We start from the raw sequence: 209,809 nt of genomic DNA on the forward strand, positions 1-209,809 counted from the left end.
AGCGAGCTGATCAGCAGGCTCGTCACGATGAGGAGCGCGGTGCCGACGAGCGGCAGCCGCCAGCGGCCCATCACCGCGGTCACGAAGAAGAGGATGGCGACGACGACCGCGATGCCGGCGAGGATGCCCCGCCCGGGGATCGTGGCGTTGACGTCGGTGTAGGCGGCTCCGGTGATGAGCGTGCCCGTCTCGGTGACGGTCGCGTACTGGTCGAGCCAGATGCTGACGCCCTGGAGCAGCAGGTAGAGGCCGGCGGTCACGGCGATCTGGATGCGCGCCGACTTGGAGATGACGACCTCGCGGCCGCTGACCCGGATCGCACCGTAGAGGTAGTTCGTCGCGATGACGAGGAGCACCGAGAGCAGCACGACCGCCGAGGCGAAGCCGACGACGCTGCGGTAGAAGGGCAGCTCGAACACGAAGAAGCCGACGTCGAAGCCGAACTGCGGGTCGGTCTGGCCGAACGGAGTGCGGTTCAGCCACGCGAGCGTGACCTCCCAGCGGCTCGACGCCGAGACTCCCGCGAAGACGCCGAGCACGACCGGGATGCCGTACATCGCGAGGCGGCGCAGCGGCTCGAAGACCTCCTGGTAGCGGTCGAGCTGCGAGTTGAGCTTCGCGTAGACCGGGCGGGTGCGGTAGGCGATCTGGATCGAGGCCCAGATCGGCACCGCCATCGCGAGGAACCCGATGACGAACAGCGAGACGCGCGCGATCCACTCGGTCGTCAGCACCGAGAGGAACCCGAGCTGCTGGAACCAGAGCACGTCGGTGTAGAGCCCCGCGAACACGAAGAACGCGATCACGAGGGCGGCCACCACCCCGATCGTGATCGCGATCGGCGCACGACGGCGCGGGATCCTCGGTTCTTGCGGCTGTGCTGACACTCTCGGCCTCTGCTTCGGTCGGGACGGGATCGAGACTCCATCCTAGAGTCGCGATGCTTGGAATCTGCTGGTCAGGAAGCGGTGCACGACGGGTAGGAGCCCGTCAGCTCGCCGTCTCCGAGGTCTTCGACGATCGTGCGGGCCTGGTCGAGCGTCGACACCGCGAACACGCTCATGCCGTCGGGCACGTTGCCGACGACCTCGTCGCAGTTCGACTCGGGCGCGAGGAACCAGTCGGCCCCGGCGCCGTCGGCGCCCCAGAGCTTCTGCCGGATGCCGCCGATCGCCCCCACGGCGCCCGCCGAGTCGATCGTGCCGGTGCCCGCGACGATCTCGCCTCCGGTCATCGCGCCGGGAGTGAGCTCGTCGACGATGCCGAGCGCGAACATCATGCCCGCGCTGGGACCGCCGACGTTGTCGAGCTGCAGCTCGACATCGATCGGGAACTCGTAGTGCATGCGCACGCCCACGCCGAGCACGGCCGTGCCGTCGCGGTCGACGGGGGTGACCTCGACGGTCAGCGGCTCGCCGTCGCGGACGATGTCGATCGAGGCCGGGGTCTCCGTGCCGTGCTCGCGGACCGCCGACTGCAGCTCGCCGATGGAGTTCACCGGGGTGCCGTCGAGCGAGATCACGACGTCGCCCTCTTCGAGCACGCCGTCGGCGGGCGAGCCCTCGAGGAGCCCGACGATCGTCACCTCGCGCGGGAACTCGTAGCCGAGCTCGACGAGTGCGGCCGCGATCGCGTCCTGTTGCGAGTCGACCATGGCCGCCTCGTTCTGGGCGTCGCGGTCCTCGTTGCTGACGCCGGGCGGGAAGACCGCCTCGATCGGCATGACGGTGCGCGTCGTGTCGCCCCACGCCCAGAGCACCTCGAGCCAGTTCGGGGTGTTGCCGGGCCTGCCGACGACCGAGACGGTGAGCAGGTTGAGTTCGCCCTCGGTCGGGTACGTCGTCTCGTCGGGGATCGCGATCAGCGGCACCTCTTCGCCGTCGGCGTTCTCGGCGACGCCGAGGGTGTCGTAGACGGGGCCGGGCTGCTCGATCACGTACGGCGAGGGCAGCAGCCCGAACACGATCGCGATGACCGTGGCGACGGTGACGGCGGCCCACCCGATGCGCTCGCGCCGCGAGCGCCGACCGTGCTCGACGGGCGCCGACGAGTCATCGGTGAACAGGGCCATCGGGCAGTCCTTTCGCGCCGTTCGCGGCGACGGGCCGGTCGTTCGCGGCGACGGGCCGTGGTGGAGGGGCGGGCCGAGCCGGCGCTGTTCGCGAAGGGCGGACACCCGGATTGCAAGCCTAGGCCATTTCCCAGACGAGAGGCCGGATGCCCGCGTTACGGTGGAGGAGACGAGAGCTGGAGGTGGCGCACGTGGCCGATCAAGAGGGCGGAGCCGGCGACCGGAACCCCGAGGACGAGTTCCGCGACATGCTGCGCGAACTGCTGTCCGGAGCCGGTGGCATCGACCCGACGAGCCTCGCGGGCGCCGCGGGCCTGCCGAACGACCCGGCGAGCGTCGCCGCACTCTTCGGCCAACTGCAGCAGGCGATGAGCCGCAGCGGCGACGGCATCGACTGGAGCGTCGCGACCCGCCAGGGCGAGGAGCGCGCGGCGACCGGCCAGACCCAGATCTCCGACGCCGACCGCGCCCGGTTCGACCAGGCCTTCCAGGTCGCGTCGCTCTGGCTCGACGAGGCCGTCGACTTCTCCGCTCCTCCGCAGACGCCCGAGGTCATCACGCGGCGCGCGTGGGTCGCGGCGACCATGCCCATCTGGACCCAGCTCGCCGAGCCGGTCGCGCTCTCGATCTCCGATGCCCTCACCCGGGTGATGCTCGAGCAGGCGCCCGAGGAGATGCGCGGCATGATCGAGAACGCGAGCAAGATGCTCCGCGGCATCGGCGGCGCGCTGTTCGCGATGCAACTCGGGCAGGTCGTCGGCCAGCTGTCGACCGAGGTCGTCTCGGGCGGCGACATCGGCATCCCCCTCCTCGACGACTCGCGCGCGGCAATCCTCCCGCAGAACGCGGCCGTGTTCGGCGAGGGCCTCGACATCCCGGCCGACCAGGTCGAGCTCTACCTCGCCGTGCGCGAGCTCGCGCACGCCCGGCTCTTCCGCCACGCGCGCTGGCTGCGCCTGCACCTCATCACCGCGATCACCGCGTTCGCGCGCGGCATCGACATCGACACCGAGCGCCTCGAGGAGCTCGCCGAGGGCTTCGACCCCTCCAACACCGACGAGCTGCGCCAGGCGGTCGTCGGCGGCACGCTGATCCGCCCCAAGAGCGAGGCGCAGCAGGCGGCGCTCGGCCGGCTCGAGACGATGCTCGCGCTCGTCGAGGGCTGGGTCGACCAGGTCACGGCGGATGCCACGGGCCGGCTCCCGCGCACCGATGCCATCGCCGAGTCGATCCGGCGCCGTCGGGCCTCGGGCGGGCCGGCCGAGTCGGCGTTCGCCACGCTCGTCGGGCTCGAGCTGCGCCCGCGCCGCCTCCGCGAGGCGACCGCGATGTGGCGCGCCGTGACCGAGGCGGTCGGCGTCGAGGCGCGCGACGCCCTCTGGGCGCACCCCGACCTGCTGCCCACCTCGGCCGACCTCGACGACCCGAGCGCGCTCGTCGCCCGCCTGACGGGCAACGACGAGGCCGAGAACGAGGCCGACGACGAGTTCGACCAGGCGCTCGAGCAGCTGCTGCGCGGTGAGACCCCGGCCGGCCCCGGCGAGGACGGCGAGACTCCCGCGAGCTGACGGCCTGCGCCGACGGGGCCTGTGGAGGGATTCCGACGCTGGGCGCGCCTCTGCGGGAGGCTCTCCGCATGTCACCGCGCATCGATCCGGCCCTCCCGCTCGTCTGGCGCTCCCCCGGCGAGCTGCAGCTCGGCGGCGAGGTGCCGCGCGTCGTCCTCCGCGACCCCGGTCAGCTCGAGACCGGGCTCCTCAGCGCGCTCCGGCACGGCGTCGGCCGCGCGACGCTCGAGACGATCGGCACCGGTCTGGGCGGCACCCCCGCCGAGGTCGAGCGGCTGCTCGCGGTGCTCGCGCCCACGTTCGAGGTCGAACCGGTCGACGACACCCATGAGGCTCCTGGGCCGGTGCTGCTCGACGCCGACGGCACGTTCGGCGTGCTGCTCGAGCGACGGCTCGTCGAGCTGGGGCACCGCGTGCTCGGCCGCGACGCCATCGAGGCGACCACGACGGCTGCGCCGGCGCTCGTCGTGATCGCGGCGCACTGGGTCGTGCAGCCCGCACGCCATCTGCCGTGGCTGCGCGCCGACGTCCCGCACCTGGCGGTCGTCGACGACGAGGCGGGCTGGCGCGTCGGTCCGCTCGTCGAGCCCGGTGCCGGCCCGTGCCTCCGCTGCCTCGAGCTCGCCCGGCGCGATCGCGACCCGGCGTGGCCGGTCATCGCCGCGCAGCTCGCCGGGCGACCGGCACCGCCCGCGGCACGCGGCATCCGTGCGCTCGTCGATGCCGCCTCGGCCGCGGCGGCCGCCGTCGACGACCGGCTGCGCCTCGGCGAGACGCACCTCGCCGAGCGGAGCCTCAGGCTCGGGGCCGTCGGCCGCCCGCAGGGTGCGAGCCATCGGCCGCACCCCGAGTGCGGTTGTCGAGCTCTTGGAGGAAGCGCGACGGCTCCCGCTCTCCGCGCTGCCCGTCGCCCAGGCGCGCCCAGCTCAGCTCGAGCCGGCGCCGTGCCCGCGTGAGCCCGACGTAGAGCAGGCGGCGCTCCTCGTCGATCGCGTCGAAGCCCTTCGCGTAGCTGATCGGCAGCATGCCCTCGCTGAGGCCGACGAGGTGCACCTCGTCCCATTCGAGGCCCTTCGCCGAGTGGAGCGTCGCGAGCGTCACGACGGCGAGCGCGGGCTCGTGCTGCGCCTCGGCGCGCGCCCGCAGCTCGTCGGCGAACTGGCGGAAGGTCGTGCCCTCGGGGGCGTCGTCGACGAGGCGGGCGATCGCGTTGAGCGACTCCCAGCGGGTGCGCACCGCTCCGGGGCCCTCGGGCGCCTGCACGCTCCAGCCGAGCGAGCGGAGCACGTCGCTGACCGACTTGAAGAGCGGCTCGCCGGTGATCGTGAGCGCCGCGGCGCGCAGGGCGTGCACGGCCTCGCGCACCTCGGGCTGGTCGAAGAAGCGCGCGGCCCCGCGCACCCGCGACCCGACGCCGACCTCGTCGAGCGCGCGCTCGAGGATCGCCGACTGCGAGTTCACGCGCATCAGCACCGCGATGGCCTCGGGGGCGACGCCCGCGTCGATGCGCTCCCTGATGCGGGTCGCGACGCCTCTCGCCTCGGCGAGGTCGGAGGCGTACTCGGTCACCGCCGGCTCGGGCGCACGCTCGCCGCGTGCGACGGCGGTGAGCCGCAGCGCGCCCTCGCGGCCCCGCATGAGCCGGTTCGCGGTGTCGACGATCTGGCCGGTCGACCGGTAGTTGCGCTCGAGGCGCACGACCGTCGCGTCGGAGTAGCGCCGCTCGAAGCCGAGCAGGTAGCCCGAGCTCGCCCCGGCGAACGAGTAGATGGTCTGGCTCGCGTCGCCGACGACGCAGAGCTCGCTGCGGTCGCCGAGCCAGAGCTCGAGCAGCTGCTGCTGGGCCGGCGAGACGTCCTGGTACTCGTCGACGATGAAGTGGCGGTAGCTCTCGCGCACCTGCATCGCGACGGAGGGCTCCGACTCGATCATTCCCGCGGTGGCGAGCAGCACGTCCTCGAAATCGAGCATGCGCCGCTCGTCCTTCACCTGCTCGTACGACTCGACGAGCTCGAGGAACTGCTCGGCGGTGAGCCGCCCCGGCGCCCCGCGCATCGCGAGCCGTGCCGCATACGACTCGGGACCCTGCACGCTCACCTTGCGCCACTCGATCTCGGCGGCGACGTCGCGCAGCGTCGCCACGTCGACCTTGAGCTTCACCCGCTCGGCCGCCTGGCCGAGCAGCCGCCCCTTGTAGTCGAGCACGCGCGGCGCCGGTCCGCCGACGACGATCGGCCAGAAGTGGTTGAGCTGCGCGAGCGCCGCGGCGTGGAAGGTGCGCGCCCTGACGGCGCCCGCCCCGAGCGCGCCGAGCCGCGCCCGCAGCTCGGCGGCGGCCCTCGAGGTGAAGGTGAGCGCCATCACCCGCGCGGGGTCGTAGGCGCCTGAGGCCACCCCGTACGCGATGCGGTGCGTGATCGCCCTGGTCTTGCCCGTGCCGGCGCCGGCGAGCACGCAGACCGGCCCGTGCAGCGCCTCCGCGACGACGCGCTGCTCGGCGTCGAGCCCGTCGAGGAGGGGATCCCCGGTGACGACGCCGGGATCGAGGTCGTCGAGCGGGCCCGCGTCGGGGCCCGCGTGCGTGCCCGCGCCCGTCATGAGGCCGACCACGCGGGAGCGGGATCGGGCCTCGTCACCGGCCCGCCGTACCAGTGCTCGATGAGCCAGCGCGCGATCGACGTCTCGCCCGGCAGGGTCACGCCACCCCACGACTCGGCGAGCTCCTCGCGGCTGAACCAGCGCAGCTCGAGGATCTCCTCGCCGTCGGGCTTCGCGGTCGCCGGGTCGACGCCGGGAGCGACCCGTGCCGCGAACCCGAGCATGAGGCTCGCCGGGAACGGCCACGGCTGCGAGCCGCGGTACTCGACCCGGTCGACGGCGAGTCCGGCCTCCTCGTGGATCTCGCGCACGACGGCCTCCTCCAGCGACTCGCCGGGTTCGACGAAGCCGGCGAGGAGCGAGAACCGGCGCTGCTCCCACAGCGCGTTCGACCCGAGCAGCAGACGATCGTCGTCGTCGGTGACGAGCACGATCACGGCCGGATCGGTGCGCGGGAAGAGCATCGCGGCATCCGCGTCGCAGCGCCGCGCCCATCCGGCCTGCACCGGCGTCGTCGTCGCCCCGCATCGCGGGCAGAAGCCGTGCGACGCGTGCCAGTTCGCGAGCGCGAGCGCCTCGACGAAGAGCCCGGCACCGAGCTGGTCGAGCTGCGTCGCCGCGACGCGGAGGCCGACCCACCGCGCCTCCTCGGGCTCCACCGCGGCGGCCGTCTCGTCGTCGACGACGCGCAGCTCGTAGGCGACCGTCGGGGCGTCGCCGCGACCGAGGTAGGCGCGGAGCGAGCCCGTGGGGGCATCGGCCGGGAGCAGGAGCTCGATCGCCGGCGCCGACCCGTCGACCTGCGCTGCGAGCAGCACCCGGTCGCCGTGGACGAGCAGCACCCGCGACGCCGGGTCGGCGTCGAAGTCGTCGAAGATCGCCGGATCGGCGCGCCGCTCGGCGTCGCGATCGATCACGGCCCGTGCGAACGGTGGAGTCGGGCCCGGATCGTTCACTTCGCCCCTCTCGCGGCTGGATGCGGAGTCGGCGGGAAGGTGTGGCGGTCGCCCGTCGCCGGGTGATGCCTGCTTAAGCTGAATGCCATGGCCAGACCCCCTCTCACTCTAGCCGCGTTGGCCACGGCGGCGGTGCCCGGACTCGAGGTCAGCGCCGCACGGGCGCACACGCGGCGCAGCCACGGGGCCTTCGACGCCGTCGAGTTCCGCACCGGCGACGACCGCCATCTCATCATCCGCGTCCCGCGTTCGCAGGCTGCCGAGTCCGAGCAGTCCGCCGACCTCGTGGCGCTCCGCGCCCTCACGCCCGGGATCCGGGGCCGCCTCGACTTCGCGGTGCCGTCGTTCATCGGCCAGGCGCCCATCGACGGCACGCGCGCCGTCGTCACCGACTTCATCCCCGGGGTCGTCTCGACCGCCGACCAGCTGACCGCGCACGACCGGCTCGCCGAGTCGGTCGGCCTCGCGATCGCCGCCATCCACTCCCTGCCGACGGGGTTCGTCGGCGACGCCGGCCTCACCAGGCAGGATGCCGCGGAGACCCGCGAGTCGGTCGTCGCCCTCATCGGCCGCGCCGCCGACACCGGGCGGCTCCCTGCGGCGCTCCTCCGCCGCTGGGAGGAGGCCACCGACGACGACACGCTCTGGCGGTTCCGTCCGACGGTCGTGCACGGCACGCTCACCGCCGACTCGATCCTGAACGACGGCGAGACCGTGACCGGCGTGATCGGCTGGTCGGGGCTCGCCGAGGGCGACCCGGCCCGCGACCTGCACTGGCTCCTGACCTCCCGCGGTGCGGCGGCGGAGCGGGCGCTCGGCGCGTACATCGCCGCGCGTGAGGGCGGCGCCGACGCGCACCTGCCGCAGCGCGCCCTGCTCTACGGCGAGCTCGAGCTCGCACGATGGCTGCTGCACGGCATCGACGAGCGCGACGACGCGATCGTCGAGGACGCGGTCGGCCTCCTCGACGGGCTCGTCGAGAGCGTCCACGACCATTCGAGCGAGCCGCTCTCGCCCGAGACGGGCCCGATCCTCGCCGTCGGCGACGTCGAGCGGATGCTCGACGAGACCCCGCTCGACCGGCTTCCCGCCGAGCGCGGCGGGGCGATGCTCACCGACAGCTACGACTTCTCTGAGCTCGACCGGCACGAGGCCCGCTCGGCCGGCGCACCGCCCATGGATGCCACGGCGCCCATCCCGCTCGACCTCAGCGACTGGGGCGACGCGGCACCCGACGCCGGCTCGAGCGGATCGGGGCGCGATCACGCCCGCGGCGACGAGGGCTCGACCGGCGCACCGTCGGACGAGGTCACCGACGACCAGGCACGCCGCAACTCCGCCTCGTCGTAGATCCGCTCGGGCCTGATGACCCGATCGTCCTCGACGAAGTAGAAGACGGCGTCGACGACGTCGGGGTCGACCCCCGCCCAGCTCGCGTACGCGAGACGGTAGAGCGCGAGCTGGGTCTGCTTGAGCTCGAGGTCGCGCGCGTCGCGGGGTGCCTTGCCCGTCTTCCAGTCGACGACCTGCACGCGGATGCCCCGGGCACCGAGCTCGGACTCGGGCGCGATGTCGTAGACGGCGTCGAGCTTGCACACGAAGACGTTGCCGCCGATCGGGAGGTGCAGTTCGAGCTCGACGGCGGCCGGCCTGCGGTCGCCCCACTCGGAGGCGGCGAAGGTGGCCTGGAGCGCGCGAAGCCGCTCTGGTGCGATGTCGCCGCGCTCGGGGTCGACGGCGACGGTCTCGTCGTCGGGCCCGACGCCCTCGCCGTGCTCGCCGAGGGCGTCGAGGTCGTCGAGTCCGCCGAGGTCGTCGACGCCGCCGACGGATCGGTCGGATCGGCCGACGTCACCGGGTCGGTCGGATCCGTCGTCCCACGAGCCGGGGCCGAGGCCGTCGAGCCCGTCGAACTCGTCGACCACGGCGAGCGCGCGCTGCTCGACCCACTCGTGGAAGAGCGTGCCGATGCGCGTCGCCCGGAACGGTCGCTGCGGCATGGGGCGCCGGAGCCCCGCGGCGACCGCGAGCGGGTCGTCGACGTAGTCCTTGAACCGCGACGCGGGCACCCGCACGGGGATCTCGGGCGCCTCCGCCGGCTCGTGGCGGCGTCGGCGCTCTTCGAGCAGCAGCCGGAGCTCGTCGGCGAGGCGCGGACCGATGCCGGCACCGCTCGGCCGGAGGGCGGCGGCACGCACGGCCTCGGCCGCCGCCTCGACGACGGTGCGCCGGTGGCCGAGCGGATCGAGCGGCCAGCTCACGCGCTCGGCGGTTCCGGTGCGGGGGTTCTCGTCGTGCTCGGGCGCCCCGGGGAGGACGTCGGGCGGCACGACGCCCGCCTGCACGAGCTCGCGCAGGAACGGGCTCGGCTGGCGCGGCGCCTTCTGCGTCGACCACCACGAACCGGTGAGCAGCAGCTCGGTGCGGGCGCGCGTCAGCGCCACGTAGGCGAGCCGGCGCTCCTCCTCGGCGTGGCGCTCGCGGTTCTCGTCGGCGAACGCCGAGACGGCGGCGTCGAACTCGGCCTGGCTCTGCACGCCGCGCCACTGCAGCTCGGGCAGCTCGTCGGCGTCGCCCTTGAACTCGTTCGGCAGCTCGCCGAACGCGAGCCACCCCTTCGTCGACCGCGGCTTCGACGGCACCTCGGCATCGACCATGCGCGGGATCGCCACGAGATCCCATTCGAGGCCCTTCGATCCGTGGATCGAGAGCACCTGCACCGCGCCGGGCTCGGGTTCGTCCTGGCGGGGCGAGAGCCGGTCGCGCTGCTCGGCCTCGGTGAGCCAGGTGAGGAAGGCCCCGAGCGTCGGCTGCTCGCTCATCTCGACGAAGCCGATGAGCAGTTCGTCGAACGCCTCGAGGCTCGGCGCGCCGAGCGGCTGCTCGGCGTTGGCCGCCACCTCGAGGTCGAGCAGCAGCTCCTGCTGCACGAGGCTCACGAAGTCGATGAGCCCGAGGCCCGCGCGCCGGCGGAGCGCCTGGAGCTGGGCCCCCGCGCGCCGCATGCGTGCGAGCCCCGTCTCGCTGAACCCGCGGAGCGCGGAGTGCTCGTCAGGCGCCGTGAGGAGGAAGTCGAGGGCGTCGACGATCGACGGCGACTCGTCGACGGCGATCGAGGTGCGCAGGCCGCGCCGGACCTCGTCGGCGAGGCGCCGGTTGGCGAGGTCGCGATCGGCGAGCCACTTGGCGAGCGAGCGCAGGGCGTCGAGGTCGGCGGGGCCGATGCGCCAGCGGGCGCCGCCGAGCACCCGGACGAGCTCGGAGCCGGCGGACGGGTCGTGCACGACGCGGAGCACGCACACGAGGTCGGCGATGACCGGCTGGTCGAGCAGCCCCGCCATGCCGAGCACGTGCACGGGCACCCCGCGGGCGCGCAGCGCCTCGGTGAACACGTCGACGTTGGCGAAGGTGCGGCAGAGCAGCGCCCCGCTCGCGCCCTCGCCTGCGCGACCGAGCCGCTTCGCGAACCAGTCGGCGACCGTTGCCGCCTCGTCGTCGATGGTCTCGCTCCAGCCCACGTCGAGACGGCCCGGCCCGGCGAACGGCGACGCGCTCAGCGGCGCCTTCGGGATGCCCGCGTCGAGCGGGGCGATGAGCGCGTTCGCGGCGTCGAGCACGATGCGGGGATTGCGCCAGCTCGTCGAGAGGTCGTAGACGGCCGCCTCGCCGCCGGCGGCGAAGTCGCGCCCGAAGCGGGCGAGGTTCGCGGCACTCGCACCGCGCCAGCCGTAGATCGACTGGTCGGGGTCGCCGACGGCCATGACGGCGTGACCGCCGAAGAGCACCGAGAGCAGGCGCGTCTGCACGACGCTCGTGTCCTGGTACTCGTCGAGCAGGACCGTGCGGTAGCGCTCGCGGTGCGCCGCGACGACCTCGGGGTGCCGTTCGCAGATCGCGAGCGCGAGCGAGACCTGGTCGGAGAACTCGACGAATCCGCGCTGCTGCTTGACCGTGGCGTAGGCGTCGGCGAGCTCGAGGAGCGGCGGCAGCGCGCCGACGACGCCCAGCGCGTCGACGAACGTCGCGAAGTCGGTGCGCTTGCGGGGCGCCTCGATCGGCAGCCCCTCCATCTGGAGGAAGTCGCGCACCATCACGCGCACGTCGCGGCTCTCGGCCACGTTCTCGGCCAGCGCCCTGCTGAGGCCGAGCACCGCCCCGGTGACCTTCTCGAGGGAGGCGTCGAGCTCGACCAGCCGGGGGTCGGCCGAGGCGGCCACGACCCCGCGCGCGAGCTGCCAGGCCGCGGCCTCGCCGAGCACCGAGGCATCGGGCTCGCGCCCGATGAGCATCGCGTGCTCGCGGTAGATCGAACTCGCGAAGGCGTTGTAGGTGCCGACCGCAGCCGACTCGATCGGGTCGAGCGCGACGGCGGCGATGCCCTCGCCGACGAGCTGCGCCACGCGATCTCTCACCCGCTCGGCCAGCTCGCCCGCGGCCTTGCGGGTGAAGGTGAGGCCGAGCACCTCGGGCACCTCCACATGCCCGTTGGCGAGCAGCCACACCACGCGATTCGCCATCGTCTCGGTCTTGCCGCTGCCGGCACCGGCGACGACGATGCTCTGGCCGTGCGGATCGGCCTCGATGACCGCGCGCTGCTCGGGCGTCGGCGCGTGCAGGCCCAGGCGGGTGGCGATCTCGAGCGCGCTCAGCGCCTGCCCGCTCACGCCGACACCGCCGGCACGAGGTGGACGCGATACTGCCAGGCCCCGAAGCGCGAACCGAAGCCGAGCTCGGCCGGCCCGTCGAACGCGCCGCCGGCCATCGTGCGGGCGACCGCGTCGAGCCGCTCGCGGAACTCCGCCTCCGCCTCGTCGTCGAACGGCTGCTGCGCCCGCTCGGTGTAGCCGTTGCCCGAGGACGGCTTCGCGAGGTAGACGAGCTTCGCCCCGCCGAGGATGCCGCGGTTCGGCACCGCGCCGGCGCGCGCGGCGAGCTGGTAGGCGGCCAGCTGCGGGTGCGCGGCCGTCTGCGCCGCCGTCGGCGGTGTGCGACCCGTCTTCAGGTCGACGATGACCGTCGTGCCGTCGGCCGAGGCCTCGACCCGGTCGATCGTGCCCGTGATCCGCACGCGCCCGAGCTCGAGCGAGAACCGCCCCTCCGCCTCGAGCAGCACCTTGCCGTCGTCGGCGAAGCCGGCGAGGTAGTCGGCCGCGCCCTCGGCCATGCGCCGCGCGCCCCGCCGCTCGCGCTCGGCGACCCAGCCCGCCTCGAATCGGATGTCGCGCAGACGCTGCTCGACGCCCGCCCACAGCGTCTCGATGCTCGTGTCGCCGTCGTCTCGCGCCCCGGCCTCCTCGACCACGGCGTGCACGATCGTGCCGATCGACGCGGCGATGCCGGACGGCGGCGACGCCACGTGGTCGATGAACCAGCCGAGCGGCGACTCCTCGACGCGATCGATCTGCGACGGCGAGACGGCCACGACCGCGTCGGGGTCGCCCTCGAGGTCGACGAGGGGTGCCGTCGTCGAGGGCGCAGCGAGCCCGTACCAGTCGTCGGGGTGGGCGCCGGGAACGCCGGCCTCGGCGAGCAGCGCGAGCGCGGCCGGCGCCTCGCCCCCGGGCGACGCCGCCGTCTCGCGCCGGAGCGCCCCGACGAGGCCTCGGAGGTGCAGCGGCCGACCGCGCGGCGCGCGCAGCCGATCGGGCGCGTAGCCCATGAGCATCGAGGGCTGCTCGTCGTCGTTCGCGGTGCAGCTGAGCACGAGCTGGCGTTCGGCGCGCGACGCGGCGAGCGCGAACAGGCGCAGCTCGTCGCTGCGCACGGCGATGCGCGCCTCGGGCACGGACTCGACGGTCGGCAGCGGCGCGCCCGCACGCACGGCCGCGGCGGTGCGCGCGAGGAGCCCGGCGTGCAGCAGGGTGCCGCGCGGGCGGAGGTTCGGCCAGACCCCGTCTTGCAGGCCGGCGACGACGACCACCTCGAACGAGCGGCCGATGAGCGCCGGCGGCGTCGTCACGAGCACCGTCTCGGCGCTGCGCTGCGGCGCGAGCGAGTCTTCGGGCAGCTCGCTCGCGAGCACCTCGTCGACGAACCGCACCGCAGGGGCGTCGGGCTCGCGCTCGACGAAGCGCTGCGCGGCGGCGAAGAGCGCCACCGCGGCGTCGAGCGAGCGGTTCGCCTCGTCGGCGAGCACACCGGTGCCCGCCGCCTGCGCCCCCCACTCGGCGGCGAGGCCGCTGCCCTCCCAGAGGACCCAGAGGAGTTCTTCGACGGTGCGGCCGCGCACGGCCTCGGCACGCGCCGTGGCGACGAGCCGGGCGAGCCGGGCGGCGCGCCGGGCCGGGGCCGCGTCGATCGAGTCGAATCCGCCGGGTGCGCCGAGCGCCTCGACGAGCAGCTCGTCGCCCGTTCGGTCGCCGCCGTTCGCGAGCTCCTCGTGGCGGAGGGCGAGCCGCAGTCGGCGGAGCCCCACGCCGTCGAGGCGCCCGATGGGCCCGGTGAGCAGCGCGACCGCGAGCTCGGCGGTGAGCGGCTCGCGCTCGAGCACGAGCGAGGCGGCCGTGAGCAGGGCCGCGGCGGCCGGGGCGTCGCGGAGCGCGGTGCGCGCTGCGCTGCCGGCCGTCGGCACCTCGGCGAGCGCGAGGCCGCGCTCGAAGGCCGGGACGTCGCCGCCGGAGCGCAGGACGACCGCCATCTCGGACCAGGGGACGCCGTCGAGGAGGTGGCGCTCGCGGAGCACGGCGGCCACGGCGCGGCACTCGGCGGCGTGCGAGGGCGCCTCGATGCCGAGGACGGGTGCGAGCGACGCCCGCGTCGGCCGGTTCGGCCGGGCCGGGGTGCGGGCGGCCCGGCCCTGCGGCAACGACCCCGTCGAGGCATCATCGGCCCCCGCCACCGTGGCGACTCGGTGGGCGCCGCCGAGGGCCGCGCCGATGTGCGCGGTCGTGGACTGCACGACCGCGCGGAGCTCGGCCGTGCCGCGGTGCACGACGGGCAGCACGTGCCGCTCGACCTGCGCCCCGTCGAGCACGTTCGAGAGGGCGCCGAGCAACTCGGGCCGGCCGCCGCGGAAGCCGTTGCTCGCGACGTCGGGGTCGCCGATCGCGATCACCTGGACCCCGCGCGCGGCGAACGCGCCGAGGAGTGCGGCGGTGGCCTCGGTGGCCTCCTGGGCGTCGTCGACGACGATGAGCCTGAGCCGGGCGAGCAGGCCGAGCGCGGCCGCGGCGCCGGCGTCGTCGACGCTTCGGCGCACGACGGCCGCGGCGAACGCCGCGAGCTCGGCGGAGTCGAACTGGTCGGGGCGCAGCTGGGCCTTCACCTCGTCGTACTCGGCGAGGAAGTCGGCGGCCGCCACCCACTCGGGGCGCTCGCAGCGCCGCCCGAGCCGGGCGAGCGCCTCGGCGTCGACGCCGTGCTCGACGGCGCGCATGAGCAGGTCGCGCAGCTCGGTGCGGAACCCGCGCAGCACCCGCACCTCGGGTGTCAGCGGGTCGGGCCAGTCGGGGCCGAACCCGTCGCGGATGCCGCCGTCGAGGAGCTCGCCGACGATGTGGTCGTGCTCGGCGCCCGTGAGCAGGGTCACCGAGGCCCCCGTGTACGCGCGCACGAGCTGGAACGCGATGGAGTTCGCGGTGCGGGCGAGCGGGCCGCGCGTCGTGAGGCCGAGGCGCACGGCGAGCGCGTCCCTCAGCGCGGTCGCCGCGGTGCGGGTCGCCGAGACGACGAGCACCTCGTCGCTCGAGTGGCCGAGCCGTTCGATGCGGTCGGCGACGAGCTCGATCGCGAGGCTCGTCTTGCCGCTGCCGGGGGCGCCGAAGACCGCCGCGTGAGCGCCGCCCGAGAGGTCGCGCACGAGATCTGGAACGGTTCGGGTGCCCTGCATGTCGGCAACGTTAACCCGTTCCGCCGACAGTGAACGCGAACGGCTCGGCACGGCACGATGTGTAGGGTTTGAGCAAGAGCAGAAAGGCGCACCGTGGACGTTCGCATCGGCATCCAGAACTCCCCCCGTGAACTCGGGTTCGAGACCTCGCAGTCGGCCGCAGAGGTCGAGCAGGCGGTCGCGGCGGCCCTCGCCGGGCAGTCACCGCTGCTCAAGCTCGCCGACGACAAGGGCACGGTCTTCGTGGTGCCCGCCGCAGCGCTCGCGTACGTCGAGATCGGCTCCGAGGAGTCGCGTCGCGTCGGCTTCGTCGCCTGACGATGGAGCTCCTCTTCATCACCCTCGGCGGCGCCATCCTCGGCATCGCCGCGCACTTCGCGCTCCCCTACCGCCAGATGCGCGGCGTCGCGCTCGTGCCCTCGATCGGCGCGGCCGTCGCCGCCGTCGTGTGGGTCGGGCTGACGTGGCTCGGCTGGGCGTGGGACGGCGGGTGGATCTGGGTGGTCTCGCTCGTCGCGGCCGGCCTCGCCTCGGCGGCGGCGGCCTACCTCATCGGCCCCGGCCGGCAGAAGGCGGATGCCGCGCTCTTCGAGCGCCTCTCCCGCCCGGGCGCCAGCCGAGCCTGACTCGCTCGGTGCGGGCCGCGAGCGGCTCGCACCGACCGGCACCGCCCTCCCTCGTGGCATCCGGCGATCGCATCGACCCGGGTGCCCGCGCTCGGGCCGAATCGCGTCAGGCCGTGAGCCCGAGCGCGTCCATGCGACGCGTGTGCTCGGCGATGAGCTCGGTGAAGACCGGCTCGACCCGCTCGCCGGCGGTGCGATCCGCCGACTCCGAGGCGCGCAGCGCCGAGCGGGCGACGAGCAGGGTGTCGCCCACGATGCTCCGGCCCCACAGGGCGAGCCGATCGGCGAGGCCCGGTTCGGCCTCGATCGCGGCGCGCAGCTCGGCCTCGAGCACCTCGGCGATGCCGCCCTCGGCGAGGATGCCGCGGACGCGTGCGCCGAGCACGGTGGGAAGCCCCTCGGCCAGGCGCGAGAAGTAGTCGTCGAGCATGCCAGACGTGACGTGCACGCCGAGCAGCAGCTCGTGCCAGTCGGCACCGGCCGTCGATTCGCCGAGCCGATCGGTCGCGGGTGCGAACGGCACCATGACCCCCTCGGGCTCGACGCCGAGGTGACGCAGCTCGGCGATGAGCTCGTGGTGGCGACGGAGGGCGACGCCCGCTGCGGCGCTCAGCCCCTCCTTCGAGCGCATCGACGGGGCGCCGAGCACAGCGGTCGACAGGCTCTCGAAGAACTCGAGCTGGATGTACGCGGCCTGCCCGAGGAACGGCACGGGCTCGGGCACGAGCTCGGTGAAGTCGACCTTGGTGACCTCCGTCGGGGCGACCCGGGGTCGCAGCCGCGGAAGCTCGGGGCGCGCACCGCGCCTGCTGGACCAGAACACCACGAACACAGCCTATCCGAGGCGCACAGGGACTCTCCGATAGGGTGTAAGGGCATGCGGACATCGGATCCGCGGCCGTGCGCCCGGGGTTGAAGTCGAGGCGCACCTCACGACCTTCATTCTCGAAGCACGACCGACAGGCAGATTTGTGACCACCTTCACCGACCTCGGCATCGCGTCCGACATCGTCGACGCACTCGCCGGGAAGGGCATCGTCGATGCCTTCCCCATCCAGGAGCAGACCATCCCCCTCGCCCTCTCGGGCCAGGACATCATCGGCCAGGCGAAGACCGGCACCGGCAAGACCTTCGGGTTCGGCCTCCCGCTGATCCAGCGGCTCGGCGACGACCCGGCCCCCGGCGTCAAGGCGCTCGTGGTCGTGCCGACCCGCGAGCTCGCGGTGCAGGTCTCCGAAGACCTCGAGCTCGCCACCTCGAACCGCCCCACCAAGATCGTCTCGATCTACGGCGGAAAGGCGTACGAGGGCCAGATCGAGCAGATCAAGGCCGGCGCCCAGATCGTCGTCGGCACCCCGGGGCGCCTCCTCGACCTCGCGAGCCAGCGCCTCCTGAACCTCGGCGAGGTGCAGGAGATCGTGCTCGACGAGGCCGACAAGATGCTCGACCTCGGCTTCCTCTCCGACATCGAGAAGATCTTCTCCAAGGTGCCCGCCGTGCGTCACACCATGCTCTTCTCGGCGACCATGCCCGGCCCGATCGTCGCCCTCGCGCGCCGCTTCATGTCGAAGCCGATCCACATCCGCGCGAACGACCCCGACGAGGGCCTCACCCAGGCGAACATCAAGCACCTCGTGTACCGCGCGCACTCGCTCGACAAGGACGAGGTGATCGCGCGCATCCTCCAGGCCGAGGGCCGCGGCAAGACCGTCATCTTCACGCGCACCAAGCGTGCGGCCGCCAAGCTCGTCGAGGAGCTCAACGATCGCGGCTTCAACGCCGCGGCGGTGCACGGCGACCTCAACCAGGACCAGCGCGAGCGCGCGATGGCGGCCTTCAAGGCCGGCAAGAAGGACGTGCTCATCGCGACGGACGTCGCGGCGCGCGGCATCGACGTCGACGACGTCACGCACGTGATCAACCACACCATCCCCGACGACGACAAGACCTACCTGCACCGCGCGGGACGCACGGGCCGCGCCGGCAAGACGGGCATCGCCGTCACGTTCGTCGACTGGGACGACCTGCACAAGTGGGCGCTCATCAACCGAGCACTCGAGTTCGGCCAGCCCGAGCCGACCGAGACGTACTCGTCGAGCCCGCACCTCTTCACCGACCTCGACATCCCCGCCGGCACCAAGGGGCGCCTGAAGCCGGCGGCCCCCGCGGCCAGCGCGACGCGTTCGAGCACCGCCGGCCGCAGCGACCGCGGCGGCCGCCGCGAGGGCAACGGCGAGCGCCGCGAGGGCGACGGCGAGCGCGCCCCCCGCACCCGCAACCGCCGCCGCACTCGGGCGGGCGAGCCCACCACGGGCGAGTCGGCGCCGGCGAAGGCCGACGCCGCGGGCGACGCCGCCGTCAAGGAGCCGGGCACCGGCACCCACGACGGCAAGGGCCACGAGCACCACGACGGCAAGCCCGCTCCGCGTCGTCGTCGCCGTCGCGGCGGCGCCGGTCGCGCGGGCGCCGCAGGTTCGGCTCCGGCAGCACCGCAGGTGTAGGCGGCGGGGCCTCACGGCCCCCGCGCCTCATCTCCGACACGACGAGCGCGCCGGCACCTCCGCTCCGGGGCGTGCCGGCGCGCTCGTCCTGTTGAAGCGAAGACGCCGAGCCGCGCGGCTACGCCTCCCGCACGGCGGGCGGCAGCACCACCGCGGCCCCGCGCCCCTCGGCGACGAGCCGCGCGACGACGTCGGGCGCCGTGCGGCACTCGCCCAGTCGGTTCGTCTTGCCGGTGCCGTGGTAGTCGCTCGAGCCGGTGATCGCCAGCCCGAACCTCGCCGCGAGCTCGCGCAGCCGGGGCTTCGCGTCCGCCTGGTTCTCGGGGTGGTCGACCTCGAGCCCGAAGAGCCCGGCGTCGACGAGCTGGCCGAGCCGCTTGGGCGGCACGATCCGCTCGGCGCCGCGCGTGCCCGGGTGCGCGAGCACCGGCACGCCGCCGGCCTCGCGGATGAGGCGTACCCCGGTGAGCGGATCGGGCGCGTAGTGCGGCTGCGCGTAGCCGGCGCTCGGGTGCAGGATGCCGGAGAACGCCGCCGACCGCGTCTCGACGAGGCCGCGGGCGACGAGGGCGTCGGCGATGTGCGGGCGCCCGATGGTCGCGCCCTCCGCGGTCTGCGCGAGCACGTCGTCCCAGCTGAGGTCGTAGTCGCGGCCGATGCGGCGCACGATCTGCTCGGCCCGCGTGAGACGCGACTCGCGGATGCGCGCGGTCTCGGCGAGGAGCGACTCGTCGAGCGGGTCGATCAGGTAGCCGAGCAGGTGCACGCTCGCGAAGCCCTCGCGCGTCGACAGCTCCATGCCGGGGATGAGGGCGACACCGGTCTCCTCGACCGCGGCCGCGGCCTCGGCCCAGCCGCTCGTCGAGTCGTGGTCGGTGAGCGCGACGCCCCAGAGCCCGGCCGCGGCCGCCTGCCGCATGAGCTCGGCGGGCGCCTCCGTGCCGTCCGACACCGTCGAGTGGGTGTGCAGGTCGGCTTCGCCGGGCACGGCGCGGGCATCGGACATCCCCCAATGCTATCGACGCCCCGCGGCGAGGCGACGGGCGCGCGGCGTTCACCGGGCGTTCCCAGCGTCGATGCACCTAGTGTGGATGGAATGCTCCCCCGCATCCTCGGCTGGGTCGTCGTACTCGGCACCGCCGCCGCAGCGCTCGTGCTCGTCTGGCCGCAGGCGTTCGGCCTGCAGAACCAGTGGATCGCCGCCCATGTGGTCGCCCTCCGCGGGGTGGCCGCGGTCTGCGGCGGCATCGCCGCTGTGGTCTTCGCGCTCCTCGCGATCCCGCGCCGCTCGCGCCGCTTCGCGATCGCGATGGCCGTCGTCTTCGCCCTCTTCGCGGGCGGCAACGTCGTGGTGCTCGCGGTGCGCGGCGCCGGCAGCGTGGATGCCGTGGGCGCGACCCCGCCCGACTCCGTGACGGTGCTGGCGTGGAACACCCTCGGCGAGGTGCCCGACGCGTCGACCATCGCGGGCCTCGCCCTCGACGAGGGCGCCGACGTCGTCGTGCTGCCCGAGACCACCGACCCGCTCGGCGAGGAGGTCGCGATCGCGATGCGCGAGGGCGGATCGCCGATGTGGGTGCACACGCTCGCCTACGACGACGTGGCGAAGGCGCGGTCGACGACGCTGCTCATCAGCCCCGAGCTCGGCGACTACGAGGTCGTCTCGGCCGAGGCGCCCGGCCCGCCCGGCAACACGAACACGCTGCCGAGCGTCGTCGCCGACCCCGTCTCGGGCGACGGGCCCCGCATCGTCGCCGTGCACGCCGTCGCGCCCATCCGATGGGAGCTGCGCAACTGGCGCAGCGATCTCGACTGGCTCGCCGAGCAGTGCACGGGCGAGAACGTGATCATGGCGGGCGACTTCAATGCGACGGTCGACCACTTCGCCGGTCGCGGCGTCGACGGCGGCGACCTGGGCCGATGCCGGGATGCCGCGGCCGCGGCCCGCTCGGCGGCGCTCGGCACCTGGCCGGCGAGCGTGCCCGAGCTGCTCGGCAGCCCGATCGACCATGTGATGGCGACGCCCGGCTGGACGGTCGAGCGCTTCGAGGTGATCGGCACCCTCGACGACGCGGGCAGCGACCACCGCCCGATCGCGGCGACGCTCGTCCGCGCCGGCTGAGCCGTTCGCGCGGGTGCCTCCGCCGACGGGTCGGCGCGCTCCGCGGCGGCTCGGCCCCCGGCGGGCGGTGCGAGAATGGAGCCATGGCGAACTCGAGCGACACCTCCACCACTGAGACCGCGGCTCCGGCCACCACGAACGGCGACGAGGCCGGGCGCAACGCGAACCGCTCGACGACGCCCGGATCCGAGGGCTTCAAGGACTTCATCGGCAGCGGCTGGGCCGACCGCGACGAGACGCTGCCGCAGGCCAGGCCGCAGGCCGCCCACGCCGCCGAGCGCCGTGCGAAGGTCTCCGCAGCGTTCCCCGGCCAGCGCCTCATCATTCCCGCGGGCGACATGAAGCAGCGCGCGAACGACACCGACTACCCGTACCGCGCGCACACGGCGTTCGCGCATCTCACGGGCTGGGGCTCCGACTCCGAGCCGGGCGCGCTGCTCGTGCTCGAGCCGACCGGCGACTCGGGCCACGAGGCGACCGTGTACTTCCGCGAGCGCGCGGGCCGCGATTCCGAGGAGTTCTACGCGAACGCCGCGATCGGCGAGTTCTGGATCGGGCCCCGTCCCTCCCTCGCCCACGTCGCGGCCGACCTCGCCGTCGCGACCCGCGACATCCACGACTTCGACGCGGTCGTCGACGCCGTCGACACCGCGACGCTCGTCCTCCGCGAGGCCGACTCGGCCGTGACCGAGCGAATCGACCACGCCCGCATCCGCTTCGCCGCCGAGCGCGTGCTCAGCGAGAACGCGCAGGACGCGGCGTTCTCGCTCGAGGTCGGCGGCGAGCACGAGCCCGACGGTGAGCTCGCCCGCGTCGTGAGCGAGCTGCGTCTCGTGAAGGACGACTACGAGATCGCCGAGATGCGGGCCGCGATCGACGCGACCGAGCGCGGCTTCGGCGAGGTGCTCGCCGAGCTCCCCCGCATCACCGCGGAGGTGCGCGGCGAGCGCGTCATCGAGGGCGTCTTCGCGACCCGCGCACGCCTCGACGGCAACGACGTGGGCTACGGCTCGATCGCAGCGGCCGGCCCGCACGCGACGATCCTGCACTGGACCCGCAACGACGGCCCCGTCGTGCCCGGCGACCTCGTGCTGCTCGACGCGGGCGTCGAGATGGACTCGTACTACACGGCCGACATCACGCGCACCTTCCCGGTGAACGGCACCTTCTCGGACGTGCAGCGACAGGTCTACGAGGCCGTGCTCGAGGCCGCCGACGCCGCGTTCGCGATCGTGAAGCCGGGCGTCGTGTTCCGCGAGGTGCACGCCGCGGCGATGCAGGTCATCGCCCGCAAGACGGCCGAATGGGGCTTCCTGCCCGTCTCGGCCGAGGAGTCGCTGGAGCCCGAGAACCAGTTCCACCGCCGGTACATGGTGCACGGCACGAGCCACCACCTCGGCCTCGACGTGCACGACTGCGCGCAGGCCCGCCGCGAGCTCTACATGGACGGCGTCATCGAGGCCGGCATGATCTTCACGATCGAGCCGGGCCTCTACTTCCAGCCCGACGACCTGACGGTCCCGGCGGAGTTCCGCGGCATCGGCGTCCGGATCGAGGACGACATCCTCGTGACCGCCGACGGCGCCGAGAACCTCTCCGTACGCATCCCCCGCACCGTGGATGCCGTCGAGGCGTGGGTGCAGGGCGCGCGCGGCTGACGCCGGGTCGACTCAGGAGGCCGGGTTCGCCGCGCGCGCCGCGCGGCGGGCCCGCCACCATGCCCAGAACCGGGCGAGGAGCCGCTTGATGAACGCGGCGAGGCGCTTCGCCCACGCGAACTCGGTGCCCAGGACGGCGAGGCCGACGAAGACGACGAGCCAGCCCGGGCCGGGCAGCGGCACGAGCAGCAGCCCGCCGATCGCGATGACTCCGCCGAGCACGCCGACGATCACCCGGTAGGCGCGACGCAGCACCGGCCGGTCGTCCAGACGGGCGCGGATGCCCCGGAGCAGGCGCCGAAGCGGCCGGTCGGCCCGCTCGCCCTCGGCGATCTCGCGGTCGATCTCGAGTTCGAGTCCCGGCTCACGGTCGTCCGGCTCAGTGCGCGTCATGACGACACGATATATCGCGAGTCTGGGAGCGGGCCGGGCCGCCCGACCGCGCCGGAGAAAGGCGCGTCGGGCCCCCGGCCTGACGAGACGGCTCGGGCGGGCTACGCCTCGCGGTCGCCGGCCTCGGCGGCGCGACGGGCGCGCTGCTCGGTCTCGCGGGCCTCGCGCGCGGCGCGGCGCGCGGCATCCTGCGCCTCGCCGTAGGTGAGCCCGCGGGGCGCCTCCTCGGCAGGGGCGGCCGGTGCGGATGCCTCTCCGTCGGCGTTCGCACCGGCGGGAGCCGCGGGCTGTGCGGGAGCCGCCGGCTCGGCGGGTGCGGCCGGAGCGGCGGGTGCGGCCGGAGCGGCCGGCGGCCCGACGACGGCGGTCGTCTGCCCCGGTGCGGGCGGGAAGACCTGGCCGGAGGTGCCGAGCACGTTGCGGGCCCGCGCCACGTGGGCGGGCTCGGCGATGATCGCGTAGCGGGTGGCGAGCACCTGCATGACCGAGGTGAAGTCGCGCCTGCGCCGGTTGACCGAGTAGGAGACGACGCTGAAGATCATGCCGAAGCCGGCGCCGATGAGCACCGCGGCGCCGAGGATTCCGAGCGAGGCGCCCGACGGGGCGAAGATGAAGAACAGGAGCCCGAGGAAGAGGCCGAACCACGCGCCCGACAGCGCGCCGGCCCCGGCGGCGCGGCTCCAGGTGAGTCGGCCGGTGATGCGTTCGACGCTCGTGAGGTCGGTGCCGACGATCGCCAGCTCCTTCACGGGGAACTCGGCCTTCGAGAGCTGGTCGACCGCGGCCTGCGCCTCGGCGTAGGTCTCGAAGCTCGCCACGGTCTCGCCCTTCGGCAGCGTCGGGAGCTCGCGGCCGGCACGGCCACCGTACGGCGTCTGGTTGGTCACCCGCCCATTCTCCCATGCCGGGGTGCGGCAGGGCCGGAATGAGGCCCGCGACGAGGCATCCGGGGGCTAAGTTGGATTCGTGAGCGCAACGAGAGTCTTCGTCGCCCGACTCGCCGGGTGCGCCGTCTTCGACCCCGCCGGCGATCGGGTCGGCAAGGTGCGCGACGTCCTCGTCGTGTACCGCAAGAGCGACCCTCCGCGCGTCGTCGGCCTCATCGTCGAGATCCCCGGCAAGCGCCGCGTCTTCGTCTCGATCGGCCGCGTCACCTCGATCGGCGGCGGCCAGATCATCACGACCGGGCTCATCAACCTGCGCCGCTTCGAGCAGCGCGGCGGCGAGGTGCGCGTCATCGCCGAGATGCTCGGCCGCAAGGTGCTGTTCAACGACGGCTCGGGCACGGCGACCATCGAGGACGTCGCGATCGAGGAGCAGGAGCCCGGCGAGTGGGAGGTCGACCAGCTCTTCGTGCGCCGACCCAAGGGCGCCTCGCCGTTCTCGAAAGGGCAGTCGGCCTACGTCACCTGGCGCGAGGTGCGCGAGCAGACGTCGAAGGGCGAGGCCCAGTCGGCCGAGCAGCTCATCGCGACCTACTCCGAGCTGAAGCCGGCCGACCTCGCGTCGACCCTGCTCGACCTCCCGGCGCAGCGCCGGCAGGAGGTCGCGGAGGAACTGCCCGACGACCGCCTGGCCGACGTGCTCGAGGAGATGCCCGAGTCCGACCAGGTCGTCATCCTCGCGGGACTCGGCGACGACCGCGCCGCCGACGTGCTCGATCACATGCAGCCCGACGACGCCGCCGACCTCATCGCCCAGCTCCCGGAGGAGCGCGGCGAGCACCTGCTCGAGCTCATGGAGCCCGAGGAGGCCGAGGACGTCCGCTTCCTGCTCTCCTACGGCCCCGACACCGCCGGCGGCCTCATGACCACCGAGCCGATCATCGTGTCGGCCGATGCGACGGTCGCCGAGGGGCTCGCCCTGATCCGCCGCCACGACCTGCCGCCGGCGCTCGGCGCCGCCGTCTGCGTGACGCTGCCGCCCTACGAGCCGCCGACGGGCCGGTTCCTCGGCATCGTGCACTTCCAGCGGATGCTGCGCTACCCGCCGCACGAGCGACTCGGCACCCTGATCGACCAGGGTCTCGAGCCGGTGACGGCCGACACCTCGGCCGCCGAGGTGAGCCGCATCCTCGCGAGCTACGACCTGGTGTCCGTGCCGGTCGTCGACGAGAAGCACCGACTCGTCGGGGTGGTGACGATTGACGACGTGCTCGACTACCTGCTGCCCGATGACTGGCGAAGTCACCCAGAAGAAGACGAGCTGGCCAAGCGCAGCACCGCGCGGGCGCAGCTGACGACGGGAAGCATCCCGATCCCATACGGAAGGAGGGGAGCAGATGGCACGCGCTGAGTCGGAGGACCGTCGATTCGATACGCCGAAGGGCATCCGCCGGAACGCCCCCTTCCGCGGGGGCTCGGGCGACAGCGACCGCTTCGGTCGCTTCACCGAGTGGGTGGCGCGCGGCATGGGCACCCCGGCCTTCCTGCTCGGGCTGTCGGTGTTCGCCATCGGCTGGATGGCGTGGAACACCTTCGCGCCCGAGCCGTGGCGGTTCGACTCGATCGCGATCGGCTTCACGGCGCTCACCCTCGTGCTCTCGCTCCAGGCGAGCTATGCGGCCCCGCTCATCCTGCTCGCGCAGAACCGACAGGACGACCGCGACCGCGTGCAGATCGAGCAGGACCGGCAGCGCGCGGAGCGCAACCTCGCCGACACCGAGTACCTCGCCCGCGAGGTCGTCGCCCTGCGCCTCGCCGTGAAGGACCTGGCGTCGAAGGAGTTCATCCGGGCCGAGCTGCGCTCGATCCTCGACGAGCTCGACCGTCGCGACGAGGAGGAGGCCGAGCATGCCGGCTGAGCCGGCCGAGACCGCGACCCCGCTCGAGCAGGCCGTGCTGCGCGCGCTCGAGTCGGTCATCGACCCCGAGATCCGCAAGCCCATCACCGAGCTCGACATGGTCGACCGCGTCGTCGAGGCCGGCGGCGGCCGGGTCGACGTCGGCATCCGCCTGACGATCGTCGGATGCCCCGCGTCCGACCGGATCGAGCGCGACGTGCGACAGGCCGCCGAGTCGGTGACGGGGGCCGGCAACGCCGCCGTCGAGCTCTCGGTCATGACGCCCGAGCAGCGCGCGGCGCTCACCGAACGGCTCCGCGGCGGCCGGGCCCGCACGAACCCGTTCGGACCGGGGTCGCTCACGAAGGTGATCGCGGTCACGAGCGGCAAGGGCGGCGTCGGCAAGTCGACGATCACCGCGAACCTCGCGGTGGCGCTCGCGGCGCGCGGCCTCTCCGTCGGGCTCGTCGACGCCGACGTGCACGGCTTCTCGATCCCGGGGCTGCTCGGCCTCGTCGACGACGACGGTCTCGCGACCCGCCCCACGCGGGTCGACGACATGATCCTGCCCCCGGTCTCGCACGGGGTGAAGGTCATCTCCATCGGCATGTTCGTCGAGCCGACCGCCCCCGGCGGGCGAGCCTCGTCGACGGCGGTGGCATGGCGCGGCCCGATGCTGCACCGCACGCTCTCGCAGTTCCTCACGGACGTCTACTTCGGCGACCTCGACGTGCTGCTCGTCGACCTGCCGCCCGGCACCGGCGACATCGCGATCTCGCTCGGGCAGTTGCTGCCGAACGCCGAGGTCGTCGTCGTGACGACCCCGCAGGCCGCAGCGGCCGACGTCGCCGAGCGCTCGGGCGTCGTCGCCCGGCAGACGGGCCAGCGCATCGTCGGCGTCGTCGAGAACATGGCCGCGCTCGTACAGCCCGACGGCACCCTCCTCGAGCTCTTCGGATCGGGCGGCGGCGAGCTCGTCGCCGAACGGCTCTCGCAGGGCGTCGACGGCGCCGCGGGCGAGCCGGTGCCGCTCCTCGCGAGCGTACCGCTCAGCATGGCGCTGCGACAGGGCGGCGACACGGGCGTCCCGGTCGTCGTCGCCGCGCCCGACGACCCCGCGGCCCGCGCGATCGAGCAGGTCGCCGCGGCGCTCTCGTCGATGCCGCGTTCGCTCGCGGGGCGCCGGCTCGACGTCTCGGTCCGGTGATCCGGATGCCACGCGCTGCAGCCGCTCGGCGGGGCGCGTGGGTCCGGGCAGGCCTCCCCACGGTGATCGCGCCCGGGCGGCGACGCGTTGCCGGCGCGATCGCAGCGCTCGCGCTGATCGGGTCGCTCGCGGCCTGCAACCCGCCGGTGCCGATCGACGACCCCGATCCGCCCCCGCTTCCCGAGGGCCTCAGTGCGGGTGTGCAGCAGGGCCGCCTCGACGTCGAGGCCCGTCGGATCGTGGTGCACCTCGAGAACGCCGGCCCCACGCCGGTGTCGATCGGGCGGGTCGACCTCGACGTGCCCGCGCTCGGCGCAGTGCTCGAGTACACCGATGTCGTCGAGCTGTCGGCCGACGACGCGATCGACCTGCGTCTCGAGCTGCCGCCGCCCGGATGCGCGAGCGACGAGGACGCTGGCGATGCCGACGCGGCCGGCGAGTCGGCGGGCGAGTCGGCCGGCGATGGCGCGCCGTTCGTCCGGCTGAAAGGCCGCGTGGAGGGCGCCGCACGCGACTTCGTCGGAGAGCTCGCCCCCGACGACCCCTTCGACACGCTCCCCCGCATCGTCGCGGGCGACTGCCTCGAGTCGTCGGTCGGCGAGGTCGCGACGATCTCGATGCCCGAGCACCTGCGCGTCGAGGGGGCGGGCGCCGCGCAGCGCGCGTGGATCGACGTCGCGGTCGACCCGGTCGACTCGGGCAACGGCTCGCTCGAGGTCTCGCTCGTGCGCGGCTCGACGCTGCTCGGCAACGAGGCCGGGACCGACTGGCCGCTCGAGCTCGACGTCGGGCCCGGCGACGCACCCTCGGTCGTTCCGCTCGCGGTGCGCCCCGCACGATGCGACCCGCATGTGCTCGCCGACGACAAGCGCGGCACGATCCTCGCCTTCGTCGTCGCGACCGGCGACGGCCGTTCGGGCATGATCGATCGGGCGTCCTCCGACGCCCTGAAGGCCGAGCTCTACGACTACGTCACCGAGCGCTGCGAGCTCCAGTAGCCCGGCGCTGGCTCACCGGCACGCTCGCTCGCGATCTTGCCGCCGGAGCGCGCTCCAGGCGGGATTCCCCGGAGAGGCTCTGCCAGTTCCGCCTCATCGAGACAGGTCGGACCGAACCGCCAGGGATGCGGCGGAGACGGCACAGCACCGCACGCGACCCGCGCCTCCCCACCGCTCAGCCCCCGGCCGCGAATGCGCGACCGATGAGGCCGAACTGGCACAGCTTCATGCCGAACCTGCGCGCCCCCCAGCGCCCCAGCACGCCCGCCACGCACGCGAGGTTGAACGGGCACGGATCGGGACGGAGGCCCGTGCTCAGCGCCCGTCGGCGGGCGGCTCGACGACGCGTGCGAGCAGCTCGACGAGCAGGCGCTCGGTGAGCGGCCCCGGCAGGGCCTCGACGAGCGCGAGCACCGGCGCGAGCCGATCGGGCAGGGCGCCCTCGCCCCCGAGGAGACCGGCAGCACCGAGGATCGCGGCGGCCGTGTCGGAGTCGAGGCCGGCCGCGAGCCCGGCGAGCGCCTCGCCGCCCGAGAGCGCCGAGAGTCCGCCGTCGTCGCCGAAGCCCGGCAGGGCCTCGACGAGGCCGGCGAGCGCGGCACCGCCGTCGATCTGCGGGATGCCGCGCACCTCGTCGGCCGCGGCCACGAGCGCCGCGATGAGTTCGGGCAGCACCCGCTCGGTGACGGGGGTCACGGTGAGGTGGGTGGTGTGCGGCAGCCGGGTGCCGTCGGACTGGGCGAGCCCGGGCTGCAGCTGCAGCTGCCAGCCGGCCGAGCGCGCGGCATCCGCCCAGTGGTGGGGGTCGACGCGCGAGGTGACCGGGGCATCCTCGTCGGCGGCGACGGCGAGCAGCGGGCCCGTCGGCGAACCGACCACCCTGAGGCCCTCGATGCCGTCGACCGCCGCGCGCAGCGCCGCGGTCGCGCGGGCCGCCTGCGCCGTGAGCTCGGCGAATCCGAGCGCTCCGAGCGCCTCTGTGATCGCCCACGCCGCGGCGAGCGGACCGGCCGGCTTCGAGCCCGTCATGGTCGGGTTCACGACGGGGTAGCCGGGCCATCCGGTCGTGGCGAAGTACTGGTGGCGCTGGCGGTCCCGCCCGCGGGTCAGCAGCACCGAGGCGCCCTTCGGCGCGTAGCCGTACTTGTGCAGGTCGGCCGAGAGGCTCGTGACGCCCGGGACGGAGAGGTCCCAGGCGGGCAGCGGCTCGGGCCAGAACGCGAGCGCGAAGCCGCCGATGCAGGCGTCCACGTGCAGCGCGATGCCGCGCTCGGCCGTGATCGCCGCGACGTCGGCGATCGGGTCGAGGCTCGCGAACGGGTACGACGGCGCGCTGAGCACGACGAGTGCGACGTCGTCGCCGAGCCGTTCCTCGATCGCCGCCGGCGTGACGGTGCCCGTCGAGGGGTCGACCGGCACGAGGTCGAGCTCGACGCCGAAGTAGTGCGCCGCCTTGTGGAACGCCGCGTGCACCGTCACGGGCGCCACGAGCCGCGGAACCCGGGGCGATCCCAGCCGTGCCGCGCGCCACGCGTCGCGAGCCGACTTCACCGCGAGCAGGCAGCTCTCCGTGCCGCCAGAGGTGACCGAGCCCACGACGACGTCGCCGCTGCCGCGACCGCCGCCCGCGTCCCCGCCGAGCACGCTGCGGGCGAACCCGATCACCCCGCGCTCCATCGCGGCGACCGAGACGAACGTCGTCGGGTCGAGCCCGTTGACGGGCTGCACCCGGCGGGCTGCCTCGGCGGCGAGCTCGTCGAGCGCCGACAGCCCCGAGTCGTACACGTACGACAGCACCCGCCCGCCGTGCGTCGGCGCATCGGCCGAGCGCAGCGCGTCGAGCTCGTCGAGAATGTCGGATGCCTCGCGGCGGAACCCGCTCATCGGGTGCTCCCATCGGTGGTGCTCGGGGCGTCGTGCGCCCCGGGGATGTTCGGTCGCGCCGGCTCGGCAGGGCCGGCGTCGGGGTTCGCGTCGACGTTCACGTCGCCCCGACGCAGCGGGTAGCTGCGCAGCACGACGACGCTCGCGGCGACGAGGAGGGCGGGCACGAGGCTGAACGAGAGCGCGATGCCGGCGATCGCGACGGGCGACTGCTCGACGGTCTCGGCGCCGGTCGACTCGAGGTACCCGGTCGCGGCCAGCATGAGGGTCAGCAGGGTCGCCCCGAGCGCCATGCCCGCGGTCTCCCCCGCCGTCCAGACGCCGCCGAAGCTGCCGGCCCGCTCGCGCCCCGTCATGCGGGCGTCGTGCGAGATGACGTCGGGCAGCATCGCCATGGGCAGCGACTGCATGCCGGCGTACGCGGCGCCCGCGACGGCCACGGGCAGGTAGACCCACGGCCCCGGCAGCCAGACGATCAGCACCATGGCGAGCGTCGCCGCCGCGAACACGAGGCTCGCGATGCGGAACGCCCGCTCCTTGCCGATCCGGCGGGCGAGCACGCCCCACGCGGGGGCGACGAGCAGCGCGGGGGCGATCAGCGCGACGAACAGCAGCGTCACCGCCGCCTCCGACTCGAGCACCCAGGTGGCGACGAACTGCGCTCCGGCGAGCATGAGCCCGGTCGCGAGCCCCTGCAGCACGAACACCGCGAGCAGCACCCGGAACGGGAGGCTGCGGCGCAGCGCGCGGAAGCCCTCGCGGTAGCCGTCGATCGAGCGCTCGGCGGCGTGGGGGTCGCCCGCCGGAAGCCCCTCGGCGCGGCGGAGGCCCGCGGCATCCGAGCGCCTCGCCGTGCCGGTGGCGATCAGCATGCCGACGCCGATGACGACGCCGGCGACGATCGCCATCACGAGGTAGCCCGTGGCCTCGTCGTCGAACGCCCGCCGGATCTCGGGGCCGCCCGCGCCGAACAGCAGGATCGCGAGCGTGAGGACCACGACCCGCCAGGTCAGCAGCCGCGTGCGCTCGTCGTAGTCGGGCGTGAGCTCGGCGGGCAGGGCGATGTACGGCACCTGGAACAGGCTGAAGGCGGTCGCCGTGGCGAGGAAGGCGATGAAGACCCAGGCGCCGGATGCCGCGGGGCCGACGCCCGGCGGAACGGCGAAGGTGAGCGCGAACCCGACGGGCAGCGCGAGCGCGCCGACGAGCATGCCCGTGCGACGCGAGCCGCTGCGGAGGAGCGCTCGGTCGCTGCGGGACCCGATCCACGGGTCGATGACGACGTCCCACACCTTGGCGGCCGTGACGACGAGGCCCGCGATGAGCGCGCTCACGCCGAGCGTGTCGGTCAGGTAGTACACGAGGACGAGTCCGGGCAGCGTCGCGAATCCACCGGTGCCGAGCGATCCGATCGCGTAGCGGGCCACGACGCCGCGGGACAGGGGACGCTCCGCTGCGGTCATGGAGGCAGTGTACTCACTCCCGACGGACGACTGGGTCAACTGTCCTAGACTGTGCGCATGCGCGCCCAGACCGCCCCCGCCGACCTCTTCCGCAGCCTGACCGACGACGTCGTCGCGTCGGGCTCCGACACCGTCGCCGTGCCGACCCCCTCGACCGGCGAGACCCTGCACGAACTGCCCCGCTCGAGCGCCGCCGACGTGCATGACGCGGTCGCGCGGGCGCGCCTGGCGCAGCTCTCGTGGGCCCGGGCCGGCTTCGCCGCCCGGCGCCGCATCCTGCTCGCCGCGCACGACCTCATCCTGGAGCGCCGTGAAGAGCTGCTCGACCTCATCCAGCTCGAGAGCGGCAAGACGCGCGGCCAGGGCTTCGAGGAGATCTACCAGGCCGTCTCGGTGACCCGGTACAACGCCATCGCCGCCCGCAGGGTGCTGCGCGGCCGCGCGGTGCGCTCGGGCCTCCCCACCGTCGCGACGACCCGGGTGCGCTTCGCCCCGAAGGGCGTCGCGGGCGTCATCACGCCGTGGAACTACGCGCTGAGCCTCGCCGCGATGGACGTCGTGCCCGCGCTCGCGGCCGGCTGCGCCGTCGTGCAGAAGGCCGACGACCAGGGCGCCCTGTCGATCCTCGCGCTGCGCCGCGCGTTCATCGACGCGGGCGTGCCCGAGGCCCTCTGGGCGGTCGTCACCGGCGATGCCGCAGAGGTCGGCGAGGCGCTCACCGACGAGGCCGACTACATCTGCTTCACCGGCTCGACCGCGACCGGCCGCCGGATCGCCGAGAAGGCCGGGCGACGCCTCGTCGGCGCCTCGCTCGAGCTCGGCGGGAAGAACCCGCTCCTCGTGCTCGACGACGCCGACCCCGCCGTGGCCGCCGCGAACGCCGCGCACGCCTGCTTCTCGGCGATGGGCCAGCTGTGCGTGTCGATCGAGCGCATCTACGTCGACCAGAAGATCGCGGGCGAGTTCCAGCGGGTGCTCGTCGAGCGCCTGCGCAGCGCGAAGCTCGGCACGTCGCTCGGCTTCGGCGCCGACTTCGGCTCGCTCGCGAGCGCGGCCCAGCTCGAACGCGTCGAGGCGCACCTCGCCGACGCGGTCGCGAAGGGCGCGACGGTGCTCGTCGGCGGCAAGGCCCGCCCCGACCTCGGGCCGTGGGTGTTCGAGCCGACGATCGTCACGGGCGTCACCCCCGAGATGGACCTCTACGCCGAGGAGACGTTCGGCGCCATCGCCTCGCTCTACCTCGTGTCGAGCGACGACGAGGCCGTGCTCGCCGCGAATGCGAGCCACTACGGGCTGAACGCCGCCGTGTTCACCGGCTCGCCCCGGCGCGGTCAGCGCGTCGCCGACGCCCTCGCGGCCGGCAGCGTGAACATCAACGAGGGCTACCGTGGCGCGTTCGCCTCGGTCGCGGCGCCGATGGGCGGCGTCAAGCAGTCGGGCGTCGGCCGCCGCAACGGCGAGGCCGGGCTGCTGCGCTTCGTCGAGCCGGTCACGATCTCGCAGACGACGGGCCTGCTCCAGCTCCCGCGCACCTCGGAGGAGTACGAGGCCCAGGCGCCCCTCCTCCTGCTGCTCGCGCGTGCGCTGAAGACCGTCGGCCGCGCCTGACGCCCGCGCAGCCCGCACCGGTCGGACCGATTCACCCTCGGGCGGCGTGCGGCGTGCGCTGCGCCAGTTCCGCGCGCTCCGCGCCAGTTCCGCGCGCTCCGCGCCCGTTCAACTGGTGCAGCGCGCGCGAAAGTGGCGCGGAGCGCGCGCATCCGCCGTGCGGCGGCGGGCAGGCCGAGGTGTCGGCCGCGTCAGGTGGCTTCGGAGTCGAAGGGCGCCGGCTCGTCGGCCCCGAGCGACTCGCGCTTGCGCTTGCGCTGCAGGTAGGCCGAGTTCTCGTTGACGCCGGCGCGCGCGACGACGGGGGCCGCGGGCGTCTCATCGGCGAAGGGGTCGACGTCGGTGAGCGCCTCGCGGATGATGCGGCGCGGATCGTACTGGCGCGGGTCGAGCTTCTTCCAGTCGACGTCGTCGAAGTCGGGGCCCATCTCCTCGCGCATGCGGTCTTTCGCGCCGCTCGCCATGTCGCGGAGCGAGCGGACGAGTCGCCCGAGCTGCGCGGCGTAGTGCGGCAGCCGCTCGGGGCCGAGCAGGAAGACGGCGATCACCCCGATGATGAGGAGCTTCTCGAACGTCAGACCGAACATGCCTACAGGATAGTCGGCGGCGAGGCATGCGTACGCCATGCGCCGCGGCCCGTAGGCTGGGGTGCTGAGAGAGCCACCAGGGAGCCGCCACGTGTCCGATCACGACCTGAACTGGAAGTACGCCGACGAGTCGGTCGTCGAGTCCGAACCGATCGTCAAGGCACGTCAGCAGTCCCTCGAGCTCGGCGTCGAGCCCGTCTCCCCCGCCGTGGGCGCGCAGCTCGCCGTCATCGCGGCCGCGTCGCGCGCGAGCTCGATCATCGAGGTCGGCACCGGCGTCGGCGTCTCGGGCCTCTGGATGCTGCAGGCCGCCCGGCACGCGCTGCTGACGTCGATCGACACCGAGAACGAGTACCAGCAGCACGCCCGCCAGCACTTCGCCGACGCGGGCGTCGCGGCGGCGCGCGTGCGGCTCATCGCCGGCCGGGCGAGCGAGGTGCTCCCGCGCATGAACGAGAGCTCGTACGACATCGTCTTCATCGACGCCGACGCCCCGTCGGTCATCGAGTACGCCGAGCACGGCCTGCGACTCGCGAAGCCCGGCGGCAGCGTGCTCGTGGCCCGCGCGCTGTGGAAGGGCCGCGTCGCCGATCCGGCCAAGCGCGACGAGGCCGCGAGTGCCTTCCGCACGCTCATCGCCGAGCTCGCCCCGTCGACGGCGGTGGCGACGGCGATCTCGCCCGCGGGCGAGGGCCTGCTGCAGATCGTCAAGCTCGGCGCCTGAGCCGTCGGGCGGTCGACGCCCTCCGGTGGTCGCGAAACGGAAGGAGCGCGCCCCGACGCTCGAACAGAGGACGGTGACGGAGCCCGCGCATCGAGACCACCGTTAACGACTCGAGCCCCGAGAACGTCCTCGGGGCTCGCAGTCGTAGTGCGTGTGACTCAGGCAGGGTTCACGACGCCGCCGAGGACGTCGTAGAGCTCCTTGGCCTCAGCGTCGTTCACCGAGACGACAAGACGACCGCCACCTTCGAGCGGCACCCGCACGATGATGAGTCGACCCTCCTTCACAGCCTCCATAGGCCCGTCTCCGGTGCGTGGCTTCATGGCCGCCATTGAGCTCCCCTTTCGTGGCTGAGATTCCATTATCGGCCATCTGCGGCGGTGCTGGGAAATCACCCCGAAAATGTGGATAACCCGTCGGGGGTATTCGCACGCCGTCCGCCGGCCCGTCGCCGGCTGTTCACCGCCGCGTCCGCGCCGGTGGGAGTCAGGATTCCTGCCCCGATCAGGGGGGCGACCAATCGTACGCGTCGATGCGCCACACGAGGGCGATCCACGCGTACTGGAGCGCAATGAAGAGCAACACGATCGACCACCGGTACCAGCGGGCGCGCGGCACGGCGAGCGCGCCCACGATCGGGAACATGGGAGACACGATGCGGAAGGTCGAGGACTGCGGGAAGAACACCGCGAGCAGGTAGAGCGAATAGCTCGCGAGCCAGAACCGGATGTCGACGCCGAGACGCCGGACGGCGGGGAGGAACAGCACGACCGCGAAGGTCGCGACGAGCACGACGACGGCCCCGACGCCGAACCACCCGGGGAGCCCCACCCAGTTCGCCCACCACGTGCCGCCCTGGAACCAGGCGGTGAACGGCACGAGCTCCTGGTAGCCGATGTACCCGGCCCGCCAGGCGAGCTCGGTCGCGGTGTAGCCGTCGGGAACCCCGGTGACCGCCCAGACGACGAGCGGCCAGGCGAAGCCGACCGCCGCGGTGAAGAGGCCCACGGCGATGACCCGCAGCTGCTCGCGCACCGGGAACGGGTCGCGGGCGCGATGCCACCAGCGCCAGACGAAGTGCAGGGCGAGGGTGAGGGCGAAGGCCAGCGCCCCGGGCCGCGTGAACGACCACGCCGCCACGACGGGCACGAGCCATCCGTATCGTCGATCGACGAGCAGGAGCAGGGCGAGCGCGAGCCACAGGAAGCCGAGCGACTCGGCGTAGCCGAACTGCATGATCGGCGAGACGGGCGCGATCGCGAACAGCACCACGGCGAACAGCGCGCGATCGGGCTCGAGGAAGCGCGACATGAGGCGGTGGAACACGAGGGCGGCGCCGAGGCCCGCCAGCACCGCGACGGTCACCGAGGCGACGTTCCAGGGCACCCCGAGCCAGGAGACGACGCCCGTGAGCTGCGGGAAGACCGGCATGAACGCCCACGCGTTCTCTCCGACGTGACCGTCGCCGCCGACGGGCAGCTCGCGGGGGTATCCGACGACCCAGATGATCTGGTACCAGCGCGCGTCCCAGATGTTGGCGAAGTCGAAGAAGTCGGGCTGGGCACCGGTCCACGCGTTCGGGCCCTGGCGTCGGGCGACGTCCAGCACCATCACGGTCGTCAGCACGCGCGCGCCGAGGTACACGGCGACGACCTTCGCCCACCACGGGGTGAGGCGCCAGCGCACGCGCAGCGAGCCCCGGGTCGCGCGCGGGCCCGGCGACGGGTCGGTCGGCGGGTCGGGCTCGCGCGGCGCGGACGTGGAGCTCATGCCGCGGGTCAGGCGCCGCTCGCCGCGCCGGAGGCGGAGCCCGCCTCGTCGGCTCCGGTGAGCCACGCGCGCAGCGCCCGCTCGGAGTCGACGATCTGGGCGACGGCGACCCGCTCGTCGTCGGCGTGCGCCTTCAGCGGGTCGCCCGGGCCGAAGTTCACGGCGGGGATGCCGAGCGCACTGAAGCGCGCGACGTCCGTCCAGCCGTACTTCGGCCGGGCCTCGGCGCCGACCGCGGCGACGAACTGCTGCGCGAGCGGAGCGTCGAGCCCGGGCCGGGCTCCCTCGGCGCTGTCGACGATGTCGACGTCGAAGCCGGTGAAGAAGTCGCGCACGAACGCGGATGCCTCGGCGACGCTGCGGCTCGGGGCGAAGCGGTAGTTCACGGTGAGCACGGCCTCGTCGGGGATCACGTTGCCCGCGATGCCGCCGTGCACGAGCACCGCGTTGAGGCCCTCGCGGTAGGCGAGCCCGTCGACCTCGACGGTCTCGGCCTCGTACTCCGCGAGTCGGGTGAGCGCGGGGGCGAGCTTGTGGATGGCGTTGTCGCCGACCCAGCTGCGCGCCGAGTGGGCCCGCAGGCCCGTGGTGCGGACGTCGGCGCGGAGCGTGCCGTTGCAGCCGCCCTCGACCTGCCTGTTCGAGGGCTCGCCGAGGATGGCGAAGTCGCCCGCGAAGAGATCGGGGCGATTACGCGAGAGCCGCCCGAGGCCGTTGAGCGCGGCGGCGACCTCCTCGTGGTCGTACCACATCCACGTCAGGTCGACGATCGGATCGATGAGCTCGAGCGCGAGCTTCAGCTGCACGGCGACGCCCGCCTTCATGTCGACGGTGCCGCGCCCCCACAGGTATTCGACGCCGTCGATGGTCTCGAAGCGGGTGGGCACGTTGCCGTTGATCGGCACCGTGTCGATGTGCCCGGCGATCACGACGCGGCGATCGCGCCCGAGGTCGGTGCGGGCGACGACCGTGTCGCCGTCGCGGATCACCTCGAGATGCGAGGCCCCGGCGAGAGCCTGCTCGATGAGGTCGGCCAGCAGCCGTTCCTCGCCGGACTCGCTCGGGATGTCGCAGATCGCCTGCGTGATGGCGACGGCGTCGGCGGTCAGGTCGAGCGGAAGCGGTGCGTCGGCGGGCATCCCCCGAGTCTATTCACGTGGGATGCCCGCCGGGCCCGCCCGGCGTCGCAGGGCGTCTCGCCGCGTGCGCGTTCAGCTGACCGCCGCGAGGCGACGCGCGTCGGCGAGGAGGGCGATCGCGGTGAGCGCCTGCCCGAGCGCGAGATGGAGGACGAAGGCGAGCCACGCGGCACCGTCGAACTCCGCGCCGCCGACGAGCACGACGCCGACGACGGTCATCGGCCAGCTCGCGGTGAGGAACGGGAGGACGCGCGCCGGGCCGTGCCAGCGGCCGACGGTGAGGATGCCCACCGCCGCGAGCCAGAAGGCGCCGAGCACGAGCGGCGAGGTGACCTGCTCGGCCTGCTCGAGCACCGCCTCGGGCAGCAGGGGGCCGATCGCGAGGAACGCGCTCGAGCCGGCGAGCGCCGCGAACGCGGACACGCCGACCGCCCGCCACGCGCGCCCGGCTCCGAAGGCCCCGCCGCGCAGAGCGATGCCGATGACGACGGCGAGGCTCGCCGAGTACGCGACGGCTGCGACGTCGTCGCCGAGGTAGGCGTCGCCGTCGGCGGGCCACGGCAGCGCGGTGAACAGCACGAAGACGCCGAGCAGCACGAGCGCCGCGGCGCCCGCGAGGCGGATGCCGAGGGGGCTCAGCCTCCGCTCGGAACGCGTCGCGGCGGGGCGGGCGGGCATCGGGGGCGCATCGGTGCGCGCCGGGGGCGGGGTCTGTACGGTCGACATGTTCGAGGTCCTTCCGGATGCGTCGTGGCGCGCCGGGTTCGACGCCCTCCGAGCCTCGCGTCGTGCCGTCCCGGGCCTCCAGAGTCCGGCCGCCCCCGTTCGGCCCGAGGATGTCCCGGGCGATTCGGGACATCCGCCCGGAGACAGACGCCGCACCGCCTGCCACGATGGAGCCATGCGCCCGGCCGGAGCACTGCCCGCAGCGCGTGCGACGGCCGTCGCCGCGTTCTCCGTCGTGCTCGTGTGCGCCGCCGCGGCGCTCGTGCTCGACTACCTGACGTTCCGCACCGGAGAGGAGATCCCTGCGGCGCCGGGCTGGGTCGCCGCCTGGCGCGGGCTCGTCCTCGGTGCGACCGGTTGCCTGTTGCTCGCACGGCTGTCGTGGCATCCGGTGCCGGTGCTGCTCACCGCGGGCGGGCTGCTCGCCGCGATCGACGGCCTCGCGCTCGCGTGGCTCAACCACGGCGTCCTGCTCCTCCCCGACGCGCCGCTCCTCGCCGAGGCCTTCGTCTTCACGCAGCGACTCTCGGTCGCTGCCTACCTCGCGCTCCCGCTCGCGCTGCTCGTGTTCCCCGACGGCCGCTTCCCGCGCGGCCCGCTCAGGGCCGTCGCGATCGGCACGGCCGTGCTCAACGTGCTCATCGTCGTGGTCGACCTCGCGATGCCGTGGCGCGTCGCACGCGCCGCGTTCGGCGACCCCGACCCGCGCCTGCTGCAGTGGGCGACGGGCGAGTGGGGCGTGGCGCTGCCGCCCGCCGTCTGGCAGGGCATCGGGGCGATCTGGATGCCGACGCTCCTCACGAGCGTCGTGCTCACCGCGATCGTGCTGCTCGGCCGCATGGTCGGCGCCGACGCCGAGCTGCGCCGCCAGATCAAGTGGATCGTGTGGGCGGGCCTCGTGTACGCCGCCCTGTTCGTCCTCTCCGCGCTCGTGCTGCCGTACCACCTCGGGCAGGCGACGGTGATCGTCGGCACGGCCGTCATCTGCGCGGCGATCATCGTCGCCGTCACCCGGCGCGGGCTCTACCGCATCGACCGGCTGCTCAGCTGGACGGTCGTGTACGGACTCGTCGCGATCTCGGTCGTCGTCGTCGACGTGCTGCTCGTCGCCATGATCGGCGGGCTCGTCGAGCACCAGGTGCTCGCCGGTGCCGCCATGCTCATCGTGTTGTTCGCCTACCTGCCGCTCCGCGACCGGGTGCTGACCCTCGCGAACCGGCTCGTCAACGGCCGCCGCGGCGACCCCTACGGCGTGGTTTCGACCCTCGCCGCGCGTCTCGAGGAGGCGGACGAACCGGGCGATCAGCTGCACTCGCTCGCCGCCTCCATCGCGACCGCCTTCGCCTCGCCCTACGTCGGCGTCGAGGTCCAGGCGCCCGACGGCGGCAGCCTGATCGCCCGCCACGGCACCGTCGGCGACGAGGTCGAGTCGATCCCGCTCGTGTACCGGGGCGAGCGCATCGGCCGGCTCGAGATGTCGCCCGGACGCCGGGCCCGCCTCTCCCCCGGCGACGAACGCCTGCTCGCCGACCTCGTGCGGCACGCGGCGTCGGCGGTGCGGGCGAGCACGCTGAGCGCCGAGCTGCAGCAGATCCGCGTCGAGCTCGTCAACGCACGTGAGGACGAGCGGCGGCGCATGCGCCGCGAACTCCATGACGGGCTCGGCCCCGAGCTCGCCGGCGTGCAGCTGCGCATCGAGGCCGCACGCAACGTCGGCGCGGCCGACCCCGTCGAGGCCGACCGGCTGCTCGCCTCGGCCGCCGACGACCTGCGGCTCGCCGTGGGCGAGATCCGCAGGCTCGCGCACGACCTGCGGCCGCCGAGCCTCGACGACGTGGGCCTCGCCGGCGCGATCGAGCAGCTCTGCCGGCGCTTCCGCGGCGAGTTCGAGGTCAATGCCACCACGAGCGGGCTTCCCGATGGACTGCCCGCAGGGCTGCCCGCCGCCGTCGAGGTGGCCGCGTACCGCATCGTCGCCGAGGCGCTCGTGAACGTGCAGCGCCACGCGCGGGCCCGGCACGCGTGGGTGCGTCTCTCACAGGAGCACGGACGCCTCGTCGTCGAGATCGACGACGACGGCCGCGGCGTCGCCCCCGATGCACCGGCCGGCGTCGGCCTCCACTCGATGCGCGAGCGCGCCGTCGAGCTCGGCGGCACGCTCGAGGTGACCGGCCGCGCGGGCGGCGGCACCGTCGTGCGGGCCGCCCTCCCTCTGCCCAGCCCCGTCGTCGAGCCCGAGGTGACCGCCGATGCCTGAATCCCCTGCACCCGCGACGCCGACCGGAGGCGTGTCCGCGATCCGGGTCCTGCTCGTCGACGACCACCCCGTCTACCGCGACGGCCTCGCCGTGCTGCTGCGCTCCATCGACGGGCTCGACGTCGTCGGCACCGCCGCCGACGGGCTCGAGGCGATCGCCGCCGCTGACGCGCTCCGCCCCGACGTGATCGTGATGGACGTGCAGATGCCGCGGCTGGATGGCATCGAGGCCACGCGCCGCATCGTGGCGAGGCATCCCGACATCGGCATCGTCGTGCTCACCATGTCGGAGGCCGACGAGACCGTGTTCGACGCGATGCGCGCCGGTGCCCGCGGCTACCTGCTCAAGGGCGCCGGACAGGACGACATCTCGCGGGCCGTCCGCGCCGTCGCCGGCGGCGACGCCATCTTCGGCCCTCGCATCGCCGCCCGCGTCGCCGAGTTCTTCGCCCGCCCGCCGGTCGCCGCCGACCCCGTCGCCTTCCCGCAGCTCACCGCCCGCGAACGCGAGATCCTCGAGCTCGTCGCGGCCGGTCGCTCGAACGGCGACATCGCCGAGCACCTCTTCCTCTCGCCCAAGACGGTGCGCAACAACGTCTCGAACATCTTCGCGAAGCTGCAGGTCTCGGGGCGGGCCGAGGCGGTCATCGCGGCGCGGGATGCGGGGCTGGGCCGAGGGGGCGCGAGCGCGGAGTAGTCGTGGCCCGGGCGGGGCACCACCCGGCCGGAGGCCGCAGCCGATATCGTGTCGTTGCTCCGACGCACGTCGAGGAGGATCATGCAGGACGCACACGAGCTCGCACCGAGGGTGACCCTCGCCCAGGTCGCCGACCGCGCCGGGGTGAGCCTGAAGACCGCGTCCCGCGCGCTCGGCGGCGAGCAGTACGTGAGCGAGGAGACCCTCGCGAAGGTCCTCGCCGCGGCCACCGCGCTCGGCTATCGCCGCAACGCGGCGGCGAGCCTCCTGGCGAGCGGGCATCTCGCCGAGTCGATCGGGCTCATCGGGGGCGACTTCACGAACCCCTTCTACTCCGCGCTGGCGCAGTCGGTGGAGGACGACATCCGCAGCGAGGGGATGCACCTGTCCGTCGCGACGTCATGGGAGTCCGCGGAGCAGGAGCGGCGCATCGTCGACGACCTGGCGAGCCGCCAGGCCAAGGCGCTCGTCGTCGTCTCGGCCATGGCGGACCACGCCGAGTACGCGCGGGTGCAGGCCCGCGGCGTGCCGGTCGTCTTCGTCGACCGCCCCGCGGTGGGCCTCGAGGCCGACTCGGTCGTGTTCGACAACCGGATGGGCGGTCGGCTCGCCGCACAGCACCTCCTCGACACCGGCCACACGCGCATCGCCTTCGTCGGCGACTACGCCTGGCTTCCGACGTATCGCGAGCGGCTCGAGGGCATGGCGGCCGTGCTCGACGGCGCGTCGCCCACGTGGCGCAGTCTCCTCCGCGACGATGCGCACGACGTCGCCTCGTCGCGCGCGCTGACCCGCGAGTTGCTGGCGCTCGACGAGCCGCCGACGGCGATCGTCGCCGGCAACAACCGGATCCTCCTCGGCGTCCTCGAGGAGCTGTCCGAGCAGGGTTCGGACGACGCCCCCGCCGTCATCGGCATCGACGAACCCGAGTGGGCGCGCGTGATGGGCGTCACCACCGTCGCGGGCGACGTCGAGGCGGTCGGTCACCATGCCGCCCGCCTGGCGCTCGCCCGACTCGCCGATCGCACCCGGCCGGTCGAGCACGTCGTGCTCCCGATGCGTCTCACCGCTCGCCGGTCGACGGCGAGGGGCGACTCAGGTTCAGCGGCCTCGAACGCCGAGTAGCGCCGCGTCGGAGGCATACGCGGCGTGGGCGGCGCCGATCATCGGGGCCTCGTGCCAGAGTTCCGCCCGGAGGACCGGGAACCCCGGACGCCCGAGTCCCTCGGAGAGCGCCGGCTCGAGGAGGTCCCACGAGCGGGCGATCGTGCCCCCGACGACGAGCGCGTCGGCGTCGAAGCGGCCGAGCGGGCCGGCGAGGGCCCGGCCCAGGTACGAGAACGCGTCGACGAGCACCTCGCTCGCGATCCGGTCGCCGCCGCGGGCCAGGTCCGCGATCTCCTTCACGTCGGGAACGTCCTCCGCGTGGCCGGTCCGCTGCGCGTAGGCGGCGCGGATCGCGCGACGGGACATCCTCGCCTCGATGCGCCCGCCCTCGAACTCGAGCAGGTGCACCTCGCCGTCGGGCGCGGCGCCGTCGGTCCGCTCGCCCGCGACGACCCAGCCAGAGCCGACGCCGGTGCCGAGCGTGACGCAGCAGAACCGCTCCAGTCCGCGCGCCGCGCCGGCCGCGTACTCCCCGAGCGCGAAGGCGTCCGCGTCGTTGACGAACGTGAACGAGCCCGCCTCGGCGTCGAGGGCGTCGGCGAGCCGGGCGCGCAGGTCGACGCCGTAGAGCGCGTCGAACTTGCCGACGCCGGTGTAGCGCGCGATGCCGGTGGTGAAGTCGAACGGCCCCGGGACGGCGACCGCCCATCGCCCTCCATGCTCGGATCCGAGGGTGCGGGCTGCTGCGGCGATGGCCTCGACGATGTCGTCGGCCGTGCCGCCGGAGTTCAGCGGCCGGGTCAGATAGGTGCCCTCGACGATCGCGCGCGCGGCGGTGTCGATGACGGCGACGGCGACGTGGGTCCCGCCGAGTTCGATGGTCGCTACCCGGTTGCCGGTCACGGTGCTCCTTCTGTCTGGGCCGCCGGCGGTCGACGGGGCGCGCGGACGCCGCATGCAGGACGACCGAGCGGAGTAAGACAACGCTGTCATATCGAAATTATCAGAATCGTCCCCCGCGAGTCCAACCGGCGATCCGTCCCCATCGCGCGCCGGCACGAGGGACGCGTCGCGTCACACGCCGTCGCCGCCTCGGTACCCTTGAACCATGCCCGCGAACGACACCGTCTCACGCCCTGCCCGCATCGCCTCCGCCGCCGGGCTCACGACGATCGCCGGCGACGGCACGGTGCTCGACGCCTGGTTCCCGTCGCCCCGGCTCGGCGACGAGGCCTCCCCCCTCGCGCCCGAGCACGCCGCCCTCGCGGGCGACGACTCGCGCCGGAACGTGCGCGTCGAGCAGATCGAGCTCTCGATCGACCTCGACGCGGCGCCCGCGGGCACGGCCGACGCGTACCTCCGCCTCCACGTGCTCTCGCACCTGCTCGCGGCGCCGAACACGGTGAACCTCGACGGCGTCTTCGGGCACCTGCCCGCCGTCGTCTGGACGAACGCCGGGCCGGTGCATCCCGCCGACTTCGACCGGCTGCGCCCGGCCCTCCAGCGCGCCGGCATCCACGCGACGGGGCTCGACAAGTTCCCGCGGCTGCTCGACTACGTGACGCCCGACCGGGTGCGCATCGCGGATGCCTCGCGCGTGCGCCTCGGCGCGCACCTCGCCCCCGGCACGACGGTCATGCACGAGGGGTTCGTGAACTTCAACGCCGGTACGCTCGGCGCCTCGATGGTCGAGGGCCGCATCTCGCAGGGCGTCGTCGTCGGCGACGGCAGCGACATCGGCGGCGGCGCCTCGATCATGGGCACGCTCTCGGGCGGCGGCACCCAGCGCGTCGAGATCGGCGAGCGCGCCCTCCTCGGCGCGAACTCGGGCATCGGCATCTCGATCGGCGACGACTCGGTGGTCGAGGCCGGCCTCTACGTCACCGCCGGCACGAAGGTCGTGCTGCTCGGCGGGCCCGACGGGCGGCCGCGCGCGGTCAAGGCCGTCGAGCTCTCCGGCGTGCCCAACCTGCTGTTCCGCCGCAACTCGCTGAACGGGCAGGTCGAGGCGCTGAGCCGCACGGGCGAGGGCGTCACGCTCAACGCGGCGCTGCACGCGTAACGGTTCGGATGCAGCTCGGCACTTCGTGCCGGCATCGCGCGTTCGACGCCGCGGTGCTCGGCTAGTGTGGTGCAACCGAGGCCGCCGAGTGGCGGCCTCTCATGCACCTCACGAAGGAGTGACGTGGGTACCGACGCCCCGAGGACCCGCCGCCACCGCGGCCTGAGCTTTCTCATCGGCCTGCTGGTCACCGTGCTGGTGCTCGGCGTCGCCGGCGCGGGCTTCGGCTGGTGGACGGTGCAGCGGTCGTTCCCGACGACGAGCGGCCGCATCGACGTGCCGGGGCTCACGGCGAGCGTCACGGTCTACCGCGATGACGCCGGGATCCCCCAGCTCGTCGCCGAGACGAGCGGCGACCTCTTCTTCGCGCAGGGCTACGTGCACGCGCAGGACCGCTTCTGGGAGATGGACTTCCGCCGTCATGTCACCGCCGGCCGCCTCGCGGAGATGTTCGGCGAGTCGCAGGTCGGCACCGACAGCTTCATCAGGACGCTGGACTGGCGCGGCATCGCCGAGCAGGAGTACGCCCAGCTCGACGACGAGTCGCGCGCGTACTACGAGGCGTACGCCGACGGCGTCAACGCCTACCTCGGCGAACGCAGCGGCGCCGACCTCTCGCTCGAGTACGCCGTCCTGGGCCTCCAGAACGGCGCCTACTCCCCCGAACCGTGGACGCCGGTCGACTCGATCGCCTGGCTCAAGGCCATGGCCTGGGACCTCCGCTCCAACCTCGGCGACGAGATCGACCGGGCGCTGCTCGCCTCGGCGCTGCCCGCCGAGGAGGTCGCGCGGCTCCACCCCGACTTCCCGTGGGGTGCGATGCCGACGATCGTCGGCGGACCGCTCGCCGCCGCTCCCGCCGCGTCGCAGGTCACCCCGCTCGGCGAGGCGGGCCGGCCGATCGCCGCGAGCGCGCCCCCGGGGGCAGACTCGGCGACGTCGGCGGGCGAATCGGATGCCACGGCGCCCGAGCACCTCGCGGCGCTCTCCTCGCTCGCGCGCACCATCGACGGCGTCCCCGAGCTGCTCGGCCCCGAGGGCGGCGACCTCGGCTCGAACTCGTGGGTCGTCTCGGGCGCCCTCACCGAGAGCGGCAAGCCGCTCCTCGCCAACGACCCCCACCTCGGCCCCGCGATGCCCTCGATCTGGACCCAGATGGGCCTGCACTGCGCCGTGGTGAACGACGCCTGCCCGTTCGACGTCGCCGGCTTCTCGTTCTCGGGCCTGCCGGGCATCGTGATCGGGCACAACGATCGCATCGCCTGGGGCTTCACCAATCTCGGCCCCGACGTCGCCGACCTCTACCTCGAGCGCGTCGAGGGCGACGCCTACGAGCTCGACGGCACGATGGTGCCGCTCACGATCCGCGAGGAGGTGATCGAGGTCGCGGGCGGCGACCCGGTCACGATCACGGTGCGGTCGACGGGCCGCGGGCCGATCGTCACGGGCATCGGCTCCGACTTCGCCGCCGTCGCCGAGTCCGCTCCCGCGAGCTCCGACGCGCCGGAGGGCGAGTACCAGGTCTCCCTGCAGTGGACCGCGCTCACCCCCGGCACCACCGCCCAGGCGATCTTCGCGCTCGACCGCGCGCGCGACTGGGACGGGTTCCGCCGCGCGGCCTCGCTCTTCGACGTGCCGTCGCAGAACCTCGTCTACGCCGACGACTCGGGCACCATCGGCTACCAGGCGCCCGGCAAGATCCCCGTGCGCAAGTCGGGCGACGGCACCGTGCCCATGCCCGGCTGGACGAGCGCGAACGGCTGGTCGGGCATGCTGCCCTTCGAGGAGCTGCCGAGCGTGCTCAACCCGCCGGCGGGCTACATCGTGACCGCGAACAACGCGGCGGCCGGACCCGACGGCCCCCTGCTCACGAAAGACTGGGACTACGGCTACCGCGCCGCCGGCATCGACCGGCTGATCCGCGAGCGCCTCGAGGGCGGCGAGAAGCTCACCGCCGACGACCTCCTCGAGATCCAGCTCGACACGAGCGACATGAACGCGCAGCAGTTCCTCCCGCTGATCGCCGAGCTGTCGGCCGGTCTCGACGGCGACGCCGCCCGCGGTGCGGCGCTGCTCGACGGCTGGGACGCGAAGGCCGGCGCCGACAGCGCCGAGGCCGCGTACTTCGCGGTGTTCTGGCGCACGCTGCTCGATGACATGTTCGGCGGGCTGCCCGAGGAGAGCCTCCCGCAGGGCGGCGACCGCTGGTTCAACGTCGTCGGTACGCTCCTCGGCGAGCCCGAGAACGCCTGGTGGGGCGACGGCGGCCGGGACGCGGCCATCGCCGGCGCGCTCGACTCGGCGTGGGGCGAGGCATCCGAGCGCATGGGCGGCGACGCCGCCTCGTGGACGTGGGGCGAGCTGCACACGCTCACCCTCACCAACCAGAGCTTCGGGGAGTCTGGGATCGGTCCCGTCGAATGGCTCTTCAACCGCGGACCGTACGAGCTCGGCGGCGGCTCGGCGATCGTCAACGCGATCGGCTGGGACGCGCGCCTCGGCTACGGCGTCGACTGGGTGCCGTCGATGCGGATGGTGGTCGACCTCGGCGACCTCGACGAGTCGCGCTGGGTCAACCTCACCGGCGCCTCGGGGCACGCCTTCAACCCGCACTACGACGACCAGGCGCCGCTCTGGCAGCGGGGCGAGACCCGAGCGTGGCCGTTCACCCTCGACGCCGTCACCGAGACGGCGCACGACACGCTCGTGCTGCGCCCGGCGGGCTGACGCACCGGCCGCCGCACCGGCCGGCGCGCCCGCAGGCGCGCCCGCAGACGCGCCCGCAGACGCGGAACGGCCCCGATTCCGAGGGAATCGGGGCCGTTCCGCGTTCGGTCGCCCGGCTCGGGCCGAACTCAGACGCCGGGGTAGTGCCGCTCGGGCTCGCCCGTGTAGAGCTGCTGCGGGCGGCCGATCTTCGTCTGCGGGTCGAGGTTCATCTCGCGCCAGTGCGCGATCCAGCCGGGCAGTCGGCCGATCGCGAAGAGCACGGTGAACATGCGCGTCGGGAAGCCCATCGCCTTGTAGATGACGCCGGTGTAGAAGTCGACGTTCGGGTAGAGGCGACGCTCCTTGAAGTAGTCGTCCTGGAGGGCGAACTGCTCGAGCTCCTTCGCGATGTCGAGCAGCGGGTCGTTGACGCCGAGGCTCTCGAGCACCGCGTCGGCCGACTGCTTCACGATCTTCGCGCGCGGGTCGTAGTTCTTGTAGACGCGGTGCCCGAAGCCCATGAGCTTCACCCCGTCCTCCTTGTTCTTCACGCGCTCGACGAAGCGGCCGACGCCCTCGCCCGACTCCTGGATGCGGGCGAGCATCTGCAGCACGGCCTCGTTCGCGCCGCCGTGCAGCGGGCCCGAGAGCGCCTGGATGCCGGCGGAGATCGACGAGTAGAGGTTGGCGCCGGTCGAGCCGACGAGCCGCACGGTCGAGGTCGACGCGTTCTGCTCGTGATCCTCGTGGAGGATCAGCAGCCGGTCGAGCGCCTTCGCCAGCGTCGGGTCGATGTGGTACGGCTCGGCCATGTTGCCGAAGTTCAGGCGCAGGAAGTTCGGCACGAAGTCGAGCGAGTTGTCGGGGTAGAGGAACGCCTGCCCGAGGCTCTTCTTGTGCGCGTACGCGGCGATGACCGGCAGCTTCGCGAGCAGGCGCAGTGTCGTCAGCTCGACGTGGTCGGGGTCGTGCGGGTCGGAGGAGTCCTCGTAGTACGTCGACAGGGCTGCGACCGCGCTCGAGAGCACCGACATCGGGTGCGCCGTGTGCGGCAGCGCCGAGAAGAACCGCTTGAGGTCTTCGTGCAGCAGCGTGTGGCGGCGCACCTTCTCGTCGAACTCGGCGAGCTGGTCGGCGCTCGGCAGTTCGCCATAGATGAGCAGCCAGGCGACCTCGAGGAAGGTCGAGTGCTCGGCGAGCTCCTCGATGGGGTAGCCGCGGTAGCGGAGGATGCCCTGCTCACCGTCGATGTAGGTGATCGCCGACCGCGTCGATGCGGTGTTGACGAACCCGTAGTCGAGGCCGGTGAGGCCCGTCTGCCGGGTCAGCGTCGAGAGGTCGAGGCTGGAATTGCCCTCGACGGCGCGTCGGACCGGGAACTCAGCCGTCCCGCCGGGGAAGCTGAGGGTTGCGGTCTCGGGGTTCTGCCCCGCCGCGGGGTTCACGACGTCGCTCACGGCGCCTCCTGTGATCGTCACTTGCGCGGTCACCTGCTTTCAGGGCCGTCGGCGTAGGGTCGGCTGCGGCCCGACCTACAGCCTAGACGTGCTCGGGGCACACTGTCGCATCCACCAAGAGAACCTTGTATACATTGGCTGGTCGTCACAGTGGCATCACCGCAGCAGGCCGGATGCTACGCGGCGGCCGCCGCGCGCAGGCGCTTGGCCGCCGCCGCGATGCGTTCGTCGCTCGCGGTGAGCGAGAGCCGCACGTGCTCGGGGTAGTGGACGCCGTAGAAGTGACCGGGGCCGCCGATGATGCCGAGCTCGGCCAGGCGGCCGATCGACTCCCAGGCGTCGCGCCCCTCGCTCGCCCAGAGGTAGAGACCGGCCTCGCTGCGGTCGATGCAGAACCCCGCGGCCTCGAGCGCCGGCAGCAGCAGCTCGCGGCGGGCTCGATAGCGGGCCTTCTGCTCGGCGACGTGGGCGTCGTCGCGCAGGGCGGCGATCATCGCCTGCTGGAGCGGCTGGGCGAGCATGAGCCCGGCGTGCTTGCGCACGTTCGTGAGCCGGCCGACCACGGTGCGGCAGCCCGCGAGGAACGCGGTGCGGTACCCCGCCATGTTCGACTGCTTCGAAAGCGAGTAGGCGACGAGCGTGTTGCGCCGGCTGTCGCCCACGACCCGGGGATCGAGCAGGCTCGGCACCGGGGTGTCGGCCCACTCGCCGCTCCAGCCGAGCTCGGCGTAGCACTCGTCGCCGACGATGACCGCATCGAGTTCGAGGGCGCGCTCGCGCGCCGCCCGGAGCTCGTCGATCGACAGCACGCGGCCGTCGGGGTTGCCGGGGCTGTTCAGCCACACGAGCCTCGTCTCCGCGGGCCACTCGGCGGGATCGTCGCTCGCCATCGCGGTGGCGCCGGCGAGCACCGCACCCATCTCGTAGCTCGGGTAGGCCGCCTTCGGGTGCACGACGACGTCACCCTCGCCGAGCCCCAGCAGGAACGGGAGCAGTGCGACCAGCTCCTTCGAGCCGACCGTCGGCAGCACGTTCTCGCGGCCGAGCCCGGTCACGCCGCGCCGCCGCGCGAACCAGGCGACGATCTCGTCGCGCAGCTCGTCGGTTCCCACCGTCTGCGGATAGGCGTGGGCGTCGCTCGCGGCGGCGAGCGCCTCGCGCACGACGGCGGGCGTCTCGTCGACGGGCGAGCCGATCGACAGGTCGACGGCGCCATCGGGATGCGCCGCGGCGCGCTCCCGGTACGGGACCATGAGGTCCCACGGGTAGTCGGGCAGCTCGCGCCCCGCCACGGTCAGTGGCCCTGCGGCGGGAGGGCGGCGATGATCGGGTGGTCCATCGCGATGACCCCGACCTTGGCCGCGCCGCCGGGCGAGCCGACGGGCTCGACCGCGGGCGTCGAGATCTCGAAGAACTCGACGTTCGCCTTGTAGTAGTCGGCCCACTCGTCGGGCAGGTCGTCTTCGTAGTAGATCGCCTCGACAGGGCAGACCGGCTCGCACGCCCCGCAGTCGACGCACTCGTCGGGGTGGATGTACAGCGAGCGCTCGCCCTCGTAGATGCAGTCGACCGGGCACTCGTCGATGCAGGCGCGGTCCTTCACATCGACGCACGGGAGGGCGATGACATAGGTCACGGTGGTTCGTGCTCCTTCGGAGAGGCGGGGACTTCAGTCTATGCGTGCGCGTCGGTGCCCGCGCGCGTGCGCGAGCGCGACGGCAGCCGGGGCCAGGCGACGACGAGCACGGCGATGAGCGCCGGGGCGACCGCCCAGACCGTGCCGGCGAGATCGCCGGCGACGAGCACCGAGCCGCCCGGGCCCGGAAGCGTGAGGACGGCGACGGTGACGACGAGGCCGGCCGCCGCGGCCGCCGCGATCGCGCGGCCGTGCGTCAGTAGGCGGATGCCGAGGAGGAGGGCGGCGACGCCGACCAGGGCGGCGAGGAGGCCCCATGGGATCGCGACCTCGCCGATGCGGAGGACGTGCCGGTGCCCGATGGTCGCCACCGCGCCGTAGACGACGCCGACCACGGCGGCGATCACGAAGCCCCCGATGCGGCTCGCGAGCGAGAAGTCGCCCGTCTCGGCGTCGTGCGCGCTCACGGGGCCGTCGTGACCGTGTAGGAGACCGTCTCGCCGTCGGCGGCGAGGAGCACGAGGTAGGTGCCGTTCGAGTACACGAGCGCGTCGGCGCCGCTGCCAGAGAGCTCGGTGTTCTTCGTGAAGCCGGCGCCCTCGAGCTTCGCGACCGCGTCGGCGATCGGGTCGGCGGCGGTCGACGTGATCATGACGATCCAGCCGTCGGCACCGCCCGTGCCCGCACCGAGTGCGACCTCGCCCTCGACGAGGGGGATCTCGGCGGGGAAGTCGCTCGGCACCTCGCCGTCGAGGCTGACCTCGCCGCCGGTGGCGTCTTCGATGGCGCCCTCGACGCCCTGGTTCACGAGGTCTTCGAGCGGGTTGGCGCAGCCGGTGAAGAGGGCTGCGGACAGCGCGGCGATCGCGACGGCCGCGGCGGCCCGGCGTGCGGTGACGAGGCTCCTGGACATGGCTTCGAGTCTACCGGGGCGTGCCGCCGGCTGGACGGGTGCCGTAGCGTGGAGCCCGACACCGCCCGACGGAGAGGATCGACGACGATGACCGATGGCACGAGCCCCGCGACGGCCGAGCAGCCCGAGGTGCGCGTCGAGCGCGACGGGCCGTTCGCGATCGTCACCATCGACCGGCCCGCGGCCCTCAACGCGCTCTCCCCCGCCGTGCTCGACGCCCTCGCCGACGCCTTCGCCGGGCTCGCCGACGAGGGCAGCGCCATGCGGGGCGTCCTGCTCACGGGAGCCGGCGGGCGGGCGTTCGTCGCCGGCGCCGACCTGCGGGCGCTCGCGGGTCACACCCCGGCGGAGGGCGAGGACGCCGCCGACGCCGGTCACCGCGTCGCCGCGATGATCGAGTCGCTGCCCTCCCCCGTGATCGCGTGCGTCGACGGGTTCGCGCTCGGCGGCGGCCTCGAGCTCGCGCTCGCCTGCGACTTCATCTACGCGACGGACGCCTCGTCCTTCGGCCAGCCCGAGGTGAAGCTCGGCCTCATCCCCGGGTTCGGCGGCACGGTGCGGCTGCCGCGCGCCGTGGGGCTCGCCCTCGCGAAGGAGCTGATCTACACCGGGCGGCGCATCGGCATCGAGGAGGCCGTCGCGGCGGGACTCGTCGCCCGCCGCTTCGCCGATCGCGAGGCGCTCTTCGCGGGCGCCCGCGAGACGCTCGAGTTGATCGCGCAGAACGCCGCGCCTGCCGTCGGGCTCGCCAAGCGAGTGCTCGTGGATGCCACGGGCCAGCCCACTGCGACGGCCACGCTGCTCGAGATCGCCGGATTCGGCGACGCGTTCCGCACCGACGACATGCGGGAGGGAGTCGCGGCATTCCTCGAGAAGCGCGAGCCGCGCTTCACGGGCGCGTAGGCCCGAGACGGAACGAGCCCGCCGAGACCCTCGGGGTCTCGACGGGCTCGACGAGGCGTCGGCCGAGGCTCAGCGGATCCGCGCCGCGAGCCAGGCGAAGCCGTCGAAGCGCACTCCGTCGGTGCCGAACATCTCGAGGTGGAGGTGCGGGCCGGTCGACTGGCCGGTGGTGCCGACGCGTCCGAGCTGCTGCCCCGCGGTGACGCGCTGACCCTCGGAGACCGCGATCGAACCGTACTGCATGTGCGCGTACGAGCTCGTGACGAGCTCGCCGCCGATGTTGTGCTGGACCTCGACGTTCACGCCGAGTCCGCCGCCGTTCTCGGTCGCGAGCACGACGACGCCGTCGGCGATCGACATCACCGGGGTGCCGTCGCCCGGGTTGAAGTCGACGCCGTCGTGGACCGTGGAGCATCCCGCGCAGGGGGCGTCGCGCGGACCGAAGCCCGAGCTGCGCCGGTCGGGGCTCTGCACCGGCCAGACGATGGCGCCGGTCTCGACGAGCGAGACGGCGCCGACGTTGGCGACCTGCGAGACGATGGGCGGCGGCGCCTCGTGCACGTCGTAGGCCTCGGACGCGAGGGTCGACTCGACCGCCTCGCTGCCGACCTCGACGGTCTGCGGGGTGAAGGTCACCGTGTCCTCGACGGGGGCGTACACCGAGGCGCGGTGCTCGACGTCGGTCGCCGCCACCGCGAGCGCGGGCACGCTCGTCGCGACGATCATGCCGCCGGTGAAGGCCATGGCGATCACCGAGAAGGCATGGCGGGGGCTGAAGCGCGGAAGGGTGCGCGCGCGGCGCGGGGACGTCGCGGACAGGGGGGTGCGAATGGCCGCGCGGCGGCCGCGTTGGGGGAAGGAAGTCATCACAGGTTACGTATGAGGGGGTCGGTTTCGTGGCGGGGGAGGTTCTCTCGATGTCGAGACGAACTCATGTACCGTACGCAGCGATTCTGGGAGAAACCTCCGATACGCATGCATAGAAGCCGGGCACTCCGTCGAATGCGAAAACGCGGATGCCACGGGGTCTCCCCCGTGGCATCCGCGTTCTGGGACGTCGGTGCTGCCGGTCAGCCCTGCTTCTTCAGGCGCGAGGTGATGCGCGCGCGCGCCGTGGCGTCGAGCTCGACCTTGCGGATGCGCACCGCCGTCGGGGTGACCTCGACGCACTCGTCCTCACGGGCGAACTCGAGGCACTCCTCCAGCGAGAGCTGGCGCGAGGGCGTCATCGACTCGAAGGTGTCGGCGGTCGACGAACGCATGTTCGTGAGCTTCTTCTCCTTCGTGATGTTGACGTCCATGTCGTCGGCGCGCGAGTTCTCGCCGATGACCATGCCCTCGTAGACCTCCTCGGTCGGGTTCACGAAGAAGGTCATGCGCTCCTGCAGGGCGATGATCGCGAACGGCGTCACGACGCCCGCGCGGTCGGCGACGATCGAGCCGTTGTTGCGGGTGACGATCTGGCCGGCCCACGCGTCGTAGCCGTGCGAGATCGCGTTCGCGATGCCGGTGCCGCGGGTCGTGGTCATGAACTCGGTGCGGAAGCCGATGAGGCCGCGGCTCGGCACGATGAACTCCATGCGGACCCAGCCGGTGCCGTGGTTCGACATGTTGTCCATGCGGCCCTTGCGGGCGGCGAGCAGCTGCGTGATCGCGCCGAGGTACTCCTCGGGGGCGTCGATCGTGAGGTGCTCGTACGGCTCGTGGGTCTTGCCGTCGACCTGCTTCGTGACCACCTGGGGCTTGCCCACGGTGAGCTCGTAGCCCTCGCGACGCATCTGCTCGACGAGGATGGCGAGCGCGAGCTCGCCGCGGCCCTGCACCTCCCACGCGTCGGGACGGCCGATGTCGACGATCTTGAGCGAGACGTTGCCGACGAGCTCGCGGTCGAGGCGGTCCTTGACCATGCGGGCGGTGAGCTTGTGGCCCTTGACCTTGCCGACGAGCGGCGAGGTGTTCGTGCCGATCGTCATCGAGATGGCGGGCTCGTCGACCGCGATGACCGGAAGCGGGCGGACGTCCTCGGGGTCGGCGAGGGTGTCGCCGATCATGATGTCCTCGAAGCCCGCGACCACGGCGATGTCGCCGGGGCCGGCGCTCTCGGCCGGGTAGCGGTCGAGCGCCTTGGTCAGGAACAGCTCGGTCACGCGCACGTTCTGCACCGAGCCGTCGTGACGCACCCACGCCACGGTCTGGCCCTTCTTGATGGTGCCCTGGTGCACGCGCAGCAGCGCGAGGCGGCCGAGGAACGGCGAGGCGTCGAGGTTGGTGACGTGCGCCTGCAGGGGGTGCTCGTCGTCGTAGGTCGGCGCGGGGATGTGCTTGAGGATCGCCTCGAACAGCGGCTCGAGGTCGTCGTTGTCGGGCAGCTCGCCGTTCTCGGGCTTCTCGTGGCTCGCGGCGCCGTTGCGCCCCGAGGCGTAGACCACCGGCACGTCGAGGATCGCGTCGAGGTCGAGGTCGGGCACGTCGTCGGCCAGGTCGGACGCGAGGCCGAGCAGCAGGTCCTGGCTCTCGGCGACGACCTCGTCGATGCGCGCGTCGGGGCGGTCGGTCTTGTTCACGAGGAGGATGACCGGCATGCGGGCCTCGAGCGCCTTGCGGAGCACGAAGCGGGTCTGCGGCAGCGGGCCCTCGCTCGCGTCGACGAGGAGGACGACGCCGTCGACCATCGACAGGCCCCGCTCGACCTCGCCGCCGAAGTCGGCGTGCCCGGGGGTGTCGATGACGTTGATCGTGATGGGCTCTCCGCCCGCATGCACGCCGTTGTAGGTGATCGCCGTGTTCTTGGCGAGGATCGTGATGCCCTTCTCGCGCTCGAGCTCGTTCGAGTCCATCGCGCGCTCCTCGATGTGCGCGTGCGCGTCGAAGGAGTTCGTCTGGTTGAGCATCGCGTCGACGAGCGTCGTCTTGCCGTGGTCGACGTGCGCGACGATTGCGACGTTGCGCAGGGAATTACGGGTGGCGTTCGCCATGGATGGGTTCCTCGCGGTGAGGCATCCGGTCTGATCGACCACCCGGAAACGGGCTCGGCCGGGCGCCGCGGATGCGCTGGATGGGAGTCTGTGGGAGCGCGGACGACCGTGAATCGACGGTTCGCGCCAAGCAATCCTACCGTGCGCACCCGGGTGAATGCCGAACGCCCGGCATCCGAGGATCGGATGCCGGGCGTTCAGGACCGGGAGAGCTACGCTCCGAGCTTGATGTTCGCGCCCGGGATCGCCGCGAGCAGGTCGCGGGTGTACTGCTCCTTGGGGTTGTCGAACACCTCGTCGGTGGACGCCGCCTCGACGATGCGACCCTTCTGCATCACGCAGACGTTGTCGGCGATGACGCGCACGACCGCGAGGTCGTGGGTGATGAAGAGGTACGTCAGGTTGAGCTCGGCCTGCAGCTCGGCGAGCAGGCGCAGGATCTGCGCCTGCACGAGCACGTCGAGCGCGGAGACCGCCTCGTCGAGGATGACGATCTCGGGCTTCAGCGCGAGCGCACGCGCGATGGCGATGCGCTGGCGCTGGCCGCCCGAGAGCTCGTTCGGGTAGCGGCTGACCAGGGTGCGCGGGAGCGACACCTGGTCGAGCAGCTCGAACACGCGCTCGCGACGCGACGCCGCCGTGCCGACCTTGTGCGTCGTCAGGGGCTCCGCGATCGTGTTGCCGATGTTGCGCAGCGGGTTCAGCGAACCGTACGGGTCCTGGAAGACCGGCTGCATGCGGCTGCGAAGACCGAAGAGCTCCTTGCCCTTGACGCTCGCGAGGTCGTGACCGCCGACGACGATCTTGCCGCTCGTCGCGTCCTCCAGCTTCAGCAGCATCTTCGCGACGGTCGACTTGCCCGAGCCCGACTCGCCGACGAGCGCCGTGGTGGTGCCCTTCGCGATCTGGAACGAGACGTCGTCGACCGCGGTGAAGTCGCCCGAACCGCGGATCTTGAAGACCTTGGTGAGGTTCTCGACCACGATCGCCGGGGGCTGCGAGGCCGCGGCCTCGAGTGCCTCGGCACGGGCCTCGGCCGTCGCGAGCAGGTCGATCGCCTCGCCGGCGGCCGACGAGGCGTCGGCCGCGATCGAGGACTCCGCCGCCGCGATGCTGCCGGTCGCCTGGATGCGGCGCGAGGCGAGGCTCGGGGCCGCGGCGACGAGGCGCTGCGTGTACGGGTGCTGCGGGTTCTGCAGGATCTGGGCCGACGGGCCCGACTCGACGACCTGGCCCTTGTACATGACGAGGAGCTGCTCGGCGCGCTCGGCCGCGAGGCCGAGGTCGTGCGTGATGAACAGCAGCGTCGTGCCGAGTTCGCGGGTGAGCGACTCGAGGTGGTCGAGGATGACCCGCTGCACCGTCACGTCGAGCGCCGAGGTCGGCTCGTCGGCGATCAGGAGCTGCGGGTTGGCCGCGAGGCCCATGCCGATGAGCACGCGCTGACGCATGCCGCCCGAGAACTGGTGCGGGAACTGCTTGAGGCGCCGGTCGGCGTCCTGCAGGCCGGCCTCCTTCAAGACCTGGATCGCGCGCTGCTTGACCTCCTTGCGGCCGCTGGCGATGCCGTTCGCACGGATCGCCTCCTCGACCTGGAAGCCGATCGACCACACGGGGTTGAGGTTCGACATCGGGTCCTGGGGGACGAAGCCGATCTTGCGACCGCGGATGTCCTCCATCTCCTTCTGCGAAGCCTTCGCCAGGTCCTGCCCGTCGAGCAGGATCTGCCCGCCCGAGATGTGACCGGTGCCGGGCAGCAGATTGATGATCGCGTGCGCGGTCGTCGACTTGCCCGAGCCCGACTCGCCGACGATCGCGAGGCTGGAGCCGCGGTCGAGCGTGAAGCTCACCCCGCGGACCGCCTGCACGAGGCCGGTCTGGGTACGGAATGCGACCTCGAGGTCTTTGACTTGCAGCAGGGGGGTGCTCATCGCTGTGCCCTCGCCTTCGGGTCGAGTGCGTCTCGCACGACTTCACCGAGCATGATGAACGAGAACACGGTCAGGGAAAGCGCGATCGACGGGTAGATCAGCACCTGCGGAGCGGTGCGGAGGGTCGTCTGCGCCTGGGCGATGTCATTGCCCCACGACATGATGTTCGTGGGCAGACCGACGCCGAGGAACGACAGGGTCGCCTCCGCGACGATCGCACCGGCGAGCGAGATCGTCGCGATCACGATGACCGGAGCGATCGAGTTCGGCACGACGTGCGCCCAGAGGATCTTGAACCGCGAGACGCCGATCGCCGTGGCGGCGGTGACGAAGTCGGAGTTCTTGACCCGCAGGATCTCGGATCTCAACACTCGCGCTGTCGCCGGCCAGGCGAAGATGCCGATCGCCAGGGAGATGACCCAGACGTTCCGGTAGTTCGCGAGGACCGACATGATGACGACGGCGGCGAGGATGTAGGGGATCGAGAAGAAGATGTCGCCGAGGCGCGAGAGGATGCCGTCGGTCCAGCCGCCGTAGTAGCCCGCGAACGCGCCGAAGAGCACGCCCAGGGCGAAGACGAGGATGGTCACGATGATGCCGACCGACAGCGAGGTGCCGGCGCCGTGCACGATGCGCGAGAACACGTCGCAGCCCTGACGGGTGAAGCCGAGGGGATGACCCGGCACCGGTGCGCCGTTGCTGTTCGCGAGCTGGCAGTTCGCGTTCGGCGGCTCGTTCGTGAACAGGCCCGGGAACAGTGCGACGAACACGATGATCAGGATCAGCGCGGACGAGATCCAGAACATCGGGCGACGACGGAGGTCGGCCCATGCGTCGATCCAGAGGTTCGACGGCTTGCCCTCGGTCTTGACCGTGTCGATGGCTTCGAGCTTCGTCTCCTCGAGCGGAGCGACGTAGTGCTCGATGCGGGGCTTCGATGGAGTCTGGTCAGGCATAGCGGATCCTCGGGTCGAGCACGGCGTACAGAAGGTCGATCAGGAGGTTCACGATCAGGTACAGCAGCACCATGATCGTCACGAAGGACACGACCGTGGGGCCTTCGCCTCGAATGACCGCCTGATAGAGGGTGCGTCCGACGCCGGGCACGTTGAAGATGCCCTCGGTGACGGTCGCGCCCACGAGCAGCGTGCCGAAGTCGGTGCCGAGGTAGGTGACCACCGGGATCAGCGAGTTGCGGAGGATGTGCACGGGGACGACGCGTCGTCGCGTGAGCCCCTTGCTGTACGCCGTCCGGACGAAGTCGAGGCCGGAGGTCTCGATGACCGAGGAACGCGTCAATCGCACGATCTGCGCGAAGCTGATCGTCGCGAGCACGATGGCCGGCAGGATCAGGTCTTCGAGCGGTGCTCCGGTTCCGACGGTCGGGCTGAACCAGCCCCACTGGATGCCCATGAAGTACTGGGCGACGAAGCCGAGCACGAAGATCGGCAGCGAGATCAGCACGAGGCTGACCGCGAGGCCGGTCGCGTCGAAGATGCCGCCCTTGCGCAGGCCGCTGATGAGGCCGACGGTGATGCCGGCGACCATCTCGAAGAAGATCGCGAGGAGGGCGAGGCGGATCGTCACCGGGAAGGTGCGGGCGAGCACCTCATTGACCGGCTGACCCGAGTAGGTCACGCCGAAGTCGCCCTGGAAGATCCCGATCAGGTAGTAGAAGTACTGCACGATGAACGGATCGTTCAGGTGGTACTGCTCGCGGATCTGGTCGATCACGCCGGGGGCCGGCGGGCGGTCGCCGTAGAGCGCCGCGATCGGGTCGCCCGGCATGGCGAAGACCATGAAGTAGATGAGGAAGGTGGCTCCGAGGAGCACGGGGATGATTTGGAGGAGGCGCTTTCCGGTGTACCAGAGCATCAGCGCTCCTCAGGGTGTAGTGCTGAGAGCATTTTGGGCCGCAATCACAGAATCGATCGGATATCAGCATGATGTCCGGGGCGTTGTCGCCCCGGACATCATGCTAAACGGGATTATAGACGAGAGTGACGTCTCAGCCCTTGGTGATCTGGTGGTACAGCGGCACCGAGTCCCAGCCGAACACCACGTTGTCGACCGTGTCGGCGGAGACGCCGGTCACGTTCGAGTACCACAGCGGGATCGCGGGGAGATCCTTCAGCAGGACTTCCTGAGCCTGCTGGTAGATCGCGGTCGCGTCCTCGACCGAAGCGGCGACAGCGCCCTCCTTGAGGAGGTTGTCGAACTCTTCGCTGGAGTAGTCCTCGTAGTTCGATCCGGCACCGGTCTGGTAGAGCGGGGCGAGGAAGTTGTACATCGAGGGGTAGTCGCCCTGCCAGCCGGCGCGCGTGCCACCGGTCAGCTTGTCGTTGGTGCGGTCGTCGAGGGCCGCAGCGAACGTCGGGTAGGGCTTGCCCACGGCCTGGATGCCGAGGGTGTTGGCGATCGAGTTCACGACCGCGTCGACCCAGGCCTGGTGGCCGCCGTCGGCGTTGTACGCGAGGTCGAAGACGGTGTCGCCGTACGGGGCGATCGCGTCGGCCTCGGCCCAGAGCTTCTTGGCCTCTTCGGGGTTGAACTCGAGGACCTCAGCGCCCTCGAGCTGGTCGGTCCAGCCCGCGATGACCGGCGAGGTGTAGTCGGTCGCCGGGGTACGGGTGCCCTGGAAGATCACGTCGGTGATCTCGTCGCGGTTGATCGCCATCGAGATGGCGGCACGACGGAGCTTGCCCTCTTCGCCGCTCCAGTGCTCGAGGTAGTACGGCATGTTGAAGCCCTGGAAGATGGCAGCCGGCTGGTTGACCGCACGGTCGCCGAACTCGTCCTCGTAGGTCTCGAACGCCGAGTCGGGCACGGCGTCGAGCACGTCGAGGTTGCCGGCCTGGACGTCGGCGTACGCCGAGTCCTGCGAGGCGTAGAAGACGATCGAGAGGCCGCCGTTGGCGGGCTTGCGAACGCCGTCGTAGTCGGGGTTGGTCACGAGGTCGATGCGCTCCTCGTGGACCCAGGCGCCCTCCTCGGCCAGCATGTACGGGCCGTTGCCGATCGGGTTCTCGCCGAAGGCCTCCATGTCCTCGAACGCGACCTCGGGCAGCGGCGAGTAGGCCGAGTAGCCCAGGCGGAGCGGCCAGTCGGCCTCGGGGGCGGTGAGGGTGACCTCGAAGGTCAGGTCGTCGACGACCTTGAGACCCGTGAGCTCCGAGTCGGCCTCGTAGGAGAAGCCCTCGATGTTGTCGAAGAAGTACGACGAGCCCTGCGCGTTGCTGAAGAGCGCGCCGTAGTTCCACGCGTCGACGAACGAGTTCGCGGTGACGTCGGAGCCGTCGGTGAAGGTCTGGCCTTCCTTCAGCTTGACCGTCCAGTGCTGCGAGTCGTCGGACTCGATCGACTCGGCGACGTCGTTCTCGATCTCACCGTCGGCGGTGTACGAAACGAGGCCCGCGAAGAGCGACGTGATGATCTTGCCGCCACCGGTCTCGGTGGTGTTGGTCGGGATCAGCGGGTTCTGCGGCTCGGAGCCGTTCGTCGTGATGATCGCGTCCGGGTCACCGGCGGGCGAGGTGGCCTCGGTTCCGCCGCCGCTCGTGCAACCGGTGAGCACCAGTGCGCCGGCTGCAGCAAGAGCAATGGCTGCAACGCCGATTCTCTTGATCTTCAATGTTCCTCCTGTGAGATGTGCGCGGGGGCAGAGCGGCTCGTGACCGCACTGTGCGCTTCGTGGTGCAAGACTACGAATCGTTCCCTGAGAAGCAAAGTCGAGACGGAAACCGTTACCGATGCGCAACCTAGCGTCACCGGGAGCGACACAGAACGCCGCGGCGACGCACGATCGTTGCGTCTGACCCCCGCATGCGAGGATTGCAGCATGCCTGATGCACGACGACTGCGAATCGAGCTCGCCATCGTGCTCGGCCTCTCGCTCGGGGCATCGGCCGTCTACTCGATCGTCTCGATCATCGCGCGGGTCACCGACACCCGCCCGCTGGCCGAGCAGTCGGCCGCGATCAACCAGTCGCGCTCGAGCCGCGAGTGGCTCGACCTCACCTACCAGTTCCTCGACGTGTTCTTCGGCCTGTTCGTCGTGGCGCTCGTGCTCTACCTGCTCTGGCGCCCCGGCGGAAGTCCTTTCCGACGCATCGGCCTCGACTTCACGAGACCCGGTCGCGACGTGGCATCCGGCCTCGCGCTCGTCGCCGTCATCGGCGTGCCCGGGCTCGCGCTGTACGCGATCGGCCGCGCCGCGGGCGTGACCGTCGCGGTGGTGCCGTCACCGCTCGACACGCACTGGTGGACGATCCCGATCCTCGTGCTCGCGGCGCTGAAGGCGGCGCTCGTCGAAGAGGTCATCGTCGTCGGATACCTCTTCACGCGCCTGCGCGAGCTCGGCGTCGGCCCGTGGGCGACGATCGTCTCGAGCGCGCTCCTTCGGGGCACCTACCACCTGTACCAGGGCTTCGGGCCGTTCGTCGGCAACGCCCTGATGGGCGTCGTGTTCGGCTGGTGCTACCAGCGCTGGGGGCGCACGATGCCGCTCGTCGTCGCGCACTGGGTGCTCGACATGGTGTCGTTCATCGGCTACCCCCTGGCGGCCGTGTGGTGGCCGGCGCTCTTCGCGCCCCCGGCGGACTGAGCTCCGGCGCGTTCGGCGCGGTCGCGTGCCCGGCCGGGGCGAAGAGCGTGCGGATGCCCCGCGCGAGGCGCCGGCGCACGCGGCGGCGGCGCGGCGCGAGGTGCCGGGCGCTCGGTCCGGAGCGGGACGGCACGTCGGCCACGGCCACGGCTTCGGCTTCGGCCAGCGCCGCGGGCGGCGGGGCGATCGACGAGCGAGCGTCGGTGTCGAGGTCGCCGCCGAGGTGGAGCGAGCGGCGGCTCGGCGTGCAGACCACGCCGAGGTAGCCGCCGCGGGCGAAGTCCATGACGTCCTGCGCGTGGCGCATGGCCGCGGCCGACTCGGCGACGCTGCCGCGGCGGCGCAGGCGCTGCTCGAGTCCCGCGGTGTCGGCGGTGGCGACGCTCACGACGATGAACGTCGCGATGAACGCGATCCCTGCGATGATGTCGATGCTCGGCATGCGGCACCTCCCCGTGCGAATGCCCTCGGGGCCCTGGGCGGTGATCCCGAGAGAATCTCAGTGTACTCCCGGGGGTGCCCCACGTGGCCACCCTGATCCGTCCCTCCGTGCCGATCGCGAGCATGGGGGAACCCTCGCGTCTGAGGGGCCCCGGCACCGCCGGAGATCGAGAGACGGAACGGAACCATGCACCTCGCCGCTGCCTTCGCCGCCGGCCACCTCGCCGCCCGCGCCACCGACCGCCGCTTCCGGGCGCCCGATGTCGAGACCGAGATCCGTGAGGCGCACGAGCGCGTCATCGCACGGCGCGACGCCCTCGTCGTCGCACCCTCGCGGCGCGACTACCCGGAGCGCGGGCGGCACGCCGCCGCCCCGCGCCCCGCGTGACCGTGATCGGTCAGCCGCCGATCTTCTCCCCGGCGGGGCTCAGCACCCACCACACGCCGTTCACGCCCTGACCGTTGGTGTCGCCCGCGGCACTGTCGCCAGCGAAGGTGTAGAGCGGCCACCCGTCGAGCGTCAGCTGCGTCGAGCCGTCGACGCCCGTGATCGTGCCGACCTCGCCGGTCACGCCCTCGACCTCGGGGTCGTCGGAGTCGGTCGTCACCGCGGGCCAGTTCGTCGCGCACTGCCCCTCGCAGCTGCTCGCGTCGCCGCCCTGCGTGTCGGTGTCGAACATGTAGACCGTCATCCCCTCCCCGTCGACGACGATCTCGCCGAGCGAGGAGTCCGCGGTCGCGAGCGCCGCGCCCGCCGACGCGGCACCGCTGTCGGGCGCCTCCGTCGTCGTCGAGGTCTCTCCCCCGTAGCCCGAGTCGTCGGTGGTCGTGTCCGAGCCGCCCGACCCCCCGGTGCAGCCCGCGAGCGCGACGACGAGGCCGAGCGCGGCCATTCCTGATGCGATGCGCGTGTTCATGCGAGATCCCTCTCTCCTGGCACCGGCCGCGATCGCGGCCCTGCAGTGAGCACGAGAGCGGGCTCCCGATGGTTCACCCGTTCAGTCGACCGCGCTGCGCATCAGCACCTCGCCCGAGCCCATCGCGCGGATCTCGAGCGACGCGATCTCGTCGAGGTCGAGTGCGGCGCCCGCCGAGAGCCGGGCGGCGGTGCCGGGGCTCGCGCGCCAGCTCGACACGTCCGTCCGCTCGCCGTCGAGCCCGACGACGACGAGGGCGTACGGCCAGCCGCCGTCGGGCGCCTCGACCCCGTCGGCGTCCCCGTAGCGGCAGTCGAGCTCGATCCGCGTGCCCCACGCGACCTGCGTGAGCGTGGCGGTCGCGGTGAGCGGCACCTCGGCGACGGAGTCGAACGCCACCGACTCGGCGACGAGCGACGGGCGTGCGAGCGCGAGCGGCAGCGCGATCGCCGCGACGAGGAGCAGGGCGGCGGCCGCCGAGGCGACCCACCAGATCCGGTTCCGGCGGCCGCGCCGCCTGCGGTCCTCCAGTCGCACCGCGTCGACGAGGTCGCCCCGGGGGCCGGAGGCGATGTCGGACGACTCGTCGAGGAGCGCCGCGGCCCGCTCGGGCTCGAGCCGGGCGAGCAGGCCCGGCATCGGGGCGAGCTCCGCCACCGCGCGACGGCACCGCTCGCAGCCCTCGAGATGCTGCTCGTACTCGCGACGCTCGGCCGGCGAGAGCGCGCCGAGCACGTAGGCGGAGTCCCAGTCCGCGAAGCGCGCGTGATCCGGGTTCATCGCGTCACCCCCTTCTCCTGCAGTGCGAGCCGCAGCGCCCTGAGGCCGTAGTGCAGCCGGGACTTCACCGTACCCTCGGGGATGCCGAGCCGTCGGGCGACCTCCGCCACGCTGCATCCGCCGTAGTACGCGTGCACGATCACGGCCCGGTGCTCGAGGCTCAACGTCACGAGGGCCTCCTCGATCAGCAGGCTCTCGAACAGGGCGTCGGTCGCGTCGCGCATCGGCCCCGCCGCCGGCTCGGGCGCTTCGGCGACGCCGATCTCGTGGCGCCGGCGGGCGCTGCGGGCCTCGTCGATGACGAGGTTCCGGGCGACGGTGATCATCCACGACCTCGTCGTCGCCGGCTCCTGCGCCATGATGCGCGGGCTCCGCCAGGCGCGGAGCAGCGTCTCCTGCACGATGTCGTCGGCGCCCGCGGCGTCGCCCGTGAGGTGCACGACGTACCGCCAGACCGACGGGCCGTGCGCCTCGTACAGCGCGACCAGCCGATGGTCGTCATCGAGCGGCTCATCGTCGCGGGGCATCCACCACCTCCTGTGCTCTGCACGGAGAACGGGAGGGAGCGGCGAAAGGTTCACCTCGACGGCGGGGTGAACCGGGCGGCCGTGCGCGACGTGTTCCCGGCATGGAACCCATCACACCGGCGGTGCTCGCCTCCGACGACCTCATCCAGGTCGCCGGCCTGCCCCTGCACCCGCTCATCGTGCACGCGGTGGTCGTGCTCACCCCGCTCACGGTACTCGCCCTGCTGCTCGGCACGTTCTGGCCGCAGGCGAGGCGCCGACTCGGCATCGTGACCGCGCTGGGCGCGGCGCTCGTGCTCGTGCTCGTGCCCGTCACGGTCGCCGCCGGCCGATCGCTCGCCGCGGCGCTCGGCCCGCTGCCCGCCGTCGCCCGGCATCAGGGCTTCGGCGAGATGCTGCTGCCGTGGGCCGTGGCGCTCTTCGTCGTCGCGGCGGGCCAATGGGCATGGTTCCGCTACGGCGACGAGCGGGTGCGCCGGGACTCGCCCGGCGCGGCCCGTACCGTGCGGATCGGCCTGGCCGTGGCCGCCGTCGTCGTCGGGGCGGGCACGATGGTGCTGCTCGTGCTCATCGGCGACTCGGGAGCCCGCGCCGTGTGGGGCGGGCTCCCGAGCTGACGGGTCGCGAGCGAGCGGGCAGGCCTCCGCGGCCTACGCGAAGGCCTCGACCGGCGGGCAGGCGCACACGAGGTTGCGGTCGCCGTACGCCTGGTCGATGCGGCGCACCGGGGCCCAGTACTTGTTGCGCACGAGCGAGCGCACCGGGTAGACGGCCTGCTCGCGGGTGTACGGGTGCTCCCACTCCCCCGCGATGACCGACTCGGCCGTGTGGGGCGCGTTCCGCAGCGGGTTGTCGTCGGCCGGCCACTCGCCTCGGCCGACGGCGTCGGCCTCGGCCTTGATCGCGACCATCGCCTCGACGAAGCGCTCGAGCTCGGCCAGGTCCTCCGACTCGGTCGGCTCGACCATGAGCGTGCCCGCGACGGGGAACGACATCGTGGGCGCGTGGAAGCCGTAGTCGATGAGGCGCTTGGCGACGTCGTCGACGCTCACGCCCGTCTCGGCGGTGAGCGGGCGCAGGTCGAGGATGCACTCGTGCGCGACCAGCCCGTTGTCGCCCGTGTAGAGCACCGGGAAGTGCTCGCGCAGGCGCGAGGCGACGAAGTTCGCCGCGAGCACCGCCGAGGCGGTCGCCTGCTTGAGGCCCTCCGAGCCCATCATGCGCACGTACGCCCACGAGATCGGCAGGATCGACGGGCTGCCGTACGGCGCCGCCGAGACCGGCCCGCCGCCGTGCACGAAGCCGCCGGCGTGGTCGGCGCGCTGCGCCAGCGGGTGGCCGGGCAGGTACGGCGCGAGGTGCGCCTTCGCCGCGACTGGGCCGACGCCGGGGCCGCCGCCGCCGTGCGGGATGCAGAACGTCTTGTGCAGGTTCAGGTGCGAGACGTCGCCGCCGAAGTCGCCGAAGCGCGAGTAGCCGAGCAGTGCGTTGAGGTTCGCCCCGTCGACGTAGACCTGGCCGCCGGCGTCGTGCACCGCCTGCGTGATCGCCTTCACCTCGTGCTCGTAGACGCCGTGCGTCGACGGGTAGGTGATCATGAGGGCCGAGATGGATGCCGCGTGCTCGGCGATCTTCGCGCGCAGGTCGTCGAGGTCGACGTTGCCGAGCTCGTCGGTCGCGACGACCACGACGCGCATGCCCGCGAGCACGGCCGAGGCCGCGTTCGTGCCGTGCGCGCTCGACGGGATGAGGCAGACGTCGCGCTCGCCCTCGCCGTTGGCGAGGTGGTAGCCGCGGATCGCGAGGAGCCCGGCGAGCTCGCCCTGGCTGCCCGCGTTCGGCTGCAGCGAGACGGTGTCGTAGCCGGTGACCTCCGCGAGCCACGACTCGAGCTGCTCGACGAGGCCGAGCGAGCCGACGACGTCGGCCTCGGGCGCGAAGGGGTGCAGGTTCGCGAACGACGGCCAGGTGACGGCCTGCATCTCGGTGGCCGCGTTGAGCTTCATCGTGCACGAGCCGAGCGGGATCATGCCGCGGTCGAGCGCGTAGTCGCGGTCGGCGAGCTGCTTGAGGTAGCGCATCATCTGCGTCTCGGAGTGGTGCGTGTTGAACACGGGGTGCTCGAGGTAGGCGCTCGTGCGACGGAGGCCGGCCGGGATCGCGGTCTCGGTGAACGGACCGTCGAGCTCGCGCTCCTCGGGCCCGCCGAAGGCCTGGGCGACCTTGTGCAGCTCGTCGAGCGTCGTCGTCTCGTCGACCGAGACGTAGACGGTCGCCTCGTCGGCCTCCCACAGGAGCACGCCCAGCTCGCGGCCGCGGGCGACGACGTTCTTCGCGAGGCCCGGCACGTGCACCGCGAGCGTGTCGAAGTAGGCGTCGTGCGCGACGCGCTGGCCGAGGTCGTCGAGCCATCCGGCGAGCAGCTTCGCCTTGCCTGCGGTCTGGGTGGCGATGGCGCGGATGCCACGGGGCCCGTGGTACACGGCGTACATCGAGGCCATCACGGCGAGCAGCACCTGGGCGGTGCAGATGTTCGAGGTCGCCTTCTCGCGGCGGATGTGCTGCTCGCGGGCCTGCAGGCTGAGGCGGTAGGCGGGGTGGCCGGCGGCGTCCTGCGAGACGCCCACGAGTCGGCCGGGCATCTGGCGCTCGAGACCCTTGCGCACGGCCATGTACCCGGCGTGGGGGCCGCCGAAGCCCATCGGCACGCCGAAGCGCTGCGAGGTGCCCACGGCGACGTCGGCGCCGTGCTCGCCCGGGCTCGTCACGAGGGCGAGCGCCAGCAGGTCGGCGGCGACCACGGCGAGGGCGCCCTGCGCCTTCGACGCCGCGATGACGCCCGCCGGGTTCCAGACCCGCCCCGAGGCGCCGGGGTACTGCACGAGGATGCCGAAGTGCTCGCCGAAGGCGGAGACATCCGTGCCCTCGGAGAGCGGGGCCTCGACGAGCTCGATGCCGACCGCCTCGGCGCGCGAGACGAGCAGCGCCTTGGTCTGCGGCAGCGCGTCGGCGTCGACGATGAAGCGGTTCGCCTTCGACTTCGAGCCGCGACGGGCGAGCAGCATGCCCTCGACGACCGCGGTGCCCTCGTCGAGCATCGACGCGTTCGCGATGTCGAGGCCCGTGAGGTTCTCGACCATCGTCTGGAAGTTGATGAGCGCCTCGAGGCGGCCCTGGCTGATCTCGGGCTGGTAGGGCGTGTACGCCGTGTACCAGCTCGGGTTCTCGAGCACGTTGCGCTGGATCACCGCGGGGGTGACCGTGCCGTAATAGCCGAGGCCGATCATGGGCGTGCGCACCGTGTTCTGCGAGGCCAGGGCGGCGAGCTCGGCGAGCGCCTCGCGCTCGGTCGCGGCGGCGGGGATCGCGGAGTTCAGCACCTCCCCCATGCGGATCGACGACGGCACCGCCGCCGACATGAGCGCCTCGAGCGAGTCGTAGCCGAGCTCGGCGAGCATGAGCGCGTGGTCGCTCGGGGTGGTGCCGATGTGACGGCGCCCGAAGGCGTCGAGATCGAAGGCGGAGGAGGGCGTGGTCATCGGGTCGGGTCCTTACTCTCCGGTGAGCGCGGTGTACTCGTCGCGCGTGAGGAGCTTCGGCAGGCTCGAGGTCGAGACCTTCAGCAGCCAGCCCTCGCCGAAGGGGTCGCTGTTCACGAGCTCGGGGGCGTCGACCACGGCCTGGTTCGCCTCGACGACTTCGCCGTTGACCGGGGCGAAGAGCTCGCCGACCGACTTCGTCGACTCGATCTCGCCGACGACGGTGCCCTCGGTGACGGTCGTGCCCGCGGCCGGCAGGTCGACGTAGACGACGTCGCCGAGCTTCTCGGCCGCGTAGTCGGTGATGCCGATCGTGGCGACGTCGCCGTCGATCGCGATCCACTCGTGCTCTTCGGTGTAGTGCAGTGCGTTGAGGTCGGTCATGGGGTGCTCCTTGTGGTGTGGATGACTCGTGGTTCGCGCCTCGGCCGTCGGCCGGGCGCCGGGATCAGGAGGCGCGCTTGTAGAACGGCAGCGCCACGACGGCGGCGGGGATGCGGGTGCCGCGGACGTCGACGAACAGCTCGGTGCCGACTTCGGCGAGCGCGGGGCTCACGAAGGCCATCGCGACCGGGTGGCCGAGCGTCGGCGAGAGCGCGCCGCTCGTCACGACGCCGACGCGGGCGGCGTCGGGCCCGTCGCCGTCGAAGACCTCGTACTCGGCGCGGGGCGCCCGGCGGCCCTCGGCGGCGAGCCCGACGAGCACCGGGGCATCCTCAGCGGGGCCCTGCTCGACGGCGGCGCGGCCGATGAAGTCGCCCTCCTTGGCGAGGGCGACGACGCGGCCGAGGCCGGCCTGCACGGGCAGGATGTCGCGGCTGAGCTCGTGCCCGTAGAGGGGCATGCCCGCCTCGAGGCGGAGCGTGTCACGGCTGGCGAGCCCGCACGGCACGACGCGCGGCCCGCCGGTCTCGACGAGCGCCTCCCAGAGCCGGGCCGCGCGCTCGGGCGCGACGTAGAGCTCGAAGCCGTCCTCGCCGGTGTAGCCCGTGCGGGCGACGAGCACCGGCTGGCCCTCGAAGGTGGCCGGGAACGCGCGGTAGTACTTCAGCGCGGCGATCTGCGCGTCGAAGTCCTCTTCGTCGTTGCCCGGTCCGTCGACGCCGAAGCCGGGGGTCTCGAGCAGCACGGCGCGGGCGTCGGGGCCCTGCAACGCGATGAGTGCCACGTCGTCGCTCTCGTCGGACACCACGGTGTCGAAGCCGGCGGCGCGCGTGCGCAGCTCGTCGGCCACGACCGTCGCGTTCGACGCGTTGGCGACGACCATGTAGCGGTCCTCGCCCGTGCGGTAGACGACGAGGTCGTCGATGATGCCGCCGTCCTCGGCGAGCAGCAGCGAGTACTTCGCCTGGCCGATCTCGATCGCCGAGAGCTTGCCGGCGAGCGCGAAGTCGAGCGCCGCGGCCGCCTGCGGGCCGATCAGCACGATCTCGCCCATGTGCGACAGGTCGAAGATGCCCGAGGTGGTGCGCACGGCATGGTGCTCGGCGAGGTCGCTCGAGTAGCGCACCGGCATCTGCCAGCCGGCGAAGTCGGTGAAGCTCGCGCCCGCGGCGCGGTGCACGGCGTCGAGCGGGCTGCGGCGCTCGTCGGCGGGGGCGGTGGTACCGGGGTCGTTCGTCACGAGTTCTCCTTGACTGGCGAGCTGCGGGTGCAGTGCGCGCGGTCGCGATTCGTGCGGCGGATGCCGCATGAGAACTCCCCCTCTGTCATGAGCCTGAGAGTTTCACGCGTTGACGCGCTTTCACCGTGGGCGGCCCCGTCGAGACCGGGTCTCGTGCGGAGCACTTTTCAGAGTGGCCTCGTCGTCGCGGTGTGAGACCTGAGAGATTGGCAGGGAGGCTTGCTCCTTCGGTGCCGGCGCTGCTCGCCTGAACAGTGCTGCCGGCTCTCCCGCGACGCGTCGATGGCCCGGTATGAGGTTGTACCGCGATCCTAGCAGCGGCGAGCGCCGCCGGCCGCGTCGCCGTGACCCCCGCTACCCCGCGTGCTGGGGCTACACGCCCCGGCGGCGGCGGGTCTAGGCTCGCAGCGTCAGGGTTCGCTTCGTTGGAGGCCGAAGTGTCGCAGCAGACAGCACCGACGCGCGCGTCGACGCCCGCTCGCGCGGTCTCGCCGAGCCAGGGGTTCGCCCATCCCGCATTCGCCGCGGCACGACTCGACGAACGCTGGCGCGGCGCCGGGTCGCTGCTCTCGTGGCTCGTGCTCGCCTCGCTCGTCGCCGTGGTGCTCGGCGAGCTCGACCGGCTCATCACGAGCGTGCCCGGCTCCGACGGCCGCAGCCATTCGCTCAACGTCCTTCTCACCCCGCTGTCGGTGACGCAGCGCGACAGCTGGTCGCGCTGGGCGGAGGCGCCGCTGCACGACCAGCTCGGGTTCTGGATCGTCGCCTCGGCGGTGATCGACTTCGCGCTGGTGCTGGCGATCTTCAAGCTCGCCCGGCGCGCCATCCGCGTCGTGGCCGAGGACCGGCCGCGCCGAGTGCCCGAGTTCGCGCTCGCCCTCTACCTCGTGAGCGAGGTCGCCGAGAACGTGGCGCAGATCGTCGCGGGCGGCGGCGTCATGGCCGGCTCGGCCGCCGTCGCGGCCGGAGCCGGGGTGGCGATGATCATCCCGACGCTCTTCAAGGTGGTCTCGCTCGTCGTGCTCGTGGTCGCGATCCTCCGGCTTCCCGACTACCGGGCGGAGCTGCGCCCGCGGTTCGCACGGATCGTCGAGGCGCTCTGGGTGCATCGGCTCGCGACGCTCGCGATCGCGGTGATCGCCGTGCTGTCGTGCATCCCCGCGTCCGACCTCCTCGACCAGCTGCCCGACGTGCAGCGGCAGTGGGCCGACCGCCTCGGCTGGACCCACGCACTGTGGGCGGGCGTCGCGCTGTCGGCCACGGCGCTCGTCAACTTCGTCCTCGGCCGGCGTCGCACCCGGCTCATGGTCGAGGTCCGGGTCCTCCGGCTGCATCGGCGACGTGCCACGAGTCGCTGGGACGCGGCCGCGCCGTGGTGCATCGCGCCCGGCGTCGTGCTCGCCGCCGGCCTCGTCGCGCTCGTCGTCGCGCTCGCGACGGGCGGGCCCGTCGGCGTCCACCTGCCGACCTTCCTCAGCGTCCTCCTCATCACGGGCGCCGTGCCGGTGCTGGCCGCCGTCTTCATGCCGCCGAAGGACGCCCCCCGCGAGGAGCGCCTCGACTACGACCCCGAGCGCGCGGCCGCGAGCTGGATCGTCGGCGACGCGCTCGCCGTGCTGGTCATCGCGGTCGGCGCGATCGGCGTCGTGCGCTCGTTCTTCATCCCCTTCGTGCTCGGCGTCGACCCCGGCGTGCCTTCGACGTTCGCCTGGTCGGTGCCCGTCGTGCTGCTCGGCTCGGCGATCGCCGTCGCGGTGCCCCGGCTGCTGCCGCGGGTGCGGAAGTGGAACTGGGGCCGCGCGGCCCTCGACCCCGTCTCGGCGGCGGAGACGACCGAGAAGGACGCCAGGGCGGCGATCGCCGCGAAGGCCGCGAAGGCCGCGTCGAGCAGGGCCGACGCCGCCGACGGCCCGGTGGACGCCGCCGCGGACGACCGGCCCGACGCCGAGGTGGCCGAGGTCGCCGACGCCGGCCCCGTCGAGTGGACGGCGTTCGTCATCGGGGCGGCCGTGCTCGCGCTCGCGCTCGTCGTGCCGAGCTGGCTCGGCTGGGGCATCGGCTCCGTGGCCGCGGCCCTCCTCGCGATCTCGGCCTGGGTCACGGTCTTCGGCGCCTTCACGATCATCGTGCAGCCGCGCGAGCTCATCGCCCCGTTCCGCTGGCTGGGGCTCAAGGCGCCGCCCGTGCTCACCCTCGGCTTCCTCGTGCCGTTCGTCGTCAACATCCTGGTCTCCTCGATCGCGGCCGACGCGACGCTGCACGCCGTGCAGGTGTCGAACGACGGGGCGGCCGAGGTCACGAGCGGCCTCCCGACGACGATCGACGAACGGCTCGACGCGTTGCAGCAGGACGACTGCGCGATCGACATCACCGAGGAGCTCGGGCCCCGCGCCCCCGGGAGCGACGAACCGGTCACCGTCCGCCCCGTCTTCCTCATCGCCGCCGAAGGCGGAGGCATCCGCGCCGCCTACTGGACGGCGGCCGCGCTCGCCGAGCTCGACGGCTGCGCCGCGACGTCCGGGCTCGTCGCGAACGGCATCAGCGGCGGCTCGCTCGGGCTCGCGATCGCCTCGACGATCGACGCCGACCGGGTCGGCTCCCTCGACCAGGTCGACCCCGCCTCGGCGGCGGCGGCGGCGATGGACCAGGGGTTCCGCGCGGAGGAGCGCACGGCGATCCTCGAGGCCGCCCGCAAGACCTCCGGGCCCGACGTCGTCTCGACCGCGGTGCTCGGGCTCACCGTCGGCGACGCCTTCGCCGCGGGCACCGGGGTGCGCATCCCCTCGTTCCTCGACCTCGGGCCCGAGTCCGACGACCCCGTGGAGTGGCGCTGGCGCGACCGCGCGGCGTTCGTCGAGGCGCTCTGGGAGCGCGGCTCGCCCACCCTCGCCGAGCAGTTCTCGCCCGAGATCTCGCCCCTCACGGGGTCGCTCATCCTGAGCTCGACCGACGTCGTCTCGCGATGCCGGCTGCTCGTCGACCAGGCGCCGTTCGTCTCGGGGGCGGCGGAGGAGGCCGGGGTGCGCAACATCGAGCCCTCGATCGTCGACCAGGCCTCCGACTGCGAGGCGATCGGCGGCAACCCCTCCATGCTCGGGTTCCGCGACCTGCAGGTGAACGACGAGAGCGACCCCGAGTCGATCTCCGAGTGCCTGATGTCGCTCGACTGGTCGACGGCGGTCATGCTGTCGGCGCGGTTCGCCGTCATCACGCCGACCGGCGGGCTGCCGGGCGACGGCAGGTGCGAGGTCGCGAAGGGCGCCCAGTTCGTCGACGGCGGCTACGTCGAGCCGACCTCCCTCGCCGCCCTCGCCGACCTCTCACCCCTCATCTCGCACGAGATCGCCGATCACAACGCCCATCGCGCCGAGGGCGAGCCCTGGCTGCTGCCGACCCTCGTCTACCTCCGCAACACGCAGGGCTACGACCTCGCCGAGGACGTCGCCCGGGCGGAGTCGGAGCCGCTCGTGCCCATCACCGGCGGGGCGGCCAAGACCAACCTGACCGCCGAGGACTCGTGGATCCAGCGCATCACCCTCTCGGCGGCGGGCGCCTGCCCCGACGGGCCCGAGGGCGAGTCGTGCGAAGCGGCGCTCGGCTGGCTGCACGGCGACGACGTGCTGCCCGGCGGCACCGTCGTCGTCGCGCCCGACTCCACCCCCGGCGTCGTGCCGCCGCTCGGCTGGGCGCTCTCCGATCTCAGCCGCGCGCGCTTCGACGCGGCGATCGCGACCGACGTGGTGTGCCGCGACGACGAGCCGACGGTCGCGTCGGGCGGCTACGCCGGACTCGCCCGCCTCCTCGCGGTCATGCCGAACGGGCGCTGCGCCGGGGACTGAGGCGCGGCCGCGCACGAGTTCCGCCCGAGGCCGGCGCGACGCCTACTCGGGCCGGTTGCCGTGCGCGTCGTGCTCGAACGGGGTCTCGACGCCGCGGTAGGCGAGGCTCATCATCATGCCCCCGGCGGCGTGCTCGAGGTCGTGGCAGTGGTCCATCCAGATCCCGGGGTTGTCGGCGACGAGCAGCACCTCCCACACCTCGCCCGGCCGCACGTCGACGGTGTCGAGCCAGAGCGGCGCCCCGCGTGCCGGCTCGCCGTCGCGCGAGAGGACGAGCACGTGGTGCCCGTGCACGTGCATGGGATGCACCTCGAACCCGCGATTCGCGATCGTGAGTCGTACCACGTCGCCCTGGTCGACCTCGATCGGCTCGATGTGCGGGAACACGCGGCCGTTCACGGTGTAGGCGTAGTTCGGTGCGCCGCCGACGAACCTCGGCATGCGGTCGAGCACGAGTTCGGCGGTGGCGGTGACCTCGCCGAACTCGGCCGGCGCCTCGCCCGGCGGCGTCGCCGACGGCTCGCCGTAGTCGAGCAGGTCGAGCTCGGGCAGGTCGGCGGGGGCGAGCGCGGAGGCCTCGGCATCGGCGCCGGCCGATGCGTCGGCCGCCGGGACCTGCGCCTCGGCCGGAGCGGCGCCCGCCGCCGGACGGAACACGAGCGCCGAGTCGTCCGACGCGTCGACGCCGAGGCGCACCTCGGCGTCGGGCATCTCGAAGACGAGGTCGGCGCGGGCCCCCGCGCCGAGCCGCACGGCCTCCCCCGTCACCTCGCGGCCGCCCGCGAGGTCGCGTCCGTCGACGGCGACGACGCGGAACGGCGCCCCGCCCACCGCGACCCGCAGCGGCGTGCGGTCGGTGTTCGCGACGCGGAGCCGCACGGCGGTGCCGGGCTCGACCTCCTGCGCCTGTTCGCCGTCGTCGCCTCCGAGGAGGACGGCGCCCCCGATCGTGTGCACCGGCACGGCGAGGTCGAGCGGCTCGGCGACGCCACCGGGAGGCTCGACGACGAGCATGCCGTAGAGGCCGCGCCGTACGCCCTCGGAGGAGACCTGGTGGGTGTGGTACCAGTAGGTGCCCGCGGTCTCGGCGACGAAGCGCGAGACGAACTCGCCGCGCGGCATGACCGCGTCCTGCGTGACGCCGGCCACGCCGTCCTCGCCGTTCGGCACGTCGACCCCGTGCCAGTGCAGCGTGACGCCGTCGTCGATGTCGCGGTTGCGCAGCGTCGCCTCGACGAGCTCGCCCTCGGTCACCCTGATCTCGGGCCCGGGCAGTCGATCGCCGAACGACCAGACCGAGAGCTCGGTGCCGCTCGACAGGGCGACCTCGCGCTGCGCGGCCTCGAGCTCGACGCGGTGCACGGGGGCATCGAGCCCGTCGGGCGTGCGCAGTTCGTCGACCGAGACGACGGCGGGTGCCTCGGCGCCCGCGCCGGCCGTGGCCTCCGGGACCGAGCCCGCCTCACCACCGGCATGGGCGTGGGCGGCCGACGCCTCGATCGAGGGCGGGGCCGTGTCGGCGAGCCACACCCAGCCGAGCGAGCCGGCGAGCACGACCGCCGCGATGCCGGCGAAGCCGACGATCGCACGAGCGCCCCTGCGGGCGAGCACCGCCCAGGCCAGGCCGGTGCCGAGCAGCACGAGCACGGCGAGCAGCACCGTGGCGACGGGCGACGGCGGGAAGCCGATGATCCAGCACGCGACCGCACCGGCCGCGACGGCGAGACCCCCTCCGAGCAGGAGCACCCGCGGGCCCGACGCAGCCGACGCTCGGCGCCACCGCACGAGTCCGGCGATCGCGCTGCCGACGCCGACCGCGGTGAAGGGCAGTGCGACGAGCAGCTTCTCACCGGCGAACCACCACCCGCGGCCCGCGAGGAGCACCGCGACGGCGGCAGCGGCGAGCACGGCGACCGCGGCGCCGGCGACCAGCCCGACGACGAGCCGGCGCTCGCCGACGGTCGGCGGGCGCGCCGCGCCGGCCGCCACGAATCCGGCGGCGAGCTGTGCGCCGGCGGCCGCGAGGATCGCGACCGCATACGCGGCGAGGAGGGCTGCGGTGGTCATCGCGCCCTCCTCGCCGTAAGCCTGGTCGCCGCCGGCTCAGCGGCTCGCGGGGTCGGCCGCGGCATCGACGGACGGCTCCGTCGTCGCGTGCGGGACGGGCTCCGGGGCATCCGCCGCGCGGTCGACCGCCGTCTCACCCGGCCGGCCCTCGCGCACGAGCTTTCGGGCCCGCCCGACGAGCACGATCGCCGTGATGAGGATGATCGCGCCGTTGAGTCCGTGCAGCGAGACCATGAGCGTCGCGCCGAGCGGCGGTGCGGTGTGGTCGTCGGGGCCGAGGCCGAAGACGGCGCCGGTGAGGATGAACAGCAGCGTCTGCACGATGAGCAGGACGAGCGGCAGCGCCGACAGCCAGACGGTGCGCTTGCCGGCCTTCGCGAGGGCTGCGGTGACGATCAGCAGCAGCGCGAGGATCGGCAGCACGATGCGGCCCGTGGTGCCGTGGATCGCGAAGAGCTCGTCTTCGGGGTCGGAGAAGACGCCGACCGCGGCGAGGTAGAGCTGCAGCATGACGCCGGCGGCGAAGAGGATCGTGACGGTGAGGTAGAGCTTGCGCATTGCGGCGCCTCGCTTCCAGGGCGATCGGGGTACGGGATGCCTCATGCTGCCCGCCGTCCGGTCGCCCCGGCATCAGTGGCGGCACGGATCCCCGGTCAGCGCATCCCCCGAGTTCGCCTTCTGGTCACGATGACTGTAAGCTGGCGTCGATCACAGTTCGAGTCAGTCTGACTCGAACTCGTCGAAGGTCACGAAGGGAGCGCGGGATGCCGCATCAGCCCGACGCACCGACCAGGCTCGCCGTCTCGACGGTGATCTTCGCGCTGCGCCCCGACGCCGCCGGCCGGGCGGTGCTCTGGACCCCGCTCGTCCGGCGCACCCGCGAACCCCAGCTCGGCCTCTGGGCGCTGCCCGGCGGCTGGCTGCCCGTGAACGAGGAGCTCGAGGTCGCCGCCGCACGCACGCTCCGCGCGACGACCGGGCTCGCCCCGAAGTACCTCGAGCAGCTCTACACCTTCGGCGAGGTCGACCGCTCCCCCGACGCCCGGGTCGTCTCCGTCGTCTACTGGGCGCTCGTGCAGAGCGACGAGGCGGCGCGCGCCGTCGCCGGCCCGAACGTGCGCTGGGTTCCCGCCGACACGCTGCCCGCCCTCGCCTTCGACCACAACCGCATCGTCGAGTACGCGCTCTGGCGACTGCGCACCAAGGTCGAGTACACCGAGATCGCCCACGCCTTCCTCGGCGGCACCTTCACCCTCGCCGAGCTGCGCGAGATCTACGAGGCGGTGCTCCAGCGCAGCCTCGACCCCGCGAACTTCCGGCGCACGATGATCGCCTCCGGCCGGCTCCGCGAGACCGGCGAGTTCCAGGCCGGCGTCGCGCACCGCCCGCCGAAGCTGTACCGCTACGACCCCTCGGCCGCCCGCACGGCCGACGCCCGAGAACCGTTCCAGAGCGAGAGGCCCGCCTCATGACCATCACGACCCCCGACGTCCGCCGCGCGGCATCCGTCGACCGCAGCCTGAAGCTCATCGCCGCGGGCGCGACCGAGGGCGCGAGCTGCGCGCCCGAGCTCGCAGCCGGCCCCTGGGAGTTCGACGCCGGCCCCGCGGGCTACGGCCCGGGCGCCTCGATGGGCGATGTCATCCCGACCGGGTCGCCCCGCCAGGGCGCACTGCCCGAGGCGTACCGGCTCGCGACCGACGACGAGCTGCACGCGCGCATCCGCGCCGCGAAGGCGACGCTCGGCGACCGCGTCGTCGTGCTCGGCCACTTCTACCAGCGCGACGAGGTCGTCGAGCACGCCGACTTCGTGGGCGACTCGTTCCAGCTCGCGAACGCGGCGCTCACCCGGCCCGACGCCGAGGCGATCGTGTTCTGCGGCGTGCACTTCATGGCCGAGACCGCCGACCTCCTCTCGCGGCCCGAGCAGGCCGTGATCCTGCCGAACCTCGCCGCCGGCTGCTCGATGGCCGACATGGCCGACGAGAGCTCGGTCGAGGAGTGCTGGGAGCAGCTCGCCGAGGTCTACGGCGACCTCGACGCGGTGGATGCCACGGGGCGGGTGCCGGTCATCCCGGTCACCTACATGAACTCGAGCGCCGCGCTCAAGGGCTTCGTCGGTCGCCACGGCGGCATCGTCTGCACCTCCTCGAACGCGCGCGTCGTGCTCGAACAGGCCTTCGAGCGCGGGCAGCGCGTGCTGTTCTTCCCCGACCAGCACCTCGGCCGCAACACGGCCAAGGCGATGGGCGTGCCGCTCGAGCGGATGCCGATGTGGAACCCGCGCAAGCCGCTCGGCGGCAACTCGGCCGACGAGCTCGCCGACGCCCGCGTCATCCTGTGGCACGGATTCTGCTCGGTGCACAAGCGGTTCACGGTCGACCAGATCGCCGCCGCGCGCGCGTCGCATCCCGGGGTGCAGGTCATCGTGCACCCCGAGTGCCCGATGCCGGTCGTCGACGCGGCCGACGCCGCGGGCTCGACCGACTTCATCGTGAAGGCGATCCAGGCCGCTCCCGCCGGGTCGACCTTCGCGATCGGCACCGAGATCAACCTCGTGCAGCGGCTCGCGGCCGAGCACCCCGAGCACGAGATCTTCTGCCTCGACCCCGTGGTCTGCCCGTGCTCGACGATGTACCGCATCCACCCCGGCTACCTCGCCTGGGTGCTCGAGGAGCTCGTGGCCGGTCGCGTGGTCAACCGCATCCAGGTGCCGGCCGACGTCGCCGAGCCCGCACGTGTCGCCCTCGAGCGCATGCTCGCGGCGAAGCCGCCGGCGCCCACGACCGCTCCCGTCGGAGCCTGACATGACCCGAGTCCTCGTCATCGGCGGCGGCATCGCGGGCCTCTGGGCCGCGGTCCGCTCGGCCGATGCCGGCTGCTCGGTCGAGCTCGTCACGAAGACCGAGCTCGCGGAGACGAACACGAGGTACGCCCAGGGCGGCATCGCCGCCGCGCTCTTCCCCGACGACTCGGCCGCGAGGCACGTCGCCGACACGCTCGCCGCGGGCGCGGGGCTCGCCGACCCCGAGGCCGTGCGGGTGCTCTGCGACGAGGGGCCGGCACGGGTGCGCGACCTCATCCGCTTCGGGGTCGCCTTCGACCGCGGCGACTCGGGCCTGGAGCGCGGGCTCGAGGCGGCGCACTCGCGGGCCCGGATCGTGCACGCCGGCGGCGACGCGACGGGGGCGGCGATCGAGGCGGCGCTCGTCGGCACCGTGCGGCGACGCGCGGTGCGCATCGACGAGCGCACGATGCTGCTCGACCTCCTCGTCGAGACGGGTGCCGACGGGCGGCCCGCCGTCGTCGGCGCGCGCCTCCTCGACGAGCACGGCGCGATCGTCGAACGCCGCGCCGACGCGGTCGTGCTCGCGACCGGCGGCAGCGGGCGCCTCCACCGGCACACCACAAACCCCGACGTCGCGACGGGCGACGGCGTCGCCGCCGCCTGGCGGGCGGGCGCGGCGGTCGCCGACCTCGAGTTCACGCAGTTCCACCCCACCGCCCTCGCAGCACCCGGCACCCCGCTCATCTCCGAGGCCGTGCGCGGCGAGGGCGCGGTGCTCCGCGACCGGGCGGGCCGGCGGTTCATGGCCGACGAGCACCCCGACGCCGAGCTCGCCCCGCGCGACGTCGTCGCCCGCGCCGTCTGGCGGCGCATGGCCGCGCAGGGCGGCGAGCCCGTGCACCTCGACGCCACGGCGCTCGGCGCCGACTTCCTCGCCGCACGCTTCCCCGGGCTCGACCGGGTGGTGCGCGACGCCGGCTTCGACTGGAGCCGCGAGCCGGTGCCGGTGACCCCGGCCGCGCACTACGCGATGGGCGGCATCGCCACCGACCTCGACGGGCGTGCGAGCCTCCCCGGTCTCTTCGCCGTCGGCGAGTGCGCCCGCACGGGCGTGCACGGCGCCAACCGCCTCGCCTCGAACTCGCTGCTCGAGGCGGCGGTGTTCGCCGAGCGGGCGGCCCGCGCGATCGCCGATGGCCGGGCCTCGATGCTGCTCGTGCAGGAGAATTGCACCGAGAGCGCCCCACAGCGCGCGTCAGCGCAATTCTCCTGCACGAGCAGCGGCACCCGGGTCGATCGCACAGCCCTGCAGGAGCTCATGTGGGAGCAGGTCGGGCTCGAGCGCGACGAGCGGGGGCTGCGCGCGGCATCCGAACAGCTCGACGCCTGGCGGGCCCCCGAACCCGTCGATCGCCGCTCGGCGGAAGACCGGAACCTGCTCGACCTCGCCCGGCTCACGGTCGCCGCCGCCCTCGCACGGCGCGAGAGCGTCGGGGCGCACTTCCGCACCGACGCCGCGCCCGCATCCGCCGAACCCGCTCCCGAACTGGAGGCCGCCTGATGACCGAAGCCCGTGAGATCGACCGCATCGTGACGATGGCCCTCGACGAGGACGCCCCGTGGGGCGACCTCACGAGCGAGACGCTGATCCCGCAGGCGGCGACCGCGACGGCCGAACTCGTCGCCCGCGAGCCGGGCGTGCTCAGCGGCATCGTGGTGTTCGCCGCGGCGTTCCGGCTCGTCGACGCGCGCATCGCGGTCGAGCCGCTCGCCGCCGACGGCGAGCCCTTCGCCGCCGGACAGGTGCTCGCGCGCGTGCAGGGGCCGGCGCGGGGCATCCTGCGCGCCGAACGCGTGGGCCTCAACCTCGTGCAGCGCATGTCGGGCATCGCGACCCTGACGGCGCGCTACGTCGCCGAGGCGGCCGGCACCCGCGCGCGCATCGTCGACACGCGCAAGACGACCCCCGGGCTCCGCAGCCTCGAGCGGCAGGCCGTGCGCGACGGCGGCGGGCGCAACCACCGGCGCTCGCTCTCCGACGCGATCATGGCGAAGGACAACCACCTCGCCGTACTCACGGCCGACGGCACCGACCTCTCCGCCGCGCTGCGCGCCGCACGCGACCGGATGCCCCACACCGCCCACCTCGAGGTCGAGGTCGACCGCATCGACCAGATCGAGGCGGTGCTCGCCGGCGGCGCCGACACGATCATGCTCGACAACTTCACGACCGACGAGCTCGTCGCGGGCGTCGACCTCATCGCCGGCCGCGCCGTCGTCGAGGCCTCGGGCGGCGTCTCGCTCGAGACGGTCGCCGCGATCGCCGCGACCGGCGTCGACGTGATCTCGGTCGGCGCGCTGACCCATTCGGTGCGCTCGCTCGACCTCGGGCTCGACGTCGTCGTCGAGGCGCCCGCCGCAGTCGCAGCCCCCGTCATCGCCGCCACGGCCGCCGCCCCGGCCACCGGATCCGACGCCGTTCCTGCGGGGCATCCGTGATCTTCCTCGACCACGCGGCGACCACGCCCGTGCGCCGAGAGGCGCTCGAGGCGATGTGGCCGTTCCTGACCGGCGCCTTCGGCAACCCGTCGAGCCGCCACGGACTCGGCGACGAGGCCGCACGGGCGCTCGCCGCCGCTCGCCTCGCCGTCGCCGAGGTCGTCGGGGCCAGGCCCGGCGACGTCGTGTTCACGAGCGGCGGCACCGAGGCCGACAACCTCGCCGTGAAGGGCCTCGCACTGGCGTCGCCGCGCGGGAGGCACCTCGTCGTCTCGCCGATCGAGCACGAGGCCGTGCTCGAGTCGGCCGCGTACCTCGTGCGCCATCACGGCTTCGACGTCTCAGAGGTCGCGGTGGATGCCGCGGGGCTCGTGTCGCCCGCGGCCCTCGCCGCCGTGCTGCGCCCCGACACCACGCTCGTCTCGGTGCAGCTCGCGAACAACGAGATCGGCACCGTGCAGCCCGTGGCCGAGCTCGCGGCGCTCGCGCACGAGCACGGCGCCCTGATGCACAGCGACGCCGTGCAGGCCGCCGGGTGGCTGCCGCTGCGGCTCGACGCGCTCGGCGTCGACGCGCTCTCGCTCGCGGGCCACAAGGTCGGCGCGCCGAAGGGCACCGGGGCGCTCGTCGTGCGCGGCCGGCTGCCGATCGAGGCGGTGCTGCACGGCGGCGGGCAGGAGCGCGGGCGCCGCTCGGGCACCGAGAACGTCGCGGGCGCGGTCGCCTTCGCCACGGCGCTGCGACTCGCCGAGGGCGAGCGCGACGCGGCCTCCGCCCGCGTCGGGGCGCTCGGCGCCCGCCTCGCGGCCCGCGTGCTCGCCGAGGTGCCCGAGGCGCGGCTCACCGGCGATCCGGCGCGGCGGCTGCCCGGCACCGTCTCGTTCGTGTTCCCGGGCACGAGCGGCGAGGCCGTGCTGCTCGAGCTCGAGCGCGACGGCGTCGTCTGCTCGAGCGGATCGGCGTGCGCCGCCGGCAGCGACGAGCCGTCGCACGTGCTCACCGCGATCGGCGTGCCGGCCGAGCTCGCGCAGACCGCCGTCCGCTTCACGCTCGGTTCGTCGACGACGGCCGGCGAGATCGAGGAGGCCGCGGACGCCGTCTCCCGGGCCGTGTCGGCGGTGCGCGGTATCGTGACGACATGAGCGATTCGACTCCCTCCGCCGACGACGCCGCCCGCGACCGCCGCATCGAGAACGAGCTGGCCCCCGAAGAGCAGCTGCTCGAGGGCTGGCTGCCTCGTCCGACGCCGACCGACGGCCCGGCGCCCGCGCCGTAACCCGCGACCTCGCATCTCCTCGTGAACGCGGTCGCCGCGGCGGCCGCGTTCCATGCATTCCGATCGATCTCGGCATCCGGGAATAGCGCGTCGCACCTCGCGGGTTGACCCACCTATTCGACAATCTCACGTTTCGACGCCTGACTCCGGCGCGCCCGCGCCGATCTCGATTGGACTCACTGCTGTGACCGAACGCGCCGTATCCGACCTCGACCCCTCGACCGCCTCGACCCCGGCCATCAGCGCCGACGCCGCCGCCCAGGACGCGGCGGTCGTCGCCCACCAGCCCGCGCACGGCGCGCGCAACTCGCGCGTCATCTGGCTGCTGCTCGCCGCGACCTTCGTCGTCTTCCTCAACGAGACGATCATGGGCGTCGCCATCCCGCACCTCGTCACCGACCTCGACATCACGCTGTCGCAGGCCCAGTGGCTCACCACCGCGTTCATGCTCACGATGGCCGTCGTCATCCCGATCACGGGCTTCCTGCTCCAGCGCATCCCGACCCGACCGGTGTTCATCCTCGCGATGAGCCTGTTCTCGGCCGGCACGCTCCTCGCCGCGCTGGCCCCCGGCTTCGAGGTGCTGCTCGGCGCCCGCGTCGTGCAGGCGACCGGCACCGCGATCATGATGCCGCTCCTCATGACGACGCTCATGACCCTCGTCGCGCCCGCCGACCGCGGCCGCTTCATGGGCCGGGTCTCGATCGTCATGTCGGTCGCCCCGGCCATCGGCCCCACGATCTCGGGCGTCATCCTGACGTTCCTGTCGTGGCGGTACATGTTCTGGCTCGTGCTGCCGATCGCGCTCGTCATGCTCGTCATCGGCATCCGCCGCGTCGAGAACGTCAGCGAGACCCGCGAGCTGCCCATCGACGCCTTCTCGGTCGTGCTCTCGGCGCTCGGCTTCGGCGGGCTCGTCTACGGACTGAGCCTCGTCGGCGGTGTCGTGAGCGGCGGCTCGCCCGCCGACCAGACCGCCATGTGGGTGTCGATCGGGGTGGGCGTCGCCGGCATCGCCGCATTCATCCTGCGCCAGCTGGTGCTGCAGCGCAGCGACCGCGCGCTGCTCGACCTGCGCACCTTCGGCTCGCGCAACTTCGCGATCTCGATCGGCCTCATGACGGTGATGATGGCCGCGCTGTTCGGCACCATCATCCTGCTGCCGATCTACCTGCAGAACGTGCTCGGGCTCGAGCCGCTCATGACCGGCCTCCTGCTGCTGCCCGGCGGGCTCATCATGGGCCTCTTCGGCCCGACGGTCGGCCGGCTCTTCGACCGGTTCGGCCCCACGCCGCTGCTGGTGCCCGGCGCCATCGGGGTCTCGGCGGTGCTGTGGAGCCTCACGCTCGTCAACGAGTCGACGCCCGCGTGGCTCGTGCTCATCGCGCACATCGTCATGTCGACGGCCCTGGCGTTCACCTTCACCCCGCTGTTCACCTCCGCGCTCGGCTCGGTCGAGCCGCGCTTCTACTCGCACGGCTCGGCGATTCTCGGCACGATCCAGCAGGTCGCCGGCGCGGCGGGCACGGCACTCTTCATCACCGTGATGACCTCGCGCACCGCGACCGTCGCGGCGGCCGGCTCGCCGGCGATCGCGGCCGAGGCCGCGGGCATCCGCGCGGCGTTCCTCGTGGGGGCGATCATCTCGCTCGTCGCGGTCGTCGGGGCGTTCCTCGTGCGCAAGCCCGCCGACATGGAGCACGGCGCGCCGGTCGGCCACTAGCCGCACGCGAACACGGAACGGCCCGGGCGCGACGCCCGGGCCGTTCTTCGTCGCGGCGCCGACCGTCGCTTCGTCGCGGCGCCGACCGTCGCTTCGTCGCGGTGCCCGCTCGCCCCCGGCGCTCGCCTCGCCGCTTCGCCGGCCTCCGCTGCGCCAGTTCGCCGGCCCCTGCGCCAGGACGAGTGGCGCAGAGGCCGGCGAAGTGGTGCGCGCGCCCGGCGCTCGGGGTCAGCCGCAGTTCGGCCGGCAGGAGCGCTGCGAGAGCGCGTCGACGAGCACTGTGCTGAGATCGCCCGGCTTGGACGCCGAGTAGGCGGCGCCCTGCGTCGCCTGTGCGATCTGCTTCATCGCCGCGAGGTCGGTGTCGGGGCCGAACCCGATCATGATGACCGGAACGGGCTTCGTGGGGTCGTCGATCTTCTTCAGCTCGGCGAGGAGCGCGTCGAGCGAGATGCCGTTCTCGTCCTCGTTCTTCCCGTCGGTGATGAGCAGCACCGAGTTGACCTTCTCGGGATCGTACGTCTCGCGCACCCGCTTCACGGCGGCGAGGGTCGTGTCGTAGAGCCCGGTGGCGCCGCCGAGTCGCGCGGGCAGCGACTGGATCACGCCCGCGATCTGCTGCGTGTGCGCGGCGTCCGCGAGCGGCGCGATCGGAGAGAGGTCCTCGTAGTCGAGTTCGCCGTTGCGCGCGGTCGAGAAGACCCAGACGCCGAGCTCCACCTCGCCCGAGAACTTCTGCATCGCGCCGAGCGCCGCCTGCTGGAAGATGTCGATGCGGCGCAGGCCGTTCTCGGCCGGCTCCTCCATCGACCCCGACACGTCGATGACGGCGAGCATGCGCGAGCGCAGCGTCAGCACGCCCCAGGCGCGCAGGATCTCGAGCTGCGTCGCCGCGTCCGCGGCGGGTTCGGCGGCGGGGCCCTCGGCGCCGACACCGGGCAGGTCGAGCAGTCCGCTGCCGTCCGCCGCACGGAATCCGGCCTTCGCGAGCGGCTTCGCGGCGTCGCGCACGGCGGCCTCGAAGGCGTCGAGCAGCTCGGCCTTCGTCTTCGCCGGTTCGCCGTCGCCCTCGCCGGAGGGCTCCTCGCCCTCGGCTGCGGCCGCGTCGTCATCCGCGTCGCCCGCGGGCGTCGCGGCGATCCGCACGAAGGGGTAGTCGAGGGCGAGCGTGCCGTCGGCCGGGTACGCGGCGACGAGCGGCTCGGGCGGCTCCTCGCTGTTGTAGGCGGCGACCTGCGCCTCGGTCGTGATCACGACCGAGGGCGTGTCGCCGGCGCCGAGGGCGCTGAACGCCGCGCTCGTCGACGCGGGGATCGACTTGCCGAGGGCGATCATGGCGCCCGCGAACTGGCGGGGATCCTCCGCCGAGGAGTGCCCGCGCAGGGCGAGCAGCCCGGCGAGGCTCGCCGCGGAGGCCTCGGGGTCGGGCAGGATCGCGGGCAGCGCGCCGCCGAGGACGCGCGACCAGCTGACCGGTTCGCTCGCGAGGTCCGTCGCGTCGGTGGCGGCAGCGGCGAACACGACCGGCGTCGAGGCGATCGAGTCGCGCGGGTCGACCTCGGGCGCGGTCTGGCCGAGCGAGGCCGCGGTCGCGTTCATGCGGTCGAGCCACACGCTCGACTCGGGCACCCACGCATCGGCGTCGAGGCCGCCCGAGGCGAGCACGGCCGCGGTGTCGGCCGAGTCCTGTGCGGTGACCTCGGTCGTGACGCACTCGCCCGACTTGCGGTCGAAGGTGTCGGCGATGTCGGCGAGCGCCGGTGCGATCGAACGGTCGGCCACGACGACGAGCTGCTCGGGTTCGGTGCATCCGATGTCGGCGGTGGCGAGCAGCGGATCGAGGTGACCGCCGACCCAGAGGAAGACCCCCGATCCGACGACCCCGACCACGGCGACCGCGCCGATGATCGACATGACGAGATTGCGGCGCGGCTTCTTCACCGGCGCCGCGACGGTATGACGTCCCACGGGCTCTCCAAGCAAGCGGGATCGGGGGCCCGCTGAATCCTTGTTCGGGTTCCCCGGTCGGGGAAGGATTTGCCTCAGTGTAGGCGACGTCGCTGCGAACGCGAACTCCGCTCGACTTCTCGCGGTCGGGCCGGTGGAGGTACGGGCCGTCCGGCAGGGGGTTGACGCTCCCCGTCCGGAGGACTAGTCCGGAAGGAGGATGGGCGGCCACGAGGCATCCCGACCACGCTCATGAACGCGTTCGCGAATCGCCACGACGCCGGCGCGGCGCTCGCCGATCGGTTGCTCGACGAACTCGACGGGGCCGCGCCGCCCCCGGTCGTGCTCGGGCTCCCGCGCGGCGGCGTCCCGGTCGCCGCGCCCGTCGCGGCGGCGCTCGGCGCCCCGCTCGACGTGCTCGTCGTGCGGAAGCTCGGCATGCCCGGTCGACCCGAGCTCGCGATGGGCGCGATCGGCGAGGCCGGCGCCCGGGTGCTCAACGACGATGTGCTCGCCCTCGCCCGTCTCGCCGGCGGGGAACTCGCGGCGATCGAGGCCCGCGAGCGTGCCGAGCTCGAGGCGCGGGTCGCACGATTCCGGGGCGGTACCGAGCCGGTCTCACTCGCAGGAAGGACCGCGATCCTCGTCGACGACGGCATCGCCACCGGCGCGACGATGCGGGTCGCCTGCCGAGTGGCACGCGCGCGGAACCCCGCCCGCCTCGTCGTGGCGACGCCGGTCGCCTCGCCCGAGAGCCTCGACGAGCTCGATGTGCTGCCCGAGGTCGATGACGTGGTCTGCCTGCTCGCGCCGCCCGGATTCATGGCGGTCGGCATGCACTACGTGGACTTCAGGCAGACGGAGGACGAGGAGGTCGCGCGGCTCCTCGCGGCGGCGCGCTCACGCTGACGTACGGTTGCCGATCACGCCGACGGCAGTTCTGCTCACGCCGATGGCCGCGTGCGCTCACGCCGACGGCCGGGTGCCGATCACGAGGGTCGCGTCGTCGTCCGCGACCACGAGGGCGTCGAGCCCGGCATCGCCCATGAGCCGTGCGGCCGCCTCGGCCTGGTGCTCGCCCGTCTCGATGACGAGGCTGCCGCCCGGTGCGAGCCAGCGAACGGCGGATGCCGCGACCCGACGGTGGACGTCGAGCCCGTCCGGGCCGCCGTCGAGGGCGATGCGAGCCTCGTGGTCGCGTGCCTCGGGCGGCATGAACGCGATCTCCCCGCTCGGCACGTACGGAGCGTTGACGGCGAGCACGTCGACCCGGCCGGCGAACTCCGCGGGCAGGGCATCGTAGAGGTCACCTTCGAAGACGCGTGCGCCGCGCGGTTCGAGGTTTCGCCGTGCGGCGCGGACCGCAGCGGGATCGAGGTCGGCGGCGAGCAGCACGACGGGCGCGGCGGTCTCGGCCACGACGGCGCCGATCGCGCCGACGCCGCAGCAGAGGTCGACCACCACTGCGGGGCTGCCGTTGCGCTCGGTCGCGCGCACCGCACGGCGTGCGGCCTCGGCGGCCAGGGCCTCGGTGCGGTGCCGGGGCACGAAGGCGCCGGGTTCGACGTCGAGGCGGAGCCCCGCGAACTCCGCCCAGCCGAGCAGCGCCTCGAGCGGTTCGCCCGCGATGCGACGCCCGACCAGTTCCTCCACGCGCGCGGGGTCGCTGCTCGCGGCGACCAGCAGGGCCGCCTCGTCCTCGGCGAAGACGCAGCCCGCGGCGCGCAGCCGGGCGACGAGCGCCTCGCTCCCCGAGGCGTCGGTGGAGACGGCGACGGCGACGGGATCGACGGGATCGACGGGATCGACGGGATCGACGGGATCGACGGCGGGCATCCCCGGATCGTAGCGCGACGGCGCGACGGCGCGTTGGCGCGTTGGCGCGTTGGCGCGTTGGCGCGCGCGCACCCCATGCCGTAGTCTGCTCGGCATGACCGCGTCGAACCGCAACTGGTGGCCCGCCTCCTAGGCGGCCACGCGTTTCGACGTACGACGACCGCCCGAGGGCGGTCGTTTCGCATCTCTGCGGAGGGTCCTCCCGAAGGCCCGACCGGAGATGACCATGACGCTGCTGTCCACGCTGCTCGCCGCGAGCGAGCCCCCGCCCTTCGCCGTGATCCGCCGCGAGCAGGAGGCGGCGCTCGACGTCCTCGTGGGCGAGGTCGTCGACGTGGCGCACCTCGCCGACATCCCGCTCGACGGGGCCGAGGTGCTCGCCCTCGTGCCGTTCCGCCAGGTTCGCGAGCGCGGCTTCGACGCCCTCGACGACGGGGCGCCGCTCCGCTGCCTCGTGGTGCGCGAGCGCGAGACCCTTCCGGTCGACGTCGCGATCGACCGCCTGCCCGAGCACCCCGTCGTCGTCGGCGACCTCGCGGTCGACATCCCGGACGCCGAGTACGCGGCCACCGTGCGCCGCGTCATCGCCGACGAGATCGGGCGCGGCGAGGGCGCGAACTTCGTGATCCGGCGCGAGTTCACCGGCACGACCGCCGCTCCGGCCGCGCGCACGGTGCTCGGCTGGCTTCGGGCGCTCCTCGAGCACGAGCGCGGCGCGTTCTGGACGTTCGCAGTGCACACGCCCGGGCTCTCCGCCGCCGGCGCGACGCCGGAGCGGCACGTGAGCCAGGTGGGCGGCGTGGTCTCGATGAACCCGATCAGCGGCACCTTCCGGCACCTCGACGGCCCGCCCGACGCCGATGCGCTCGCGGCGTTCCTCGGCGACGTGAAGGAGCGCGAGGAACTCGTCATGGTCGTCGACGAGGAGCTCAAGATGATGAGCGCGGTCTGCCCGGACGGCGGCCGCATCCGCGGCCCGTTCCTGAAGCGGATGTCGCGCCTCACCCACACCGAGTACCTGCTCGAGGGACGAAGCGCCCTCGACCCCCGCGAGGTGCTGCGCCGCACGATGTTCGCGCCCACCGTCACCGGCTCGCCCATGGGCAACGCCTGCACCGTGATCGCCCGCCACGAGGCGACCCCGCGCGGCTACTACGCGGGCGTCCTCGCGCGCTTCACGCCGACCGCCGCAGGCTACGACCTCGACGCGCCGATCCTCATCCGCACGGCGTACCTCGACGGCTCGGGCACGGTGCGGGTGCCGGTCGGAGCGACGCTCGTGCGCCACTCGGACCCCGACGGCGAGGTCGCCGAGACCCATGCGAAGGCGGCCGGGGTGCTCACTGCGATCGGCGCACTCCCCCGGCCGGATGCCGCGGCGGCGGCGCCCCGGAGCGGGTCGGTGGCCGAGGCATCCGCCTCGCACCCGCTGCTCGACGCCCGCAACGCGCAACTCGCCGCGTTCTGGAGCACCCCGCAACCGGCCGCAGCGCCCCGCGACGTGCGCGCGCTCGTCGTCGACGCGGGCGACGACTTCACCACGATGCTCGCGCATCAGTTGCGGCACCTCGGGCTCGACGCCCGGATCGTGCCGTGGCACGAGGCGCCGACCGCCGCCGAGGAGGAGCTCGTCGTCTTCGGCCCGGGGCCGGGCGACCCGCGCGATGCCGCGGACCCGCGGATGGCCCGGCTGCACGAGCTGATCGCCGCACGGCTCGGGCAGGGCGCACCGTTGCTCGCGGTGTGCCTGAGCCACCAGGTGCTCGCCCGGCTCTCGGGGCTCGCGATCGCCCCGCTCGCCACGCCGCAGCAGGGCCTGCAGCGGACGGTCGACGTCTTCGGGGAGCCTGCGGTGGTCGGCTACTACAACACCTTCTCGGCGTTCGACGCCGGGCATCGTGCGACGCCGCGCGGCGGGCTCGAGATCGCCGCCGAACCCGGGACGGGAGTGGTGCACGCGCTCCGCGGGCACGGCGTCGCCTCGGTGCAGGGCCACCTCGAGTCGGTGCTCTCGATCGACGGGCTCGCGACGCTCGAGCGGCTCGTCGACGGCGTGCTCGACGCCGATCGGGCCGACGAGGCGGTCCGTGGCGTCGGGGCCGCGTCGGTCAGCCGAGCGCGATGAGCGCGCGCAGCTGCTGCTCGTCGAGCGGGCGGTCGGCGTAGATGCGCCGGGCGAGCGCGAGCGTGCCGCCCGCATCTCCCGCCGCAGGGAGGGCTGCAGCGGGGTCGCCGCCGCTCCAGCGCAGTTCGAGACCCAACCGCTCGAGCACCCGGATCGACGCCGGGTTGCCGACCAGCACCCGTGCGGTCACGGGCAGACCGGGCGCCCGTGCACCGGCGGCGGCGACCGCGGCCCCCGCCGCCTCGGTGGCGTAGCCCGCACCCCATGCCGAGGGGGCGAACCGGTACCCGAGATTGAGCACCCCCGAGTCGAGCGCCGTCGCGGCGGCGGTGCCGATCACCGCCTCGGGGCTCGCACCGGCGCGTCGCGCCTCGGCCTCGCTTCGGCGCACGACCCACGTGCCGACGCCGGCCGTGCGCCAGCTCGTCGCCGATCGATCGAGCATGGCGGCGGTCTCGGCGAGATCGTCGTGGCGACCGCTCGGCAGGTGCCGCCAGGTACCGGGGTCGCCGTAGATCGCGTGCACCTCGTCGAGCTCGGCACGGGTGAACGGGGTGAGCCGCAGCCGCTCGGTGTTGAGCGGGTACGGCGCGGCGCCGGTCACGGCGCGTCGGACGCGGCCCGCCGCGCCCGCCACTCGTCGGCGAGGATCGCGTAGGTGTAGCCGTCGATCCAGCCGAGCTCGGCGTGCCAGGAGTCGCGCACGCCGTGCTGCTCGCGGCGCATGCCGAGCTTCTCCATGACGCGCCACGAGCCGATGTTGTCGGCGTAGCAGCCCGCGGTGACCCGGTGCACGCCGAGCTCGCCGAAGGCGAGGTCGAGCAGGGATCGTGCGATGTGGGTCGCGTAGCCGCGGCCGGCGTGCGCGGGGGCGATGCCGTACCCGAGCCCGGCCTCGGCGCGCACGTAGTTCGCGGGGTCGCCGTGGGTCTGCCCCATCGCATCGGTCAGCCAGAGCGAGCCGGTGCCGACGACCTCGCCGCCCCGCACCGCGATCGCCGAGTGGTCGAGCGGGTCGTCGATGCCGTCGAGCCACGTCGCCGCGAACGCCTCGGGATCGACGACGGTGCGAAGCAGCCACCGCGTCACCTCGGGGTCGTTGCGCCAGACGAGCACCTCGTCGAGCAGTTCGGGCGTCGGCAGCCGGAGCTCGAGCGGGCCGGCAGGGCGGGGCCACGTCACCTCGGAAGTCGTCATCACCCCAGCTTCGCAGCCGGCACCGTCATTTCACGAGCCGGGAGAGCACCCGGTCGGCGAGCGGCTTGCCGCCGGTCTGGCAGCCGGGGCAGTACTGGAACGTCGAATCGGCGAAGATCACCTGCCTGATGGTGTCGCCGCACACCTCGCAGGTCTCGCCGGTGCGCCCGTGCACACGCATCGCGCGACGCTTGGCGTCCTTCAGCTCGGCCGGCGGGCGCCCGGATGCCACGGCCACCGCCTCGGCGAGGGTGTCGCGCATCGCGCGGTAGAGCCCCTCGAGCTGTTCAGGCGAGAGCTTCGCGGCGAGGAGGTACGGCGAGAGCTTCGCCGCGTGCAGGATCTCGTCGGAGTAGGCGTTGCCGATGCCGGCGAACACCGACTGATCGCGCAGCAGCCCCTTGATCTGGGTGCGCCGGCCGGCGAGGACTCCCGCGAAGTCGTCGAGCGTGAAGTCGGCGGCCGTCGGATCGGGGCCGAGCCGGGCGATGCCGGGCACGTCGGACGGGCTTCGCACGACGTAGACGGCGAGCGACTTCTTGGTGCCGGCCTCGGTGAGGTCGAACCCCGAGCCGTCGTCGAGCCTCACGCGCAGCGCGAGCGGCGAACGGCCGGGCTTCACTGGGGTCGACGGCAGCTCGTCGTACCAGCGCAGCCAGCCCGCGCGGGCGAGGTGGAACACGAGGTGGAGCCCCGCCGCCTCGAGGTCGACGAACTTGCCGTGCCGCCGCGCGCCGTCGATGCGCGCACCCTCGAGGGCGGACAGGGGCGGGTCGAAGGTCTTCAGCGCCGAGATGGCCGCGACCCTGAGCGAGGCGAAGGCGTGGCCGGTCGCCCGCTCGTCGAGGAACACGGCGAGCGCCTGCACTTCGGGAAGCTCGGGCACAGTGGCATCCTGTCACCGACCGCCGACGAACGCACGCGCCGGGTGCCACCGCACCCGGCGCGGACGCCCCTTCCGCCGAGTCCCCTACTCGGCGGAGAAGTCGAGCGCCGAGTCGGCCACCGCGATGACCGACCAGGTTCCGCCGTCCGCATCGGTGAACTCGTAGGCCGGCACCACGAGCACGCTGCCGTCGGGCTGCCACTGGGTGGTGAGGCCGAGCCGGGCGTCGACGATCTCGACGTCGTCGACGGGCCAGGAGACCGAGGTGCCCTCGCCCGGGGTGGCGGGCGGCGCGGTCGGCGGCACCCACTCCTCGGTGACGGGTTCGCCCTCGCGAAGCGCGAGCGGCATCGCGGTCATCTGGGCGCCGAAGCGGATGTCGGAGAGCCGCTCGAAGCCCTCCTGCTCGCTCACGATCGGGTAGTCGCCGATCGCGACGATCGCGGCGAGCGAGCCCGAGGCGTTGACGGTGCCCTGCTCGGAGAGTTCGAGCGCCCACGCCTGGTCGAGCCGCTGGCCGTCGACGACGGGCCAGGCCTGCGCGTAGCGCGTCGGCGAGCCCTCCCACGTCTCGGAGGAGTACTCGAAGCCGTCGGGATCGGCGCCCGAGGCCGCGATGAGCGAGCGCAGGGCGTCGATCGCCGCGGCCTCGCCCGGCGCGCTGCCGGTGGGCTCGCACGGCTCGACCGGGGCGACGGGCTCGGAGCTCTCGGTCGTCTCGCCCGCGAACGGCACCGCGCCGCAGTTCCACGGGTTCGCGACCGGGTCGTTGAACCAGAATCCGAGCGCACCGTCGAGGCCGACCGAGAGCATCGGTCCGGTCCCATCGGGCGGGCCGACGATCCAGCTGCCGTCGCGCAGCTCGGCCTCGCCCTCGATGCCGAGTTCGGCGGCGAGCGCGGCGATCCGGTCGACGGTGTCGGCCGCGCCGGAGTCGTACGCGTAGCCGGCGGCCGCGCCCTCCTCCTCGGAGAGTCCGGAGCTGCTGAAGACGTGGCGCCCCCAGCCGTACGGGACCATCGAGTCGGCCACGCCGCCGCCCATCATCTTCTGGTCGGCGCCGACCGCCATCTCGGGAGTGCCCGCCGCATCCTCGGTCGCAGCCGAGCCGCTGCCGCCGACGCCCTGGAGCGAGATGGGCGGGGCAGCGGTCGATGCGAGGTTCGCGGTGCTCGTCGCACCGCCGAGCCAGAAGCCCGCGGCGCCGACGATCGCGACCGAGGCCGCCGCCGCCGCGATCGGAAGCCATCGGGGCCGGCGCCGCGCGCGCTCGGCGCCGAGGTCGGCGACCGGCGTGGTCCCGTCCGGGGCTGCGGGCGCCTCGACCGAAGGCGACCCGCCCTCGGCCGTCGCGCGGGCGACGACCTCGTCGGCGAACCCGGGCCGCGGCTCGACCTCGGCGGCCGGGTCGGCGGCCCGCAGCCGCGCGACCGGATCGGCGTGCGACTCGGTCGCCGCCCCGTCGTGGCGCTCGACCTCGGCGGCGGCTCCGACGCCGTCGTCGCGCGGGGTCTCGTCGTCGTGTTCGCGGTTCATCTCGATCGCCTCCGTGGGTGCTGTGCCGACGCGTGCTTCTGAAGAGGATGTGTCGGCGGCATCCGGAACCTTGCACCGCCGGCCGGGCGGATCAGAAGGTGAGCCGGTCGCCCCAGGCCTCGCGCAGCCGCTTGCGGGCGCGGGAGAGCGCCGCGTCGGCGCCCGAGCGCGAGATGCCGAGGACCGCGGCGAGCTCGGCGCCGTCGAGGCCCTCCCAGGCGTGCAGCAGCAGGATGCGCCGATCGCGTTCGCCGACGCTCTCGAGCGCGCCGCGCAGCTCGGCGTCGAAGAGCACGCTGAGCTCGGGATCGTCGGCGACGCGAGCGGCCCCCGACTCCGGGACCTCGTCGACCGGCAGGTCGACGAGCTTCCTGCGGTGGTTCGCGAGGGTGAACCCCGCCGTCCGGTAGAGCCACGGCAGCACGGCATCGCGGGGCACGTCGTCGCGACGGCGCCACGCGGTCACGAAGACCTCTGCGGCGAGGTCCTCGGCGTCCTGTCGGGGGCCGCGACGGGCGAAGTAGCGCACGATCGCCCGATCGTGCTCACGCACCACGGCGGTGAACCACTCGGTCTCGGCGGTGCGCTCGCCGGCGCCGGGCTCACCGGCGCCGGGCTCGCCGCCCGAGCCGGGCTCGCCGGGGGGCGCGGTCATCGCCACCCCCTCGGTCACGTCGTCGTCGGCGGCGGCACTGGCACTCGCGATCCTCACGACCTGACTGTGTCACCGGTTCCGCGAGTCTTGCACGCGACGGCGAAGTTCGCCGGGAACGCCACGACGAGGCGGATGCCACGGAGTCTCCCCCGTGGCATCCGCCCGTCTCCCCCGCGTCACACCTCGGGAGGTGCGACGCGATCCTCGGTGCGAGTGACTCGCTCGCCGGCGACGGGGTCGGTGACCGCCCGGGTCTCCGACACGCTCCGTCGACGGCGCACCGCGAACACGATGCCGAGGACCGTGACGACCGCCCCCGCGATCATCAGGATCATGCCGACGAGATCGAGGTCGATCCAGTCGACCGTGACGTTCAGGGCGTACGTGAGGACGGCCCCGATGGCCACGAGCAGAATTCCGAGTCCGATGCTCATGCTGGCTCCTTCCGCAATCGGTCGGGGTGCGGGCGATCAGTTCGTCGCGTCGTCGACCGCGTCCTTGACCTTCTCACCGGCGTCCTTGACGTCGGCCTTGACCTGATCGGCCTTGCCTTCGGCCTCGAGCCGCTCGTTGTCGGTCAGCTTGCCGATGCCTTCCTTCGCCTTGCCCGTCATGCGCTCGGCGGCGTTGCCCATCCGGTCTTCGGTTCCCATGGGGTCCTCCTCGGAATGATGTCGCTCGACGCGTGCGGATCGCGACGCGCCGTCGATTCAACGGTAGGCAGGCCGCACTCGCACCCTCAACGGGTTGACAGCGGCCCGCATGCCTGCGTATCCCGCGCGCGACGCGTCGCGTCGCCCGTCGTACCGGGGATCGGGCGGCCGGCGAAGGCCGGGTCACGAGCGTTCACCGCACGGATGCGCCGTCCGGGTGCCCGGGTTAGGGTCGAGCCATGCGCATCGACGAGAAGAACGGCATCCGCGTGCTGGTCCTGGCGGCGGACGGCCCCGTCGTCTCGACGGCCGACGACGCGGCGGATCTCGTGGGCGGCGCGTGGGCCCGTTCGGCCACGGTCGTCGCGGTCCCCGTCGAACGGCTCGATCCCTCCTTCTTCGACCTCTCGAGCGGTGTCGCGGGCGAACTCACCCGGACGCTCGTGAACTACCGCCTTCGGCTCGCGGTCATCGGCGACATCGCCGAGCACGTCGACGCGAGCACGGCGCTGCGCGACTTCGTCTGGGAGTCGAATCGCGGTGCGCACGTGTGGTTCGTGCCCGACGAGGCGTCGCTCGCGGCGAAGCTCGGCTGAGACCGCCCTCCCCGAGGCGCCGGGGCGCCGAGCGTGTCGGTGGGTGCTGAGACACTCTCAGCATGGAGGTCATCGAACTGCGGCAGACTCGCGAACTGCGGGTGGGCGACGTGCTCGTCAGCGCGGCCGATCGCGCCTACGAGGTGACCAAGGTCGCCCGCGTGGGTCGCGGCATCCGCGTGCAGTACGTCACCCCCGAGGGCCGCGCAGGCCGGTTCACCGCGGCGCCCGAGGCGATCAGCCGGGTGCGCGTCGGCGGGGTGCCGCTCGCGGCCGCCTGAGCGCTCGACCGGGCCGCGCCGGCATCGCCGCCGCTCGGGCCTATGATCACGTTCGTGGACCCGATCACCGCCCGCGCCGTGCTGCGCCTCCCTCCCGGCTCGAACCCGACCGCCGGGCAGGTCGATGCGGCGCATCGAGCCGCGGTGTGGGAGCATCACCCGTCGCGCTACGCCGACCGCGACCAGCGCGCGGCCGCCGTCAGCTGGGTGCTGACGCTCGACGCCGCGCGCACGGCGCTGCTCGCGGAGGCCGGCACACCGACGGCGCTGCGACCGCCGCTGCTCGAGGAGGCGACGCCGCCCGCAGCGACGTCGGCGCAGCCGCCCGCACCGTCGCACCCATGGGCGCCGGTCGCAGGCCCGGGCGCCCCCGTCGCGGTCCAGCCGGGTGCGGGGCCCACCGCCTGGGCCACCGCCGTCGACTCCGGCTCGGCGGCCCCCGCGACGACGACCCCCGGGGCTCCGGAACGGCGCCGACGGCTCGGCACCGGCTGGATCGTCGGCATCGCCGCGGGTGGCGTGCTGCTCGTCGCGCTCATCGTGGGAGCGTTCTTCGGCGCCCTGGCGCTCGGCGAGCGCCTGTCGACGTTCGCCGAATCGTCGGAGGAGGCCTCGTCCGACGATCCCGACGTCGACCACTACACGGCCCGCGAGACGATGTTCTCCTTCCCGGCGGCGCTCGAGCTCTACTCGGACGGCCGGTACACGAGCGACTGCCCGATCGAGCACGAGCTCGGGTGCTGGGAGGCGGCGGTCATCCCCGAGGCGTCGTGCGCGATCATGACGGTATCGTGGGCCTTCGCTGCGACGGAGGACCAGCTCGAGCCCGACCTCGTCGAGTCGGACCGGTTCTCCGACGTCGAGGCCGGCGAGATCGTCCCGATCGTGTTCGGCAACGACGACTACGAGTACGGCTGGCCGCTCGACGTGGTCTGCCACGACGAGCTCGAATCGTGACCCTGCGCGGCGACGCGTCGGCCGATCACGCCTCGCCCGAGCGCAGCGGCAGCACCTCTCCGCCGGTCTGACACGTCGGGCAGTACTCGGCGGTCGCACTCGCGAACGAGAACTCGCGCACGGTGTCGCCGCAGACCGGGCACGCCTCGCCGGCGCGCCCGTGCACGCGCATGGCCGCGACCTTCTCTGTCTTCAGGCGATCGATCGGGATGCCCCGTCGTGCCTCGATCGCCGCCCCGATCACGCCGACCGTCGCGGTGAAGAGCGCGTCGAGCGCGGCATCGTCGAGTCTCGCCGCATGGGTGACCGGCGAGGCCTTCGCCGCGTGCAGGATCTCGTCGGAGTAGGCGTTGCCGATGCCCGCGAGGGACTCCTGCTCCTGCAGGATCGCCTTGGTCTGCTTGCGCCGCCCCACCACGGCCGCGTCGAAGTCGGCCCGGGTGAAGGCCGGATCGGCGGGATCCGGTCCGAGCTTCGCGACCGCAGGCACCGCAAGGGCGTCGTCGACGACCCAGACGCCGAGGGAGACCCAGTCGCCCGCGTCGGTGAGCTCGAGATCGACGCGGTCATCGCCGTCGCCGAACGAGAGCGTCGCGAGCGTCGGGGGCGGCGCGTCGGCGGGGTCCACGGGCGCGGCGCCGGACGCGAGGCCGGGATCGGAGGCCTCTCGGGCCGGGGCCCATCGGGCCCAGCCGTGCCGGCCGAGCGAGACGACGAGGCGGCCCGCGGCCCCGAACACGAGGTCGATGAGCTTGCCGTGCCGCTCGACCCCGGTCACGTGCTCGCCGACGAGCGACTCGGGCGGCCTGCCTCGCGTCTTCTCGATGCGGAACTCGACGACGTCGACGCCGGTGAGCGCTCGGCTCGTGAGGCGGGCGTCGAGCTCCTCCGCCAGTGCCTGCACTTCCGGTGACTCGGGCATGCGCACATGCTCGCACACCCCGCCGACGGCGTCAGCCCCGCGACTCAGCCGAGCGACGCACCCTCGGCGAACTCGATCACGAGCGCGGTCGAGCGCGAACCCGGGAGGCGCGTCTCTCGCGCGGTGCGGATCTCGCGGTACCGGTCGCCGTACTTCGCCGTGAGCGCCATGTCGAGCACCTCGCGCACCGCGTCGCCGTCGTCGACGCGCGCGATCGCCTCGAATGCGACCGCGCCGTCGTCGAGCGCTCCGCGCACGTCGGATGCCACGAGCTGCACCCGCGCGGTGTGCGCGAGCCGCTTGACCTTTCCCGAGTCGGCCACGGTCGTCACGAGCAGCCGCTCGCCGTCTCGGACCACCCAGACCGGGGTGTGGACGGCGGCACCGGTGCGACGGAAGGTCGTGAGGCGCACGTACTTCGACTCCGCGAGCGCGAGGAAGCCGTCGCGAGCGGGGGCGGCGGTGTGGGGCATCCGCCCATTCTCCCGCACCGCGACGCCGTGCCCGCCCGCGCTCGTCATGCCTCGGCGACCCGACCGCCGACGACGTTCCAGCGCCGGTCCAGCCGGACGTGCTCGAGCATCCGGCGGTCGTGCGTCACGAGCAGGAGGGTGCCCTCGTAGCCCTCGAGCGCCTGCTCGAGCTGCTCGATGGCGGGCAGGTCGAGGTGGTTGGTGGGCTCGTCGAGCACGAGCACGTTGACGCCCCGAGCCTGGAGCAGGGCCATGCCCGCCCGGGTCCGTTCGCCGGGCGAGAGGTCGTCGACCGGGCGCAGCACGTGGTCGGCCTTGAGCCCGAACTTGGCGAGCAGGGTGCGCACCTCGCCCGAGCTGAGCTCGGGCACGAGCGCCTCGAACGCGTCGGCGAGCGCTGCACGGCCCGCCAGCTGCGAGCGCGCCTGATCGATCTCGCCGACCGCGACCGAGGACCCGAGGCTGGCACGTCCGCCGTCGGGCGCGATGCGGCCGAGGAGGAGCCCGAGCAGGGTCGACTTGCCGGCGCCGTTGGGGCCCGTGATGCCGATGCGGTCGCCCGCCTGCACCTGCAGCGTCACGGGCCCGAGCGTGAAGTCGCCGCGGCCGACCGAGGCGGCGTCGAGCGTCGCGACGACGGACGACGAGCGGGGCGCCTGCCCGATCGTGAACTCGAGCTTCCACTCCTTGCGCGGCTCCTCGACCTCCTCGAGGCGTGCGATCCGGCTCTCCATCTGGCGCACCTTCTGCGCCTGCTTCTCACTCGACTCGGTGGCGGCCTTGCGGCGGATCTTGTCGTTGTCGGGCGACTTCTTCATCGCGTTGCGCACGCCCTGGCTCGACCACTCGCGCTGCACGCGCGCCCGCGCGACGAGGTCGGCCTTCTTGGCCGCGAACTCCTCGTAGTCCTCGCGCGCATGGCGGCGCACCGTCTCGCGCTCCTCGAGATACGCGTCGTAGCCGCCTCCGTAGAGGCGGTTCGAGTGCTGGGCGAGGTCGAGCTCGAGCACCTTCGTCACGGTGCGGGCGAGGAACTCGCGGTCGTGGCTCACGAGCACGACCCCGCCGCGGAGCCCCGCGACGAACGACTCGAGCCGGGCGAGCCCGTCGAGGTCGAGGTCGTTGGTGGGTTCGTCGAGCAGCACGAGGTCGAAGCGCGAGCAGATGAGCGCGGCCAGGCCGACGCGAGCGGCCTGCCCGCCGGAGAGCCCGGTCATGAGCGAGTCGGGGGTGACGGCCGACTCGCCGTCGCCCGTCCCGGTGCCCGACGCGAGCCCGAGCTCGGCGAGCACCGCGGGCAGCCGCTCGTCGAGGTCGGCCGCCCCGGAGGCGAGCCAGCGTTCGAGGGCGACCGAGTACTCCTCGCCGGGGTCGACCCCGGCCGGCGGTTCGGCGAGCGCGAGCAGCTCGGCCGCGGCATCCAAGCGGGCGGATGCCTCGGCGCACCCCGTGCGCCGCGCCACGTACTGCGCGATCGTCTCGCCCTCGACCCGCTCGTGCTCCTGCGGCAGCCAGCCGACGAAGGCGTCGGAGGGCGCGAGCGAGACCGTGCCGGCGAGCGGCGCGACGGCACCGCCGAGGATGCCGAGGAGCGTCGACTTGCCCGCGCCGTTCGCGCCGACGACGCCGACGACGTCGCCCGGTGCGACCGTGAGGTCGAGGTCGTCGAACAGCGTGCGGTGGGCGTATCCGCCCGCGAGGCCCTGGGCCACGAGTGTTGCAGTCACCGGACAACCCTAGCCAGCACGGGCCCGGAGCATCGCCTACTCGAAGACGGGCGCGAGGAAGCGGCGCTCGTACCGGCGGATGCACTTCGTCTCGGCGGCGAAGCGGAACGCCTCGACGCACTCGGCGTCCTCGGCCGACGCGAGTCGGTACTGCTCGTAGGCGGCGAGCGACGGGAACGTGAACAGCGCGAAGGCCTCGTCGCTGTCGCCTTCGCTCGGCAGGAAGTACCCGTGGTGCGTGCCCCCGAGCCGGTTCACGAGCCGGATCCAGCGCTCCCCGTACTCGCGGAACTCGGCGATCCTGTCGGGGTCGATCTCGTAGCGGAGGTGCACGGTGACGGCGTTGCTCATCCGAGACATCCTGCTGCATGCGGCGGCCGCGCGGCGACCGGGGCTACGCATACCGACACAGACATATGCGATCGCATACGGTTGCCGGATGCTGCGTCGCCTCGTCTCCAGTGTCTACTGGGCTCTCAGCCGGTGGACCCTCGCGGGCGAGCCGGCCCCCACGCGTCCCACGGTGCTCGTCGGCGCCCCGCACACCTCGAACTGGGACTTCGTGCTCATGCTCGCCATCGCCTGGCGACTCGGCATCGACGTGCGCTGGCTCGGCAAGAAGAGCCTGTTCACCGGCTGGCGCGGCCCGATCATGCGCGGGCTCGGCGGCATCCCCGTCGATCGCGCCGACCCGAGCCGCGTCGTCGGCGAGGTCGTCGAGCGCATCCGCGCCGGCGAGGTCTTCGGGCTCGTCGTCACGCCCGACGGCACGCGCGGCGCGCACGAGTACTGGAAGTCGGGCTTCTACCGCATCGCCCGCGAGACGGGCATGCCGGTCACGCTGGGCTACGTCGACCGCACCACGATGACGACGGGCCTCGGCCCGACCCTCGAACTCACGGGCGACGTCTCGGCCGACATGGACGTGATCCGCGCCTTCTACGCCGACAAGGCGGGCGTGCGCCCCGAGCAGCGCGTCGAGCCGCGCCTGCGCGAGGAGCAGGGCTCCGCGGGCTGACGCCCGCCCGGGCATCGTCGAGGCGTCGCCCGCCCATTCGCACCGGCGTCGCCGTGGGATCCCGAACCCGCAGCTCGCCGGCGGGTCGTCTGCGCGCCGCTACCGGATTCTGCGGCCCATGTGTATCGTTTCTCGATAGGTGTCTACCGATTATCGATAGGAATCACATGCAACGGCCCACCCTCATCGTGCTCAAGGCCCTCATCGCCGTGATGCTCCTGCTCCTCCTCTCGTGCCAGCTGTTCCTCGTGCCGGGCACGGCCCGCAACCTCGCGGAGAGCTACCCCGAGCTCGCCGGGCTCGAGGGTCCGGGCATCGTCATCGCCGTGCTGTTCCTCGTGTGCGTGGAGGTCGTGATGCTCTGCGTGTGGCGGCTGCTCTCGATGGTCGGCGAGCAGAACATCTTCAGCTCGGACGCCTTCCGATGGGTCGACCTCATCCTCGCCTCCATCATCGCGGCGACGCTGCTCATCGCCGTCGCCGGGGTGCTCCTGTTCTCCGCTGGCGTCGCGAACCCCTCGGTGCAGCTGCTCTGCGCGCTCGGCATCGTCGTCGGCTCGGGGCTGGCCCTCCTCGTCGGGGTCATGCGCGGACTGCTCACGAACGCGGCCCAACTGCAGCACGACCTCTCCGAGGTGGTGTGATGGCCATCGTGATCGACCTCGACGTCGAGCTCGCCCGCCGCAAGATGTCGGTCGCCGACCTCGCGGCCGCGATCGACATCACCCCGGTCAACGTCTCGGTGCTGAAGAACGGGCGCGCGAAGGCGGTGCGCTTCTCGACGCTCGACGCCATCTGCCGCGTGCTCGAGTGCCAGCCCGGCGACATCCTGCGATGGGTGCCCGACGACGGTGCGGATGCCCCGACCCGACCCGAGTCGACGGTGTCGGCATGACCCTCCCCGTCGTCTCCCCCGCCCGCGGCTGGAGCGACGCCACCGCGGCCTACCTGCTCGATGCCACCGCATGCCCGGTGTGCGCCCGCGATCGGTTGCGCGACGGGCGCTGCCCGACGTGCGGCGCGGCGATCGACGCCGTCCTCGGCGCCGAGCTCGCGGCCGCCTCCGTGCAGGCCGCGAACGCGATCGGCGCCCGGCAGGCGGTCGTCGAACGGATCGCGGCGACCCTCCCGGCCGTCGCGACGATGCAGGCGGATGCCCAGGCGTCCACCGCGACCGCACCGCCGGCAGCCGCGGCATCCGCCGGCGGGGCGCCTGTGCTCGTGACCCCGCCGCCGTCGCGCCGCGAGTCGACCGCGACGGTCCAGTCGGTGCTCGCGGTCGCGGGCGCCGGCCTCCTCGCGGTCGCGGCCGTCGTGTTCACCTTCTTCAACCCCGATCTCACCGACCACGGCGCCCGCAGCGCCATCATCGCGGCGATCACCCTGGTGTTCCTCGGCGGCGCGTGGTGGCTCGCCCGGCGAGGCCTGCGCTTCTCGGCCGAGTCGGTCGGCGGGCTCGGCCTCGTGTTCGTCGCCCTCGACGTGTCGTCGTTCGTCGAGCTCGCGACCGCTCCGGCGAGCGCGTGGTCGGCTGCGGCGGTCGGCACGCTCGTCGGCGGTGCGGTGATGGCGGCGATGGGGCTGCTCGCGGGCATCCGCATCTGGCTCTGGACCTCGCTCATCGCCCTCGCCGCAGTGCCGGCGATGTTCGGGTACGCGGGCGGCACGGCCGGAACCGCGCTCGCCGGGCACCTCGGCACGGCCTTCGCCGCGTTCGCGCTCATCGCGCTCGCCCGTCGTGCGGCCCGGCGCTTCGGCACCGGGCTCCTCGCCGAGGAGCGCACTCTCACCGCGATGCAGGTCGCGGCGGTCCCGCTCGCCCTCGTGCTGCTGCCGTTCGTCGCCGCGTCGTCGAGCACGACCCACTGGCTGCTCGCGTCGGGGGCGTTCGCCGCCGTCGCGGTGCTCGGCGTGCTCTCCGCACGCTACCCGGCACGGGGGCTCTGGAGCACGGTCGCCGGGTTCGCGGGCGTCGTCTCGGTCGCGCTGCTGCCGTTCGGTCTCGGACTCGACCGCGCGGCGGAGCCCTGGATGCTCGTGGTGCTCGTCGGCGGCGCACAGCTCGGCGTCATCGCCGCATGGCTCGCGCTGCCGAGACTGCCCCAGCTCGTGCCCGGCGCGTTCGGCGCCGGCGCACTCGTCGCCGCCGGGGCATCCGTCGTCGCACCGACGTTCGCCGGGATCGTGACGGTGCTCGTGACGCTGGCGGGCGCGCTCTCGCCCGTGCCCGGCGGTCTGCCGCCCGAGAGGCCCGGCGACCTCCTCGCCGTGGCCTCGTCGTGCGCCGCGGCCGCGGTCGGCGCCGCGGCCCTCGCCGTGATCTCGTCCCGCCGGCGCGCACGCGAGACGACCGCGCGCGACGCCGCGTCCGCCTCGGCCGCCGCGATCGCGGTCGACGGCCCGTTCGGCACCGTCTCGGTGCTGCTCGGCATGCTCGCCTGGGTGCAGCTCGCCTGCGTGCCGGCCCTCGCGCTCGGCGTGCGCATCGCGATCGCGCTGGCACTCGTGCTCGGCGTCGCCGCCCTCCTCCGGTTCGTCGCCGTCCTCCGCCGGCGCACGTTCGTCGGCGTCGCGCTGCGCGGCGGTGCCCACCTCGCGATCGTGCTCGGCGCGTTCGTCGCGGGCACGGATGCCTCGACGCAGCCGTGGGCCGGCATCGCGCTGCTCGTCGGGGTCGCCGCCCTCGCACTCGTCGCCCCCGCAGGGCTTCGATTCATCTACGTCGGCGCCGGCTTCGCCTACGCGCTCACCGTCGTCGCGACCGTACTCGGCACGACGGCGCTCGTGGGCATCGCGCAGTGGTGCCTCACGACCGCCGCCGGCCTGCTCGTGGCGATCGTGGCGACGTTCCTGCCGCGCATCGGCGCGCGGTCGTGGTGGGCGATCCTCGCGGTGGCCGCCGTACCGTTCGGCATCGGCATCGCGCAGGTGATGTTCGAGCGCAGCGGGTGGACGGCGCTGTCGACCGGGCTCATGCTCCTCCTCGCCGTCGCGCTCGTCGTCACGAGGCGCCCCGGCCTCGGCATCGCACTGCGCGCCGCCGCGGCGGCGCTCGTCGTGCCGAGCGCCGCGGTGGTCGTGGTCTGCCTCGGCGCCGAGGTGCTCGCCGGCAGCGCCTCGCCGGTCGTGCTGCCCGTCATCGCGGTGCTCGTCGCCACCGTGCTGCCCGCGAGCACGGCGATCGGACGCGCGCTCGAACGCCGCGGGCTCGGCACCGGGCCGTCCCGTGCCGCGCGCATCGCCGTCGAGGTCTCGACGCTCGCGACCGGCGCGATCGCCGTGCTGCTCTCGCTCCTGCGCAGCGCCGCCGGACTCGAGACGACGTTCCTCGTCTTCGTCGTCCTCGGGCTCGGCGCGACGGTGATGGCCGTCGTGCAGCGCCGCCGACTCGGGTGGTGGCTCGCGGGGGCGAGCTTCACGGGCGCGCTCTGGAGCGCCTGGGGCCTCGCCGGAGTCACCGTCATCGAGGCCTACCTCGTGCCGCCGGGGCTCGGCGCTGCGTTCGTGGGAGCGGTGCTCGTCCTCCGCGGTGGGCGCGGCGTGGGACTCGTGGCATCCGGCCTGCTCGTCGCGATCGTGCCGACGCTCGCCGCGGTGGCGCTCTCGATCGCGTCGGGCGGCGGCGCGAGCCTCGCCGCCGACGTGCGCAGCTGGGCGATGATCGGCACGGCGTGGCTGCTCGTCGCAGTCGGGCTGCTGCTCGGCCGGGTGGGCGGCTCCCCCGCCGCTCCGGGGCGCTCCGCTCGCCGCTCGCGACTTCGGGCGCTGCGACCGGCCGTGTTCGCGGCCGCGATCGTCGCCGCCTCCGGGGCAGCGCTGCAGGGCGTCCGCCTCGGCCTCGACGGCGTGCCCGCGATGTCGGCGAGTGCCGTCCCGCTCGTGCTCGTCTGCCTCGGCGTCGGCCTCCTCGGCGGCGCGGCCGCCGTCGTCGCGGCTCGCGCGATCGGCGCCGCAGCCGCACCGGGCTCGGCGCTGTCGCGCTCGCGCTGGCTCGCCGCGCCCGCGTACGTGTTCGTCGCCGTCGCGGCCTGGCCGGCGATCCGTGCCGAATGGCCCGAGATCTGGTCGATGTGGGTGCTCATGCTCGCCCTGCTCGTGGTCATGCTGCTCGGCGCGGTGCGTTCGTTCGACGTGGGCACGAGCCTGCCGCCCGCATCGTTCCTGTTCGCGCTCGCGTTCGTGACGTCGGTGGTCGCGTGGAGCCCCCGCGAGCTGCGCGTCGAGTGGTTCTCGGTGCCGCTCGGGCTCTTCCTGCTCGCGGCGGGCGTCGTCGCCCTGCGGCGCGCCGGCGAGCCGGCGACGACGACCGCATCACCGGACCGAGACTCGATCGCCGCACGGCTCACGGCCTGGCCGGCGGGCCCGCGCGGCTCGTGGGCGCTCCTCGCGCCCGGCCTCGTGGTACTGCTCTCCGCGTCGATCACGGCGACGTTCACCGACCCCCAGACGTGGCGGGCCATCCTCGTCATCGTGTTCGCGCTCATCGCGATCCTCGTCGGCTCGGCCCGCAAGCTCGCGGCGCCGTTCGTCATCGGCATCGTCGTGCTGCCGATCGAGAACGTCGTCGTCTTCGCCGTGCAGATCGGCCGCGGCATCGAGTCGATGCCGTGGTGGATCACCCTCGCCGTCGTCGGTGCGGTGCTGCTCATCATCGCCGTGACGAGCGAGCGGCGGGTCGGCGCCCAGCAGGGCATCGCCGCGCGGCTCGGCGACCTCCGGTGAGGCATCGCCGCGCGGGCTGAGGCCGGCCTCATTCAGCCGGCGCGACGTCGCGCGAGGATCGCGGCGTGCGGGCGGCTGCCCGCGTCGTGGCGCGCGTGCGTCTCGACGACGTCGAAGCCCGAGGCGACGAGCGCGCGTCCCATCTGGCGGATCGGCCAGCCGTACGCGGTCACGACCGCGTGGTCGAAGGGCTCGAGCCGCGCGCCGTCGACGAAGCCGAGGAGGAGCGTCGCCCCGGGCCGGAGGCACCGCGCGAACTCGTCGAGCACGGCCGGCACCGCGCGGGGCTCGGTGTGGATGATCGAGTACCACGACAGCAGGCCGCCGAGCGAGGCATCCTCGACGGGAAGCGAGCCGAGCTCGCCGATGCGGAAGTCGACGTCGGGGAAGCGCCGGGCGGCGATGTCGACGAACTCGGGCACGAGATCGATGCCGACGACCTCCACGCCGCGGTCGTGCAGGAACCCCGTCCAGTGCCCCGGCCCGCACCCGGCGTCGATCGCCCGCCCCTCGATCGTCTCGGACCAGCGCTCGATCAGCGCACGGTCGGGCTCGGCCAGGTCGCCGATCGAGCCGAGCAGCGCCGTGTACTCGCTCGCACGTGCCGCGTAGCCGTCGCGCACCGCCCGCGTCGTCGCCATCAGTCGGGCTCGGCGATCCCGCGAGCGCGAAGCTCGCGGACGAAGCGGAAGTCGTCGTCGGCAGCGGATCCGTGCGGATCGACGATGAGCATCGCGTCCTCCCAGCCGGAGCGCTCTGCCATGTCGAGGGTGACGCCGAGCGACGAACGCCCGCGATCGATCGAGCGCCAATCGGAATCCGCCGCGGACGCCGCGCTGACGACGGCGTGCAGCTCGGGGTTGCGCCGGATGAACCGCGAGGGGTAGCCGCGGACCTCGATCGCGCCGGTGGCCTCGCGGAGGTCGAGCATCCATTCGGGGTCCTCGAGTCGGGCGCGATGCCACTCGATGTAGCGACGCTCGACCGCGGGGTCGGGGTCGTGCAGCTCGGGGTCCAGGATGAGATGTCGGATGCGGCCCGTGAGCGTCACGCGCCGCAGCTCGCAACCGAACACGAACCCGGTGTCCGGCGTGTTGAGGACCCCGTCGACGACGACGTCCTCGAGCACGGCACCGCTCACCGATGCCGATCGGATCTCGAGGTCGGCGACGTGGACGCGGGCGATGCGCGGCCGCTCGCCGGCGGTGCCGGCCCGCATCGCATCGCAGCCGTCGAGCGTGATGCGCTCCGCGGAGACATCCGTGAGCTCGTCGCCTGCGCCGAGCCGGACATCCCTGACGACGGTGCGCGGCGGGGTGCGGCGTGCCCGCTTCCGCAGGATCTCTGCGGCCGATCGAGTCGCGCCGCTGATGAGCGCGTCGAGCGTCGAGTCCTGGTCGCCCGCTGCGCCCGCCCCGCCCTGCGTCTCGACGAGGCCGGTGACCGCGGTGAGCGCCCGCGTGCGGCCGAGGTCGGGCGGCGCCACGATGATGCCATCGCGGACGAGATGGGCGCTCTCGACGCCGTCGGGGAGATCGACCCTGACGAGGAGTTCGCCATCGGAGATCACGACCAGCTGCTGCGGGGCTCCGCTCTCCGCTGCCGTGGAGCCGACGAGCAGGCCGGCCGCGCGCAGGAGCACCCGCCGGATGCCGGCAGCGGCGGCCTCGGTGCCGATCGGCTCGACCGGGGGAACTCGGCGGCGCCGGCGACCGGCGAAGCTCAGCGTCTCGAGCGAGACGAGCGCCTCCGTAGCCTGGGCGTGGTTGCCGACGACGACGCGACCGAGGTCGTCCTCGTCGAGGCGCAGGAGACCGTTGTGCTTGCCGATCTTCGCGGTCAGGCTGCGGACGACCTCGAGCGCGACGAGATCGAACTCGAGGAGCCCGTAGTCGCCGAGCAGGAGGGCGCGATCGCCCGGAAGCGCGAACGCCTCCCGCAGCCCGCTGCGAAGTCCTCCGCCGACCCGCCACGTGCCGTCGTCGAGGTCGAGCACGCCGATCTTCGACGTCGCGCGCCCTTCGACCCACGAGGTGACCAGGTGGCGCGGGCCGAGCACACGGGTCGCGGTGCCGAAGTACCGCGGCGCGTCCTCGGGGATCGGCGCGGGGAGGTCGATCGCCGTGGCGGCGGCCGCTCGAGCGGGGAGGGGCATCACCGCAGACTACGGGACGGGGATGACATGAGGACCGCTCGCCCTCGGCGGATCGAGCAGGAACTCACGTACCCTGAAACCACCGCGGTACGCGCGGACTGACGAAGGGCCTCCCGTGAAGATCGCCGATCTCCGACGATTCATCGCCGTCGCCGAGGAGTTGCACTTTCCTCGTGCGGCCGAAGCCCTCGGCATCCCCCTCGCCTCGCTGTACACCTCGATCGAGAAGCTCGAGACCGAGATCGGGCACCCGCTCCTCACCCGGCAGGCACCGACCCGACTGACCGAAGTCGGCGCCGCGTTCCTCCCCGAGGCCGAGGCACGGGTCGCCGCGGCGCCTCCACCGGCCGAGAAGTCGACGGCGAAGACCGGCGGCAAGGCGAAGGCGTCGAAGGGCAAGGGCCGCGCCCCGATCGTGAAGGGGCAGCCGAAGCCCTACAAGAAGCGCCAGGGGCGCTGACCCGCACACCCGCGACACCTCGGCACTCGTCGTGGGCTGCACCACCTGACACGATGAGTGCATGACGCGATACGCGATCGATGCCGAAACGGCACTCCGTGTCATCCGCGAGGACGTCACGCCGCACGAGGGGCACCGACTCGTCGCACCCGCGGTCCTGCGTTCGCACGTGCTCTCGCTGCTCTACCGCGAGGTGCGCGACGGCAGACTCGACGAGCGCTCCGGCCGCGAGCTGCTCGAACGACTGGCCGCGCTGAAGATCCGCCTCCTCGGCGACCGGGTGTCTCGCGCGGTCGCATGGAAGCTCGCCGCCCGGCTCGACTGGGCCGATACCCCGCTCGCGGAGTACCTCGCCGTCGCCTCGTTGCAGGCCGACGCCTTGATCGCCGCAGATGCCGATCTCGCTGCGGCGGCAACGGGCATCGTGCCGCTGGCGCCTTTCGCGGCGCTCGCCGAGACCGAGTGACCGGCTCGACCTGCGCCCTCGTCTCGAGCGCTCACACTGCACCTCGCACTCAGCTTTCTCACCGCCACCGCACAGCATCACCCGGCATGGGCAGGATACGGTCGAGCGCAGACAGATCGGAGAACCGGACGTGATCGCGAGCGACGACCCCGCCCTCGGCCTCACACTGAGCGGCGGCGCCGCGTTCGGCGCGGCACACGTCGGCGTACTGCACGAGCTCGAGGCCCGTGGCATCCGGCCCGGCATCGCGGTCGGTACCAGCTCCGGAGCGCTGATCGCCGCCGCCTACGCGGCCGGGTTCGACGCGACGCAGATCGAACGCGTCGCCCTCGACTTCCGTTGGCGGCAGATCGCCCGCTGGTCGTTCGCTCCGCGGCTGGGGCTGCTCGACTCCCGTGCGATCGACGACGCCGTCCGGCGCGTGTTCGGCTGCGATCCGCTGATCGAAGACCTCCCGCGACGCTTCGGCGCGGTCGCCACCGACCTCCGCACCCGGCGGGCGGTGATCATCGACCGCGGGCCGCTGAGCGTCGCGCTGCGGTCGACGATCGCGGTACCGGGCCTCCTCGCGCCGGTGCGTCGCCACGGTGCGCTCCTCGCCGACGGCGGCATGGTCGACAACGTGCCGTTCGCCGCCGCCCGCGAGCTCGGCGCCTCGGAGGTCGTCGTCGTGCGCCTGCACGCGAAGTTCGAGAACGTCCGCATGATGCGGACGGTGAGTCGCACCGCCGACCTCGTGCGCGACCCCTCGGTCGTGCTCGTCCAGCCCGAGATGGAGGGCATGGCGCAGTGGACGATGGCCGACGCCCCGCGCCTCATCGCCGAGGGCCGCCGTGCCGCGGCCGTCGCGCTCGACGCCGCATCCGTGCTCGCGTCCGCCTGAGGCCGCGCGGCCTCTCCGTCCGCGCGCTCAGCGCTCCCAGTCGCGGCGCAGCAGCCCGTAGACCCAGCTGTCGGACACGTCGCCGTTGACGATGCAATCCTCGCGCAACGTGCCCTCGCGTTCGAAGCCCAGCTTCTCGAGCACCCGCGCCGATGCGACGTTACGGGTGTCGGTCTCGGACTGCACCCGGTTGAGGTCGAGCGCGTCGAAGGCCCACCCGAGCAGTGCACGGGATGACTCGGTCGCATAGCCGTGACCCCACGCCGACCGGGTGAAGCAGTAGCCGAGCGACGCGCTCCTGAAGTCGGGGTTCCAGCTGTTGAAGGTCGCCCAACCGACGAACGAACCGTCGCCGATCCGTTCGATGGCGACGCGCGCACCGCTGCCCTCCTCCGCCATGCGCCGGCATCCGGTCATGAAGCGTTCGATCGACGCCCGGTCGGTCCACGGGGGCGAGTCCCAGTAGCGCAGCACCTCGGCGTCGCTGTTCAGGGCGAAGAGGGCGTCGCCGTCGGCGTCGGCGAAGGGACGCAGTCGCAGTCGTTCGGTTTCGAGTCTGGGCGTCGGGAGGGTCACCTCGACATCGTCGCACGATCGCCCGCCCGCGCGCGGTTCAGCGGGCGGCGAGGAACCCCTTCACCCGCTTCATGAGCAGTGCCGAGGCTTCGGCGTCGTACGCGTCGAGCGAGGAGTCGGCGAAGAGATGCTCGTCGCCGGGGTAGACGAACAGCTCTGCGTCGCTCGTGGAGCCGACGAGCTCGCGCGCGGCCGGCAGGTCCTCGTCGAAGAACTCGTCGCCCTCCTTGCCGTGGATCTGCACGGGCACGCCCTCGGGCCAGACTCCCCCGAACTCGTCGACCGGAATGCAGGAGTACATGAGGATGGCCCCGCGCGCACCCGGCCGGGTCTGCGCGAGCCGCTGGGCGATCGTCACGCCGAAGGAGAACCCGGCGTACACGAGCTCGGTGCTGAGCTCATCGGCGGCGACCGCGCCGCGCTCACGGAACCTCTCGAACCCGGTCTCCTTGGCGAAGGCGAACCCCTCCTCGATACTGCCGAACGTGCGCCCGCCGAACAGGTCGGGCGTGTGCACGGTGTGGCCGTCCTGGCGCAGCTCGTCGGCGAAGGCCCGCACGCCCTCGGTGAGGCCCTGGATGTGGTGGTACAGCAGCACTTCGGCCATGTCAGCGGCGCCCTTCATCGATTGATCGAATGTTCTGGATCATTCGAGAATGCTAGTCTGTTCGGTCATGGCGGACAACCCTCCCGGCTACGAGCTCGCCGACCGCATGGCGCTGACCGAGCCGGCCCAGGTTCGGGCGATCGGCCACCCGCTCCGCACGACGATCCTGCAGCTCCTCCACGAGCGGGCGGCGACCGTCACCGAGCTGGCGGCGGCCGTGAATCGACCGAAGAGCACGGTCGCGCACCACGTGGACGTCCTCGCACGCAACGGACTGCTGCAGGTGGTGCGTACTCGCAAGGTGCGCGCGATCGAAGAGCGCTTCTACGGTCGCACCGCGCGGATGTTCACCGTGTCGGCCGAGCGGTCGCCGACGGACGAGGAGCCGACGGGCGACTTCAACGACTTCGAGGTCGCGGCGCGCGAATCGGCGGCGGCGTTCGAGAACGGCGAGCTCTGGGGCTTCATCCGCCACGCGCGCATCTCGGAGGACCAGGCCTCGGAGTTCTGGCGCCGCATGGCCGAACTGGTCGAGGAGTTCGACCGGCTGCCGCGGTCGGGCGAGACCGTCTACGGGTTCGCGATCGGCGTCTACCCGACGGAGTATCCGACACTGCCTGCCGAGGAGGGGTGACCGCGGCCGAGGTCTCCGCAGGCGATGCGCCGCTCAGCCCTTCGGGTCGCGCAAGGCGGTCATCGCCTCGAGCAGCGTGTCGTGGATGTAGGCGAGCTCGGGCGAGACCGCTCCCCATCCATCGCCCTGCTCGTCGACGGTCCAGTCCTCCTCCCCGGCCGATTCCTCCCAGGCCGGCTCGCCGTGCTGCCAGATCCACCAGATGTTGGCGCTCGAATCCTGGATGCGAGCGAACCGGGTCCCGAAGAAGTCGGTCGGCTTCGTGATGAGCCGCGCGTCGCGGGCGAGGGCGCGCTCGAGCACCGCGTCGAGGTCGTCGACGTACACCTGCAGCAGGCTCGGAGTGAAGGGCCAGTCCGGCTTGCGCTCGGCGAACATGATGGTCGTGGTTCCCACGCGAACCTCGGCCTGCAGAAGCAGGCCGTCCTCGTCGACGGTGCGGGCCTCCGCGCGTTCCTCGCCGTCGAAGACCTCGACGACGAACCGGGCGAGCTCATCGGCGTCGCTGGTGATGATGAAGGGATTGACCGTGGCGTACCCCTCGGGGGCGGCGGGTGCGGACATCGTGTGCTCCTGTCCTCGTGGTGGATGCGAGGTCATCAGTCCATCACCGAGCGAACGTCACGGTCTTGAACATTCCCGCCATCACCGGCCCGACAGCACCTCGGCCGGCGTTCGGCCGTGGAAGGCTCGCAACGAACGAGTCAGGTGCGCCTGATCCGCGAAACCGCAGCGTGCGGCGCATTCGGCAGGCGGCACGCCCTGCAGCAGCAGGGCGAACGCTTCCCGCGCTCGCGCCAGCTGCTCGATCTGCTTGCGCGTGAGCCCGGTCGCGGCGCGGACCCGGCGCTGACGATGCCGCTCCGAGTAACCCGCGTCATCGCCGGAGAGCATCCGCCGGACGTCGTCGTCGCTCCGCAGCACGTCGAGTTCCAGCAGACGATCGGTGAAGGCCTCGAGATCCTCGAACTCCGGAAACGGCACGGCATGCTGCGCAAGCGCGACGTGCCCGGCTTCGACGACGAGCCGCTGCTCGCCGCCGAGCAGGAGCTGCTTGCTCACTCCGGGCAGGATGGCGTGAGCCTTCAGCTGGATGCCCCAGCTGTGCTCTCCGATGGTCGAGCGGATCCAGCGGTGCCCAAGGGTCGGGCCCGCCAGTCCGGCGAGCAGCTCTCCATCGGGCTCGCGGGCGAACCACAGATCCCAGTACTCGACCGCCGGCACGAGGTAGCGCTCGTCTCGCGTCGCATGCGCCTGCCACACGCACGCGAGCACGGGCGAGTCGGGATGGTGCTCCTCGTAGATGCGCTCCATCCGCGGATCACACGTTGAAGCGGAACTCCACCACGTCGCCGTCCTGCATGACGTAGTCCTTGCCCTCCATGCGGGCCTTGCCCTTCGCACGGGCCTCGGCGACCGAGCCGGTCTCGACGAGGTCGGCGAACGAGATGACCTCGGCCTTGATGAAGCCGCGCTCGAAGTCGGTGTGGATCACACCGGCCGCCTGCGGGGCCTTGTCGCCCTTGTGGATCGTCCACGCGCGCGACTCCTTGGGGCCGGCGGTGAGGTAGGTCTGCAGGCCCAGGGTGTCGAAGCCGATGCGGGCGAGCTGGTCGAGGCCCGACTCCTCCTGGCCGGTCGAGGCCAGCAGTTCGGCGGCCTCCTCGGGGTCGAGGTCGATGAGCTCCGACTCGATCTTCGCGTCGAGGAACACGGCCTCGGCGGGGGCGACGAGCTCGGCGAGCTCGGCCTTCTTCGCGTCATCCGTGAGCACCGACTCGTCGACGTTGAAGACGTAGATGAAGGGCTTCGCGGTGAGCAGGCCGAGCTCCTTGATGGGCGCGAGGTCGACGGATGCCGCGGAGAGGGGCGTGCCCTTCTGCAGCACCTCCTGCGCCTCCTTGGCCGCGGCGAGCACCGAGGGGTCGAGCTTCTTGCCCTTGATCTCCTTCTCGTAGCGCGGGATGGCGCGCTCGAGTGTCTCGAGGTCGGCGAGGATCAGCTCGGTGTTGATCGTCTCCATGTCGGACTTCGGGTCGATCTTGCCGTCGACGTGCACGACGTCGCCGTCCTCGAAGCCGCGCACGACCTGCGCGATCGCGTCGGCCTCGCGGATGTTCGCGAGGAACTTGTTGCCGAGGCCCTCGCCCTCGGAGGCGCCGCGCACGATGCCGGCGATGTCGACGAACGACACGGCCGCGGGCAGGATGCGCTCGGAGCCGAAGATCGAGGCGAGTGTCGCAAGGCGCGGGTCGGGCAGGTTCACCACGCCGACGTTGGGCTCGATCGTCGCGAACGGATAGTTCGCCGCGAGCACCTGGTTCTTGGTCAGGGCGTTGAAGAGGGTGGACTTGCCGACGTTGGGCAGACCGACGATACCGATAGTGAGAGCCACGGGGGCACAGTCTACCGGGGAGCGGCCGGGAGCGAGGTCGGCGAGAACGCCGCCGATTCGTTATGCGAGCGTCGCCCACGTCGGGTGCGACTCGGTCATCATGAGCGCATGAGGATGCTTCGCCTGACGCTCATCGCCCTCACCGCAGTCGCGCTGGCCGGTTGCTCGGCGAACCCGCTCGCGCCGGCGAGCCCGTCGCCGGGCGCGTCGCCGGTCGAGTCGAGCTCGACGCCCGATCCCACCGGGCCCGAGACGGTCGAGATCATCGTCGACGGCAGCGGCTTCAGTCTCGTCGACGCCGACGGCGCGACGACGTTCACGCATCTCTGGCCCGATGAAGTCGCGCCGGCGGTCGCAGCGCTCGCCGAGGCCTTCGGCGCCGACCCCGTGATGTCGCTGCGCGACGGCTCGGGCGGGCACTACGCCGATTTCGATCTCTACACCTGGGGAGACTTCACGCTCGGCGACGCCGTCGGCCTCGAGAAGTCCCGTGACGACTACTTCCTGCCCTCGCTCGTGGAGGTCACCGCGCCCGAGGTCGAGGGCATCGCGGTGCGCAGCGCGAGCGGACCGACCGTCGGCTCACCGGTGGCCGAGGTCGCCCTCGTGACCCCGCTCGTGCACGACGGCACCGACTACCGCGTCGACCCGGTCGACCCGTCGCTCGTGCCGCCCACCCCGGGCGGCGAGACCACCGACATGGTGACGTTGCGGGCCGACGGCAGCGACACGACCATCATCATGCTCACGGCGCCGACGCTCTCGTACCTCCCGTTCTGAGCCTGCCCGCCGGTGCGCGTCAGCCGAGCCGGGTCCGGAAGCAGCGGGTGAGGTACGGCACCTCGAGCTCCTCGGCGCCGGCGACGTCGGGGTGGGTGAGGAGCAGGGTCTCGAGGGCGGCGAGCGTCGACGCCTGCTCCGACTCGCTCGCGGTGATGAAGTAGCTCCGCGAGCGCACGAGGTCGAGGAACCCCGCTCGCGTCATCCGCTTCGCCCAGGCGACGGTGTGCTCCTCGATCGCCCCGAACGGCGGCCCCACCTGCACGTAGGTCTCGAAGGTCGCGCTCGCGTCGTGGCGCTCGTGCATGATCTCGCCGGCCTCGCGCAGCCAGTCGGCGCTCGTGTCGCGCGAGTTCCAGACGAGCCCGAGCACTCCGCCGGGGCGCAGCACGCGCGCGATCTCGGGGATCGCCCGCTCGGGGATGAACCAGTGCCACGCCTGCCCCGCGACGACGGCGTCGACCGAGGCATCCTCGATGGGGATGTCCTCGGCGGTGCCGAGGATCCGTGGCACGCCGGGCACCGCGATCTCGAGCTCTTCGAGCATCTCCTCCACCGGGTCGACCGCGATCACCTCGCGGTCGAGCCCGACGAGCGCCTCGGTCAGCTTGCCGGTTCCCGCACCCAGGTCGAGGACGCGCTTCGCGTCGACGACGAGCCACTCGACGGCGTCCGCCGGGTAGCCGGGGCGGGCCTGGTGGTAGACGGATGCCGCAGCGCCGAACGATCTCGCGGAACGCCGCGTCTCGGGGGCTCCGGGGTCGACGACCAGTTCGCCCGGACCTCGTTCGGGAGCGTCGCTCATGGGCTCGTCCTCTCGTCGCGCGGGTCGCCCGTCCATTCCACGCCCGCGCCGTGGCATCCGTCAACCGGAGCCGTCGACCGGACCGGACTCGTGACCCGCCCGGCCCGCCGCCCGCCCGTGTCGGCGAGGCGTGGCACGATGTCCTCGTGCCAGTGGACTTCACCGCGATCGACTTCGAAACCGCCAACTCCTCCGGCGCCTCCGCCTGTTCGGTGGGGCTCGTGAAGGTGCGCGACGGGCAGGTCGTCGACCGGGTGCACTGGTACATACGACCGCCGTTCCCGCATGACGAGTTCTCGGAGTGGAACGTGCGGATCCACGGCATCACGCGCGAGATGGTCGACGGAGCCCCCGACTGGCGCACCCGTCTTCCGGCCCTGCGCGAGTTCGCGGGCGACGACGTGCTCGTGGCGCACAACGCGACGTTCGACCTCGGCGTCATCGCCAAGACCTCGGCCGCGTGGGGCCTCGCGGTGCCCGACTACCGCTCGCTCTGCAGCCTGCAGGTGGCGCGGCGCACCTACCACCTCGACTCGTACCGGCTGCCCGTCGCCGCGATGGCGGCCGGCTTCGAGGGCTTCTCGCACCACGACGCACTCGCCGACGCCGAGGCGTGCGCCGCGATCATCGTGCACGCCGCCGATCGCCACGGCGCCGACGACGTCGAGCGGCTCGCGCACATCACGAGGGTGAAGCTCGGCTCGATCGGCCCCGTCGCCGTCGCCGCCGATCGCGCGACGAACGGGCCGATGGCGCTGCAGTAGGCGCCCCGCCGCACGGCGGCGTCCAGATGTCGGCGGCGCCTGCGACACTCGATGGCATGGAGATCCTGCTGCTCGTCATCGGCCTCATCGTGGGCGCTCTGCTCGGCGCGCTCGGCGTCCGGCTCCTCGCTCAGCGGCGCGGCGCGGCCGCCGGCGACCCGCAGCTGTCCTCGACGATCCGAGACGAGGTGCGCGCGGGCGGCAGCGACCTCCGCCAAGACCTCGCGATGCAGCGCAGCGAGCTGAGCCAGCAGCTCAACGCACTGCAGATGCAGCTCGACCAGCGGCTGCAGTCGACCGCCGTCGCACAGGCCGAGGAGTCGGGGCGCGAGCGCGAGTCGCGCAAGGCGTCGTCCGACGAGCTCCGCACGACGGTCGACCGCTCGCTCATCGAGCTGAGCGAGAAGTTCCACACCTCCTCGAAGTCCTCGCTCGCCGCGCAGAACGAACTCAAGGGCGCGGTCGAGACCCGTTTCGACGCGCTGCGCGCGGCGAACGACGACAAGCTCGAGCAGGTGCGCACCACCGTCGAGAAGCTGCAGAAGGCACTGACCGACGCGCTCGCGGTGAACGCCGAGCGCGTGCAGGCGCTGACCGATGCCAACGCGGCGAAGCACGTCGAGCTGCAGCAGTCGATGCGCGACGAGCTCGACAAGCTCCGCACCGGCAACGAGGCCAAGCTCGACCAGATGCGCGAGACGGTCGACGAGAAGCTCCAGGGCACGCTCGAGAAGCGGCTCGGCGAGTCGTTCAAGCTGGTCAGCGAGCGACTCGAGCAGGTGCAGGTCGGCCTCGGCGAGATGAAGACGCTCGCGACCGACGTGGGCGGGCTCAAGCGCGTGCTCACGAACGTCAAGAGCCGCGGCACGTGGGGCGAGGTGCAGCTCTCGCGTCAGCTCGAAGACCTGCTCACGCCCGAGCAGTACGAGCAGAACGTCGTCATCAAGCCCAACTCGCGCGAGAACGTCGAGTTCGCGGTCAAGCTGCCGGGCCAGACCGACGGCGACCGACCAGTCTACCTGCCGATCGACTCCAAGTTCCCGCAAGAAGACTACGAGCGCCTGCTCGAGGCCCAGGAGGGCGGCGAGAAGGGCGAGATCGAGTCGGCGGCGAAGGCCCTCGAGCGCGCGGTGCTCGCCCAGGCGAAGACCATCGCCGAGAAGTACATCGAGCCGCCGCTGAGCACCGACTTCGCGATCATGTACCTGCCGACCGAGGGCCTCTTCGCCGAGGTCGTGCGTCGCCCGGGGCTCATGAGCAAGCTCCAGAACGAGTTCCGCGTGAACGTGACGGGCCCGGCCACTCTCGCGTCGCTCCTCAACAGCCTGCAGATGGGCTTCCGCACCCTCGCCATCGAGAAGCGCAGTTCCGAGGTGTGGCAGGTGCTCGGAGCGGCCAAGGCCGAGTTCAACAAGTACGCCCTCGTCTGGGACAAGCTGGGCAAGCAGCTGCAGACCGCGCAGAACACGGTTGCGGCCGCCGGGCAGCGCACGCGGGCGATCGAACGCAAGCTGCGTGGTGTCGAGACCCTCGAAGCCGCCGTCACCGATGGGCCCGGCGCGATCGAGGTCGTCCTCGAGGGCATCGACACCGGCGAGCTCGAGGCCGGCCGAGACGCGCTCGACGACGCCCCCGCCGACGTCCTCGCCGACATCGACGACGAGATCCGCAACAGCCTCTGACGCGTCGTCGCGCCGTCCCCTCGCGCAGACGACGAAGCGGGCGTCGGGCCGACGGAGGTCGGTCCGACGCCCGCTCGGCATCCCGGTGCTCAGATGTCGGCGTCGGGCAGCCACTTCTCGATGAGATGGTCGGCGACGATGCGCCGCGACGTGCCCGACTTTCCGCGCAGCACGATCGACTCGGTGCGGATGATCGGGCCCTTCTTGCGCACGCCGTCGACGAGCTCGCCGTCGGTCACACCCGTCGCGACGAAGAAGGTGTTGTCGCCGCGCACGAGGTCGTCGAGCTCGTAGACCTTGTCGCAGTCGAGGCCGGCGGCCTCGCCGCGGGCGCGCTCCGCGTCGTCCTTCGGCGCGAGGCGCCCCTGCATGAAGCCGCCGAGCGCCTTGATCGCGCACGCGGTGGTGATGCCCTCGGGGCTGCCGCCGATGCCGACGCACATGTCGATGCGCGACTCGTAGCGGGCCGCGTTGATGCCGCCGGCGACGTCGCCGTCGCTGATGAGGCGGGTGCCGGCGCCGGCGGCGCGGATGTCGGCGATGAGCTGCTCGTGACGCGGGCGGTTGAGCACGGCGACGCGGAGCTCACCGACCTCCTTGCCCTTCGCCGCGGCGAGCGCGCGGAGGTTCTCGCCGATCGGCTTGCGGATGTCGACCACGCCGATCCCCGAGGCGTCCGTCACGATCTTGTCCATGTAGAAGACGCTCGAGGCGTCGAGCATGCTGCCCCGGTCGGAGACCGCGATGACCGAGAGCGCGTTCTGCCGGCCCGCCGCGGTGAGCGAGGTGCCGTCGATCGGGTCGACGGCGATGTCGCAGGCGGGCCCGCGGCCGTTGCCGACGCGTTCGCCGTTGAAGAGCATCGGCGCCTCGTCCTTCTCGCCCTCGCCGATGACGACGACGCCGTCGAAGTTCACGGTGCCGAGGAACGCGCGCATCGCGTCGACGGCCGCACCGTCGGCCCCCAGCTTGTCGCCGCGCCCGATCCACGGGTACGAGCGGATCGCCGCGGCCTCGGTCGCGCGCACCAGTTCGAGTGCGATGTTGCGGTCGGGGTGCAGGAAGAGGCTGGCGGTATCGGTGCTCACCATCGAGTGGTCCTCCGGGGTTCGTGCGATCGGCCTCGATCGGAGGCCGGCGTGAGAGGGACGATCGTCCGCTTCCAGCCTAGGCACGACCCGGCGAGCGCGGCCGGGTTTTCACTCGATCATCGGTGAAAGAATGTGCATTCTTAATGTCCCGACTCGGACGCGGCGACACCCGCGCCCCACTCACCCGGCGAGCCCGTCGAGCCCACCGAGCCCGTCGACCCCGTCGACCCCGTCGAGCAGGTCGGCCCAGCCGTGCGCGCCGCCGGGCGCCGACCACCAGTGCGCCCGCGCACCGGCGGGCATCCGCCGCACGCCCGGCAGCGGCAGGCCGATCGCGCAGTCGGTGACCGCGGCGAGCACGATCGCAGCCGGCCCGGCGCAGAGCTCGTCGAGGTCGGCGACCGCGTCGATCGCCCGCCGCCCGTCGAGGTGCGCGAGCACCCGGTCGCGCTCGGCGTCCGACTGCGGGGCGAAGCGCGCGAGCATGGAGCCGCCGAGCGCACGCACCGCGGCGGCGACGACCACGCCCTCGGGGGCGCCGCCGATGCCGATCACGGCGTCGAGCCGTGGCCGTTCGGGTCGGGGCTCGCCGACAGCCCCGGGAAGCGCCTGCAGGCTGCGCTCGATGTCACCGTGCTCGAAGGGTTCGACCACCGCACCGGCGGCGCGCACGGCCTCGAGGTACGACCGGTTGCGCGGGCGGTCCTGCACGGCGATGCGGATGTCCCGCGGCGCGACGCCGCGCACGAGCGCGGCGTCGGCGACGAGCTCGGGAATCAGCTCGGCGAACGAGCGGCCCGTCGCGCGCGTCCGCGTGAAACCCGGCAGCCAGGTGACGAGCTTCTCGAGGTAGTGCCCGGGCCCCAGATCGAAGAGCGCCCCGCGCGCCGTCACCGAGATGACGGCCATCGCGCCGGGCCGCCCCGCGGCGGCGAGCCGGGTTCCGTCGACGGGGTCGACCGCGATGTCGATCGACGGGTCGCCGACGGCGGCCCGTCCGAACCGCTCGCCGAGATGCAGCATCGGGGCGTCGTCCTTCTCCCCCTCGCCGACCACGACCCGGCCGTCGACGGGCAGCCCGGCGAGCGCACTGCGCATCGCAGCGACCGCTGCGCCGTCGAGCGCTTCGCCGTCACCGCGCCCCACGAACGGCAGGCACGCCGTCGCCGCCGCGACGATGGCAGGGCGCAGGAGTTCGGCGAGCTCGGAGGCGTTCGCGGCATCGGCGGCGTCGGCCGGCTCAGGCGCGGTCGGGTCGGTCATGGCTCCATCCTGCCCCGCCGCGGCACCCGATGACCGTGCGGCGACGCCACGTGGCATCCGACACCTGAGCGGTGCTCGACAAGTCGATAGACTCGTGCCGAACCCACACTGTCGTCACCGAAGGAGCACCATGCCCATCGCCACCCCCGAGCAGTACGCCGAGATGCTGGACACCGCGAAGGCCAAGGGCTTCGCGTTCCCGGCGTTCAACGTCTCGAGCTCGCAGACCCTCAACGCGGTGCTCCAGGGCCTCACCGAGGCGGGTTCCGACGGCATCATCCAGGTGACCACGGGCGGCGCCGACTACTTCGCCGGCCACACCGTGAAGGCTCGCTCGACGGGCGCCCTCGCGTTCGCGCGCTTCGCCCACGAGGTCGCGAAGTCGTACCCGATCACCGTGGCCCTGCACACCGACCACTGCCCGAAGCCGGCGCTCGCCGACTTCGTCTTCCCGCTCATCGAGGCCTCCGAGGCCGAGGTGAAGGCGGGCCGCAACCCGATCTTCCAGTCGCACATGTGGGACGGCTCGGCCGTGCCGCTCGACGAGAACCTCGACATCGCGAAGGAGATCCTGCCCCGCATGAAGGCGATCAACGCGATCCTCGAGGTCGAGATCGGGGTCGTCGGCGGCGAGGAGGACGGCGTCAAGCACGAGGGCTCGAACGAGGCGCTCTACACCACTCTCGACGACGCGATCTCGACCGTCGAGGCGCTCGGTCTCGGCGAGCAGGGCCGCTACATGGCCGCCCTCACCTTCGGCAACGTGCACGGCGTCTACGCACCCGGCAACGTGAAGCTGCGCCCGGCCCTCCTGAAGGAGATCCAGGACGGCCTGCAGGCCAAGTACGGCACCGGCGAGAAGCCGCTCGACCTCGTGTTCCACGGCGGCTCGGGCTCGACCGACGCCGAGATCGCCGAGGCGGTCGCGAACGGCGTCGTGAAGATGAACATCGACACCGACACCCAGTACGCGTACACGCGCTCGGTCGCGGGCTACATGCTGTCGAACTACGAGGGCGTGCTGAAGATCGACGGCTCGGTCGGCAACAAGAAGCAGTACGACCCTCGCGCCTGGGGCAAGGTCGCCGAGTCGGCGATGGCCGTGCGCGTCGGCGAGTCGACCCGCCAGCTGGGTTCGGCCGGCCAGTCGATCACCTCGAAGTAAGGGCAGTACCGGATGACTCGCGACGAGGCCGCTCAGACGCCCGACGACGGCGCGACGAATGCGGCGGCATCGCAGCCGCCCGCCGCGCCGCCCGCCGACGAGCGGCCTCGTCCGAGGTACGGCGAGTACGCCCCCGAGGGGTGGACGTGGCAGCCGCCCGCCGACCCGTACTCGGGCGGCACGACGCCCGAGCCCGCTGCCGCCGGGCCCGCCGCCGGCTCGGTCCACGGCGCACCGCTCGGCGCACCCGTGCCGACGTACCCGCAGCAGCCGGGCGCCGTCGCGCGCCCGACCGATCGCGCCTGGACGGTCGCGCTCCTCGTCTTCGGCGCGATGGGCGCCGTGTACAACACGCTCTCGATCATCGCGATGCCGTCGAACATCCTCGAGTCGCTCACGCTCTCGGCCTCGATGTTCGGCACCACCCCGCCCGACGAGTTCGCCCCCGGGCCGGCGGTTCCCGTGGCGATCGCCGTCGGGGTGATCGCGCAGTTCGCGCTCTGGGTCGGCGCGCTGATGTGGTCGCGCGCACGCATGCGCGCCGGCGCGAGCTCGTGGTGGATCCCGCTGCTCGCCGGCGTCGCGGCCTTCCTCGTCGTGATGGTCGTGACCTACGTCGTGGCGTTCAGCGACCCGGCGCTCGTCGAGTTCTTCCTGACACCGCCGACGACGGCGCCCTGACGCCCTGACGCGCTGCGTCCGCCACCGCGCCGGCGCGGCCCGCCGCGACGGGTCGGCGGCGTTCGGCCGCGACGCGCGCTCCGGTCGTGCACGGGCGCCGGCGTGTCATCCGCCGTTGCAGACGACTCGTCACGTCGAATCCCTCAGGCGCGGGGCGAACCGGCGACGATCGCTGCCGTCGGGGCGACTCAGGCGTCCGCAGTGCGGCGACCGCCCAGCGCCCGCGCGTCGCGGTTGCCCTGGAGGTCCTTCCGGAGCTCCTTCGGCAGCGAGAACATGAGGTCCTCCTCGGCCGTCTTGACCTCGGCGACGTCGGCGTACCCGGCATCGGCGAGCTCGAGGAGCACCTCCTTCACGAGCCCCTCGGGCACCGAGGCGCCGCTCGTCACGCCGACCGAGGCGACGCCGTCGAGCCACTCCTGGCGGATCTCGCTCGAGTAGTCGACCCGGTACGCGGCCTTCGCGCCGTTCTCGAGCGCGACCTCGACGAGTCGCACGCTGTTCGACGAGTTCGCCGAGCCCACGACGATCACGAGCTCGGCCTCCTGGGCGACCTTCTTGATCGCGACCTGGCGGTTCTGGGTGGCGTAGCAGATGTCGTCGCTCGGCGGGTCCTGCAGGTTCGGGAAGCGCTCGCGCAGACGGCGCACGGTCTCCATGGTCTCGTCGACCGAGAGGGTCGTCTGCGAGAGCCAGACCACCTTGTCGGGGTCGCGCACCTCGATGTTCGGCACGTCGTCGGGGCTGTTGACGAGGGTGACGTGGTCGGGCGCCTCGCCCGCCGTGCCCTCGACCTCTTCATGCCCCTCGTGACCGATGAGCAGGATCTCGAAGTCGTCGCGTGCGAAGCGCACGGCCTCACGGTGCACCTTGGTGACGAGCGGGCACGTCGCGTCGATCGCGTGCAGCCCGCGGTCGGATGCCGCGTTCACGACCGCCGGCGAGACGCCGTGCGCGCTGAACACGATGTGCGCGCCCTCGGGCACCTCGTCGACCTCGTCGACGAAGATCGCGCCCTGCTTCTCGAGCTCGGTCACGACGTGGATGTTGTGCACGATCTGCTTGCGCACGTACACCGGCGCCCCGTAGTGCTCGAGCGCCTTCTCGACGGCGATGACGGCGCGGTCGACGCCCGCGCAGTACCCGCGCGGGGCAGCCAGCAGCACCCGCTTGGCGCCGTCGACCGGGTTATTCTTGAGCCGGCCTCGCACGCTCGGGATTCTGGGCATGCCGAGGTCGATCCGCGGTGCATCAGTCAAGCTCGTCACGATGCCAATCCTACGCGGCGCAACCTGGGCGGGCGGTCGGGAGGCCAGCGTGACGGACGCACCGGCACCGCGCGATGCTCCGGCCACCCGCGAGGCGCCCTGGCCCGTCGCCCGGCTCTCGACCAAGCTGAAGGAGTACCTCGACCGGCTCGGCACCGTCTGGGTCGAGGGCGAGATCACCCAGTGGGGCGTCTCGGGCGGCAACGTCTACGGCAAGCTGAAGGACCTCGACGCCGACGCGACCGTGTCGTTCCAGATCTGGTCGTCGGTGAGGTCGCGGCTCGGCGGCGACTTCAAGCAGGGCGACCGCGTCGTGGCCCTCGTGAAGCCGAACTGGTGGGTCAAGGGCGGCTCGCTGTCGATGCAGGTGTTCGAGTTGAAGCACGTGGGCCTCGGCGACCTGCTCGAGCGCCTCGAGCGCCTGCGCGCGCAGCTCGCGGCCGAGGGGCTCTTCGACGTCGCCCGCAAGCGGCGGCTGCCGTTCCTCCCCGGCGTCGTCGGACTCGTCACCGGAAGGGACAGCGACGCCGAGAAGGACGTGCTGCGCAACGCCCGTCTCCGCTGGCCGGCCGTGGAGTTCCGGGTCGTGCACGCGGCCGTGCAGGGCGACCGCACCCCGGGCGAGGTGGTCGCCGCGATCGAACGCCTCGACGCCGACCCCGAGGTCGAGGTGATCATCGTCGCGCGCGGCGGCGGCGACTTCCAGAACCTGCTCGGCTTCAGCGACGAGCGCGTCGTGCGGGCTGCGGCCGCGGCATCCACCCCCATCGTGTCGGCGATCGGCCACGAAGCCGACCGCCCCCTGCTCGACGAGGTGGCCGACCTCCGCGCCTCGACGCCGACCGACGCCGCGAAGCGCGTCGTGCCCGACGTCGGAGAGGAGCTGCTGCGGGTCGAGCAGGCGCGTGCACGCATGAGCCTGCGCCTGCGCACCCTCGTCGCGCACGAGATCGACCGCATCGGCCATCTCCGCACCCGCCCGGCGCTCGCCGACACCGCCTGGATCGTCGATCGCCGCGCCGAGGACCTCACCCGCTGGGTCGCCCGCGGTGCCGAGCTCGTCGAGCGGCAGATCGAACGCCAGACGCACCAGGTCGGCGAACTCCGCGGCCACCTGCGCGCACTCTCGCCGCAGTCGACCCTCGACCGCGGATACGCGATCGTCCAGGGCCCCGACGGGCACGTCCTCCGCGGTCCCCATGGGGCGCCGGCGGGCGCAGGCCTCATGCTGACCCTCGCCGAGGGCCGTCTCGCCGCCCGGTCGGAGGGCGAGGCCGCTCCGGTCGGAGACTCAGGCGACGCCGAATAGAATGAGGGCCATGCCCTCCACCACCGAACTCGACGTCGCCGAGCTGAGCTACGAGCAGGCCCGCGACGAGCTCGTCCGCGTCGTCGGCGAACTCGAGCAGGGTTCGGCCACGCTCGAGCAGTCACTCGCCCTGTGGGAGCGCGGCGAGGCCCTCGCGGCGCGCTGCGAAGAGTGGCTCGTCGGTGCGAAGGCACGTCTCGACGCGGCACGCGCGAGCGGCGCGGCCGCCGCCGCAGGGCGCGACGGCGGCGAGGCCTGATGGCCGAGCGCGCACCCCGGGTCGTCGCCGAGCTCGGCCGCCCCGAGACCCCTGAAGAGACCGCGGCCCGCAAGGCCGAGAACTCCCTCAAGCACCGTCAGCGCCAGACGACGAAGAACCTCGTGCTCGCGCTCGGCGCGAGCCTCGCGCTCGTCGTCGTCATCGTCCTCCTGGTGCCCCGCAGCGACACCCCTCTCGAACGCGACGTCGACGTCGCAGCGGTCGCCGAGCAGGCGCAGATCGCGAGCGACGACCCGCTGGCGGTGCCCGAGCTGCCCGAGGGCTGGCGAGCCAACGCCGCCGAGCTCCGCACGAGCCAGACCGACGGGGTCACCGCCTGGTACGCGGGTTACCTGACCCCGAGCGACGAGTATCTCGGCGTCTACCAGGGCTTCGACGCGAACCCGACGTGGGTCTCCGAGCTGCTCTCGCGCACGCTCGCGACGGGCACGACCACGATCGACGGCGTCGAGTGGACGATCTACGACAACCGCAAGACCGGAGACGACGTCGGCAACGCACGCTACGCGCTCACCACCGAGTCGGGGGGCAGCACCTTCGTGCTGCTCGGCACGGCCACTCCCGACGAGTTCACCGCACTCGCGACGGCCATCGCCCCGACGGTCGACGCTCAGGACTGACCCGCACCGACGACGAGGAGCCACGTGACCGAGCAGACGAACGCACCCACCGCCGAACGGCCCGACAGCCCGGCTGCCACGTGGCGCGAACTCCGTCGCGGCAACGAGCGCTTCATCGCCGGAAAGCCCGAGCACCCCCGCCAGGACATCGACCGGCGCACCTCGCTCGCGCACACCCAGCGCCCCATGGTGGCGATCTTCGGCTGCAGCGACTCCCGGCTCTCGGCCGAGATCATCTTCGACGTCGGGCTCGGCGACGCCTTCGTCGTGCGCAACGCCGGCCAGGTCGTCTCCCCCTCGGCGATCGGCTCGCTCGAGTACGCCGTCGGCATCCTGCACGTGCCGGTGATCATCGTGCTGGCCCACGACGAGTGCGGCGCCGTGCGCGCCGCGATCGACTCGCAGGCGAGCGGCGCCGCCCCGCTGCCCTCGCACATCGCGGGCCTCGTCCAGAAGATCGTGCCCGCCGTGCGCAAGGTGGCCGGCAACGGAGCCGACGCGGACGGCGCCATCGACCCGTCGCACGTCGATGCCGGCTACGTCGGTCGCGAGCACCTGCGCAACACCGTGACCGAGCTCGTCGAGAGCTCCGAGATGATCAGCGACGCGATCGCAGCGGGTACGCTGGCTATCGTCGGCGCGAACTACCGCCTGTTCGAAGGTCGCGTCGAGACCGACATCGTCCTCGGTCGCATCTGACGCCGCTTCGAGGCCAGCCGGCACGGCCGGCATCACAGCGAAGCATCGCAACCGAAAGGGAACACACCGTGGTGGACAACGCCGCCGACTACCGGATCGAGCACGACACGATGGGCGAGGTGCGGGTTCCCGCCCGTGCCCTCTACCGCGCGCAGACGCAGCGCGCCGTCGAGAACTTCCCCATCTCGGGGTCGGGTCTCGAGCCGCAGCAGATCCAGGCGCTCGCGCGCATCAAGAAGGCCGCCGCGCAGGCGAACGCGCAGCTCGGTGTGCTCGACGCGGGCATCGCCCAGGCGATCGAGGCCGCTGCCGACGAGGTCATCTCGGGCGCGCACGGCTTCACCGAGCACTTCCCGGTCGACGTGTACCAGACCGGCTCGGGCACGAGCTCGAACATGAACATGAACGAGGTGCTCGCGACGCTCGCGACCACCAAGCTCGGCAGCCCGGTGCACCCGAACGACCACGTCAACGCCTCGCAGTCGTCGAACGACGTCTTCCCGACCTCGGTGCACATCGCCGTGACGGCGGCGCTCATCGACGACCTGATCCCCGCGCTCGACCACCTCGCCGTCGCCCTCGAGGCGAAGGCCGAGCTGTGGGCAGGCGTCGTCAAGGCCGGCCGCACCCACCTGATGGACGCGACGCCCGTCACGCTCGGCCAGGAGTTCGGCGGCTACGCCCGCCAGATCCGCCTCGGCATCGAGCGCGTGCGCACGGCGCTCCCCCGCGTCGCCGAGGTCCCGCTCGGCGGCACGGCCGTCGGCACCGGCATCAACACCCCCGCCGGCTTCCCCCAGCTCGTCATCGAGCTGCTGCAGCGCGAGACCGAGCTGCCGGTCACCGAGGCGGCCGACCACTTCGAGGCGCAGGCGAACCGCGACGGCCTCGTCGACGCCTCGGGCGCGCTGCGCACGATCGCCGTGAGCCTCACGAAGATCGCCAACGACCTCCGCTGGATGGGCTCGGGCCCCAACACCGGCCTCGGCGAGCTGCACATCCCCGACCTCCAGCCGGGCTCCTCGATCATGCCGGGCAAGGTCAACCCCGTCGTGCCCGAGGCCGTGCTCATGGTGTGCGCACGGGTCATCGGCAACGACGCGACCATCGCGTGGGGCGGCGCCTCGGGCGCGTTCGAGCTCAACGTGCAGATCCCGGTCATGGGCACCGCGCTGCTCGAGTCGATCCGCCTGCTCGCCAACTCGGTGCGCGTGCTCGCCGACAAGACGATCGACGGCCTCGAGGCCAATGTCGAGCGCGCGACGGCCCTCGCCGGCATGTCGCCCTCGATCGTGACCCCGCTCAACAAGCTCATCGGCTACGAGGCGGCGGCGAAGATCGCGAAGCACTCGGTCGCCAAGGGCATCACGGTGCGCGAGGCCGTCATCGACCTCGGCTACGTCGAGCGCGGCGACCTCACCGAGGAGCAGCTCGACAGCGCCCTCGACCTCCTGTCGATGACGCGTCCGCCGCAGGCGAAGTAGCGCCACGAACACCGGATGCCCCGTGCCACGACTCGTGGCACGGGGCATCCGTCGTCTCCGCTGCGCCCGTCGTACGCTCGCTGCGCCACTTGCCCGCCCCGCGCGCCAGTTCAACCGGCGCAGCGGGCGTACAAGTGGCGCAGCGGTGTTCCGAACCGGCCCGCTCAGTCCCCGGCGACCAATGGCTCGATGAGGTGGCGCCGCCACTCGGGCGCCGGGTCGCCGCCGCGCGTCGTCCAGTACTCGCGGCCCGCGACGACGAGCCCGTCGCGCACCGTCCAGAACGAGGCGGCGCGGAAGACGCCGACGCCCTCATGCGGAACTTCGACCTCGGAGACCACGCGGTCGCCGTCGGCGACGATCGACAGGATGCGGATCGACCACCCCTCGGGATACTCGGCGTTGACCGCGACGAAGTTCTCGGGGCCGACGATGCGCTCGAGCGAGGCGTACCACTCGACGACGAGCTCGTCGGCGAGCAGGGCCCGCACACCCGGCCAGTCGCGCGCCTGCATCCTCGTCCAGAGGAGTTCGATCACGGTCGCGGGCTCGGTGTCGCGGGGCATTCCGACATCGTCGCAGGCACCGCTGACACACCGGGGCGGAGCGCGCACCGGCCGGGCGGATCGGCGCGGTTCCCCCGTCGAGCCGATCCGTCCGGCCGGCGGGCTCCTAGGTCAGCTCCGCCCCGTCGAGCACCTCGGCGACGAGCGCGGCGATCGCCGAGCGCTCGCTTCGGGTGAGCGTGATGTGGGCGAAGAGGGGATGCCCCTTCAGCGTCTCGATGACGGACGCGATGCCGTCGTGCCGGCCGACCCGGAGGTTGTCGCGCTGGGCCACGTCGTGCGTGAGGACCACCCGCGAGTTCTGCCCGATGCGGCTGAGCACCGTGAGCAGCACGTTGCGTTCGAGCGACTGCGCCTCGTCGACGATCACGAAGGCGTCGTGCAGCGAGCGCCCGCGGATGTGGGTGAGCGGCAGCACCTCGAGCAGCCCTCGATCGACGACCTCGTCGAGCACGTTGTCGGAGACGACGGAGCCGAGCGTGTCGAAGACCGCCTGGCCCCACGGGTTCATCTTCTCGCCCTGGTCGCCGGGCAGGTAGCCGAGCTCCTGCCCGCCGACCGCGTACAGCGGCCGGAACACCATGATCTTCTTGTGCTGCTGACGCTCGAGCACCATCTCGAGGCCGGCGCAGAGCGCGAGCGCCGACTTGCCGGTGCCGGCGCGTCCGCCGAGCGAGAGGATGCCGATCTCGGGGTCGAGCAGCAGGTCGATCGCGAGCCGCTGCTCGGCCGAGCGGCCGTGCACGCCGAACACGTCTCGATCGCCCCGCACGAGCTTCACCTCGCGTTCGCCGACGACCCGGCCGAGCGCCGAGCCGCGGTCGGAGTGGATGACGAGGCCCGTGTTGACGGGCATGCCGTCGACCTCCTTCGTCGTCATCTCCTCGTGCTCGTAGAGCGAGGCCATGTCGTTCGATCCGAGCGTGAGCTCGGCCATGCCCGTCCAGCCGGAGTCGAGGGCGAGCTCGTGCCGGTACTCCTGCGCGTCGAGGCCGATCGAGGCGGCCTTGACGCGCAGCGGCAGGTCCTTGGAGACGACGGTGACGGGAATGCCGTCCTGCTGCAGGTTGGCGGCGCACGCGAGGATGCGTGAGTCGTTGTCGCCGAGCTGGAGCCCGCTCGGCAGCACCTTGGGGCTCGAGTGGTTGAGCTCGACCCTCAGGGATCCGCCGTCGCCGACGGGGATCGGGAAGTCGAGCCGTTCGTGCGCGACGCGCAGCTCGTCGAGGATGCGCAGCGACTGCCGCGCGAAATAGCCGATCTCGGGGTCGTTGCGCTTCGCCTCGAGTTCCGTGATGACCACCACGGGCAGCACCACCGCGTGCTCGGCGAAGTTGAAGAGCGCGCGCGGATCGCTCAACAGCACCGAGGTGTCGAGGACGTACGTGCGCTCGGCCTGGGCGACGCCGTCGCGCACGCCCTCCGCTGCTTGCGCGTCCGCGCTCGCCTCGGAACGACCGACCGATTCAGGAGTAACCGATGACGCCACAACCGCTCCCGCCCCGGGCATTCCTGCCCGGTTCACGCGACGGCCGGCGATCCCTCCCGTAGTCGGTTTCGAGGCCGACTCGAACGGGCGATCTGCCCGTTGAGCCGAACCTACGTCCGACGCGCTCGAACTCTGGAAGCGACACGCGAAACTTCATCGCCCGTTCACATTCGCCGACGGCGGGACGGCGGAACGGCAGGACGACAGGAGGGCGGGGACGGCGGGACGGGACGGCGGGACGGCGGGGACGGCAGCGCCCGCACCCGCCGGACAGGCCTGGGACTAGTAGCTCGCCGCGGTCGAGTACGAGACGAATGCGGCGCGCAGCATCTCGAAGGTCTCGTCGGAGGTCGCGGAGTGGATCGAGAGCCGCACCTGCCCGAGTCGTGTCGTCGCGGTGACGCCGTGGTTGTGCAGCGACGCCGTGAGCAGGGTCACCTGCTCGGCCGGCGGCTCGAGCACGACGATGCCGGCCCGCTCCTGCTCGTCGCGCGAGGAGACGACGGCGATCGCGTACTCGTCGGCGAGCTCGATCCCCCGGCTCACGCGCTCGGCCATCGCGGAGTTGATCGCGGGAACGCCCGTCTCTGCGATCTCCTCGAGGGCGGCCGCGAGGCGGGCCTGGGCGAGCGGGTCGGGGTTCGAGACCCGGTACGCACGGGCGTCGGGCGCGGGCGGCGGCACGTGCCCCCAGGGCTCGGCCTCCTCGGTCGCGCTGAAGCCCGAGAACACCGGCGTCAGGCGCTCGAGCGCTCGGTCGGAGAGCGCGAGCAGGCCCGTGCCCCAGCCGGCTCGGCACCACTTCTGGCCACCGGTGACGACGACGTCGGCGGCCTGCCACGGAGCATCCACGACCCCGAACCCCTGGATCGCGTCGACGATCAGGAGCCGGTCGCCGATGACCTGCCGGATGCCCTCGATGTCGCAGAGGTAGCCGGTGCGCGAGTCGACGAGGCTCACCGCGACGGCCGCGACGTTCTGCTCGAGCTGCTCGCGGATCTGCCCGGGCGTGACCTTGCCGTGGTCGGTCTCGAGCCACACGGGCTGCACGGTGTGCAGCGCCTCCTGCGCGCGCACGGCGCCGATCGGCAGGCTCGGGAACTCGTCGGCCGAGAGCAGCACTCCCCCGGTGAGCCCGAACATCGCGTGCAGGATGCCGGTCGTGGTGTTCGGCTCGAAGGCGATCTGCTCGGGCGCGAAGCCGGTGACCGCAGCGGCGGCCGCGCGCACCCGCGCGTCCTGTTCGGAGAAGGCGTCCATGCTGCCGTGGCGGGCGCGCTGCAGCACCTGCGTGAACGCGAGCACCTCCTCGGCGGCCGCGGTCGACAGCGGCCCCACCCGGCCGTAGTCGAGGTAACCGGGTTCTTCCGTGAATCCGGCGTTGAAATCTTCGATGGTCACGTGCTGTGCCCCCTTCTCCGTCGAACATCCTTGCAGAACGAGGGGATGCCTCGCAGCCCGGCCGAGCGACGGATCGCCGGTCACCCGCCGAATCGGCGGTGCCGCTTGGAGTAGTCGCGGAGCGCGCGGAGGAAGTCGACCTTGCGAAGGTCGGGCCCGAGCGCCTCGACGAAGTAGAACTCGCTGTGCGCCGACTGCCACAGCATGAAGTCGCTGAGGCGCTGCTCGCCCGAGGTGCGGATCACGAGGTCGGGGTCGGGCTGGCCGCCCGTGTAGAGGTGCTCGCCGATGAGGTCGGGGGTGAGCCGCTCGGCCAGGTCTTCGAGGCTGCGCCCCTCGGCGTGGTGGGCCGCGACGATCGAGCGCATCGCGTCGGTGATCTCCTTGCGCCCGCCGTAGCCGACCGCGAGGTTGACGTGGAGGCCGTGCTTGTCGGCGGTGCGGTGCTCGGCCGCGTCGAGCGCCGCCACGAGCGGCTCGGGCAGGCCCGCGTCGGAGCCGACGTGCTGCACCCGCCAGTCGCGGTAGTGGCTGAGCTCCTCGGCGAGCTCCGCGATGATCTCGATGAGGTCGGCGAGTTCGTCGCTCGGGCGGTTGCCGAGGTTGTCGCTCGAGAGCAGGTAGAGGGTGACGGTCGAGATGCCGGCGTCGTCGCACCACTCGAGGAACTCGCGCATCTTGGCGGCGCCGGCGCGATGCCCGTGCGCGGCGGTCTCGAAGCCGAGCTGCCGCGCCCAGCGGCGGTTGCCGTCGATGATCATCGCGACATGGCGCGGGAGGGCCGCGGGGTCGAGTCCGCGTCGGAGCCGGTTCTGGTAGAGCCGGTAGAGGATCCCGCGACCGAGGGGCTGATCGCTCGTCTGCACGGCACTACGCTACCCCTTCACCGGTGCCCCGAACTCACAGCGGACCGTGATCGACGAGGCCCTACGCTGTGACCATGACCCCCGAGCGCCCCCGCGAACCCGCCGATCTCGTCGAGGGGCTGACCCGTCCGGTCGCGCCCGACGACCCGGCCGACGCGGCCGTCGCGCGTGACGAGCACGGCCCCGACCTGCCGAACATCCCACTGCTCGACGACTCGCTCAGCCACGTCGACGAGGTGAAGCCGACGTGGCGCGGCTGGATCCACGCGGGCACGTTCCCGGTCACGATCGCGGCGGGCATCGTGCTGATCGCGCTCGCGCAGGGGGCGCCGGCCAAGTGGGCGTCGGCCGTGTTCATGCTCACCTCGATGCTGCTCTTCGGCAACTCGGCGCTCTACCACCGCTTCAACTGGAAGCCGAAGACCAAGGTCGTGCTGAAGCGCATCGACCACGCGAACATCTTCCTGCTCATCGCCGGCACCTACACGCCGCTCGCGATCCTCGCGCTGCCGCCCGAGAAGGGCTGGGTGCTGCTGTCGGTCGTCTGGGGCGGTGCGCTGCTCGGCATCGGGTTCCGCGTGTTCTGGATCACCGCGCCGCGCTGGCTCTACGTGCCCATCTACCTGCTGCTCGGCTGGGCGGCGATGATGTACATCGTCGATCTCGTGAACGCCAACGTGGCGATGATGGTGCTCGTCTGCGTCGGCGGCGTGCTCTACACGATCGGCGCGATCGTGTACGGCTTCAAGAAGCCGAACCCGTGGCCGGGCGTCTTCGGGTTCCACGAGATCTTCCACACCTGCACCGTGCTGGCGTTCATGTGCCACTGGACGGCGACGCTGCTGATCGCGATGGCGCCGGCGTACCACGCCGGCTGAGGGCTCAGCCCCGGTTCGGGGCGTCGTCGTCGCGGGGCTCGTCGTCCGCGGCGTCGACCGGCTGCGCGTCGGCCCCGCCGAACCCCGTCTCCTCGACGGCGGCCGCCTCGGCCGCGGCCTCGGCCTCGAGCTCGGCGCGCACCTGCGCCCGGTAGTTCGTGCGACGGATCCGGCGCACCATGTCGAGGATGAGGAGGAGCACCACCACCATGATGAGGAACGTCACGACGAAGCCCCAGACCCCGGGGGTGACGGTGTTCGGGTCGAACTCGTCCTTCTCGGCGACGAGAGTGCTCGCCGGGAGCAGCACGGAGCGGACGGAGTCGACGAGCATCGGATTCCCTTCAGGGGGCGGCGTTAGGCTTGATGCAGCCTAGTCGATCCACCTCTGAAGGAGCCCGGGTGCCCACCCAGACCGACGCGCCCGCGAGCGCCGCGCTCGACGACCGATACGGGCGCACCCGCCGCCACCGCTCCCGCGACCGGTTCCTCCTGATCGGCGGCGCGATCGCCTTCGCGGTGGTGCTCATCGCGTGGGTCGTCTGGGCCGGCCTCGACGGCCAGAAGCCGCAGCTCGAGGTCACCGACACGGGCCACCGGCTCATCAACGAGGAGCGCGCCGTCGAGGTGAGCTGGAACCTCTCGGTGCCGCCGGGCAACGAGACCGCGTGCATCGTGCAGGCCCTCAACGAGGACTTCACCGTCGTCGGATGGAAGGTCATCGAGGTTCCCGCCTCCGACCAGCACATCCGCAGCCTCACCGAGACCGTGAGAACCGCCCAGGAGGCGAACACGGGTTTGATTTACCGCTGCTGGCTCACCTAACATGGGGCATTCGCCCTGAACGTGGTTCGGGGCGACACGTCTATCCGGCGTGACTTCCCCTACACAGGAGTGTGCATCATGGCGCAGGACGCCACCGTCACCTGGCTCACCCAGGAGGCCTACGACCGCCTCGCGGCGGAACTCGAGCAGCTCTCGACCACCGGTCGCGAGGAGATCGCGAAGCGCATCGAGGCGGCGCGCGAGGAGGGCGACCTCAAGGAGAACGGCGGCTACCACGCCGCGAAGGACGAGCAGGGCAAGATCGAGGCCCGCATCCGCCAGCTCAAGGAGCTGCTGAAGACCGCCGAGGTCGGCGAGGCGCCCGCGTCGAAGGGCATCGTCGAGTCGGGCACCGTCATCACCGCCGTGATCGCCGGCGACGAGGAGACATTCCTCATCGGCAGCCGCGAGATCGCCGGCGACTCCGAGCTCGACGTGTGGAGCGAGCAGTCGCCGCTCGGTGCCGCGATCCTCGGACTCGCGGTCGGCGCGAAGACGAGCTACACCGCGCCGAACGGCCGCGAGATCGCCGTCGAGATCACCGCCGTCGACACCTGGGGCGGCCAGTAGGCGCACCACGTCGACGAACGCGAAGAGCGGATGCCACATGGCATCCGCTCTTTCGCATTCTGCGGCCCCCGACCGACCCCTGATTCAGGAAAAGTGTCGCCAGTCAGGACGATTCGCGGGGAATCGTCCTGAGCAGCGTGCTTTCTCCTGAAACGGTGCTGTGACTCAGTCGTCGAGCACGACGGGCGAATAACCGGCGCGGCGGAGCGCCTCGACGACCTCGGTGCGATGCGCGGGGCCGCGGGTCTCGACCGAGATGTCGATCTCGACCTCGGAGATCTGCATGCCCCGACCGTGCCGAGTGTGCATCACCTCGACGACGTTCGCGTGGGTGCCCGCGACGAGCTCGGCGACGCGCACGAGCTGGCCGGGGCGATCGGGCAGGCCGATCCGCACCGTGAGGTAGCGGCCCGAGGCGGCGAGGCCGTGCGCGATGACGCGCTGCACGAGGAGGGGGTCGATGTTGCCGCCCGAGAGCACGGCGACCGCCGGCCCGTCGTTCGGCACGGCACCCGTCATGATCGCCGCGACCGCGACCGCACCGGCCGGTTCGACGACGAGCTTCGCCCGCTCGAGCAGCACGAGCAGCGCGCGGGCGATGTCGTCCTCGCCGACGGTGACGATCTCGTCGATCGTGTCGCGGATGATCTCGAAGTTCAGCGCGCCGGGGCGGTAGACCGCGATGCCGTCGGCGATGGTCGGCACGACGGGCACCTGCTGCGGCGAGCCCGCGGCGAGCGAGGCGACGTACGGCGCCGCGTTCGAGGCCTGCACGCCGATCACCCGGATGGTGCGCCCCTCGGCCGCGGCCCGCTGCTTCACGGCGCTCGCGATGCCGGCGGCGAGTCCGCCGCCGCCGATCGGCACGACGATGGTCGTCGCGTCGGGCGCCTGCTCGAGGATCTCGAGGCCGAGCGTGCCCTGGCCCGCGACGACGTCGTGGTGGTCGAACGGCGGGATGATGACCGCGCCCGTCTCGTCGGCGAAGGCGGCGGCCGCGTCGAGCGTCTCGCCGATCGACGCGCCGGCGAGCACGACGTCGGCGCCGTAGGCGCGTGTCGCCTCGAGCTTCGGCAGGGCGACGCCGACCGGCATGAAGATCGTCGCGCGGATGCCGAGCTCGCGCGCGGCGTAGGCGACGCCCTGCGCGTGATTGCCCGCGGAGGCGGCGACGACGCCACGGGCACGTTCCTCCTCGGAGAGGGAGGAGAGGCGGTTGTAGGCCCCGCGCAGCTTGTACGAGCCGGTGCGCTGCAGATTCTCGCACTTGAGGCGCACCGGGGCGCCGAACAGCCGCTCGAGGTGGCGCGAGGACTCCATCGGCGTCTGACGCGCGACGCGCGCGACGACCTCGCGAGCGGCTTCGAACTCGGCGAGGGTCGGCCCCGCGACGGTGGTGCTCACGTCGTTCATTCTCCTCGCTGGAATCCGGGTCGCTGCGGCACGGTGCGCCAGAGCGGCGAACGCACGTCGGCGGTCGAGGGTGGCGCGTCGTCCTTCCACGCGCCGCCCGAGACGTAGAGGATCATGACGTTGACGACCGCCGCGACGGGCACGGCGAAGAGCGCACCGGGGATACCGGCGAGCAGCGAGCCCGTGGCCACCGCGAGCACGACGCCGAGCGGGTGCACCTTGACCGCGGTGCCCATGATGAGCGGCTGCAGCACGTGCCCCTCGACCTGCTGCACGAGCAGCACGATGGCGAGCATGATCACGGCGGGCCAGAAGCCGTTGTAGACGAGCGCGACGAAGACCGCGAGCGCTCCGGTCGCCACGGCACCGACGATCGGGATGAAGGAGCCGAGGAAGACGAGGATCGCGATCGGCACCGCCAGGGGCAGGCCGAGGAAGAACGCTCCGAGCCCGATGCCGACCGCATCGATCGTCGCGACGAGGATCTGCACCTTGACGAAGTTCTGGAGCGTCGTCCAGCCGGCTCCACCGGCGCCGTCGACGGCGGCGCGGGCGCGCCGCGGGAAGATGCCGACGATCCAGTTCCAGATGCCGCGACCGTCGATGAGCATGAACAGGGTCGCGAAGAGGGCGAGCAGCATGCCGGCGAGGAAGTGCCCGAGGCTCGAGCCGACCGAGAGCGCACCGCTCCAGATGATGCCCATGTCCTGCTGCACCGCCGTCACCGCGCGCTCGACGAGGTCGTTGAGCTGCGCCTCGGTGATGTGGAGCGGGCCCTCGAGCAGCCATTCGCGGAACTGGTCCCACGCGACGAGCGACTGGGCGGCGAGCTCGTCGGCGCCGCGGGCGATCTGCCAGATGCCGAGGGTGAGGAGCCCGCCGACGACGGCGAGAGCCGAGAGCATGGCCGCCGCGACGGCGGCCCACTTCGGCCAGCGGTGCCGCTGGAGGAACCCCGAGAACGGCACGAGCAACGCGCTCAGGAGCACCGCCACGAGGATCGGGATGACGATCAGGCGGAGCTGGATGACGAGGAACACGACGACCGCGAGCACGCCGCCGATGAGCAGGAGGCGCCACGACCAGGCCCCCGCGAGCCGCATGCCGAACGGGATCGACTCGACGGGATCGCGCACGGGCTCGACCGCCTTGTGCGAGCCCTCGGCTGCTCGTCCGGCCCATCGTCGCGACCATCGGCCGCGCTGCCCCGCCCCACCCGTCGAGTCCGCCATTCGTCCAGTCTAGGCACCGCGTATGCACGGTTCGGCATGTCGAGTGCGACCGGACCGTGAACGTCGGGCGCCGTGTCGGTCGTCGGCGGTAACGTCGGATGCACCATGGTCGACGTCGTCAGTCCTGCTCTCGCCCGCCGTATCGCCCTCGCTGCGCAGGGCTTCGCCCGCCCGCGCCCCGAGGCCGCGGGCACCCGCGCCCTGAACGGGGTGGTCGACCGGCTGGGGCTCCTCCAGATCGACTCGGTCAACGTGTTCGAGCGCAGCCATTACCTGCCGGCCTTCAGTCGCGTCGGCCACTACGACCGGGGGCTGCTCGACCGCATCACCTCTGGGCGCAAGGGGCGCATGGTCGAGTACTGGGCGCACCAGGCCGCCTACATCCCCCGCGAGCTCTGGCCGCTGTTCGAGTTCCGCCGCGACGAGTACCGGCGATCGGGCAGCGACTGGGGCGGCTGGGTCGCCGAGCAGCGCGATCTCGCGGTGTGGCTGCGCGCCGAGCTCGCCGCGAACGGCCCGATGCGGGCGAGCGAGATCGAGCACGACGCGAACGAGCGGCGCGGCCCGTGGTGGGGCTGGTCCGATGTGAAGCGCACGCTCGAGATGATGTTCCGCACGGGCGACGTCATCTGCGTCGACCGGGTGCGCTTCGAGCGCGTCTACGCCCTCCCCGAGCAGGCGCTGCCGGCCGAGCTCCTCGGCTCGGCCCCGGCAGAGGCCGACGCCGTGCGCGAGCTCGTCGCCCGCGCCGCCGCCGCGCAGGGCATCGCGACCGAGGCCGATCTCGCCGACTACTGGCGCATGAAGCGGGCGCCGGTGCGGCAGGCCGTCGCCGAGCTCGTCGACGCCGGTGAGCTGCTGCCGGTCGAGGTGCCCGGCTGGCAGACGGGCTCGCGTGCGACGCCGGCCTGGCTCCACCGCGACGCCCACCGCCCCCGTCGCATCGAGCAGGTCGCGCTGCTGTCGCCGTTCGACCCCGTCGTGTCGTTCCGGCCACGCACCGAGCGACTCTTCGACTTCCACTACCGCATCGAGATCTACACGCCCGAGCCCGACCGCAAGTTCGGCTACTACTCGCTGCCCGTGCTCGTCGACGACCGGGTGGTCGGCCGGGTCGACCTCAAGAGCGACCGCAGGGCGCGCACGCTGCGCGTGCAGTCGGCGTGGGTCGAACCGGGTGCGCCCGCCGAGACCGCGGCCCGGCTCGTGCCGGTCCTCGAGCGCGCGGCGACGTGGCAGGGCCTCGACGAGGTGGTCGTCGCCGGCCGGGGCGACCTCTCCCCCGCGCTCGCGAGCGAGCTCGCGGCCGCCTAGCAGGCCCGGGGCGGCCGAGCAGGCCCGTAGCCGCCGAGCAGGCTCGCGGCTGCCTAGAAGCTGCCGCCCATCTTCTCGAGACGCTCGATGCGGTCGGCGATCGGGGGGTGGGTCGCGAAGAGGCGGTCCATGACGCCCGGCTTCAACGGGTCGGCGATCCAGAGATGGGCCATCGACGAGTTCTGCCGCTTCATCGGACGACCGTACGCCTCGAGCTTCGCGAGCGCGCGGGCGAGCGCGTCGGGGTGACGGGTGGTCATCGCCCCCGTGGCATCCGCGAGGTACTCGCGCTGACGCGAGACGGCGAGCTGCACGAGGCTCGCGACGAGCGGTGCGATGAGCATCGCGACGAGCCCGAAGATCATGACGACGGGGTTCGAGTTGTTGTTGCGACCGCCGAAGAAGGCCATGCGCACGAGCATGTCGGAGATGAACCCGACCGCGACCACGAGCCCGAACACGATCATCGACAGGCGGATGTCGTAGTTGCGCACGTGCCCGAGCTCATGCGCCATGACGCCCTCGAGCTCGGCGTCGTCCATGATCTCGAGGAGGCCCGTGGTCGCGGCGACGACAGCGTGCTCGGGGTCACGACCGGTCGCGAAGGCGTTCGGGGCCGGATCCGAGATGACGAAGACCCGCGGCATCGGCGTGCCCGTCGTGATCGAAAGGTTCTCGACCGTGCGCCAGAGCCGCGGGTGCTCGGCCTTCGAGGTGATCTCGACCGCGCCCGACATCGACAGCGCCTGCCGATCGGCCGTGAAGTACTGGATGAGCGCGTACCCGGTCGCCACGACGAGCGTCACGATGACGATGGTCAGGTCCTGGTAGATGACTGCGGCCAACCAGCCCAGCCCGCCGATGACGGCGAGGAAGAACAGGATGATGAAGACGGTGTTGCGCTTGTTCTTCGCGATCGCGCGGTACAACGCCGGCCCTTAGAACTGCACGCGCGGCGGCTCGGCGATCGCCGCCGGCTCGGTGACCTCGAAGAAGTCGCGCTCGTGGAAGCCGAGGCCGCGCACGAACAGCGTGTTCGGGAACACCTTGATCTTCGTGTTGAGCTCGCGCACGCCGCCGTTGTAGAAGCGGCGCGACGCCTGGATCTTGTCTTCGGTGTCGACGAGCTCGGACTGCAGCTGCAGGAAGTTCTGGCTGGCCTGCAGCTGCGGGTACGCCTCGGCGACGGCGAAGATCGACTTCAGCGCCTGCTGCATGTGGTTCTCGGCGGCGCCGGCCTCAGCGGGCCCCAGCGCCTGCAGGGTCTCGGCGCGCGCCTGCGTCACCGACTCGAAGACGCTCTTCTCGTGGGCGGCGTAGCCCTTGACCGCCTCGATGAGGTTCGGGATCAGGTCGGCCCGGCGCTTGAGCTGCACGGTGATGTCGCTCCACGCCTCGTCGACGCGCACGTTGAGCGTGACGAGCGAGTTGTAGGTGGCCCAGAGGTAGATGCCGATGATGAGCACGAGTGCGACGACGATGAGGACGGGGATGAGCCATTCCATGGCGCGGACTCCTAGTGCGTTCGGCTGTGATCTCGGGGCTCTGCAATCCTACCGAGCGCGCTCGGAGGCGGCGTCCGTTCCCATGAGACTCGGAGGAACCCCGGTGGAGGCTCCGGGGTTAGGCTCAGACTGTGACGGAGCGTTCCAGCCCGCGAGGCCCCGGTCGCCCGCGCGGCGGGAAGCCCGGCGACCTGCGGGCGCGGATCCTCGCCGCGGCGACGGCCGAGTTCGGCGAGCGCGGCTACGAGGCCGCCTCCATGCGGGCGATCGCGCGCCGCGCCGGCGTCGACCCCGCGCTCGTGCACCACTACTTCGACGACAAGCAGCGGCTCGTCGCGGAGGTCGTCGAGGCGCCGCTCCGTCCCGACCGCCTGGTGCGCACCGCGCTCGACGGCCCGCTCGACGGGCTCGGCGAACGGCTCGTGCGCGCCGTCCTCACCGCCTGGGACTCGCCGACCGTGCGACCGGCCGCCGTGGCCGCCCTGCGTTCGGCGATCGGGCAGGGCCCGGTCGCGCGCATGCTGCGCGAGTTCCTGCGCCGGGAGATCATGCACCGCATCGCCGAACGGCTCGACGACGTCGGCGACCCGGGCGACGCCGAGCTGCGCGCCGAGCTCGCGGCCTCGCAGGTGGTGGGCGTGATCATGGTGCGCTACGTGCTCGAGTTCGAACCGATCGCCTCGCTCCCAGTCGAGGAGCTGGTCGCGCGCGTCGGCCCCGCGGTGCAGTGGCACCTCACCGGACGTCCGCCCGGGTCTTGACATCGAGTCTCCCGAGGCGAAGTATTCGGCACATGATGAATAGCTCGGATGCCCCGCAGCACGGGCCGTCCGCACCGGCGGCGATCATCGCGCAGGACCTCTCGGTGCACCGCGGCGGCGCCGCCGTCCTCGACGGCCTCTCGCTCGCCGTCCCGAGCGGCATGATCGTCGGCCTGCTCGGCCCGAGCGGCAGCGGCAAGACGACGCTCATGCGGTCGATCGTCGGCGTGCAGGTCGTGAAGTCGGGCACCATCGAGGTGCTCGGCCGCCCCGCCGGCTCGCCCGAGCTCCGCCATCGCGTCGGCTACGTCACGCAGCAGGCGAGCGTCTACGACGACCTCACCGTCCGGCAGAACCTCGCGTATTTCCGGCGCGTCCTCGGGGCACCGGCCTCCGACGTGGCGCGGGTGATCGAGCGCACCGATCTCGGCACGGTCGAGCACCGGCTCGTGGGCACGCTCTCGGGCGGCCAGCGAAGCCGGGTCTCGCTCGCGGCGGCACTGCTCGGCTCCCCCGAGCTGCTCGTGCTCGACGAGCCGACGGTCGGCCTCGACCCCGTGCTGCGCGTCGAGCTCTGGGACATGTTCCGCGGCCTCGCCGACGAGGGCGCCACGCTCCTCGTCTCGAGCCACGTGATGGACGAGGCCAAGCGCTGCGACCGGCTGCTGCTGATGCGCGACGGCGCGCTGCTCGCCGACGACACCGTGCGAGGGGTGCTCGAGGTGACGGGCACCGACGACATCGAGACGGCGTTCCTCAGGCTCATCGAGCGCGGCGAACCCGACCTGCGACCGCGCGACGCCGACGAGGAGGCATCCCGATGACCCTCACCCGCACCTTCGCGACCGCGGGCCGCGTACTCGGCCAGATCAGGCACGACCACCGCACGATCGGGCTCCTGCTCATCGTGCCGAGCCTGCTGATCGGGCTCGTCGCCTGGATCTTCGTCGACACCGACGTGTTCAGCGACATCGGCCCGGCGATGATCGCGCTGTTCCCGTTCATCGTGATGTTCCTCGTGACGAGCATCTCGACCCTCCGCGAGCGCCGCAGCGGCACGCTCGAACGCCTCCTGTCGATGCCGCTCGGCAAGGGCGACTTCATCCTCGGCTACGGGCTCGCGTTCGGCGTGCTCGCCGTCGCGCAGACCGCGATCGCCGTGTCGTTCGCCGTCTGGGTGTGCGGCCTCGAGATCGAGGGCTCGATCTGGCTGCTCTTCGCCGTCGCGGTCGCCGACGCGCTGCTCGGCACCGCGCTGGGCCTCCTCGCGAGCGCGTTCGCCCGCACCGAGTTCCAGGTGGTGCAGTTCATGCCGCTGCTCGTGTTCCCGCAGATCCTGCTCGGCGGCATCTTCATCCCCCGCGACCAGCTGCCCGCGGCGCTCGAGGCGATCAGCGAATGGCTGCCGCTGAGCTTCGCGATCGACGCCCTGCAGGCGGTCGCCGCCGACAGCGAGTCGCCCGAGTGGATCGCGACGAAACTGCTCGTGATCGGCGCGTGGATCGTCGGATCGATCGTGCTCGGCTCGATCACCCTGCGTCGACGCACCCCCTGACGCAGCTTTCGTGCGTCCCTCTCGACAGGCGCACCCGGGCCGGGCCATGATCGTCACACCGTTCACCCGACCGAAAGAGAGATCGATGCGAAAGCCACTTCTCGCAGCCCTGGCCGTCGCCGCCACCGTCTGCGGACTCGCGCTGGGCGCCGCTCCGGCCCAGGCCTCGACGGGCGGAACGCCCGACGGCGAGCTCCACCCCGACGTGGGCCTGATCGCGTTCTACGACAGCACGGGTCGCTACCGGTGCAGCGCGACGCTCGTCTCGCCGACCGTCGTCATCACCGCGGCGCACTGCACGCTCGGCACGCTGGGCAAGACGCTCGTCACCTTCGACACGTTCCTCGACGACGCCCCGCCGTCGTTCCTGCCGGTCGCCGCCGACCCGGCCGCGGGCTACACCGCCGAGGAGCTGGCCGCTGCGGGCTACGTCTCGGGCACCGCGTACACGCACCCCGAGTACTCCGACTTCACCGACACCCGCAACTGGAACGACGTCGGCGTCATCGTGCTCGACGAGCCGCTCGCCTCGCACGGCGACGGCTACCCCGAGATCGCCGCGACCGGCACGCTCGACGAGATCCCGCAGCGCGCGCTCTCGAAGACGCTGTTCACGGCCGTCGGCTACGGCACCGAGGTGCGGCAGGAGGGCGACAACAAGAAGCCCGAACCCGAGAGCTACCCGATCCTGCGGCGCTACGTCGACATGCCCGGGCAGAAGCTCACCCCGCAGATCCTGCAGACCAACGGCAACGAGAAGGACCCATGGGGCACGGGCGGCACGTGCTTCGGCGACTCGGGCGGCCCGGTCTTCCTCGACGGCGAGCTCGTGGCCGTGACGAGCTACGGCTACACCTCGAACTGCCGCTACCTCGGCGGCTACCAGCGCGTCGAGATCCCGGTCGTCGACGAGTGGCTGGCCGAGTTCGGCCTCTGACCGGCTGAGGCGATGAGCGGGGTGGATGCCACGGGCTCCGCCCCGCTCGTGCCGCTCAGGCCGTGACGCGCACCCCGCCGAGCACTCGCTCGAGGTACGGGTTCTGGAAGCGGCGCTCGGGGTCGAGTTGGTCGCGCACGGCGAGGAAGTCGTCGAAGCGCGGGTACACCTCGCGCAGGGTCTCGGCCGTCTGGGTGTGCATCTTGCCCCAGTGCGGACGGCCCTGGTACGCGCGCATGATGTCCTCCACGGCGGTGAAGTACTCGCGCTGGTCCTCGCGGAAGTAGCGGTGGACGGCGATGTAGCCCGAGTCGCGACCGTGCGCCGTCGACAGCCAGTTGTCGTCGGCCGCGGCGGCGCGCACCTCGATCGGGAAGCTCACCCGCCAGCCCTTGCGCTCGATGAGCGCGCGCACCTCGCGGAAGGCGTCGGGCACGGCTGCGAGTGGCACCGCGTACTCCATCTCGCGGAACCGCACCGTGCGGTTGGTGACGAACACCTTCGGCGAGAAGTCGGCGAAGTCGCGGTCACCCGTGATCTTGTCGACCTGGCGCGCGAAGAACGGCGTCGTCGAGGGGGCGATCCGCCCGAGCGCGCAGATGCCGCGGTAGAGCCCGTTGGCCAGCAACTCGTCGTCGATCCAGCGCGAGACCGCGCCGATGGGCGAGCGAGGGGCGTCGCCCGGCAGGCGGGTGTTCGTCTTGGTCAGCGCGGTGTCGGTGTGCGGGAACCAGTAGAACTCGAAGTGGTCGGCGCCCTGCACCCGGGGCATCCACTCGCCGAGCACCTGCTCGAGCGGTTCGGGCTTCTCGACCGCGTGCAGCACGTACCGGGGGGCGAGCTGCAGCGTAAGTTCGACGATGACGCCGAGCGCACCGAGCCCGAGGCGGACGGCCGGCAGGAGCTCGGCCCGCTCGGTCTCGCTGACGGTGATGAGCTCGCCCGTGCCGGTCACGAGCTTCGCCGCGACGATCTGGGTGGCGAGGCCGCCGAAGCCGAGCCCGGTGCCGTGCGTGCCCGTCGAGGTCGCGCCCGAGATCGTCTGCCGGTCGATGTCGCCCATGTTCGGCAGCGCGAGCCCGTAGGGCGCGAGGAGCGCGGGCAGCTGGTGCAGGCGCGTGCCCGCCGCCAGGGTGACCCGGCCGGTCGCCACGTCGGCGTCGACGACGCCCGAGAGCTCGGTGAGGTCGAGCTGCACGCCCGGCGCCACGGCGATGCCGGTGAAGCTGTGGCCCGATCCGACGGGCTTGACGCGCAGGCCGCTCGCCGCCGCCGACTGCACGGCGCGCTGCACGGCCTCGGGCGAGGAGGGGCGCTCGACCCGCAGCGGCCGCACCTGCTCGGTCCGGCCCCAGTTGCGCCAGGTTGCTCCGGTCGCGGTCACAGGAACGCCATCCCTTCTCCCCGATACGTCGGGATCATCTCCACCGTCTCGTCTCCGTCGACGACGGCGAGCTCGTTCAGGTGCTCGGCGAGCTCGCCCGACTTGGTGTGGCGGAACCAGACCCGGTCGCCCACGGCAAGCCGGCGCGCGGCGCGACCCGACACGGGCGTCTGCACCTCGCCGGCCATCTCGCGCGGCTCCATGACGAGCCCCTCAGGCCAGACGATGCGCGGCAGCCGGTCGGGCGCGGGCGGACCCGACGCGACCCAGCCGCCGCCGAGGATCGTCGCGTGCGCCGCACTCGGGCGGCGAACGACGTCGAGCGCGAACGCCGCGGCGGGAGCGGGCGTGAAGTGCTCGTATCCGTCGAACAGGTGCCCGCCGAAGAGTCCCGACCCCGCGGCGATCTCGGTGACCGCAGGATCGGCCGAGGTGCGCTCGAGCGATCCGGTGCCGCCGCCGTTCACGAACTCGAGGTCGGCGTGCTCGCGCACCGCGGCGACCGCGCGGGCGCGACGCTCGAGGAGCTCGGGCATCGAGCGCGACTGCATCCAGCGATTGACGGCGCCGTCGACCGGCCGGCCCGCCGGACGGTTCACGACACCCGCGATCTGCGCCTCGTACGACATCATGCCGACGAGCTCGAAGCCGGGCCGGCGCACGATGTAGGCGGCGAGCGCCCCCGCGTCGGCCGGGGCGTGCACGGGCGAGCGCCGCACGCCGAGGTGGCCGAGCACCGGGGCGTCCCAGGAGGCGTCGAGCTCGAGGCAGACCCGGATCGTCTCGCGGCGTCCGGGCGGCAGCACCGAGTCGATGAAGTCGAGCTGCGCGGGCGAGTCGACCATGAGCGTGATGCGCGCGGCGAAGTCGGGGTCGGTGGCGAGGCGGGCGAGGCTCGCCCGCTCGGCCGTCGGGTAGCCGACGACGATGTCGTCGACCGTGTCGGCGAGCCACAGCGCCTCCGCCAGGGTGTACGCGAGCACGCCCCGGTAGCCCGGCATCTCGAGCAGCGACTCGATGACGCTGCGCACGCGCACCGACTTCGACGCGACGCGGATGGGGGTGCCGTTGGCACGGCGCAGCATGTCGAGCGCGTTGTGCCGCAGCGCCCCGAGGTGGAGCGCGCCGACGGGCGCGTCCAGGTGGGCGGTCGCCCCGGTGAGGCGCGGCCAGTACTCGGCCGGGGCCAGCCAGCTCGAGGCGTCCGTCGTGGGGCTTCCGGTCATCCGGAGGTCGAGCATCGTCATCACCTCACGCTCCGCACGCGCGCGACCGCGAACGCTCCGGCGGTCGAGAGCGCCGCGCCGAGCAGGAACACGAGCATGAAGGAGCCCGAGACGACGACCGCGGCGGCGCCGATCATCGGCGCGACGGCCTGGGGCACGGCCGAGGCGATGTTCATGATGCCGAGGTCCTTCCCGCGGCTCGTCGCGTCGGGAAGCACCTGGGTGGCGAGCGCCTGGTCGACCGAGAGGAAGCAGCCGTAGCCGAGGCCGAGGAGGCCGGCGCCGATCATCGCGACGGTCAGGTCGGGGAACAGGCCGAGCAGCAGCGCCGCGACGGCCTGCAGCGCCGACGCCACGAAGACGAACTGCTTGCGCCGCCCGAGCTTGTCGGAGAGCTTGCCGCCGAGGAGGGAGGCGAGGATCACGAACACCATGTAGATGAGGGTGAGCACGATCAGGTCGGCTTCGGCGTTCTCGTCGTTCAGCTGGAACATGAGGAAGTAGAGCAGGAGGCTCGTTCCGAGCGCGTTGCCGGTCGAGACGAGCACGCGGCTGAGCAGCGTCCAGCCGAAGTCGGGGTGCTTCCTCGGGCTGATCCAGAATCCGGAGACGATGGTGCGGAGCGTCATCGGGGTGCGCAGCGCCGGCGCGAGCGGCTCGTCGTGCCGGGTGAGGAACGGCACCGCGAGCACCAGCAGGAGCGCCGCGAGCAGGAGGTAGCCGAGCGAGGCGTCGGTCACCAGCTCGGTCACGAGGATGAGCCCGACGATGATGCCGACCGCCTGCGGCGCCGACATCCAGCCCGACACGAATCCGCGCTGGTTCACCGGCACCTGGTCGGAGATCGTCGCGGTGAGCGCGGCGGTCATGATGCAGAAGCCGATGGATGCCACGACCCACGCGGTGCCGATCGCCCACATCTCGGTCTGGAAGCCGAGCGCCACGAGCGAGGCGGCGAAGACGAGCCCGCCGATGAGGATCCAGGGCCGGCGACGACCGAACCGCGAGCTCGTGCGGTCGGACAACGCGCCGGTCAGGGGGTACGCGATGATCGTCGCGATCGCCGCGATGCCCGAGATCGTGCCGAACGCGACGACGGAGTCGACCCAGTGCTCGGGCCGGAGCTCGGCGTCGATCTGCGCCGGCAGCAGCAGCTGGACGGGGGTGAGCTGCGCCATCCAGATGCCGAACCAGACGGTCGCGAAGGACGCGATCCATCCTGCGCCGATGCGACGCGTCGGTTCGGCGAATGCCGCGGGGGTGGTGGGGGCGCCGGGGGCGTCGGCACGCGTCATCGGGTGTCGGCCATTCTCGTGATTGCGTCGGCGGCCGCGTGCGCGACCGCCCGGGCGGCGTCGTCGTCGCGGTCGACGAGCCAGGTGAGGGTGAGTCCGTCGGTGAAGGCGACGAGCACGCGCGCGACGCGTTCGACGGGGACCGTCCAGCGCGCGCCGGCGAGCTCGGCACCGAGCTCGAGCGACTGCGCTGCGAGGGCGATGTACTTCTCGTACTGGGCGGCTGCGAGGGGCTGCCGCTCGGGCGAGCGCAGCGCGTACTGGGTGAGTTCGAGCATCGCCTGCTCGTGCTCGGGATCGGCCTTCAGGTGCTCGAAGTATCGGAGGATGCCCGCCTCGACGAGCTCGAACAGGCTGAGTCCCTCGACCTCCTCGGGCGTCACCGCCTGCTGTTCACGCGCGACCACCGTCGAGATCAGCTCGTCGATGAGCTCGTCGCGCGACTCGAAGGCGTAATGGAAGCTCGCGAGGCTCATGCCCGCCTCGGCGACGATCGCACGAGTGGTCGCCTGGGCGAGCCCCTTGCGGGAGACGACGATGAGCGCAGCGGCGACGAGCGCAGCTCGTCGCTCGGGGGCGGGGATTCGGGCCACGTTGCTCCTCTCGACTGCGATGCCGACGAAGTGGGACGATCGTCCCAGTCGGATCAGTATGCACGAAAACGCTACGGCATGCATGTTCGGCAGCGACTACGCTCGCAACATGCGTCTCGGTGTTCTCGATGTCGGCTCCAATACGGTGCACCTCCTGGTGGTCGACGCGCACCGCGGCGCCCGCCCCATTCCGATGACCTCGCACAAGTCGGTGCTGCGGCTCATGCGCTACCTCGACCGCGACGGCGCCATCAGCGACGAGGGCATCGCCGCCATCATCGAGGCCGTCGGGTCCGCCGCTGCCGCCGCGCGCGAGGCCGACATCGACGAGTTCCTCCCGTTCGCGACCTCGGCGATCCGCGAGGCCGCGAACGGCGAGCAGGTGCTCGCCCGGGTCGCCCGCGAGACGGGGGTCGAGCTGCAGGTGCTGCCCGGCGAGGACGAGGCGAACCTCACCTTCCTCGCGGTGCGGCGCTGGTACGGCTGGTCGGCCGACAACCTCCTGCTCTTCGACATCGGCGGCGGCTCGCTCGAGCTCACCCAGGGCGTCGACGAGATCCCCGATGTCGCGCGCTCGGTCCCGCTCGGCGCCGGGCGGTCGACCGTCGAGTTCCTGCCCGACGACCCGCCCTCGGAGGCGCAGGTCGCACGGCTCCGCGCGCACGCCCGCGAACTGCTCGCCGGCGAGGTCGGCGCGTTCCGCGACCTGCCCTCCCCCGATCACGTCGTGGGCTCGTCCAAGACGATCCGCTCGCTCGCGCGGCTCGCCGGCCACGTCGCCGACGGCGTCGGCTCGAACGACCGCTACGTCCTCACGCGGCGCGGCCTCGACGACTGGACGCCGCGGCTCGCGAAGATCCCGGCCGACGCCCGCCCCGCGCTGCCGGGCATCACGGCCGATCGCACGTTCCAGATCGTGGCGGGCGCGGTGGTGCTCTCCGAGGCGATGCGCGCATTCGGAGTGCGCGAGCTCGAGGTCTCGCCCTGGGCGCTCCGGGAGGGGCTCATCCTCCGACGCCTCGACCTCATGGACTGAGCGGCGCCCGGTACGGGCATCCGGCGCAGCAGCGGCGGCCGCGCACCCCCATGCGCGAACCGCCGCTGATCCTGTGCCGAGCTACCCGGCGATCGCCTTCGCCTTGAGCTGCTCGTACTCGGCGGCGTTGATCGCGCCCGAGTCGAGCAGGCGCTTCGCCGTCTCGATCTCGCTCGCCGACGACGCACCGCCGGTGCCGGCGACGCTGCGGATGTACTCGTCGCTCTGGGCCTGCATCTGCCGCGTCTCCTGCAGGCGGCGCTCGGCCATCGAGTTGCCGCGCGCGATCAGGTAGATGAACGCCGCGAGGAACGGCAGGAACACGAGGAAGATCACCCACAGCGCCTTCGCCCAGCCGTTCAGCGTGTGATCGCGGAAGATGTCGATGATGACGGTGATGAAGATCCAGATGCACGCGATCAGGATGTAGAACCAGAAGAGCCAGACGAGGAAGTCCCAGAAGCTGTTGTTCACTGTGGTGCCCCTTTCGAGCCTCGGCGTGACCGTCGCGCCGGAGTGCCTCGACACTAGACCCCCGCCGGGACCGCGCGCATCACCTTATTCGGGGTATATCGGTGGGCGGCTGCGGCCGGTACTGTCGGTGCCCGTGTCGGCGGCCGGGCTTCCGCACCGCCGGGCTCCCGCGGGCTCTCGAACCGGGACGGCGGACGCTCGAGGTGCTCCCGCTGGGCCTCGAACCCAGACTGAAGCTCGGGCTCAGGCACAGCGCCGCCGTGGAGGTGCTCCCGCTGGGACTCGAACCCAGACTGAAGCGCGGGCTCAGGCACAGCGCCGCCGTGGAGGTGCTCCCGCTGGGACTCGAACCCAGACTGAAGCGGGTTTAAGCCGCCTGCCTCTGCCGATTGGGCTACGGGAGCGCGCCCGGAGACGCCGAACGCGGCGCCGCCCCGAAGGGCGACGCCGCGTCTCAGCTTAGTGAGGGGCCGTGCGCTACTTGGCGGCGACGGGCTCCTTCTTGGCGGGCTTGGCCTTGGCGGCCTTCGCCGCGTCGGCGGCCGGCGCGGGCGCCTCGGCTGCCGGCGGCTTCGGACGGGCCGCGAAGAGCTCGAACTGGGCGCGCGGGTTCTGCACGGCCTCGAGCGCGACGATGTCGCGGCCGAGCCAGAAGTTGTTCCACCAGCCCCAGAACACGCGGAACTTGCGCTCCCAGCTGGGCATCGCGAGGCCGTGGTAGCCGCGGTGCGCGAACCAGGCCAGGAGGCCCTTGATCGCGAGCTTGCCCGACTGGAACACGCCCGAGCCGATGCCGAGGCCGGCGACCGCACCGAGGTTCTTGTGGAAGTACTGCTTCGGCTCCTCGCCGCGGAGCACCGCGACGATGTTCTTCGCGAGCAGCTTGCCCTGACGCACCGCGTGCTGGGCGTTCGGCACGCAGTAGCCGCCGACGCCGCCGCCCGACAGGTCGGGCACGGCCGAGATGTCGCCGGCCGCCCAGGCGTCGGCCACGATCTCGTCGTCGTCGCCGACGCGGAGGTCGGCGCGGGTCTTGATGCGGCCGCGCTCCTCGACGGGGAGGTCGCTCGTGCGCACGATCGCCGGGTTCGCCATGACGCCGGCGGTCCAGACGATGAGGTCGGACTCGAAGCTCTCGCCCGTCGACAGCTCGATCTTGCCGTCCTGCGCGCTCGTGAGCTGCGTGTCGAGGTGGATCTCGGCGCCGCGCTGAGCCAGGTGCTTGATGACCCAGTGGCTCGTCTCGAGCGAGACCTCGGGCATGATGCGGCCCATCGCCTCGATGAGGTGGAAGTGGGTCTCGTCGAAGGTCAGCTGCGGGTAGTACTCGAGCAGCGAGCTCGCGAAGGAGCGCAGCTCGGCGAAGACCTCGATGCCGGCGAAGCCGCCGCCGACGACGGTGACGGTGAGCAGTCGCTCGCGCTCGGGGCCGGCGGGCAGCGTGGCCGCACGATCGAAGTTCGAGACGAGGCGGTCGCGGATCGCGACGGCCTCTTCGATGGTCTTCAGGCCGATCGCGTTGTCGGCGATGCCGGGGATCGGGAAGGTGCGCGACACGGCGCCGCCGGTCACGACGACGACGTCGTACTCGAACTCCCACGGCTCGCCGAGCGCGGGGGTGATCGTCGCGGTCTTGGCGGCGTGGTCGATCTTCGTGACCTTCGCCGTGACGACGTTGGTCTTCTTCAGGTGGCGACGCTGCGAGGTGACCGCGTGGCGGGCCTCGATCGAACCCGCCGCGACCTCGGGCAGGAACGGCTGGTAGGTCATGTAGGGCAGCGGGTCGACGACCGTCACCTCGGCCTCGCCGGCGCGCAGCCACTTCTCGAGCTTCCACGCCGTGTAGAACCCCGCATAGCCACCGCCGACGATGAGAATCTTGGGCACGGTGAATGGACTCCTCAGTATCTGGTGATGCGGCCTGATGCGTGCGATCACTGCTCGCGAGTGCGGACAGTCCGCCTGGTATGCCGAGTGGCGCCGATGCCCAACAGCGCTGCTAGCGTACCAAATCCTGCGACGAGCGAGAGCGGCACCGTGATGTAGGCCAGTGTCCACGGTGTCGGGAGCAGCGTCGCCGTGCCTTCGTCGGCCGGCGGCGGCGGGTCGGCGATCGGCACGATCTCCGACTCGGGCGAGTCCGTCGGCTGTGCCGTCGACGAGGCGCGCCGGTGCAGCGTGATCCATTCCTCGAGGCTGCCGAGCGGATTCGCGTCGACCGACTCGACGTCGGCCTCGAGCGCCGGCACCGGGTCGATCAGCCCATAGCCGTACAGGGGGCTCGGCACCTCGTGCCCGTTCGGGTCGGCGGTCTGGATGACCCGGTTGATGACGTTCGCGGCGTCGAGCTCGGGGTACTCCGCCCGCACGAGCGCCACGAGGCCCGAGACGAGCGGGGTCGCCCCGCTCGTGCCGTCCCAGATGACGACGCGGCCGTCGGGCCTGACGCCCACCAGGTCTTCGCTCGGGGCGGCGACGCCGAGCGTGATGCCCTGCGAGCTCGCGTCGAGGCTCGCGTTCTTCTCCTTGTCGACGCCCGCGACCGCGAGCACGCCCGGGATCGTCGCAGGCGCGCCGACCTCGGTCGTGCCGCTGCCCCGGTTGCCGGCCGCGGCCACGACGACGACGTCGTGCTCGAAGGCGTAGAGGAACGCGTCGTCCCAGCTCTCGGGCCAGTCGCGCGTGTTGCGGGTGAGCGACATGTTGATGACGTCGGCGCCGTTGTCGACGGCCCACTTCACGCCCTCGGCGATCTGCTCGTCGTTCGACTTCTCGGCGCCGGTGTCCTGGCCGAACGCGACCGACACCGTCAGCAGCTCCGCCTCGGGCGCGACGCCGATCACGCCGGCGCCCTCGCCCGTGCCGCGCCCGGCGAGCAGCGACGCGACCATCGTGCCGTGGCCGCTCTCGTCGGGGTCGCCGACGGGCGTCTGCCCGTCGGGCGTGCCGAGGCCCGAGACATCCGTGCCGCCGACGACGGCGCCGCGGAGCTCCGCGACGTTGCCGTTCACGCCGGTGTCGATGATCGCGACGGTGACGCCCTCCCCCTTGGTGGTGTTCCAGGCCGTCGTGAAGCCGTAGTCGCCGAGCCAGTACTCGTAGTCGCGCACCGTGTCGGCGTGCGCCGGCGCGGCGCCCGCGAGCAGCACCACGGCGGCCGCGACGGCGGCGGTCGCGGACTTCGCGGCCGTCCTGAGCAGCCGGCTCGGGCGACGGGTCATTCGGTGTCGACTCCGTAGTCGGGGCAGCGGCAGACGTTCGGCGACCAGCTCGATCGCTCGAGGGCGAGGTCGCCGATGGGGTTCAGCCCCGGTCCGGCCGCGAGCGACTGCGCGGCGAGCGCATGCAGGCACTTCACCCGGGTCGGCATGCCGCCAGCCGAGATGCCGTCGACCTCGGGCACGTCGCCGAAGAGCGCGCGATCGGCGAGGTACTCGCGGTGGGCCTGCTCGTACGCGGCACGGACCTCGTCGTCGCTCGCGAGCAGCTCGGTGCACTCGACCATGAGCTGCGCCGCCTCGAGGAACGACATCGCGGCCGTCGCCCCCGGGTGCGAGAGGTAGTAGAACGTCGGGAACGGCGTGCCGTCGGCGAGGCGAGGGGAGGTCGCGACGACCGTGGGCGCGCCGCAGACGCACCTCGCCGCGATGCCGACGACGTTGCGCGCCGGGCGGCCGAGCTGGGCCGACACGATCGCGAGGTCGCGCTCGGTCACGCTCTCGAACGGGGGCCGGGTCATCGTGCACCCTCCGCATCGGGGGTCGCCGGGGCGTCGTTCGCCGGCGCCGCCGGGTCGCCCGCCTCGGGGGCCAGCCCCGCGGTCATCACGGAGTCGAGCAGGGTGCGCATCCAATCGCCCTTCGATTCGGTCACTTCGGCCGAGACCGCGGCGGCGTCCTGCGCCTTCGCGGCCTCGCTGCGGTCGTCGATGACGAGGTAGCTGACCTCGCCCGGCATCACGTAGTACAGGCGTTCACGCGCCTGCGTGACGATGAACGTCTCGTCGTTCCAGCGCTCGCGCTCGTCGCGCAGGCGCTGGACCTCGGACTCCTGCGCGGCGACCGCCGCGCGCAGCTCGGCGAGCTGCGCGCGCTGCTGCGCGAAGGCCGCGATCGTCGGTGCGAGCACCACGACCGCGAGCACGAGCACTCCCAGCATGATGAGCGAGAAACCTGAGAAACGGATGCCACTGAGCCACCCCGCGCGCACGGCATCGGTCGAGCCGCCCACGGCAGGCGCCCCCGACCGCGGCGTCGCCGAACCGGCTCGCCCGCGCTTCGGTGCGCGGGTGGCGGCGGGCTTCGCGCCCGGCTGCTTCGGGTTCGACGCTGCGGTGCCCGACGACCTCGTGCTCGGCGACTTCGCGTTCGCGTTCGCGGCCTTCGCGCCGGAGGACTTCGCCTTCGCGGGCTTCCCGCCCGCTGCGGAGCCGGCGGCGCCGCGCTTCGCGGGCGAGGCCGACGCCGAGCCATCGCCCCCCTGGCCCTGCGGCGCGCGCGAACGCGGCGTGCGCGCTCCGGCGGGGTTCGCCGGCCTCCGGGGGTTGCGGGGGGAATCGTCGTTCATCGCCCCTCCTCCGGCCTGCCCGGTGGACGACGACGGGGGCGGCCACCCGGCCGCCCCCGTCGCTGATCAGCTACGCTGTCACGCCGTGAAGCGCGGGAACGCCGTGCGACCGGCGTACACCGCGGCCTCACCGAGCTCTTCTTCGATCCTCAGAAGCTGATTGTACTTGGCGACGCGCTCCGAGCGGGCGGGCGCGCCCGTCTTGATCTGACCGCAGTTGGTCGCCACCGCGAGGTCGGCGATCGTCGTGTCCTCGGTCTCGCCCGAACGGTGCGAGAGCACCGCGGTGTAGCCCGAGCGCTGCGCGAGCGACACAGCGTCGAGGGTCTCGGTGAGCGTGCCGATCTGGTTGACCTTCACGAGGATCGAGTTGCCCGCGTGCTTGCCGATGCCGTCGGCGAGGCGCTTCGGGTTGGTGACGAACAGGTCGTCGCCGACCAGCTGCAGCTTGCCGCCCAGCTCGGCGGTGAGGGCGGTCCAGCCCTCCCAGTCGTCCTCGGCGAGCGGGTCTTCGATCGAGATCAGCGGGTACGCGGCGGCGAGCTCGGCGTAGTATGCGCTCATCTCGGCCGAGGTGCGGTCCTGGCCCTCGAAGCGGTAGACGCCGTTCTCGAAGAACTCGGTCGCGGCGACGTCGAGGCCGAGCGCGATGTCGGTGCCGAGCGTGAAGCCGGCCTTCTGCACCGCCTCGGAGATGAAGTCGAGCGCGTCGCGGTTCGAGGCGAAGTCGGGCGCGAAGCCGCCCTCGTCGCCGAGGCCCGTCGAGAGCCCCTTCGACTTCAGCAGGCTCTTCAGCGCGTGGTACGTCTCGACGCCCCAGCGGAGGCCCTCGGAGTACGTCGGCGCGCCGATCGGCAGCACCATGAACTCCTGGATGTCGACGCCGGTGTCGGCGTGCGCGCCGCCGTTGATGATGTTCATCATCGGCACGGGCAGCACGTGCGCGTTCGGGCCGCCGAGGTAGCGGAACAGCGGCAGGTCGGCCGAGTCGGCCGCCGCCTTCGCGACGGCGAGCGAGACGCCGAGGATGGCGTTCGCGCCCAGCGCGCTCTTGTTGTCGGTGCCGTCGGCCTCGATGAGGGCGGCGTCGACGAGGCGCTGGTCGCTCGCGTCGAGGTCTTCGATGGCCGGGCCGAGCTCGTCGAGCACGGCGTCGACGGCCTTCTGCACGCCCTTGCCGAGGTAGCGGTCGGCGTCGCCGTCGCGCAGTTCGTAGGCCTCGAAGGCACCGGTGGAGGCGCCCGAGGGCACGGCGGCGCGAGCGAGGGTGCCGTCGTCGAGCAGCACCTCGACCTCGACCGTCGGGTTGCCGCGCGAATCGAGAATCTCGCGCGCGCCTACAGCTTCGATGAATGCCACAGTGGACTCCTCGTGTGATGGGGGTGACTGGTGGAAGACTCCGTCGTGATCCGCTCCCGAGTCTAGAGGTCGAGGATGTCTCGCGCTTGCGCGTGACGTCGCCCCGACCCGCTACGCGCCGAGGTCGCGGAACTCGAGGGAGGCGGCGTCCGACGTCGCGGCGCCCACCGTCGCGAAGGCGTCGAATCCGTCGGCGGTCACGCGGTCGAGCAGCGCACGCATGTTCTTCGTGCGGCGTTCGAGGCGCACGCGGGTGCCGGAGGCCACGAGCTCGGCCTTCAGGGCGAGCAGGCTCGCCTGCGCGACATCCGCGTCGTAGACCAGGACGACCGCGCGCGGGCGCGCGTCGTCCGCGATCTCGAGCAGGTCGACGATGCGCTCGAAGCCGATCGAGAAGCCGCAGGCCGGCACGTCCTGGCCGAGGAATCGCCCGATCATGCCGTCGTACCGGCCGCCGCCGCCGAGCGAGTAGCCGAACTCGGGGTGCGCGATCTCGAAGATCGTGCCCGTGTAGTAGCCCATGCCGCGCACGAGCGTCGGGTCGAACTCGATCGCGGCGTCGGGCAGGGCCGCGCGGAGCGCGAGGAGGTCGGCGTAGGCGGCCTGGTCGAGCCACGCGGGCGGCGGCGCGACGCCGTCGTGGAGGTGCCAGTCGGCGCTCGTGAGCCCCTCCAGCGCGCTCGCGACGTCGACCTCGGGCCCGACGGCGCCCGTCTCGGCCAGTTCGGCGGCGACGCCGGCGACGCCGATCTTGTCGAGCTTGTCGACGGTGATGAGCGCGCGTTCGCGGAGCTCATCGGGCACGCCCCACGACGCGAGGATGCCCTGGAGGACGCGGCGGTCGTTGAGGCGGATCGTCGTGCCGGCAAGTCCGAGCGCGTCGAGCGTCGCGACGGTCGCGGTCAGCAGCTCGAGCTCGGCGAGCGGGCCTGCCTCGCCGATGATGTCGATGTCGCACTGCACGAACTGGCGGTAGCGGCCCTTCTGCGGGCGCTCGGCACGCCAGACGGGAGCGATCTGGATGGCGCGGAACACGGGCGGCAGCGCCGCGCGGTGCGTCGCGTAGAAGCGCGCGAGCGGCACCGTGAGGTCGTAGCGCAGCCCGAGGTCGGCGAGGGCGAGGGCATCGCCGGATGCCGCGGCGCGCGCGAGGTCGTCGGCGGTGAGGCCGCGCTTCATGACGGCGAAGGCGAGCTTCTCGTTGTCGCCGCCGAGCCCGGCGTGCAGCCGGCTCGAGTCCTCCATCACGGGCGTCTCGATCTCGTCGAAGCCGTGGGCCGCGTAGACCCCGCGGATCACGCCGAGGGCGTGCTCGCGGCGGGCCTTCTCGGCGGGGAGGAAGTCGCGCATGCCGCGCGGAGGAGTGACGGAAGCGGCCATGCGTGCCATTCTTCCAGTTGTGCGGGCCGACTCCGCGCGCGAGGAGGCACGATGGCGGGCATCACGGTCGAGGGCGTCGCCCGATCGTTCGGGGAGGTGCACGCGGTTCGTGATGCGAGCTTCGAGGTCGCCCGCGGCAGCGTCGCAGGGCTCATCGGCCCGAACGGCGCGGGCAAGACGACGCTGCTCCTCATGCTCGCGACCCTGCTGGCGCCCGACGCCGGCACGATCCGCATCGCGGGCTACGACCCCGTCACCGAGCCGCACCAGGTGCGCCGGCGCATGGGGTGGATGCCCGACGTGCTCGGCTCGTGGCCCACGCTCTCGGTGCGCGCAGCGCTCACGACGAGCGCCCGCATGTACGGGATGGGGGTCCCCGAGGCATCCGCCCGTGCGCAGCAGCTGATCGAGCTCGTCGACCTCGTCCCGCTCGCCGAGCAGGCGACGCGGGTGCTCTCGCGAGGGCAGAAGCAGCGGCTGAGCCTCGCCCGCGCGCTCGTGCACGACCCCGAGGTGCTGCTGCTCGACGAGCCGGCCTCGGGCCTCGACCCCGCCGCGCGGGCCGAGCTCCGTGAGCTCGTCCGCCGGCTCGCGGGCGAGGGCAAGACCATCCTCGTGTCGAGCCACGTGCTCGCCGAGCTCGAGGAGATGGCCGATTCCGCGGTCTACCTCGCCGCCGGGGCGACCGCCGCCCCGGAGGAGGTGGCGCGCGCCGGTCAGACCGCGCGGCACTGGCGGATCCGGTCGCTCGACGCGGAGCGGCTCGTCGCCGCCCTCGGCGCGGCGGGATTCGGCGAGGTGGCGGTCGTCGACCGGTTCGGCGCCGTCGTACCGCTCGCGAGCGAGCAGGACGCGGCGCAGCTGCTCGCCCACCTCATCGGCACGGGCGTGCCGGTCTCGTCGTTCGCGCCGGCCGTGGGCGACCTCGAACACGTCTTCCACGACCTCAACCGGACGGGGGACGACGCATGATCGGGTTCTTCCAGGGCCTGTGGCTCATCGTCGCCCTCGACCTGAAGCAGCGGGTGCGCGGCGTCGCCTGGTACGTGCTGCTCGGGGTCTTCGTGCTGCTCGTGACGATCGTGACGGTGCTCGTCGTGATCGCGACGAACGCGTGGGACACCGGCGGCGGCGCCGTCTTCTCGACGGTCGTCTTCTTCGTGCTGCTGCTCGGCACCCTCGTCTCCCCCGCCCTCTCGGGCAACGCGGTCAACGGCGAGCGCGAGGCGGGCACGCTCGCGACGACCCAGGTCACGCTCGTGACCACCGCGCAGCTCGTCATCGGCAAGTGGCTCGCGGCGTGGATCACGGCACTCGCGTTCCTCGCCGCCTCGGTGCCGTTCCTCGTGTTCGGCGTCGTGCTCGGCGAGGTCTCGGCCTCGACGATCGCGGTGTCGCTGCTGGTGCTCGCGATCGAGGTCGGCGTGATCGCCGCGATCGGCGTGGGGCTCTCGGGCGTGATCACGCGGCCGCTGTTCTCGGTCGTCGTGACCTACCTCGTCGTCGCGGCGCTCTCGGTGGGCACGCTCATCGCCTTCGCGCTCGGGGGCTCGGCGATGCAGTCGACGGTGCGCCATACGTACATCTCGGTCGACTACGAGCAGCTCGACCAGGAGGGACTGCAGCCCGGCGACCTCGAGGGCGAGGTGCCGTGCCTGCCGCCCCAGGTGCAGGAGTACCCGACCCCTCGCTGGGACTACGTCTGGGGCTTCCTCGCGGCGAACCCCTACGTCGTCGTCGCGGATGCCTCGCCGGGCGCCTTCGACGAGCAGGGCTCGCCGCGCGACCTCTTCGGCTGGATCGCGGTGGGGGTGCGGCAGGCGCAGCACGCGCCCGATCTCGAGACGACGTACGACGAGTGCGCCGACTGGGAGAGGTACGGCGCCTACGGCTACGGTGCCCCCGGCGACTACGAGACCCCGCAGGAGGTCTACGACCGTTCGGTGCCGTCGTGGTTCGTGGGCCTCTCGATCCATGTGCTGCTCGGTGCGGCCGCGCTCGCGTGGGCGTGGCGCCGCACCGAGGTGCCGGCTCGGCGGCTCGCGAAGGGCAGCCGCATCGCCTGATCGGCTGGTGTGCTGCTCGTGCAGGAAAATGGGCCGTATCCCGGCCTGTCAGGGCACGTCAGTGCAGATTTCCTGCAGAAGCAGGTGGCTGCTCGGCGCGCCGCACCTCGTCCTCGAACTCGCGCACCGCGGCCCGGAGCGCGCGCTCGGCGTCGAGTCCCTGCTCGCGCGCCGAGGCGACGAGCTCGAACAACTGCCGCCCGAGCTCCTGCTCCGTGGCGGGCGACGTCGCGGCCGCCGCGTCGGAGACCGCCGGCCACGGGGCATCCTGTGCGGTGACGCCGGCCTTCTCGGCCTTGGCGAGCACCTTGCGGGCGAGCGCGAGCGCCGGCATGCCGCGCGGCACCCCGTCGAGCACGCTCGTGCGATGCGGCTTCTCGTCGGCCTTCAGGTCCTCCCAGAAGGCGACGACGTCGTCGGCGGTCTCGGCCTCGCGATCGCCGAAGACATGGGGATGCCGCGACACCATCTTGGCCGTCATGTGCCGGGCGACATCGTCGATGTCGAAGCGCTCGTCGCCCGTGTGCGCGGCGATGTCGGCGTGGAACAGCACCTGGTAGAGCACGTCGCCGAGCTCCTCGAGCATCTCGGCGCGGTCGCCCGCCTCGATCGCGTCGATGAGCTCCCAGCACTCCTCGACGAGGTACTGCACGAGGGACTCGTGCGTCTGGTCGGCGTCCCAGGGGCACCCGCCGGGGGCGCGCAGCAGGGCGACGGTGGCGACGAGCTCGTCGAGTCCGGGGTGGGGTGCGCTCATACCGGCAGCCTAGGCGGCGGCCGCCGTGCGCGCGCGGATCCGAGCGCGCTCAGTGCACGAGCGCGAGCAGCAGGCCGACGCCGATGAAGAGCACGCCGAACGCCGTGTTCACGATGCGCTGGCCGCGCACCGAGCGGGTGAAGCGGCGCATCCCGTGCGCCGCGAGCGCGAAGAAGCCCCACATCACGATGACGTCGACGACGATGACGGTCGCGCCGACGACGAGGTACTGCGGCAGCAACGGCTGGTCGGGCCGGATGAACTGCGGCAGGAACGCGAGGAAGAAGACGATCGCCTTCGGGTTCAGGAGGTTCACCCAGAGCCCCCTGCGGAACATCGACCAGCGCGACTCGGCGGCGGCGAGCGGCGACGTGGCCGAGACATCCGCTTCCTCGGCGTCGGCCTCGTCGGCCGCCTGCGGCTTCGCGAGCAGCTGGCGGATGCCGAGGTAGACGAGGTAGGCGGCGCCGGCGTAGCGGATCACCTCGAAGGCGACGGGCGACTTCGCGACGAGGACGCCGACGCCCGCGGCGACGATGAGGATGTGCACGACGAGCGCGGCCTGCTGCCCGAGGATGCCCCAGATCGATCGGCGGAACCCCTGGCTCAGCGAGTTGCCCATCGTGTTGATCGCGCCCGCTCCCGGAGTGAAGCTGATCACGAAGCACGCGGCGAGGAGCGTCGCCCAGAGCGAGAGGGTCACCGGACCAGCGTAAGCGCGGCGGAGAGGCGCTCGTGTCGGCCCGGTCGCTCGCGCACACCGCCCGGTAGACTCGATCCCGGAGTGCCGGGAAGTCTGGTCGGCCGGCGGGAGACCGTCGTCATCGCCCTTCCCGCGTCGCCTCACGGCCCCGGCCGGCACGCGCACGCGACGTCCGAACAGGAGTCCCATGAACTTCCTCCGCTCCGAGCGATGGGCTGCGGGGCTCCTCCTCGCCGCCGCCGCACTCGGCCTGCTGCTCGCCAACACGGCGCTCGGCCCGGCGCTGATCGAGTCGAAGAACGCCCACCTCGACCTGTCGTGGATCGGGCTCGACCTCTCGGTCGGCCACTGGATCAGCGACGGGCTGCTCGCGATCTTCTTCTTCATCGTCGCCGTCGAGCTCAAGCGCGAACTCGTCATCGGCGAGCTCAACACGCTCTCGAAGGCGCTCCTCCCCGCGATCGCCGCGGTCGGCGGCGTCGTCGTGCCCGCCCTGATCTACGTCGGCTTCACTGCGGGCACGCCGACGGTCGACGGCTGGCCCATCCCCACCGCGACCGACATCGCCTTCGCGCTGGGCGTGCTCGCCGTGTTCGGCACCTGGATCCCGACGCGCGTGCGCGTGTTCCTCCTCGCCCTCGCGGTGCTCGACGACCTCATCGCCATCCTCATCATCGCGTTCTTCTTCACGAACGACGCCGACCTGGCCTCGATCGGGTTCGCCGGCATCGCGATCGCCCTGTTCGGCGCGGTCAGCCGCGTCATGAAGCCGCGCTCGGCGTGGATCCTCTCCCGCCGCCCGCAGTGGCCCATCGTGCTGCTGCTCGTCCTGCTCGGGGTGCTCGCGTGGTACTTCGTCTACCGATCTGGCGTGCACGCGACGATCGCCGGCGTGGCGCTCGGCCTCGTGATGGCGCGACGGCCCGGCGGCCGGGCCGTGCACGCCCTCGAGCCGTGGTCGAACGGCGTCATCCTGCCGCTGTTCGCGTTCTCGGCCGCGATGGTGGCGGTGCCGCAGGTGCGCCCGAGCGAGCTCGATCCCGCGTTCTGGGGCATCGTCGTCGGGCTGCCGGTCGGCAAGATCGTCGGCATCGTCCTCGCCGGCGGCATCGGCGGCCTCGTCGCCCGCCGCCGATCGGGCACTCCCCTCACGCTCGGCGACCTGCTCGTCGTCGGCACGCTCGGCGGCATCGGCTTCACGGTGTCGCTGCTCATGAACGAGCTCGCGTTCGCCGGGATGCCGGCGGTCGCCGACGAGGGCACCCTCGCCGTGCTGCTCGGCTCGGGCGTCGCGATCGCCGCCTCGGCGCTCGCGGTGAGCGCGCGCTCGGCGCACTACCGGCGACGTGGGGCGCAGGCCGGGCAGGGCGGGGCATTCTCACGATGAACGACGACGGAGGGAATTCGATGAACGGCGATGACTCCGGTGCCGACGGGGCACCCGCCGCGGAACCGGCCAGCCGGCACCTGAGCGCCGAGCTGCGCCCGCGCCGGCTGCGCGGCATCCGCAAGGCCGTGCACACGGTGCTGCTCATCACCGGAGAGGCCCTGAGCCTCGGCGGGCCGTCCGTCGCCGAACTGGTGGTCGTGCGCACCGGAACCGGGGCTCCGGTCATCCGGACCGGCGCCGGATCGCTCATGGAGGCCGACGAGCTGCTCCGGCAGATCCGCGCCGACCTCGATCGGATGAGCGTCGAGGAGTTCCTCGCCGAGTGGGGCCACCTGAAGGCCTAGGCCCGGCCCGGCCCGGCCGACAAGCAGCGGCGCGGCCGCCCGCGGTCACACCGCGGGCGCCACCGCCCCGTCGCTCGGTTCGAAGATGTTCGTGACGAGCCGCGACACCCACTCGATGAGCTCGGCGTCGGGCAGCATCTCGCCGCCGGGCATCGGGAACGGCACGAGGATCACGTCGTTCTGCGCGAAGTGCTTGGCACCCTGGTACATGCGCTCGAGCCGCACGCGGCGCGAGTCGGGGATCTTCGCGGGCGCGATGCGCAGCTTCGACCCCGTCGCCAGCAGGTCGCTGAGGCCCGCGAGCTGGGCCTGACGGCGCAGCCGGGAGATGGCGACGAGGTGCGCGACCTGCTCGGGCGGCGTGCCGTAGCGGTCGACGAGCTCCTCGAGCACGGTGTCGATCTGGCCGTCCTTCGCGGCCGGGCCGCTCGCGGCCGAGAGCTTCTGGTACGCCTCGAGGCGCAGTCGCTCGCTGTCGACGTACTCCTCGGGGATGTGCGCGTCGACGGGCAGCTCGAGTCGCAGTTCGGTCTGCCCCTCGGCGACGTCGCCGCGGAACGCCGACACCGCCTCGCCGATCATGCGGAGGTACAGGTCGAAGCCGACGCCCGCGATGTGCCCGGCCTGCTCGGCGCCGAGCAGGTTGCCCGCACCGCGGATCTCGAGGTCTTTGAGCGCGATCTGCATGCCGCCGCCGAGCTCGTTGTTCGCGGCGATCGTCGAGAGCCGGTCGTGCGCCGTCTCGGAGAGCGGCTTCGCCGGGTCGTAGAGGAAGTACGCGTACGCGCGCTCGCGGCCGCGCCCGACCCGGCCGCGCAGCTGGTGCAGCTGGCTGAGCCCGTACTTGTCGGCCTTGTCGATGATGATCGTGTTCGCGTTCGAGATGTCGAGGCCGGTCTCGATGATCGTCGTCGAGACGAGCACGTCGAACTTGCGCTCCCAGAAGTCGTTCACGATCTGCTCGAGCACGTGCTCGTTGAGCTGCCCGTGGGCGACCGCGATGCGCGCCTCGGGCACGAGCTCGGCGAGCTGGGCCGCGACCCGGTTGATCGACGAGACGCGGTTGTGCACGAAGAACACCTGCCCCTCGCGGAGCATCTCGCGCCGGATCGCCGCGCCCACCTGCTGCTCGGAGTACGGCCCCACGAAGGTGAGGATGGGGTGGCGGTCCTCGGGCGGGGTCGCGAGGGTCGACATCTCGCGGATGCCGGTGACGGCCATCTCGAGGGTGCGCGGGATCGGCGTCGCGCTCATCGCCAGGATGTCGACGTTGGTCTTCAGCTTCTTGAGCGCGTCCTTGTGCTCGACGCCGAAGCGCTGCTCCTCGTCGATGATCATGAGGCCGAGGTCTTTGAACTGCACCTTCTCGGTGAGGATGCGGTGGGTGCCGATGACCATGTCGACGGTGCCGTCGGCGAGGCCCGCGACCGTCTCGCGCACCTCCTTGTCGGTCTGGAAGCGGCTGAGCGGCCGCACCCGCACCGGGAAGCCGGCGAAGCGCTCGCTGAACGTCTCGAGGTGCTGCTTCGCGAGGAGCGTGGTGGGCACGAGCATCGCGGCCTGCTTGCCGTCCTGGATCGCTTTGAAGGCGGCGCGCACCGCGACCTCGGTCTTGCCGAAGCCGACGTCGCCGGCGAGGAGGCGGTCCATCGGGATGGGCCGCTCCATGTCGGCCTTCACCTCGTCGATCGTCTGCAGCTGGTCGTGCGTCTCGGCGAACGGGAAGGCCTCTTCGAGCTCGTGCTGCCACGGGGTGTCGGGGCCGAAGGCGTGCCCCTTCGCCGCCATGCGCGCCGAGTAGAGCTTGACGAGCTCGACGGCGATGTCGCGCACGGCCTTGCGGGCCTTCGACTTCGCCTGCGACCAGTCGCTGCCGCCCATCTTCGAGAGCGACGGGGCCTCGCCGCCGACGTAGCGCGAGAGCAGGTCGAGCTGGTCGGTCGGCACGAAGAGGCGGTCGCCCGCCTGGCCGCGCTTCGAGGGCGCGTACTCGAGCACGAGGTACTCGCGCACCGAGGTGGGCTGCTGCTGGATGCCGGCGGTGCGGCTCGGCCCCTTGGGGCGGGTGCCGGTCGCCACCTCGCGCTGCACCATCTCGACGAACCGGCCGATGCCGTGCGTCTGGTGCACGACGAAGTCGCCCGCCTTGAGCTGGAGCGGGTCGACGACGTTGCGGCGCCGCGAGGCGAGCTTCTTGCCCTGCCTCGCGTCGTAGCCGGCGGCGCGGCCGTAGAACTCCGCCTCGGCGATGAGCCCCAGCTTCGCCTCGGGCACCTCGAAGCCGCGGGCGGCGTCGGCGTGCACGAGGTACGCGACGCCGGCCTCGAACTCGCTCGGCGTCTCGTCGACGATGCGGGCGGCGAGACCCGCCTCGGCGAGCACGTCGCGGGCGCGCTCGACGAGCCCCTGCCCGGCCGAGACGACGACGAGCGACCAGCCGTCGCGGAGGCGCCGGCCGACGTGCTCGACCGCGCCCTCGACGTTGCCCTGGAAGCTCGGCATCGCGTTCGCCGCGACGCGGCGGGTGGCCTGCGCGGCCTGGGCGGCCTGTTCGGCGGCGTCGCCCCCGGCGGCCGCGACCACCTCGGCGGCGTCGCCGAGGTCGAAGCTCGAGAAGTTCCACCACACGCGGCGCGGGTCGGGCTCGCCCGGCGCGCTGTAGATCGCGGCGTCGCGCAGCGCCCGCACGGTGAGGAAGTCGCCCGCGGCGAGGTCGATGGGCGCCTCGGCGCCGTGGGTCGCGGCCATCCACGCGGCCGACAGGAACTCGCGGTTCGTCTCGCCGAGGCTGACGGCGCGACCGGCGACGCGCTCGGGCTCGAGCACCGCGATCGCCGCGCCCTCGGGCAGGTAGTGCGTGATCGGCACGAGCCGCTCGAGGAGGGCGGGCGCGAGCGACTCCATGCCCTCGACCGGGATGCCCTCGGCGATCTTCTCGAGCATCGCCGAGAGGCTCGGGAACTCGTGCACCATCTCGGCGGCCCGCTGTCGGACCGGCCCGGTGAGCAGCAGCTCACGGCTCGGCGAGAGCACGACGCGTTCGACGGGTTCGGGGAGGGAACGCTGGTCGGCGACCGAGAACGCGCGGAGCTCCTCGACCTCGTCGCCGAAGAACTCGACGCGCACCGGGTGGTCGGCGGTCGGCGGGAAGACGTCGAGGATGCCGCCGCGCACCGCGAACTCGCCGCGGCGGGCGACCATGTCGACTCGGGCATACGCGAGGTCGACGAGCTCGACGGCGAGCTTGGAGAGCTCGTGCCCCCGGCCGCCCTGCACGAGTTCGACGGGCGCGCGATCGGCGAGGTTGTCGGCGAGCGGCTGCAGCGCGGCGCGCACCGAGGCGACCACCACGAGCGGATGCCTCGCCGCCGACGCCGACCACTCGTGCATGCGGCGCAGGGCATGGAGCCGACGGCCGACGGTCTCGGCGCTCGGCGAGAGGCGCTCGTGCGGCAGCGTCTCCCATGCGGGGAACTCGAGGAGCTCGGCGTCGGCCGGGAGGTGGGGCGCGAGCGACGCGCGCATGGCCTCGCCCTCGCGGCTCGTCGCGGTGATGACGAGGAGCACGGGCGGCAGCCCCGCCTCGACCCGGCGGGCGAGGAGCCCGGCGAGCAGGGGCGCGTCGAGACCCGCTGGAGCCGAGAAGTCGGCGTTCCGCATGGCCTCGGAGAGGGCGCCGTCGATCGTGGAGGCGCGCGAAAGCGCCGTGTTCAGACCCTGCAGACTCACCCGACGAGTCTACGCGCGCCCTCCGACACCGTCGCCGGGCCGGGCCCGGTGCCCCGACGGCGAGCCCGCGTCGGCGGCGCCGGATACGATTGGCGCGGCTCGACGGAAGGACCCCGCATGATCATCGCCGCCGCAGACGGCTCGGCCCTCGGCAACCCCGGCCCCGCCGGATGGGCCTGGTACGTCGACGACGACCGCTGGGCGGCCGGCGGGTGGAAGCACAGCACCAACAACGTCGGCGAGCTCACCGCCGTGCTCGAACTGTTCCGTGCCACCGCCCACCTCGACGACGAGCTGCTCGTGCAGTGCGACAGCCAGTACGTCATCAACTCGGTCACGAAGTGGATGCCCGGGTGGAAGCGCAAGGGGTGGCGCAAGGCCGACGGCAAGCCGGTGATGAACGTCGAGATCCTGAAGGAGATCGACGCCGAACTCGTCGGCCGCCGCTATCGCTTCGAGTGGGTGAAGGGCCACGTCGGCCATCCGATGAACGAGGCCGCCGATCAGCGCGCCCGTGCCGCGGCGGAGGCCTTCCGCAGCGGCCTGCCCGTTCCCGCGGGTCCGGGCTGGGCCGATGGGGCGGTCGCCGAGGCCGACGAGCCCGGCGAACGAGTGATCGCCGAGACCTCCACGAGAGATGACGATGACGAGCTCGGCGGCGGCGGGCGCGACGCCGACGAGGTGCCCGCCACGCTCTTCGACCTCGACGAGGCGCCCGATGCGTGGCAGACCCTCACCGTCGAGCTCTCCACCGAGGAGCACGAGCGGCTGGTGCAGCGCGCCCGCGCCGCGGGGCTCTCGCCCGAGGAGTTCCTCCGCGGGCTCATCTGAACCCGCACCGCCGCCCGGTCAGGCGGGCGAGTGGAAGCGCTGCTGCGCCGCGAGCAGGCCGTCCGAGGCGATCGACTCGACCGCGTCGGCCGCATCGCCCAGCAGGATGCCGAGGGTCTGGCGCTCGGTGCCCGAGAAGTCCTTGAGGACGAAGTCGGCCGGGTCCTGCCGGCCGGGCGGGCGGCCCACGCCGACGCGCACGCGCACGTAGTCGGGGCCGAGTGCCTTCGAGATGTCGCGCAGGCCGTTGTGCCCGCCGTGCCCGCCGCCCTGCTTGAGCTTCACGGTGTCGAAGGGCAGGTCGAGCTCGTCGTGCACCACGATGAGGCGCTCGGGTTCGATGCCGTAGAACTTCACGAGCGCCGAGACCGGTCCGCCCGAGGTGTTCATGTACGAGTTCGGCTTCGCGATGACGAGCTTCGGGCCGCCGGGGCGGAGGAAGCCCTCGGCGACGCGCGAGGGCGTCTTGTGGCTCTTGAAGCTCGCGCCGATCCGGGCGGCGAGCTCGTCGGCGACCATCTGGCCGACGTTGTGGCGGTTGCCCGCGTACTGCGCCCCGGGGTTGCCGAGGCCGACGACGAGCCAGGTGTTCGCGGCCACGATGGGTTCCTTCCGGGGGCGCAGGCGGTCGAGGAGTCCGATGATCGTCTCCGTTCGCGAGGTTCGAGGTGTGGGTGCCGGTGACAGCACGAGGGCCTGCGGCCCGCTCCGAGCGTACCCGGATGCGGCGCCGCAGGCCCCTGCGGAAGCTGAGTGGTTACTCGGCCGACTCGGCCGCGGCCTCCTCGGTCGCCTCGCCCTCGGCGGCCTCGCCCTCGGCGGCCTCGGCGGGCTCCTCGCCCAGGTCGACCTTCTGCGGGGTGTGCACGTTCACGACGAGCGCGTCGCCGTCGGTGACGAGCGTGGCGCCCTTGGGCAGCTCGACGTCCTTCGCGTGGATCTGGGTGCCCTCTTCGAGGCCCTCGACCGAGACGACGACGTTCTCGGGGATGTGGGTCGCCTCGACCTCGAGCGACAGGGTGTGCGAGTCGAGGTCGGCGATGGTGCCGGCGACGGGCTCGCCCTCGAGGTGCACGGGGACCTCGACCTGGACCTTCTCGCCCTTCTTCACGACGATGAGGTCGAGGTGCTCGATGACCTGGTGCACCGGGTCCTTCTGCACGTCCTTGACGAGCGCGAGCTGGCTCTTGCCGCCGATCTGCAGGTCGAGCACGGCGTTCGCCTTGCGGATGAGCAGGCCGACCTGGTGGGCCGGGAGGGTGACGTGCTGCGGCTCGGTGCCGTGGCCGTAGACCACCGCGGGGATCTTGCCTGCGGCACGGATCTTGCGGGCCGCACCCTTGCCGAAGCTCTCGCGGGCCTCTGCGATGACCTTGTTGTCGTCGTCCATGATGATTCTCCTTGCGGGCGCACGGCCCAGATCGTGTGTCTGTCGTTTCGACTCGAACGCGCGCAGCAACCTGCGCAGAGCGTGAGGAAAAGCCGTGGAGCCTGCTCCTACCGCGTCGATCACGGATGCCTCGCCGACCGTTCTCACGGGCGGACGGGCGTCCCTCGCCGAAGTCCAATCGCCCATTCTACCCGAACTCCTCCGCGGTGCCGTTCCGACCGTTCGGGACCCCTCAGGCGCGGAAGCGGCCGAGCGCCTCGCGCACGTCCTCGACGAGGTCGGCGGGGGCCCGGCCGACGTCGAGCACGATGCCGCGCTCGTCGTCGCCGAGCGGCTCGAGCGCCTCGAGCTGCGAGGCGAACAGGCTCGTCGGCATGAACTCGTGCTCGCGATCGCGCTGGCGCTCGGCGATGAGCCCGGCATCGCCGGCCAGGTGCACGAACACGATGCCGGGGGCGTGCGCCGCGAGCTGCTCGCGGTACCGGCGACGCAGCGCCGAGCAGGCGACGACGATCGCGACGCCCTCGGCGAGCTCGGCGGCGATGCGCGAGCCGATGCGGTCGAGCCAGGGCGCCCGGTCCTCGTCGTCGAGGGGCCGGCCCTCGGCCATCTTGCGCGTGTTCTCGGGCGGGTGCAGGTCGTCGCCGTCGACGAAGGGCGCCCCGAACGCCGCGGCGAGCGCGGCGCCGACGGTCGACTTGCCCGAGCCCGAGACGCCCATCACGACGAGCGGCAGCCGCAGGACCTCCGACATGGCATGCTCCTCAGTTCGCTTGCGAGCCGACGCGGACGGCGACGGCGCGCCGGCCGGGCGTCGGCACTGCGAAACTACCGCATGCGCCTGGCACGTCGACCGGCCGGCGCCCGCTCACCGCAACACCGTGCAACTGTGAGGCGCGCTCACAGTACGCTGGGATCGACCCCACCCTTTCTTCGAGGAGAGCTACGTGCCTGTCACCCCTTCAGCAAACATCGGCGTCGTCGGCCTCGCGGTCATGGGCTCGAACCTCGCCCGCAACCTGGCGAGCCGCGAAGGCAACACCGTCGCCGTGTTCAACCGCTCCCCCGAGCGCACGCGCACCCTCGTCGAGGAGCACCCCGAGGCCGGCTTCGTCGCGAGCGAGTCGTACGACGACTTCGTGGCCTCGCTCCAGAAGCCCCGCACCGCGATCATCATGGTGCAGGCGGGCCGCGGCACCGACGCCGTCATCTCCGAGCTGTCGAGCCGCTTCGAGCCGGGCGACATCATCGTCGACGGGGGCAACGCGAACTTCCACGACACCATCCGCCGCGAGGCCGAGATCTCCCCCACCGGCATCCACTTCGTCGGCACCGGCATCTCGGGCGGCGAGGAGGGCGCGCTCAACGGCCCCTCGATCATGCCGGGCGGCTCGGCCGAGTCGTACGAGACCCTCGGCCCGATCCTCGCCTCGATCGCGGCGGTCGCCGAGGGCGAGCCGTGCGTCACGCACGTCGGCACCGACGGCGCCGGCCACTTCGTCAAGATGGTGCACAACGGCATCGAGTACGCCGACATGCAGCTCATCGCCGAGGCCTACGACCTCATCCGCCAGGGCACCGGCAAGAGCCCCGCCGAGATCGCCGAGATCTTCGCCGAGTGGAACACCGGCGAGCTCGAGAGCTACCTCATCGAGATCACCGCGGAGGTGCTCCGCCAGGTGGATGCCTCGACCGGCCTCCCGCTCGTCGACGTCATCCTCGACGAGGCCGGCGCCAAGGGCACCGGCGCGTGGACGGTGCAGAACGCCCTCGACCTCGGTGTGCCCGTCTCGGGAATCGCCGAAGCCGTCTTCGCCCGCAGCCTCTCGTCGAAGCGCGCCCAGCGCGAGGCATCCGCGACCCTGCCCGGCCCCGACGGCGAGTTCGCCGTCGCCGACGCCGACGCCTTCATCGAGGACGTGCGCCAGGCGCTCTACGCGTCGAAGATCATCGCGTACTCGCAGGGCTTCGACGAGATCATCGCGGGCGCCGAGCAGTTCGGCTGGGACGTTAAGAAGGGCGACATCGCCAAGATCTGGCGAGCCGGATGCATCATCCGCGCCCGGTTCCTCAACCGCATCGCCGACGCCTACGCCGAGGACCCCGAGCTCGTGGCGCTCGTCGTCGCGCCGTACTTCCGCGACGCCGTCACCGGCGCGCAGGCCGCGTGGCGCCGCGTCGTCGTCGCGGCGGCGCAGTCGGGCATCCCGACCCCGGCGTTCAGCTCCTCGCTCGCCTACTACGACGGCCTGCGCGCACCGCGCCTGCCCGCCGCCCTGGTGCAGGGCCAGCGCGACTTCTTCGGCGCGCACACCTACAAGCGCGTCGACAAGGCGGGCGTGTTCCACACCCTGTGGTCGGGCGACCGCAGCGAGATCGAGACGACGCCCTCGTCGCACTGATCCCCCGCACCGGCCGCGACCGGTGACCCACGCGCGCCGGGCCCGGTGCGGCCGAGCGCCGCACCGGGCCCGCGCCCGTTAGGCTCGATGGCGGAGGTGCGCATGGCCGAGCCGAAGTGGCGTCACGAGGGCGAGGAGCCCGATTACCGTTTCACTCTCGCCAACGAGCGCACCTTCCTCGCGTGGATCCGGACGGCGCTCGCACTGCTCGCCGGCGGCGTGCTGCTGCACCAGTTCGCCGTCGAGCTCGACCCGCGCCTGGTCGTCACCGTGCTCTCGGTCGGCCTGGGCGTCGTCGCCGCGGTGCTGAGCGTGCTCTCGTACACGCGCTGGCGGGCGAACGAGATCGCGATCCGGCACGGCCGCCCGCTGCCGTACAGCTGGGTGCTGCCCCTGCTCGCCGCGGTCTGCCTCATCACGAGCGCCGTGCTCGCCGTGCTGCTGCTCGTGGCCTGAGCCATGACCACCCACAGCATTCCGGCCACCGGTGATCCGGGCCTGCAGCCCGAACGCACCGCGCTCTCGTGGAGCCGCACCGCCTTCGCCCTCGCGGTGAACGCCCTGCTCTCGCTCCGTTCGGGGCTCGTGGCGGGTGAGCCGTGGCTCGTGGCCGTCGGCGCCCTGCTGTTCGCCGCGTCCGGCGCGGCGGTGGCCCTCGCGACGGTCCGCCGACGCCAGCTCTCGGGCGAGCGCCTCGTGATCACGCCGCCCCGCGGCGCGCTGGCCGGGGTCGCCGTCGCGACGCTGCTCGCGAGCGTGGGCGGCATCGCCTCGATCTTCGTGGAGGGCGCGATCGCATGACCGACGAGCGTCCCGAGCACGACGAGCGGCACGACGACGACCGCCCCGTCTACGGCGAGCGTCGGCGTCGGGTGCTCCGCATCACGGTGCTCGTCGCGCTGGCCGCGCTCGTCCTGCCGCTCGTGCTCTCGGTCGTGGGCCAGGCGCAGTCGGCGGCCGCACGGGCGTGCGCGGTGTACGTCGATCGCTACGACGCCGACGCGGTCGGCTCGCGCGTCGCGTTCGACCTCTTCGCCGACGGCGGCCCCGGGTGGATGTGCTCCGCGGTGTCGGCCGGCGGCGTCACGACGCCGCTCGCGAACCTCGGCCTCCTGCCGAGCGCGCCGCGCCAGGTCGATCCCGACGAAGTCCCGGCCTAGCCGGGCGGGCGGTCGGCCCGCTCAGCTCCGCAGCGGGCTCCCGGTGCCGGGTGCGCCGTCGACGGCCCGGTCGTCGACCGGCCCCTCGCCGAGGCCGTGCGCACGCTCGTCGGCGATCGCAGCTTGCGGCGGCACGGGTTCGCCCGGGTTCCGGAGGAACACGATCACCCAGCTGAACACGAGCACGGCGACGACCAGCTCCACGGCGGTGAGGTTGTAGTACCCCGAGATGAAGAAGACGGCCATCACGACGATCACGCCGAGATAGACGTAGCCGAGCAGCAGGAACACCCGCGGCGTCGTGGGGATGAACCGGTGGAGCGACAGCACGAGCACCGTGAAGACGATCGCCATGCCCGTGGCGGAGATGTTGTGCGCAGTGAGGAACTCGTCGACCGGGAAGACGCCGACGCACGCGAGCAGCACGCCGATCACCGCGAGGAACACCGCGACCGTACTCCGGCCCCTGGCCGCCTCGGGCGTCGGCGACGGCACGCTCGACACGGCGTAGTGGGCGATGGTCGTCACGAGGACGCCGGCGATGATGAGCGTCAGGTTGAACGCGAGCGCCGAGAGGTCGTCGGTCATGCCGAGCGAGCTCAGGTTCTTCTTCCACCAGTGCGGGTCGGAGGCGCTCAGCATGCTCGCGAGCGCGCCGACCACGAGGAACACCGCGAGCACGAGCGAGAGCACCATCGGGCTGAGATGCACCGAGGAGAGGAACACCGCGTATGCGGTGATCGCGGTCGCCACCGCCGTGAGTGCCGCGGCGGGCACCGCGAAGACGACCGCGTCGACGAAGCTCAGGCTGAGCACGGTCGCGAGCCCGATCCAGCCCAGCAGGGCGATGACCGCGTGCGCGATGGCGAGCGCGGCGATGTCGAACCAGCGCAGGCGCCCGTGACGGGCGGTGTCGGCCGCGAGCCGGGAGTCGGCGGCGCTGCGCGTCGCGACGACCCGGCGCCCGACCACGAAGACGACGAGCGCGACGACGGCCGAGGTGATGCCGATCATCTGCCCGAGCGAGCCCTCGCCCGAGATCGGCAGGTCCTGCCCGCGGTAGATCAGCCACGACAGCGGCCCGGTGACCACGAACACCAGGGCCCCGATGAGCAGCGCGGCCGATTCGAGCGACTGCGCGTTCGCGGCGGGATGGCGAAGCAGCTTGGTGATCGACGTCGACATGGCACTCCCCGTGTCCGCGTCGTGGTCGGTGCGATCCAGGCGTCCGTGCCCCGACATCCATCGGGCCGCTCGGCCCTTGAGCCGCAACCTAGCACCACGCGGGCCGCCCGGCCAACACCCGCGATCGGGGCGTCGCGAGCGCTCGTCACGGGGTCAGGAGACGCGGTCGGAGTCGGCGCCGCCCGCGCCCGCCTGTTCGTCGGGGAACACGCGCTTGTACTTGCGCCCGTCGGGGAGCTGCACGGTCTCGGCGCGCAGGAGCCCCCGGTTCACCCGCTGGTAGATCGCCTGCGCCGTGACGCCGAACCGCGCCGCCGCCTCGGCGACCGAGAGCCCCGGCAGCTCGGTCGGGACGCTCGAGGGCCGCTCGCGCTTGCGCTTGCGGCTCGCCTCCTGGCGCGCCGCGATCGTCTCGTCGTCGCCGGCCCAGCGGTACTTGGCCGCCGAGGCGCTGAGGCCCGCCGCCTCGGCGATCTCGTCCCAGCCGACGCCGGCGGCGACGGCGTCGCGCACGGCGGCGAGCACGGCCGGGTCGGCTTCGAGGGCGACGACGAGCGAACGGATCGCGCCGAGCCGCTCGAGCGGCGAGGCATCCGTCTCGTCGTCGGGCGCGGCCGCGTCGGCACCGAACCCGCCTGCGAGCGCATCGAGCGCGACGAGCTCGGCGAGCGCCTTCGCGCTCTCGTCGGAGAGGAACGACACGACGCCGCCCCGCTCAGCCGTTCAGCAGGCCGTTGCGCACCTCGCGGCGCAGCACCTTGCCGATGAGCGATCGCGGCAGGTCGTCGGCCGGCAGGATGCGCTTCGGCACCTTGTACGGCGTCAGGCCGTCGCGCACGAAGTCGCGGATCGACTTCTCGTCGAACTGCGCGCCCTCGGCGAGCACCACCACCGCGACGACCTCTTCGCCCGAGTGCTCGTCGGGGAGGCCGACGACCGCGGCGTCCTCGACGTCGGGGTGCGAGCGAAGCGCCTCCTCCACCTCGCTCGGCGCGACGTTGAAGCCGCCCGTGATGATGAGCTCCTTGATGCGGTCGACGATGCGCACGAAGCCCTCGTCGTCGATCGAGACGATGTCGCCCGTGCGGAACCACGGCGCTCCGCCGTCGGGGTCGGCGACGAAGACCGCCTCGGTCTCCTCGGGCTTCTGCCAGTAGCCCGAGAACACCTGCGGTCCGCGCACGATGAGCTCGCCCTCGGCGCCCGGCGCGACGTCGTTCGACGGCTGCTCGGGGTCGACGACGCGGCATTCCGTCGACGGCAGCGGCAGCCCGACGGTGCCGGCCTTGCGGTTCGGTGCGACGGGGTTCGCCATGAGCACGGGCGAGCACTCGCTGAGCCCGTAGCCCTCGACGAGGTAGCCGCCGGTCGCGGCCTCCCACGGCTCGACGACCTCGGCAGACAGGGGCATGGCCCCCGAGATCGCGATCTGGATGCCCTGGAGCGAGACGCCCTCGGCGGCGGCGGCCTTCGTCAGCCGGTCGTAGATGGGCGGCACCGCCGGCAGGAAGGTCGCGGGGTACTTCTTCACGACCTTCAGCACGAGCTCGGGGTCGAACTTCGGGAAGAGCACGAGGCGCGCGCCCATGCTCATCGCGAAGGTGAGGCAGAGCGTCAGTCCGTAGGCGTGGAACATGGGCAGCACCGCGTACACGACCGCGGTGCCCCGTGGCACGTCGGGCACCCAGGCCCGCGACTGCGCCGCGTTGACGAGCAGGTTCGCATGGGTCAGCGTCGCGCCCTTCGGGCTGCCGGTGGTGCCGCTCGTGTACTGGATGAGCGCGACATCGGCCACCGTCGGCGCGATGATGTGCGGGTCGATCGCCGCCGAGGAGGTGAGCTCCTCCCAGCGCACGGTGCCGCGCACCTTCGTCGTGAGCGCCGCGCGCGACTCGCGCGCCTTCGAGATCGGCAGGCGGAGGAGCGCCCGGGTGAGGAACGGCATCGCCCGCGTCACGTCGACCGAGACGAGGTGCGCGACCTGCACGTCCGAGGGGAACGCCTGGATGGTCTCCACGACCTTGTCCCAGGCGATCACGACGCGAGCGCCGTGGTCCTCGAACTGGTGCCGCAGCTCGCGCGGCGTGTACAGCGGGTTGTGCTCGACGACGATCGCGCCGAGCCGGAGCACCGCGTAGAACGCGACGATGTGCTGCGGGCAGTTCGGGAGCACGAGCGCGACGGGGTCGCCCTTCTGCACGCCGAGCAGCCGCAGCCCCTCGGCGACCCGCTCGATCTCGTCGCCGAGCTCGCGATAGCTCATCGTGCGCTCGAAGAACTCGAGTGCGACGTTCTCGGGGTACTGCTCGACCGAGCTGCGGATGAGGTCGTAGAGCGAACCCTCGGGCTCGTCGATGTCGTCGGGGACACCGGCCGCGTAGCTCGCGAGCCAGGGTCGGGGCGTCGTGATCGCCATCGCGGCCTAGGCCTCGCCGTTGAACATGCTCGTGACCGAGCCGTCCTCGAAGACCTCGCGGATCGCGCGGCCGAGCAGCGGCGCGATCGGCAGGATCGTGAGGCCGTCCCAGCGCTTCTCGTCGGGCAGCGGCACCGTGTCGGTCACGACGACCTGGTCGATCGCCGGATCCTGGAGGCGCTCGGTCGCGGGGTCGCTGAAGATCGGGTGCGTCGCGGCCACGATGACCTTCTCGGCGCCGTTCGCCTTCAGGGCCTGCGCGGCCTTCACGATCGTGCCGCCGGTGTCGATCATGTCGTCGACGAGGAGGCACACGCGTCCGTCGACGTTGCCGACGATCTCGTGCACGGTGACCTGGTTCGCCACCTTCGGGTCGCGGCGTTTGTGGATGATCGCGAGCGGGGCGCCGAGGTCGTCGGCCCACATGTCGGCGACGCGCACGCGGCCCATGTCGGGCGAGACCACGGTGAGCTTCGCGCGGTCGTCGGCGGAGAGGCCCTCTTCGAAGTGGCGCAGCAGCACCGGCTTCGCGAACAGGTGGTCGACCGGGCCGTCGAAGAAGCCCTGGATCTGCGCGGCGTGCAGGTCGACGCTCATGATGCGGTCGGCGCCGGCCGTCTTCAGGAGGTCGGCGACGAGGCGGGCCGAGATCGGCTCGCGGCCGCGGCCCTTCTTGTCTTGACGCGAGTACGGGAAGTACGGGGCGACGACGGTGACCCGCTTCGCCGAGGCGCGCTTCAGCGCGTCGAGCATGATGAGCAGCTCCATGAGCCACTCGTTGACGGGCGGACCGAACGACTGCACGACGAACACGTCGCAGCCGCGCACCGACACCTCGAACCGGGTGTAGATCTCGCCGCTCGCGAAGGTGCGGTGCTCGGTCGGCGCGAGCTCGGTGCCGAGCACGGCGGCGACCTGCGCTGCGAGGGCGGGATCGCTGCGACCCGAGACGACGACGAGGCGCTTCTTCGTCTTCGCCTGCAGGCCCGGTGCGATGTTGTTCTCTCGGTCGAGGTCAACGACCTTCTTCTTGCGGCCCATTGTTCGCCTTCTGCTCACTCGCCTCGTTCGGCGGAACGCGCCTCGGCGGCGACACGGGCCGCCTCCGTCCCGGGCCGGTTCGCCTCGACCCACCCCTCGATGTTGCGCTGGGGGGCGACGCTCAGGGCCAGTGCCCCGGCGGGGACGTCCTTGCGGACGATCGCGCCGGCGCCGGTCTTCGCTCCGGCACCTAGCCTAACCGGCGCCACGAGCACCGTGTGCGAGCTCGTGTGCACCTCGTCGCCGATCTCGGTGCGGTGCTTGTTGATGTCGTCGTAGTTCGCCGTGATCGTGCCCGCGCCGAGGTTGACGCCGCGACCGATCGTCGTGTCGCCGACGTACGAGAGGTGCGGCACCTTGCTGCCCGTGCCGATCTGCGAGTTCTTCGTCTCGACGAAGGCGCCGATCTTGCCGTCGGCGCCGAGCACCGTGCCGGGCCGGAGGAACGAGAACGGCCCGACCGTCGCGCCCGCGCCGATGACGGCGAGCGTGCCGTCGGTGCGCCGCACCTCGGCGTTCTCGCCGACCTCGCAGTCGACGAGCGTGGTGTCGGGGCCGACGACCGCGCCGGTCGCGATCACGGTCGCCCCCTTCAGCTGGGTGCCGGGGCGGATCGTCACGTCGGGCTCGATCTTCACGGCGAGGTCGATCCAGGTCGTCGCGGGGTCTTCGATCGTGACGCCGGCGAGCTGCCAGCCGCGGACGATGAGGGCGTTGAGCCGGGCCGCCGCCTCGGAGAGCTGGGCGCGGTCGTTGACCCCGGCCACCAGCCAGGGCTCGGCCACGGGCACGGCCTCGACCTCGGAGCCCGCCGCGCGGAGGAGGCCGATCACGTCGGTCAGGTACTTCTCGCCCTGGGCGTTCTCGGTCGTCAGGTTCGCGAGCTGGTCGCGGAGCGCGGCGGCGCCGAAGGCGTAGATGCCGGCGTTGATCTCGGCGATGGCCCGCTCCTCGGCGGTGGCGTCCTTCTGCTCGACGATGCGGTCGAAGGCGCCCGCCTCGCTGCGTACGATGCGGCCGTAGCCGCTCGGGTCGTCGTACACGGCCGAGAGCACGGAGGCCGCCGAGCCGGTGCCGCGGTGCCGTCCGAGGAACTCGGTGAGCGTGTCGGCGTCGAGCAGCGGCACGTCGCCGTTGAGGACGAGGACGTCGCCGTCGAAGCCCTCGGGGAGGGCCGCGATCGCGAGCTCGACCGCGCGACCGGTGCCGTCGATCTCGTCCTGGTCGACGAGCACGGTGCCCGGGAAGTCGGCCTCGATCGCCGCGGCGACGCGCTCGCGCTCGTGGCGCACCACGGCGAGCACGTGCGCGGCGTCGAGGGCGCGCGCCGTCGCGAGCACGTGGCCGACGATCGGCGCCCCCGCGAGCGGGTGGAGCATCTTCGGCAACGAGGACTTCATGCGGGTGCCCTGGCCTGCGGCGAGGACGATGATCGCGAGATTCTGGTCGGTCATGCGGCTTCCTGTGGTTGCGGCGGGAGGGCCATGGATGTCGGGGCTCCGCCACCAGGATTCGAACCTGGGCCTCACAGCTCCAAAGGCTGTCGTGCTGCCGTTACACCATGGCGGAACGCGCGCGGCGGCTTCCCGGCGCACGCGCCCTCAAGTCTGCCATGCCGCAAACCGCGCGCGATAATGGCGGGATGAGCGATGCCGACGAGGTCGACCGGATCGTCGACGACTGGGAGCGCGAGCGCCCCGACCTCGACTTCTCCCCGTTGCAGGTGCTGTCGCGCGTCGCCCGGCTCGCGAAGCACCTCGACCGCGCGCGGCGGCAGGCGTTCGCCCGATCCGAGCTCGAGGCGAGCGAGTTCGACGTGCTCTCGGCACTGCGTCGCGCCGGCACGCCGTACCGCCTCTCCCCCAAGGCCCTGCTGCAGCAGACCCTCGTGTCGAGCGGCACGATGACCAACCGCATCGACCGACTCGTCGAGCGCGGGCTCGTCACGCGCCAGACCGATCCGAACGACGGTCGCGGCATCCTCGTCGAGATGAGCCCCGCGGGTCTCACCCGCGTCGACGCGGCGATCACTCGGCTCGTCGACGCCGAGGCCGAGCTGCTCGCGCGACTGCCCGCGGCCGAGCAGAAGCGGCTCGCGGGCCTCCTCCGCAAGCTGAGCCTCGGCTTCGACACGCTCGGCTCGTAGCCGCCGTCGACCGTCGGGCCACCGCCGCCCGACGGCGGGGGGCGCTCGACACCCCCCCTCGACCTCCGTTGTTGATAATGATTTTCATTAACGATAGCGTGACCGCCATGACCACACGCAGCAGTCCCAACCCGTTCCGATTCGCGGCCGTCGCCGCGCCGCTCCTCGCCGTCGTCGCCCTCGCCGGGTGCGCCTCCCCCGGCGCCGCCGGCTCGGGCGACGCCGCCGCCGAGTCGAGCCCGCCCGAGGTCGAGCTCGGCGCGCCGCGCCTCGTCGTCGCGTACGACGGCGGCCTCGCCGTGCTCGAGGGCGACACCCTCGAGACCGCGGCCGAGCTCCCCCTCGACGGCTTCCTCCGGGTGAACCCCGCGGGCGACGGCCGCCACGTCGTCGTGTCGGCCGACGACGGCTTCCGCGTGGTCGACACCGGCGTCACGACCGAGGCGCACGGCGACCACGCCCACTACTACGGCGAAGCGCCCCGGCTCACCGAGGTGGTGTTCGCGGCGGAGCACCCCGGGCACGTCACGACGCACCACGGCATCACGGCGCTGTTCGCCGACGGCACCGGCGAGGTGCAGCTCGTCGAGGCCGACGACCTCGGCGACGAGGAGCCCGACGTCGAGCGCTACGCGAGCGCGGAGGCGCACCACGGCGTGGCGGTCGCCCTCGACGACGGCGCACTGCTGACCACGCTCGGCGACGACGAGTCCCGCTCGGGTGCGATCGTGCTCGACCGCGACCGCGCCGAGGTCGCCCGCAGCGAGGACTGCCCCGGCGTGCACGGCGAGACGGTCGCCGCGGGCGACGTGGTCGTGCTCGGCTGCGAGGACGGCGCGCTCGTCTACGACGGCGCGTTCACGAAGCTCGCGGCTCCGGATGCCTACGGCCGCATCGGGAACCAGGCCGGCTCCCCCGAGTCGCCGATCGTGCTCGGCGACTACAAGGTCGACCGCGACGCCGAGCTCGAGCGGCCCACGCGGGTGAGCCTCGTCGACACCGAACAGTCGACGATCCGCCTCGTCGAGCTCGGCACCAGCTACACCTTCCGCTCACTGGCGCGGGGCCCGCACGGCGAGGCGCTCGTGCTCGGCACCGACGGCGCCGTCCACGTCATCGACCCCGTGAGCGGCGCGGTCACGGCTCGCATCCCCGTGATCGACGAATGGAGCGAGCCGCTCGACTGGCAGCAGCCGCGCCCCGCGCTCGAGGTGCGGGGTCACGTGGCGTACGTCACGGACCCGTCCGACTCGAGCGTGCGGGCGCTCGACCTCGAGTCGGGCGAGATCATGGCCTCCGTCGTGCTCGACCACGTGCCGAGCGAGCTGGCCACCGTCGGCGGGTAGCGGCGCGGATGCCTCGGGGCGGGTGCGCATCGCGCACCCGCCCCGATCGGCGTCACCGCCGCAGCACCTTGCGTGCCAGCCAGTTTCCGAGGAACTGCAGCGCCTGGACGAAGATGACGATGAGGAGCAGCGCCGCCCAGGTGATCGCCGGCTCGAACTGCCGGTAGCCGTAGACGAGCGCGAAGTTGCCGAGCCCGCCGCCGCCGATGAAGCCGGCCATCGCCGTCATGTCGACGATCGCGACGACGATGAAGGTGTAGCCGAGGATGAGCGGGCCGAGGGCCTCGGGGATCACGACCGTGCGGAGGATGCGGACGGGGCCGGCGCCCATCGCGCGAGCGGCTTCGACCGCGCCGGGCGAGACCGTGATGAGGTTCTGCTCGACGATGCGCGAGATCGCGAACGACGCGGCGATCGACAGCGAGAAGATCAACGCGTCGTTGCCGATGCCGACGCCGATCACGTAGCGGGCGAGCGGCTGCACCGCGGCGAGGAAGATGATGAACGGGATCGGGCGGAAGAAGTTGATGACGACGTTGAGCACGGTGAACACCGCGCGGTTGGGCAGCAGGCTGCCGGGGCGCGTGCTGTAGAGCACCACGCCGAGCACGAGGCCGATCGCACCGCCGATGAGCAGGGTGGCCGCGACCATGTAGAGGGTCTCGTAGGCGGCGACCCAGAACTCGGAGCCCAGTTCGAACAGGCGATCCATCAGGCGGCCTCCGTCACTTCCACGCGCGCGGCGATCGAGGCGAGCGCGGCGTCGGTCGCGGCATCCTCACCCCTGATCGCGAGCGTCAGGTGGCCGAACGCACGGCCCTGGATGTCGTTGATGCCGCCGTAGACGAGCTCGAAGTCGAGGCCGGCCTGCGCGAGCTCGAGGAAGACCTGCGCCTGCGAGGCGTCGCCGTCGCGGAAGGAGATCGTGACGATGCGCCCCTCGTGGCGCTCGCGCAGCACGGCGAGCTCGGCGGGCGAGGGCACGCCCTTCACGACCGTCGCGACGAAGCGCTGCGACGAGGAGTTCTGCGGGGTGGAGAAGACATCGAACACGTCGCCGTCCTCGATCACCCGGCCCCCGTCCATGACGGCGACCTTCGTCGCGATCGACTGGATGACGTCCATCTCGTGCGTGATGACGACGATCGTCACGCCGAACTCGCGGTTGACCCGCTTGAGGAGCTCGAGCACCTCCTGCGTCGTCTCGGGGTCGAGCGCGCTCGTCGCCTCGTCGGCGAGGAGGAGCCGCGGCGAGGTCGCGAGCGCCCTCGCGATGCCGACGCGCTGCTTCTGCCCGCCCGAGAGCTGCTCGGGGTACGACTTCGCCTTGTCCGAGAGCCCGACGAACTCGAGCAGCTCGGCGACGCGCGGTGCGATCTCGGACTTCGACCAGCCCGCGACCTTCAGCGGATACGCGATGTTGCCGGCCACCGTCTTGGAGGTGAAGAGGTTGAACTGCTGGAAGATCATGCCGATGCCGAGCCTGATCTTGCGGAGCTCGCGCTCGGGCAGCCCGGTGAGCTCGCGGCCGTCGAACTCGATCGACCCCGAGCTGGCGGGCTCGAGCGCGTTGACGAGCCGCACGAGCGTCGACTTGCCGGCGCCCGAGTAGCCGATGATGCCGTAGACGTCGCCCGGCTCGATGTCGAGCGTGACGCCGTCGACCGCGACGACCTCGCGGCCGCCCTTCTCGGGCGACGGGTACGTCTTCGTGACGTTCTTCAGCGCGACGAGCGCCATGATGCCTCTCCTCCGGACTCGTGGCCCTGTGGAAACGCGCATCGGGCGGTGGGACCGGGTGGGTCGCCACCGCCCGCGCGGCGGAACGGGTGGAACGGGCGATCAGCCCTTGGCGGCCTTGGTGTCGGCCTCGACCTTGGCGAGCGACTCGGCGAGGTCGGCGACGGGCGTCACGACCGGCACGCCCGTGCCGCCCGAGGCCTCGACGAGGCCGGCCTGCACCTCGGGGTCGGTCTGGAAGATCTCGACGAGCTTCTTGTAGGTCGCATTGTCCTGGTCTTCGGCGCGGGTGGCGAAGATGTTGACGTAGGGCAGCGCGTTGGGGTCGGTCGGGTCGTCCTGCGCGATGGCGTCCTCGAAGGTGAGGCCGGCGTCGGCGACGAAGTCGTTGTTGATGACCGCGGCGGCCACGTCGGGCAGCGAGGTCGGCGTGAGCGAGGCCTCGAGGGCGGTCACCTTGACGCGCGAGGCGCTCTCGTCGACGTCCGCGAGGTCGGAGAAGATCGTGCCGCCGCTCTTCAGTTCGATGAGGCCGGCCGACTGCAGCACGAGCAGCGCGCGCGCCTGGTTCGACGGGTCGTTCGGCACCGCGACGGTCTCGCCGTCCTTGATGTCGTCGGCCGACTCGTACTTCGTCGAGTAGAGGCCGAGCGGGTAGATCGCGGTCGAGCCGATCGGGGTGAGGTCCTCACCGGCCGACACGTTGTAGTCGGCGAGGTAGACGATGTGCTGGAACTGGTTGAGGTCGAGCTCGCCCTCGGTGGTCGCGGGGTTCGGCTGGGCGTAGTCGCCGAAGTCGACGATCTCGATGGTGATGCCCTCGTCGGCCGCCGCCTCCTCGAACGCGGCCCACTGCGGGTCGCCCTTGCCGACGACGCCGATCTTCACGACCTCGCTCGCCGAGTCACCCTCGCCGCCGGCTGCCGGCGTGGCGCAGGCCGCGAGCCCGAACAGGAGGGGCGCCGCCGCGAGTGCGGCGATGAGCTTCGTGGTGCGGTGTGACATGGGTTCCCTTTCGCTTCGGGCGCCGCGGTCTGGGTGCGGATGGGCGTGGAGCAGGCATGGCTCCGCCACCGTTGATTTCGGTGGGGGCTTCGATGCCGCGATCGCGGGCGCATCTCTACGCTAGGCGAAGGTTCTTCGTCCTTTTGACCACGTGGTCACAATCGGTCACAGCTTCTGCGACGTCACCCTTCGAGATTCTCAGATACTTCGAGCCAGCGGGTCTCGAGGTCGGCGACGGATGCCTCGAGCGCACGCAGCTCGTCGCCGAGCACGCCGAGCCCCACGTAGTCGGACTGGTCGTGGCGCGCGAGCTTCTCGTGGTGCACGGCGATCTCGGCCTGCAGCTTCTCGAGCCTGCGGTCGATCGAGGCGAGCTCCTTCTCGGCGTTGCGGCGCTCGGCGCCCGAGAGCGCGGGCGTGTCGGCCACGCTCTCGGCGCGCCCCGCCGCAGTGGTCGAGGCCGGCGCCGTCGGCCCCTGCGACGAGCCGCCCGCGCTCGCGGCAGCGGCCTGCCTCGCGGCATCCGCCCCTGTACGCAGCTCGAGGTACTGCTCGATGCCGCGGGGCAGGTCGCGCAGGTGGCCGTCGATGATCGCGAGCTGGCGGTCGGTGACCCGTTCGATGAGGTAGCGGTCGTGCGAGACGACGAGAAGCGTGCCCGGCCACGAGTCGAGGAGGTCCTCGATCGCGGCGAGCATGTCGGTGTCGAGGTCGTTCGTCGGCTCGTCGAGGATGAGCACGTTCGGCTCCTGCAGCAGGATGAGCAGGAGCTGCAGCCGGCGCTTCTGGCCGCCGGAGAGGTTCTTCACCGGGGTCGAGAGCTGCGCGCTCGTGAAGCCGAGCCGCTCGAGCAGCTGCCCGGGCGTGAGCTCGACCGCCTTCGACCCCGCGCCGACGGTGTAGCTCGCCCGCTGCTCGGCGACGACGGCCGAGACCCGTTCGTCGGCCCATTCGGCGAGTTCCGCGAGCTCCTGGCTGAGGGTCGCGATGCGGACCGTCTTGCCGCGCTTCACCCGGCCCGTCGTCGGCTCGACGGCGCCCGTGACGAGGCCCAGCAGGGTCGACTTGCCCGCACCGTTCACCCCGAGGATGCCGGTGCGCTCCCCCGGCGCGATGCGCCACTCGAGCTCGTGCAGCACCGTCTTCGTTCCCGTCGCCGATTCGGCCGACGGGTACACGACGCTCACATCGAGGAGGTCGACGACGTCCTTGCCGAGTCGCGACACCGCGAGCTGCGAGAGCTCGACCGTGTTGCGCACGGGAGGCTCGTCCTCGATGAGCTGGTTCGCCGCCTCGATGCGGAACTTGGGCTTCGAGGTGCGCGCGGGAGCGCCGCGGCGCAGCCAGGCGAGCTCCTTGCGCATGAGGTTCTGGCGCTTCGCCTCGCTGGCGGCGGCCATGCGGTCGCGCTCGACGCGCTGCAGCACGTACGCCGCGTAGCCGCCCTCGAATGGCTCGACGATGCCGTCGTGCACCTCCCAGGTCGCGGTGCACACCTCGTCGAGGAACCACCGGTCGTGGGTCACGACGACGAGCGCACCCTGGCCCTGCGCCCAGCGCCCCTTCAGATGCCCGGCGAGCCAGGCGATGCCCTCGACGTCGAGGTGGTTCGTCGGCTCGTCGAGGAAGAGCACGTCCCAGTCGCCGATGAGCAGCGCCGCGAGCCCGACCCGCCTGCGCTGCCCGCCCGAGAGACTGCCGACCTGCGCATGCCACGGGACATCCGCGAGCAGCCCGCCGATGACGTCGCGCACCTTCGCGTCGCCCGCCCAGACGTGCTCGTCGATGCCGCCGACGACGGCCTCGGCGACCGTCACGCCGGGGTCGACGACATCGGCCTGGTCGAGCATGCCGATGCGGATGCCGCGGCGCTGGGTGACCCGCCCGCCGTCGGGCTCGAGGCGGCCGGCGAGGAGCTTCATGAGCGTCGACTTGCCGTCGCCGTTGCGGCCGACGACGCCGACGCGATCGCCCTCGTCGATGCCGAGGGTCACCTCGTCGAAGACGGTGCGCGTCGGGAACTCGAGATGCAGGCGCTCAGCGCCGAGGAGATGTGCCATGTCCTGTCGAGCCTAGTCGCCGCCGCGGCCGGCCCTTCATCCGGGCGACGGCCGACCAGAACAGCATCCGTGCGACCGCGAGCGGCCCGTACCGCACGCCGTCGGCGTAGGGCCGCTCGCCGCGGAGCACGGCGTCGGCCCCGCCGTCGACGAAGAGGATCTGCCCGGTCGTGAACGCGCTCGCCGGCGTGAGCAGCCACGCGATCTGCTCGGCGACCGGTTCGACGGGGCCCGGCATCCCGAGCGGCTGCGGCAGCGCCGTGGCGACCACCTTCGCCTGCTCCTCGCTCGCGAGCACGGTCGACATCGCCGTCTCGGTCGCGACGATGCCCGGCGCGACCGCGTTCAGCAGGATGCCCCGCCCCGCCCATTCGTCGTCGCCCGCGTGCCGACGCACCCAGCGATTGAGCGCGATCTTCGTCGACCGGTAGATCGCACCGCCCCGCCCGGCCGCGACGAGACGGTCGGCGACCCCGATCGCGCCCGGCTCGTCACCGCGGAGCAGCGTCTCGACGAGCGCATCGTCGCCGGCCGAGAGCGCCGATGCCGAGGACACCGCGACGACGCGCGGTGCGGCCGAGGCCGCCAGCAGCGGACGGAGCCCCTCGAGCACGGCGATCGTGCCGAAGTAGTTCACCCGCACCGAGAGCGCCGACGGGACGCCGACGCCGGCGACGAGCGCGAGCCCGTCGACCCCGTCGGGAGCGAGCGCCCGCACCGCGTCGACGAGCAGGGCGCGCCCGTCGGGCCGCGCGAGATCGGCGTGCACCTCGGCCTCGTCGCCGAGCCCGCATCGGATGACGCGCGCGCCGCGCTCGGTGAGCAACTCGGCGACTCGGGCGCCGATGCCGCTGTCGGCACCGGTCACCACGTAGACCCGGTCGGAATGAGTTGTCGATCGCATCGAGTCAGTATTGCATTAATGCACTTCTGCATCCATGCATAATTGCAGGGTTCCTCTACACTCGAAGGATGACCACTCGAGGAGCGGACGACCGAGCTGCAGCGCAGTCCGCGGCGAACGAGACGGCCTCGCGCGAGCCCGGGCGGCGGGAGCGGAAGCGACGGACGACCCGTGACGCGATCGTCGCCGCGGCCACCCGGCTGTTCGTCGCCCGCGGGTTCGCCGAGACCACGATCGCCGAGATCGCCGCCGCTGCCGACGTCGCCCCCCGCACCTTCTTCCTGCACTTCGCATCGAAGGAGGACGTGCTCTTCCACCACCTCGAGCACGCCTTCGAACTCGCCGCCGACGCCGTCCGAGCCCTTCCCGACGACGACGACGCGTGGGCGGCCGTGCAGCAGGCCGTCGGCGTGCTCGTCGAGACGCTCGGCACGCCGGGCACCGATGCGCTCGCCCCGCTCAGGGCGGAGCTCGCCCGGCGGGCCGGCGGGATCCCCCCGTCGCTCGCCGTGCGCCTGCACACGACGCAGGCCCGCATCCTCGACGCGGTCCGCGGGCGATACGGTGCCAGCGCGATCGACGCGGCGCACCTCGGCGCCTGCCTCGGCGCGGTCAGCGCGAGCGCCGTCGACGCGCTCACGGGCGGCGCGACGACGGCCGTCGGCACCGACGCCCGCGACGACGCCCGCGCCGCGATGCGGGACGCGCTCGCGCGCGCCGGGGAGGGGTTCCGCCACGGCTGAGCGATGATCGCCGGCGGCGCGAGCGACGGCCGCGCCGCCGCAGCCCCGCTGAGGCTCAGCCGCGCAGGACGCGCGCGCCGTGCACCGCGCCGTGCACGTGCAGGGCGTTGAGGCGGGCGGCCGACAACGCCACCTGCAGCTCGATCGCCGAGTCGGCATCGTCGACGAGGAACGCGACCGTCGGACCCGAGCCGGACACGAGGCCGGCGAGGGCCCCGTTCGCCTCGCCGAGCTCGAGGATGCCGCCGAGTCCGGGCGCGAGCCCGAGCGCCGCCGCCTGGAGGTCGTTGTGCAGGGCGCCCGCGAGCATCCGCGCGTCGCCCGCGCGGAGCGCCTGGAGGACCTCGGCGTCGACGACGGTCGCGTCGGTGCCCGGATCGAGCTCGGGGTGCTCCTGACGGCGACGGTCGAGCTCGCGGTACACCCCGGGCGTCGACAGCCCGAACTCGGCGACCGCCAGCACCCAGTGGAACGACCCCGTCGCGAGCGCGGGGCTCAGCCGATCGCCCCGGCCGGTGCCGATCGCGGTGCCGCCGCTGAGCGCGAAGGGCACGTCGGCGCCGAGCTTCGCGGCGAGCGCGTGCAGCTCCTCCTTCGAGAGGCCGGTGCCCCAGAGCGCGTCGCACGCCACGAGGGTCGCCGCGGCATCCGCCGAGCCGCCGCCCATGCCGCCCGCGATGGGCACGTGCTTCTCGATCTCGAGGCGCACGCCGCCGGGGACCCCCGCGGTGCGGGCGAGCAGCTTCGCCGCCTTGATGGCGAGGTTCGAGCCGTCGACCGGCAGGCCCGAGACGTCGACGCTGCCGCCGAACGAGACGCTGAACTCGTCGTCGGGCCAGGCGCGCACGTCCTCGTAGAGCGACACCGCCTGGTACGCGGTCGCGACGTCGTGGTAGCCGTCGGGCTGCACCGCGCCGACTCGCATGAAGAGGTTGATCTTGCCGGGCGCCCGAACGTGCACTGCCTCGTCGGCCCAGGCGATCGTCATGCCACCACGCTACCCGACGCCTCGGTCGCCCCTGCGATTCATCCGAGCTCGGCGAGCCACTCGCGCATGCGGGCCTTCACCTCGGCGAGGCGCTCGCCGTCGGGCATGCGCCCCCAGGTCAGCCCGATCGATGCCCGCCCGCCGGGCCGCTCGCTCGAGGAGGCGAGCACGAACTCGCCCCCGGCGAGCGGGAACCTCGCGGTCGGATGCTTCGCAGTGAGGTTGAGTGCGAGGGGCGGCGTGCCGAGCGCCGCCTCGACGACCGCGGCGAGCGCGCGCAGCGCCGCCGTCTTCTCGAGGTCGACGGATCGGGTCACGCTCGCCTCGAAGCTGCCGTCCTGCCGCTGCCCCGGCCTGCGGATGCCGCGCGCCTGCTCGTACGCGACGGTCACGTTCTGCGCCCACCACGGGTCGACGCCGTGCTCGGCGAAGAGCCACGTCGCGACCGCCTTGTGCGTCCAGCCGTCGGCCGCCGCCCCTGCCTCGTCGAGGCGGGCGAACCACGCCTCGCGGGGCTGCCCCGTCGCCGCCGCGACGGCGTCGTCGCCGACCCCGTCGGTGTTCGATCCCACGGTCTCACTCGCCATGGGGCCACGCTACCCCGCCCCGACGGCGCGGAGACGAACGATTCCCGGGCGCGCGCGGCGAGTCGAAGGAGGATTCCCTCGGCACGCCGGCGGATTCCCGCATCGGCGCCGGATCGTCCTGCGACTCGCCACCCCGTGCAGGGTGCGGGCTTCGCCTGCGGGCTACTTCCGCGCCGCCCTGGCGATGCGCAGGAAGTCGTCGGCCACGAGCTGCTCGCCGCGCGCCTGCGGGTCGACGCCCGCCGACTCGAGCACGGCAGCGGCCTCGGCCGAGCTGCCGCCGAGCACGCCCGAGAGCGACTGGCGGAGCATCTTGCGGCGCTGCTGGAACGCCGCGTCGACGAGCGCGAAGGTCGCGACGCGCTCGGCCTCGGAGCCGGGCGCCTCCGAGCGCTCGAAGCCGACGAGCACCGAGTCGACGTTCGGCACGGGCCAGAACACCATGCGCGACACCTGGCCCGCGGTGCGCCAGCGCCCGTACCAGGCGGCCTTCACGCTCGGCGCGCCGTACACCTTCGAACCCGGCTCGGCCGCGAGGCGGTAGCCGACCTCGGCCTGCACCATGACGATGCCCGACCGCAGCGAGTCGAAGTGCTCGAGCAGGTGCAGCAGCACCGGCACCGAGATGTTGTACGGCAGGTTGGCGACGAGCCGCACCGGCGCGCCGGGCAGCTCCGTCACCCGCATCGCGTCCTCCGTGACGACGGTCAGCGACGTGCCCGGCTGCATGATGCCGGCGGTGTGCGGCAGCTGCGCGGCGAGCCGCTTGTCGATCTCGACGGCGATCACCTCGGCGCCGGCCTCGAGCAGGCCGAGCGTCAGCGAGCCGAGCCCGGGCCCGATCTCGAGCACGGTCTCGCCGCGCTCGACGCCCGCGGTCTGCACGATGCGGCGCACCGTGTTGCCGTCGTGCACGAAGTTCTGGCCGAGCTTCTTCGTCGGGGTCACCCCGAGCAGCTCGGCGAGGTCGCGGATCTCGGCCGGACCGAGCAGGCGCGGCTGCGCGGCGGGGCCGTCGCTCTCGGCCTCGTGGCGGTGCGCGTTCACGCCCCCTCGCCCCTCGTCGTCGCCCCCTGCACGGGGTCATCCTCCCACGAGCCGTACACGGCGAGCGTGTTCGACGCGAGCTCGGCGCAGAACTCGTCGAGCGGCGCGCCCAGGGTCTCGGCCATGAACCGCACCGTGTGCGGCACGAGGTACGGCGCGTTCGGCCGACCGCGCAGCGGCACCGGGGTGAGGTAGGGCGCGTCGGTCTCGACGAGGATGCGCTCGCGAGGCAGCACCCGCAGGGCCTCGCGCAGGTTCTCGGCGTTCTTGAACGTCACATTGCCGGCGAACGAGCAGTACCAGCCCTCGTCGGCCGCGATGCGCGCGAGCTCCTCGCCGCCCGAGAAGCAGTGGAACACGGTGCGCTCGGGAGCGCCGACCCGGCGCAGCGTCGCGACGACGTCGTCGTGGGCGTCGCGGTCGTGGATCTGCATCGCGACGCCGCGCCGCTTCGCGATGTCGATGTGGGCCTCGAAGGCGCGGAACTGCGCGGGCCGCCCCTCGGCACCCGTGCGGAAGAAGTCGAGTCCCGTCTCGCCGACGGCGCGCACCCGCGGCTGCGCGGCGAGCTCGTCGATCACGGCGATCGCCGCGTCGAGCGAGCCGGATGCCTCGAGCTCGGGCGCCTCGTTGGGATGCAGCGCGACCGCGGCGAGCAGCCGCGGCTCGCGCGCGGCGACCTCGGCCGACCACCGGCTGGTGGCGACGTCGGTACCGACCTGCACGGCGCCCGCGACGCCGACCGCCGCCGCCCGCTCGAGGTGCTCGTGCACGTCGAGCAGCGTGTCGGGGCGCCCGGGAGGCGCCTCGTCGGAGGGCTCGAGATGCGTGTGGTTGTCGTAGACCGGGATCGGCAGCGGTTCGGGCAGCGCCGGGTAGCCCTGCCCGGTGCTCGTCGACGACGCCACCTGCTACTCCGCGACCTCGACGCGGGGGAAGAGCGCCTCGAGCGGCGCGACGCGCTCGCCGAGCTCGGCCTCGTTCGCGCGATCGATACGGGCGTCCTGCACGGAGCCGGGGGCGCCGAGCGCCGTCCAGAGCTTCGCCGCGGCGACGGGCGTCACGGGCGACAGCAGCACGGCGAGGGTGCCGAGGCCGCGGTAGGCGGTCGCGAGCACCGTCTCGAGCCGCTCGCGGTTGGCCGGGTCCTTCGCGAGGGCCCACGGCTCTTCCGCCGTGAGGTAGCCGTTGAGCGCGTCGACCAGCTCCCATGCGGCGGCGATCGCCTCGTGGATCGCGATGCGGTCGACGGCCTGCCACGAGGCCTCGGTCGCGCGACGCTCGACCGACGCGATCTCGATGTCGGCGGGCTCGAGCGCGCCCGCGGTCGGCACGACGCCGTCGCAGTAGCGGGTGATCATCGCGATGACGCGCGAGGCGAGGTTGCCGAAGCCGTTCGCGAGCTCGGCCTGGTAGCGGGCCGCCAGGTCCTCCCAGGAGAACGAGCCGTCCTGGCCGAACGCGATCGCGCGCATGAAGTAGTAGCGGAACGCGTCGGAGCCGAACGTCGAGGTGATCTGCTCGGGCGCGATGCCGGTGAGCTTCGACTTCGACATCTTCTCGCCGCCGACGAGCAGCCAGCCGTGGCCGAACACGCCCCTCGGCACCTCGAGGCCCGCGGCCATCAGCATGGCGGGCCAGATCACCGCGTGGAAGCGGAGGATGTCCTTGCCGACGATGTGCTGCGCGGGCCATCGGCGCGCGAACTCCTCGTCGTCCTGGCCGTAGCCGACCGCGGTGATGTAGTTGAGCAGCGCGTCGAACCAGACGTAGACGACGTGGGTCTCGTCCCACGGCACCTTGACGCCCCAGTCGAACGTCGAGCGCGAGATCGAGAGGTCGGTGAGGCCCGAGCGCACCCAGCCGAGCACCTCGTTGCGCGCCGACTCGGGCTGCACGAAGTCGGGGCGCTCCTCGTAGAGCGCGAGCAGGCGCTCGGCGAACGCCGAGGTGCGGAAGAAGTAGTTCTTCTCGTGCAGCAGTTCGACGGGCTTCGAGTGGATCGCGCAGACGAGCTGGCCCTCGTACTCGCCGGTGCCCGGCACGAGGTCGGACTCCTGCTTGTACTCCTCGCAGCCGACGCAGTAGTAGCCCTCGTACTCGCCCGTGTAGATGTGTCCGTCGTCGTAGAGCTTCTGCAGGAACTTCTGCACGTTCGCCTCGTGACGCGCGTCGGTCGTGCGGATGAAGTCGTCGTTGGCGATGTCGACGGTCTCGAGCAGCGGGATCCAGGCGTCGGCGACGAGCTTGTCGGCCCATTCCTGCGGGGTGACGCCGTTCGCCGTCGCGGTGCGGAGGATCTTCTGGCCGTGCTCGTCCGTACCCGTGAGCATCCACGTGTCGTCACCGGCCTGCCGGTGCCAGCGTGCGAGCACGTCGGCGGCGACCTCGGTGTAGGCGTGCCCGATGTGAGGCACGTCGTTGACGTAGAAAATGGGCGTGGTGATGTAGAACGAGGAGGCTTCGGCCATGCGCTCAATCTTATGGGCGAGCGGATGGCCTCGCGTCCCTGTTACCCGCGCTGCGCCTCCTCCTCGGCACGGCGCTCGCGGCGCCGCCGGCGCACGCTGCCGTCGCCGATCGCGGGCGGCACTGCCTCGGACACCTCGAGGTGCTCGTGCGGGGTCGGCACTCCGAGCGTCACGTCCTGCTCCTTGATCGCGGGCTCGCGCACCCGCTGCCCCGGGTACTCCACCACGCGGAAGCCGAGCACGATCTTGCCCGGGGCGTCGCGCCGGTCGAGCGACCGGTACGCCTCGGCGACCTCGCCGAGCGGGAACACGTCGGCGATGGGGAGCCGGACGCGGCGCGCCGAGACGAGCGCGGCCACGCGCCCGAGGGCGACGACGTCGCCGGCGCCGAGCGCGACGGCGTCGCTCGCCTCGACCGCCGCCTGGTCGAGCACGGTGAGGATGCGCGAGCGCGGCACGCCGAGCGCGAGCGCGGCCGCGGTCTCGCCGCCGAGGAAGTCGAGGAACGCGGTCACGGGGCGGGCGTGGTCGGTCGCCTCGACGATCGCGGTGACGCGCTCGGCGAGGCCCGGACCGTACGCCGTCGGGATCACCCCGAACTGGCGCAGGAAGTCGAACCGCTCCTCGGCGGTCGTGCCGATGACCGTCGCGCCGCGGATCCTCGCGAACTGGGCGGCGAGGCAGCCGACGCCGCCCGCTGCGGCCGTGACGACGATCGTGTCGCTCGGCCCCAGTGCGAGCCCCTCGACGGCGTTCCACGCCGTGGTGCCGGCGAAGTGGAGTGAGCCGGCGACCTCCCAGGAGAGCCCCGGGGGCTTCGGCAGCAACTGCCGCTCGGGCACGACCACATGGCTCGCCTGCGCACCGCGCGCGACGAAGCCCATGACCTCGTCGCCGCGAGCGAAGCGGGCGACGCCCGGTCCGGCCGCGATCACGACGCCGGCGAGGTCGCTGCCCTGGCCGGCCGGCAGCTCGACGGGCCATCGATCGGGGTGCTCCCCCCGCCTCGCGGCGCTGTCGGCGGGGTTGAGGCCGGCGGCGAAGACCTCGACGAGGACCTCGCCGGGCCCGGGCTCGGGCACCGGCACCTCGTCGACCCGCAGCACCTCGGGCCCGCCGTACTCGGCGAATCGGACGGCGTGGGCGCCGCCCCCGTGCGTTCCGTGCGTGGCATCCATCTCGCACCTCCCATGTCGGGCGATGCACCCATTCTCCCCCGTTCGGGGGGTGGCCGACAGGGGTTGCGCCGACCGTCCCGTCTGTCGCAGGATGCTTCGCCCGCGGCCGCGCGGCCGTCGGGACTACTCGACGGGCCGCTGGCGGTGCGCGAGCGCGGCCTCGTAGAGGTCGCGCTTGCCGAGGCCCGTCTCGGCGGCGACGAGCGCGGCCGCGTCCTTCAGGCGGGTTCCTGAAGCGGCGAGCCCGAGCACCCGCTCGAGCGCGCCCTCGGGATCGACCGCGGTCTCGCCCGCGCCGCCGACCACGATCACGATCTCGCCGCGCACCCCCGCAGCGGCCCACTCGGCGAGCTCGCCGAGGCCGCCGCGACGCACCTCCTCGTGGAGCTTCGTGAGCTCGCGGCACACTGCGGCCGGCCGCTCCGCGCCGAACGCCTCGGCGAGCGCCTCGAGGCTCGAGGCGAGCCGCGAGGGGCCTTCGAAGAAGACGAGCGTCCGCCGGTCGCCGGCGAGCTCGGCGAGCCGCCGGGAACGCTCGCCGGCCTTGCGCGGCAGGAACCCCTCGAACGCGAAGCGGTCGGTCGGCAGGCCGGAGACCGCGAGCGCGGTCACCACCGCCGAGGGCCCGGGGATCACCGTGACGAGGACTCCCGCGGCGGCCGCGGCGGCGACGAGCGGGAAGCCGGGGTCGGACACCGTCGGCATGCCGGCATCGCTCAGCACGAGCAGGTCGTGCTCGCGAGCGAGCTCGACGAGCTCATCGGCCTTCTGCCGCTCGTTGTGCTCGTGCAGCGCGATGAGGCGGGGGCGGTTCGCGATGCCGAGCGCGGCGATGAGCCGCTGCGTCACGCGGGTGTCCTCCGAGGCGATCACCGTCGCGGCCTCGAGCGCCTCCCTCAGCCTCGTCGAGGCGTCCCCGAGATTGCCGATGGGCGTCGCCGCGAGGATGATCATGCCCTCAAGTCTGTCCTAGTGTTGGGCGCATGAGTGTCGACGCGTCGGTGGAGCCCACGGGTTCCCGGCTCGACGACTGGTGGTCGCGGCAGATGTCGACGCCGGCCCGCCGCCGGCTCTGGTACTGGGGCGGCCCGATCCTCGTCACCCTCATCGCGGCCGCGCTGCGCTTCTGGAACCTCGGGCATCCGCAGCAGATCGTCTTCGACGAGACGTACTACGTGAAGGACGCGTGGACCCTCCTCCACAACGGCTACGAGTCGCGATGGCCCGAGGGCGCCGACGCCGACTTCGCGGCGGGCGACGCGAACCTCTACCTCGACGATCCCTCGTACGTCGTGCACCCGCCGCTCGGCAAGTGGATGATCGGGCTCGGCATGGCCGCCTTCGGCGCAGGCGACGCGTTCTGGTGGCGCGCGACGACGGCGCTCGCCGGCACGATCGCCGTCTTCCTGATCACGCTCATCGGCCGGCGCCTCTTCGCCTCGACCGCCCTCGCGGTCACCGCGGGACTCCTCTTCGCGGTCGACGGCAACGCGATCGTGATGTCCCGGGTCGCGCTCCTCGACAACTGGGTCATGCTCTTCGCGCTGCTCGGCTTCGGGTTCGTGCTGCTCGATCGCGCACATGCCGAGCGCGCGCTCGACGCCCGGCTCGCCGAGGCCTGGGCGTCGGGCCGCGACCCGCACTACGGCCCGGCGCTGTGGGGCCGCCCCTGGGTGGTCGCTGCAGGCGCGGCCTTCGGCGCGGCGGCCGCCGTGAAGTGGTCGGGGCTCTGGTTCCTCGCGGCGTTCGGCATCTACCTCGTCGTGGTCGACATCGTCGCGAGACGACGGGCGCGCGTGCCCTTCTGGCTCACCGGCGGGCTGCTGAAGCAGGGGCCGGTGACGTTCGTGCTCCTGGTGCCCGTGGCCGCGGTCGTCTACCTCGCCTCGTGGACCGGCTGGCTCACGACCGACGGCGGCTACTACCGCCATTGGGCGGAGGAGGCCGGCAACGCGGCGACCGGCCTGTTCGCGTGGGTGCCGAGCTCGCTGCAGAGCCTCTGGCACTACCACGTGTCGGCGTACGACTACCACGTCGGCGTGCACAGCGAGCATCCGTGGCAGTCGAACCCGCTGACCTGGCTCCTCATGATCCGGCCCACGAACATGTACTACTCCGACGACGACGCGAACGGGCTCGTCTCGTCGATCATCGGCGTGGGCAATCCGATCATCTGGTGGGCCGCCGCCGCGGCATCCCTCTATCTCGTCTACCGGCTCGCGCAGTATCGCGAATGGCAGGCGGGCCTGATCCTCGTGGGCCTCGCCGCCGGCTACCTCCCGTGGCTCGGCTACCTCGGCCGCACGGTGTTCCAGTTCTACTCGATCGCCTTCGAGCCGTACCTCGTGCTCGCCCTCGTGTTCGTGCTCGGCATGATCGCGGGCCGGCCCGCGGACGAGCGCTGGAAGCGCACGCGGGGGCTCGCGGTCGTCGCGGTGTTCCTCGGCGTCGTCCTGCTCGTCTCGGCGTTCTACCTGCCCATCTGGACGGGGATGCCGATCACGCCGACCCTGCGGCAGCTGCACTTCTGGCTGCCGAGCTGGGGCTGATCGGATTCACGCCCGTTGCGCGACGAGCCGCAGCTCGAGCTGGTCGAGCACGAGGTCGAGCCCGTAGCCGAACTCGTCGCCGTAGTCGTAGTCGTGCCCGAGCACCATCTGCTCGAGCATCTCGGCGAGGTGGGGGTACTCCTCGACGGGCAGCTCGAGACCTTCGGCGAAGGCCTCGGCGCCCACGTCGGGCGTGAACGGCAGGTTGAGCTCGGTGAGCACGAAGCCGTAGATGTACGCGTCGAGCGCCGAGAAGGCATGGGCGGCGAGCGCGAGGTCGAAGCCGTCGTGCCGCAGCACGCCGAGCACGCGGTCGTGGTGCCGCATGACGGCCGGTCCGGGATTCGAGCGCGACTCGAGGAGGCCGAGCGCCCAGGAGTGCTGCTTGAGCACGGCGCGCATGGTGTCGGCGCGCGAGGTCATCGCGGTGCGCCACGGCGTGCCGACCTCGAGCAGCGGGATCTCGTCGAACGCCGCGTCGGCGAGGAGATCGAGCAGCTCCTCCTTGCCGGAGACGTGATGGTAGAGCGACATCGCCTCGGCGCCGAGCGCCTTGGCGACGCTGCGCATGCTGACGGCGGCGAGGCCGCCGTCGTCGGCGACCTGGATGGCTGCGGCGATGATGCGCTCGCGGCTGAGCGGGGTGCGCTGGGCCATTCCGACTCCGTCCTCGGCCGATGCTTGCGTCCTTACGACTGTAAGGCTATCGTGATCCGCACAGAGACTTACACGTGTAAGGGAGCAGCATGCGCGCAGGAGTGGTCGAACGATACGGGCCGCCGTCGGTCGTGCGGATCGAAGCGGTTCCCGACCCGGTCGCGGGCCGCGGCGAAGCGCTCGTCCGGGTCGTGGCGGCGACCGTCAACTCGGGCGACGCGCGCATCCGCGGCGCCCGCTTCCCGCGCGGCTTCGCACTGCCGGGCAAGCTCGCCCTCGGGGTGAAGGGCCCCCGGGCGCGAGTGCTCGGCGTGGTCTTCGCGGGCGTCGTCGAGGCGTTCGGTTCGGATGCCGCGGGCGGCGCCCCGCACGCGGGCGGCACCGGCGCCGTGGCATCCGGATTCGCCGTCGGCGACCGCGTCTGCGGCATGACCGGCGCACGCATGGGGTCGCACGCCGAGCTCGTCGGGGTCGCGACCTCACGGCTCGCGCGCATCCCCGACGGGGTGTCGTTCGACGACGCGGCCGGGGTGATCTTCGGCGGCACGACCGCGCTGTTCTTCCTCCGCGACAAGGCCGCAGTGAAGCCCGGCGAGCATGTGCTCGTCGTCGGCGCCTCGGGTGCGGTCGGCACGAGCGCCGTGCAGCTCGCGAAGCACTTCGGCGCACGGGTGACCGCGGTCACGAGTGCGCGCAACGCCGAGCTCGTCACGGCGCTCGGGGCCGACTCGGTCGTCGACTACCGGGCGACCCCGCTCGAGTCGCTCGCGTCACGCGGCGAGCGCTTCGACGTCGTGTTCGACACGGTCGGCGCGCTCAGCCCGGCGACCGGGCGACCGCTCCTCGCCGAGGGCGGGCGGCTGCTGCTGGCCGTCGCGAGCCTCGGCGAGATCATCACCGCCCACGGCGCCGTGAAGACGGGCACCGCGACCGAACGAGCCGACGACATCGCGACGCTGCTCGGCCTCGTCGCCTCGGGCACCCTCCGCGTCGTCATCGACGAGACGATGCCGCTCGACCGCCTCGCCGAAGCGCACGCGCGCGTCGACTCGGCTCGTAAGGTCGGCAACCTCGTGCTGCATCCGCAGGAGGGCGCGGGCGCGGGCGCCGGCTCGGCCGAGAAGGCCGCCTGAGCATGGACCCGACCCGCGTCATCCTCGCCGGCGGCTGGATCTCGCTCATGCTCGTCTACTTGCTCGGCGACGTGCTGCGCATCTTCTCGGGCGATGCCGAGCCGGGCAAGATCGCCGACAAGGCGGCCGCGAGCTGGATGTGGCTGCTGGCGGCGCTCATCATGCTCGTGCCGATCGTCATGATCACGGTCTCGCTCATGGTGCCCGCGACGCCGCTCAAGTGGATCACCGTGATCGTGTCGGCCGCGCTCGTGGTGTTCAACCTGTCGGGCCTGCCCTACAAGGGCCTCTACGACAACGTGCTCATCATCGTGAGCTTCTGCTTCAACGCGCTCGTCATCTGGGTGGCGCTCGCCTGGCAGCCCGAAGCGGAGCGGTGATCCGGCGGCACCCGAGTGCCGCAGGCGCAGCGCCACCAGGTCGCCTCGGGTCACTCCACGGCCGGGATCGCAATGACGAGGTTGCCGCCCTTGTGGCCGCCGTCGACGATGCGATGCGCCTCGACCACGTCATCGAGCGCGAGCACCCGGTCGACGACCGGCCTGATCGCCTCCGCGGCGGCCAGCTCACCGACGAGCGCGAGGTCGGCCGCCTTCTCGGCGAGCGGGTGGAGCCCCGTGAACAGGTTCGCCGCCCGTTGCCCCGAGTCGGTCGACCTCGCCCGTCGTGTGCGCAGGAGCACCGGCAGCGACGGGACCGTCGAGAGGTAGATGCCGTCGGCGGTGAGCACGCGGCGGCATTCGCGGAACGAGCGCGTGCCGACGGCATCGAACACCACGTCGTAGCGCTCCCCCGTCGTCACGATGTCCTCACGTGTGTAGTCGACGACCCGGTCGGCCCCGAGCGAGCGCACGAGATCGAGGTGCGCCGGCCCGCAGACGCCGACGACCTCGGCACCGAGATGCTTCGCGAACTGCACCGCCGCGGAGCCGACGGCGCCCGAGGCCCCGTTCACGAGCACGCGGTCGCCCCGACGCACGCGGCCGCCGTCGCGCAGGAACGGGATCGCCGTGAGGAACCCGTCGACGATCGCGACGGCATCGACCGGATCCCACCCGGCGGGAACGTGCGCGACGAGCCCGCCCTCGGCGATGCGCACGAACTCGGCATGCGCTCCGGGCTGGGGCCCGAGGGCGCCGTGCACGCGGTCGCCCGGCGCGAACCGCCGAACGGAGGACCCGACGCGCTCGACCACGCCGGCGAACTCGAAGCCGAGGACCGCGTGGCGCGGGCGCATCAGCCCGAAGTAGAGCCGCGCGAAGGCCGGGCGACCGCTGCGCGCCGCAGCGTCGGTCGGTCCGATCGTCGTCGCCTCGACCCGCACGAGCAGCTCGTCGTCGTGGATCTCGGGATCGCGCACCTCGCGGAGGGCCACGACCTCGGGCCCGCCGTACCGCTCGACGACCGCCGCCCTCATCGCTCCGCCTCCTCGGGGTAGCCGAACACCTCGTCGAGGCCCACGCCGAAGACCCGGGCGATCTGGAAGGCCATCTCGAGCGACGGCGAGTAGCGCCCCTGCTCGATGGCGATGACGGTCTGACGGGTCACGCCCAGTCGTCGAGCGAGCTCGGCCTGGGTCATCTCGCCCTGCCGGAATCGGAGCGCACGCACCTCGTTCGTGACCCGCGTCGGCTTCACCATGCGGGCACCCCCCTGCGGTAGGCGATGAGCCTGGCGACGCTCGATACGATCGCCGACAGCACGAAGCACAGGTAGACGACGTTCGCGATCCAGAACCACTCGGTCTCGAGCATCGCGAGCACGAGGGCGCCGAGCGCGCCGGCCACCACCAACCAGTTGCCGATGCGATCGCCGAAGCGGTCGATGTCGCGGTCGCGCACGTCACCCCTGGTGCTGTCGCTCGGCACGACGACCTCGACGACGATGCGCAGCACGATGGCGGCGAGGATCGCCCCGCCGATCGTCCAGAGCATGGCCGGCACGTAGTCGACCTCGCCCACGGCGGCACCGCCGGCGAACTGGGGCACGACCAGCGACAGGTACACGGCGTAGCCGACGACGGCGATCACCAGGTACTGCCAGGTGCCCTTCTCCTCGTACGACATGGCCGGACCCCCTCGCTCGATGTCAAGAATGCTTGACATCCAGTGTCAAGCGAAACAGACACGATGTCAAGCATTCTTTACACGCTGAGCGCCTAGTGCCCGGCACCGCCGTCGACGAACTTCAGGCCGACGACGCAGCCGACGAGCCCCATGAGCAAGGCGATCTTCACCCACGAGACATCCGAGTCGCCCGTGATCATCGACCAGATGACCGTGAGCGCCGCGCCGATGCCGACCCAGACCGCGTACGCGGTGCCGATCGAGATGTCGCGCATCGCCCACGCGAGCCCGCCCATCGAGAGCACGATCGCGACGCCGAAGACGACCGACGGCCAGAGCTTCGTGAAGCCCTCGGACTTGCCGAGGGCGGTGGCCCAGACGGCCTCGAGCACACCGGACGCGATGAGGATGACCCACGCCATGACTGTTCACTCCTTGAGCCAGTCGTCATGTCCGGGTACTGGGTGCCCTCGTCCGGTGGCCGCATCTCGCGACCTGTGAACAGGCTAGCAAGCGGGGCTGATCAAGCCCTGTGCAAACCCGGCCCCGCGCCACCGCGCAGCAGCCGCCTCGGGCGTCGTCAGGCCTCGTGCACGAGCGCGAAGTGCTCGACGACCGGGAACGGCTCGTAGAAGCCGTGCAGCAGCGACCGCCACCGCTCGTACTCGGGCGAGCCGCGGAACCCGTGCTCGTGCGCCTCGACGCTCTCCCAGTGCACGAGCAGCAGGTACTCGTTCGTCGTCTCGATCGAGCGCGAGAGCGTCAGGTCGATGAAGCCCGGCATCGAGGAGATGATCTGCTTCGCCTCCGCGAACGCCGACTCGAACTCGGCCTCTCGGCCGGGGACGACGGGCAGGAGCGCATGTTCGAGGATCATCGGGCCACCGTAGCGCGCGACGGCCGGGACCCGCCGGCCGCCACGGCGGCCCGAGCCGCGGCGACCCGTGCCTGCTGCTCGGCCGCGGGGCGCCCCTCGAGCGGTGCCGCGAACGCGAGATGCTCGCGCAGCGCCGACTGGATCGCGGGCAGCGCGCGGGCCACGCGATCCTCGACCTCGCCGTGCACCTCGATCCACGGCACCCCGGTCCCGGCGAGCACCTCGCGGAACCGACCATGCATGTCGTGCCGCAGATGCTCGCCGTCGCGCATCCCGTCCTGCACGAACGGGATCTCGTCGCCCGTCAGCACGTACAGCGCAGGCCGGTGCGCGGCCGCACGGGCGACGAGCCGCGCCGCCTCGTGGCCGACGTACCGCTCGTGCCAGACGGTCGTCGCGAGCACGTCCGTGTCGCACACGAGCACCGGCACCGGCACACGCCGCAGCGCCGTCTGTTCGAGGGCGAGCTGGCGATCGACGACGAGGTCGAACTCGTCGCTGCGCCACGGGGCGGCCAGCCCGCCCTCGCGGGTCTCGGAGTACTCGCGCCCGTACTCGGGCACCCAGTCGGTGCCGAGCGCCTCGGCGAGCGCCGCCGAGAGCGTCGTCGTGCCGGTGGACTCGGCTCCGACGACGACGATGCGGGCTGCGAGGTGCGCACGGGCCGACGGGGCGAGCTCGTGCCAGTGTCCCCACGGGTCGGCACGCACCGCCGTGCCCGACACGGGGTTCAGCACCCGGCCGGGGTCGACCTGCACCCATTCGGCGCCGAGTCGGCCGGCGAGCTCCGCACCGTACGGGTCGCTCGTGAAGACGGCGTCGACGGGGCCGGCCGCGAGCGAGGCGATGAGCGCGGTGTGCGCCTCCCACGAGGCATCCGACTCGAAATCGACCGGGGTGTCGTCGACGGCCGAGACCACTCTCGCCGTCGGGTGCTCCTCGCGCACCCATGCGGCGCGCGCGGCGAGCGGGATCGTCTCGACGCTCGACCCCAGCACCTCCACGGTGACGCGGTCGCAGGCGCGCAGCGCGCTCGTGATGAGGTTCGAGTGCCCCGCGTGCAGCGGATAGAACTTGCCGATCACGAGGCCGTGCGCGTAGCGGACCTCGCGCTCAGACATGCGCGGGCTCCGGCTGCGCCGGCGCCGCGGCCGCGGCCTCCCGCTCGACGCGGCGCCACGCCCGCCAGCTCGCCGCGCAGATGCCGATGAAGAGGAGGTAGAGCACGGCGGTGATCCAGAGCCCCGCGGCGACGGCGAGTGCCGCGAAGGCGACGTCGACCGCGATCCACACCAACCAGTTCTCGATGCGCTTGCGGTTCAGCAGGTACTGCGCGACGAGGCTCGCCGACGTCGTCGCGGCGTCGGCGAGCGCGAACTGCGAGTCGGTGAAGGAGGAGAGCACCCACCAGATCGCGGCGGTGCCGGCGACGGCCGCCGCGGCGAGCCACGGCCAGTGCCGGGCCGGCGTTCGCGAGATGTAGCCGTGGTCGCGTTCGACCCCGCGCACCCAGTGCACCCAGCCGTGCACGCCGAAGGCGAGGAACACGAGCTGCAGCCCGGCAGCGGCGTAGAGGCCCGTCGACGCGAAGAGCCCGATGAACACGAGGTTGTTCGCGATGCCGATCGGGTACGACCAGACGTTGCGGAGGCCTGCGAGCACGACGCAGAGCGCACCCGTCGCGAACCCGAGCACCTCGGTCCAGTGGGCGGAGAGCCATTCGATCACCAGAAGAGCCTAGAGAACGCTCGGACGGCGCGCGCACCCCGTCGGCGAAGCATCCGCGATCCGTGCGCCGGCGCGCGTGCGTTGCCCTGCGTTACGAGCCTCACCGATCCGGGCCCGCCGCACGCGTACCGTTGCCCGCATGGCAGACCGCGAATACGGCTTCAAGACCCGCGCCATCCACGCGGGCAACATCCCCGACCAGGTGACGGGCGCCCGCGCGCTGCCGATCTACCAGACGAGCGCGTTCGTCTTCGACGACACCGCCGACGCGGCCGCCCGCTTCGCGCTGCAGAAGTACGGCAACATCTACTCGCGCCTCGCGAACCCGACGGTCGCGAGCTTCGAGGAGCGCGTCGCGAGCCTCGAGGGCGGGCTCGGCGCCGTCGCGACCGCGTCGGGCCTCTCGGCGCAGTACATCACCTTCGCCTCGCTCGCGGGCGCCGGCGACCACATCGTCGCCTCCGCGAACCTCTACGGCGGTTCGATCACCCAGTTGGATGTCACGCTCCGCCGCTTCGGCATCGAGACGACCTTCGTGGCGAGCTCGGACGCGGCCGACTACGCGGCCGCCATCACGGAGAACACGAAGGCCCTCTTCGTCGAGACCATCGCGAACCCGTCGGGCGAGATCGCCGACCTCGAGGCGCTCGCCGACGTCGCCCACGCGCACGGCATCCCCTTCATCGTCGACTCGACGATCGCGACCCCCTACCTCAACCGGCCGATCGAGTGGGGCGCCGACCTCGTCACGCACTCGGCGACGAAGTTCCTCGGCGGCCACGGCACGACCCTCGGCGGCGTCGTCGTCGAGTCGGGGCGCTTCCACTGGCACTCCGAGAAGTTCCCGCTGTTCGGGCAGCCGGTGCCGAGCTACGGCGGCCTCGAGTGGTCGGGCAACTTCGGCGAGTACGCGTTCCTCACGCGGCTGCGCGCCGAGCAGCTGCGCGACATCGGCCCGACGCTCGCACCGCACTCCGCATTCCTGCTCGCACAGGGCGTCGAGACGCTGCCGTACCGCATCCAGGCGCACGTCGACAACGCCCGCGCCGTCGCGAACTGGCTCGCCGAGGACCCGCGCATCGAGCGGGTGCTGTGGGCGGGCCTCCCCGACCACCCGCACCACGAGCGGGCGCAGAAGTACCTGCCGAAGGGGCCGGGCTCGGTGTTCAGCTTCGAGGTGAAGGGCGGGCGCGCCGTCGGCCAGGCGCTCATCGAGAACGTGAACCTCGCCTCGCACCTCGCGAACATCGGCGACGCGAAGACCCTCATCATCCACCCCGCATCGACGACGCACGCGCAGCTCACCGAGCAGCAGCTCGTCGACGCGGGCGTCGCGCCCGGCGTGGTGCGGCTCTCGGTCGGCATCGAGGACGCCGACGACATCATCTACGATCTCGACCAGGCGCTCGCCGCCGCGACCGGAGGCACGCGATGACCGACACGCAGACGACGGATACCCCGGCGGTGCCCGCGGACGACTCGCTCGAGACGGTCCGCTTCGCGAACGGACTCTCCTGCGAGCTCCCGGCCTCCTCGCCGCTCGCGAAGCTGCTGCACTCGCAGCGCACCTGGGTCGGCCCCGATGCGAAGGCGCGCCTGCGCATCCTGAACGCGGCGAAGTCGGTCGCGATCGTCGGCGCCTCGCCGAAGCCGCAGCGCTCGAGCTACTTCGTCGGCACCTACCTCCAGCAGTCGAGCGACTATCGGCTGTACTTCGTGAACCCGATGGAGACCGAGATCCTCGGGCAGCCGGCGTACGCGAGCCTGAAGGACCTGCCCGAGGTGCCCGACATCGTCGTGGTGTTCCGCCGCGGCAGCGACATCCCGAGCGTCATCGACGACGTCGTCGCGGTCGGCGCGAAGACGATCTGGGTGCAGCTCGGCATCTGGAACCAGGAGGCCGCGTACTCCGGCGAGGAGCAGGGGCTCACCGTCGTCATGGACCGCTGCATCAAGGTCGAGCACGCGCGCTTCCACGGGGGGCTCCACCTGCTCGGCTTCGACACCGGGCAGATCACGAGCCGCAAGACGCTGCGCTGAGCCCGGCGGCCCGCCGCCCGCAGGATGAGCGGGTCGGCACCCCGTCCAGAGGGGCGTGCCGACCCGCTCGTCCTGTCGGAGCACCACGTGCCCGGGAGGGCTACGCTGGGCCGATGGCCCGCGAGCTCGACTTCTCGACCGACCCCGACCGACTCGACCGCGAGCTCGTGCATCGCTGGCTCTCGGAGCACGCGTACTGGGCGCTCGGCCGGCCGCGATCGACGCAGGACGCCGCGATCGACGGGTCGATGAACTTCGGCGTCTACGACCGCGAGACGGGCGCCCAGCTCGCCTACGCCCGCGTCGTGACCGACCGGGTGACGTTCGGCTGGCTCTGCGACGTGATCGTGGACCCCGCCTCGCGCGGCGAGCGCCTCGGCGTCTCGCTCGTCGAGTACGTGCTCGCCGAACTCGACGCACTCCACCTCAAGCGCGTGGTGCTCATCACGGGCGATGCGCACGGCCTCTACGAGAAGTTCGACTTCGCCGCGCTCGAGCGCACCGACGACTGGCTGGCGCGAGTCGGCCCCGACCCGAACGTCTGAGGGCGGGCTCAGGCCGCGTCGACGCCGGCGTCGCGACCATAGGCGAGCATCTGGAACCCCGAGCCGTCGGGCCGCACGAATCGGTACTCGCGCTCGTGCAGGCGGGTGAAGCCGAGGCGGTCGTAGAGCCGCTGCGCGCCGAGCATGTCGGGGCCGGTGTTGAGCACCACCCGATCAATCCCCCGAAGTCGGGCGAGCGCCAGGACATGGCGCACGAGGGTCTCGCCGATGCCGCGGCGCCGGGCGGCGGGTGCGACGCCGAGGAAGCGGAAGTCGAGCTCGCCCGCGTGCGCGACCGGCGACATGGTGGCGCCCGCGCGGGGCGTCGTCGCGGTGCCGAGCAGCTCCCCCGTTGCCGCGTCGGCGGCGACCCACACCTGGTGCGCGCGAGCCCGCTCGGCGACCGCGACGATGTCGGCCCGGTAGCGGGGGTTGAGCTCGAAGTCCGCCGCATAGGCCGACTCGACGAGTTCGGCCACGGCATCGGCCTCGTCGGCGCGCATCAGCCGTACGACGACGTCCTCGCGCCGCTGCAGCGGATACCGGTAGGCGAGCGAGTCGACGTCGGCGCCGACGGCGGCATCGCGCTCGGCGTCGCGTTCGAAGCCCAGCCGTTCGTACAGCGCCTGGGCGCGGAGGTTGCGGGTGCCCGTGTCGAGCACGAGCGCCGCCGCACCCCAGCCGAGCGCCTCCTCCAGACTCGCCCTCGTGAGTGCGGCGCCGAGACCCGATCCCTGGGCACCGGGATCGACCGAGATGAGTCGGACCTCGGCCTCGCCGGGCCGCGCGACCCTCGAGTAACGGCTGCTCGCGCGGAGCACGCTCGCGGTGCCGACGACCCCGCCCTCGGCGTCGACGGCGACGAGCACGGCGCCGTCGGCCGCGCGCCCGGCCGTGTCCGCCTCGAATGCCGCTCGCTCCGCACCCTTGGGCAGGTGGCCGTAGGGGCCCGCGGCGAACGCACGGACGATGAGGGCCGCCTCCGCCTCGGACTCGCCCGTGCGAACCGGTCGGATCGTGGTGCCGTCGAGCGCTGGGCGTACGGAGTCGTTCGTCATCGTCAGCCAGCCTATTCGCGTGCGAGGCGCCGACGTCGCGGATGCTGCCGACGACGTGCGCGGGAACGGCTCACGACGCACGAATCTGCGATGCCCCGAGGCATCCGTGCGCGCGAAGCGGCGTAGCCTTGAGGGGTGACAGCGTTCGTCTCTGCCCTCGATCTGTTCTCGATCGGGATCGGCCCCTCGAGTTCGCACACCGTCGGCCCCATGCGGGCGGCTCGAATGTTCGTCGAGGCGCTCGACGAACAGGGCGCCCTCGGTGCGGTGACGCGCGTCTCGTGCTCGCTCTACGGATCGCTCGGCGCGACCGGGCTGGGCCACGGCACCCCCGACGCGGTCGTCGCGGGGCTCGCCGGCCTCGAACCCCACGACTGCGACCCCGACGACGTACGCGGCGCCTGGGCGCGGCTCGACGCGTCGGGCCCCGACGGCGCCGAGGCGCGGCTCTTCGGCCGTCACCCGATCAGGCTGCGGCAGAGCGACATCTCGCTCGAGCCCCGCACGCGCCTGCCCGGCCACCCGAACGCGATGACGCTGCAGGCCTTCGGCGACGGGCCGCTCCCGATCGCCGAGGAGACCTACTACTCGGTCGGCGGCGGCTTCATCCGCCGCGAGGGCGACGCCCCGAGCGAGGCCGAGGCGCTGCGCCACCCGCTCCCCTATTCGAACGCGGCCGAGCTCCTCGCCCTCTGCGAGGAGCACGGCGTCTCCTTCTGCGACATCGCCCGTCACAACGAGGTCGCGGTGCACGGCGAGGCCGGCATCGACGAGGGCCTCGATGCGATCTGGGCGGCGATGGCCGAGTGCGTCGCGCACGGCATGGGCACCGAGGGCACCCTGCCGGGCGGACTCAAGGTGAAGCGCCGCGCGCCCGAGGTGCGTCGCCGGCTCGAGGCCTACGACCGCGACGAGATCGAGGCCCTGCACCACCGCGACACCTCGACGGAGTGGCTGCACGCCTTCGCCCTCGCCGTGAACGAGGAGAACGCCTCGGGCGGTCGCGTCGTCACCGCGCCCACGAACGGCGCGGCCGGCATCATCCCGGCGGTCGGCCACTACTACCTGCGCTTCGTCCCCGGTGCGGATGCCGCGGGCATCCGCCGTTTCCTGCTCACGGCCTCGGCCATCGCGAGCCTCGTGAAGAAGAACGCCTCGATCTCGGGTGCCGAGGGCGGATGCCAGGCCGAGGTCGGCTCCGCCTGCGCGATGGCCGCGGGCGCGCTGTGCGCGGTGCTCGGGGGTACCCCCGGGCAGATCGAGAACGCCGCCGAGATCGCGATGGAGCACCACCTCGGGCTCACCTGCGACCCGGTCGCCGGGCTGGTGCAGGTGCCCTGCATCGAGCGCAACGCGATCGCCGCGTCGACGGCGGTCTCCGCCGCGCGCCTCGCGTTGCACGGCGACGGCACGCACCTCGTCTCGCTCGACACCGTGATCGAGACGATGCGCCAGACCGGCATCGACATGATGACGAAGTACAAGGAGACGAGCGAGGGCGGTCTCGCGGTGAACGTCATCGAGTGCTGACGGGCCCCGTGTCCCCCAGACGGGGACTCTCCCGGCGACGCGGCGCTTCTGTCAAAGTTCTCCCATGGAAAGCGACCCGACGCTCGACCCGTCCTTCTTCTACGGCGCCGGCCTCCTCGGCCTCGTCATCGGCCTCGTGATCTACCTCGCCGTCCTCGCGCTCATGCTGTGGATCGGGTACGTGATCATCAAGGCCGCCGTGCGCAACGGCCTGCGCGAGCACACGATGTGGCTGGAGAGTCGCAGGGGGCCCCTGCGCTGACCCGGTCCCACCGCCCCGCCGGCCCGTCGGCACGCCGCGGCGATGACGCGGCGCGGCGCCCCGTGACGGCTCGTGTCGACCGCCGTCGACCCCGCCGATGCCCGCGGCTACCGTGGCGGGCATGACCACGCCCGTCCCCCGCATCCCCCTCGAACTTCCCGACGACCTCGTCTCGACCGATTGGCTCGCCGAGCACCTGCACGACGAGCGACTCGTCGTGGTCGACGTCAGCGTGCTCGGCATCGACAGCCCTTCAGGGTTCCGCTGGGTGAGCGGGCTCGACGACCACCTCATCGAGGGGCACGTGCCCGGCGCGATCTTCGCCGACCTCATCGACGAGCTCTCCGAACCGGGCCCCTACACCTTCACACGCCCGGGCCTCGAGCGACTCGCCCGCGCGCTGCGGGCGCTCGGCATCGACGACGGCACCGCGGTCGTCGCCTACGACGCCTCGATCGGGCACTGGGCGGCCCGGTTCTGGTGGCTGCTGCGCTCGGCGGGCTTCGCGAACGTCGCGGTGCTCGACGGCGGGCTCGCGGCGTGGCGGGCGGAGGGGCGCGAGCTCGAGACGGGATTCCGCACGCCGCGGGCAGCGGGCGAGCCGACGCTCGCCCCGCAGGCGGGGTACTGGGCCGAGGGCGACGAGGTGCGTCGGATCGTGCGCGCCGAGGCCGCGGGCGTCCTGGTCTGCGCGCTGCCGCCTGCGGACTTCCGCGGCGAGAGCGGGCGTCGGGCCCGTCCGGGCCACATCCCCGGAAGCGTCAACGTGCCGGTCGGCTCCCTCGTGGCGCAGGAGACCCGTCGGTCGCTCACGGGCGATGCGCTCGCCGCGCGCCTGGCCCCGGCGACCGGCGGCGGTGCGGCCCCGATCATCGTCTACTGCGGCGCCGGCATCGCGGCCGCTGGCACGGCGTTCGCGCTGCGGCGGGCGGGACGCAGCGCTGCGATCTACGACGGCTCGCTCGAGGAGTGGCTCGCCGACCCCGAGGCGCCGCTCGTCACCCTCGCCTGAGCGCGAAGTCCCGGTCGTGCCGGGCGGGGGCGACGAGCGCGCCGGTCGGATGCCGGGCGTTCAGCAGGCGCAGCTGATGCCTCCGACGCGGACGGCGGGCGAGCCGCCGAGCCCGGTCGAGCCGACGTTCGTGAGCGGGTCGGCGGCGAGCTGCTCGAGCCCGTCGGCCGTCTCGTACGCGAAGCCCTCACGCACCCAGTACTCGAAGCCGCCGATCATCTCCTTCACGGGGTGCCCGAGCCGGGCGAACTCGAGCGCGGAACGCGTGGCCCCGTTGCATCCGGGGCCCCAGCAGTAGACGACCACCGCGGTGCCCGGCCCGACGAGCGCGGTGCCCTCCTCGGCGATCCGGCGGCGCGGCAGGTGCACGGCACCCGGCACGTGGCCCTGCGCCCACGCCTCGTCGCTGCGCGTGTCGATGAGCACGAAGCCCGAGCCGCCCTCGTCGAGCGCGGCGGCGACGTCGGAGACATCCGCCTCGACCGCCAGACGACCGGCGAAGTGCGCGATCGCCGCTTCGGGCGAGGCGACCGTGTCGAACAAGCGGGTGACGGGGGCGGTGAGTTCGGTCATGCGCCCAGACTGCCAGCCGGAGCGACGCAGAGCGCAGGGAATTCGCGCCATTCCGCCGCGAGATCCGGCCAGCGATCCGGCGCGGCCGGCCGGTACGGAGCGAGCCCGACCGGCACCGGCGGGCCGGACCGGACCGTCAGGCGGACTCGGCCGGGGCGAAGAACGCGGTCACCGCCGCACCCAGCGCGGCGAGGTCGTCGACGTGCGCGAGCTCGCGGGCCGAGTGCATCGAGAGCAGGGGCACCCCGACGTCGACCGTGCGGATGCCGAGCCGGGTCGCCGCGAGCGGCCCGATCGTCGAGCCGCACGGGATCGCGTTGTTCGACACGAAGGGCTGGGTCGGCACGCCGGCCTGTCGGCACACGCCCGACCACAGGGCCGAGCCGACGGCGTCGCTGGCGTAGCGCTGGTTGGCGTTGAGCTTCAGCAGGGGGCCGCCGCCGAGCACCGGACGGTTGGCGGGGTCGTGCCGCTCGGGGTAGTTCGGGTGCACGGCGTGGCCGGCGTCGGAGGAGAGGATCCACGACGCGGCGAACGCACGACGGCGCTCGTCGTCGCGGGCGCCGACGCCCGCGGCGATCCGCACCAGCACGTCCTCGAGCATGGGGCCGCTCGCCCCCGAGCGCGACTCCGAGCCCAGCTCCTCGTGGTCGAAGGCCGCGAGCACGCTGACGTGCGCGGCGTCGGCGGGGGCGGCGAGGAGCGCCACGAGCCCGGCGTAGACGGAGCTCAGGTTGTCCATGCGGCCGGAGGCGAACAGCTCGCCCGAACGGCCGAACCGCGCGGGCGCCTGCGTGTCGGCGACGAGCACGTCGTGCCCGACGATCGTCGCGCCGGGGACTCCGGCGAACCGGGCGAGCTCGGCGAGCAGGTCGGCCTCGTCGTCGCCGACCACGCCCCAGACCGGCTGGGTGTGGCGCTGCTTGTCGAGGGTGAGCCCCTTGTTCACCTCGCGGTCGAGGTGGATCGCGAGCTGCGGGATGCGCAGCATCGGCCCGGTGCGCACGAGGTGCAGCTCGCCGTCGTCGGTCGCGATGCGGCCGGCGAGCTCCAGCTCGCGGTCGAGCCACGAGTTGAGGAGCGGCCCGCCGTAGACCTCGACGCCCGCCTGCAGCACGCCGTCGCCTCCGGTGGACGGGTTCGGCTTGAGCTTGAACGACGGCGAGTCGGTGTGCGCGCCGAGGATGCGGAACGGCGTGACCGGGCCGGCCCCCTCGGGCTGCACCCACGCGATCACCGCGCCGTCGCGCACGACCACCCGACGGCCGGGCGTCGCCGGCCAGGCCGCCGTCTCGTCGAGGCGGTCGAAGCCCGCGGCCTCGAGCCGCCGCGCGACCTCGGCGGCCGCGTGGTACGACGAGGGCGAGGCCTGCACGAATGCGGCGAAGTCCTCGATGTAGGCGACGGTCGTGATCACGGGCGTGGCGTCAGGCATGCCTCCATCCAACACCGCCGACCCCCGCGACGACGAACCGGGGCTCGGGTCGGGCTGCGCACGACTCCGGTCGAGGCGCGTCGGGCTCAGGCGAAGCGCACGACCGCCTGCAGCCTCGAGCGGACCTCCATCACCTCGGTGCCCCCGAGGTGCGCCGAGCCCGGCAGCCCCTCGCGCACGGCGCTCGCGAGACGCGAACTGCGCACGAGCGCGACGATCGCCCCGCGGTTCGTGCCGCCGAACTCGATCGGCTCGGCGGCGTACTGGTCGGGCACGACGACGACGAGCGCCGTCGGCCTGACCTTGGCGGCCTTGCCGATGGCCTTCGCGCGCGCCGCGAGCGCCCGGATCGGTCGTTCGCCGCCGAGCGCCTCGCCGACGAGCTCGCCCCGCTTGAGCGCGACGGGCCCGCCCCAGTCCTCCGACTGGATCGCGAAGAGACCCGTCGGGCCGAGCACGAGGTGGTCGAGCTTCGGTGGCAGGCCGTGCCCAGCGGCGTCGGTCGCGAGGTCGTGCCAGATCGTGTAGGCGATGCCGAGCGTCGACAGCGAGCGCGCGGTCGACTCCTCGGCGAGCGCATCGGCGAGCACGTGCCGGATGTCTCGGGGGGCGCTGCGGACGAGCGCCGGGTCGTACGGGTCGGCCAGCGGCACGCCGCGCCCCACCCACTCGCGGATGAGCCCGAGGTACCGCTCGCGGGAGAGTCCGCCGGGGTGGCCGTGCGATCGGGCGAGCGGCCGCGAGTCCCGCCGCGGCCGGGGCGCGGCGGGTGCCCACGTCGCCCGCGTCGGTGCGGCGACCCCGCCGGAGCCGCGGTCGAACGCCGCCCGGGCCGAGGGCGTCCCGACGAGCGCCCATGCGCGCTGCACCGCGTGGAAGCGGGCCGGGTCGCCGCCGGTGTCGGGGTGGGCCACGCGCAGCGCGCGCCGGTAGGCCGCGCGGAGCTCCGTGGCATCCGCGTCGGCTGCGACGCCGAGCACCTCGTACGGTGAGTCGGAGAGCGGGGAGTCGGGCATGGGCTCGCTTTCGATCTGCGACCACGACAATACCCCGGCGCGCTGCGCCGCGGGTCTAGACTGCGGAGCAATCCGGCCCGCCGGGCCGCACAAGCGCCGGGAGGCCGCGATGCTCGTGGAGGTCAACTACTGGGCGGTGGTCGTCGCGACGCTCTCGACGATGCTCGTCGGCTCGGTCTGGTACACGCCGAAGGTCTTCGGCAACTACTGGATGCGCGTCGCAAAGGTCGACGACTCGGGCGACCGCGGAGCCGTCGGCCCCATCCTCACCACCCTCATCGTGAGCTTCATCTCGGCGTGGGTGCTCGCGATCGCGGCGCAGATCGCGTGGACGGCGCTCGGCGGCAGCTACCTCGGCATCACGATGATGACCGGCCTGATGCTCTGGGCCGGGTTCACCGCCGCGCGCTTCATCACGCACGACGCCTTCGAGGGCCGTCCCCCGGGCCTGACCATCCTGAACATCGCGCACGAGCTCGTGACCGTCGTCGTGATGGCGCTCATCATCGGCGTGTGGCCGCCCGCCGGCACGGTCTAGCCGGCGCCCGACGACGCAGGGCCGCCGTCGCGGCGGCCCTGCGGCCGGCGGCGCGGCGGCCCTGCGGCCGGGTCAGGCGACCGGCACCGTCGCGGCCGACGTCTTGGCGATGGTGGGGTACCCGCTCAGCGCGCCGGTCACCTTCACGGTGATCGTCTTGCCCTTGTGCGTCGTCGTCGGTGTGAACGTCGATCCCGTCGCCCCGGTGATCGCGGTGCCCGCGGCGTACCACTGGTAGGTGAACGTCGTTCCGGTCGTCCACGTGCCGGGCTTCGCGGTAAGCGTCGAGCCGACCTTGACGGTGCCCGAGATCGTCGGCGTCGCGGTCGTCGCGACCTTCGCCGTCGCCGCCGACGTCTTCGACACCGTGGCGTAACCCGACAGCGCGCCCTTGACCGCGACCGTGATCGCCTTGCCCGCCTGCGCGCTCGTGAGCTTGAAGGTCGACGCCGTCGCCCC

General features: G+C 72.5%; 201 protein-coding genes, 2 tRNA genes, 1 pseudogene and 1 riboswitch (1 of these 205 only partly in view). Of the genes and pseudogenes, 84 read left to right on the top strand and 120 right to left on the bottom strand.

Features of this window, described 5'->3' with window-relative positions; translation table 11 throughout:
• Positions 1-887, bottom strand: the beginning of a protein-coding gene (locus tag ACFVTH_RS00705; protein WP_387085599.1) for a UPF0182 family protein. Its footprint begins 2,047 nt before the window's first position; only the first 887 of its 2,934 coding nucleotides appear in the window; the start codon lies at positions 885-887; the stop codon falls past the left edge of the window.
• A 71-nt stretch (positions 888-958) separates the two neighbouring features.
• The gene (locus tag ACFVTH_RS00710) at positions 959-2,071 is read right to left on the bottom strand and encodes a PDZ domain-containing protein (protein ID WP_387085602.1); all 1,113 of its coding nucleotides are present in this window, start codon (positions 2,069-2,071) and stop codon (positions 959-961) included.
• Between the two features lie 248 nt (positions 2,072-2,319).
• Here ACFVTH_RS00710 and ACFVTH_RS00715 point away from each other — a divergent pair, with 248 nt between their 5' ends.
• Positions 2,320-3,639 carry a zinc-dependent metalloprotease gene (locus ACFVTH_RS00715; protein WP_387088662.1) on the top strand — a complete coding sequence of 440 codons (1,320 nt, stop codon included), beginning with the start codon at positions 2,320-2,322 and terminating at the stop codon, positions 3,637-3,639.
• A 795-nt stretch (positions 3,640-4,434) separates the two neighbouring features.
• On the opposite strand, the gene ACFVTH_RS00720 is transcribed toward ACFVTH_RS00715, so the two are convergent.
• The gene (locus tag ACFVTH_RS00720) at positions 4,435-6,237 is read right to left on the bottom strand and encodes an ATP-dependent helicase (protein WP_387088665.1); all 1,803 of its coding nucleotides are present in this window, start codon (positions 6,235-6,237) and stop codon (positions 4,435-4,437) included.
• Entirely contained in the window at positions 6,234-7,154 is a 921-nt protein-coding gene (gene nudC / locus ACFVTH_RS00725) for an NAD(+) diphosphatase (protein ID WP_387085605.1), read from the bottom strand. The genes ACFVTH_RS00720 and nudC overlap by 4 nt, the downstream gene beginning before the upstream one ends.
• Positions 7,155-7,280: 126 nt before the next feature.
• Between nudC and ACFVTH_RS00730 the strand changes: the two genes are divergently transcribed.
• Positions 7,281-8,543, top strand: a complete 1,263-nt coding sequence (locus ACFVTH_RS00730; protein ID WP_387085608.1) for a phosphotransferase — start codon at positions 7,281-7,283, stop codon at positions 8,541-8,543.
• On the opposite strand, the gene ACFVTH_RS00735 is transcribed toward ACFVTH_RS00730, so the two are convergent.
• A complete protein-coding gene (locus ACFVTH_RS00735; RefSeq protein WP_387085611.1) occupies positions 8,456-11,857 on the bottom strand; it encodes a UvrD-helicase domain-containing protein in 3,402 nt (1,133 codons plus the stop codon). The genes ACFVTH_RS00730 and ACFVTH_RS00735 overlap by 88 nt on opposite strands.
• Positions 11,854-15,021 (bottom strand): PD-(D/E)XK nuclease family protein, encoded by a 3,168-nt coding sequence (locus ACFVTH_RS00740; RefSeq protein WP_387085614.1) that lies wholly within the window; start codon positions 15,019-15,021, stop codon positions 11,854-11,856. The genes ACFVTH_RS00735 and ACFVTH_RS00740 overlap by 4 nt, the downstream gene beginning before the upstream one ends.
• 93 nt (positions 15,022-15,114) lie before the next feature.
• On the opposite strand from ACFVTH_RS00740, the gene ACFVTH_RS00745 reads away from it, so the two are divergent.
• Together ACFVTH_RS00745 and ACFVTH_RS00750 are read left to right on the top strand one after the other, a co-directional pair.
• Entirely contained in the window at positions 15,115-15,339 is a 225-nt protein-coding gene (locus ACFVTH_RS00745; RefSeq protein WP_026378876.1) for a DUF3107 domain-containing protein, read from the top strand.
• A gap of 2 nt (positions 15,340-15,341) precedes the next feature.
• Positions 15,342-15,647: a hypothetical protein gene (locus tag ACFVTH_RS00750; RefSeq protein ID WP_386940388.1), complete on the top strand. Its 306-nt coding sequence runs from the start codon at positions 15,342-15,344 to the stop codon at positions 15,645-15,647.
• Between the two features lie 106 nt (positions 15,648-15,753).
• Here the strand turns inward: ACFVTH_RS00750 and ACFVTH_RS00755 are convergent, their stop codons facing one another.
• Positions 15,754-16,473: a ferritin-like fold-containing protein gene (locus ACFVTH_RS00755; protein WP_387085617.1), complete on the bottom strand. Its 720-nt coding sequence runs from the start codon at positions 16,471-16,473 to the stop codon at positions 15,754-15,756.
• A 145-nt stretch (positions 16,474-16,618) separates the two neighbouring features.
• On the opposite strand from ACFVTH_RS00755, the gene ACFVTH_RS00760 reads away from it, so the two are divergent.
• On the top strand, positions 16,619-18,148 hold the full coding sequence (locus tag ACFVTH_RS00760) for a DEAD/DEAH box helicase (RefSeq protein ID WP_387085620.1): 1,530 nt from the start codon (positions 16,619-16,621) through the stop codon (positions 18,146-18,148).
• A gap of 118 nt (positions 18,149-18,266) precedes the next feature.
• Here ACFVTH_RS00760 and ACFVTH_RS00765 read toward each other — a convergent pair whose 3' ends face one another.
• Complete coding sequence (locus ACFVTH_RS00765; protein ID WP_387085622.1) at positions 18,267-19,154, bottom strand: PHP domain-containing protein; 888 nt, start codon at positions 19,152-19,154, stop codon at positions 18,267-18,269.
• A gap of 90 nt (positions 19,155-19,244) precedes the next feature.
• Here ACFVTH_RS00765 and ACFVTH_RS00770 point away from each other — a divergent pair, with 90 nt between their 5' ends.
• The gene (locus ACFVTH_RS00770) at positions 19,245-20,270 is read left to right on the top strand and encodes an endonuclease/exonuclease/phosphatase family protein (RefSeq protein ID WP_387085625.1); all 1,026 of its coding nucleotides are present in this window, start codon (positions 19,245-19,247) and stop codon (positions 20,268-20,270) included.
• 83 nt (positions 20,271-20,353) lie between these two features.
• Positions 20,354-21,928: an aminopeptidase P family protein gene (locus ACFVTH_RS00775; RefSeq protein ID WP_387085629.1), complete on the top strand. Its 1,575-nt coding sequence runs from the start codon at positions 20,354-20,356 to the stop codon at positions 21,926-21,928.
• A gap of 12 nt (positions 21,929-21,940) precedes the next feature.
• Here the strand turns inward: ACFVTH_RS00775 and ACFVTH_RS00780 are convergent, their stop codons facing one another.
• Together ACFVTH_RS00780 and ACFVTH_RS00785 are read right to left on the bottom strand one after the other, a co-directional pair.
• On the bottom strand, positions 21,941-22,321 hold the full coding sequence (locus tag ACFVTH_RS00780) for a TIGR02611 family protein (protein WP_387085632.1): 381 nt from the start codon (positions 22,319-22,321) through the stop codon (positions 21,941-21,943).
• A 101-nt stretch (positions 22,322-22,422) separates the two neighbouring features.
• Entirely contained in the window at positions 22,423-23,208 is a 786-nt protein-coding gene (locus ACFVTH_RS00785) for a general stress protein (RefSeq protein WP_387085635.1), read from the bottom strand.
• Between the two features lie 79 nt (positions 23,209-23,287).
• Between ACFVTH_RS00785 and ACFVTH_RS00790 the strand changes: the two genes are divergently transcribed.
• The 4 genes from ACFVTH_RS00790 to ACFVTH_RS00805 are packed head-to-tail and all read left to right on the top strand — an operon-like array spanning position 23,288 to position 27,308.
• Entirely contained in the window at positions 23,288-24,616 is a 1,329-nt protein-coding gene (locus ACFVTH_RS00790) for a magnesium transporter MgtE N-terminal domain-containing protein (protein ID WP_386940373.1), read from the top strand.
• The gene (locus ACFVTH_RS00795) at positions 24,603-25,124 is read left to right on the top strand and encodes a DUF1003 domain-containing protein (RefSeq protein ID WP_387085638.1); all 522 of its coding nucleotides are present in this window, start codon (positions 24,603-24,605) and stop codon (positions 25,122-25,124) included. The genes ACFVTH_RS00790 and ACFVTH_RS00795 overlap by 14 nt, the downstream gene beginning before the upstream one ends.
• Positions 25,114-26,310 (top strand): Mrp/NBP35 family ATP-binding protein, encoded by a 1,197-nt coding sequence (locus tag ACFVTH_RS00800; protein WP_387085641.1) that lies wholly within the window; start codon positions 25,114-25,116, stop codon positions 26,308-26,310. Before ACFVTH_RS00795 ends, ACFVTH_RS00800 begins: the two co-directional genes overlap by 11 nt.
• Before the next feature lie 5 nt (positions 26,311-26,315).
• Positions 26,316-27,308, top strand: a complete 993-nt coding sequence (locus ACFVTH_RS00805; protein ID WP_387085644.1) for a hypothetical protein — start codon at positions 26,316-26,318, stop codon at positions 27,306-27,308.
• Positions 27,309-27,623: 315 nt separating this feature from the next.
• Here the strand turns inward: ACFVTH_RS00805 and ACFVTH_RS00810 are convergent, their stop codons facing one another.
• Together ACFVTH_RS00810 and ACFVTH_RS00815 are read right to left on the bottom strand one after the other, a co-directional pair.
• Positions 27,624-29,192, bottom strand: a complete 1,569-nt coding sequence (locus tag ACFVTH_RS00810; protein ID WP_387085647.1) for a pyridoxal phosphate-dependent decarboxylase family protein — start codon at positions 29,190-29,192, stop codon at positions 27,624-27,626.
• Entirely contained in the window at positions 29,189-30,655 is a 1,467-nt protein-coding gene (locus ACFVTH_RS00815; protein ID WP_387085650.1) for an MFS transporter, read from the bottom strand. The genes ACFVTH_RS00810 and ACFVTH_RS00815 overlap by 4 nt, the downstream gene beginning before the upstream one ends.
• 57 nt (positions 30,656-30,712) lie before the next feature.
• Between ACFVTH_RS00815 and ACFVTH_RS00820 the strand changes: the two genes are divergently transcribed.
• Entirely contained in the window at positions 30,713-32,263 is a 1,551-nt protein-coding gene (locus ACFVTH_RS00820) for a succinic semialdehyde dehydrogenase (protein WP_387085653.1), read from the top strand.
• Between the two features lie 191 nt (positions 32,264-32,454).
• Here ACFVTH_RS00820 and ACFVTH_RS00825 read toward each other — a convergent pair whose 3' ends face one another.
• Positions 32,455-32,850, bottom strand: a complete 396-nt coding sequence (locus ACFVTH_RS00825; protein WP_386940364.1) for a sec-independent translocase — start codon at positions 32,848-32,850, stop codon at positions 32,455-32,457.
• Positions 32,851-32,941: 91 nt separating this feature from the next.
• On the opposite strand from ACFVTH_RS00825, the gene ACFVTH_RS00830 reads away from it, so the two are divergent.
• Positions 32,942-33,574 carry an O-methyltransferase gene (locus ACFVTH_RS00830; RefSeq protein WP_386940362.1) on the top strand — a complete coding sequence of 211 codons (633 nt, stop codon included), beginning with the start codon at positions 32,942-32,944 and terminating at the stop codon, positions 33,572-33,574.
• Between the two features lie 158 nt (positions 33,575-33,732).
• Here the strand turns inward: ACFVTH_RS00830 and ACFVTH_RS00835 are convergent, their stop codons facing one another.
• The 4 genes from ACFVTH_RS00835 to ACFVTH_RS00850 all read right to left on the bottom strand — a co-directional run bounded on the left by ACFVTH_RS00835 (position 33,733) and on the right by ACFVTH_RS00850 (position 37,209).
• Entirely contained in the window at positions 33,733-33,906 is a 174-nt protein-coding gene (locus tag ACFVTH_RS00835) for a DUF3117 domain-containing protein (RefSeq protein ID WP_067875042.1), read from the bottom strand.
• 172 nt (positions 33,907-34,078) lie between these two features.
• The gene (locus ACFVTH_RS00840; protein ID WP_387085656.1) at positions 34,079-35,344 is read right to left on the bottom strand and encodes a hypothetical protein; all 1,266 of its coding nucleotides are present in this window, start codon (positions 35,342-35,344) and stop codon (positions 34,079-34,081) included.
• 8 nt (positions 35,345-35,352) lie between these two features.
• Positions 35,353-36,483: a succinyl-diaminopimelate desuccinylase gene (gene dapE / locus ACFVTH_RS00845; RefSeq protein WP_387085659.1), complete on the bottom strand. Its 1,131-nt coding sequence runs from the start codon at positions 36,481-36,483 to the stop codon at positions 35,353-35,355.
• A gap of 72 nt (positions 36,484-36,555) precedes the next feature.
• Positions 36,556-37,209 (bottom strand): hypothetical protein, encoded by a 654-nt coding sequence (locus ACFVTH_RS00850; RefSeq protein WP_387085662.1) that lies wholly within the window; start codon positions 37,207-37,209, stop codon positions 36,556-36,558.
• 175 nt (positions 37,210-37,384) lie between these two features.
• Between ACFVTH_RS00850 and ACFVTH_RS00855 the strand changes: the two genes are divergently transcribed.
• The 3 genes from ACFVTH_RS00855 to ACFVTH_RS00865 all read left to right on the top strand — a co-directional run bounded on the left by ACFVTH_RS00855 (position 37,385) and on the right by ACFVTH_RS00865 (position 41,288).
• Positions 37,385-39,466 (top strand): sensor histidine kinase, encoded by a 2,082-nt coding sequence (locus tag ACFVTH_RS00855; protein WP_387085665.1) that lies wholly within the window; start codon positions 37,385-37,387, stop codon positions 39,464-39,466.
• A complete protein-coding gene (locus tag ACFVTH_RS00860; protein WP_387085668.1) occupies positions 39,459-40,163 on the top strand; it encodes a response regulator in 705 nt (234 codons plus the stop codon). The genes ACFVTH_RS00855 and ACFVTH_RS00860 overlap by 8 nt, the downstream gene beginning before the upstream one ends.
• Before the next feature lie 81 nt (positions 40,164-40,244).
• Positions 40,245-41,288, top strand: coding sequence for a LacI family DNA-binding transcriptional regulator (locus ACFVTH_RS00865; RefSeq protein ID WP_387085671.1), 1,044 nt, complete (start codon positions 40,245-40,247; stop codon positions 41,286-41,288).
• On the opposite strand, the gene ACFVTH_RS00870 is transcribed toward ACFVTH_RS00865, so the two are convergent.
• On the bottom strand, positions 41,265-42,173 hold the full coding sequence (locus ACFVTH_RS00870; protein ID WP_387085674.1) for an ROK family protein: 909 nt from the start codon (positions 42,171-42,173) through the stop codon (positions 41,265-41,267). The two genes, ACFVTH_RS00865 and ACFVTH_RS00870, sit on opposite strands and share 24 nt — an antisense overlap.
• Positions 42,174-42,378: 205 nt before the next feature.
• Here ACFVTH_RS00870 and dapD point away from each other — a divergent pair, with 205 nt between their 5' ends.
• Positions 42,379-43,332 (top strand): 2,3,4,5-tetrahydropyridine-2,6-dicarboxylate N-succinyltransferase, encoded by a 954-nt coding sequence (gene dapD / locus ACFVTH_RS00875; RefSeq protein WP_387085677.1) that lies wholly within the window; start codon positions 42,379-42,381, stop codon positions 43,330-43,332.
• 123 nt (positions 43,333-43,455) lie between these two features.
• Positions 43,456-46,059, top strand: coding sequence for a penicillin acylase family protein (locus ACFVTH_RS00880; protein WP_387085680.1), 2,604 nt, complete (start codon positions 43,456-43,458; stop codon positions 46,057-46,059).
• Positions 46,060-46,187: 128 nt separating this feature from the next.
• On the opposite strand, the gene ACFVTH_RS00885 is transcribed toward ACFVTH_RS00880, so the two are convergent.
• The 5 genes from ACFVTH_RS00885 to ACFVTH_RS00905 all read right to left on the bottom strand — a co-directional run bounded on the left by ACFVTH_RS00885 (position 46,188) and on the right by ACFVTH_RS00905 (position 50,047).
• The gene (locus ACFVTH_RS00885) at positions 46,188-47,498 is read right to left on the bottom strand and encodes a citrate synthase (RefSeq protein WP_387085683.1); all 1,311 of its coding nucleotides are present in this window, start codon (positions 47,496-47,498) and stop codon (positions 46,188-46,190) included.
• Between the two features lie 176 nt (positions 47,499-47,674).
• Positions 47,675-48,790, bottom strand: a complete 1,116-nt coding sequence (dapC, locus tag ACFVTH_RS00890; protein ID WP_387085686.1) for a succinyldiaminopimelate transaminase — start codon at positions 48,788-48,790, stop codon at positions 47,675-47,677.
• Positions 48,791-48,792: 2 nt separating this feature from the next.
• Positions 48,793-49,134, bottom strand: coding sequence for a ferredoxin (fdxA, locus tag ACFVTH_RS00895; protein WP_386940344.1), 342 nt, complete (start codon positions 49,132-49,134; stop codon positions 48,793-48,795).
• Between the two features lie 38 nt (positions 49,135-49,172).
• A complete protein-coding gene (locus tag ACFVTH_RS00900) occupies positions 49,173-49,601 on the bottom strand; it encodes a hypothetical protein (protein WP_387085689.1) in 429 nt (142 codons plus the stop codon).
• Entirely contained in the window at positions 49,598-50,047 is a 450-nt protein-coding gene (locus ACFVTH_RS00905; RefSeq protein WP_387085692.1) for a hypothetical protein, read from the bottom strand. Before ACFVTH_RS00905 ends, ACFVTH_RS00900 begins: the two co-directional genes overlap by 4 nt.
• An 87-nt stretch (positions 50,048-50,134) precedes the next feature.
• Here ACFVTH_RS00905 and ACFVTH_RS00910 point away from each other — a divergent pair, with 87 nt between their 5' ends.
• A complete protein-coding gene (locus ACFVTH_RS00910; RefSeq protein WP_387085695.1) occupies positions 50,135-50,950 on the top strand; it encodes an enoyl-CoA hydratase/isomerase family protein in 816 nt (271 codons plus the stop codon).
• Positions 50,951-51,019: 69 nt separating this feature from the next.
• Here ACFVTH_RS00910 and ACFVTH_RS00915 read toward each other — a convergent pair whose 3' ends face one another.
• The 6 genes from ACFVTH_RS00915 to ACFVTH_RS00940 all read right to left on the bottom strand — a co-directional run bounded on the left by ACFVTH_RS00915 (position 51,020) and on the right by ACFVTH_RS00940 (position 59,487).
• Entirely contained in the window at positions 51,020-51,694 is a 675-nt protein-coding gene (locus tag ACFVTH_RS00915; RefSeq protein ID WP_387085698.1) for a M23 family metallopeptidase, read from the bottom strand.
• Between the two features lie 326 nt (positions 51,695-52,020).
• Positions 52,021-53,925, bottom strand: coding sequence for a translational GTPase TypA (typA, locus tag ACFVTH_RS00920; RefSeq protein WP_386940335.1), 1,905 nt, complete (start codon positions 53,923-53,925; stop codon positions 52,021-52,023).
• A gap of 212 nt (positions 53,926-54,137) precedes the next feature.
• A complete protein-coding gene (locus ACFVTH_RS00925; protein WP_387085701.1) occupies positions 54,138-55,856 on the bottom strand; it encodes a dipeptide ABC transporter ATP-binding protein in 1,719 nt (572 codons plus the stop codon).
• Entirely contained in the window at positions 55,853-56,812 is a 960-nt protein-coding gene (locus tag ACFVTH_RS00930; RefSeq protein WP_387085704.1) for an ABC transporter permease, read from the bottom strand. Before ACFVTH_RS00930 ends, ACFVTH_RS00925 begins: the two co-directional genes overlap by 4 nt.
• Positions 56,805-57,731, bottom strand: coding sequence for an ABC transporter permease (locus tag ACFVTH_RS00935; protein WP_387085707.1), 927 nt, complete (start codon positions 57,729-57,731; stop codon positions 56,805-56,807). Before ACFVTH_RS00935 ends, ACFVTH_RS00930 begins: the two co-directional genes overlap by 8 nt.
• 133 nt (positions 57,732-57,864) lie before the next feature.
• Positions 57,865-59,487, bottom strand: a complete 1,623-nt coding sequence (locus ACFVTH_RS00940; protein ID WP_387085710.1) for an ABC transporter substrate-binding protein — start codon at positions 59,485-59,487, stop codon at positions 57,865-57,867.
• A 207-nt stretch (positions 59,488-59,694) separates the two neighbouring features.
• On the opposite strand from ACFVTH_RS00940, the gene ACFVTH_RS00945 reads away from it, so the two are divergent.
• Complete coding sequence (locus tag ACFVTH_RS00945) at positions 59,695-60,459, top strand: CPBP family intramembrane glutamic endopeptidase (protein WP_387085713.1); 765 nt, start codon at positions 59,695-59,697, stop codon at positions 60,457-60,459.
• Here ACFVTH_RS00945 and ACFVTH_RS00950 read toward each other — a convergent pair.
• Positions 60,398-60,901, bottom strand: a complete 504-nt coding sequence (locus ACFVTH_RS00950) for a hypothetical protein (protein ID WP_387085716.1) — start codon at positions 60,899-60,901, stop codon at positions 60,398-60,400. The two genes, ACFVTH_RS00945 and ACFVTH_RS00950, sit on opposite strands and share 62 nt — an antisense overlap.
• A gap of 186 nt (positions 60,902-61,087) precedes the next feature.
• On the opposite strand from ACFVTH_RS00950, the gene ACFVTH_RS00955 reads away from it, so the two are divergent.
• A complete protein-coding gene (locus ACFVTH_RS00955) occupies positions 61,088-61,288 on the top strand; it encodes a hypothetical protein (RefSeq protein ID WP_386940324.1) in 201 nt (66 codons plus the stop codon).
• Positions 61,289-61,298: 10 nt separating this feature from the next.
• Here ACFVTH_RS00955 and ACFVTH_RS00960 read toward each other — a convergent pair whose 3' ends face one another.
• The 3 genes from ACFVTH_RS00960 to ACFVTH_RS00970 form a co-directional block, all read right to left on the bottom strand.
• Entirely contained in the window at positions 61,299-61,817 is a 519-nt protein-coding gene (locus tag ACFVTH_RS00960; protein WP_387085719.1) for a hypothetical protein, read from the bottom strand.
• Positions 61,818-61,898: 81 nt separating this feature from the next.
• The gene (locus ACFVTH_RS00965; RefSeq protein ID WP_387085722.1) at positions 61,899-62,597 is read right to left on the bottom strand and encodes an anti-sigma factor family protein; all 699 of its coding nucleotides are present in this window, start codon (positions 62,595-62,597) and stop codon (positions 61,899-61,901) included.
• Positions 62,594-63,124 (bottom strand): sigma-70 family RNA polymerase sigma factor, encoded by a 531-nt coding sequence (locus ACFVTH_RS00970; protein WP_387085725.1) that lies wholly within the window; start codon positions 63,122-63,124, stop codon positions 62,594-62,596. Before ACFVTH_RS00970 ends, ACFVTH_RS00965 begins: the two co-directional genes overlap by 4 nt.
• 101 nt (positions 63,125-63,225) lie before the next feature.
• Between ACFVTH_RS00970 and ACFVTH_RS00975 the strand changes: the two genes are divergently transcribed.
• On the top strand, positions 63,226-63,741 hold the full coding sequence (locus ACFVTH_RS00975; protein WP_387085728.1) for a DUF2231 domain-containing protein: 516 nt from the start codon (positions 63,226-63,228) through the stop codon (positions 63,739-63,741).
• A 33-nt stretch (positions 63,742-63,774) separates the two neighbouring features.
• On the opposite strand, the gene gcvP is transcribed toward ACFVTH_RS00975, so the two are convergent.
• The 3 genes from gcvP to gcvT all read right to left on the bottom strand — a co-directional run bounded on the left by gcvP (position 63,775) and on the right by gcvT (position 68,287).
• Entirely contained in the window at positions 63,775-66,663 is a 2,889-nt protein-coding gene (gcvP, locus tag ACFVTH_RS00980) for an aminomethyl-transferring glycine dehydrogenase (protein WP_387085731.1), read from the bottom strand.
• A gap of 12 nt (positions 66,664-66,675) precedes the next feature.
• Positions 66,676-67,047, bottom strand: coding sequence for a glycine cleavage system protein GcvH (gene gcvH, locus ACFVTH_RS00985; protein WP_387085734.1), 372 nt, complete (start codon positions 67,045-67,047; stop codon positions 66,676-66,678).
• Between the two features lie 64 nt (positions 67,048-67,111).
• The gene (gene gcvT, locus ACFVTH_RS00990) at positions 67,112-68,287 is read right to left on the bottom strand and encodes a glycine cleavage system aminomethyltransferase GcvT (protein WP_387085737.1); all 1,176 of its coding nucleotides are present in this window, start codon (positions 68,285-68,287) and stop codon (positions 67,112-67,114) included.
• Between the two features lie 177 nt (positions 68,288-68,464).
• Positions 68,465-68,569: riboswitch (glycine riboswitch) on the bottom strand.
• A 155-nt stretch (positions 68,570-68,724) separates the two neighbouring features.
• On the opposite strand from gcvT, the gene ACFVTH_RS00995 reads away from it, so the two are divergent.
• Positions 68,725-72,126, top strand: a complete 3,402-nt coding sequence (locus tag ACFVTH_RS00995; RefSeq protein WP_387085740.1) for a hypothetical protein — start codon at positions 68,725-68,727, stop codon at positions 72,124-72,126.
• Between the two features lie 42 nt (positions 72,127-72,168).
• On the opposite strand, the gene ACFVTH_RS01000 is transcribed toward ACFVTH_RS00995, so the two are convergent.
• Together ACFVTH_RS01000 and ACFVTH_RS01005 are read right to left on the bottom strand one after the other, a co-directional pair.
• Entirely contained in the window at positions 72,169-74,193 is a 2,025-nt protein-coding gene (locus ACFVTH_RS01000; protein WP_387085743.1) for a multicopper oxidase family protein, read from the bottom strand.
• 36 nt (positions 74,194-74,229) lie between these two features.
• Positions 74,230-74,751 (bottom strand): DUF6220 domain-containing protein, encoded by a 522-nt coding sequence (locus tag ACFVTH_RS01005; RefSeq protein ID WP_387085746.1) that lies wholly within the window; start codon positions 74,749-74,751, stop codon positions 74,230-74,232.
• Positions 74,752-74,957: 206 nt separating this feature from the next.
• Here ACFVTH_RS01005 and ACFVTH_RS01010 point away from each other — a divergent pair, with 206 nt between their 5' ends.
• From ACFVTH_RS01010 to ACFVTH_RS01040, 7 genes are all read left to right on the top strand, one after another.
• Positions 74,958-75,665, top strand: a complete 708-nt coding sequence (locus ACFVTH_RS01010) for an NUDIX domain-containing protein (RefSeq protein WP_386940303.1) — start codon at positions 74,958-74,960, stop codon at positions 75,663-75,665.
• Positions 75,662-76,999 carry a quinolinate synthase NadA gene (gene nadA / locus ACFVTH_RS01015; RefSeq protein ID WP_387085749.1) on the top strand — a complete coding sequence of 446 codons (1,338 nt, stop codon included), beginning with the start codon at positions 75,662-75,664 and terminating at the stop codon, positions 76,997-76,999. Before ACFVTH_RS01010 ends, nadA begins: the two co-directional genes overlap by 4 nt.
• A 1-nt stretch (position 77,000) precedes the next feature.
• Positions 77,001-78,542 (top strand): L-aspartate oxidase, encoded by a 1,542-nt coding sequence (nadB, locus tag ACFVTH_RS01020; RefSeq protein WP_387085752.1) that lies wholly within the window; start codon positions 77,001-77,003, stop codon positions 78,540-78,542.
• Entirely contained in the window at positions 78,542-79,480 is a 939-nt protein-coding gene (nadC, locus tag ACFVTH_RS01025) for a carboxylating nicotinate-nucleotide diphosphorylase (RefSeq protein WP_387085755.1), read from the top strand. The genes nadB and nadC overlap by 1 nt, the downstream gene beginning before the upstream one ends.
• Complete coding sequence (locus ACFVTH_RS01030) at positions 79,477-80,622, top strand: cysteine desulfurase family protein (protein WP_387085757.1); 1,146 nt, start codon at positions 79,477-79,479, stop codon at positions 80,620-80,622. Before nadC ends, ACFVTH_RS01030 begins: the two co-directional genes overlap by 4 nt.
• The gene (locus ACFVTH_RS01035) at positions 80,619-80,756 is read left to right on the top strand and encodes a hypothetical protein (protein ID WP_387085759.1); all 138 of its coding nucleotides are present in this window, start codon (positions 80,619-80,621) and stop codon (positions 80,754-80,756) included. Before ACFVTH_RS01030 ends, ACFVTH_RS01035 begins: the two co-directional genes overlap by 4 nt.
• A gap of 184 nt (positions 80,757-80,940) precedes the next feature.
• Positions 80,941-82,479, top strand: coding sequence for a DHA2 family efflux MFS transporter permease subunit (locus tag ACFVTH_RS01040; protein ID WP_387085762.1), 1,539 nt, complete (start codon positions 80,941-80,943; stop codon positions 82,477-82,479).
• A 228-nt stretch (positions 82,480-82,707) separates the two neighbouring features.
• Here ACFVTH_RS01040 and ACFVTH_RS01045 read toward each other — a convergent pair whose 3' ends face one another.
• On the bottom strand, positions 82,708-84,447 hold the full coding sequence (locus ACFVTH_RS01045; protein ID WP_387085765.1) for a VWA domain-containing protein: 1,740 nt from the start codon (positions 84,445-84,447) through the stop codon (positions 82,708-82,710).
• 231 nt (positions 84,448-84,678) lie between these two features.
• Between ACFVTH_RS01045 and ACFVTH_RS01050 the strand changes: the two genes are divergently transcribed.
• Entirely contained in the window at positions 84,679-85,335 is a 657-nt protein-coding gene (locus ACFVTH_RS01050) for a phosphoribosyltransferase (RefSeq protein ID WP_387085767.1), read from the top strand.
• Between the two features lie 57 nt (positions 85,336-85,392).
• Here ACFVTH_RS01050 and ACFVTH_RS01055 read toward each other — a convergent pair whose 3' ends face one another.
• Complete coding sequence (locus ACFVTH_RS01055) at positions 85,393-86,262, bottom strand: putative protein N(5)-glutamine methyltransferase (RefSeq protein ID WP_387085770.1); 870 nt, start codon at positions 86,260-86,262, stop codon at positions 85,393-85,395.
• A gap of 220 nt (positions 86,263-86,482) precedes the next feature.
• Here ACFVTH_RS01055 and ACFVTH_RS01060 point away from each other — a divergent pair, with 220 nt between their 5' ends.
• Positions 86,483-88,387 carry an anthranilate synthase family protein gene (locus ACFVTH_RS01060; protein WP_387085773.1) on the top strand — a complete coding sequence of 635 codons (1,905 nt, stop codon included), beginning with the start codon at positions 86,483-86,485 and terminating at the stop codon, positions 88,385-88,387.
• Here ACFVTH_RS01060 and ACFVTH_RS01065 read toward each other — a convergent pair.
• From ACFVTH_RS01065 to ACFVTH_RS01095, 7 genes are all read right to left on the bottom strand, one after another.
• Positions 88,371-88,991, bottom strand: a complete 621-nt coding sequence (locus tag ACFVTH_RS01065) for a GNAT family N-acetyltransferase (RefSeq protein ID WP_387085776.1) — start codon at positions 88,989-88,991, stop codon at positions 88,371-88,373. The two genes, ACFVTH_RS01060 and ACFVTH_RS01065, sit on opposite strands and share 17 nt — an antisense overlap.
• A complete protein-coding gene (locus ACFVTH_RS01070) occupies positions 88,988-89,584 on the bottom strand; it encodes a GNAT family N-acetyltransferase (RefSeq protein ID WP_387085779.1) in 597 nt (198 codons plus the stop codon). Before ACFVTH_RS01070 ends, ACFVTH_RS01065 begins: the two co-directional genes overlap by 4 nt.
• Before the next feature lie 25 nt (positions 89,585-89,609).
• Complete coding sequence (locus ACFVTH_RS01075) at positions 89,610-90,470, bottom strand: Fpg/Nei family DNA glycosylase (RefSeq protein WP_387085782.1); 861 nt, start codon at positions 90,468-90,470, stop codon at positions 89,610-89,612.
• Between the two features lie 84 nt (positions 90,471-90,554).
• On the bottom strand, positions 90,555-92,006 hold the full coding sequence (locus ACFVTH_RS01080; RefSeq protein WP_387085785.1) for a hypothetical protein: 1,452 nt from the start codon (positions 92,004-92,006) through the stop codon (positions 90,555-90,557).
• A 91-nt stretch (positions 92,007-92,097) separates the two neighbouring features.
• Positions 92,098-92,718 (bottom strand): RNA polymerase sigma factor, encoded by a 621-nt coding sequence (locus ACFVTH_RS01085; RefSeq protein ID WP_387085788.1) that lies wholly within the window; start codon positions 92,716-92,718, stop codon positions 92,098-92,100.
• A 119-nt stretch (positions 92,719-92,837) separates the two neighbouring features.
• Positions 92,838-93,095, bottom strand: coding sequence for a DUF6458 family protein (locus ACFVTH_RS01090; protein WP_386940277.1), 258 nt, complete (start codon positions 93,093-93,095; stop codon positions 92,838-92,840).
• A gap of 36 nt (positions 93,096-93,131) precedes the next feature.
• Positions 93,132-93,314, bottom strand: coding sequence for a CsbD family protein (locus ACFVTH_RS01095; RefSeq protein WP_386940276.1), 183 nt, complete (start codon positions 93,312-93,314; stop codon positions 93,132-93,134).
• A 239-nt stretch (positions 93,315-93,553) separates the two neighbouring features.
• On the opposite strand from ACFVTH_RS01095, the gene ACFVTH_RS01100 reads away from it, so the two are divergent.
• From ACFVTH_RS01100 to ACFVTH_RS01110, 3 genes are all read left to right on the top strand, one after another.
• Positions 93,554-93,910 (top strand): DUF4180 domain-containing protein, encoded by a 357-nt coding sequence (locus ACFVTH_RS01100; protein WP_387085791.1) that lies wholly within the window; start codon positions 93,554-93,556, stop codon positions 93,908-93,910.
• 62 nt (positions 93,911-93,972) lie between these two features.
• Positions 93,973-94,191, top strand: a complete 219-nt coding sequence (locus ACFVTH_RS01105) for a hypothetical protein (RefSeq protein WP_387085794.1) — start codon at positions 93,973-93,975, stop codon at positions 94,189-94,191.
• Between the two features lie 54 nt (positions 94,192-94,245).
• Positions 94,246-95,148, top strand: a complete 903-nt coding sequence (locus ACFVTH_RS01110; protein ID WP_387085797.1) for a hypothetical protein — start codon at positions 94,246-94,248, stop codon at positions 95,146-95,148.
• 25 nt (positions 95,149-95,173) lie between these two features.
• On the opposite strand, the gene ACFVTH_RS01115 is transcribed toward ACFVTH_RS01110, so the two are convergent.
• The 4 genes from ACFVTH_RS01115 to ACFVTH_RS01130 are packed head-to-tail and all read right to left on the bottom strand — an operon-like array spanning position 95,174 to position 98,621.
• Positions 95,174-96,070 (bottom strand): DNA-formamidopyrimidine glycosylase family protein, encoded by an 897-nt coding sequence (locus ACFVTH_RS01115; protein WP_387085800.1) that lies wholly within the window; start codon positions 96,068-96,070, stop codon positions 95,174-95,176.
• 44 nt (positions 96,071-96,114) lie between these two features.
• Positions 96,115-96,543: a PPOX class F420-dependent oxidoreductase gene (locus tag ACFVTH_RS01120; protein ID WP_387085803.1), complete on the bottom strand. Its 429-nt coding sequence runs from the start codon at positions 96,541-96,543 to the stop codon at positions 96,115-96,117.
• Between the two features lie 44 nt (positions 96,544-96,587).
• Entirely contained in the window at positions 96,588-98,270 is a 1,683-nt protein-coding gene (locus ACFVTH_RS01125; RefSeq protein ID WP_387085806.1) for an ABC-F family ATP-binding cassette domain-containing protein, read from the bottom strand.
• 36 nt (positions 98,271-98,306) lie between these two features.
• Positions 98,307-98,621, bottom strand: coding sequence for an NIPSNAP family protein (locus tag ACFVTH_RS01130; protein WP_387085809.1), 315 nt, complete (start codon positions 98,619-98,621; stop codon positions 98,307-98,309).
• Positions 98,622-98,709: 88 nt separating this feature from the next.
• Here ACFVTH_RS01130 and ACFVTH_RS01135 point away from each other — a divergent pair, with 88 nt between their 5' ends.
• The 4 genes from ACFVTH_RS01135 (at position 98,710) to ACFVTH_RS01150 (ending at position 104,010) form a co-directional block, all read left to right on the top strand.
• Positions 98,710-99,288 carry a 1-acyl-sn-glycerol-3-phosphate acyltransferase gene (locus ACFVTH_RS01135; RefSeq protein WP_387085812.1) on the top strand — a complete coding sequence of 193 codons (579 nt, stop codon included), beginning with the start codon at positions 98,710-98,712 and terminating at the stop codon, positions 99,286-99,288.
• Positions 99,289-99,455: 167 nt separating this feature from the next.
• Positions 99,456-99,932 (top strand): DUF2975 domain-containing protein, encoded by a 477-nt coding sequence (locus ACFVTH_RS01140; protein ID WP_387085815.1) that lies wholly within the window; start codon positions 99,456-99,458, stop codon positions 99,930-99,932.
• Positions 99,932-100,183 (top strand): helix-turn-helix domain-containing protein, encoded by a 252-nt coding sequence (locus tag ACFVTH_RS01145; protein ID WP_386940258.1) that lies wholly within the window; start codon positions 99,932-99,934, stop codon positions 100,181-100,183. Before ACFVTH_RS01140 ends, ACFVTH_RS01145 begins: the two co-directional genes overlap by 1 nt.
• Entirely contained in the window at positions 100,180-104,010 is a 3,831-nt protein-coding gene (locus tag ACFVTH_RS01150) for an SCO7613 C-terminal domain-containing membrane protein (protein WP_387085818.1), read from the top strand. Before ACFVTH_RS01145 ends, ACFVTH_RS01150 begins: the two co-directional genes overlap by 4 nt.
• A gap of 32 nt (positions 104,011-104,042) precedes the next feature.
• Here ACFVTH_RS01150 and ACFVTH_RS01155 read toward each other — a convergent pair whose 3' ends face one another.
• A complete protein-coding gene (locus ACFVTH_RS01155; RefSeq protein ID WP_387085821.1) occupies positions 104,043-104,651 on the bottom strand; it encodes a class I SAM-dependent methyltransferase in 609 nt (202 codons plus the stop codon).
• A complete protein-coding gene (locus ACFVTH_RS01160; protein WP_387085824.1) occupies positions 104,651-106,165 on the bottom strand; it encodes a hypothetical protein in 1,515 nt (504 codons plus the stop codon). The genes ACFVTH_RS01155 and ACFVTH_RS01160 overlap by 1 nt, the downstream gene beginning before the upstream one ends.
• A gap of 115 nt (positions 106,166-106,280) precedes the next feature.
• On the opposite strand from ACFVTH_RS01160, the gene ACFVTH_RS01165 reads away from it, so the two are divergent.
• From ACFVTH_RS01165 to ACFVTH_RS01175, 3 genes are all read left to right on the top strand, one after another.
• Entirely contained in the window at positions 106,281-106,625 is a 345-nt protein-coding gene (locus ACFVTH_RS01165) for a LysR family transcriptional regulator (protein ID WP_387085827.1), read from the top strand.
• Between the two features lie 61 nt (positions 106,626-106,686).
• Positions 106,687-107,091 (top strand): hypothetical protein, encoded by a 405-nt coding sequence (locus tag ACFVTH_RS01170; RefSeq protein WP_387085830.1) that lies wholly within the window; start codon positions 106,687-106,689, stop codon positions 107,089-107,091.
• A gap of 130 nt (positions 107,092-107,221) precedes the next feature.
• Positions 107,222-107,974, top strand: a complete 753-nt coding sequence (locus tag ACFVTH_RS01175) for a patatin-like phospholipase family protein (protein ID WP_387085833.1) — start codon at positions 107,222-107,224, stop codon at positions 107,972-107,974.
• 27 nt (positions 107,975-108,001) lie between these two features.
• On the opposite strand, the gene ACFVTH_RS01180 is transcribed toward ACFVTH_RS01175, so the two are convergent.
• Both ACFVTH_RS01180 and ACFVTH_RS01185 read right to left on the bottom strand, forming a co-directional pair.
• Positions 108,002-108,550: a GNAT family N-acetyltransferase gene (locus ACFVTH_RS01180; protein ID WP_387085836.1), complete on the bottom strand. Its 549-nt coding sequence runs from the start codon at positions 108,548-108,550 to the stop codon at positions 108,002-108,004.
• Positions 108,551-108,587: 37 nt separating this feature from the next.
• The gene (locus ACFVTH_RS01185) at positions 108,588-109,175 is read right to left on the bottom strand and encodes a dienelactone hydrolase family protein (RefSeq protein WP_387085839.1); all 588 of its coding nucleotides are present in this window, start codon (positions 109,173-109,175) and stop codon (positions 108,588-108,590) included.
• Between the two features lie 49 nt (positions 109,176-109,224).
• Between ACFVTH_RS01185 and ACFVTH_RS01190 the strand changes: the two genes are divergently transcribed.
• A complete protein-coding gene (locus ACFVTH_RS01190) occupies positions 109,225-109,791 on the top strand; it encodes an ArsR/SmtB family transcription factor (RefSeq protein WP_387085842.1) in 567 nt (188 codons plus the stop codon).
• A 33-nt stretch (positions 109,792-109,824) separates the two neighbouring features.
• Here ACFVTH_RS01190 and ACFVTH_RS01195 read toward each other — a convergent pair whose 3' ends face one another.
• From ACFVTH_RS01195 to ychF, 3 genes are all read right to left on the bottom strand, one after another.
• Positions 109,825-110,355 carry a VOC family protein gene (locus tag ACFVTH_RS01195; protein ID WP_387085845.1) on the bottom strand — a complete coding sequence of 177 codons (531 nt, stop codon included), beginning with the start codon at positions 110,353-110,355 and terminating at the stop codon, positions 109,825-109,827.
• Between the two features lie 81 nt (positions 110,356-110,436).
• Positions 110,437-111,105 (bottom strand): helix-turn-helix domain-containing protein, encoded by a 669-nt coding sequence (locus ACFVTH_RS01200; RefSeq protein ID WP_387085848.1) that lies wholly within the window; start codon positions 111,103-111,105, stop codon positions 110,437-110,439.
• 7 nt (positions 111,106-111,112) lie between these two features.
• The gene (gene ychF / locus ACFVTH_RS01205; protein WP_376947333.1) at positions 111,113-112,186 is read right to left on the bottom strand and encodes a redox-regulated ATPase YchF; all 1,074 of its coding nucleotides are present in this window, start codon (positions 112,184-112,186) and stop codon (positions 111,113-111,115) included.
• Positions 112,187-112,294: 108 nt separating this feature from the next.
• Here ychF and ACFVTH_RS01210 point away from each other — a divergent pair, with 108 nt between their 5' ends.
• Positions 112,295-112,966, top strand: a complete 672-nt coding sequence (locus tag ACFVTH_RS01210) for a hypothetical protein (RefSeq protein WP_387085852.1) — start codon at positions 112,295-112,297, stop codon at positions 112,964-112,966.
• Between the two features lie 19 nt (positions 112,967-112,985).
• On the opposite strand, the gene ACFVTH_RS01215 is transcribed toward ACFVTH_RS01210, so the two are convergent.
• Positions 112,986-113,771 (bottom strand): class I SAM-dependent methyltransferase, encoded by a 786-nt coding sequence (locus ACFVTH_RS01215; RefSeq protein ID WP_387085855.1) that lies wholly within the window; start codon positions 113,769-113,771, stop codon positions 112,986-112,988.
• Positions 113,772-113,917: 146 nt separating this feature from the next.
• Between ACFVTH_RS01215 and ACFVTH_RS01220 the strand changes: the two genes are divergently transcribed.
• The gene (locus ACFVTH_RS01220; RefSeq protein ID WP_387085858.1) at positions 113,918-114,535 is read left to right on the top strand and encodes a 3'-5' exonuclease; all 618 of its coding nucleotides are present in this window, start codon (positions 113,918-113,920) and stop codon (positions 114,533-114,535) included.
• 56 nt (positions 114,536-114,591) lie between these two features.
• A complete protein-coding gene (gene rmuC, locus ACFVTH_RS01225; RefSeq protein ID WP_387085861.1) occupies positions 114,592-116,217 on the top strand; it encodes a DNA recombination protein RmuC in 1,626 nt (541 codons plus the stop codon).
• Between the two features lie 89 nt (positions 116,218-116,306).
• Here the strand turns inward: rmuC and glpX are convergent, their stop codons facing one another.
• Positions 116,307-117,308, bottom strand: coding sequence for a class II fructose-bisphosphatase (glpX, locus tag ACFVTH_RS01230; protein WP_386940228.1), 1,002 nt, complete (start codon positions 117,306-117,308; stop codon positions 116,307-116,309).
• Positions 117,309-117,488: 180 nt separating this feature from the next.
• Positions 117,489-118,571, bottom strand: coding sequence for a fructose-bisphosphatase class II (locus ACFVTH_RS01235; RefSeq protein ID WP_387085864.1), 1,083 nt, complete (start codon positions 118,569-118,571; stop codon positions 117,489-117,491).
• A gap of 130 nt (positions 118,572-118,701) precedes the next feature.
• Between ACFVTH_RS01235 and fbaA the strand changes: the two genes are divergently transcribed.
• Together fbaA and ACFVTH_RS01245 are read left to right on the top strand one after the other, a co-directional pair.
• Positions 118,702-119,736 (top strand): class II fructose-bisphosphate aldolase, encoded by a 1,035-nt coding sequence (fbaA, locus tag ACFVTH_RS01240; protein WP_386940224.1) that lies wholly within the window; start codon positions 118,702-118,704, stop codon positions 119,734-119,736.
• A 12-nt stretch (positions 119,737-119,748) separates the two neighbouring features.
• Positions 119,749-120,417 carry a DUF6264 family protein gene (locus ACFVTH_RS01245; protein WP_387085867.1) on the top strand — a complete coding sequence of 223 codons (669 nt, stop codon included), beginning with the start codon at positions 119,749-119,751 and terminating at the stop codon, positions 120,415-120,417.
• A gap of 188 nt (positions 120,418-120,605) precedes the next feature.
• Here ACFVTH_RS01245 and ACFVTH_RS01250 read toward each other — a convergent pair whose 3' ends face one another.
• A complete protein-coding gene (locus ACFVTH_RS01250; RefSeq protein WP_387088668.1) occupies positions 120,606-121,646 on the bottom strand; it encodes a 4-hydroxy-3-methylbut-2-enyl diphosphate reductase in 1,041 nt (346 codons plus the stop codon).
• A gap of 40 nt (positions 121,647-121,686) precedes the next feature.
• Here ACFVTH_RS01250 and xseA point away from each other — a divergent pair, with 40 nt between their 5' ends.
• From xseA to ACFVTH_RS01275, 5 genes are all read left to right on the top strand, one after another.
• On the top strand, positions 121,687-122,994 hold the full coding sequence (xseA, locus tag ACFVTH_RS01255) for an exodeoxyribonuclease VII large subunit (RefSeq protein WP_387085870.1): 1,308 nt from the start codon (positions 121,687-121,689) through the stop codon (positions 122,992-122,994).
• A gap of 10 nt (positions 122,995-123,004) precedes the next feature.
• Positions 123,005-123,253 (top strand): exodeoxyribonuclease VII small subunit, encoded by a 249-nt coding sequence (locus ACFVTH_RS01260; protein WP_387085873.1) that lies wholly within the window; start codon positions 123,005-123,007, stop codon positions 123,251-123,253.
• Positions 123,253-123,894, top strand: coding sequence for a DUF4245 domain-containing protein (locus ACFVTH_RS01265; RefSeq protein WP_387085876.1), 642 nt, complete (start codon positions 123,253-123,255; stop codon positions 123,892-123,894). The genes ACFVTH_RS01260 and ACFVTH_RS01265 overlap by 1 nt, the downstream gene beginning before the upstream one ends.
• A 24-nt stretch (positions 123,895-123,918) precedes the next feature.
• Positions 123,919-124,593: a carbonic anhydrase gene (locus ACFVTH_RS01270; RefSeq protein WP_387085879.1), complete on the top strand. Its 675-nt coding sequence runs from the start codon at positions 123,919-123,921 to the stop codon at positions 124,591-124,593.
• A gap of 68 nt (positions 124,594-124,661) precedes the next feature.
• Positions 124,662-126,077: a class II fumarate hydratase gene (locus ACFVTH_RS01275; RefSeq protein WP_387085882.1), complete on the top strand. Its 1,416-nt coding sequence runs from the start codon at positions 124,662-124,664 to the stop codon at positions 126,075-126,077.
• Between the two features lie 164 nt (positions 126,078-126,241).
• Here the strand turns inward: ACFVTH_RS01275 and ACFVTH_RS01280 are convergent, their stop codons facing one another.
• From ACFVTH_RS01280 to ACFVTH_RS01295, 4 genes are all read right to left on the bottom strand, one after another.
• A complete protein-coding gene (locus tag ACFVTH_RS01280; protein WP_387085884.1) occupies positions 126,242-126,643 on the bottom strand; it encodes a nuclear transport factor 2 family protein in 402 nt (133 codons plus the stop codon).
• A gap of 106 nt (positions 126,644-126,749) precedes the next feature.
• Positions 126,750-128,060, bottom strand: a complete 1,311-nt coding sequence (locus ACFVTH_RS01285; protein ID WP_387085887.1) for a PhoH family protein — start codon at positions 128,058-128,060, stop codon at positions 126,750-126,752.
• A 354-nt stretch (positions 128,061-128,414) separates the two neighbouring features.
• On the bottom strand, positions 128,415-129,533 hold the full coding sequence (locus ACFVTH_RS01290) for an aminotransferase class V-fold PLP-dependent enzyme (protein WP_387085890.1): 1,119 nt from the start codon (positions 129,531-129,533) through the stop codon (positions 128,415-128,417).
• Between the two features lie 80 nt (positions 129,534-129,613).
• Positions 129,614-130,399, bottom strand: a complete 786-nt coding sequence (locus ACFVTH_RS01295; RefSeq protein WP_387085893.1) for an isoprenyl transferase — start codon at positions 130,397-130,399, stop codon at positions 129,614-129,616.
• Positions 130,400-130,473: 74 nt separating this feature from the next.
• Here ACFVTH_RS01295 and ACFVTH_RS01300 point away from each other — a divergent pair, with 74 nt between their 5' ends.
• Positions 130,474-131,277 carry a hemolysin III family protein gene (locus tag ACFVTH_RS01300; protein WP_387085896.1) on the top strand — a complete coding sequence of 268 codons (804 nt, stop codon included), beginning with the start codon at positions 130,474-130,476 and terminating at the stop codon, positions 131,275-131,277.
• 4 nt (positions 131,278-131,281) lie between these two features.
• Here the strand turns inward: ACFVTH_RS01300 and ACFVTH_RS01305 are convergent, their stop codons facing one another.
• Complete coding sequence (locus ACFVTH_RS01305) at positions 131,282-131,611, bottom strand: hypothetical protein (protein WP_387085899.1); 330 nt, start codon at positions 131,609-131,611, stop codon at positions 131,282-131,284.
• Between the two features lie 68 nt (positions 131,612-131,679).
• Here ACFVTH_RS01305 and ACFVTH_RS01310 point away from each other — a divergent pair, with 68 nt between their 5' ends.
• Together ACFVTH_RS01310 and greA are read left to right on the top strand one after the other, a co-directional pair.
• Positions 131,680-132,102 carry a DUF4307 domain-containing protein gene (locus ACFVTH_RS01310; protein WP_387085902.1) on the top strand — a complete coding sequence of 141 codons (423 nt, stop codon included), beginning with the start codon at positions 131,680-131,682 and terminating at the stop codon, positions 132,100-132,102.
• A 78-nt stretch (positions 132,103-132,180) separates the two neighbouring features.
• A complete protein-coding gene (gene greA / locus ACFVTH_RS01315) occupies positions 132,181-132,672 on the top strand; it encodes a transcription elongation factor GreA (protein WP_387085905.1) in 492 nt (163 codons plus the stop codon).
• 165 nt (positions 132,673-132,837) lie between these two features.
• Here greA and ilvA read toward each other — a convergent pair whose 3' ends face one another.
• Positions 132,838-134,085, bottom strand: a complete 1,248-nt coding sequence (gene ilvA / locus ACFVTH_RS01320; RefSeq protein WP_387085908.1) for a threonine ammonia-lyase — start codon at positions 134,083-134,085, stop codon at positions 132,838-132,840.
• Positions 134,082-135,317 (bottom strand): AI-2E family transporter, encoded by a 1,236-nt coding sequence (locus ACFVTH_RS01325; RefSeq protein WP_387085911.1) that lies wholly within the window; start codon positions 135,315-135,317, stop codon positions 134,082-134,084. The genes ilvA and ACFVTH_RS01325 overlap by 4 nt, the downstream gene beginning before the upstream one ends.
• A gap of 105 nt (positions 135,318-135,422) precedes the next feature.
• Here ACFVTH_RS01325 and ACFVTH_RS01330 point away from each other — a divergent pair, with 105 nt between their 5' ends.
• Positions 135,423-136,631, top strand: coding sequence for a winged helix-turn-helix domain-containing protein (locus ACFVTH_RS01330; protein ID WP_387085914.1), 1,209 nt, complete (start codon positions 135,423-135,425; stop codon positions 136,629-136,631).
• Between the two features lie 53 nt (positions 136,632-136,684).
• Here the strand turns inward: ACFVTH_RS01330 and ACFVTH_RS01335 are convergent, their stop codons facing one another.
• Both ACFVTH_RS01335 and ACFVTH_RS01340 read right to left on the bottom strand, forming a co-directional pair.
• Positions 136,685-137,560, bottom strand: coding sequence for a M48 family metalloprotease (locus ACFVTH_RS01335; protein ID WP_387085917.1), 876 nt, complete (start codon positions 137,558-137,560; stop codon positions 136,685-136,687).
• Positions 137,561-137,569: 9 nt separating this feature from the next.
• On the bottom strand, positions 137,570-138,136 hold the full coding sequence (locus ACFVTH_RS01340) for a LemA family protein (protein ID WP_387085920.1): 567 nt from the start codon (positions 138,134-138,136) through the stop codon (positions 137,570-137,572).
• A gap of 131 nt (positions 138,137-138,267) precedes the next feature.
• Between ACFVTH_RS01340 and ACFVTH_RS01345 the strand changes: the two genes are divergently transcribed.
• The 4 genes from ACFVTH_RS01345 to ACFVTH_RS01360 all read left to right on the top strand — a co-directional run bounded on the left by ACFVTH_RS01345 (position 138,268) and on the right by ACFVTH_RS01360 (position 141,389).
• Positions 138,268-138,897: a TetR family transcriptional regulator gene (locus ACFVTH_RS01345; protein WP_387085923.1), complete on the top strand. Its 630-nt coding sequence runs from the start codon at positions 138,268-138,270 to the stop codon at positions 138,895-138,897.
• A 32-nt stretch (positions 138,898-138,929) separates the two neighbouring features.
• Positions 138,930-139,721 carry an ABC transporter ATP-binding protein gene (locus tag ACFVTH_RS01350; RefSeq protein WP_387085926.1) on the top strand — a complete coding sequence of 264 codons (792 nt, stop codon included), beginning with the start codon at positions 138,930-138,932 and terminating at the stop codon, positions 139,719-139,721.
• The gene (locus ACFVTH_RS01355) at positions 139,718-140,452 is read left to right on the top strand and encodes an ABC transporter permease (RefSeq protein WP_387085929.1); all 735 of its coding nucleotides are present in this window, start codon (positions 139,718-139,720) and stop codon (positions 140,450-140,452) included. The genes ACFVTH_RS01350 and ACFVTH_RS01355 overlap by 4 nt, the downstream gene beginning before the upstream one ends.
• An 85-nt stretch (positions 140,453-140,537) precedes the next feature.
• Positions 140,538-141,389 (top strand): trypsin-like serine protease, encoded by an 852-nt coding sequence (locus tag ACFVTH_RS01360; protein ID WP_387085932.1) that lies wholly within the window; start codon positions 140,538-140,540, stop codon positions 141,387-141,389.
• 55 nt (positions 141,390-141,444) lie between these two features.
• Here the strand turns inward: ACFVTH_RS01360 and ACFVTH_RS01365 are convergent, their stop codons facing one another.
• From ACFVTH_RS01365 to ACFVTH_RS01380, 4 genes are read right to left on the bottom strand one after another with little or no spacing between them, the layout of a single operon-like run.
• Positions 141,445-142,773 carry a D-arabinono-1,4-lactone oxidase gene (locus ACFVTH_RS01365; RefSeq protein ID WP_387085935.1) on the bottom strand — a complete coding sequence of 443 codons (1,329 nt, stop codon included), beginning with the start codon at positions 142,771-142,773 and terminating at the stop codon, positions 141,445-141,447.
• Complete coding sequence (locus ACFVTH_RS01370; protein ID WP_387088671.1) at positions 142,770-144,014, bottom strand: alanine racemase; 1,245 nt, start codon at positions 144,012-144,014, stop codon at positions 142,770-142,772. Before ACFVTH_RS01370 ends, ACFVTH_RS01365 begins: the two co-directional genes overlap by 4 nt.
• 5 nt (positions 144,015-144,019) lie before the next feature.
• A complete protein-coding gene (locus ACFVTH_RS01375) occupies positions 144,020-145,294 on the bottom strand; it encodes an MFS transporter (protein ID WP_387085938.1) in 1,275 nt (424 codons plus the stop codon).
• Positions 145,291-145,887, bottom strand: coding sequence for a TetR/AcrR family transcriptional regulator (locus tag ACFVTH_RS01380; RefSeq protein WP_387085941.1), 597 nt, complete (start codon positions 145,885-145,887; stop codon positions 145,291-145,293). The genes ACFVTH_RS01375 and ACFVTH_RS01380 overlap by 4 nt, the downstream gene beginning before the upstream one ends.
• 109 nt (positions 145,888-145,996) lie before the next feature.
• Between ACFVTH_RS01380 and ACFVTH_RS01385 the strand changes: the two genes are divergently transcribed.
• Complete coding sequence (locus tag ACFVTH_RS01385) at positions 145,997-146,923, top strand: Ppx/GppA phosphatase family protein (protein WP_387085944.1); 927 nt, start codon at positions 145,997-145,999, stop codon at positions 146,921-146,923.
• A gap of 81 nt (positions 146,924-147,004) precedes the next feature.
• Here the strand turns inward: ACFVTH_RS01385 and ACFVTH_RS01390 are convergent, their stop codons facing one another.
• The 8 genes from ACFVTH_RS01390 to hisS all read right to left on the bottom strand — a co-directional run bounded on the left by ACFVTH_RS01390 (position 147,005) and on the right by hisS (position 154,702).
• Positions 147,005-147,397: an SHOCT domain-containing protein gene (locus ACFVTH_RS01390; protein ID WP_387085946.1), complete on the bottom strand. Its 393-nt coding sequence runs from the start codon at positions 147,395-147,397 to the stop codon at positions 147,005-147,007.
• A gap of 330 nt (positions 147,398-147,727) precedes the next feature.
• Positions 147,728-147,801: transfer RNA gene (locus tag ACFVTH_RS01395), tRNA-Leu, on the bottom strand.
• 73 nt (positions 147,802-147,874) lie between these two features.
• Positions 147,875-149,284 (bottom strand): NAD(P)/FAD-dependent oxidoreductase, encoded by a 1,410-nt coding sequence (locus ACFVTH_RS01400; RefSeq protein ID WP_387085949.1) that lies wholly within the window; start codon positions 149,282-149,284, stop codon positions 147,875-147,877.
• Positions 149,285-149,331: 47 nt separating this feature from the next.
• The gene (locus ACFVTH_RS01405) at positions 149,332-150,618 is read right to left on the bottom strand and encodes a S8 family serine peptidase (RefSeq protein ID WP_387085952.1); all 1,287 of its coding nucleotides are present in this window, start codon (positions 150,616-150,618) and stop codon (positions 149,332-149,334) included.
• Entirely contained in the window at positions 150,615-151,136 is a 522-nt protein-coding gene (locus ACFVTH_RS01410) for a DUF501 domain-containing protein (RefSeq protein WP_387085955.1), read from the bottom strand. The genes ACFVTH_RS01405 and ACFVTH_RS01410 overlap by 4 nt, the downstream gene beginning before the upstream one ends.
• Entirely contained in the window at positions 151,133-151,963 is an 831-nt protein-coding gene (locus ACFVTH_RS01415; RefSeq protein WP_387085958.1) for a septum formation initiator family protein, read from the bottom strand. Before ACFVTH_RS01415 ends, ACFVTH_RS01410 begins: the two co-directional genes overlap by 4 nt.
• A 78-nt stretch (positions 151,964-152,041) precedes the next feature.
• Positions 152,042-153,322, bottom strand: coding sequence for a phosphopyruvate hydratase (gene eno, locus ACFVTH_RS01420; RefSeq protein ID WP_387085961.1), 1,281 nt, complete (start codon positions 153,320-153,322; stop codon positions 152,042-152,044).
• A gap of 111 nt (positions 153,323-153,433) precedes the next feature.
• On the bottom strand, positions 153,434-154,702 hold the full coding sequence (gene hisS, locus ACFVTH_RS01425; protein WP_387085964.1) for a histidine--tRNA ligase: 1,269 nt from the start codon (positions 154,700-154,702) through the stop codon (positions 153,434-153,436).
• Positions 154,703-154,753: 51 nt separating this feature from the next.
• Here hisS and ACFVTH_RS01430 point away from each other — a divergent pair, with 51 nt between their 5' ends.
• Positions 154,754-155,674, top strand: a complete 921-nt coding sequence (locus ACFVTH_RS01430; RefSeq protein ID WP_387085966.1) for an ABC transporter ATP-binding protein — start codon at positions 154,754-154,756, stop codon at positions 155,672-155,674.
• Positions 155,671-156,768: an ABC transporter permease gene (locus tag ACFVTH_RS01435; protein WP_387085969.1), complete on the top strand. Its 1,098-nt coding sequence runs from the start codon at positions 155,671-155,673 to the stop codon at positions 156,766-156,768. The genes ACFVTH_RS01430 and ACFVTH_RS01435 overlap by 4 nt, the downstream gene beginning before the upstream one ends.
• Before the next feature lie 58 nt (positions 156,769-156,826).
• On the opposite strand, the gene ACFVTH_RS01440 is transcribed toward ACFVTH_RS01435, so the two are convergent.
• The gene (locus ACFVTH_RS01440; protein WP_387085973.1) at positions 156,827-157,525 is read right to left on the bottom strand and encodes a YabN family protein; all 699 of its coding nucleotides are present in this window, start codon (positions 157,523-157,525) and stop codon (positions 156,827-156,829) included.
• Between the two features lie 49 nt (positions 157,526-157,574).
• Positions 157,575-158,228, bottom strand: a complete 654-nt coding sequence (locus ACFVTH_RS01445) for a LysE family transporter (RefSeq protein ID WP_387085976.1) — start codon at positions 158,226-158,228, stop codon at positions 157,575-157,577.
• A 187-nt stretch (positions 158,229-158,415) separates the two neighbouring features.
• On the opposite strand from ACFVTH_RS01445, the gene ACFVTH_RS01450 reads away from it, so the two are divergent.
• Together ACFVTH_RS01450 and ACFVTH_RS01455 are read left to right on the top strand one after the other, a co-directional pair.
• Positions 158,416-159,615: a Na+/H+ antiporter NhaA gene (locus ACFVTH_RS01450; RefSeq protein ID WP_387085979.1), complete on the top strand. Its 1,200-nt coding sequence runs from the start codon at positions 158,416-158,418 to the stop codon at positions 159,613-159,615.
• Positions 159,616-159,635: 20 nt separating this feature from the next.
• Positions 159,636-159,962 carry a hypothetical protein gene (locus ACFVTH_RS01455; protein ID WP_387085981.1) on the top strand — a complete coding sequence of 109 codons (327 nt, stop codon included), beginning with the start codon at positions 159,636-159,638 and terminating at the stop codon, positions 159,960-159,962.
• A gap of 45 nt (positions 159,963-160,007) precedes the next feature.
• Here the strand turns inward: ACFVTH_RS01455 and mfd are convergent, their stop codons facing one another.
• Positions 160,008-163,691 (bottom strand): transcription-repair coupling factor, encoded by a 3,684-nt coding sequence (gene mfd / locus ACFVTH_RS01460; protein ID WP_387085984.1) that lies wholly within the window; start codon positions 163,689-163,691, stop codon positions 160,008-160,010.
• Positions 163,692-163,808: 117 nt separating this feature from the next.
• Between mfd and ACFVTH_RS01465 the strand changes: the two genes are divergently transcribed.
• Positions 163,809-164,522 (top strand): RNase H family protein, encoded by a 714-nt coding sequence (locus ACFVTH_RS01465; protein WP_387085987.1) that lies wholly within the window; start codon positions 163,809-163,811, stop codon positions 164,520-164,522.
• 18 nt (positions 164,523-164,540) lie between these two features.
• Here the strand turns inward: ACFVTH_RS01465 and pth are convergent, their stop codons facing one another.
• The 3 genes from pth to ACFVTH_RS01480 all read right to left on the bottom strand — a co-directional run bounded on the left by pth (position 164,541) and on the right by ACFVTH_RS01480 (position 166,666).
• Positions 164,541-165,122, bottom strand: a complete 582-nt coding sequence (pth, locus tag ACFVTH_RS01470; protein ID WP_387085989.1) for an aminoacyl-tRNA hydrolase — start codon at positions 165,120-165,122, stop codon at positions 164,541-164,543.
• A 157-nt stretch (positions 165,123-165,279) separates the two neighbouring features.
• Entirely contained in the window at positions 165,280-165,912 is a 633-nt protein-coding gene (locus ACFVTH_RS01475; RefSeq protein WP_387085992.1) for a 50S ribosomal protein L25/general stress protein Ctc, read from the bottom strand.
• Positions 165,913-166,144: 232 nt separating this feature from the next.
• Positions 166,145-166,666 (bottom strand): gluconokinase, encoded by a 522-nt coding sequence (locus ACFVTH_RS01480; RefSeq protein ID WP_387085995.1) that lies wholly within the window; start codon positions 166,664-166,666, stop codon positions 166,145-166,147.
• A 193-nt stretch (positions 166,667-166,859) separates the two neighbouring features.
• On the opposite strand from ACFVTH_RS01480, the gene gndA reads away from it, so the two are divergent.
• From gndA to ACFVTH_RS01500, 4 genes are all read left to right on the top strand, one after another.
• Positions 166,860-168,314 (top strand): NADP-dependent phosphogluconate dehydrogenase, encoded by a 1,455-nt coding sequence (gene gndA / locus ACFVTH_RS01485; RefSeq protein WP_387085998.1) that lies wholly within the window; start codon positions 166,860-166,862, stop codon positions 168,312-168,314.
• Between the two features lie 102 nt (positions 168,315-168,416).
• Positions 168,417-168,770 (top strand): YidH family protein, encoded by a 354-nt coding sequence (locus tag ACFVTH_RS01490; protein WP_157424687.1) that lies wholly within the window; start codon positions 168,417-168,419, stop codon positions 168,768-168,770.
• 3 nt (positions 168,771-168,773) lie between these two features.
• Positions 168,774-169,115 (top strand): DUF202 domain-containing protein, encoded by a 342-nt coding sequence (locus ACFVTH_RS01495; RefSeq protein WP_387086001.1) that lies wholly within the window; start codon positions 168,774-168,776, stop codon positions 169,113-169,115.
• The gene (locus ACFVTH_RS01500) at positions 169,112-169,474 is read left to right on the top strand and encodes a hypothetical protein (RefSeq protein WP_387086004.1); all 363 of its coding nucleotides are present in this window, start codon (positions 169,112-169,114) and stop codon (positions 169,472-169,474) included. Before ACFVTH_RS01495 ends, ACFVTH_RS01500 begins: the two co-directional genes overlap by 4 nt.
• 21 nt (positions 169,475-169,495) lie before the next feature.
• Here the strand turns inward: ACFVTH_RS01500 and ACFVTH_RS01505 are convergent, their stop codons facing one another.
• From ACFVTH_RS01505 to ACFVTH_RS01530, 6 genes are all read right to left on the bottom strand, one after another.
• Positions 169,496-170,659, bottom strand: a complete 1,164-nt coding sequence (locus ACFVTH_RS01505; protein WP_387086007.1) for a DUF998 domain-containing protein — start codon at positions 170,657-170,659, stop codon at positions 169,496-169,498.
• 153 nt (positions 170,660-170,812) lie between these two features.
• Complete coding sequence (locus ACFVTH_RS01510) at positions 170,813-171,361, bottom strand: hypothetical protein (RefSeq protein ID WP_387086010.1); 549 nt, start codon at positions 171,359-171,361, stop codon at positions 170,813-170,815.
• 13 nt (positions 171,362-171,374) lie between these two features.
• The gene (locus ACFVTH_RS01515; protein ID WP_387086012.1) at positions 171,375-173,075 is read right to left on the bottom strand and encodes a long-chain-fatty-acid--CoA ligase; all 1,701 of its coding nucleotides are present in this window, start codon (positions 173,073-173,075) and stop codon (positions 171,375-171,377) included.
• A gap of 6 nt (positions 173,076-173,081) precedes the next feature.
• The gene (locus ACFVTH_RS01520; RefSeq protein WP_386940118.1) at positions 173,082-174,116 is read right to left on the bottom strand and encodes a ribose-phosphate diphosphokinase; all 1,035 of its coding nucleotides are present in this window, start codon (positions 174,114-174,116) and stop codon (positions 173,082-173,084) included.
• Positions 174,117-174,130: 14 nt separating this feature from the next.
• A complete protein-coding gene (gene glmU, locus ACFVTH_RS01525; RefSeq protein WP_387086015.1) occupies positions 174,131-175,570 on the bottom strand; it encodes a bifunctional UDP-N-acetylglucosamine diphosphorylase/glucosamine-1-phosphate N-acetyltransferase GlmU in 1,440 nt (479 codons plus the stop codon).
• A 43-nt stretch (positions 175,571-175,613) separates the two neighbouring features.
• Positions 175,614-175,685 (bottom strand) — tRNA-Gln (locus tag ACFVTH_RS01530).
• 73 nt (positions 175,686-175,758) lie between these two features.
• On the opposite strand from ACFVTH_RS01530, the gene ACFVTH_RS01535 reads away from it, so the two are divergent.
• Together ACFVTH_RS01535 and aztD are read left to right on the top strand one after the other, a co-directional pair.
• Positions 175,759-176,262 carry a MarR family winged helix-turn-helix transcriptional regulator gene (locus ACFVTH_RS01535; protein ID WP_386940115.1) on the top strand — a complete coding sequence of 168 codons (504 nt, stop codon included), beginning with the start codon at positions 175,759-175,761 and terminating at the stop codon, positions 176,260-176,262.
• Positions 176,263-176,369: 107 nt separating this feature from the next.
• Entirely contained in the window at positions 176,370-177,608 is a 1,239-nt protein-coding gene (gene aztD, locus ACFVTH_RS01540; protein ID WP_387086018.1) for a zinc metallochaperone AztD, read from the top strand.
• A gap of 52 nt (positions 177,609-177,660) precedes the next feature.
• Here aztD and ACFVTH_RS01545 read toward each other — a convergent pair whose 3' ends face one another.
• The 5 genes from ACFVTH_RS01545 to ACFVTH_RS01565 form a co-directional block, all read right to left on the bottom strand.
• A complete protein-coding gene (locus ACFVTH_RS01545) occupies positions 177,661-178,320 on the bottom strand; it encodes a methionine ABC transporter permease (RefSeq protein ID WP_387086021.1) in 660 nt (219 codons plus the stop codon).
• Positions 178,320-179,348, bottom strand: coding sequence for a methionine ABC transporter ATP-binding protein (locus ACFVTH_RS01550; RefSeq protein ID WP_387086025.1), 1,029 nt, complete (start codon positions 179,346-179,348; stop codon positions 178,320-178,322). Before ACFVTH_RS01550 ends, ACFVTH_RS01545 begins: the two co-directional genes overlap by 1 nt.
• A 102-nt stretch (positions 179,349-179,450) precedes the next feature.
• Positions 179,451-180,353 carry a MetQ/NlpA family ABC transporter substrate-binding protein gene (locus tag ACFVTH_RS01555; protein ID WP_387086028.1) on the bottom strand — a complete coding sequence of 301 codons (903 nt, stop codon included), beginning with the start codon at positions 180,351-180,353 and terminating at the stop codon, positions 179,451-179,453.
• A 182-nt stretch (positions 180,354-180,535) separates the two neighbouring features.
• Positions 180,536-182,413, bottom strand: a complete 1,878-nt coding sequence (locus ACFVTH_RS01560) for an ABC-F family ATP-binding cassette domain-containing protein (RefSeq protein ID WP_387086031.1) — start codon at positions 182,411-182,413, stop codon at positions 180,536-180,538.
• The gene (locus ACFVTH_RS01565) at positions 182,391-183,317 is read right to left on the bottom strand and encodes an SDR family oxidoreductase (RefSeq protein WP_387086034.1); all 927 of its coding nucleotides are present in this window, start codon (positions 183,315-183,317) and stop codon (positions 182,391-182,393) included. Before ACFVTH_RS01565 ends, ACFVTH_RS01560 begins: the two co-directional genes overlap by 23 nt.
• A gap of 68 nt (positions 183,318-183,385) precedes the next feature.
• Here ACFVTH_RS01565 and ACFVTH_RS01570 point away from each other — a divergent pair, with 68 nt between their 5' ends.
• Positions 183,386-184,060, top strand: coding sequence for a TetR/AcrR family transcriptional regulator (locus ACFVTH_RS01570; protein ID WP_387086037.1), 675 nt, complete (start codon positions 183,386-183,388; stop codon positions 184,058-184,060).
• A gap of 55 nt (positions 184,061-184,115) precedes the next feature.
• Here the strand turns inward: ACFVTH_RS01570 and ACFVTH_RS01575 are convergent, their stop codons facing one another.
• From ACFVTH_RS01575 to rsmI, 7 genes are all read right to left on the bottom strand, one after another.
• Positions 184,116-185,048: a 4-(cytidine 5'-diphospho)-2-C-methyl-D-erythritol kinase gene (locus tag ACFVTH_RS01575; protein WP_387086040.1), complete on the bottom strand. Its 933-nt coding sequence runs from the start codon at positions 185,046-185,048 to the stop codon at positions 184,116-184,118.
• Between the two features lie 38 nt (positions 185,049-185,086).
• Positions 185,087-185,635 (bottom strand): hypothetical protein, encoded by a 549-nt coding sequence (locus ACFVTH_RS01580; RefSeq protein ID WP_387086043.1) that lies wholly within the window; start codon positions 185,633-185,635, stop codon positions 185,087-185,089.
• A 162-nt stretch (positions 185,636-185,797) separates the two neighbouring features.
• A complete protein-coding gene (gene rsmA, locus ACFVTH_RS01585; protein WP_387086046.1) occupies positions 185,798-186,682 on the bottom strand; it encodes a 16S rRNA (adenine(1518)-N(6)/adenine(1519)-N(6))-dimethyltransferase RsmA in 885 nt (294 codons plus the stop codon).
• Positions 186,679-187,590 (bottom strand): TatD family hydrolase, encoded by a 912-nt coding sequence (locus tag ACFVTH_RS01590; RefSeq protein ID WP_387086050.1) that lies wholly within the window; start codon positions 187,588-187,590, stop codon positions 186,679-186,681. The genes rsmA and ACFVTH_RS01590 overlap by 4 nt, the downstream gene beginning before the upstream one ends.
• Positions 187,591-187,593: 3 nt before the next feature.
• Entirely contained in the window at positions 187,594-189,153 is a 1,560-nt protein-coding gene (gene metG, locus ACFVTH_RS01595; RefSeq protein ID WP_387086053.1) for a methionine--tRNA ligase, read from the bottom strand.
• Between the two features lie 41 nt (positions 189,154-189,194).
• On the bottom strand, positions 189,195-190,331 hold the full coding sequence (locus tag ACFVTH_RS01600) for an NADP-dependent oxidoreductase (RefSeq protein ID WP_387086056.1): 1,137 nt from the start codon (positions 190,329-190,331) through the stop codon (positions 189,195-189,197).
• A 123-nt stretch (positions 190,332-190,454) separates the two neighbouring features.
• Positions 190,455-191,285 (bottom strand): 16S rRNA (cytidine(1402)-2'-O)-methyltransferase, encoded by an 831-nt coding sequence (gene rsmI / locus ACFVTH_RS01605; protein ID WP_387086060.1) that lies wholly within the window; start codon positions 191,283-191,285, stop codon positions 190,455-190,457.
• 29 nt (positions 191,286-191,314) lie between these two features.
• Between rsmI and ACFVTH_RS01610 the strand changes: the two genes are divergently transcribed.
• Positions 191,315-192,880, top strand: a complete 1,566-nt coding sequence (locus ACFVTH_RS01610; protein ID WP_387086063.1) for a dolichyl-phosphate-mannose--protein mannosyltransferase — start codon at positions 191,315-191,317, stop codon at positions 192,878-192,880.
• A 6-nt stretch (positions 192,881-192,886) separates the two neighbouring features.
• On the opposite strand, the gene ACFVTH_RS01615 is transcribed toward ACFVTH_RS01610, so the two are convergent.
• Positions 192,887-193,537 carry a TetR/AcrR family transcriptional regulator gene (locus ACFVTH_RS01615; RefSeq protein WP_387086066.1) on the bottom strand — a complete coding sequence of 217 codons (651 nt, stop codon included), beginning with the start codon at positions 193,535-193,537 and terminating at the stop codon, positions 192,887-192,889.
• Between the two features lie 89 nt (positions 193,538-193,626).
• Here ACFVTH_RS01615 and ACFVTH_RS01620 point away from each other — a divergent pair, with 89 nt between their 5' ends.
• The gene (locus tag ACFVTH_RS01620; RefSeq protein WP_387086069.1) at positions 193,627-194,670 is read left to right on the top strand and encodes an NAD(P)-dependent alcohol dehydrogenase; all 1,044 of its coding nucleotides are present in this window, start codon (positions 193,627-193,629) and stop codon (positions 194,668-194,670) included.
• Between the two features lie 2 nt (positions 194,671-194,672).
• Positions 194,673-195,050, top strand: coding sequence for a hypothetical protein (locus tag ACFVTH_RS01625; protein ID WP_387086072.1), 378 nt, complete (start codon positions 194,673-194,675; stop codon positions 195,048-195,050).
• A gap of 50 nt (positions 195,051-195,100) precedes the next feature.
• Here the strand turns inward: ACFVTH_RS01625 and ACFVTH_RS01630 are convergent, their stop codons facing one another.
• The 7 genes from ACFVTH_RS01630 to pnuC all read right to left on the bottom strand — a co-directional run bounded on the left by ACFVTH_RS01630 (position 195,101) and on the right by pnuC (position 199,341).
• Complete coding sequence (locus tag ACFVTH_RS01630) at positions 195,101-196,087, bottom strand: NAD(P)-dependent alcohol dehydrogenase (RefSeq protein ID WP_387086075.1); 987 nt, start codon at positions 196,085-196,087, stop codon at positions 195,101-195,103.
• A complete protein-coding gene (locus ACFVTH_RS01635) occupies positions 196,084-196,311 on the bottom strand; it encodes a helix-turn-helix transcriptional regulator (RefSeq protein WP_387086078.1) in 228 nt (75 codons plus the stop codon). The genes ACFVTH_RS01630 and ACFVTH_RS01635 overlap by 4 nt, the downstream gene beginning before the upstream one ends.
• On the bottom strand, positions 196,305-196,736 hold the full coding sequence (locus ACFVTH_RS01640; protein WP_387086081.1) for a hypothetical protein: 432 nt from the start codon (positions 196,734-196,736) through the stop codon (positions 196,305-196,307). Before ACFVTH_RS01640 ends, ACFVTH_RS01635 begins: the two co-directional genes overlap by 7 nt.
• 92 nt (positions 196,737-196,828) lie before the next feature.
• The gene (locus tag ACFVTH_RS01645; protein ID WP_387086084.1) at positions 196,829-197,158 is read right to left on the bottom strand and encodes a DMT family transporter; all 330 of its coding nucleotides are present in this window, start codon (positions 197,156-197,158) and stop codon (positions 196,829-196,831) included.
• A gap of 158 nt (positions 197,159-197,316) precedes the next feature.
• Positions 197,317-197,613, bottom strand: coding sequence for an antibiotic biosynthesis monooxygenase family protein (locus tag ACFVTH_RS01650; protein WP_387086087.1), 297 nt, complete (start codon positions 197,611-197,613; stop codon positions 197,317-197,319).
• Positions 197,610-198,734, bottom strand: a complete 1,125-nt coding sequence (locus ACFVTH_RS01655) for an AAA family ATPase (RefSeq protein ID WP_387086090.1) — start codon at positions 198,732-198,734, stop codon at positions 197,610-197,612. The genes ACFVTH_RS01650 and ACFVTH_RS01655 overlap by 4 nt, the downstream gene beginning before the upstream one ends.
• Complete coding sequence (gene pnuC, locus ACFVTH_RS01660; protein WP_387086093.1) at positions 198,727-199,341, bottom strand: nicotinamide riboside transporter PnuC; 615 nt, start codon at positions 199,339-199,341, stop codon at positions 198,727-198,729. Before pnuC ends, ACFVTH_RS01655 begins: the two co-directional genes overlap by 8 nt.
• A gap of 139 nt (positions 199,342-199,480) precedes the next feature.
• On the opposite strand from pnuC, the gene ACFVTH_RS01665 reads away from it, so the two are divergent.
• The 3 genes from ACFVTH_RS01665 (at position 199,481) to ACFVTH_RS01675 (ending at position 201,926) form a co-directional block, all read left to right on the top strand.
• Positions 199,481-200,776 carry an O-acetylhomoserine aminocarboxypropyltransferase/cysteine synthase family protein gene (locus ACFVTH_RS01665; protein WP_387086096.1) on the top strand — a complete coding sequence of 432 codons (1,296 nt, stop codon included), beginning with the start codon at positions 199,481-199,483 and terminating at the stop codon, positions 200,774-200,776.
• The gene (locus ACFVTH_RS01670) at positions 200,773-201,381 is read left to right on the top strand and encodes a CoA-binding protein (protein WP_387086099.1); all 609 of its coding nucleotides are present in this window, start codon (positions 200,773-200,775) and stop codon (positions 201,379-201,381) included. Before ACFVTH_RS01665 ends, ACFVTH_RS01670 begins: the two co-directional genes overlap by 4 nt.
• A gap of 113 nt (positions 201,382-201,494) precedes the next feature.
• On the top strand, positions 201,495-201,926 hold the full coding sequence (locus ACFVTH_RS01675; protein WP_387086102.1) for a GNAT family N-acetyltransferase: 432 nt from the start codon (positions 201,495-201,497) through the stop codon (positions 201,924-201,926).
• 8 nt (positions 201,927-201,934) lie between these two features.
• Here ACFVTH_RS01675 and ACFVTH_RS01680 read toward each other — a convergent pair whose 3' ends face one another.
• On the bottom strand, positions 201,935-202,984 hold the full coding sequence (locus tag ACFVTH_RS01680; protein ID WP_387086105.1) for a GNAT family N-acetyltransferase: 1,050 nt from the start codon (positions 202,982-202,984) through the stop codon (positions 201,935-201,937).
• Positions 202,985-203,119: 135 nt separating this feature from the next.
• On the opposite strand from ACFVTH_RS01680, the gene ACFVTH_RS01685 reads away from it, so the two are divergent.
• From ACFVTH_RS01685 to ACFVTH_RS01695, 3 genes are all read left to right on the top strand, one after another.
• Entirely contained in the window at positions 203,120-204,514 is a 1,395-nt protein-coding gene (locus ACFVTH_RS01685) for an L-serine ammonia-lyase (RefSeq protein ID WP_387086108.1), read from the top strand.
• Between the two features lie 64 nt (positions 204,515-204,578).
• The gene (locus ACFVTH_RS01690) at positions 204,579-204,776 is read left to right on the top strand and encodes a hypothetical protein (RefSeq protein WP_386940060.1); all 198 of its coding nucleotides are present in this window, start codon (positions 204,579-204,581) and stop codon (positions 204,774-204,776) included.
• Positions 204,777-204,897: 121 nt separating this feature from the next.
• The gene (locus tag ACFVTH_RS01695; protein WP_387086111.1) at positions 204,898-205,788 is read left to right on the top strand and encodes a sulfurtransferase; all 891 of its coding nucleotides are present in this window, start codon (positions 204,898-204,900) and stop codon (positions 205,786-205,788) included.
• 60 nt (positions 205,789-205,848) lie between these two features.
• On the opposite strand, the gene ACFVTH_RS01700 is transcribed toward ACFVTH_RS01695, so the two are convergent.
• The 3 genes from ACFVTH_RS01700 to ACFVTH_RS01710 form a co-directional block, all read right to left on the bottom strand.
• Positions 205,849-206,361 (bottom strand): rhodanese-like domain-containing protein, encoded by a 513-nt coding sequence (locus ACFVTH_RS01700; protein WP_387086114.1) that lies wholly within the window; start codon positions 206,359-206,361, stop codon positions 205,849-205,851.
• 136 nt (positions 206,362-206,497) lie between these two features.
• A complete protein-coding gene (locus ACFVTH_RS01705) occupies positions 206,498-207,796 on the bottom strand; it encodes a M18 family aminopeptidase (RefSeq protein ID WP_387086117.1) in 1,299 nt (432 codons plus the stop codon).
• 86 nt (positions 207,797-207,882) lie between these two features.
• The gene (locus tag ACFVTH_RS01710) at positions 207,883-208,812 is read right to left on the bottom strand and encodes a DnaJ domain-containing protein (protein ID WP_387086120.1); all 930 of its coding nucleotides are present in this window, start codon (positions 208,810-208,812) and stop codon (positions 207,883-207,885) included.
• A 109-nt stretch (positions 208,813-208,921) separates the two neighbouring features.
• Here ACFVTH_RS01710 and ACFVTH_RS01715 point away from each other — a divergent pair, with 109 nt between their 5' ends.
• A complete protein-coding gene (locus tag ACFVTH_RS01715; RefSeq protein ID WP_387086123.1) occupies positions 208,922-209,350 on the top strand; it encodes a DUF1761 domain-containing protein in 429 nt (142 codons plus the stop codon).
• 72 nt (positions 209,351-209,422) lie between these two features.
• Here the strand turns inward: ACFVTH_RS01715 and ACFVTH_RS01720 are convergent.
• Positions 209,423-209,809: pseudogene (locus ACFVTH_RS01720) on the bottom strand (carboxypeptidase regulatory-like domain-containing protein); the annotation flags it as partial.

This window comes from Agromyces sp. NPDC058104 (assembly GCF_042884835.1).
In the GTDB taxonomy this organism is placed as follows: Bacteria; Actinomycetota; Actinomycetes; order Actinomycetales; family Microbacteriaceae; genus Agromyces.

Excerpts from the sequence above, each read along its gene's own strand:
- ACFVTH_RS00710 (WP_387085602.1), bottom strand. The coding sequence starts at position 2,071 with ATGGCCCTGTTCACCGATGACTCGTCGGCGCCCGTCGAGCACGGTCGG.
- ACFVTH_RS00715 (WP_387088662.1), top strand. The coding sequence starts at position 2,320 with ATGCTGCGCGAACTGCTGTCCGGAGCCGGTGGCATCGACCCGACGAGC.
- ACFVTH_RS00720 (WP_387088665.1), bottom strand. The coding sequence starts at position 6,237 with ATGACGGGCGCGGGCACGCACGCGGGCCCCGACGCGGGCCCGCTCGAC.
- ACFVTH_RS00730 (WP_387085608.1), top strand. The coding sequence starts at position 7,281 with ATGGCCAGACCCCCTCTCACTCTAGCCGCGTTGGCCACGGCGGCGGTG.
- ACFVTH_RS00740 (WP_387085614.1), bottom strand. The coding sequence starts at position 15,021 with ATGCAGGGCACCCGAACCGTTCCAGATCTCGTGCGCGACCTCTCGGGC.
- ACFVTH_RS00750 (WP_386940388.1), top strand. The coding sequence starts at position 15,342 with ATGGAGCTCCTCTTCATCACCCTCGGCGGCGCCATCCTCGGCATCGCC.
- ACFVTH_RS00765 (WP_387085622.1), bottom strand. The coding sequence starts at position 19,154 with ATGTCCGATGCCCGCGCCGTGCCCGGCGAAGCCGACCTGCACACCCAC.
- ACFVTH_RS00770 (WP_387085625.1), top strand. The coding sequence starts at position 19,245 with ATGCTCCCCCGCATCCTCGGCTGGGTCGTCGTACTCGGCACCGCCGCC.
- ACFVTH_RS00775 (WP_387085629.1), top strand. The coding sequence starts at position 20,354 with ATGGCGAACTCGAGCGACACCTCCACCACTGAGACCGCGGCTCCGGCC.
- ACFVTH_RS00780 (WP_387085632.1), bottom strand. The coding sequence starts at position 22,321 with ATGACGCGCACTGAGCCGGACGACCGTGAGCCGGGACTCGAACTCGAG.
- ACFVTH_RS00795 (WP_387085638.1), top strand. The coding sequence starts at position 24,603 with ATGGCACGCGCTGAGTCGGAGGACCGTCGATTCGATACGCCGAAGGGC.
- ACFVTH_RS00800 (WP_387085641.1), top strand. The coding sequence starts at position 25,114 with ATGCCGGCTGAGCCGGCCGAGACCGCGACCCCGCTCGAGCAGGCCGTG.
- ACFVTH_RS00805 (WP_387085644.1), top strand. The coding sequence starts at position 26,316 with ATGCCACGCGCTGCAGCCGCTCGGCGGGGCGCGTGGGTCCGGGCAGGC.
- ACFVTH_RS00810 (WP_387085647.1), bottom strand. The coding sequence starts at position 29,192 with ATGAGCGGGTTCCGCCGCGAGGCATCCGACATTCTCGACGAGCTCGAC.
- ACFVTH_RS00815 (WP_387085650.1), bottom strand. The coding sequence starts at position 30,655 with ATGACCGCAGCGGAGCGTCCCCTGTCCCGCGGCGTCGTGGCCCGCTAC.
- ACFVTH_RS00820 (WP_387085653.1), top strand. The coding sequence starts at position 30,713 with ATGCGCGCCCAGACCGCCCCCGCCGACCTCTTCCGCAGCCTGACCGAC.
- ACFVTH_RS00825 (WP_386940364.1), bottom strand. The coding sequence starts at position 32,850 with ATGTTCGGTCTGACGTTCGAGAAGCTCCTCATCATCGGGGTGATCGCC.
- ACFVTH_RS00835 (WP_067875042.1), bottom strand. The coding sequence starts at position 33,906 with ATGGCGGCCATGAAGCCACGCACCGGAGACGGGCCTATGGAGGCTGTG.
- ACFVTH_RS00840 (WP_387085656.1), bottom strand. The coding sequence starts at position 35,344 with ATGAGCTCCACGTCCGCGCCGCGCGAGCCCGACCCGCCGACCGACCCG.
- dapE (WP_387085659.1), bottom strand. The coding sequence starts at position 36,483 with ATGCCCGCCGACGCACCGCTTCCGCTCGACCTGACCGCCGACGCCGTC.
- ACFVTH_RS00850 (WP_387085662.1), bottom strand. The coding sequence starts at position 37,209 with ATGTCGACCGTACAGACCCCGCCCCCGGCGCGCACCGATGCGCCCCCG.
- ACFVTH_RS00855 (WP_387085665.1), top strand. The coding sequence starts at position 37,385 with ATGCGCCCGGCCGGAGCACTGCCCGCAGCGCGTGCGACGGCCGTCGCC.
- ACFVTH_RS00860 (WP_387085668.1), top strand. The coding sequence starts at position 39,459 with ATGCCTGAATCCCCTGCACCCGCGACGCCGACCGGAGGCGTGTCCGCG.
- ACFVTH_RS00865 (WP_387085671.1), top strand. The coding sequence starts at position 40,245 with ATGCAGGACGCACACGAGCTCGCACCGAGGGTGACCCTCGCCCAGGTC.
- dapD (WP_387085677.1), top strand. The coding sequence starts at position 42,379 with ATGCCCGCGAACGACACCGTCTCACGCCCTGCCCGCATCGCCTCCGCC.
- ACFVTH_RS00905 (WP_387085692.1), bottom strand. The coding sequence starts at position 50,047 with ATGTCCAGGAGCCTCGTCACCGCACGCCGGGCCGCCGCGGCCGTCGCG.
- ACFVTH_RS00910 (WP_387085695.1), top strand. The coding sequence starts at position 50,135 with ATGACCGATGGCACGAGCCCCGCGACGGCCGAGCAGCCCGAGGTGCGC.
- ACFVTH_RS00915 (WP_387085698.1), bottom strand. The coding sequence starts at position 51,694 with ATGGCCTTCACCGGCGGCATGATCGTCGCGACGAGCGTGCCCGCGCTC.
- typA (WP_386940335.1), bottom strand. The coding sequence starts at position 53,925 with ATGGCGAACGCCACCCGTAATTCCCTGCGCAACGTCGCAATCGTCGCG.
- ACFVTH_RS00925 (WP_387085701.1), bottom strand. The coding sequence starts at position 55,856 with ATGAGCACCCCCCTGCTGCAAGTCAAAGACCTCGAGGTCGCATTCCGT.
- ACFVTH_RS00930 (WP_387085704.1), bottom strand. The coding sequence starts at position 56,812 with ATGCCTGACCAGACTCCATCGAAGCCCCGCATCGAGCACTACGTCGCT.
- ACFVTH_RS00935 (WP_387085707.1), bottom strand. The coding sequence starts at position 57,731 with ATGCTCTGGTACACCGGAAAGCGCCTCCTCCAAATCATCCCCGTGCTC.
- ACFVTH_RS00945 (WP_387085713.1), top strand. The coding sequence starts at position 59,695 with ATGCCTGATGCACGACGACTGCGAATCGAGCTCGCCATCGTGCTCGGC.
- ACFVTH_RS00950 (WP_387085716.1), bottom strand. The coding sequence starts at position 60,901 with ATGCCGAGCATCGACATCATCGCAGGGATCGCGTTCATCGCGACGTTC.
- ACFVTH_RS00955 (WP_386940324.1), top strand. The coding sequence starts at position 61,088 with ATGCACCTCGCCGCTGCCTTCGCCGCCGGCCACCTCGCCGCCCGCGCC.
- ACFVTH_RS00960 (WP_387085719.1), bottom strand. The coding sequence starts at position 61,817 with ATGAACACGCGCATCGCATCAGGAATGGCCGCGCTCGGCCTCGTCGTC.
- ACFVTH_RS00965 (WP_387085722.1), bottom strand. The coding sequence starts at position 62,597 with ATGAACCCGGATCACGCGCGCTTCGCGGACTGGGACTCCGCCTACGTG.
- ACFVTH_RS00970 (WP_387085725.1), bottom strand. The coding sequence starts at position 63,124 with ATGCCCCGCGACGATGAGCCGCTCGATGACGACCATCGGCTGGTCGCG.
- ACFVTH_RS00975 (WP_387085728.1), top strand. The coding sequence starts at position 63,226 with ATGGAACCCATCACACCGGCGGTGCTCGCCTCCGACGACCTCATCCAG.
- gcvP (WP_387085731.1), bottom strand. The coding sequence starts at position 66,663 with ATGACCACGCCCTCCTCCGCCTTCGATCTCGACGCCTTCGGGCGCCGT.
- gcvH (WP_387085734.1), bottom strand. The coding sequence starts at position 67,047 with ATGACCGACCTCAACGCACTGCACTACACCGAAGAGCACGAGTGGATC.
- ACFVTH_RS01000 (WP_387085743.1), bottom strand. The coding sequence starts at position 74,193 with ATGACCACCGCAGCCCTCCTCGCCGCGTATGCGGTCGCGATCCTCGCG.
- ACFVTH_RS01005 (WP_387085746.1), bottom strand. The coding sequence starts at position 74,751 with ATGCGCAAGCTCTACCTCACCGTCACGATCCTCTTCGCCGCCGGCGTC.
- ACFVTH_RS01010 (WP_386940303.1), top strand. The coding sequence starts at position 74,958 with ATGCCGCATCAGCCCGACGCACCGACCAGGCTCGCCGTCTCGACGGTG.
- nadA (WP_387085749.1), top strand. The coding sequence starts at position 75,662 with ATGACCATCACGACCCCCGACGTCCGCCGCGCGGCATCCGTCGACCGC.
- nadB (WP_387085752.1), top strand. The coding sequence starts at position 77,001 with ATGACCCGAGTCCTCGTCATCGGCGGCGGCATCGCGGGCCTCTGGGCC.
- nadC (WP_387085755.1), top strand. The coding sequence starts at position 78,542 with ATGACCGAAGCCCGTGAGATCGACCGCATCGTGACGATGGCCCTCGAC.
- ACFVTH_RS01035 (WP_387085759.1), top strand. The coding sequence starts at position 80,619 with ATGAGCGATTCGACTCCCTCCGCCGACGACGCCGCCCGCGACCGCCGC.
- ACFVTH_RS01050 (WP_387085767.1), top strand. The coding sequence starts at position 84,679 with ATGAACGCGTTCGCGAATCGCCACGACGCCGGCGCGGCGCTCGCCGAT.
- ACFVTH_RS01055 (WP_387085770.1), bottom strand. The coding sequence starts at position 86,262 with ATGCCCGCCGTCGATCCCGTCGATCCCGTCGATCCCGTCGATCCCGTC.
- ACFVTH_RS01060 (WP_387085773.1), top strand. The coding sequence starts at position 86,483 with ATGACCATGACGCTGCTGTCCACGCTGCTCGCCGCGAGCGAGCCCCCG.
- ACFVTH_RS01070 (WP_387085779.1), bottom strand. The coding sequence starts at position 89,584 with ATGACGACTTCCGAGGTGACGTGGCCCCGCCCTGCCGGCCCGCTCGAG.
- ACFVTH_RS01080 (WP_387085785.1), bottom strand. The coding sequence starts at position 92,006 with ATGAACCGCGAACACGACGACGAGACCCCGCGCGACGACGGCGTCGGA.
- ACFVTH_RS01090 (WP_386940277.1), bottom strand. The coding sequence starts at position 93,095 with ATGAGCATCGGACTCGGAATTCTGCTCGTGGCCATCGGGGCCGTCCTC.
- ACFVTH_RS01095 (WP_386940276.1), bottom strand. The coding sequence starts at position 93,314 with ATGGGAACCGAAGACCGGATGGGCAACGCCGCCGAGCGCATGACGGGC.
- ACFVTH_RS01100 (WP_387085791.1), top strand. The coding sequence starts at position 93,554 with ATGCGCATCGACGAGAAGAACGGCATCCGCGTGCTGGTCCTGGCGGCG.
- ACFVTH_RS01105 (WP_387085794.1), top strand. The coding sequence starts at position 93,973 with ATGGAGGTCATCGAACTGCGGCAGACTCGCGAACTGCGGGTGGGCGAC.
- ACFVTH_RS01115 (WP_387085800.1), bottom strand. The coding sequence starts at position 96,070 with ATGCCCGAGTCACCGGAAGTGCAGGCACTGGCGGAGGAGCTCGACGCC.
- ACFVTH_RS01120 (WP_387085803.1), bottom strand. The coding sequence starts at position 96,543 with ATGCCCCACACCGCCGCCCCCGCTCGCGACGGCTTCCTCGCGCTCGCG.
- ACFVTH_RS01130 (WP_387085809.1), bottom strand. The coding sequence starts at position 98,621 with ATGAGCAACGCCGTCACCGTGCACCTCCGCTACGAGATCGACCCCGAC.
- ACFVTH_RS01135 (WP_387085812.1), top strand. The coding sequence starts at position 98,710 with ATGCTGCGTCGCCTCGTCTCCAGTGTCTACTGGGCTCTCAGCCGGTGG.
- ACFVTH_RS01140 (WP_387085815.1), top strand. The coding sequence starts at position 99,456 with ATGCAACGGCCCACCCTCATCGTGCTCAAGGCCCTCATCGCCGTGATG.
- ACFVTH_RS01145 (WP_386940258.1), top strand. The coding sequence starts at position 99,932 with ATGGCCATCGTGATCGACCTCGACGTCGAGCTCGCCCGCCGCAAGATG.
- ACFVTH_RS01150 (WP_387085818.1), top strand. The coding sequence starts at position 100,180 with ATGACCCTCCCCGTCGTCTCCCCCGCCCGCGGCTGGAGCGACGCCACC.
- ACFVTH_RS01155 (WP_387085821.1), bottom strand. The coding sequence starts at position 104,651 with ATGGCGACGACGCGGGCGGTGCGCGACGGCTACGCGGCACGTGCGAGC.
- ACFVTH_RS01160 (WP_387085824.1), bottom strand. The coding sequence starts at position 106,165 with ATGCCCCTCCCCGCTCGAGCGGCCGCCGCCACGGCGATCGACCTCCCC.
- ACFVTH_RS01170 (WP_387085830.1), top strand. The coding sequence starts at position 106,687 with ATGACGCGATACGCGATCGATGCCGAAACGGCACTCCGTGTCATCCGC.
- ACFVTH_RS01185 (WP_387085839.1), bottom strand. The coding sequence starts at position 109,175 with ATGAAGGGCGCCGCTGACATGGCCGAAGTGCTGCTGTACCACCACATC.
- ACFVTH_RS01190 (WP_387085842.1), top strand. The coding sequence starts at position 109,225 with ATGGCGGACAACCCTCCCGGCTACGAGCTCGCCGACCGCATGGCGCTG.
- ACFVTH_RS01195 (WP_387085845.1), bottom strand. The coding sequence starts at position 110,355 with ATGTCCGCACCCGCCGCCCCCGAGGGGTACGCCACGGTCAATCCCTTC.
- ACFVTH_RS01200 (WP_387085848.1), bottom strand. The coding sequence starts at position 111,105 with ATGGAGCGCATCTACGAGGAGCACCATCCCGACTCGCCCGTGCTCGCG.
- ACFVTH_RS01210 (WP_387085852.1), top strand. The coding sequence starts at position 112,295 with ATGAGGATGCTTCGCCTGACGCTCATCGCCCTCACCGCAGTCGCGCTG.
- ACFVTH_RS01215 (WP_387085855.1), bottom strand. The coding sequence starts at position 113,771 with ATGAGCGACGCTCCCGAACGAGGTCCGGGCGAACTGGTCGTCGACCCC.
- rmuC (WP_387085861.1), top strand. The coding sequence starts at position 114,592 with ATGGAGATCCTGCTGCTCGTCATCGGCCTCATCGTGGGCGCTCTGCTC.
- glpX (WP_386940228.1), bottom strand. The coding sequence starts at position 117,308 with ATGGTGAGCACCGATACCGCCAGCCTCTTCCTGCACCCCGACCGCAAC.
- ACFVTH_RS01235 (WP_387085864.1), bottom strand. The coding sequence starts at position 118,571 with ATGACCGACCCGACCGCGCCTGAGCCGGCCGACGCCGCCGATGCCGCG.
- fbaA (WP_386940224.1), top strand. The coding sequence starts at position 118,702 with ATGCCCATCGCCACCCCCGAGCAGTACGCCGAGATGCTGGACACCGCG.
- ACFVTH_RS01245 (WP_387085867.1), top strand. The coding sequence starts at position 119,749 with ATGACTCGCGACGAGGCCGCTCAGACGCCCGACGACGGCGCGACGAAT.
- ACFVTH_RS01250 (WP_387088668.1), bottom strand. The coding sequence starts at position 121,646 with ATGCCCAGAATCCCGAGCGTGCGAGGCCGGCTCAAGAATAACCCGGTC.
- xseA (WP_387085870.1), top strand. The coding sequence starts at position 121,687 with ATGCCAATCCTACGCGGCGCAACCTGGGCGGGCGGTCGGGAGGCCAGC.
- ACFVTH_RS01260 (WP_387085873.1), top strand. The coding sequence starts at position 123,005 with ATGCCCTCCACCACCGAACTCGACGTCGCCGAGCTGAGCTACGAGCAG.
- ACFVTH_RS01265 (WP_387085876.1), top strand. The coding sequence starts at position 123,253 with ATGGCCGAGCGCGCACCCCGGGTCGTCGCCGAGCTCGGCCGCCCCGAG.
- ACFVTH_RS01280 (WP_387085884.1), bottom strand. The coding sequence starts at position 126,643 with ATGCCCCGCGACACCGAGCCCGCGACCGTGATCGAACTCCTCTGGACG.
- ACFVTH_RS01300 (WP_387085896.1), top strand. The coding sequence starts at position 130,474 with ATGACCCCCGAGCGCCCCCGCGAACCCGCCGATCTCGTCGAGGGGCTG.
- ACFVTH_RS01305 (WP_387085899.1), bottom strand. The coding sequence starts at position 131,611 with ATGCTCGTCGACTCCGTCCGCTCCGTGCTGCTCCCGGCGAGCACTCTC.
- greA (WP_387085905.1), top strand. The coding sequence starts at position 132,181 with ATGGCGCAGGACGCCACCGTCACCTGGCTCACCCAGGAGGCCTACGAC.
- ilvA (WP_387085908.1), bottom strand. The coding sequence starts at position 134,085 with ATGAACGACGTGAGCACCACCGTCGCGGGGCCGACCCTCGCCGAGTTC.
- ACFVTH_RS01325 (WP_387085911.1), bottom strand. The coding sequence starts at position 135,317 with ATGGCGGACTCGACGGGTGGGGCGGGGCAGCGCGGCCGATGGTCGCGA.
- ACFVTH_RS01330 (WP_387085914.1), top strand. The coding sequence starts at position 135,423 with ATGGTCGACGTCGTCAGTCCTGCTCTCGCCCGCCGTATCGCCCTCGCT.
- ACFVTH_RS01340 (WP_387085920.1), bottom strand. The coding sequence starts at position 138,136 with ATGGAATGGCTCATCCCCGTCCTCATCGTCGTCGCACTCGTGCTCATC.
- ACFVTH_RS01350 (WP_387085926.1), top strand. The coding sequence starts at position 138,930 with ATGATGAATAGCTCGGATGCCCCGCAGCACGGGCCGTCCGCACCGGCG.
- ACFVTH_RS01355 (WP_387085929.1), top strand. The coding sequence starts at position 139,718 with ATGACCCTCACCCGCACCTTCGCGACCGCGGGCCGCGTACTCGGCCAG.
- ACFVTH_RS01360 (WP_387085932.1), top strand. The coding sequence starts at position 140,538 with ATGCGAAAGCCACTTCTCGCAGCCCTGGCCGTCGCCGCCACCGTCTGC.
- ACFVTH_RS01370 (WP_387088671.1), bottom strand. The coding sequence starts at position 144,014 with ATGCTCGACCTCCGGATGACCGGAAGCCCCACGACGGACGCCTCGAGC.
- ACFVTH_RS01375 (WP_387085938.1), bottom strand. The coding sequence starts at position 145,294 with ATGACGCGTGCCGACGCCCCCGGCGCCCCCACCACCCCCGCGGCATTC.
- ACFVTH_RS01385 (WP_387085944.1), top strand. The coding sequence starts at position 145,997 with ATGCGTCTCGGTGTTCTCGATGTCGGCTCCAATACGGTGCACCTCCTG.
- ACFVTH_RS01405 (WP_387085952.1), bottom strand. The coding sequence starts at position 150,618 with ATGACCCGTCGCCCGAGCCGGCTGCTCAGGACGGCCGCGAAGTCCGCG.
- ACFVTH_RS01410 (WP_387085955.1), bottom strand. The coding sequence starts at position 151,136 with ATGACCCGGCCCCCGTTCGAGAGCGTGACCGAGCGCGACCTCGCGATC.
- ACFVTH_RS01415 (WP_387085958.1), bottom strand. The coding sequence starts at position 151,963 with ATGAACGACGATTCCCCCCGCAACCCCCGGAGGCCGGCGAACCCCGCC.
- hisS (WP_387085964.1), bottom strand. The coding sequence starts at position 154,702 with ATGGCCGCTTCCGTCACTCCTCCGCGCGGCATGCGCGACTTCCTCCCC.
- ACFVTH_RS01430 (WP_387085966.1), top strand. The coding sequence starts at position 154,754 with ATGGCGGGCATCACGGTCGAGGGCGTCGCCCGATCGTTCGGGGAGGTG.
- ACFVTH_RS01435 (WP_387085969.1), top strand. The coding sequence starts at position 155,671 with ATGATCGGGTTCTTCCAGGGCCTGTGGCTCATCGTCGCCCTCGACCTG.
- ACFVTH_RS01440 (WP_387085973.1), bottom strand. The coding sequence starts at position 157,525 with ATGAGCGCACCCCACCCCGGACTCGACGAGCTCGTCGCCACCGTCGCC.
- ACFVTH_RS01450 (WP_387085979.1), top strand. The coding sequence starts at position 158,416 with ATGAACTTCCTCCGCTCCGAGCGATGGGCTGCGGGGCTCCTCCTCGCC.
- ACFVTH_RS01455 (WP_387085981.1), top strand. The coding sequence starts at position 159,636 with ATGAACGGCGATGACTCCGGTGCCGACGGGGCACCCGCCGCGGAACCG.
- ACFVTH_RS01465 (WP_387085987.1), top strand. The coding sequence starts at position 163,809 with ATGATCATCGCCGCCGCAGACGGCTCGGCCCTCGGCAACCCCGGCCCC.
- ACFVTH_RS01475 (WP_387085992.1), bottom strand. The coding sequence starts at position 165,912 with ATGGACGACGACAACAAGGTCATCGCAGAGGCCCGCGAGAGCTTCGGC.
- ACFVTH_RS01480 (WP_387085995.1), bottom strand. The coding sequence starts at position 166,666 with ATGTCGGAGGTCCTGCGGCTGCCGCTCGTCGTGATGGGCGTCTCGGGC.
- ACFVTH_RS01490 (WP_157424687.1), top strand. The coding sequence starts at position 168,417 with ATGGCCGAGCCGAAGTGGCGTCACGAGGGCGAGGAGCCCGATTACCGT.
- ACFVTH_RS01495 (WP_387086001.1), top strand. The coding sequence starts at position 168,774 with ATGACCACCCACAGCATTCCGGCCACCGGTGATCCGGGCCTGCAGCCC.
- ACFVTH_RS01500 (WP_387086004.1), top strand. The coding sequence starts at position 169,112 with ATGACCGACGAGCGTCCCGAGCACGACGAGCGGCACGACGACGACCGC.
- ACFVTH_RS01505 (WP_387086007.1), bottom strand. The coding sequence starts at position 170,659 with ATGTCGACGTCGATCACCAAGCTGCTTCGCCATCCCGCCGCGAACGCG.
- ACFVTH_RS01515 (WP_387086012.1), bottom strand. The coding sequence starts at position 173,075 with ATGGCGATCACGACGCCCCGACCCTGGCTCGCGAGCTACGCGGCCGGT.
- ACFVTH_RS01520 (WP_386940118.1), bottom strand. The coding sequence starts at position 174,116 with ATGGGCCGCAAGAAGAAGGTCGTTGACCTCGACCGAGAGAACAACATC.
- glmU (WP_387086015.1), bottom strand. The coding sequence starts at position 175,570 with ATGACCGACCAGAATCTCGCGATCATCGTCCTCGCCGCAGGCCAGGGC.
- ACFVTH_RS01535 (WP_386940115.1), top strand. The coding sequence starts at position 175,759 with ATGAGCGATGCCGACGAGGTCGACCGGATCGTCGACGACTGGGAGCGC.
- aztD (WP_387086018.1), top strand. The coding sequence starts at position 176,370 with ATGACCACACGCAGCAGTCCCAACCCGTTCCGATTCGCGGCCGTCGCC.
- ACFVTH_RS01545 (WP_387086021.1), bottom strand. The coding sequence starts at position 178,320 with ATGGATCGCCTGTTCGAACTGGGCTCCGAGTTCTGGGTCGCCGCCTAC.
- ACFVTH_RS01550 (WP_387086025.1), bottom strand. The coding sequence starts at position 179,348 with ATGGCGCTCGTCGCGCTGAAGAACGTCACGAAGACGTACCCGTCGCCC.
- ACFVTH_RS01555 (WP_387086028.1), bottom strand. The coding sequence starts at position 180,353 with ATGTCACACCGCACCACGAAGCTCATCGCCGCACTCGCGGCGGCGCCC.
- ACFVTH_RS01560 (WP_387086031.1), bottom strand. The coding sequence starts at position 182,413 with ATGGCACATCTCCTCGGCGCTGAGCGCCTGCATCTCGAGTTCCCGACG.
- ACFVTH_RS01565 (WP_387086034.1), bottom strand. The coding sequence starts at position 183,317 with ATGCGATCGACAACTCATTCCGACCGGGTCTACGTGGTGACCGGTGCC.
- ACFVTH_RS01570 (WP_387086037.1), top strand. The coding sequence starts at position 183,386 with ATGACCACTCGAGGAGCGGACGACCGAGCTGCAGCGCAGTCCGCGGCG.
- ACFVTH_RS01575 (WP_387086040.1), bottom strand. The coding sequence starts at position 185,048 with ATGACGATCGCCTGGGCCGACGAGGCAGTGCACGTTCGGGCGCCCGGC.
- ACFVTH_RS01580 (WP_387086043.1), bottom strand. The coding sequence starts at position 185,635 with ATGGCGAGTGAGACCGTGGGATCGAACACCGACGGGGTCGGCGACGAC.
- metG (WP_387086053.1), bottom strand. The coding sequence starts at position 189,153 with ATGGCCGAAGCCTCCTCGTTCTACATCACCACGCCCATTTTCTACGTC.
- ACFVTH_RS01600 (WP_387086056.1), bottom strand. The coding sequence starts at position 190,331 with ATGGATGCCACGCACGGAACGCACGGGGGCGGCGCCCACGCCGTCCGA.
- rsmI (WP_387086060.1), bottom strand. The coding sequence starts at position 191,285 with ATGATCATCCTCGCGGCGACGCCCATCGGCAATCTCGGGGACGCCTCG.
- ACFVTH_RS01610 (WP_387086063.1), top strand. The coding sequence starts at position 191,315 with ATGAGTGTCGACGCGTCGGTGGAGCCCACGGGTTCCCGGCTCGACGAC.
- ACFVTH_RS01615 (WP_387086066.1), bottom strand. The coding sequence starts at position 193,537 with ATGGCCCAGCGCACCCCGCTCAGCCGCGAGCGCATCATCGCCGCAGCC.
- ACFVTH_RS01620 (WP_387086069.1), top strand. The coding sequence starts at position 193,627 with ATGCGCGCAGGAGTGGTCGAACGATACGGGCCGCCGTCGGTCGTGCGG.
- ACFVTH_RS01625 (WP_387086072.1), top strand. The coding sequence starts at position 194,673 with ATGGACCCGACCCGCGTCATCCTCGCCGGCGGCTGGATCTCGCTCATG.
- ACFVTH_RS01630 (WP_387086075.1), bottom strand. The coding sequence starts at position 196,087 with ATGAGGGCGGCGGTCGTCGAGCGGTACGGCGGGCCCGAGGTCGTGGCC.
- ACFVTH_RS01635 (WP_387086078.1), bottom strand. The coding sequence starts at position 196,311 with ATGGTGAAGCCGACGCGGGTCACGAACGAGGTGCGTGCGCTCCGATTC.
- ACFVTH_RS01640 (WP_387086081.1), bottom strand. The coding sequence starts at position 196,736 with ATGTCGTACGAGGAGAAGGGCACCTGGCAGTACCTGGTGATCGCCGTC.
- ACFVTH_RS01645 (WP_387086084.1), bottom strand. The coding sequence starts at position 197,158 with ATGGCGTGGGTCATCCTCATCGCGTCCGGTGTGCTCGAGGCCGTCTGG.
- ACFVTH_RS01650 (WP_387086087.1), bottom strand. The coding sequence starts at position 197,613 with ATGATCCTCGAACATGCGCTCCTGCCCGTCGTCCCCGGCCGAGAGGCC.
- ACFVTH_RS01655 (WP_387086090.1), bottom strand. The coding sequence starts at position 198,734 with ATGTCTGAGCGCGAGGTCCGCTACGCGCACGGCCTCGTGATCGGCAAG.
- ACFVTH_RS01665 (WP_387086096.1), top strand. The coding sequence starts at position 199,481 with ATGGCAGACCGCGAATACGGCTTCAAGACCCGCGCCATCCACGCGGGC.
- ACFVTH_RS01670 (WP_387086099.1), top strand. The coding sequence starts at position 200,773 with ATGACCGACACGCAGACGACGGATACCCCGGCGGTGCCCGCGGACGAC.
- ACFVTH_RS01675 (WP_387086102.1), top strand. The coding sequence starts at position 201,495 with ATGGCCCGCGAGCTCGACTTCTCGACCGACCCCGACCGACTCGACCGC.
- ACFVTH_RS01680 (WP_387086105.1), bottom strand. The coding sequence starts at position 202,984 with ATGACGAACGACTCCGTACGCCCAGCGCTCGACGGCACCACGATCCGA.
- ACFVTH_RS01690 (WP_386940060.1), top strand. The coding sequence starts at position 204,579 with ATGGAAAGCGACCCGACGCTCGACCCGTCCTTCTTCTACGGCGCCGGC.
- ACFVTH_RS01695 (WP_387086111.1), top strand. The coding sequence starts at position 204,898 with ATGACCACGCCCGTCCCCCGCATCCCCCTCGAACTTCCCGACGACCTC.
- ACFVTH_RS01700 (WP_387086114.1), bottom strand. The coding sequence starts at position 206,361 with ATGACCGAACTCACCGCCCCCGTCACCCGCTTGTTCGACACGGTCGCC.
- ACFVTH_RS01705 (WP_387086117.1), bottom strand. The coding sequence starts at position 207,796 with ATGCCTGACGCCACGCCCGTGATCACGACCGTCGCCTACATCGAGGAC.
- ACFVTH_RS01710 (WP_387086120.1), bottom strand. The coding sequence starts at position 208,812 with ATGCCCGACTCCCCGCTCTCCGACTCACCGTACGAGGTGCTCGGCGTC.
- ACFVTH_RS01715 (WP_387086123.1), top strand. The coding sequence starts at position 208,922 with ATGCTCGTGGAGGTCAACTACTGGGCGGTGGTCGTCGCGACGCTCTCG.